Source organism: Candidatus Merdisoma sp. JLR.KK006 (assembly GCF_036941035.1).
Lineage (GTDB): Bacteria > Bacillota > Clostridia > Lachnospirales > Lachnospiraceae > Laedolimicola.
In genome coordinates this window covers 1-230,686 of the sequence record NZ_JAYMNS010000001.1, presented here as the reverse complement: position 1 = coordinate 230,686, position 230,686 = coordinate 1, and the positions used below count along the sequence as shown (strand labels likewise).

203 protein-coding genes, 3 pseudogenes, 1 riboswitch and 1 other annotated feature (1 of these 208 cut by a window edge) are annotated in these 230,686 nt (G+C 46.5%); of the genes and pseudogenes, 179 read left to right on the top strand and 27 right to left on the bottom strand.

Going from position 1 to position 230,686, the window contains the following annotated elements:
* The 7 genes from VSQ61_RS01030 to VSQ61_RS01000 all read left to right on the top strand — a co-directional run.
* Nucleotides 1–200, top strand: the 3' portion of a protein-coding gene (locus tag VSQ61_RS01030) for a flagellar hook-basal body protein (RefSeq protein ID WP_334342568.1). 562 nt of this gene lie to the left of the window's left edge; 200 of the gene's 762 nt are visible here — the last part of the coding sequence; the start codon falls outside the window, past its left edge; it ends in the stop codon at nucleotides 198–200.
* Nucleotides 201–252: 52 nt separating this feature from the next.
* On the top strand, nucleotides 253–975 hold the full coding sequence (locus VSQ61_RS01025) for a flagellar hook-basal body protein (RefSeq protein ID WP_334342567.1): 723 nt from the start codon (nucleotides 253–255) through the stop codon (nucleotides 973–975).
* A 46-nt stretch (nucleotides 976–1,021) separates the two neighbouring features.
* Entirely contained in the window at nucleotides 1,022–1,648 is a 627-nt protein-coding gene (locus VSQ61_RS01020) for a chemotaxis protein CheC (protein WP_334342566.1), read from the top strand.
* Nucleotides 1,648–2,130, top strand: a complete 483-nt coding sequence (locus tag VSQ61_RS01015) for a chemotaxis protein CheD (RefSeq protein ID WP_334342565.1) — start codon at nucleotides 1,648–1,650, stop codon at nucleotides 2,128–2,130. Before VSQ61_RS01020 ends, VSQ61_RS01015 begins: the two co-directional genes overlap by 1 nt.
* A gap of 78 nt (nucleotides 2,131–2,208) precedes the next feature.
* Nucleotides 2,209–3,129 carry a chemotaxis protein gene (locus VSQ61_RS01010; protein WP_334342564.1) on the top strand — a complete coding sequence of 307 codons (921 nt, stop codon included), beginning with the start codon at nucleotides 2,209–2,211 and terminating at the stop codon, nucleotides 3,127–3,129.
* Entirely contained in the window at nucleotides 3,122–4,396 is a 1,275-nt protein-coding gene (locus VSQ61_RS01005) for an EAL and HDOD domain-containing protein (protein WP_334342563.1), read from the top strand. Before VSQ61_RS01010 ends, VSQ61_RS01005 begins: the two co-directional genes overlap by 8 nt.
* A gap of 176 nt (nucleotides 4,397–4,572) precedes the next feature.
* On the top strand, nucleotides 4,573–6,645 hold the full coding sequence (locus VSQ61_RS01000; RefSeq protein ID WP_334342562.1) for a diguanylate cyclase: 2,073 nt from the start codon (nucleotides 4,573–4,575) through the stop codon (nucleotides 6,643–6,645).
* Between the two features lie 105 nt (nucleotides 6,646–6,750).
* Here VSQ61_RS01000 and VSQ61_RS00995 read toward each other — a convergent pair whose 3' ends face one another.
* A complete protein-coding gene (locus tag VSQ61_RS00995; protein ID WP_334342561.1) occupies nucleotides 6,751–7,383 on the bottom strand; it encodes a PilZ domain-containing protein in 633 nt (210 codons plus the stop codon).
* 101 nt (nucleotides 7,384–7,484) lie between these two features.
* Nucleotides 7,485–9,125, bottom strand: a complete 1,641-nt coding sequence (locus VSQ61_RS00990) for an ABC-F family ATP-binding cassette domain-containing protein (protein ID WP_334342560.1) — start codon at nucleotides 9,123–9,125, stop codon at nucleotides 7,485–7,487.
* Nucleotides 9,126–9,524: 399 nt separating this feature from the next.
* Between VSQ61_RS00990 and VSQ61_RS00985 the strand changes: the two genes are divergently transcribed.
* The 12 genes from VSQ61_RS00985 (at nucleotide 9,525) to VSQ61_RS00930 (ending at nucleotide 22,252) form a co-directional block, all read left to right on the top strand.
* On the top strand, nucleotides 9,525–11,288 hold the full coding sequence (locus VSQ61_RS00985) for a hypothetical protein (RefSeq protein ID WP_334342559.1): 1,764 nt from the start codon (nucleotides 9,525–9,527) through the stop codon (nucleotides 11,286–11,288).
* Nucleotides 11,285–11,818 carry a DUF4358 domain-containing protein gene (locus tag VSQ61_RS00980; protein WP_334342558.1) on the top strand — a complete coding sequence of 178 codons (534 nt, stop codon included), beginning with the start codon at nucleotides 11,285–11,287 and terminating at the stop codon, nucleotides 11,816–11,818. The genes VSQ61_RS00985 and VSQ61_RS00980 overlap by 4 nt, the downstream gene beginning before the upstream one ends.
* Nucleotides 11,819–12,053: 235 nt before the next feature.
* The gene (locus VSQ61_RS00975; protein ID WP_334342557.1) at nucleotides 12,054–13,421 is read left to right on the top strand and encodes an NCS2 family permease; all 1,368 of its coding nucleotides are present in this window, start codon (nucleotides 12,054–12,056) and stop codon (nucleotides 13,419–13,421) included.
* A gap of 65 nt (nucleotides 13,422–13,486) precedes the next feature.
* The gene (locus VSQ61_RS00970) at nucleotides 13,487–13,672 is read left to right on the top strand and encodes an MscL family protein (RefSeq protein WP_334342556.1); all 186 of its coding nucleotides are present in this window, start codon (nucleotides 13,487–13,489) and stop codon (nucleotides 13,670–13,672) included.
* A gap of 212 nt (nucleotides 13,673–13,884) precedes the next feature.
* Nucleotides 13,885–14,619 carry a hypothetical protein gene (locus VSQ61_RS00965; protein ID WP_334342555.1) on the top strand — a complete coding sequence of 245 codons (735 nt, stop codon included), beginning with the start codon at nucleotides 13,885–13,887 and terminating at the stop codon, nucleotides 14,617–14,619.
* Nucleotides 14,620–14,988: 369 nt separating this feature from the next.
* A complete protein-coding gene (locus tag VSQ61_RS00960) occupies nucleotides 14,989–15,171 on the top strand; it encodes a hypothetical protein (protein WP_334342554.1) in 183 nt (60 codons plus the stop codon).
* Nucleotides 15,172–15,329: 158 nt separating this feature from the next.
* Nucleotides 15,330–16,526, top strand: a complete 1,197-nt coding sequence (locus VSQ61_RS00955) for a CapA family protein (protein ID WP_334342553.1) — start codon at nucleotides 15,330–15,332, stop codon at nucleotides 16,524–16,526.
* Between the two features lie 129 nt (nucleotides 16,527–16,655).
* Entirely contained in the window at nucleotides 16,656–18,197 is a 1,542-nt protein-coding gene (gene rny, locus VSQ61_RS00950) for a ribonuclease Y (protein ID WP_334342552.1), read from the top strand.
* A gap of 107 nt (nucleotides 18,198–18,304) precedes the next feature.
* Complete coding sequence (gene proC / locus VSQ61_RS00945) at nucleotides 18,305–19,102, top strand: pyrroline-5-carboxylate reductase (RefSeq protein ID WP_334342551.1); 798 nt, start codon at nucleotides 18,305–18,307, stop codon at nucleotides 19,100–19,102.
* A gap of 68 nt (nucleotides 19,103–19,170) precedes the next feature.
* The gene (locus tag VSQ61_RS00940) at nucleotides 19,171–19,911 is read left to right on the top strand and encodes a stage II sporulation protein M (protein ID WP_334342550.1); all 741 of its coding nucleotides are present in this window, start codon (nucleotides 19,171–19,173) and stop codon (nucleotides 19,909–19,911) included.
* Between the two features lie 188 nt (nucleotides 19,912–20,099).
* Nucleotides 20,100–20,972, top strand: coding sequence for a site-specific tyrosine recombinase XerD (xerD, locus tag VSQ61_RS00935; protein WP_334342549.1), 873 nt, complete (start codon nucleotides 20,100–20,102; stop codon nucleotides 20,970–20,972).
* Between the two features lie 251 nt (nucleotides 20,973–21,223).
* A complete protein-coding gene (locus VSQ61_RS00930; RefSeq protein ID WP_334342548.1) occupies nucleotides 21,224–22,252 on the top strand; it encodes a 3-deoxy-7-phosphoheptulonate synthase in 1,029 nt (342 codons plus the stop codon).
* Between the two features lie 305 nt (nucleotides 22,253–22,557).
* On the opposite strand, the gene VSQ61_RS00925 is transcribed toward VSQ61_RS00930, so the two are convergent.
* On the bottom strand, nucleotides 22,558–23,883 hold the full coding sequence (locus VSQ61_RS00925; protein ID WP_334342547.1) for a putative polysaccharide biosynthesis protein: 1,326 nt from the start codon (nucleotides 23,881–23,883) through the stop codon (nucleotides 22,558–22,560).
* Between the two features lie 167 nt (nucleotides 23,884–24,050).
* On the opposite strand from VSQ61_RS00925, the gene VSQ61_RS00920 reads away from it, so the two are divergent.
* The 6 genes from VSQ61_RS00920 to VSQ61_RS00895 all read left to right on the top strand — a co-directional run bounded on the left by VSQ61_RS00920 (nucleotide 24,051) and on the right by VSQ61_RS00895 (nucleotide 30,416).
* Nucleotides 24,051–24,512 (top strand): RrF2 family transcriptional regulator, encoded by a 462-nt coding sequence (locus VSQ61_RS00920; RefSeq protein WP_334342546.1) that lies wholly within the window; start codon nucleotides 24,051–24,053, stop codon nucleotides 24,510–24,512.
* A 19-nt stretch (nucleotides 24,513–24,531) separates the two neighbouring features.
* On the top strand, nucleotides 24,532–25,710 hold the full coding sequence (nifS, locus tag VSQ61_RS00915; protein WP_334342545.1) for a cysteine desulfurase NifS: 1,179 nt from the start codon (nucleotides 24,532–24,534) through the stop codon (nucleotides 25,708–25,710).
* 140 nt (nucleotides 25,711–25,850) lie between these two features.
* Nucleotides 25,851–26,294: a Fe-S cluster assembly scaffold protein NifU gene (gene nifU / locus VSQ61_RS00910; protein ID WP_334342544.1), complete on the top strand. Its 444-nt coding sequence runs from the start codon at nucleotides 25,851–25,853 to the stop codon at nucleotides 26,292–26,294.
* 58 nt (nucleotides 26,295–26,352) lie between these two features.
* Complete coding sequence (locus VSQ61_RS00905; protein WP_334342543.1) at nucleotides 26,353–27,339, top strand: DUF1189 domain-containing protein; 987 nt, start codon at nucleotides 26,353–26,355, stop codon at nucleotides 27,337–27,339.
* An 83-nt stretch (nucleotides 27,340–27,422) separates the two neighbouring features.
* On the top strand, nucleotides 27,423–28,505 hold the full coding sequence (gene mnmA / locus VSQ61_RS00900) for a tRNA 2-thiouridine(34) synthase MnmA (protein WP_334342542.1): 1,083 nt from the start codon (nucleotides 27,423–27,425) through the stop codon (nucleotides 28,503–28,505).
* Nucleotides 28,506–28,721: 216 nt separating this feature from the next.
* Entirely contained in the window at nucleotides 28,722–30,416 is a 1,695-nt protein-coding gene (locus VSQ61_RS00895) for an AAA family ATPase (protein ID WP_334342541.1), read from the top strand.
* Nucleotides 30,417–30,566: 150 nt separating this feature from the next.
* Here VSQ61_RS00895 and VSQ61_RS00890 read toward each other — a convergent pair whose 3' ends face one another.
* Entirely contained in the window at nucleotides 30,567–31,373 is an 807-nt protein-coding gene (locus tag VSQ61_RS00890; protein ID WP_334342540.1) for a histidinol-phosphatase HisJ family protein, read from the bottom strand.
* A 179-nt stretch (nucleotides 31,374–31,552) separates the two neighbouring features.
* Between VSQ61_RS00890 and VSQ61_RS00885 the strand changes: the two genes are divergently transcribed.
* From VSQ61_RS00885 to VSQ61_RS00845, 9 genes are all read left to right on the top strand, one after another.
* A complete protein-coding gene (locus VSQ61_RS00885) occupies nucleotides 31,553–33,391 on the top strand; it encodes a GTPase domain-containing protein (protein ID WP_334342539.1) in 1,839 nt (612 codons plus the stop codon).
* Nucleotides 33,388–34,770, top strand: coding sequence for a hypothetical protein (locus VSQ61_RS00880; protein ID WP_334342538.1), 1,383 nt, complete (start codon nucleotides 33,388–33,390; stop codon nucleotides 34,768–34,770). The genes VSQ61_RS00885 and VSQ61_RS00880 overlap by 4 nt, the downstream gene beginning before the upstream one ends.
* A complete protein-coding gene (locus VSQ61_RS00875) occupies nucleotides 34,760–35,311 on the top strand; it encodes a double zinc ribbon domain-containing protein (RefSeq protein WP_334342537.1) in 552 nt (183 codons plus the stop codon). The genes VSQ61_RS00880 and VSQ61_RS00875 overlap by 11 nt, the downstream gene beginning before the upstream one ends.
* A gap of 82 nt (nucleotides 35,312–35,393) precedes the next feature.
* Nucleotides 35,394–36,050 carry a zinc-ribbon domain-containing protein gene (locus VSQ61_RS00870; protein WP_334342536.1) on the top strand — a complete coding sequence of 219 codons (657 nt, stop codon included), beginning with the start codon at nucleotides 35,394–35,396 and terminating at the stop codon, nucleotides 36,048–36,050.
* A 397-nt stretch (nucleotides 36,051–36,447) separates the two neighbouring features.
* On the top strand, nucleotides 36,448–37,461 hold the full coding sequence (gene gap, locus VSQ61_RS00865; protein ID WP_334342535.1) for a type I glyceraldehyde-3-phosphate dehydrogenase: 1,014 nt from the start codon (nucleotides 36,448–36,450) through the stop codon (nucleotides 37,459–37,461).
* 175 nt (nucleotides 37,462–37,636) lie between these two features.
* On the top strand, nucleotides 37,637–38,863 hold the full coding sequence (locus VSQ61_RS00860; RefSeq protein ID WP_334342534.1) for a phosphoglycerate kinase: 1,227 nt from the start codon (nucleotides 37,637–37,639) through the stop codon (nucleotides 38,861–38,863).
* A 208-nt stretch (nucleotides 38,864–39,071) separates the two neighbouring features.
* Nucleotides 39,072–39,821, top strand: coding sequence for a triose-phosphate isomerase (tpiA, locus tag VSQ61_RS00855; RefSeq protein WP_160567597.1), 750 nt, complete (start codon nucleotides 39,072–39,074; stop codon nucleotides 39,819–39,821).
* A 201-nt stretch (nucleotides 39,822–40,022) separates the two neighbouring features.
* Nucleotides 40,023–40,280: a type II toxin-antitoxin system prevent-host-death family antitoxin gene (locus VSQ61_RS00850; protein ID WP_334342533.1), complete on the top strand. Its 258-nt coding sequence runs from the start codon at nucleotides 40,023–40,025 to the stop codon at nucleotides 40,278–40,280.
* Nucleotides 40,270–40,602 carry a type II toxin-antitoxin system RelE/ParE family toxin gene (locus tag VSQ61_RS00845; protein WP_334342532.1) on the top strand — a complete coding sequence of 111 codons (333 nt, stop codon included), beginning with the start codon at nucleotides 40,270–40,272 and terminating at the stop codon, nucleotides 40,600–40,602. The genes VSQ61_RS00850 and VSQ61_RS00845 overlap by 11 nt, the downstream gene beginning before the upstream one ends.
* 119 nt (nucleotides 40,603–40,721) lie before the next feature.
* On the opposite strand, the gene VSQ61_RS00840 is transcribed toward VSQ61_RS00845, so the two are convergent.
* Nucleotides 40,722–41,537, bottom strand: a complete 816-nt coding sequence (locus VSQ61_RS00840) for a delta-lactam-biosynthetic de-N-acetylase (protein WP_350340114.1) — start codon at nucleotides 41,535–41,537, stop codon at nucleotides 40,722–40,724.
* Nucleotides 41,538–41,740: 203 nt separating this feature from the next.
* Here VSQ61_RS00840 and leuB point away from each other — a divergent pair, with 203 nt between their 5' ends.
* The 8 genes from leuB (at nucleotide 41,741) to VSQ61_RS00800 (ending at nucleotide 52,788) form a co-directional block, all read left to right on the top strand.
* Nucleotides 41,741–42,829, top strand: a complete 1,089-nt coding sequence (leuB, locus tag VSQ61_RS00835) for a 3-isopropylmalate dehydrogenase (RefSeq protein ID WP_334342531.1) — start codon at nucleotides 41,741–41,743, stop codon at nucleotides 42,827–42,829.
* A gap of 242 nt (nucleotides 42,830–43,071) precedes the next feature.
* A complete protein-coding gene (gene ilvD / locus VSQ61_RS00830; protein ID WP_334342530.1) occupies nucleotides 43,072–44,736 on the top strand; it encodes a dihydroxy-acid dehydratase in 1,665 nt (554 codons plus the stop codon).
* A gap of 125 nt (nucleotides 44,737–44,861) precedes the next feature.
* The gene (gene ilvB, locus VSQ61_RS00825; protein ID WP_334342529.1) at nucleotides 44,862–46,547 is read left to right on the top strand and encodes a biosynthetic-type acetolactate synthase large subunit; all 1,686 of its coding nucleotides are present in this window, start codon (nucleotides 44,862–44,864) and stop codon (nucleotides 46,545–46,547) included.
* A 323-nt stretch (nucleotides 46,548–46,870) separates the two neighbouring features.
* Entirely contained in the window at nucleotides 46,871–48,229 is a 1,359-nt protein-coding gene (locus VSQ61_RS00820) for a L,D-transpeptidase family protein (RefSeq protein ID WP_334342528.1), read from the top strand.
* A 254-nt stretch (nucleotides 48,230–48,483) separates the two neighbouring features.
* Nucleotides 48,484–49,569: a 3-phosphoserine/phosphohydroxythreonine transaminase gene (gene serC, locus VSQ61_RS00815; protein WP_334342527.1), complete on the top strand. Its 1,086-nt coding sequence runs from the start codon at nucleotides 48,484–48,486 to the stop codon at nucleotides 49,567–49,569.
* Nucleotides 49,562–50,725: a phosphoglycerate dehydrogenase gene (locus VSQ61_RS00810; RefSeq protein WP_334342526.1), complete on the top strand. Its 1,164-nt coding sequence runs from the start codon at nucleotides 49,562–49,564 to the stop codon at nucleotides 50,723–50,725. The genes serC and VSQ61_RS00810 overlap by 8 nt, the downstream gene beginning before the upstream one ends.
* The gene (locus tag VSQ61_RS00805) at nucleotides 50,725–51,960 is read left to right on the top strand and encodes a DUF1015 domain-containing protein (protein WP_334342525.1); all 1,236 of its coding nucleotides are present in this window, start codon (nucleotides 50,725–50,727) and stop codon (nucleotides 51,958–51,960) included. Before VSQ61_RS00810 ends, VSQ61_RS00805 begins: the two co-directional genes overlap by 1 nt.
* Nucleotides 51,961–52,338: 378 nt before the next feature.
* Nucleotides 52,339–52,788, top strand: coding sequence for a DUF6465 family protein (locus VSQ61_RS00800; RefSeq protein ID WP_334342524.1), 450 nt, complete (start codon nucleotides 52,339–52,341; stop codon nucleotides 52,786–52,788).
* A 178-nt stretch (nucleotides 52,789–52,966) separates the two neighbouring features.
* Here the strand turns inward: VSQ61_RS00800 and VSQ61_RS00795 are convergent, their stop codons facing one another.
* Nucleotides 52,967–53,899: a hypothetical protein gene (locus VSQ61_RS00795; protein ID WP_334342523.1), complete on the bottom strand. Its 933-nt coding sequence runs from the start codon at nucleotides 53,897–53,899 to the stop codon at nucleotides 52,967–52,969.
* Complete coding sequence (locus tag VSQ61_RS00790; RefSeq protein ID WP_334342522.1) at nucleotides 53,896–54,582, bottom strand: hypothetical protein; 687 nt, start codon at nucleotides 54,580–54,582, stop codon at nucleotides 53,896–53,898. Before VSQ61_RS00790 ends, VSQ61_RS00795 begins: the two co-directional genes overlap by 4 nt.
* Nucleotides 54,583–54,918: 336 nt before the next feature.
* On the opposite strand from VSQ61_RS00790, the gene VSQ61_RS00785 reads away from it, so the two are divergent.
* From VSQ61_RS00785 to VSQ61_RS00680, 22 genes and pseudogenes are all read left to right on the top strand, one after another.
* Nucleotides 54,919–56,604 carry an AAA family ATPase gene (locus VSQ61_RS00785; protein WP_334342521.1) on the top strand — a complete coding sequence of 562 codons (1,686 nt, stop codon included), beginning with the start codon at nucleotides 54,919–54,921 and terminating at the stop codon, nucleotides 56,602–56,604.
* Nucleotides 56,605–56,728: 124 nt separating this feature from the next.
* Nucleotides 56,729–56,929: riboswitch (cobalamin riboswitch) on the top strand.
* Between the two features lie 259 nt (nucleotides 56,930–57,188).
* A complete protein-coding gene (gene cobM, locus VSQ61_RS00780) occupies nucleotides 57,189–57,944 on the top strand; it encodes a precorrin-4 C(11)-methyltransferase (protein WP_334342520.1) in 756 nt (251 codons plus the stop codon).
* A complete protein-coding gene (gene hemA / locus VSQ61_RS00775) occupies nucleotides 57,945–59,132 on the top strand; it encodes a glutamyl-tRNA reductase (RefSeq protein WP_334342519.1) in 1,188 nt (395 codons plus the stop codon).
* A 147-nt stretch (nucleotides 59,133–59,279) separates the two neighbouring features.
* A complete protein-coding gene (gene cobJ / locus VSQ61_RS00770) occupies nucleotides 59,280–60,011 on the top strand; it encodes a precorrin-3B C(17)-methyltransferase (protein ID WP_334342518.1) in 732 nt (243 codons plus the stop codon).
* A complete protein-coding gene (gene hemC / locus VSQ61_RS00765; RefSeq protein WP_334342517.1) occupies nucleotides 60,008–62,404 on the top strand; it encodes a hydroxymethylbilane synthase in 2,397 nt (798 codons plus the stop codon). The genes cobJ and hemC overlap by 4 nt, the downstream gene beginning before the upstream one ends.
* 11 nt (nucleotides 62,405–62,415) lie before the next feature.
* On the top strand, nucleotides 62,416–63,513 hold the full coding sequence (gene cobD / locus VSQ61_RS00760) for a threonine-phosphate decarboxylase CobD (protein WP_334342516.1): 1,098 nt from the start codon (nucleotides 62,416–62,418) through the stop codon (nucleotides 63,511–63,513).
* 271 nt (nucleotides 63,514–63,784) lie between these two features.
* Nucleotides 63,785–65,296 carry a cobyric acid synthase gene (locus tag VSQ61_RS00755; protein ID WP_334342515.1) on the top strand — a complete coding sequence of 504 codons (1,512 nt, stop codon included), beginning with the start codon at nucleotides 63,785–63,787 and terminating at the stop codon, nucleotides 65,294–65,296.
* Nucleotides 65,290–65,916, top strand: a complete 627-nt coding sequence (locus tag VSQ61_RS00750) for a precorrin-8X methylmutase (RefSeq protein WP_334342514.1) — start codon at nucleotides 65,290–65,292, stop codon at nucleotides 65,914–65,916. Before VSQ61_RS00755 ends, VSQ61_RS00750 begins: the two co-directional genes overlap by 7 nt.
* 312 nt (nucleotides 65,917–66,228) lie before the next feature.
* Nucleotides 66,229–67,296, top strand: a complete 1,068-nt coding sequence (gene cobT / locus VSQ61_RS00745) for a nicotinate-nucleotide--dimethylbenzimidazole phosphoribosyltransferase (protein WP_334342513.1) — start codon at nucleotides 66,229–66,231, stop codon at nucleotides 67,294–67,296.
* 80 nt (nucleotides 67,297–67,376) lie between these two features.
* On the top strand, nucleotides 67,377–68,141 hold the full coding sequence (yaaA, locus tag VSQ61_RS00740) for a peroxide stress protein YaaA (protein ID WP_334342512.1): 765 nt from the start codon (nucleotides 67,377–67,379) through the stop codon (nucleotides 68,139–68,141).
* A 175-nt stretch (nucleotides 68,142–68,316) separates the two neighbouring features.
* Nucleotides 68,317–69,042, top strand: coding sequence for a hypothetical protein (locus VSQ61_RS00735; RefSeq protein ID WP_334342511.1), 726 nt, complete (start codon nucleotides 68,317–68,319; stop codon nucleotides 69,040–69,042).
* Between the two features lie 33 nt (nucleotides 69,043–69,075).
* Nucleotides 69,076–70,224 carry a cobalt-precorrin-5B (C(1))-methyltransferase CbiD gene (gene cbiD / locus VSQ61_RS00730; RefSeq protein WP_334342510.1) on the top strand — a complete coding sequence of 383 codons (1,149 nt, stop codon included), beginning with the start codon at nucleotides 69,076–69,078 and terminating at the stop codon, nucleotides 70,222–70,224.
* Nucleotides 70,225–70,342: 118 nt separating this feature from the next.
* Nucleotides 70,343–71,386, top strand: a complete 1,044-nt coding sequence (locus VSQ61_RS00725) for a cobalt-precorrin 5A hydrolase (protein WP_334342509.1) — start codon at nucleotides 70,343–70,345, stop codon at nucleotides 71,384–71,386.
* A 262-nt stretch (nucleotides 71,387–71,648) separates the two neighbouring features.
* Nucleotides 71,649–73,736: a precorrin-6Y C5,15-methyltransferase (decarboxylating) subunit CbiT gene (gene cbiT / locus VSQ61_RS00720; RefSeq protein WP_334342508.1), complete on the top strand. Its 2,088-nt coding sequence runs from the start codon at nucleotides 71,649–71,651 to the stop codon at nucleotides 73,734–73,736.
* Complete coding sequence (locus VSQ61_RS00715; RefSeq protein WP_334342507.1) at nucleotides 73,733–75,103, top strand: cobyrinic acid a,c-diamide synthase CobB; 1,371 nt, start codon at nucleotides 73,733–73,735, stop codon at nucleotides 75,101–75,103. The genes cbiT and VSQ61_RS00715 overlap by 4 nt, the downstream gene beginning before the upstream one ends.
* On the top strand, nucleotides 75,091–75,642 hold the full coding sequence (locus VSQ61_RS00710; protein WP_334342506.1) for a bifunctional adenosylcobinamide kinase/adenosylcobinamide-phosphate guanylyltransferase: 552 nt from the start codon (nucleotides 75,091–75,093) through the stop codon (nucleotides 75,640–75,642). Before VSQ61_RS00715 ends, VSQ61_RS00710 begins: the two co-directional genes overlap by 13 nt.
* A 191-nt stretch (nucleotides 75,643–75,833) precedes the next feature.
* Nucleotides 75,834–76,595, top strand: coding sequence for an adenosylcobinamide-GDP ribazoletransferase (gene cobS, locus VSQ61_RS00705; protein ID WP_334342505.1), 762 nt, complete (start codon nucleotides 75,834–75,836; stop codon nucleotides 76,593–76,595).
* Between the two features lie 225 nt (nucleotides 76,596–76,820).
* On the top strand, nucleotides 76,821–77,207 hold the full coding sequence (locus tag VSQ61_RS00700; protein ID WP_334342503.1) for a bifunctional adenosylcobinamide kinase/adenosylcobinamide-phosphate guanylyltransferase: 387 nt from the start codon (nucleotides 76,821–76,823) through the stop codon (nucleotides 77,205–77,207).
* Nucleotides 77,200–77,829 carry a histidine phosphatase family protein gene (locus VSQ61_RS00695; protein WP_334342502.1) on the top strand — a complete coding sequence of 210 codons (630 nt, stop codon included), beginning with the start codon at nucleotides 77,200–77,202 and terminating at the stop codon, nucleotides 77,827–77,829. Before VSQ61_RS00700 ends, VSQ61_RS00695 begins: the two co-directional genes overlap by 8 nt.
* Nucleotides 77,771–78,754 (top strand): adenosylcobinamide-phosphate synthase CbiB, encoded by a 984-nt coding sequence (gene cbiB / locus VSQ61_RS00690; RefSeq protein ID WP_334342501.1) that lies wholly within the window; start codon nucleotides 77,771–77,773, stop codon nucleotides 78,752–78,754. The genes VSQ61_RS00695 and cbiB overlap by 59 nt, the downstream gene beginning before the upstream one ends.
* Before the next feature lie 40 nt (nucleotides 78,755–78,794).
* A pseudogene (locus tag VSQ61_RS00685) lies at nucleotides 78,795–79,094 on the top strand (mannonate dehydratase); the annotation flags it as partial.
* Nucleotides 79,095–79,216: 122 nt separating this feature from the next.
* Complete coding sequence (locus VSQ61_RS00680; RefSeq protein ID WP_334342500.1) at nucleotides 79,217–79,744, top strand: cob(I)yrinic acid a,c-diamide adenosyltransferase; 528 nt, start codon at nucleotides 79,217–79,219, stop codon at nucleotides 79,742–79,744.
* A gap of 106 nt (nucleotides 79,745–79,850) precedes the next feature.
* On the opposite strand, the gene metA is transcribed toward VSQ61_RS00680, so the two are convergent.
* Nucleotides 79,851–80,768, bottom strand: a complete 918-nt coding sequence (metA, locus tag VSQ61_RS00675) for a homoserine O-acetyltransferase MetA (RefSeq protein WP_334342499.1) — start codon at nucleotides 80,766–80,768, stop codon at nucleotides 79,851–79,853.
* Between the two features lie 736 nt (nucleotides 80,769–81,504).
* Here metA and VSQ61_RS00670 point away from each other — a divergent pair.
* Nucleotides 81,505–83,592, top strand: a complete 2,088-nt coding sequence (locus tag VSQ61_RS00670; RefSeq protein WP_334342693.1) for a glycogen debranching protein — start codon at nucleotides 81,505–81,507, stop codon at nucleotides 83,590–83,592.
* 135 nt (nucleotides 83,593–83,727) lie between these two features.
* Here the strand turns inward: VSQ61_RS00670 and VSQ61_RS00665 are convergent, their stop codons facing one another.
* On the bottom strand, nucleotides 83,728–84,144 hold the full coding sequence (locus VSQ61_RS00665; RefSeq protein ID WP_334342498.1) for a hypothetical protein: 417 nt from the start codon (nucleotides 84,142–84,144) through the stop codon (nucleotides 83,728–83,730).
* Between the two features lie 308 nt (nucleotides 84,145–84,452).
* On the opposite strand from VSQ61_RS00665, the gene VSQ61_RS00660 reads away from it, so the two are divergent.
* The 6 genes from VSQ61_RS00660 (at nucleotide 84,453) to VSQ61_RS00635 (ending at nucleotide 93,083) form a co-directional block, all read left to right on the top strand.
* Nucleotides 84,453–85,151, top strand: a complete 699-nt coding sequence (locus tag VSQ61_RS00660) for a hypothetical protein (RefSeq protein ID WP_334342497.1) — start codon at nucleotides 84,453–84,455, stop codon at nucleotides 85,149–85,151.
* Between the two features lie 178 nt (nucleotides 85,152–85,329).
* Entirely contained in the window at nucleotides 85,330–87,078 is a 1,749-nt protein-coding gene (gene pyk / locus VSQ61_RS00655) for a pyruvate kinase (protein ID WP_334342496.1), read from the top strand.
* 141 nt (nucleotides 87,079–87,219) lie between these two features.
* Nucleotides 87,220–89,820, top strand: a complete 2,601-nt coding sequence (mutS, locus tag VSQ61_RS00650) for a DNA mismatch repair protein MutS (RefSeq protein WP_334342495.1) — start codon at nucleotides 87,220–87,222, stop codon at nucleotides 89,818–89,820.
* Between the two features lie 70 nt (nucleotides 89,821–89,890).
* Nucleotides 89,891–92,080, top strand: coding sequence for a DNA mismatch repair endonuclease MutL (mutL, locus tag VSQ61_RS00645; protein WP_334342494.1), 2,190 nt, complete (start codon nucleotides 89,891–89,893; stop codon nucleotides 92,078–92,080).
* Nucleotides 92,081–92,272: a DUF6472 family protein gene (locus tag VSQ61_RS00640; protein ID WP_334342493.1), complete on the top strand. Its 192-nt coding sequence runs from the start codon at nucleotides 92,081–92,083 to the stop codon at nucleotides 92,270–92,272.
* Nucleotides 92,273–92,330: 58 nt separating this feature from the next.
* Complete coding sequence (locus tag VSQ61_RS00635; protein ID WP_334342492.1) at nucleotides 92,331–93,083, top strand: metallophosphoesterase family protein; 753 nt, start codon at nucleotides 92,331–92,333, stop codon at nucleotides 93,081–93,083.
* Nucleotides 93,084–93,085: 2 nt separating this feature from the next.
* On the opposite strand, the gene VSQ61_RS00630 is transcribed toward VSQ61_RS00635, so the two are convergent.
* Both VSQ61_RS00630 and VSQ61_RS00625 read right to left on the bottom strand, forming a co-directional pair.
* On the bottom strand, nucleotides 93,086–93,508 hold the full coding sequence (locus VSQ61_RS00630) for a hypothetical protein (protein WP_334342491.1): 423 nt from the start codon (nucleotides 93,506–93,508) through the stop codon (nucleotides 93,086–93,088).
* The gene (locus VSQ61_RS00625) at nucleotides 93,505–93,711 is read right to left on the bottom strand and encodes a helix-turn-helix transcriptional regulator (RefSeq protein WP_334342490.1); all 207 of its coding nucleotides are present in this window, start codon (nucleotides 93,709–93,711) and stop codon (nucleotides 93,505–93,507) included. The genes VSQ61_RS00630 and VSQ61_RS00625 overlap by 4 nt, the downstream gene beginning before the upstream one ends.
* Nucleotides 93,712–94,314: 603 nt before the next feature.
* Here VSQ61_RS00625 and VSQ61_RS00620 point away from each other — a divergent pair.
* Nucleotides 94,315–94,998: an MATE family efflux transporter gene (locus VSQ61_RS00620; RefSeq protein ID WP_334342489.1), complete on the top strand. Its 684-nt coding sequence runs from the start codon at nucleotides 94,315–94,317 to the stop codon at nucleotides 94,996–94,998.
* A 161-nt stretch (nucleotides 94,999–95,159) separates the two neighbouring features.
* Here the strand turns inward: VSQ61_RS00620 and VSQ61_RS00615 are convergent, their stop codons facing one another.
* Both VSQ61_RS00615 and VSQ61_RS00610 read right to left on the bottom strand, forming a co-directional pair.
* On the bottom strand, nucleotides 95,160–95,531 hold the full coding sequence (locus tag VSQ61_RS00615; RefSeq protein ID WP_334342488.1) for a sporulation initiation factor Spo0A C-terminal domain-containing protein: 372 nt from the start codon (nucleotides 95,529–95,531) through the stop codon (nucleotides 95,160–95,162).
* A gap of 174 nt (nucleotides 95,532–95,705) precedes the next feature.
* Nucleotides 95,706–96,545, bottom strand: a complete 840-nt coding sequence (locus tag VSQ61_RS00610; RefSeq protein WP_334342487.1) for a LysR family transcriptional regulator — start codon at nucleotides 96,543–96,545, stop codon at nucleotides 95,706–95,708.
* A gap of 221 nt (nucleotides 96,546–96,766) precedes the next feature.
* On the opposite strand from VSQ61_RS00610, the gene VSQ61_RS00605 reads away from it, so the two are divergent.
* From VSQ61_RS00605 to VSQ61_RS00590, 4 genes are all read left to right on the top strand, one after another.
* On the top strand, nucleotides 96,767–98,035 hold the full coding sequence (locus VSQ61_RS00605; RefSeq protein ID WP_334342486.1) for a diaminopimelate decarboxylase: 1,269 nt from the start codon (nucleotides 96,767–96,769) through the stop codon (nucleotides 98,033–98,035).
* A gap of 10 nt (nucleotides 98,036–98,045) precedes the next feature.
* Nucleotides 98,046–99,194 carry an aldo/keto reductase gene (locus VSQ61_RS00600; protein WP_334342485.1) on the top strand — a complete coding sequence of 383 codons (1,149 nt, stop codon included), beginning with the start codon at nucleotides 98,046–98,048 and terminating at the stop codon, nucleotides 99,192–99,194.
* A 169-nt stretch (nucleotides 99,195–99,363) separates the two neighbouring features.
* The gene (locus VSQ61_RS00595; RefSeq protein ID WP_334342484.1) at nucleotides 99,364–100,458 is read left to right on the top strand and encodes a DUF2974 domain-containing protein; all 1,095 of its coding nucleotides are present in this window, start codon (nucleotides 99,364–99,366) and stop codon (nucleotides 100,456–100,458) included.
* 105 nt (nucleotides 100,459–100,563) lie between these two features.
* On the top strand, nucleotides 100,564–102,270 hold the full coding sequence (locus VSQ61_RS00590; protein WP_334342483.1) for a CotH kinase family protein: 1,707 nt from the start codon (nucleotides 100,564–100,566) through the stop codon (nucleotides 102,268–102,270).
* On the opposite strand, the gene VSQ61_RS00585 is transcribed toward VSQ61_RS00590, so the two are convergent.
* Complete coding sequence (locus tag VSQ61_RS00585; RefSeq protein ID WP_334342482.1) at nucleotides 102,239–102,823, bottom strand: TetR/AcrR family transcriptional regulator C-terminal domain-containing protein; 585 nt, start codon at nucleotides 102,821–102,823, stop codon at nucleotides 102,239–102,241. The genes VSQ61_RS00590 and VSQ61_RS00585 overlap by 32 nt on opposite strands.
* Before the next feature lie 170 nt (nucleotides 102,824–102,993).
* On the opposite strand from VSQ61_RS00585, the gene VSQ61_RS00580 reads away from it, so the two are divergent.
* Nucleotides 102,994–103,521, top strand: coding sequence for a shikimate kinase (locus tag VSQ61_RS00580; RefSeq protein ID WP_334342481.1), 528 nt, complete (start codon nucleotides 102,994–102,996; stop codon nucleotides 103,519–103,521).
* A 125-nt stretch (nucleotides 103,522–103,646) separates the two neighbouring features.
* Nucleotides 103,647–104,231 carry a zinc dependent phospholipase C family protein gene (locus VSQ61_RS00575; protein ID WP_334342480.1) on the top strand — a complete coding sequence of 195 codons (585 nt, stop codon included), beginning with the start codon at nucleotides 103,647–103,649 and terminating at the stop codon, nucleotides 104,229–104,231.
* A 73-nt stretch (nucleotides 104,232–104,304) separates the two neighbouring features.
* On the opposite strand, the gene VSQ61_RS00570 is transcribed toward VSQ61_RS00575, so the two are convergent.
* A complete protein-coding gene (locus VSQ61_RS00570) occupies nucleotides 104,305–105,654 on the bottom strand; it encodes an SH3 domain-containing protein (protein ID WP_334342479.1) in 1,350 nt (449 codons plus the stop codon).
* Between the two features lie 129 nt (nucleotides 105,655–105,783).
* Nucleotides 105,784–107,523, bottom strand: a complete 1,740-nt coding sequence (locus tag VSQ61_RS00565; protein WP_334342478.1) for an Rqc2 family fibronectin-binding protein — start codon at nucleotides 107,521–107,523, stop codon at nucleotides 105,784–105,786.
* Nucleotides 107,524–107,760: 237 nt separating this feature from the next.
* On the opposite strand from VSQ61_RS00565, the gene VSQ61_RS00560 reads away from it, so the two are divergent.
* The 6 genes from VSQ61_RS00560 (at nucleotide 107,761) to thiI (ending at nucleotide 113,664) form a co-directional block, all read left to right on the top strand.
* Entirely contained in the window at nucleotides 107,761–108,165 is a 405-nt protein-coding gene (locus VSQ61_RS00560; protein ID WP_334342477.1) for a hypothetical protein, read from the top strand.
* Nucleotides 108,166–108,436: 271 nt separating this feature from the next.
* Nucleotides 108,437–109,378 carry an NAD(P)H-hydrate dehydratase gene (locus VSQ61_RS00555; protein ID WP_334342476.1) on the top strand — a complete coding sequence of 314 codons (942 nt, stop codon included), beginning with the start codon at nucleotides 108,437–108,439 and terminating at the stop codon, nucleotides 109,376–109,378.
* Nucleotides 109,379–109,478: 100 nt separating this feature from the next.
* Nucleotides 109,479–110,453, top strand: coding sequence for a 50S ribosomal protein L11 methyltransferase (prmA, locus tag VSQ61_RS00550; RefSeq protein WP_334342475.1), 975 nt, complete (start codon nucleotides 109,479–109,481; stop codon nucleotides 110,451–110,453).
* Between the two features lies 1 nt (nucleotide 110,454).
* A complete protein-coding gene (locus VSQ61_RS00545) occupies nucleotides 110,455–111,192 on the top strand; it encodes a 16S rRNA (uracil(1498)-N(3))-methyltransferase (RefSeq protein ID WP_334342474.1) in 738 nt (245 codons plus the stop codon).
* Nucleotides 111,193–111,266: 74 nt separating this feature from the next.
* Entirely contained in the window at nucleotides 111,267–112,421 is a 1,155-nt protein-coding gene (locus VSQ61_RS00540) for a cysteine desulfurase family protein (protein ID WP_334342473.1), read from the top strand.
* Nucleotides 112,422–112,485: 64 nt separating this feature from the next.
* Entirely contained in the window at nucleotides 112,486–113,664 is a 1,179-nt protein-coding gene (thiI, locus tag VSQ61_RS00535) for a tRNA uracil 4-sulfurtransferase ThiI (protein WP_334342472.1), read from the top strand.
* A 121-nt stretch (nucleotides 113,665–113,785) separates the two neighbouring features.
* On the opposite strand, the gene VSQ61_RS00530 is transcribed toward thiI, so the two are convergent.
* The gene (locus VSQ61_RS00530) at nucleotides 113,786–114,019 is read right to left on the bottom strand and encodes an HPr family phosphocarrier protein (protein WP_334342471.1); all 234 of its coding nucleotides are present in this window, start codon (nucleotides 114,017–114,019) and stop codon (nucleotides 113,786–113,788) included.
* A 174-nt stretch (nucleotides 114,020–114,193) separates the two neighbouring features.
* Here VSQ61_RS00530 and mtaB point away from each other — a divergent pair, with 174 nt between their 5' ends.
* From mtaB to VSQ61_RS00420, 22 genes are all read left to right on the top strand, one after another.
* The gene (mtaB, locus tag VSQ61_RS00525; protein WP_334342470.1) at nucleotides 114,194–115,498 is read left to right on the top strand and encodes a tRNA (N(6)-L-threonylcarbamoyladenosine(37)-C(2))-methylthiotransferase MtaB; all 1,305 of its coding nucleotides are present in this window, start codon (nucleotides 114,194–114,196) and stop codon (nucleotides 115,496–115,498) included.
* Nucleotides 115,499–115,622: 124 nt separating this feature from the next.
* Nucleotides 115,623–115,886 (top strand): IreB family regulatory phosphoprotein, encoded by a 264-nt coding sequence (locus VSQ61_RS00520; protein ID WP_334342469.1) that lies wholly within the window; start codon nucleotides 115,623–115,625, stop codon nucleotides 115,884–115,886.
* Nucleotides 115,887–115,899: 13 nt separating this feature from the next.
* On the top strand, nucleotides 115,900–116,352 hold the full coding sequence (ruvX, locus tag VSQ61_RS00515) for a Holliday junction resolvase RuvX (protein WP_334342468.1): 453 nt from the start codon (nucleotides 115,900–115,902) through the stop codon (nucleotides 116,350–116,352).
* Nucleotides 116,353–116,355: 3 nt separating this feature from the next.
* Complete coding sequence (locus VSQ61_RS00510) at nucleotides 116,356–116,616, top strand: DUF1292 domain-containing protein (RefSeq protein WP_334342467.1); 261 nt, start codon at nucleotides 116,356–116,358, stop codon at nucleotides 116,614–116,616.
* Nucleotides 116,617–116,675: 59 nt separating this feature from the next.
* Complete coding sequence (locus tag VSQ61_RS00505) at nucleotides 116,676–117,131, top strand: Fur family transcriptional regulator (protein WP_334342466.1); 456 nt, start codon at nucleotides 116,676–116,678, stop codon at nucleotides 117,129–117,131.
* Between the two features lie 16 nt (nucleotides 117,132–117,147).
* A complete protein-coding gene (locus VSQ61_RS00500; RefSeq protein WP_334342465.1) occupies nucleotides 117,148–118,812 on the top strand; it encodes a ribonuclease J in 1,665 nt (554 codons plus the stop codon).
* A 71-nt stretch (nucleotides 118,813–118,883) separates the two neighbouring features.
* The gene (locus tag VSQ61_RS00495; RefSeq protein ID WP_334342464.1) at nucleotides 118,884–119,264 is read left to right on the top strand and encodes an endolytic transglycosylase MltG; all 381 of its coding nucleotides are present in this window, start codon (nucleotides 118,884–118,886) and stop codon (nucleotides 119,262–119,264) included.
* A complete protein-coding gene (locus tag VSQ61_RS00490) occupies nucleotides 119,265–119,906 on the top strand; it encodes an O-methyltransferase (RefSeq protein ID WP_334342463.1) in 642 nt (213 codons plus the stop codon).
* A gap of 92 nt (nucleotides 119,907–119,998) precedes the next feature.
* The gene (locus tag VSQ61_RS00485; RefSeq protein ID WP_334342462.1) at nucleotides 119,999–121,237 is read left to right on the top strand and encodes a peptidase U32 family protein; all 1,239 of its coding nucleotides are present in this window, start codon (nucleotides 119,999–120,001) and stop codon (nucleotides 121,235–121,237) included.
* Between the two features lie 171 nt (nucleotides 121,238–121,408).
* Complete coding sequence (gene sigK, locus VSQ61_RS00480) at nucleotides 121,409–122,026, top strand: RNA polymerase sporulation sigma factor SigK (RefSeq protein ID WP_334342461.1); 618 nt, start codon at nucleotides 121,409–121,411, stop codon at nucleotides 122,024–122,026.
* Nucleotides 122,027–122,744: 718 nt separating this feature from the next.
* On the top strand, nucleotides 122,745–124,286 hold the full coding sequence (locus tag VSQ61_RS00475; RefSeq protein WP_334342460.1) for a YifB family Mg chelatase-like AAA ATPase: 1,542 nt from the start codon (nucleotides 122,745–122,747) through the stop codon (nucleotides 124,284–124,286).
* On the top strand, nucleotides 124,283–125,377 hold the full coding sequence (gene dprA / locus VSQ61_RS00470; protein WP_334342459.1) for a DNA-processing protein DprA: 1,095 nt from the start codon (nucleotides 124,283–124,285) through the stop codon (nucleotides 125,375–125,377). The genes VSQ61_RS00475 and dprA overlap by 4 nt, the downstream gene beginning before the upstream one ends.
* A 36-nt stretch (nucleotides 125,378–125,413) precedes the next feature.
* Entirely contained in the window at nucleotides 125,414–127,492 is a 2,079-nt protein-coding gene (topA, locus tag VSQ61_RS00465; RefSeq protein ID WP_334342458.1) for a type I DNA topoisomerase, read from the top strand.
* 170 nt (nucleotides 127,493–127,662) lie between these two features.
* The gene (gene codY / locus VSQ61_RS00460; protein ID WP_334342457.1) at nucleotides 127,663–128,436 is read left to right on the top strand and encodes a GTP-sensing pleiotropic transcriptional regulator CodY; all 774 of its coding nucleotides are present in this window, start codon (nucleotides 127,663–127,665) and stop codon (nucleotides 128,434–128,436) included.
* A 575-nt stretch (nucleotides 128,437–129,011) separates the two neighbouring features.
* Entirely contained in the window at nucleotides 129,012–129,296 is a 285-nt protein-coding gene (locus VSQ61_RS00455) for a co-chaperone GroES (RefSeq protein ID WP_160565525.1), read from the top strand.
* A gap of 98 nt (nucleotides 129,297–129,394) precedes the next feature.
* Nucleotides 129,395–131,017 carry a chaperonin GroEL gene (groL, locus tag VSQ61_RS00450; RefSeq protein ID WP_334342455.1) on the top strand — a complete coding sequence of 541 codons (1,623 nt, stop codon included), beginning with the start codon at nucleotides 129,395–129,397 and terminating at the stop codon, nucleotides 131,015–131,017.
* A 450-nt stretch (nucleotides 131,018–131,467) separates the two neighbouring features.
* Nucleotides 131,468–132,925 (top strand): IMP dehydrogenase, encoded by a 1,458-nt coding sequence (gene guaB / locus VSQ61_RS00445; RefSeq protein ID WP_334342454.1) that lies wholly within the window; start codon nucleotides 131,468–131,470, stop codon nucleotides 132,923–132,925.
* Between the two features lie 598 nt (nucleotides 132,926–133,523).
* Complete coding sequence (locus VSQ61_RS00440) at nucleotides 133,524–134,573, top strand: DNA cytosine methyltransferase (RefSeq protein ID WP_334342453.1); 1,050 nt, start codon at nucleotides 133,524–133,526, stop codon at nucleotides 134,571–134,573.
* Nucleotides 134,574–134,577: 4 nt separating this feature from the next.
* Nucleotides 134,578–136,605: an McrB family protein gene (locus tag VSQ61_RS00435; RefSeq protein ID WP_334342452.1), complete on the top strand. Its 2,028-nt coding sequence runs from the start codon at nucleotides 134,578–134,580 to the stop codon at nucleotides 136,603–136,605.
* A complete protein-coding gene (locus VSQ61_RS00430; protein ID WP_334342451.1) occupies nucleotides 136,602–138,047 on the top strand; it encodes an LlaJI family restriction endonuclease in 1,446 nt (481 codons plus the stop codon). The genes VSQ61_RS00435 and VSQ61_RS00430 overlap by 4 nt, the downstream gene beginning before the upstream one ends.
* 24 nt (nucleotides 138,048–138,071) lie before the next feature.
* On the top strand, nucleotides 138,072–139,157 hold the full coding sequence (locus tag VSQ61_RS00425) for a restriction endonuclease PLD domain-containing protein (RefSeq protein WP_334342450.1): 1,086 nt from the start codon (nucleotides 138,072–138,074) through the stop codon (nucleotides 139,155–139,157).
* Nucleotides 139,158–139,168: 11 nt separating this feature from the next.
* Nucleotides 139,169–139,612: a very short patch repair endonuclease gene (locus VSQ61_RS00420; RefSeq protein WP_334342449.1), complete on the top strand. Its 444-nt coding sequence runs from the start codon at nucleotides 139,169–139,171 to the stop codon at nucleotides 139,610–139,612.
* 25 nt (nucleotides 139,613–139,637) lie between these two features.
* Here VSQ61_RS00420 and VSQ61_RS00415 read toward each other — a convergent pair whose 3' ends face one another.
* Entirely contained in the window at nucleotides 139,638–139,820 is a 183-nt protein-coding gene (locus VSQ61_RS00415; RefSeq protein ID WP_334342448.1) for a hypothetical protein, read from the bottom strand.
* Between the two features lie 136 nt (nucleotides 139,821–139,956).
* On the opposite strand from VSQ61_RS00415, the gene VSQ61_RS00410 reads away from it, so the two are divergent.
* The 24 genes from VSQ61_RS00410 to VSQ61_RS00295 all read left to right on the top strand — a co-directional run bounded on the left by VSQ61_RS00410 (nucleotide 139,957) and on the right by VSQ61_RS00295 (nucleotide 167,671).
* Nucleotides 139,957–140,517, top strand: a complete 561-nt coding sequence (locus tag VSQ61_RS00410) for an RNA polymerase sigma factor (protein WP_334342447.1) — start codon at nucleotides 139,957–139,959, stop codon at nucleotides 140,515–140,517.
* On the top strand, nucleotides 140,501–141,433 hold the full coding sequence (locus VSQ61_RS00405) for an immunoglobulin-like domain-containing protein (RefSeq protein WP_334342446.1): 933 nt from the start codon (nucleotides 140,501–140,503) through the stop codon (nucleotides 141,431–141,433). The genes VSQ61_RS00410 and VSQ61_RS00405 overlap by 17 nt, the downstream gene beginning before the upstream one ends.
* A 97-nt stretch (nucleotides 141,434–141,530) precedes the next feature.
* A complete protein-coding gene (locus VSQ61_RS00400; RefSeq protein ID WP_334342445.1) occupies nucleotides 141,531–142,547 on the top strand; it encodes a DUF4349 domain-containing protein in 1,017 nt (338 codons plus the stop codon).
* Between the two features lie 258 nt (nucleotides 142,548–142,805).
* A complete protein-coding gene (locus VSQ61_RS00395; protein ID WP_334342444.1) occupies nucleotides 142,806–143,831 on the top strand; it encodes a sugar ABC transporter substrate-binding protein in 1,026 nt (341 codons plus the stop codon).
* A 203-nt stretch (nucleotides 143,832–144,034) separates the two neighbouring features.
* On the top strand, nucleotides 144,035–145,519 hold the full coding sequence (locus tag VSQ61_RS00390) for a sugar ABC transporter ATP-binding protein (RefSeq protein ID WP_334342443.1): 1,485 nt from the start codon (nucleotides 144,035–144,037) through the stop codon (nucleotides 145,517–145,519).
* 168 nt (nucleotides 145,520–145,687) lie between these two features.
* Nucleotides 145,688–146,659: an ABC transporter permease gene (locus tag VSQ61_RS00385; RefSeq protein WP_334342442.1), complete on the top strand. Its 972-nt coding sequence runs from the start codon at nucleotides 145,688–145,690 to the stop codon at nucleotides 146,657–146,659.
* Nucleotides 146,660–146,716: 57 nt separating this feature from the next.
* On the top strand, nucleotides 146,717–147,715 hold the full coding sequence (locus tag VSQ61_RS00380; protein WP_334342441.1) for a sugar ABC transporter substrate-binding protein: 999 nt from the start codon (nucleotides 146,717–146,719) through the stop codon (nucleotides 147,713–147,715).
* A gap of 72 nt (nucleotides 147,716–147,787) precedes the next feature.
* Complete coding sequence (locus VSQ61_RS00375) at nucleotides 147,788–149,101, top strand: sensor histidine kinase (protein ID WP_334342440.1); 1,314 nt, start codon at nucleotides 147,788–147,790, stop codon at nucleotides 149,099–149,101.
* Nucleotides 149,094–149,765: a response regulator transcription factor gene (locus VSQ61_RS00370; RefSeq protein WP_334342439.1), complete on the top strand. Its 672-nt coding sequence runs from the start codon at nucleotides 149,094–149,096 to the stop codon at nucleotides 149,763–149,765. Before VSQ61_RS00375 ends, VSQ61_RS00370 begins: the two co-directional genes overlap by 8 nt.
* 7 nt (nucleotides 149,766–149,772) lie before the next feature.
* Entirely contained in the window at nucleotides 149,773–151,092 is a 1,320-nt protein-coding gene (locus tag VSQ61_RS00365) for an ABC transporter substrate-binding protein (RefSeq protein ID WP_334342438.1), read from the top strand.
* 263 nt (nucleotides 151,093–151,355) lie between these two features.
* Nucleotides 151,356–153,236: an alpha-amylase gene (locus VSQ61_RS00360; RefSeq protein WP_334342437.1), complete on the top strand. Its 1,881-nt coding sequence runs from the start codon at nucleotides 151,356–151,358 to the stop codon at nucleotides 153,234–153,236.
* Between the two features lie 3 nt (nucleotides 153,237–153,239).
* Nucleotides 153,240–153,824, top strand: a complete 585-nt coding sequence (locus VSQ61_RS00355) for a DUF5662 family protein (RefSeq protein ID WP_334342436.1) — start codon at nucleotides 153,240–153,242, stop codon at nucleotides 153,822–153,824.
* Between the two features lie 94 nt (nucleotides 153,825–153,918).
* The gene (locus VSQ61_RS00350; protein WP_334342435.1) at nucleotides 153,919–154,962 is read left to right on the top strand and encodes a deoxyguanosinetriphosphate triphosphohydrolase; all 1,044 of its coding nucleotides are present in this window, start codon (nucleotides 153,919–153,921) and stop codon (nucleotides 154,960–154,962) included.
* Nucleotides 154,963–155,009: 47 nt separating this feature from the next.
* Complete coding sequence (gene dnaG / locus VSQ61_RS00345; protein ID WP_334342434.1) at nucleotides 155,010–156,773, top strand: DNA primase; 1,764 nt, start codon at nucleotides 155,010–155,012, stop codon at nucleotides 156,771–156,773.
* A gap of 38 nt (nucleotides 156,774–156,811) precedes the next feature.
* On the top strand, nucleotides 156,812–157,915 hold the full coding sequence (gene rpoD, locus VSQ61_RS00340) for an RNA polymerase sigma factor RpoD (protein ID WP_334342433.1): 1,104 nt from the start codon (nucleotides 156,812–156,814) through the stop codon (nucleotides 157,913–157,915).
* A 3-nt stretch (nucleotides 157,916–157,918) separates the two neighbouring features.
* Nucleotides 157,919–158,632, top strand: coding sequence for a tRNA (adenine(22)-N(1))-methyltransferase (locus tag VSQ61_RS00335; RefSeq protein WP_334342432.1), 714 nt, complete (start codon nucleotides 157,919–157,921; stop codon nucleotides 158,630–158,632).
* A gap of 52 nt (nucleotides 158,633–158,684) precedes the next feature.
* Entirely contained in the window at nucleotides 158,685–159,455 is a 771-nt protein-coding gene (locus VSQ61_RS00330; protein WP_502877012.1) for a Nif3-like dinuclear metal center hexameric protein, read from the top strand.
* A 115-nt stretch (nucleotides 159,456–159,570) separates the two neighbouring features.
* The gene (locus VSQ61_RS00325; protein ID WP_334342430.1) at nucleotides 159,571–161,229 is read left to right on the top strand and encodes a nucleoside kinase; all 1,659 of its coding nucleotides are present in this window, start codon (nucleotides 159,571–159,573) and stop codon (nucleotides 161,227–161,229) included.
* Between the two features lie 161 nt (nucleotides 161,230–161,390).
* Nucleotides 161,391–161,975 (top strand): hydrolase, encoded by a 585-nt coding sequence (locus tag VSQ61_RS00320; RefSeq protein WP_334342429.1) that lies wholly within the window; start codon nucleotides 161,391–161,393, stop codon nucleotides 161,973–161,975.
* A gap of 131 nt (nucleotides 161,976–162,106) precedes the next feature.
* Complete coding sequence (locus tag VSQ61_RS00315; RefSeq protein ID WP_334342428.1) at nucleotides 162,107–162,739, top strand: GDSL-type esterase/lipase family protein; 633 nt, start codon at nucleotides 162,107–162,109, stop codon at nucleotides 162,737–162,739.
* 23 nt (nucleotides 162,740–162,762) lie between these two features.
* Nucleotides 162,763–162,900, top strand: a complete 138-nt coding sequence (locus VSQ61_RS00310) for a hypothetical protein (protein ID WP_334342427.1) — start codon at nucleotides 162,763–162,765, stop codon at nucleotides 162,898–162,900.
* A 134-nt stretch (nucleotides 162,901–163,034) separates the two neighbouring features.
* Nucleotides 163,035–164,024: a LacI family DNA-binding transcriptional regulator gene (locus tag VSQ61_RS00305; RefSeq protein WP_334342426.1), complete on the top strand. Its 990-nt coding sequence runs from the start codon at nucleotides 163,035–163,037 to the stop codon at nucleotides 164,022–164,024.
* A 225-nt stretch (nucleotides 164,025–164,249) separates the two neighbouring features.
* Nucleotides 164,250–165,677, top strand: a complete 1,428-nt coding sequence (locus VSQ61_RS00300) for a glycoside hydrolase family 32 protein (RefSeq protein WP_334342425.1) — start codon at nucleotides 164,250–164,252, stop codon at nucleotides 165,675–165,677.
* A 107-nt stretch (nucleotides 165,678–165,784) separates the two neighbouring features.
* Nucleotides 165,785–167,671, top strand: a complete 1,887-nt coding sequence (locus tag VSQ61_RS00295) for a PTS sucrose transporter subunit IIABC (RefSeq protein ID WP_334342424.1) — start codon at nucleotides 165,785–165,787, stop codon at nucleotides 167,669–167,671.
* 174 nt (nucleotides 167,672–167,845) lie between these two features.
* On the opposite strand, the gene VSQ61_RS00290 is transcribed toward VSQ61_RS00295, so the two are convergent.
* On the bottom strand, nucleotides 167,846–172,093 hold the full coding sequence (locus VSQ61_RS00290) for an acyl-CoA dehydratase activase-related protein (protein ID WP_334342423.1): 4,248 nt from the start codon (nucleotides 172,091–172,093) through the stop codon (nucleotides 167,846–167,848).
* 349 nt (nucleotides 172,094–172,442) lie between these two features.
* Here VSQ61_RS00290 and VSQ61_RS00285 point away from each other — a divergent pair, with 349 nt between their 5' ends.
* The 4 genes from VSQ61_RS00285 (at nucleotide 172,443) to VSQ61_RS00270 (ending at nucleotide 176,006) form a co-directional block, all read left to right on the top strand.
* Nucleotides 172,443–172,646 (top strand): LysM peptidoglycan-binding domain-containing protein, encoded by a 204-nt coding sequence (locus VSQ61_RS00285; protein ID WP_334342422.1) that lies wholly within the window; start codon nucleotides 172,443–172,445, stop codon nucleotides 172,644–172,646.
* Nucleotides 172,647–172,823: 177 nt separating this feature from the next.
* Nucleotides 172,824–173,705 carry a DUF1751 domain-containing protein gene (locus VSQ61_RS00280; protein ID WP_334342421.1) on the top strand — a complete coding sequence of 294 codons (882 nt, stop codon included), beginning with the start codon at nucleotides 172,824–172,826 and terminating at the stop codon, nucleotides 173,703–173,705.
* A gap of 229 nt (nucleotides 173,706–173,934) precedes the next feature.
* Nucleotides 173,935–174,726, top strand: a complete 792-nt coding sequence (locus VSQ61_RS00275) for a formate/nitrite transporter family protein (RefSeq protein ID WP_334342420.1) — start codon at nucleotides 173,935–173,937, stop codon at nucleotides 174,724–174,726.
* A 206-nt stretch (nucleotides 174,727–174,932) separates the two neighbouring features.
* Nucleotides 174,933–176,006, top strand: coding sequence for a M24 family metallopeptidase (locus tag VSQ61_RS00270; protein ID WP_334342419.1), 1,074 nt, complete (start codon nucleotides 174,933–174,935; stop codon nucleotides 176,004–176,006).
* Nucleotides 176,007–176,123: 117 nt separating this feature from the next.
* Here VSQ61_RS00270 and VSQ61_RS00265 read toward each other — a convergent pair whose 3' ends face one another.
* The 3 genes from VSQ61_RS00265 to VSQ61_RS00255 are packed head-to-tail and all read right to left on the bottom strand — an operon-like array spanning nucleotide 176,124 to nucleotide 178,518.
* The gene (locus VSQ61_RS00265; protein ID WP_334342418.1) at nucleotides 176,124–176,855 is read right to left on the bottom strand and encodes a GTP pyrophosphokinase; all 732 of its coding nucleotides are present in this window, start codon (nucleotides 176,853–176,855) and stop codon (nucleotides 176,124–176,126) included.
* Between the two features lie 33 nt (nucleotides 176,856–176,888).
* Nucleotides 176,889–177,743 carry a late competence development ComFB family protein gene (locus tag VSQ61_RS00260; protein WP_334342417.1) on the bottom strand — a complete coding sequence of 285 codons (855 nt, stop codon included), beginning with the start codon at nucleotides 177,741–177,743 and terminating at the stop codon, nucleotides 176,889–176,891.
* Nucleotides 177,727–178,518 carry a ParA family protein gene (locus tag VSQ61_RS00255; protein WP_334342416.1) on the bottom strand — a complete coding sequence of 264 codons (792 nt, stop codon included), beginning with the start codon at nucleotides 178,516–178,518 and terminating at the stop codon, nucleotides 177,727–177,729. The genes VSQ61_RS00260 and VSQ61_RS00255 overlap by 17 nt, the downstream gene beginning before the upstream one ends.
* A gap of 188 nt (nucleotides 178,519–178,706) precedes the next feature.
* Here VSQ61_RS00255 and fliD (VSQ61_RS00250) point away from each other — a divergent pair, with 188 nt between their 5' ends.
* The 10 genes from fliD (VSQ61_RS00250) (at nucleotide 178,707) to VSQ61_RS00205 (ending at nucleotide 192,230) form a co-directional block, all read left to right on the top strand.
* Nucleotides 178,707–181,388 carry a flagellar filament capping protein FliD gene (fliD, locus tag VSQ61_RS00250; RefSeq protein ID WP_334342415.1) on the top strand — a complete coding sequence of 894 codons (2,682 nt, stop codon included), beginning with the start codon at nucleotides 178,707–178,709 and terminating at the stop codon, nucleotides 181,386–181,388.
* A 66-nt stretch (nucleotides 181,389–181,454) separates the two neighbouring features.
* Complete coding sequence (gene fliS / locus VSQ61_RS00245; RefSeq protein WP_334342414.1) at nucleotides 181,455–181,826, top strand: flagellar export chaperone FliS; 372 nt, start codon at nucleotides 181,455–181,457, stop codon at nucleotides 181,824–181,826.
* A gap of 14 nt (nucleotides 181,827–181,840) precedes the next feature.
* On the top strand, nucleotides 181,841–182,248 hold the full coding sequence (locus VSQ61_RS00240; protein ID WP_334342413.1) for a hypothetical protein: 408 nt from the start codon (nucleotides 181,841–181,843) through the stop codon (nucleotides 182,246–182,248).
* A 106-nt stretch (nucleotides 182,249–182,354) separates the two neighbouring features.
* Nucleotides 182,355–183,119 (top strand): cell division ATP-binding protein FtsE, encoded by a 765-nt coding sequence (locus tag VSQ61_RS00235; protein WP_334342412.1) that lies wholly within the window; start codon nucleotides 182,355–182,357, stop codon nucleotides 183,117–183,119.
* Nucleotides 183,120–183,241: 122 nt separating this feature from the next.
* Nucleotides 183,242–184,546: a flagellar filament capping protein FliD gene (fliD, locus tag VSQ61_RS00230; RefSeq protein ID WP_334342411.1), complete on the top strand. Its 1,305-nt coding sequence runs from the start codon at nucleotides 183,242–183,244 to the stop codon at nucleotides 184,544–184,546.
* Between the two features lie 99 nt (nucleotides 184,547–184,645).
* Nucleotides 184,646–185,857: a nucleotidyltransferase family protein gene (locus VSQ61_RS00225; protein WP_334342410.1), complete on the top strand. Its 1,212-nt coding sequence runs from the start codon at nucleotides 184,646–184,648 to the stop codon at nucleotides 185,855–185,857.
* A gap of 15 nt (nucleotides 185,858–185,872) precedes the next feature.
* Complete coding sequence (locus tag VSQ61_RS00220) at nucleotides 185,873–187,543, top strand: methyl-accepting chemotaxis protein (RefSeq protein WP_334342409.1); 1,671 nt, start codon at nucleotides 185,873–185,875, stop codon at nucleotides 187,541–187,543.
* A gap of 108 nt (nucleotides 187,544–187,651) precedes the next feature.
* Complete coding sequence (locus VSQ61_RS00215) at nucleotides 187,652–189,505, top strand: methyl-accepting chemotaxis protein (protein WP_334342408.1); 1,854 nt, start codon at nucleotides 187,652–187,654, stop codon at nucleotides 189,503–189,505.
* Nucleotides 189,506–189,873: 368 nt separating this feature from the next.
* Nucleotides 189,874–191,430 (top strand): hypothetical protein, encoded by a 1,557-nt coding sequence (locus VSQ61_RS00210; RefSeq protein ID WP_334342407.1) that lies wholly within the window; start codon nucleotides 189,874–189,876, stop codon nucleotides 191,428–191,430.
* 164 nt (nucleotides 191,431–191,594) lie between these two features.
* Nucleotides 191,595–192,230 carry a hypothetical protein gene (locus VSQ61_RS00205; RefSeq protein WP_334342406.1) on the top strand — a complete coding sequence of 212 codons (636 nt, stop codon included), beginning with the start codon at nucleotides 191,595–191,597 and terminating at the stop codon, nucleotides 192,228–192,230.
* 164 nt (nucleotides 192,231–192,394) lie between these two features.
* On the opposite strand, the gene VSQ61_RS00200 is transcribed toward VSQ61_RS00205, so the two are convergent.
* Nucleotides 192,395–193,477, bottom strand: a complete 1,083-nt coding sequence (locus VSQ61_RS00200) for a hypothetical protein (RefSeq protein ID WP_334342405.1) — start codon at nucleotides 193,475–193,477, stop codon at nucleotides 192,395–192,397.
* A gap of 248 nt (nucleotides 193,478–193,725) precedes the next feature.
* On the opposite strand from VSQ61_RS00200, the gene VSQ61_RS00195 reads away from it, so the two are divergent.
* From VSQ61_RS00195 to VSQ61_RS00170, 6 genes are all read left to right on the top strand, one after another.
* Complete coding sequence (locus tag VSQ61_RS00195; protein ID WP_334342404.1) at nucleotides 193,726–195,336, top strand: peptide chain release factor 3; 1,611 nt, start codon at nucleotides 193,726–193,728, stop codon at nucleotides 195,334–195,336.
* Nucleotides 195,337–195,396: 60 nt separating this feature from the next.
* Nucleotides 195,397–195,573, top strand: coding sequence for a hypothetical protein (locus tag VSQ61_RS00190; protein WP_334342403.1), 177 nt, complete (start codon nucleotides 195,397–195,399; stop codon nucleotides 195,571–195,573).
* Entirely contained in the window at nucleotides 195,570–195,851 is a 282-nt protein-coding gene (locus VSQ61_RS00185; protein WP_334342402.1) for a hypothetical protein, read from the top strand. The genes VSQ61_RS00190 and VSQ61_RS00185 overlap by 4 nt, the downstream gene beginning before the upstream one ends.
* A gap of 72 nt (nucleotides 195,852–195,923) precedes the next feature.
* Nucleotides 195,924–196,201: a binding site (T-box leader), on the top strand.
* Between the two features lie 148 nt (nucleotides 196,202–196,349).
* On the top strand, nucleotides 196,350–198,008 hold the full coding sequence (locus VSQ61_RS00180; protein WP_334342401.1) for a 2-isopropylmalate synthase: 1,659 nt from the start codon (nucleotides 196,350–196,352) through the stop codon (nucleotides 198,006–198,008).
* Between the two features lie 246 nt (nucleotides 198,009–198,254).
* A complete protein-coding gene (thrC, locus tag VSQ61_RS00175; RefSeq protein WP_334342400.1) occupies nucleotides 198,255–199,742 on the top strand; it encodes a threonine synthase in 1,488 nt (495 codons plus the stop codon).
* A 174-nt stretch (nucleotides 199,743–199,916) separates the two neighbouring features.
* Nucleotides 199,917–200,264 carry a hypothetical protein gene (locus VSQ61_RS00170; protein WP_334342399.1) on the top strand — a complete coding sequence of 116 codons (348 nt, stop codon included), beginning with the start codon at nucleotides 199,917–199,919 and terminating at the stop codon, nucleotides 200,262–200,264.
* 90 nt (nucleotides 200,265–200,354) lie between these two features.
* Here the strand turns inward: VSQ61_RS00170 and VSQ61_RS00165 are convergent, their stop codons facing one another.
* Both VSQ61_RS00165 and VSQ61_RS00160 read right to left on the bottom strand, forming a co-directional pair.
* Nucleotides 200,355–201,719: a citrate/2-methylcitrate synthase gene (locus tag VSQ61_RS00165; RefSeq protein WP_334342398.1), complete on the bottom strand. Its 1,365-nt coding sequence runs from the start codon at nucleotides 201,717–201,719 to the stop codon at nucleotides 200,355–200,357.
* A gap of 202 nt (nucleotides 201,720–201,921) precedes the next feature.
* Nucleotides 201,922–202,746, bottom strand: coding sequence for an HAD family hydrolase (locus tag VSQ61_RS00160; protein WP_334342397.1), 825 nt, complete (start codon nucleotides 202,744–202,746; stop codon nucleotides 201,922–201,924).
* A gap of 339 nt (nucleotides 202,747–203,085) precedes the next feature.
* Here VSQ61_RS00160 and pckA point away from each other — a divergent pair, with 339 nt between their 5' ends.
* From pckA to VSQ61_RS00080, 16 genes are all read left to right on the top strand, one after another.
* A complete protein-coding gene (pckA, locus tag VSQ61_RS00155) occupies nucleotides 203,086–204,690 on the top strand; it encodes a phosphoenolpyruvate carboxykinase (ATP) (protein WP_334342396.1) in 1,605 nt (534 codons plus the stop codon).
* 256 nt (nucleotides 204,691–204,946) lie between these two features.
* Nucleotides 204,947–205,333: an Asp23/Gls24 family envelope stress response protein gene (locus VSQ61_RS00150; protein ID WP_334342395.1), complete on the top strand. Its 387-nt coding sequence runs from the start codon at nucleotides 204,947–204,949 to the stop codon at nucleotides 205,331–205,333.
* 163 nt (nucleotides 205,334–205,496) lie between these two features.
* The gene (gene nusB / locus VSQ61_RS00145; RefSeq protein ID WP_334342394.1) at nucleotides 205,497–205,901 is read left to right on the top strand and encodes a transcription antitermination factor NusB; all 405 of its coding nucleotides are present in this window, start codon (nucleotides 205,497–205,499) and stop codon (nucleotides 205,899–205,901) included.
* Nucleotides 205,898–207,148, top strand: coding sequence for an exodeoxyribonuclease VII large subunit (xseA, locus tag VSQ61_RS00140; RefSeq protein ID WP_334342393.1), 1,251 nt, complete (start codon nucleotides 205,898–205,900; stop codon nucleotides 207,146–207,148). The genes nusB and xseA overlap by 4 nt, the downstream gene beginning before the upstream one ends.
* A 56-nt stretch (nucleotides 207,149–207,204) precedes the next feature.
* Entirely contained in the window at nucleotides 207,205–207,456 is a 252-nt protein-coding gene (gene xseB / locus VSQ61_RS00135) for an exodeoxyribonuclease VII small subunit (protein ID WP_334342392.1), read from the top strand.
* Nucleotides 207,446–208,330 carry a polyprenyl synthetase family protein gene (locus VSQ61_RS00130; RefSeq protein WP_334342391.1) on the top strand — a complete coding sequence of 295 codons (885 nt, stop codon included), beginning with the start codon at nucleotides 207,446–207,448 and terminating at the stop codon, nucleotides 208,328–208,330. Before xseB ends, VSQ61_RS00130 begins: the two co-directional genes overlap by 11 nt.
* Nucleotides 208,331–208,362: 32 nt before the next feature.
* Nucleotides 208,363–210,231 carry a 1-deoxy-D-xylulose-5-phosphate synthase gene (dxs, locus tag VSQ61_RS00125; protein WP_334342390.1) on the top strand — a complete coding sequence of 623 codons (1,869 nt, stop codon included), beginning with the start codon at nucleotides 208,363–208,365 and terminating at the stop codon, nucleotides 210,229–210,231.
* 9 nt (nucleotides 210,232–210,240) lie between these two features.
* Nucleotides 210,241–211,053, top strand: coding sequence for a TlyA family RNA methyltransferase (locus tag VSQ61_RS00120; RefSeq protein WP_334342389.1), 813 nt, complete (start codon nucleotides 210,241–210,243; stop codon nucleotides 211,051–211,053).
* A gap of 41 nt (nucleotides 211,054–211,094) precedes the next feature.
* Complete coding sequence (locus VSQ61_RS00115) at nucleotides 211,095–211,988, top strand: NAD(+)/NADH kinase (RefSeq protein WP_334342388.1); 894 nt, start codon at nucleotides 211,095–211,097, stop codon at nucleotides 211,986–211,988.
* Nucleotides 211,989–212,084: 96 nt separating this feature from the next.
* Nucleotides 212,085–212,537 (top strand): arginine repressor, encoded by a 453-nt coding sequence (locus VSQ61_RS00110; RefSeq protein WP_334342387.1) that lies wholly within the window; start codon nucleotides 212,085–212,087, stop codon nucleotides 212,535–212,537.
* Nucleotides 212,538–212,567: 30 nt separating this feature from the next.
* Complete coding sequence (recN, locus tag VSQ61_RS00105; protein ID WP_334342386.1) at nucleotides 212,568–214,256, top strand: DNA repair protein RecN; 1,689 nt, start codon at nucleotides 212,568–212,570, stop codon at nucleotides 214,254–214,256.
* A 122-nt stretch (nucleotides 214,257–214,378) separates the two neighbouring features.
* Nucleotides 214,379–215,599: a SpoIVB peptidase gene (spoIVB, locus tag VSQ61_RS00100; protein ID WP_334342385.1), complete on the top strand. Its 1,221-nt coding sequence runs from the start codon at nucleotides 214,379–214,381 to the stop codon at nucleotides 215,597–215,599.
* Nucleotides 215,600–215,770: 171 nt separating this feature from the next.
* Entirely contained in the window at nucleotides 215,771–216,577 is an 807-nt protein-coding gene (gene spo0A, locus VSQ61_RS00095) for a sporulation transcription factor Spo0A (protein WP_334342384.1), read from the top strand.
* A gap of 205 nt (nucleotides 216,578–216,782) precedes the next feature.
* Entirely contained in the window at nucleotides 216,783–218,225 is a 1,443-nt protein-coding gene (gene glgA, locus VSQ61_RS00090; protein ID WP_334342383.1) for a glycogen synthase GlgA, read from the top strand.
* A gap of 141 nt (nucleotides 218,226–218,366) precedes the next feature.
* Nucleotides 218,367–218,555 (top strand): hypothetical protein, encoded by a 189-nt coding sequence (locus VSQ61_RS00085; RefSeq protein WP_160564576.1) that lies wholly within the window; start codon nucleotides 218,367–218,369, stop codon nucleotides 218,553–218,555.
* 12 nt (nucleotides 218,556–218,567) lie between these two features.
* The gene (locus tag VSQ61_RS00080; RefSeq protein ID WP_334342382.1) at nucleotides 218,568–218,822 is read left to right on the top strand and encodes a spore coat protein; all 255 of its coding nucleotides are present in this window, start codon (nucleotides 218,568–218,570) and stop codon (nucleotides 218,820–218,822) included.
* A gap of 82 nt (nucleotides 218,823–218,904) precedes the next feature.
* On the opposite strand, the gene VSQ61_RS00075 is transcribed toward VSQ61_RS00080, so the two are convergent.
* Nucleotides 218,905–220,887, bottom strand: a complete 1,983-nt coding sequence (locus tag VSQ61_RS00075; protein ID WP_334342381.1) for a glycosyltransferase family protein — start codon at nucleotides 220,885–220,887, stop codon at nucleotides 218,905–218,907.
* Between the two features lie 299 nt (nucleotides 220,888–221,186).
* Between VSQ61_RS00075 and rpsB the strand changes: the two genes are divergently transcribed.
* The 13 genes and pseudogenes from rpsB to VSQ61_RS00010 all read left to right on the top strand — a co-directional run.
* Complete coding sequence (gene rpsB / locus VSQ61_RS00070; RefSeq protein WP_334342380.1) at nucleotides 221,187–221,933, top strand: 30S ribosomal protein S2; 747 nt, start codon at nucleotides 221,187–221,189, stop codon at nucleotides 221,931–221,933.
* 107 nt (nucleotides 221,934–222,040) lie between these two features.
* Complete coding sequence (tsf, locus tag VSQ61_RS00065; RefSeq protein WP_334342379.1) at nucleotides 222,041–222,979, top strand: translation elongation factor Ts; 939 nt, start codon at nucleotides 222,041–222,043, stop codon at nucleotides 222,977–222,979.
* A 201-nt stretch (nucleotides 222,980–223,180) separates the two neighbouring features.
* On the top strand, nucleotides 223,181–223,576 hold the full coding sequence (locus tag VSQ61_RS00060; RefSeq protein ID WP_334342378.1) for an AlbA family DNA-binding domain-containing protein: 396 nt from the start codon (nucleotides 223,181–223,183) through the stop codon (nucleotides 223,574–223,576).
* Between the two features lie 26 nt (nucleotides 223,577–223,602).
* Nucleotides 223,603–223,995, top strand: coding sequence for a DUF8451 domain-containing protein (locus VSQ61_RS00055; protein WP_334342377.1), 393 nt, complete (start codon nucleotides 223,603–223,605; stop codon nucleotides 223,993–223,995).
* A gap of 56 nt (nucleotides 223,996–224,051) precedes the next feature.
* Nucleotides 224,052–224,462 (top strand): ATP-binding protein, encoded by a 411-nt coding sequence (locus VSQ61_RS00050; RefSeq protein ID WP_334342376.1) that lies wholly within the window; start codon nucleotides 224,052–224,054, stop codon nucleotides 224,460–224,462.
* Nucleotides 224,463–224,745: 283 nt separating this feature from the next.
* Nucleotides 224,746–225,024, top strand: a complete 279-nt coding sequence (locus tag VSQ61_RS00045) for a BrnT family toxin (protein WP_334342375.1) — start codon at nucleotides 224,746–224,748, stop codon at nucleotides 225,022–225,024.
* A complete protein-coding gene (locus VSQ61_RS00040; RefSeq protein ID WP_334342374.1) occupies nucleotides 225,002–225,181 on the top strand; it encodes a hypothetical protein in 180 nt (59 codons plus the stop codon). The genes VSQ61_RS00045 and VSQ61_RS00040 overlap by 23 nt, the downstream gene beginning before the upstream one ends.
* 522 nt (nucleotides 225,182–225,703) lie before the next feature.
* Nucleotides 225,704–226,402: a hypothetical protein gene (locus VSQ61_RS00035; protein ID WP_334342373.1), complete on the top strand. Its 699-nt coding sequence runs from the start codon at nucleotides 225,704–225,706 to the stop codon at nucleotides 226,400–226,402.
* An 87-nt stretch (nucleotides 226,403–226,489) separates the two neighbouring features.
* Nucleotides 226,490–226,732 (top strand): type II toxin-antitoxin system Phd/YefM family antitoxin, encoded by a 243-nt coding sequence (locus VSQ61_RS00030; RefSeq protein WP_334342372.1) that lies wholly within the window; start codon nucleotides 226,490–226,492, stop codon nucleotides 226,730–226,732.
* On the top strand, nucleotides 226,729–227,106 hold the full coding sequence (locus VSQ61_RS00025) for a type II toxin-antitoxin system death-on-curing family toxin (RefSeq protein ID WP_334342371.1): 378 nt from the start codon (nucleotides 226,729–226,731) through the stop codon (nucleotides 227,104–227,106). The genes VSQ61_RS00030 and VSQ61_RS00025 overlap by 4 nt, the downstream gene beginning before the upstream one ends.
* A gap of 70 nt (nucleotides 227,107–227,176) precedes the next feature.
* Nucleotides 227,177–227,662, top strand: coding sequence for a hypothetical protein (locus VSQ61_RS00020; protein ID WP_334342370.1), 486 nt, complete (start codon nucleotides 227,177–227,179; stop codon nucleotides 227,660–227,662).
* Nucleotides 227,643–228,062: a restriction endonuclease gene (locus VSQ61_RS00015; RefSeq protein WP_334342369.1), complete on the top strand. Its 420-nt coding sequence runs from the start codon at nucleotides 227,643–227,645 to the stop codon at nucleotides 228,060–228,062. The genes VSQ61_RS00020 and VSQ61_RS00015 overlap by 20 nt, the downstream gene beginning before the upstream one ends.
* Before the next feature lie 218 nt (nucleotides 228,063–228,280).
* A pseudogene (locus tag VSQ61_RS00010) lies at nucleotides 228,281–228,946 on the top strand (MinD/ParA family ATP-binding protein); the annotation flags it as partial.
* Between the two features lie 549 nt (nucleotides 228,947–229,495).
* Here VSQ61_RS00010 and VSQ61_RS00005 read toward each other — a convergent pair.
* Nucleotides 229,496–230,355: pseudogene (locus tag VSQ61_RS00005) on the bottom strand (IS4 family transposase).
* Nucleotides 230,356–230,686: the final 331 nt, after the last annotated feature.

The window sequence follows — 230,686 nt, the reverse complement described above, 5'->3', positions numbered from 1 at the left end:
TTACAGCCCAGGATGAGGCAGAGGAAAGAGAGCCGAACGCACAGCTTGTGCAGGGTATGCTGGAGCGTTCCAATACTTCCATGGTGGAGGAGATGACTGCTATGATGAGCGCCCAGAGATCCCTTCAGGCGGCAGCTCAGCTCCTTAAGATGTACGATCAGCTGGACGGCAGAACCGTGACTTTGGGAAGTGTGACCTAAGATTGATTTCATCATAAGATTTAAGCATAGAAGGATAAAAGGAGGCGGAAAAATGTATTCATCATTTTACGCAGCAGCCCAGGGGGCTATCGGCCAGCAGTCCAGAATGGATGTGATTTCCAATAACCTGGCCAACATTAACAACTATGGCTACAAGCCTAAGACAGGAGTCTTTCAGGATCTCATGTATTATAACCTGAACAACTGGGAGGGGGATGAGACAAGGATTCAGGCCGGAACGGGCATTGTTCTGGAAAAGGCGGATACCAATTTCGCTCCCTCGGGCTTTGATATGACTGAGCGGGATTATGATTTTGCCATTATCGACGACGGTTTCTTTATGATGCGCAATCCGGTAACTAATGAGATTACCTACACACGGAATGGCCGGTTCAGCCTTTCACAGAGAGGGGATGAGTTCTATCTTGTCAATGATGCGGAGAATCTGGTGCTGGATCGGAACCAGAATCCTATCCGGCTGGTAGGAGATTCCGCTACAGGCCGGGAGCTGGAGGCTCTTCCGGGAATCTATGATTTTGCAGTGAAGAATGGAATGCTGAATGTAGGTGACAATGAATATGTGCCTGTGGAGAAAAACGGGGATCCGATTCTTCAGAACGAGGATCCACTGCAGGGAGCCTTGGAATCCCCGGGTACTGATTTGGCTCTGGAGCTTGTGCGGATGATAGAGAGTCAGAGGGCGTACTCCTATGCACTTAAGATGGTGCAGACCTCTGATGAGGTAGTGCAGACGATAAATGGGCTTAGAGGATAGCGGGCGGTTTCTGATTGAATGAGAAGGAGAGAAAGGCAGGCGAGTTATGTCAATTAAACGATTTGAAGATATGAATGCTGTGGCGCTGGATGTATTTCGGGAGATCGGAAGTATCGGTGTGGGAAATGCAGCTACGGCACTTTCGGAGGTATTGGGTGTGAGAGTACGGATGAAGCTGCCGAAGGTTAGTATTGAAGGCTATGATGAAGCCATCAGCAGCATGGGACATCCGGAGGATATGGTAGCTGCCGTGTTGGTGGAGATGGGCGGCGACATTAAAGGAATTATGCTTTATATGCTGAAGCTGGATTTTATTAATGCCATTTTAGCCCGTTTGGTCGGAAAGTACATTGAGGACTTCAGCCAGATTGATGAGTTGTCGGCTTCTGCCCTGGAAGAGACAGGAAATATTATTATCTCATCTTATGTGAATGCGATTACGAAGCTGGCAGGGTTGGAGGTACCGTTGTCTGTACCCTCTGTGTCAGTTAATATGCTGGGCGGAATTTTAAGTGTGCCCATGGCCATGTTTGGTGAAGTCTCTGATAAGCTAATGATGATTCAAGGAGAGTTTTTGATTGGAGATACCCAGCTGGAAGGAGATCTGCTTTTGCTTCCGGATATTGAATCATTGAATTTTCTTTTGAAGAAGTTGGGAGTTGCGGATGTATAATGGGAAAGCAGTTAGTAGTAGGAATAGGTGACATGAAGCTTGGGCGCCAGGAGGGTACCATTATTACCTATGCTCTTGGCTCCTGTATCGGAATCGCTTTGTACGATCCGATGATTAAGTTGGGAGCGCTGGTCCACATTATGCTCCCGGAAAGAGTAAACTCGGACGCAAATATTTTTAAGTATGCAGATTCGGGGGTGAAGGAAACCCTGCGGAAGCTCTACGCATACGGGGCCACGAAGCAGCGGCTGACGGCCAAGATCGCAGGAGGCGCCAAGATGTTCGATATGAAGGGCAAGAGTACTGCCATGGGGAACATCGGCGAGCGGAACGCCCAGATGGTAAAGCGTGTGCTGATGCAGGAGGGAATCCGCATTGTGCGGGAGGACACCGGTGCAAACTATGCAAGAACCATGTCCATTGATCTTTCCAACGGCATGGTACTGGTGAAGACCTTCGGCAGACCGGAGCTGCGCATGTAGAAGGTGTTGAAGGAACAGCTTATAGGACACGGCAGTCCGGTAAGCGTGAATAAGAGGATATGAAGGAGGAACTGCGACATGGCAGAAACGGAAATTTTATTGGAATCGGGAACAAATGAGATTGAGGTTATGCAGTTTACCATCAATGATGAGCTGTACGGCATCAATGTGGCAAAGGTAAAGGAAATCATGATGTCGGATAAGGTAAAGCCCGTTCCCCACGCTCATGAGGCGGTGGAAGGAATCTTCAAGCCAAGGGAGATTCTGCTTACGGTGGTGGATCTTCCCAAGTATCTCATGGGGCATGAATGCGAAAAGCATCCGAAGGATCTGTTTATTATCACGAATTTTAATAAGCTGAATATTGCCTTCCGGGTACATACGGTGGTGGGCATCAGCCGTATTTCCTGGGAGGATATCCAGAAGCCCGATGATACCATCAGCAACGGCAAGGAGGGAGTTTCCACGGGAATCGCCCAGTGCGGCGGAGAGCTGGTAACAATTTTGGACTTTGAGAAGATTGTGACGGAGATTGCGCCGGAGACCGGCATTCAGATGTCTGATATTGATCTTCTGGGCACCCGGAACCGGTGTGATGTACCCATTATTCTGGCAGAGGATTCCGTACTTCTGGCAAGTATGATCTGCGAATCTTTAAAAAAGGCAGGCTTTACCAATGTAAAGCGCTTTAACAACGGCAAGGAGGCATGGGAATTCCTGCATGCCATTCGGGAGCAGGAGGATCTCTTCTCCGAGGCCAGTCTGATTATCACGGATATTGAGATGCCGGAGATGGACGGACACCGTCTGACCAAGCTGGTGAAATCCGACGAAAAGCTTAAGAAGATTCCTCTTATTATCTTCTCTTCCCTGATCAATGAGGAGATGCACTTAAAGGGAAAGCAGCTTGGAGCTGACGAGCAGTTATCTAAGCCGGAGATTAAGCATCTTGTGGAAGTGATTGACAGATTGCTGGAAAGGACACAGGCACATGGATAAGTGTGTGGTTAGAAAAGCCATCAAGAATGTAAAGGCTGATGAGATTGCGGGCTATGAGCTTTTGTTCCAGGAGGATGACGACAGTCTTTACAATAATTCCGAGGTGAATGCAGCCAATACGATTGCCACCTTTTTGATGGACAATACCGGGAAAATTTTTAAGGATAATCAGATTTTTATTACTTTTACGCCGTCGCTTTTGTTTCGAAATACGGCTAAGATGTTTGACAAGGATAAGATTGTGATTCAGATTGAGGAGAATCTTATTATTCATCCTCTGGCGGCGGTGATGATTGAGAAGCACCGGAAGGACGGTTACCGTTTCGCCATTAATAATTTCCAGTTTACGCCCAAGTATTTCAGTATGCTGGAGTATATGGACTTTATCCGATTGGACGTGACAGGCTATGAGGAGCGCAAAGTAAAGGATTCCATGGCGAATATGATTCAGATGGCTCATGGTTTTGGAAAGGCCTGCATCGCCTACAATGTGGATACCAAGGAAGACTATGAAATGGCCCTGTCCCTGGATGCCGATTATGTGGAAGGGCAGTATGTGGCTGAGGGCATGGTGACAAAGATGAATAAGGTAGAGTACCTGCAGGGGAATCTCTACCAGCTTATCATTGAGGTGACGAAGGAAGAGCCTAACCTGGATGAGCTGGAGAGCATTGTGAGCCGGGATGCGGCTCTGACTTATTCTCTTCTTAAGCTTGCCAATTCTGCTTATTTTGCTACCAGGCGCCGGACGGCTTCCATTCATCAGGCATTGGTAACAGTGGGCTTAAATCAGCTGAAGCAGTGGGTATACCTCCTAAGCTTTGAGAGCACCCAGGATATGACGCCGGGAGCAGAGGAGGTCCTGAAGCTTTCCTTCCTGCGTGCTAACTATGCGGCACGTCTGGTGAATTACCTGCGGCCGTTCCCAATCAACCGGTCAGAGGCATATATGATGGGCATGTTCTCTGCTTTAGAGTATATTGTGGACGCCACTTTAGAGGAGATCCTGCAGGAGATTCCCATTTCCGATGTGGTGAAGGACGGTATGATCAAGCATGAGGGCAAGGCCGGACAGCTCTTTGATCTGGTGCTTGCGTATGAGCGTGCGGACTGGAAGGTTACAAAGTCTCTGGCTGGGGAGCTGGAATTGGAGACGAATATTCTGGCGCAGGCGTATATTGATTGTGTAGAGGAGGTCAATAGTATCTGGGAGAGCCTGACGGATGAAGAGGACGGAGCAAAGGAAGAGGCTCCGGAGGAATCATAAGCTGAACCGGATGTTTTTCTTGTTATATAATAGAATGAAATTGTGTTCTGCGGTTTTAGTTATCGGAGAGTGCCGGTGATTCCACCGCAGAACTTTTTCGATCCCGATGAAGCGGTTTTTCGGGTTCGGATATGCTTTGAAGGGTTGTTTTTTATGAGTTTCAGAAAGGTAAGAGTATGATAGAGGCGAAACGGAAGCAAAAGATCTTAATAGCTGATGATTCGGAAATGAACCGATCAATTCTGGCGGATATGCTGGAGGATGAATACGAGATTATGGAGGTGGAGAATGGCGTCCAGGCGGTGGCAGCCATTGAGAAGTATGGTGTGGACATTTCTTTACTGCTCCTTGATATTGTGATGCCGGAGATAGATGGCTTCGGTGTGCTGATGGCGATGAATGAGCACAAGTGGATTGAGGATCTTCCTGTGATTATGATCTCCGCAGAGAATAGTCCTGCTTATATTGACAGGGCCTATGAGATGGGAGCCACGGATTTTATCGTTCGCCCCTTTAATGAGATAGTGGTCCGCCGCAGGGTGGTGAACACGATTCTTTTGTATGCAAAGCAGAAGAAGCTCATGGGCATGGTTGCGGATCAGCTCTATGAAAAAGAGAAGAGCAGCAATATGATGATTGATATTTTGAGTCATATTGTGGAATTCCGAAACGGGGAAAGCGGATGGCATGTGCGCCATGTGCATACGCTCACGGAGCTTTTGCTGGAGCATTTGGTCAGGAAGACAGATCAATATAACATTTCTCAGCAGGATATTTCCATTATCAGTATGGCTTCGGCCCTTCATGATATTGGAAAGATTGCCATAGACGAGAAGATTCTGAACAAGCCGGGAAGATTCACGGACGATGAATTTGAGATTATGAAGACCCATTCTGCCATTGGAGGGGATCTTCTTCGTGATTTGCCTCTTTACCAGGATGAGCCTCTGGTTAAGCGTGCCCGTGAGATCTGCCGCTGGCACCATGAGCGTTATGACGGACGGGGATATCCGGACGGCCTTAAGGGAGATGAGATCCCCATTTCCGCCCAAATTGTGGCCCTTGCGGATGTGTACGACGCTCTGACCAGTGAGCGGTGCTATAAGAAGGCGATTCCTCACGAAGAGGCGGTTCGGATGATTCTGGACGGCAAGTGCGGTACATTTAATCCGCTGCTTATGGAGTGTCTGACGGATATTGCAGATCAGCTTCCGGCAGAGCTTCAGCATGAGGAGACACCAGATGAGAGCAACAGAAGGAGCCTTCACAATGTGGCCCAGGAGATGCTGAACCATGCAGAGTTGACGGCCTCGGAGCGGACCTTGCAGCTTTTGGAGAAGGAGCGTGAAAAGTACAGCTTCTTTGCTGCCATGTCAAAGGAGATTCAGTTTGAATACAATGTGTCTCCCAGTATTCTGACTCTGACGCCCTGGAGTGCCAAGAAGCTTTCTACCAATGAGATTATTGCAGAACCGAGGAAGAGTGACAGTGTTAAGGATATCCTGGGACAGGAGAATTGGGACCTGCTCTCGAAGAAGCTTCGGAATACCAGCCGGGAGAATCCGGTGATTACCCATGACTGTAAGATTAATTTCCAGGGAGAGCAGCGCTGGTCCCGAATTGTTGCCCATGCCATGTGGACTTTGGAGGAGCCTCATATATACCAGGGTGCCATCGGAAAGGTTATTGATATCCATGATACCAGACTGAAGCTGGATGTTTTGGAGCAGCTTGCCACTCATGACCGAATGACAGGGCTTTTGAATCATGCAAGCGCTAAGGAGCAGATTGTGGGCCGGATGACACAGAAGCCGGAAGGTACTTATGCATTAGTGATTTTTGACTTAGATCATTTTAAATCGGCTAATGATACTTATGGACATATTTTTGGAGACCAAGTGCTGCAGCATACAGCAGAGAAGCTTCGGCAGAGCATCCGTGGTGTGGATATTGCGGCTCGTGTGGGAGGCGATGAGTTCCTTGTATTTTTGGAGTACACGGAGGATCTGGAACCAATTATTGAACGTATTTTCCATGCTCTGACAGGACGGTTTGAGGAATTTGATATCTCTGTGAGTATGGGCGTGGCCAGGGCAGATATGGTAGGAACTGACTATGAGACCCTATTCCATTGTGCGGATCGAGCCCTTTATACGGTGAAGCGTGCTGGACGGGGACATTATCGTTTTTATGATGATTCTATGGATAAGATGCTTTCTGTTATTTCTCCTATTGATGAGGGAGAATAGGAAGCAGTAAGAGACAAATAGGCAAGTGTAAGGATATAGAAAGGGACTGCGGAAAATGCAGTCCCCTTTTTTAAAGTTATACAATTATTATATTTGATATAATTGTTAAAATCGCTGCTGGCGCTCCTGACGGAATATGTAATTGCGAAGAACGGCTTCTGTCTGGGGCTTCATCTCTGTAAACTGACATCCGTGACCGTACTGGGGAGAACCTTTTTTGGGAGGCAGTTCCTCGGTACGAAGTACACGGGCGGACAATAACAATGGTTTCGTGGCTCCGTGGAGCTGAAACTGTACAACCGATTCTGGCGGCAATTGATATTCGCTTATAAAGTAGATACCGCCGGCACTGAGATCACGGCTCTCAGCCTGAATATGTGCAGGAATATTGGAAGGCTGGCCAGGTACATAGGTGCAGGACAGCTCCAAAGGAGTATTCAGCTGGATCTTCAGATCCATCCGGCGCTGTTCTGTCTTCAAAACATCCAGGATCTTGCAGGATACGGAATCCCGCTCGTCAGAGAGCTCCTGAGGTTCACTTAAGTCACAGTGACAGAGCAGGAGACCGGATATAGAGTCATAAAAAAGTACGGTATAGGTCTCAGGGGATTCCCAAGGAAGATCCTTTGGAATCGACAGCCAGACATCTGCGGTCAAATCACGGAATACCTCCGCCTCACATATGAGGGTATCTCCGGAATAAATCTCCGCTTTTCGACATTTTTTCAGTGCATCCATGGTGAACCGCCTCCCAGCTTATTATCGTAATGATATAATTTTTTTAATAATATATATTATAGCAAAAAAACAATTTACAGGCAATGGAAAAATCAGAAGAATTAATTATCTTCTTCAGCTCCGGCAGCCTTGCTGTAAACGGTACGCTTTCTGGCCATAGCATCACTTTCCAGATACTCGTCGTAGGTGGTGATCTTATCAATCATGGCGCCGTTGGGCAGAAGCTCAATGATTCGATTGGCTGTGGTCTGCACGATCTGGTGGTCACGAGATGAGAACAAAAGCACCCCTGGGAACTTGATAAGTCCATTGTTCAGAGCTGTAATGGACTCCATGTCCAGATGGTCTGTAGGCTCATCAAGAATCAGGATATTGGCTCCGGAGATCATCAGCTTGGAGAGCATACAGCGCACTTTTTCGCCTCCGGAGAGTACCCGTACTTTTTTAACGCCGTCCTCTCCGGCAAAGAGCATACGTCCCAAGAAGCCCCGGACATAGGTGACGTCTTTAATCTCGGAATACTGCGTCAGCCAATCTACGATAATATCGTCATTGTCAAATTCAGCGGAATTGTCCTTGGGAAAATAAGCCTGGCTGGTGGTAACACCCCATTTATAGGTACCCGCATCCGGCTCCATCTCGCCGGCTAAAATCTGGAAAAGGGTGGTCTTGGCAAACTCATTGCTTCCCACAAAGGCTACTTTGTCATCATGACCTAAGATAAAAGAAATATTGTCCAGAACCTTTACTCCGTCGATTGTCTTGGAGATTCCCTCCACAGTCAGGACCTCATTTCCAATCTCACGGTTGGGCCGGAAATCGATGTAGGGATACTTCCGGCTGGAAGGCTTGATCTCATCCAGTTCAATCTTCTCCAGAGCACGCTTTCTGGAGGTTGCCTGCTTGGACTTGGAAGCGTTGGCGCTGAACCGGGAGATAAATTCCTGCAGCTCCTTGATCTTTTCTTCCTTTTTCTTGTTGGCCTCTTTCATCTGACGGATAAGAAGCTGGCTTGACTCATACCAGAAGTCGTAATTGCCGGCATAGAGCTGAATCTTGCCGTAGTCAATGTCTGCAGTATGGGTGCAGACTTTGTTCAGGAAATAGCGGTCATGGGATACCACGATCACAGTATTGTTAAAATTGATAAGAAATTCCTCCAGCCATGCGATGGCATCCAGATCCAGATGGTTGGTGGGCTCGTCAAGGAGCAGAATATCGGGATTTCCGAAAAGGGCCTGTGCCAGAAGTACTTTTACCTTGTGAGAACCCGTCAGATCCTTCATGAGAGTAAAATGATGCTCGGGTTCGATTCCCAGACCGTTTAACAGGGAGGCTGCATCAGCTTCCGCCTCCCAGCCGTTCATATCAGCAAATTCCGCTTCCAGCTCGCTGGCACGGATCCCGTCCTCATCCGTAAAGTCTTCCTTGGCGTAGATGGCATCCTTTTCTTTTGCAATCTCATAGAGACGGGCATTGCCCATAATGACGGTATCCATAACGGGATAGTCGTCATACTGAAAATGATCCTGCTTTAAAAAGGAGAGTCGCTGGCCCGGGGTGATGGCGATCTCGCCGCTGGTAGATTCTAATTCTCCTGTAAGAATCTTTAAAAAAGTGGACTTTCCTGCTCCGTTGGCACCGATAAGGCCATAGCAGTTGCCTTCGGTGAATTTGATATTCACATCTTCAAATAAGGCTTTTTTCCCAATTCTCAGTGTTACATTTACTGCCTGTATCATGTTTTCCTCCTTTTTTAAGTTGCTACGCAACGGTACTAAAGAGTAAAGTCACTTCAGCACACGCCTAAGAGAGAAACTTTCATTCGAAAGTGCGCTCATGAAAGTTCCCCTCGTGCGCTTTCGCAACTTTACTGTCCAGCAGAAAATATTTCTGTTAAGCACCTGACATTTCTTAGCTGGACTTTTGATACATTTACTGCATCATACAGGTAGATTTGGAAGCCTGCTTCCAAACTTTATCCTTTTATTTTCTTTATTTTTGTTAGTTTTCGTCACGTTTATTATTATACATAAAAACGGGGAAATTTCAATGAAAATATGGTATATACAGGCAGATTGTGTTATGATTAAAAAAACAGCGCCTGAATATGAAAAGCAGATGAAAAATGAGGGATGAACATGAGCGAACAGAGACAGTATGGATTTTGTCCTAAATGCGGAGCAGTGATGTACGGTGATGTCTGTTCGGGCTGCGGATACAAAAAAAGAATAAAGAGCGGTGCGGAGCAAAATATGCTCCAAGCTGATCAGAGCTATCGTGAGAGAATAATGCGTCGAAACGGGCAAGTGGCTCGGATGGTCCTGCTTTTTATGGGGGCCGCCGGCATTTTACTGGCGGTCCTTCTGACTTATAATGTGGTGAGAGGGATTGTTTTCCGTAACCTGGAGCAGAGAGCCGGAACGGAGGAATGGGCGGAGGCCCCTGCCTTTGGGGAAGATACGGAGAGGGGAACGGACCACTTGTTTGACGGTTCCCTGGTGACGGAGGATGTCTATGTACAGGGAGAGCCTTTGCATGGAAAGGGCGGACTTTATGGGGGACGTCCGGCTCTTTTGGAAGCATATAGTGATTATAAGCCGGATCCGGGGGATGAGTTTTACCGATGGCTGGCAGATGCCCTTTCGTATGACCTCAGTTATCAGGTGAATTGGAGCTCCCTAGATGTGGCCTCTCATGCTTATACCTTTCCGCAGGTGGAGATGGAGGACGGAGAGCTTGCCGAGCGTATAAATTCCAGAATTCAGGAGATGCTTACTTCTGAGGATATGGTAGATTTGGGAGAGAATGGGGCGCCTGCAGGCACTTTCTATGTGACTTATATGAGTGAAGATATCCTGAGCATTGTGCTGGAGCTTGGAATTTACTATCCTCCGGTAGAGTCTGCCGGTGTTGAGTACGGTTTTCAGCATGATATTCTTCGGGCGGTGAATTTTGATATGCAGACAGGAGAAGAGATTCCTCCGGAGGAGATTATGCCTGTTTCCCTGGGGCTTTGTGCACGGTTCTGGGATCTTTGTGCTTATGAGCATCCCTATGCCGATGTGCTGGAAACTTTCGAGAGTGTGGAAAATCTTGCGGAGAGATTCATGGATGATGATCTTCGAATTGTGTTTTACACGCCAGTGGGAGTTGAAATGGGGCTTAATTATGAGAATGGCTGGATTACGGCCACATTGAACAGGGAGCATTCCAAGCCGTTTTACAGATATTTCCTGGGAGAACCGGATTATGAGCCGGAGCCGGACTATAAGCCAAATCCGAAGGATGACTTTTATAAACGGCTGGTAAATGCAATTCCGGCAGAGCTTCAGGAACAGGTGGAATTTACCTCCCGCTGCCACGAGGATGAGACGGGGCGCTATTACTACTATTATCCGTTGCTTACAGGAGAGAATATCCCAAATCTGGATAATGTAAATGAGCAGATTCGAAAGACTGCATGTCCGGTTCGGGATAAGGCTTATATTGGAGCATCGGATGGAGTGGAAACTGTTTCCTATGTAACCTATATGGATGAGCGGCTTATCAGTATCGTGGTCTGTGTATACACATATTATTTCAATGAGGAAGGTATCTGGGAAGATTTGGATCGGATGTCCTGCATAACGTTTGATCTGGCTTCGGGCAGGGAGATACCCAAGGACGAAATCATCCGCTTGGATCTGGATTTTGCCCAAAGCTTTCAGAAGCTGCTAGAAGAGCAGGAGATAAAGAATCCGGATAACTATTACTACACATCGGATATTTCTTCGGAAGAACTGCTTAAAACCTATTTGGTGAATAAAGAGCTTAATCTGGTCTTCTATACGCCGGTTGGAATTGAAGCAGGGTTCTGCAATATGGATTGTTATACTGTAACTATAAAGGAGAATGAGACATGAGAAAAGAAAAGAGTATTGGATTAGCTTTCGGCTTATTGATTTTGATTACGGGACTTTTTACGGGGTGCAAAGGAAGTCCGGCCCAGAAGGAGCCGCCGGTGGAGGATATATTGAAGGCGGTTCAGGAGGCTTACGGGGAAGATTACCTTCCGGATACGGATCTGGATGAGGAAATGCTGTCACAGATTATGGGCGTGAATACGGATCTGATTGATTCCTTTGCGGCACAGATGCCTATGATCAGCGTGCACCCGGATCGGGTGATTATTGCAAAAGCAGCGGAGGGCAAAGGAGATGAGCTGGAGGAGGAGCTCCTCAAGGTGCGGACGAGGCTTCAGGAGGATGAATTAATCTATCCCATTAATATTGCCAAGACCCAGGCATGCAAGGTGGTGCAAAAAGGGGATTATGCGGCGCTTTTCCTGGTGGGAGCCGTGGATGACAGGGAGGATGCCACAGAGGAAGAACAGCTTTCATTTGCAGAGGAAGAGGTTCAGAAGGCAGTGGATGCTTTTGAAGGGTGCTTCTAAGTACTTTCGCATACCCATCTATTTTCTGCTCCCCTTTTGAGCTTTTGATAAAAAAGACATTTACCTTTTTCTGTAAGTATGGTAAACTGTACATTGTATTTTTGTTTATTGCCATTCGTAGCTCTGCAGACGAGTCTGCGAATGGTATTTTACTTTTTGCTGCGGCGGGATTCCAATAGCTTCAGAAGGCTTTAAGGAGTGCTGCAGAACTTATATTAAGGAGGGAAGTATAGGTATGGTGGAAAAATTGTTTAAGCTGAAGGAAAACAACACGACAGTGAGGACAGAGATTCTGGCGGGGATCACGACCTTTATGACTATGGCGTACATTTTGGCGGTGAATCCCAGTATCTTAAGTGCTGCAGGTATGGATCAGGGTGCAGTATTCACGGCTACGGTTCTTGCGTCGTTTTTGGGTACGGTATGTATGGCGCTGTTTGCAAATTATCCATTTGCGCTGGCTCCCGGCATGGGACTGAATGCATACTTTGCTTACACGGTTGTCCTGGGGATGGGGTATCCCTGGCAGGCGGCTTTGGCAGCAGTATTTGTAGAAGGCGTGATTTTTATTCTGCTTTCTCTGTTTAATATCAGGGAAGCGATTTTTAATTCTATTCCTACGAATTTGAAGAAGGCGGTATCCGTCGGTATTGGGTTCTTTATTGCGTTTATCGGTCTGCAGAATGCCAAGATTGTAGTAGGCGGAGCAACTTTGGTGGAGCTGTTCTCTCTGAATGCAGTGGAGGGCGGAACGATGCAGGATGTAGGAATTACGGTGATTCTGGCAATTATCGGTGTTCTGATTACCGCTATTCTGGTGATTAAGCAGGTGAAGGGCAATATTCTCTGGGGGATATTGGTTACCTGGCTTCTTGGAATAATCTGTCAGTTTGCAGGGCTTTACGTTCCCAATCCGGAGCTGGGCTTCTATGGACTGCTTCCGGATTTTTCGGGCGGACTTTCGGTTCCCAGTGTTGCGCCGATCTTTGCAAAGCTTGATTTTTCTTCTATTCCGTTGGCGGAGTTTATCGTGATTATCTTTGCATTTCTGTTTGTGGACATGTTTGATACACTGGGAACTCTTATTGGTGTGGCATCCAAGGCGGATATGCTGGATAAGAATGGAAAACTGCCCCATATTAAAGGAGCCCTGATGGCGGATGCGGTTGCTACTACAGTCGGTGCGGTGCTTGGTACTTCTACAACGACGACTTTTGTTGAGAGCGCTTCCGGCGTATCTGAGGGCGGAAGAACCGGGCTTACGGCTATGACTACGGCGGTTCTCTTTGGACTATCTTTGCTGCTGTCACCTATTTTCCTTGCTATTCCGTCATTTGCTACGGCCCCTGCTTTGATTGTAGTAGGTTTCTATATGGTTAATCAGGTGGGCGCAATTGACTTTACAGACTTTGGAGAGGGAATTCCTGCTTTTATCTGCATGGCGGCTATGCCTTTCTTCTATAGCATTTCGGAAGGCATCTCCATGGGAGTCATTTCTTATGTGGTGCTGAATGTGGCTTCCGGGAAGGTGAAGGAGAAGAAGGTCAGTGTGGTAATGTATATTCTGGCGTTCTTGTTCCTGCTTAAGTATTTCTTTATTTAAGCGGCAGGAAAGGAGAAAAAGCATGATAAAAGAATTCAAGGAGTTTGCTCTTAAGGGCAATATGATTGATTAACTTTTTGCTGACGGCTTTCGTCGTGTTCATTGTGGTAAAGCAGATGAATAAGCTTCATCGGAAGAAGGATGAGCCGGCTGCACCTGCAGCGCCCACTACGAAGATTTGCCCTCACTGTATGTCCAAGATTCATATTCAGGCGGATAAGTGCCCGTACTGCACTTCGGATGTGGAATAGAATAGGTTTGCTGTGAATTTACAAAAAGCGGGATCTTGTGAGAGGTCCCGCTTTTGTGTACGTGTAATTAAGAAATCATTCTCCGGAACATCGATGGGGAATCAAAGGTCTGCATATATAGCGAAATTATTATTCAGAAAATCAAGGAGTTTTTTGAAGGATATTTAGAGGAAGAAACGGACAATACAAGGTCGGTCCAAATCAGGATGCGAGTGAAAGAACGGGCAGAGTATTTTATAGACAAAAACAAAAATAGAACGCCGGAGTATAAGCAGTATCAATATTATACAGATTTTTTGAAAAAGGTATCGGATGATATTCTTGATGAGTTGGTAAGGGAAGATTTGCCTTTGTTTTGTGAAGAAATTAGAAGGGGACATTTAAAAAAGAATTTATCGGTCAGCAAGAATAAAATAACGGCTTATGATGAGACATTTGTAGATAAGATGTTGGAGGAAAATGAAAAGGAAAAAGAAATTAAAGAAAAGGCAAAGGAATTGGTAGATTTTTTTGACCTTCATAAAAGGCTGATCATTGATAATATCAATAATCTGGCAAAAGAGATTTACGCAGATCTGATCTGCATTTTACTGCTTGAGGTCCCTGGGGAAGTATACCTGAAAAATGTGTTTAACAGTCTTGATGAGCTTGCGGAAGATAAAAGCAGGAAGATTTCATTAAAGGATACAATTATTAATATCAGAGCTGCTTTAATTATACAATGTATGCAGGTGGAACAGGCAGAAAAAGTAAGATTTCCGTATAAATGGGAAAAGAATCTTATGGAAAAAACTTTTAAAAATAATCAGAATGATTTACTATTTTGTGATTGGTTGAAAGACATTTACCGAAATATAAGTATTATAGAAAATCTGGAAAAAACTATCATAGAAATAAGAAATTTTGTAGAACAGCATAAGATTGAATTGAAAAACACCAAAGAGTAGTACTATCGGTAAACAGATATCATAGATAGAATACGATAAAATTTTAAACTTTATAAACTATATAAGTAATCTGATAACCAGATGTAAAATTTTTAGGCTCATCAAGGCTTTTGAGGGTTCATCAATAGCTGTTTTTGCAACTTCTACACCTGTTGGCACATTTTTACCACCTTTTCATTGTTTCGATACCATATATGGTTACTGATTTTATTATAATAGACAAGAGGGAAGGCGTAAAGATTTTATTCTGGCCTAATATGGAAGAAAGACTTTACACCTCAAAAACTTATTGATATAATAAATTTATCTGATAACTGCTTTATAAATAGTCTGGATAAAAGAGGTGATCTTATTAAAAGAGGTGATCTTATGACAGAAGGCGAGATGCTGAAATTATCAGTGGAAGAATTTTCAAGGATTCAACGCTATATGTTGTTAGCTGATAGGGATTCTGATGTATACAAAGCAATGAAGGAAAGGTATATTGATTTAAAGGTCATTCTTATGGCTTCAGGCTTGAATCTGACGGAGATTGACAGGATCAAAGAGTAACCATAGAAACAATCAGTAAGGTGATATAAGGAAAGGGCTGTTGCATTGATAGAGTGCGTCAGCCCTGTTTTCACAAAGATAAATTGTTTTTAGAGTTAAGTCAGTAGTGTCTTGGGAGCTTGTAAAATGGCGAGGTGTATAGGTATGGGAGAATCAGGATGAAAGCATTTTTAAGAGGTCTGTTAATGGGAACCATAGGCTCCGTTGCCGTGCTGGGACTGGCTGTAGGTGTCTGCTATTTCAGCGGACTGCTGGACTTTGCCGGTAGGGAAAAGGAAGTATTTTCTTCTTCCGTGCAGTCATCAGGTATTGCGGCAATAGCCGGACAGGTGGCGCAGGAGGATGTGCAAAGGTCTGAGGAAACGGAACCGCTGCCTCAGGAGACTACGGAAGCCGAAGAGTCTCTGGAATCGGAAAGAACGAAGGAAGAAGGAATCCGGCTCTTATTTGCAGGAGATCTTTATCTCACAGAGCTTTTGCAGGATAAGTATCGCCGGACGGGTATTCAGGCGGCGGTTACGGAGGAGCTTCTGGAATTTCTTAAAGAGGGGGACTTATTTATTTTGAATCAGGAATTTCCCTTCGGAACTACAGGGGAGGCCATGGAGGAGAAGGAATATACCTTTCGGGTGCCGCCGGATTTGGTCAGCTTTCCGGCGGAATTGGGGGTAGATCTGGTAACACTGGCAAATAATCATATGCTGGATTTTGGCCGCGGCCCTCTGACGGAGACTCTTGCAGCCCTTGACGGGGCAGGGATTGCCCATGTAGGAGCTGGGGAGGATCTGGAGGCGGCAAAGGCACTGAAAACCTTTGAAATACAGGGAAAGACCATAGGATTTTTAGGGGCCAGCCGTGTGATTCCGGAAGCCTCCTGGAATGCGTCAAAATACAATTCCGGTTTGTTTACTACCTATGATGCCACACAGCTTGTGACGGAGATTGGGAAGGCGAAGGAGAGCTGCGATTTTGTGGCGGTTTTGGTTCACTGGGGCATAGAGCGCAATACTTTTCCGGAAGATTATCAGAAGACCCTGGCCCGTCAGTATATTGACGCAGGAGCAGACGCTGTTATTGGAAGTCATCCCCATGTACTTCAGGGAATTGAGTATTATCAGGGAAAACCTATTTTCTACAGCTTGGGTAATTTTATTTTCAGCAATGGCCCTTATGAGAGTATCGTAGCGGAGATGGAGCTTGTGGGTGACGAAGTGAAGGTGCGTGTGATTCCCTGTGCGAGCGAGGGAAACCAGATGCGTCTGTTAAATGAAAAGCAGGATTATTACCGTCGGCTTCAGGAGCTGTCTTTTGGGGTGCGGATTGGGGAGGACGGCACGGTTCTGGAGAATGAATAACCAGTCTGTAATCAACGGTTGTAATGGAATTTTGGGAAAAAAAGCAAGTTTACTTGACACAATGCAAAAAAAAGTATAGAATTTAAATGTTGTATTTGTACAATGAAAACTAAATAAGGAGGTGCTCCTGTGCCGTTTTTTGTTTCGATATTACTTGCACTTGTGTGTTCTGTAGTTACGGCCTTTGTGACAGTGTATGTGCGTAAGACCACCATAGAGAAAAAAGTGGGCAACGCAGAGGAAAAAGCAAGGGAAATCATAGATGACGCACTAAAAGTGGCAGAACGATCCAAGCGGGAAGCTTTGCTGGAGGCGAAGGAAGAGTCGCTGAAGACAAAGAATGAGCTGGACAAGGAAACCAAGGAACGCAGGGCGGAGCTTCAGCGGTATGAACGCAGAGTTTTATCCAAGGAAGAAGCATTGGATAAGAAATCAGAGGCGTTGGAACGGCGAGAGGCAAGCTATGCGGCAAAAGAGGAGAAGCTGGCGAAGAAAGCAGCAGAAGTGGATCAGCTTCACTCAAAAAGAGTACAGGAACTGGAAAGAATCTCAGGTTTGACCTCCGAACAAGCAAAAGATTATTTGTTAAAGACTGTTGAAGACGAAGTAAAGCATGAAACCGCTGTGCTGGTCAAGGAACTTGAAAGCAGAGCAAAGGAAGAAGCCGATAAAAAGGCGAAGGAATATGTCGTAACGGCGATTCAGAAGTGTGCCGCAGATCATGTGGCAGAGACAACGATATCGGTTGTTCAGCTTCCGAATGATGAGATGAAGGGAAGAATCATTGGCCGAGAGGGCCGGAATATCCGGACTCTGGAGACTATGACCGGTATTGATCTGATTATTGATGATACACCGGAAGCAGTGATTCTGTCAGGCTTTGATCCGATTCGCCGTGAAGTGGCGAGGATTGCGCTGGAGAAGCTGATTGTTGATGGACGGATTCATCCGGCCCGTATCGAGGAGATGGTAGAAAAAGCGCAGAAAGAAGTAGAAGTAATGATTCGTGAGGAAGGTGAATCTGCAGCCCTTGAGGTGGGGGTTCACGGCATTCATCCGGAGCTCATCCGGCTCCTTGGAAGAATGAAATTCCGGACTAGCTATGGTCAGAATGCTCTGAAGCATTCTATTGAGGTAGCTCATCTGGCGGGCTTGCTGGCAGGCGAGATTGGCGTGGATGTGCGTATGGCCAAGAGAGCTGGACTTTTACATGACATCGGAAAATCTATCGACCACGAAGTAGAGGGTTCACATATTCAGATTGGCGCTGACCTGTGTAAGAAGTATAAGGAGTCAGCAATCGTCATCAACGCAGTAGAGTCACATCATGGGGATACGGAACCGACTTCTCTGATTTCCTGTCTGGTACAGGCAGCCGATACGATTTCGGCGGCAAGACCGGGAGCGAGAAGAGAGACATTAGAGACGTATACCAATCGATTAAAACAGTTAGAGAACATCGCCAATGGATTTAAGGGCGTAGACAAGTCTTTTGCGATTCAGGCAGGTAGAGAGATTCGTATTATGGTAGTTCCAGAGCAGGTAGATGATGCTGCTATGGTATTGCTGGCAAGAGATATATCCAAGCAGGTTGAGGCTGAGTTGGAGTATCCGGGCCAGATTAAGGTAAATGTCATCCGGGAGAGCAGGGTGACGGACTACGCGAAGTAGAGCAGTATGGGAGCTGCCGCAGAAAGTCAGAAGAATTGGACGACCTTTTGCGGCGGCTCCTTTTTTATATGAAAAAACGGAAGCGGAACTGGAATGGAGGACAGGTAATGGCTGAGATAGGATTTATTGGAATGGGAAATATGGGCTATGCGATTCTGAAAGGAGCCTTAAAGATATTTCCGGCGGAGACTTTTGTATTTACGGCAAAAACAGAAAAGACCATGAGAAGGGTGTACGCACAGACGCAGGTGGAATATGTGCCTTCTAATGCGGAATGTGCCAATTCCTGTAAATATCTGGTGCTGGCAGTGAAGCCCCAATATTATCCGGCTGTACTAAAGCAGATCCGCTATGCTGTGACCCCCGAGCATGTGGTGATTTCTTTGGCGCCGGGCATTACCGTCAATTCTTTAAAGGAAACCCTTGGATCGGACAGAAGAATTGTTCGGGCTATGCCCAATACCCCAATATTAATCGGGGAGGGAATGACAGGCTTGAGCTTCCGAGGGGAGGAATTTTCAGAGGAAGAACTGGAGGTTGTACATAAGCTTTTTGGGGCAGCAGGAATCTGTGAAGATGTAGAAGAGCGGCTGATGAGCGCTGTAGTCTGCACAAGCGGCAGTTCTCCTGCTTATGTGTATCAGTTTATTGAGGCGTTGGCGGACGGCGCCGTGAAGTATGGAATGCCGAGAGAGCAGGCATATCTTTTTGCAGCTCAGGCAGTGGCAGGGGCGGCAAAAATGGTCCTTGAGACGGAAGAACATCCGGCAGTGCTGAAGGATCGGGTGTGTTCCCCCGGCGGTACAACCATAGCAGGGGTGGCAGCCCTGGAAGAATATGGATTTCGAAATGCAGTGCTCAAGGCCTGTGATGCCTGCTATGAAAAGTCGGAAGCTATAAAGTAGGGACGATTACAATGGCATGGAATTGGATGACCTCTCATACATTAAATAATGTATGGGAGGTTTTTTGTATGAAGATTAAGGGTGTGGATCTAAAAGATATTACTATCCGGCCGCTGCCGTTAAAATTCTCTGGTGTGAAGTCTGTAGGGCCGATAAAATCCATAAGATCCGTAAGTCTGCGCAGCCAGAGAAGCTCAAGAACTGCGGGTGCAAAAAGCGTGAAAGGCATCCGGTTTAAGGAAAGAGATCTCTTTCTGACCTTGTTTTTGTCTGGTTTTGTTCTTGGAGTTTTGTATATTACAATGTTTGGAAAAGAAGTCGTACATAGCACGACCCTCATGAGTTCTTATTTTTTTTCCAAATATGAACGCCTGGAATTCGCTCCTGAGGAATTGTTTCTCTATATTTTGAAATCCCGGCTTTCCACTTTTTTTGTGCTTTGGCTGACGGGGCTGACGGTACTGGGAACCCTGGCGTCTTACGGATATTTATTTTGGATAGGCGCATCTCTTGGAATCACCATGACAACGGCAGCTATGAAAATGGGGCTTATGGGTATTGTGCTGTGTATTGCCTGCGGCCTTCCCCATTTTATCCTCTACGTTCCGGCAATATATTGGATGTTAAAAAAAATTTGTGAAATGTCAGGAAATCAGGACCGCAAATTTCGGCAGTGGGGCAATGGGAAAAAGCAGCTCTTTTCTTATTTTGCAGTAGGAATTTTCGGCCTTGTCCTTTTATTTGCAGGAGCATTTCTGGAAAGTTATGTTAATCCATTCTTCCTGAAGCCCTTTTTGAAAAAAATCTAAAAAAATTTTTTACAAGATTTGGTGGTCTTTTGAAAGGGCTGAAACCAGATATTGTAGAAATGCTGAAAAACCTTGATTTTACAGGGATTTTGGGCAAAAAAGACCATTGCTTTTCTGCTTTTTTATTACTATAATGGTAAATACGACGTATAATTTTGTACAAAGATAATGTAGTTTGAGGGCGGTTTATGGAACAAGAGATTAAAAGTTTTGTGTCTTACCTGCATGAGGTAAAGAAGACATCACAAAATACGGAGCTTTCTTATCAGAGAGACTTGATGAAAATGATGCGCTTTCTACAGTCCCAGAAGGTGGAAAAGCTGCAGGATGTGACAGAGACGAATTTGAATTCCTATATTTTGGATTTGGAGAAGAAGGGGATGGCGGCAGCTACGGTGTCGCGGAATATTGCTTCAATGAAAGCATTTTATCTTTATATGATGAGGAATGGGGAAGTGACTGCCGATCCGGCAGAGAACTTGAAGGCGCCGAAGGTGGAGAAGAAGGTGCCGGATGTGCTGTCTGTTGCTGAGGTGGAGAAGCTATTGGAGCAGCCGGGGGAGCGCACGGCTAAAGGACTTCGGGATCGGGCTATGCTTGAGCTTTTGTATGCTACAGGGATTCGTGTTACGGAGCTTATTTCCCTGCGTGTGAGTGATGTGAACTGGAAGCTGGATTATATTGTCTGCCAGGATCGAACCAGGGAGCGGATTATTCCTTTTGGAATGAAGGCCAGAAAAGCATTGGATCAGTATATGGAATCTGCCCGGGCGGACTTGATTGGCGATAAAGAGTGTGATATGCTCTTTCCCAACTGCTCTGGTGAAAGTATGAGCCGTCAGGGGTTCTGGAAGCTTTTGAAGCATTACGCAAAGCAGGCAGGGATAAAGATGGAGATTACGCCTCACACACTGCGTCATTCTTTTGCTGCGCATTTGGTGGATAATGGGGCGGATCTGAGAGTGGTACAGGAGATGCTGGGGCATTCGGATATTTCCACTACTATGATGTATGCAGTGCGTACCCGGGAGGTATATGCTAAGGCACATCCGAGAGGATAGTACATAGAGGGTAATACAGATATAATTGAGATTGAAAATGATTCTGTGCGGATGGTGAATGTTTCCGCACAGTTTTTTTGCAGATGTTTCCCTTTATTGATTAAAAATTTTTCGTGACTTTTTGACAGCCTTGTATTATGATAGGGAACGGAAGAATTTAGTATGCTTTTGCGGGCGGAAATTCTTCTTAGTGAAGTGAAGTAAAGGGTACTGTACGAGAAATTGCGGAACTGGAATAGGAGAATGAAAAAATGGGAATTGAGTTTGTGCAGAAATTGCCGAGTCCGGAAAAGACCAGGGAGATGCATCCGGTGCCTCCCCACGTGGCAAAGATAAAGAAGGAACGTGATGAACTGATTCGCAAGGTATTTACAGGGGAATCGGATAAGTTTCTCGTTATGATTGGACCCTGCTCTGCGGATAATGAAGAGGCGGTTTGTGATTATGTGCGGCGGCTGGTGCCTGTCCAGGAGAAGATAAAGGATAAAGTGATTATTATTCCCCGTATTTATACGAATAAGCCCAGGACTACCGGCGAGGGGTATAAGGGGATTATGACGCAGCCGGATCCAGAGAAGAAGCCGGATCCGATGGCTGGTATTATTGCTCTGCGGCGGATGCATATTCGAGCTATTGAAGAAACGGGACTGACGGCGGCAGATGAGATGCTTTATCCGGAGAATCTGCGCTATGTGACGGACTTTTTGTCTTATATTGCCATAGGGGCACGCTCGGTGGAGAATCAGCAGCATCGTCTGGTATCCAGCGGGATTGATGTGCCTGTGGGGATGAAGAATCCCACCAGCGGAGGTTTTAGTGTGATGCTGAATTCAGTGTATGCAGCACAGCAGGATCATACGTTTATTTATCGGGATTGGGAAGTGAAGACGGATGGAAATGAGCTGGCTCATGCGGTGCTGCGCGGGTCAGTGAATAAGCGGGGTGTATCTTTGCCGAATTATCATTATGAGGATCTGCAGCTGCTTTTGGAGCTTTATAATGAGAGAGAGCTTAAGAATCCGGCTTGTATTGTGGATGCCAATCATAGTAATTCCAATAAGCAGTTTAAGGAGCAGATTCGGATTGTGAAGGAGGTGCTTCACAGTCGGTCCTGTTCGGGGGATATACGGAAGCTGGTGAAGGGGGTTATGATTGAGAGTTATATTGAAGAGGGGTGTCAGGGGATTCATGATCATGTGTATGGGAAGTCTATTACGGATCCTTGTTTGGGGTGGGAGGATTCGGAGAGACTGCTTTATGAGATTGCGGAGAGGTGTTGAGGCGGCTTGAACGGCAGGTTGTGCTGAGAATGCCGCAAAATGGCCCGGGGACTTTTCCATATCCTGTGTTCGGACGTTTTCCGTACGTCTATCTGCCTCTGCTGTACATTGTCCTGCAAATATTTTTGATATTATATTAATGTTTTAAGACAATGTGCACCAGATTCAGACAGCCGTTCGGGAAAAGCCGGACACTGGATATTGGAAAAGCCCCCGGACCATTTTGCGGCATTCTCTATTTACGTTGTTGAAGAAACATTTTACGGGGTTTGGAAAGGTGCATTTTTCCGCTGCTTCTGCTTGAGTTAGGGGAGTTTTCTTTCTTCTTTTAGGGCGTTTAGGTTCAGGAGGGCTACGAAGAGTTGGTTGGCGAGGATGCCCCAGAGGTAGCCCTGGATTCCGAATCTGGGGACGCAGGAGAGGATGAAGAAGATTCGGATCATGATTCCGATTAGGTTGTTGATGAAGCCGGAGGCGGTTTTACCAAGGCCGTTCAGGATGCTGTGGAGGGTGCTGTTCAGGTATAGGAAGGGGCAGATCCATGCTAATGTTATGATAAAATCTCCTGCCATTTCGCTTTTGAAGAAGAAGAGGCCCAGATATTTGCCTGAAAATAGGAAGAAGACGGTGCAGGCGATTCCTAAGGGCAGGCAGAAGGAGATGGTTTTGCGGATGGTTCGGGCGATTTGATTTTGGTTTCCGGCAGCTTGGGATTCGGATACGGAAGAGAGGAGCATGACGGATACGGCGTTGGTGAGGACGCTTGGAAATTGAATAAAGGCCATGGCCATTCCGGTGAGGGTTCCGTAGACGCTTAGGGCTCGTTCGGTGTTCAGGCCGTACTGCTGAAGGGTGAGGGGAAGGAGGACAGCTTCGGCGCTGCCCAGAAGGTTCATACAGACCCGGTTGGCGGAGACGGGAGCGGCTTCTAAGAACATGCGGCGGGCAAAGCTGCGGACTGGGAAGTCTGGGGTTTTTTTGGCGTGTCCCCTAAGGCTTTCGGAGGAGACGGCAAAAAGGCCGAACAGCATGGAGGCGAATTCTCCCAGTACAAGGCCGATGACAGCCGCTACAGGGGTCAGGGTCCGGCCTTCTTCCAGGGAAACCTGGTATATGATGCAGACGGCTGCTACTCGTACCAGTTGTTCAAAGAGCTGGGCACAGGCTGGGACGGCTGTTTTTTGGAGACCGTAGTAATAGCCGCTGATACAGGAGTGACAGGCTCCGAAGGGGACTGTGATGGACATGATGCGCAGGAGGTTGGCACAGCGGGGTTCATGGAGTATATGTATGGCAAGGAGGTCTGCATTGGCGTAGACCAAAAATACGGTGAGAAAAGATAGGGACAGGGACATGGCGAGTCCGATCCACAGGATAGAACGGGCCCGCTCTTTTTTTCCCCGTGCCATTTCTCCGGAGACAAAACGGGAGATGGCAATCTCTACACCGGCGGTGGTAAATGCATAGCAGACACCGTAGATGGGAAAAATCATCTGGTAAATGCCGATTCCTTCGGCACCGATGGTACGGCTTAGGAATATCTTATAGAAGAAGCCGATAAAACGGCTGGCAAGGCCGGTGAGGGTGAGGATCAGTGTCCCGGCAATAAGGGGATGTTTTTGCTTTTTCATAGGGAATCCCTGTTTTTCAGGAGTTTTTATAATATATTCTAAGGTGGTTCTTGACAGAACTTTCGTCAGGTGGTATTATCTATTTGAAATCCGAGTAAAGTACTAGGAATTAAGAGATATAAGGCAAGCCTTATATGCTTTTACAGCTATGAATGTGAGGTGGTTCTATGAAGCTGTCAACAAAGGGCAGGTACGGTCTTCGGGCGCTGATTGATTTGGCTGTATATTGTGAAAATGAGACGGTTTCGATTGCCAGTATTGCCGCCAGACAGAATATTTCGGAGAGTTATCTGGAGCAGTTGATCGCAAAGCTTCGAAAGGCAGGGCTGGTTACCAGTGTCCGGGGAGCCGGCGGAGGTTACAAGCTGGCAAAACCGGCGGAAGAAATATCCGTAGGTGACATTTTGCGTGCGCTGGAGGGAAATCTTGATCCAGTGGAATGCCCGGGGCTTAAAGAGGAAAGTACTTGTGACGGCTCAGAATTCTGTGTGACGAAGTATGTGTGGCAGCGGATCAATGACAGCATCAATCAGACAGTGGACGAGATTTCTTTGAGCACACTGGTTGATGAGAGCAGAAGTGTAGGAAATAAGGCGGGAAGTGTTGTGAGCTCCTGCTGTACAAATTAATATCAAGAGGTGATACGTTATGAAAAAATTAATTTATCTGGACAATGCGGCTACAACAAAGACGGTGCCGGAGGTAGTTGAGGCTATGCTGCCGTATTTTTCGGATCATTTCGGCAATCCGTCCAGTGTGTATAGTCTGGCGGCGGAAAGCAAAAAGGCGGTGACTGAAGCCAGAGAGATAATTGCCGGGGCTTTGGGGGCTGAGGCTGAGGAGATTTATTTTACTGCCGGAGGAAGCGAGGCGGACAACTGGGCGCTGAAGGGTGCGGCAGAGTGCTATCAGAATAAGGGAAAGCATATTATTACGACTAAGATTGAACATCATGCCGTTCTTCACACCTGTGAGTGGCTGGAGAAGCAGGGATTTGAGGTGACTTACCTGAATGTGGATGAGAATGGAGTGGTAAAGCTGGAAGAGCTTAAGAAGGCCATTCGTCCGGATACTATTTTAATCTCTGTCATGTTTGCAAATAATGAGATTGGCACTTTGGAGCCTATTAAGGAAATTGGGGAAATAGCCCGTGAGAAGGGAATACTGTTCCACACGGATGCAGTACAGGCTTTTGGACAGCTGCCTATTAATGTGGATGAATACCATATTGATATGCTCAGTTCCAGCGGCCACAAGTTAAACGGTCCTAAAGGGATTGGCTTTCTCTATATTCGTAAAGGACTGAAGCTCCGCTCTTTTATCCATGGAGGTGCACAGGAACGTAAGCGCCGGGCAGGAACGGAAAATGTGCCGGGGATTGTTGGCTTTGGAAAGGCTGTGGAGCGTGCGGTGAGCACGATGGAGGAACGGACAAAAGAGGAAAGAAAGCTTCGGGACTACCTGATTGATCGGGTTCTGAAGGAGATTCCTTATACCAGGCTTAATGGCCACAGAACCAATCGTCTGCCCAACAATGCCAACTTCAGCTTTCAGTTTATAGAGGGAGAGTCCCTTTTGATTATGCTGGATATGGAGGGCATCTGCGGATCCTCCGGTTCTGCCTGCACATCAGGGTCACTGGATCCGTCTCATGTGCTTTTGGCTATCGGCCTGCCCCATGAGATTGCACATGGATCTCTGCGGCTGACCTTGAATGAGGAGATTACCAGAGAAGATCTGGACTTTGTAGTGGAGCAGTTAAAGAGGATTATTGAGCGGCTGCGCAGCATGTCGCCGCTTTATGAGGATTTTATGCGGAAGGCGTAAGCGGAATATTGCGGAACTAAAACAGCAAGATTCCGACAGAGCCAGAACGATTTACAGACACATGGACTTGTGGCTGGAAATTGTTCTAAAATAGGGCTCTGGAGAGAATATTGCGGAACTATTAATGGAGGAATACAAAAATGTACAGTGAAAAAGTAATGGACCATTTTCAGAATCCCCGAAATATGGGAGAGATTGAGAACGCAAGCGGCGTGGGGACCGTAGGCAATGCCAAATGCGGCGACATTATGAGGATCTATCTGGATATTGATGAAAACGGTATTATTCAAGATTGCAAGTTCAAGACCTTTGGCTGCGGTGCGGCCGTGGCCACCAGCAGTATGGCTACAGAGCTGGTAAAGGGGAAGTCCATCGAGGAAGCCCTTCAAGTGACGAACAAAGCTGTTATGGAGGCTCTGGACGGACTTCCGCCGGTAAAGGTTCACTGCTCTCTGCTGGCAGAGGAAGCCATTCATGCGGCTCTCTGGGATTATGCAGAAAAGAACGGGATCAAGATTGAAGGTCTTACGAAGCCTAAGTCTGACATCCATGAGGGTGAGGAAGAGGAAGACGAGGAATATTAGAAGCTGTTTGCTGAATAGCCGGATAATATAAATTTTAAGAGAGACAGGGGGATAAAAAATGAATGTATTTAAAGAAATGGTATGTTCTGTTGGAAAGCCGTCCGCTTATCCGAATTTTTTGAAGAATAATAAGGGAAAGATCTTTGGTTACGGAATGCTTCTGATGCTGTTCTATTTTTTGCTGAGCGCCGTATTTCCGCTGATTGTTTTCCAGATAAGGACTGGAGGATTCGGTACGATTGTCAGAGAAACCCTTCCGGATTTTGAGGTGACAGATTACGGCTTCTGGATCGAAGAACCATTTTATTATGAGGGCGGCGGTTACTATATTGAACTGGATTCGAATCAATATTTTGATGAAGAAGCAGCCTATCGGTTTTCCATGGGATATCAGGGCATGCTTCTGGTAGACAGCGAGAAAATGATCGTAAAAAGCAATGGGGAGATGCAGACGCTATACTTTTATATGCTGGAAAGCGGCACTTATTTCAGCAGGCAGAGTATTATGGCTGTGATTCCCATGATTTATCTGTTTATCATTCTGTTCCTTATTTTTTATTTTATCTGGATCAGTATCCTGTTCTTCTTTGGCGTGCTGATCGTAAGCCTGATAGGTTTGATTTTGAATATGATTTTGAAAACCGATTTGACCTTTGGACAGATTTTTATACTTGGCATTTACGGAAGGACGTTGCCGCTGTTTTTTAAAGGCTTTGTGCTCAGATTTTTGAGCTGGTCCGTATTCCCTATAAATATTCCTTATTTTTGGGTGATTAACTTTGGTGTTACCCTGGTGTATATGTTCCTGGCCATGAGACGGATTAGGGAGCAGAAGGCACAGAGCATTCCGTATGCATATCAGCAGCCCTATCAGCAGGGGATGTATCAGCAGGGCGGTTATGGGCAGGATCCATATCAGCAAAACCCATATCAGCAGAACCCGTATCAGCCGAATTCCTATAACCAGGACTACCAGGGACAGAACGGGTATTCCGGGCAGACGGGCGGCCGGGAAAATGGGCAGAATGACTTTGGTGAGCATTGACAGGCGTTTTCGGCAGAGAGATATGCAATGGAGATTTGCAATTATGAAGCCTGTTCAGGAAAAAGATAAAGGAATGTAAATAAGTGGGTAAAAAAGAAAAGGTAGTTGTGGGAATGTCCGGCGGTGTGGATTCCTCTGTGGCAGCCTGGCTTTTAAAGGAACAGGGCTATGAGGTCATCGGCGTCACCATGCAGATCTGGCAGGATGAGGAGGAAGAGATCCTGGAGGAAAATGGAGGATGCTGCGGCTTAAGCGCTGTGGAGGATGCAAGGCGAGTGGCACAGAAATTGGAGATTCCTCATTATGTAATGAATTTCAAGGCGGATTTCAAACGCACGGTTATGGACTATTTTGTGGCAGAGTATCTGGCGGGCCGCACTCCGAACCCCTGTATTGCCTGCAACCGCTATGTGAAATGGGAAGCTCTCTTAAAAAGGAGCCTGGAGATCGGGGCTGATTACATTGCCACCGGCCATTATGCCCGGATAAAGCAGCTGGAAAACGGGCGCTTTAGTTTGACCCGTTCCGTGACGGCGGCCAAGGATCAGACCTACGCCCTTTACAATCTCACTCAGGAACAGCTTTCCCATACCTTGATGCCGGTGGGAGCTTATTCTAAAGAAGAGATTCGGACTATTGCAGAGCAGATAGGCTTAAGCGTCGCAGATAAACCGGACAGCCAGGAGATCTGCTTTGTGCCGGATCAGGATTATGCAGGCTTTATCGAGCGAACTACAGGAGAGCCGTCCAGGGAAGGAAATTTTGTGCAGGCAGACGGAACCATACTGGGCCGGCACAAGGGGATCATCCACTACACCATCGGCCAGCGCCGGGGCCTGGGGCTTCCAATGGGGCGGCGTGTGGTAGTGACAGAGATACGCCCCGAGACCAATGAGGTGGTGATTGGAGAGCAGGAGGATGTATGGACAGACAGCCTTATTGCAGACCGTCTCAATTGGATGTCTATTCCCGAACTGGAAGGGGAACGAGAGGCAGCGGCAAAGATTCGCTATAATCACGCTGGAACTCCCTGCATGATTCAAAAAACAGGAGAAGACCAAGTTCAGGTACGGTTCAAGGAACCTGTACGGGCCGTAACCCCAGGACAGGCCGTGGTTTTTTATGATGGAGATTATGTGCTTGGAGGGGGAACCATTATAAAATAATAAACCGCTCAGAAGGCGGAAATGCTGCAGGCATCCAAAGATTAAAATCGTTTGACGATAGATCGGATGCCTGCATTAATTATATTTTTGCAACTGCTCAGTACCTTCAGAGTTACAATGTAAAAACCAATTAAAATCGACTGGAAATTTCTTTGTAAATTACAAGGGATGTGCTAAGATAATAGAAAATAGAAAGTAACGGGGAGGTGTGAAGCCGTGGCAAGAACCATAAGCATCGGATGCCAGGATTTTGAGACAATCCGGCGGGAAGGGTATTTTTATATTGATAAGACGCTGTTTATCAAGGAATGGTGGGAGGAAGGGGACAGTGTAACCCTTATAGCCCGCCCAAGGAGATTTGGGAAAACCTTAAATATGAGTATGACCGAACAGTTCTTTTCCTTAAAATATGCAGGAAGAGAAGATCTGTTTGAGAACCTTGCCGTCTGGAAAGAGGAAAAATACCGGAAGCTTCAAGGCACTTATCCGGTTATCAGTCTGTCTTTTGCCTGTATAAAAGATAATAATTACGAAACCACACGCAGGAAGATTTGCCAGATATTATCCAATCTGTATTCCCAGTACGATTTTCTTCTGGAGGGTGATCACCTGAATGAAAAAGAAAAGAAGTTTTTTGAATCCGTAACAGCAGACATGGGAGATGTGGAGGCGACCCTTGCCCTTCACCAGCTGTCTTTGTATCTTTCACGTTATTATGGAAAAAAAGTGCTTATTCTTCTGGACGAATATGATACCCCCATGCAGGAGGCTTATGTAAATGGATATTGGGAAGAGATAGTTTCTTTTACCAGAAGCTTGTTTAACTCAACTTTTAAAACAAATCCCTACTTGGAGCGAGCCATTATGACGGGTATTACACGGGTTAGCAGGGAGTCCATCTTTTCTGATTTGAATAATTTGGAGGTGGTGACGACGACTTCTGAAAAGTATGCGGATATTTTCGGCTTTACAGAGAAAGAAGTTTTTACAGCACTGGATGAATTTGAAATATCAGACAGAAAGCAGGAGGTAAAAAACTGGTACGATGGATTTACTTTTGGAAATAAGACAGATATCTATAATCCTTGGTCTATTTTGAACTATTTGGATAAAAAGAAAGCAGCGGCATATTGGGCTAACTCCAGTTCCAACAGTCTCGTAGGAAAGCTGATTCGTGAGGGAAGTGCAGACATTAAGCAGGAATTTGAGGAACTGATATCCGGCCAGTCCATTATAACACCTATCGATGAACAGATTGTATATGACGAGCTGGAAGAAAATGAGGAAGGAATCTGGAGCCTTCTTCTGGCCGGCGGATACTTAAAAGTGCTTCATTACGAAGAAGATTGGGAATCAATCGAGTCTCCGGATTATGAGCTGACCCTTACGAACCGTGAGGTAAGACAGATGTTCTGTACCATGGTAAGGGGATGGTTCCGAAAGAGCAGAAGAGAATACAACGGATTCATCAAAGCGCTTTTGGCAGATGATTTGAAGACCATGAACTATTACATGAATAAAGTAGCATTGGCCACATTCAGTACCTTTGACACCGGAAACAAGCCCTCCGAAGCCACGGAACCAGAGCGTTTCTATCACGGCTTCGTGCTGGGACTTCTGGTAGAACTGGCCGACCGCTATACCGTAACCTCCAACCGGGAGAGCGGCTTCGGCCGTTATGACGTAATGTTAGAGCCAAAGCAGGAGGATGACGGAATCATTCTGGAATTCAAGGTGCAGGACACAGAAGAAGAAAAAGAACTGGCCGACACTGTGAAAGCGGCATTACGGCAGATAGAAGAACGAAAATATGAAACAATCCTCCTGTCAAAAGGAATCCCAAAAGAAACAATCCGCAAATACGGCTTTGCTTTTTGCGGAAAAGAAGTTCTGATCGGAAAAGAAGCTTAATAAAAAACTTCTATGAATAAAGCTAACCATTACCACAACCAGCCCCAGGACAGAAAATATTCTTCCCTCCAAGCGTGTTAGCTCTCTGAGCGGAGCATGGAGAGAAGAATATTTTCTGTCCTGGGGCGTCCGTATAAAAACCCCACAAATTTAATCTAATCTTACAAACTCCGCTTTCCTCTCTTTAAACAAAGTAAAATACCGAAACCCGCAAGACCGCAGAACCTCCCGGGACTCATCCATAAAACTTCCCACATATTCCAACCTATGAGCATCCGACCCCATAGTCACAATCTCTCCGCCCAGCTCCCGATACCGCCGCAAAACCTCCGGACAGGGATTCGGACACCCAAGACCTGCCTTATATCCTCCGGTATTCACCTCAATCCCCTTCCCATGGGAAATCAAAAACCTCAAAATCTCATCCATCAAATCCCCGTAATCCCCATAACAAAACTGCCGGGGTTCCAAAGGCGCATACCGCACAATATAATCCAGATGCCCGTAAACATCAAAATCATCAAAAGCTTTCATATTCTCCAAAGTAATTTCCAAAAATCTAAGAATCCCGTTCCCGGGCGTACATCCTTCCCAGAAAGAAGCATAATAAGGATCCTTTCCATCCACCAGATGGGTAGAGCCAATCACAAAATCAAAAGGAAAACGTTCTGTATAAGAACGGTAAAGTTCCCCAAGCCGGGGCTGCAGTCCAAGCTCCACCCCGGCTCCGATTTCAATCCGCCCCTCATAAGCAGAACGAAGCTCCCCAATTTTTTTCAGATAAGCTACCGTATCCAACTCAAAGCACACATCATCATAGGGATAATCCGCATCGTAATGATCCGTAAAGCAAATGGCGGAAAGCCCTTTTCGAAGCCCGGATTCAACGATACGTTCCGGCACCGTATCACTGTCGCCGGAAAAAGAAGAATGTAAATGAAAATCTGCTTTCAACATATCTAAAGTCTCCTGAATTTAATTGAATATCTTTATTAATAGTAGTGGAATAAGGGGTAAATAGCAAGATAGAACTTGACATTTATTTACCGGGGGGGGGTATAATTTCCGTGAGCTTGAAATTTTAAAGAACACAGACAAAAACGCTTCTGAATTCGACGGGAGCAGGGGGAGAGATTATGGATGGAGCAGAACGGCGGCTTGCGTTTCATTACAAAGACAAGCAGCTTATGGAAAATCTTCTGAAAGATGTTAATATGGCAATCAAAGACAGCGATGCTTCGGAAGAAAAGGAGATTGTAAATAATTTTCTGCATAAGGTATCAGAAGCCTTTTTATTCGTCACAATCGGAAGCAGCGGTGTAGGAAAAAGCACATTTCTCAACAGCCTTTTTCAGTCCACATTGTCTGAAAAGGAAATTCCTGAAAGCACAAAGAGCATCCGGGAATACCGTTATGGTGTTTCCGAAGCCTCTATATGTGTAAATGAGTATATCACACGCATTTTCAAAAACAGCGAGAAACTGGAAGGCCTTCAGATTATCGACGCACAGGGCGTCGAACAGATGGGACAAGACGGCGAACAGGAATGTATCAAGGACTATCTTTATAAGAGCAGCGTTGTATTCGTCCTGTTTGACGTCCGCAGCGTAAATGATTATGCCGTGTGGGATCTGCTGGAAAATGTAGAAACCAGAAAAGTAGTGTTTGCACTTACGAAATGTGATCTGGAGGAACCGGATACATTGGAAAGGCAGGAAAGCAAGCTCCGGCAGTATATGGAGGAAGCAGGACTTCACGCCCCTGTTTTCCGGCTCTCCACTCAGTGGGAGGACAGCTTCAAGACAGTTCGGGAATACGCTTCAGGGGAAATCATAGGCAGCAGTCCCGTCCTTACAAGGCAGCAGGAAAATTTGAACGAATTAAAGAAAATGCTGAGCCAGTTGTCGGAATCCTTTGAGCGCCGCAGGCAGCAGTATGAATCCGACGCAGCTATTTTGCAGAATATAAATACCGCCATCGATAACTTTATTGTAAATAACCGCATCAAAATCGACGATTTGAAGATAGCTCTTAAAAGAGAGATCGAGAAGGAGATTGAAGCATATGAAAGAGAAGTTATAAGCAAACTGGAGCCTCAGAAAATAAAAGAGCGTTTTCCCAACGGCAGCAGGGATTTTGAAGACTATCTGAATCTGATCAACGAAGGATATCGAAAGCGGATGACCGATAACGTGAACCGGAAAACCCAGATGACCGTTCAGACATATCTGGCAGGACTGGAGAATGTATTTGAGGAAGCAACAGGTTATTTGAACAAGCGGGAAAATATTCTTGCATTGAAGGACAGGTTTTATGGAAGTATGGCAGATAGCAAGAAAAGCATGGTCTATAAAGCTGCAGCAGATATGGAAGTGACAAAAGATTATTACCACAGTCTTTATGATGTTTCCACGGAATTGTTTATGAAGCTGTGGAAAGCCAGGGCGGAACAGGAACAGGCCATAAGAAATGCAAAACTGACCGGAAGCCTTGCAGGAGCAGCCGGGGGAGCTGTGGCGGGAATGGCTGTGGCCCATGCTCTTGCCCCGGCAGTAGCAGCCATAGGAGCGAAAGCGGGCGCAGGGGCCCTTGCCACGGTATTTACCTCCGCAGGAGCAGTTCTCTGGCCGGTGGTGGGACTTGTCCTGGGTGCTCTGGTGATCCGGCATATTGCCAAAAAGCTTGCTTCGGCCAATACCCTGTTGGAATTAGAGAAAAAGACAGCAGAGGCTATAGCAGAATTTAAAAATGAGGTAGCAAAGGCAAAAGTATCCATGACTGAGCAGATATTGGAGACCATCGAGAATATGTTCCGCATGGAAATCGAGAATGCGGACAAGTCATTTTCGGAGTTTCGCATGTCCGTAAATATTGAAGGAAACAATATTGCCAAACTGGAGGATAAATTCAGTGCCATAAACGTCTGGCTGCAGCAGATAAAAGAACTGGAGAGGAGGCGTGAGCTAGCGTTATGAGTGAGGAAAGACAAAGGGAGCTTCTGAAGTGGCTGGAGCGCATGGAAGAATTTGCAGCTGAGGAGCGTGTAAAGACAAGGCTTCTGGATGCCATGGAAGATTGCAGAAAGGCTCTGGAAAGGGAATTGACAGAGCAGGAACGGCAGGAAATAATTCGGAAACTGGAAGAACTGTTCAGGCAGGTGAAAAGCCAGACGGACTTTGACGAGGAAACGGACAGCCTTGAGACGGAGGTCCGGCAGAAAGCGGCAGAGATGATGGAACGGTGCAGGCGTTCCAATGAGGCTCTTCAAAAGGATTATCTGAATGGAACGGCAGCCTATATCCAGGAAGCGGAGCGATCCATGAGGGAACTGTGCAATGGAACGGCGAATTATGAAGAGATAATGAACAAAGAACGGTTCCTCAATATTTTTATGGGGATTGGACAGAAGTTTAGGCGGCAGGCAGATGATATTCAGAGGGAGTACATAAATGCAGGCAGTCAGAATTATCAAAATGTCTTTGACCAGTTGAAAACACTCTTTTCCTCCACAGGTTATGACAGAGAAGCACAGCAGAAATTTTACAAAACCTATTATGAAAATCAGGATACTTTCATAAGGAATGTGCAGGGCTATGGAGATAGTCTGGAAAAAGGGGAAAGCAGTATTACCGAATATGCAAAGAGACTTCAGGAGAAAATCGAGCAGGCCGCAAAAGATGTAAAAGGAAAGGCGTCGCAGAAGAAATGGGCTCCGTTTCTGGTGATTTTGCTGATAGCGGTTCTTGGGGCAGCAGGCAAGACGGTAAGCGAACAGAAAAAAGCGGCCAGAGAACAGGCAGCCATAGAGCAGGAAATGAGAGAGGAAGCGGCCAAGGAACAGGAAGCAGCAGCCCGTGGGGAAGAATCCACAGACAAAGGCCTGGAAGAATATCTGATAGATACCATAAATCAGTCCGCAAAGACTGCGGAAGAAGCGGCAAAGGAGGCTACAGAAATAGCCGCAGAAGAAGCGGCGGAAGAGGGAAAGAAGCTTCTTATGGGAGCTGCAGGCATGGCGGTGCTGACGGTCGGGTTTCCCATTTTTATTTTACTGCTTGTGCTGTACTGGCTTTGGACAAGGAGAGCGGATAAACGTTGCCGGAATCAGCTCATTCGGGAAGCAGGGAGGCTTGCGGACGCATCCCTGGAGGAATGGCGGCAGAAGGGCACATTGGCGGCGGCTGTAGAGGAAAGCTTTCGGCTGACGGCGGTTTATATGGAAAAGCAGTATGGCGATCTGCTTTTTGGACTGTTGGGAGATGAAAAAGAAGCAGATCCACAAAAAGCGGCGTTTGCAAGGCTCTGCTCAGACTGGGAATGCATCAGAAAGGGGGAAAAGAATTATGGGGTTTGATATGTCAAAGCTTGCGAGTCCCTTTTCCGGCATATCGGGCGGCAATAATATAAAAAAGCTTTTGGAGGAAAAACAAAAGGAGCGTTCCAAGGTTTATGGATTTATCGGAATGGATGTTTATGATCTATATAAACAGGGGAAAGCGGAGTTTCCGGAGCTTCAGGTCCATTTTGAAAAAATGCAGGAACTGGAGCAGGAAATAGCGGAACTGGAGGCGGAAAAGCAGAGATGGGAGCTGCAGAGCAGGGGAGCCAGTACATGTTCCTGCGGGCAGCCTTTATCGGTAAAAGAGCGCTTCTGTCCCAACTGCGGGAAGCCGGTAGATAACGGAATGATTACCTGCGTCTGCGGGAATCAGATCAAAAAGGAGCTGAAATTTTGCCCTAATTGCGGGAAGAGCGTCAGCGGGCTTTTGGAGACCGGCGGACAGCAGCCGGAGAATGCAGGCATGCAGGCAAGGTACAAGGAATGTATTTGCGGCGCAAAAGTACCGGAAGGACAGTTTATGTGTATGGAATGCGGCAGGAAAGTGGAGGATTAAAAAGCCTTTTTAAAAGCGGCTCCATAGAGAAACTTATTATTATAAAATTTCACACAAAAAAATCACTTAGGAGGAAAAAAATATGTTTTGTGGTCAATGTGGAAAAGAAATACCCCATGATTCAAGGGTGTGCAGTTATTGCGGAGCGCCAGTAGAGGGTGCGGAGGGAAGCGGCTATACTCAGCCGGCGGCCTCGCAGCCTTATCAGGGCCAGCCAAATGTTCAGCCCTATCAGGGCCAGCCAAATGCTCAGCCTTACCAGGGCCAGCCAAATGCTCAGCCTTACCAGGGCCAGCCAAATGCTCAGCCTTACCAGGGCCAGCCAAATGCTCAGCCCTATCAGGGTCAGCCGAATGTTCAGCCTTATCAGGCGTCTCCAAATGGTCAGCCCTGCCAGATGCAGCCTTATAATCAGCCGTATTATAATGGACAGCAATATTACAATGGACAATCGGGCTCGGGATATAATCTGAAACCGGATAACAAATACAATCTCGTGGCGGCTCTTTTTACGTGGCTTTGGGCATTGTTTAAAGGAATGTGGGATTTGGCATTATTTGATTTTGCTGTTGGACTTGTATTTTTAATTCCTGTTGTTGGATGGGTAGTAAGCGTATTATATTTGATTTTCCGACTGGCAATCCTTGGACGGAATGCAAATTATTATTACCGTTTGAAAGTAACAATGGGGATACCAATGTATAAGGCTATTATGGACCCAAATTTACGCAGACTGTAAAATAGAGAAGTACATTTTGGAATACATGTGAAAAAGCCAAACTATTTTTTCTTTCATGGAGCAGGACGTAATAGTTACATAAAAAACAGGTGACATGCAAAGAGGAAGCTTTGCCTTGCATCAGGTGTGGCAGTTGGATAAACCAATATATTTAAAAAGTAAATGTTATAGTTGGAAAGCAGGAAAATAACTGAATTTTCAAATCATTTTCCTGCTTTTTCTGATATCCAAAGCATACCCTCCCAAATCCGTACAAAAAGAGAAATATAAAATTTTAATTAGGTCTTGAAATTTTTCCATGGATTCGGTACAATTAATACCAGATTGTGGGCTTTTCCCCAAAAGAGGGTCCGCAGGAAAAAAATAAATAAAATTTATTTTTAGGAGGAATTGAAAAATGGCAGTAAAAGTAGCAATCAATGGTTTCGGACGTATCGGAAGACTTGCATTCAGACAGATGTTTGGTGCAGAAGGCTACGAGGTAGTTGCGATTAACGATTTAACAAGCCCCAAGATGCTTGCACACTTATTAAAATATGATTCTTCTCAGGGTAAGTACGCTCTGGCAGATACCGTATCTGCAACAGAAGATTCTATCGTAGTTGACGGAAAAGAGATTAAGATCTACGCAAAGGCTAACGCAGCAGAGCTTCCCTGGGGAGATCTGGATGTTGATGTTGTTCTGGAGTGTACAGGCTTCTATACCTCCAAGGAGAAAGCTTCCGCACACATCACAGCAGGCGCTAAGAAGGTTGTTATCTCCGCTCCGGCCGGAAATGACCTGCCCACCATCGTTTACAATGTAAACCATGAGACATTGAAGAAAGAGGATACAGTAATTTCCGCAGCTTCCTGTACAACCAACTGCCTGGCTCCTATGGCAAAGGCACTTAATGACCTGGCTCCCATCGAGTCCGGAATTATGTGCACCATCCATGCTTACACAGGCGATCAGATGCCTCTGGACGGACCTCAGAGAAAGGGCGACCTGAGAAGAAGCCGTGCAGCAGCTATCAATATCGTTCCCAACAGCACAGGCGCTGCAAAGGCAATCGGCCTGGTTATTCCGGAGCTGAACGGCAAGCTTATCGGCGCTGCACAGCGTGTACCGACCCCCACAGGTTCCACTACTCTGTTATTTGCAGTTGTTAACAAGAGCGTAACCAAGGAAGAGATCAACGCAGCTATGAAGGCAGCAACCACAGAGTCCTACGGCTACACCGAGGATGAGATCGTATCCAGCGATATCGTTGGTATGAGATTCGGTTCTCTGTTCGATGCAACTCAGACCATGGTTTCTCCGCTTCCCGATGGAAAGACTCAGGTAGAGGTTGTTTCTTGGTATGACAATGAGAACTCCTACGTTTCTCAGATGGTTCGTACAATTAAGTACTTCGCAGAGTTAGCATAATCGGACCGCATAGCAGACAAAAGCGTACAATAATTAAGACCTTAAAGGGTCCGGTCTTTGGACCGGACCCTTTTTCCAAGTAAGTACAAGCGTTGCTGCAATACCGATGCTTGTACAAAATGAGTGGAGAAGCCGCTTCTCTGCTCAACTGAAAAGAAAAGAGGAGGCAGACAACATGGGATTAAATAAAAAATCAGTCAATGATATCAACGTAAAGGGAAAACGTGTACTGGTAAGATGTGACTTCAACGTACCGTTAAAGGATGGCAAGATCACAGATGAGACACGTATTAAAGCAGCTCTTCCCACCATCCAGAAGTTAATTGATGACGGCGGAAAGGTAATTCTTTGCTCTCACTTAGGAAAAGTAAAGAATGGCCCCAACGAGGGTGAGTCTCTGGCACCTGTTGCAGAGAGACTGTCTGAGAAGCTTGGCAAGCCGGTAAACTTCGTATCCGATTACAATGTAACAGGCGAAGCTGCAACTGCAGCCGTAGCAGCTATGAACGAGGGAGATGTAGTTCTTCTTCAGAATACCCGTTTCCGTGGCAAAGAGGAGACAAAGAACGGCGAGGATTTCTCCAAAGAGCTGGCTGATCTCTGTGATGTATATGTATGCGACGCATTCGGTTCCTCCCACAGGGCACACGCTTCCGTAGCAGGTGTGACAGATGTTGTTCGTGCAAAGGGCGGCGAGTGCGCCGTTGGCTATCTGATGCAGAAGGAGATTGATTTCCTTGGAAATGCAGTAGAGAACCCCGTAAGACCTTTCGTGGCCATCTTAGGCGGTGCAAAGGTAGCAGATAAGCTGAACGTAATCGCAAATCTTCTTGAGAAGTGCGACACCCTGATTATCGGCGGCGGAATGGCTTACACATTCTTAAAGGCACAGGGCTGCGAGATCGGAACCTCTCTTGTAGATGATGAGAAGCTTGACTACTGCAAGGAAATGATTGCAAAGGCTGAGAAGCTTGGCAAGAAGCTGCTTCTGCCTGTTGATACTACCATTGCCGCTGAGTTCCCCAATCCCATTGATGCAGAGATAGAGGTTTCCGTTGTAGATTCCAATGCAATTCCGGCTGACAAGATGGGCCTGGATATCGGAACCAAGACTGCAGAGCTGTACGCAGAGGCAGTGAAATCCGCTAAGACCGTTGTATGGAATGGTCCCATGGGCGTATTTGAGAACCCGATTCTGGCAAAGGGAACCATCGCAGTTGCCAAGTCCCTGGCTGAGACAGATGCAACCACCATCATTGGAGGCGGCGATTCCGCAGCAGCAGTAAATCAGTTAGGATTTGCTGACAAGATGAGCCACATTTCCACAGGAGGCGGTGCATCCTTGGAATTCCTGGAGGGCAAAGAGCTTCCGGGGGTAGCAGCAGCAGACGATGTGCGATAGCTATGAGCAGTGCCAGAATAGGAAATGACAGATGGGTTGCTGGCAGCCGAATCTGTCAGAGCCTATTCTGATAGGGCGACAGCCCGGCAATGAGGAAAATCTCTGATTTTCCGAATGGTGTACTGGGGAGAAACGGGGTGACAGCCCGAATGGTGCACTGGGGAGTGAATAATATAGAATAAGAACTGACAAAAAGGAGAATAGAACAATGGCAAGAAAGAAAATCATCGCCGGCAACTGGAAAATGAACATGACACCCAGCGAGGCAGTAGAGCTGGTAAATACCTTAAAGCCTCTGGTAGCAAATGACGAGGTAGACGTAGTATTCTGTGTACCGGCTATCGACATTATTCCCGTAATGGAAGCTGCAAAGGGTTCCAACATTCAGGTAGGCGCCGAGAACATGTACTTTGAGGAGAAGGGCGCTTACACAGGCGAGATTTCTCCGGCAATGCTCACGGATGTTGGCGTAAAGTATGTTATCCTTGGACATTCCGAGAGAAGAGAGTACTTTGGAGAGACCAACGAGGATATCAACAAGAAGATGCACAAGGCATTTGAGCACGGCATTACTCCTATTATGTGCTGCGGCGAGTCTCTGACCCAGAGAGAGCAGGGCGTAACCATGGATTTTATCCGTCAGCAGGTAAAGGTTGGCTTCCTTGGAATCACCGCAGAGCAGGCTAAGACAGCCGTGATCGCTTACGAGCCAATCTGGGCTATCGGAACCGGAAAGACTGCAACCACCGAGCAGGCTCAGGAGGTATGCGCTGACATCCGTAAGTGCATCGCTGAGATCTACGACGAGGCAACCGCAGAGGCCATCCGCATCCAGTATGGCGGCTCCGTAAATGCCAACACCGCAGCAGACCTGTTTGCACAGGCAGACATCGACGGCGGTCTGGTAGGCGGCGCAGCTCTCAAGCCGGACTTTGGAAAGATCGTCAACTACAAATAATATATAATTAAATGTGATAAGATGAAAGGCTATTCAATTTGGGTAAAAATTACCTGTTGAATAGCCTTTTGTGATTTTTTATTACTATAAGTCACCTTGAACTGTGGCTTAATTTAGGTTATAATATAGACACAAAGCATCTTATGATATATTGACATGCACAAATATTTAATGTGAAATAGTAGGAAAGGAGATAAGTTTATGCAGATTATTCCTATGAGAGAATTGAAGAATACAGTTGAGGTGGAACGCCGCTGCGCAGAAGAAAATGGTCCGGTCTATGTAACCAAGAATGGTTATGGCCGATTGGTTGTTATGGATATTGAGTATTATGAGAGAACCATGCAGAAAATGTATGAAGCTAAAACAATTATGGAGGGCCTTGAAGATGTAAAAGCGGGACGGACTATAGATGGAGATACAGCAATCAATGATATAAGGAGCAGATATGGAATCTAAGTTCAAGTATCAACTTACAGAGAAAGCAAATGATGACTTGGATGATATTGTTGGGTATATTGCTGTGGAGTTATCAAATTCAAAAGCAGCATCGGATTTTTTGGATGAATTGCAGAGGATTATCGAAGAAGCATGTTCATTTCCGGAGAGCGGAGCTCCTGTGAGCAATGAATTTTTGTCAAATACGAAAGTAAGAAAGAAGCTAATAGGCAATTATATCATGTATTATCAGCCGGATTTTGAAGAAAAAAATATTTTTATCCTTAGAATTGTTTATGGCAGGAGGAACATGGATGAGATTTTAAGAAAGCTGGATCTATAAATCAGCATCTTTACGGAACAAAAATATCAGCAGTAATCATCATACAGCCTTGAAACGAGCCGCCCTTCATTACGGACGGCTCATTTTTTGGCAATTGGGGAAATGGTATTTGATTTAATCTATTGAGCCAGTTCAGTTAAGGGATGGAAGCTGTACCCCAGTTCCTCCCATTTCGTCAGCAGTTCATCCAGAATTTCCCCGTTTGTCTTAGAGGTATTATGTAACAGCACTACCGCACCGGGATGAATCCGGGGAATCAGCTTGGCAAATGCTTCCTCATGAGTAGGCTGCTGATCCTGATACCAGTCTACATAGGCCAGGCTCCAGAAAAAGGTCTTATATCCAAGCTCCTGAGCCATTTTCAGATTGCTTTCGCTGTAAATGCCCTGCGGGGGACGGTAGTACTTTGTCATAGGCTGACCGATGGTCTCTTCGTAGAGGGCTTCCAGATCCGCCAGTTCCTTTCCGAAAGCTTCCTTATCTCCAATCTTAGACATATCGGGATGGTGGTAAGTGTGGTTTCCCACCGTATGCCCCTCATCTACCATGCGTTTTACCAGCTCCGGGCTGGTTTCCATATAATTTCCCACAATAAAGAAGGCGGCGGGAGCATTGTGCTTTTTCAAGGCATCCAAAATGGCGGGGGTATTCCCATTTTCAAAACCGCAGTCAAAGGTCAGATAAATCTTTTTCTCTTCCGTTTCTTCCACATAATAAGCGTCAAAATCTTTTAAATAAGAAGGAGTGGCGTTGCCTACAGGTGCCTTTCCATCCTCCTGAAAGCTTAAGCCCCAGTTGGCGGAGGCACTGCTGCCGGCAGGTAAAAGCGTGCCGGAATCAGGCAAGCCTTGAAGCCGGGCAATTCCCTGGCCGCCAAAGTAGGAGAGGGTAAGCAGCAGAACAGTGCCGATGATGTTTTTGAGATTTTTATTCAAGTTTATTCCTCAAAAAGATGTTTTTTTATATATATGAAGAAATTAGAAAAATCAGACGTGGTCCGGGTGTTTTTGAGACAAATCAGCTCTTTTTTGCTGTAAAGTAATAAAGAATTAAAGAAAAATAAGATCTTCCAGTTGAAAAAAATCTATTTTTGTTCTATATTATTAACAATAGGCGTTTTTAGAAGGGATGATGAAAAATGAGATTGGATATTGCAGTGATTCCGGGCGACGGAATCGGGCCGGAGATTGTGAGAGAAGCAAGAAAAGCATTGGATACCGTAGGAGAGCGTTTTGGACATGAACTGGTATATACGGATCTCTTGATGGGCGGAGCATCCATTGATGTTCATGGGGTTCCCCTGACAGATGAAACCATTGAGACGGCAAAGTCAAAGGATGCGGTTTTGATGGGCTCCATCGGCGGAGATGCGGCAACCTCCCCCTGGTATCAGCTTCCGCCGGATAAGAGACCGGAAGCAGGACTTTTGAAACTGCGTAAGTCCCTGGGATTGTTTGCGAATCTGAGACCGGCGGTATTGTATGGAGAATTAAAGAAAGCCTGCCCCTTAAGAGATGAGATTATCGGGGATGGTTTCGATATGATGATTATGCGTGAACTGACCGGCGGACTTTACTTTGGAGAGCGTAAGACAGAAGAGATTAACGGTGTTCTGACAGCCATTGATACACTTACATATAACGTGGAAGAAATTCGCCGGATTGCAAAGAGAGCCTTTGACATTGCAGGAAAGAGAAGAAAAAAGGTCTGCAGTGTAGACAAGGCAAACGTGCTGGATTCCTCCAGGCTTTGGAGAAAAGTTGTGGAGGAGGTTGCAAAGGATTATCCGAATATTGAACTTTCCCATATGCTGGTAGACAACTGTGCCATGCAGCTGGTGAAGAATCCGGGCCAGTTTGACGTGATTCTCACGGAGAATATGTTCGGCGATATTCTTTCCGATGAGGCAAGCATGGTAACAGGATCCATCGGAATGCTCTCAAGTGCAAGCCTCAATGATACCAAGTTTGGTTTATATGAGCCAAGTCATGGCTCTGCGCCGGATATTGCCGGGCAGGACTTGGCAAACCCCATTGCAACCATTCTTTCTGCAGCTATGATGCTTCGGTTTACCTTTGATCTGGACAAAGAAGCAGACGCTATAGAGGCAGCCGTTAAGCAGGTACTTCAAGAGGGCTATCGGACAGGAGATATCATGTCAGAGGGCTGTACAAAGGTAGGAACTGTGAAAATGGGCGATTTAATTGCAGAGCGTGCACGGAACTAATATTACGGAGCTTAAAACAGCAGCATTCTGAACAGTGCCAGAACAATTTACAGACACAGCTTTAAGTGGCTGGGAATTGTTCTAAATAAGAGGTACTGGAAGAATGCTGCGGAACTTAAAACAGCAGCATTCTGAACAGTGCCAGAACAATTTACAGGCACAGCTTTAAGTGGCTGGGAATTGTTCTAAATAAGAGGTGCTGGAAGAATGCTGCGGAACTTAAAATAGGAGGAGTGGAAAATATGAAAAGCGACGCAGTAACAAAGGGAATGCAGCAGGCACCCCACAGAAGTTTATTTAATGCACTGGGACTGACCCAGGAGGAGCTTGACAGGCCATTGGTAGGAATTGTCAGCTCTTATAATGAGATTGTACCGGGCCATATGAATCTGGACAAGATTGTAGAGGCCGTAAAGCTTGGCGTGGCCATGGGCGGAGGAACCCCAATCGTATTCCCGGCCATTGCTGTCTGTGACGGAATCGCCATGGGACATGTGGGAATGAAATATTCTCTGGTAACCAGAGATCTCATAGCCGATTCGACCGAGTGTATGGCGCTGGCGCACCAGTTTGACGCACTGGTCATGGTTCCCAACTGTGATAAGAACGTACCGGGGCTTTTGATGGCGGCAGCCAGAATCAACGTTCCTACCGTATTTGTCAGCGGCGGCCCTATGCTTGCCGGTCGTGTAAAGGGACAGAAACGCAGCCTTTCCAGCATGTTTGAGGCAGTAGGCGCTCATGCGGCAGGCAGTATGACGGCAGAGGAGGTACGGGAATTTGAGGAAAAGGTATGTCCTACCTGCGGCTCCTGCTCCGGTATGTACACGGCTAACAGCATGAACTGTCTCACGGAGGCACTTGGTATGGGCCTTAAGGGAAACGGAACTATTCCCGCCGTTTATTCCGAGCGCATTAAGCTGGCAAAGCATGCGGGAATGCAGGTTATGGAGATGCTTCGCCGGAATATCCGTCCCCGTGACATTATGACTGAGAAAGCATTCTTAAATGCCCTGACCGTAGATATGGCACTTGGCTGCTCCACCAACAGCATGCTTCATCTTCCTGCTATTGCTCACGAGGCAGGCGTGGATCTGAACATGGAGGCAGCCAATGAGATGAGCGCCAAGACACCAAATCTCTGCCATCTGGCTCCGGCAGGCCCCACTTATATGGAAGATCTGAATGAAGCGGGCGGCGTCTATGCCGTTATGAATGAATTGAATAAAAAGCAGTTATTGTATACAGACTTAATTACTGTAACAGGAAAGACAGTGGGAGAAAATATCGCAGGCTGTGAGAACCGGAATCCGGAGGTTATCCGGCCTATTGACAATCCTTACAGCGAAATTGGCGGAATCGCCGTATTAAAGGGCAATCTGGCTCCCGATACGGCCGTGGTAAAGCGTTCCGCCGTTGTGCCTGAGATGATGACCCATGAGGGCCCGGCAAGGGTATTTGACTGCGAAGAGGATGCTATTGACGCCATCAAGAGCGGAAAGATCGTAGCCGGTGATGTGGTTGTGATCCGGTATGAGGGACCCAAGGGCGGACCGGGTATGCGTGAGATGCTGAATCCTACCTCCGCCATTGCAGGCATGGGCCTGGGAGCTTCCGTAGCACTTATCACGGACGGACGTTTCAGCGGAGCCTCCAGAGGAGCTTCCATCGGACATGTATCTCCGGAAGCAGCCGTAGGCGGCCCCATTGCATTGGTGGAAGAAGGCGATAAAATTCGCATTGATATCCCCAATAACCGTCTGGAGGTTTTGGTATCTGACGAGGAGATGGCAGCAAGAAAAGCAAAGTGGCAGCCAAGAGAGCCCAGAGTAACTACCGGCTATTTGGCCCGCTATGCGAAAATGGTAACCTCCGGAAACCGGGGAGCGGTATTAGAGATCAAATAGGAAAATCAATTATAAATTCTATACCTTGACAGACGAAGTCTGCCTGCCCTTAACGGGCATGTATCAGGGGGGATCCGCAGGGTACGGATTTTGAAAATGATTATATATAAGAACGGAGAAAAAGCATGCAGTTGACAGGATCTGAGATTATCATCGAGTGTCTGAAGGAGCAGGGAGTTGATACGGTTTTCGGCTATCCGGGAGGCGCAATTTTAAATGTATATGATGAATTGTATAAACACAGCGACGAGATAACCCATATTTTGACCTCTCATGAGCAGGGTGCATCCCATGGGGCGGACGGTTATGCCCGGGCGACGGGAAAGGTGGGCGTATGTATGGCAACCTCCGGGCCGGGAGCTACCAATCTGGTTACGGGAATTGCAACGGCCTATATGGATTCTATTCCTTTGGTAGCAATTACGGCCAATGTAGGAAGGTCTCTGCTGGGAAGAGATTCCTTTCAGGAGGTAGATATTGCCGGAATCACCATGCCGGTTACAAAGCATAATTATATTATAAAGGATGTGGAAGAGCTTGCGCCGGCTATTCGGAAAGCTTTTCACATTGCAAGAAGCGGCCGGCCCGGCCCGGTGCTGATTGATGTAACCAAGGATGTAACAGCAAACAAGACGGAATATGAATATCAGAAGCCCATGGAAGTTGAGCGTAAGACAGATACCATCCGGGAAGAGGATATAGCTCAGGCAGCAGCTATGATTGCGAAGGCAAAGAGACCATTCATCTTTGTGGGCGGCGGAGCCGTGCTCTCAGGAGCATCTGCCGAGGTAGCAAAGCTTGCAAGAAAGCTTAATGCGCCTGTCTGTGATTCCCTTATGGGAAAAGGCGCATTTCCGGGAGAGGATCCCTTGTATACGGGAATGCTCGGCATGCATGGAACCAAGGCGTCCAATTATGGCGTGACCCAGTGTGACCTTTTGATTACCATTGGCGCCCGATTCAGTGATCGGGTAACGGGAGACGCAACCCGTTTTGCAAGAAAGGCCAGAATTCTTCAGATTGACATTGATCCGGCGGAAATCAATAAAAATGTGATTGTAGATGCAAGTATTATCGGGGATGTGAAGGAAGTTTTAACACGCTTGCTGCCTCAAATCCAGGAGAAGGAGCATTCCGAGTGGATCGAGCAGATTGAGGCACTGAAAGAAAAGCATCCATTAAAATATGAGGAAAACCGTCTGACAGGTCCTTACGTGGTGGAGGAGCTGTATCGAATCACAAAGGGAAATGCGATTATTACCACAGAGGTAGGCCAGAATCAGATGTGGGCGGCTCAGTTCTACAAGTACAAGGAACCCAGAACTTTCCTTACCTCAGGAGGACTTGGAACCATGGGATACGGCCTTGGGGCCTCCATCGGAGCTAAGCTTGGATGCCCGGATAAGATTGTGGTAAATGTGGCAGGAGACGGCTGCTTCCGCATGAATATGAATGAGATTGCTACGGCGGCCCGCTACAATGTGCCCATTGTACAGCTGGTACTGAACAATCATGTACTGGGAATGGTTCATCAGTGGCAGACTTTGTTCTATAATAAGCATTATTCCGCTACTATTTTGAATGATCAGGTGGATTTTGTGAAGCTGGCGGAGGCGCTTGGGGCCGTGGGAATGCGTGTAACCAAGAGAGAAGAGGTTGCGCCTGCTTTAGAGAAGGCTATGTCTCTGGGACGCCCCGTGGTGATTGACTGCATCATTGACTGCGAGGATAAGGTATTTCCTATGGTGGCAGCAGGAGCGCCCATTGAGGAAGCTTTTGATGCGGAGGATTTGGAAAAGTCCGTGAAATAACAAAAAGCACACAAGTATACATGAATAGGGTACTTGCAGGGGATAATTTTGTAAATACACGATCACAGTCCAATACAGTACTGGAGGCGGAATCCGACCTCTTGCCGTAAGGCAACTTTAAATAGGCCGGATTCGTTACTGTGAACATCATAGGTGTAAACCAATGTCATTAAGTTAAGCTTCAAAAAATGACCGGCATAGGGGAGGAGGGCCGCCCCGCTAAGGGGTGGCGGTTCTTGCCCGGAGCCTTCATATACTTTTCGAGCTTAATTTAATGACATTGAGGTGTAAACAGTAACAATGAATCAGGGAGTTTGATGATAATGCGGAAGCGGATCAGGTGGTTTGTTTGGAGCCTATTTGCGGTTCTGGTGATCTATACGGGAGTTTCCATATATTATATGGATCATTTTTTCCCCGGAACCTCCGTTAACAATATGAATGTGAATTATCTGACTACCGATCAGGTGAACCAGCTGATCTTACAGCAGGCGAAAGAATATAAGCTTGTACTTAAGGGGCGTCAGGCGCAGGTTGAGGAAGTGGAGCCGGAAAATTTGGGCGTAACTTATTATGAGACAGATGCGGTCTGGCAGGCAAAACGGGCTCAGAACGGTTTTTTGTGGCCAAGGATGTTCTGGCAGACGGATTCTTATCAGGTGACAGCAGGCGTTTCCTTTGACGAAGAACAGCTTCTGGCAGCAGTCCGGGAACTGAAAATGGTAAAAAGCGGTAATCCGCCCAGGAATGCCTGGGTGGAAATGACAGAAGATGGTTACGAGATTCATCCGGAGGAGCCGGGAAACAGAGTGGTTGTAAAGAACCTTGAGGAACAGATCAAAGGCGCCGTCTCCAATCTGCTGCCAGAGCTTGATCTGGATGAGACAGGTTGTTACCAGGCACCGGGGATTACTGCGGAATCTGAGAAAATCACAGCTCTCACTAAGCAGCTTGACAATTGGCTTGGAACAAAGGTTACTTATGAGTTTGGTCCGGAAACAGAAGTGGTGGATGAAAAGGCAGTCAGCAGTTTTATCCGTCTGGACGGATATACGGCATCCCTGGATTCGGAGGCAGTTGCAGAATGGGTTCAGGAGCTGGCGGAGGGCAGAGATACCTACAAAAAGCCCCGGAACTTTCGGAGTACCCTTCGGGGTATTATCACAGTGAAGGGCGGTAATTACGGCTGGCAGATTGATCAGGAGGCTGAGAGTGAGGCACTTTTTGCCCATATTGAACAGGGAGATACCATTACAAAGGAGCCGGCTTATTCACATCGGGGCAATGTGTGGAGCAGCAATTATGACATTGGAGATACCTATATTGAAGTGGATATGGGGGCCCAGCATATGTGGTTTTACAAAAATGGTCAGCTCCTGGTGGATACGGATGTAGTGACGGGAAATATCAGCCGGGGCTGCCGGACACCTGCTATTGTGGCATCCGTACAGTATAAAGCCCGTAATGCTGTGCTGCGTGGAGCCGATTATGCCACGCCTGTAAAGTACTGGATGCCTTTTTATGGAAATTACGGTATACATGATGCCAGCTGGAGAGCTAAATTCGGCGGAAATATCTATATGACAAACGGTTCCCATGGCTGTGTCAACACGCCGCCGGCTAATATGAAAATTATATTTGAGAATGCAGAGAAGGGGATGCCTGTTATTTTGTATTATTAAAAATAGTAGTCGAACTGGAAACAGCAGACCTTAATCAGTGCACAGAAGGATTTGCGGACACATCTTTATGTGGCCGGAAATTCTTCTATATGGGGTGTACGGATTAAGGTCTGCGGAACTGGAATTGGTTTTAACAGCAGACCTCAAACAGTATCCAGATGGATTTCCAGACGCAGGCTTTTTTGCGTCTGGAAATTCATCTAGGTAAGGGGTACGGATTAAGGTCTGCGGAACTGAAATGAGGAGGATGAAAGATGAAGCGTGTGTACAATTTTTCCGCAGGTCCGGCTGTACTGCCGGAGGAAGTGCTTAAAGAAGCAGCTTCCGAGATGATGGATTATCAGGGAACGGGAATGTCCGTAATGGAGATGTCCCATCGTTCCAAAGTGTTTGAAGGAATCTTAAATGAAGCAGAGCAGGATCTTCGAGAACTGATGGGGATTCCAAATAACTATAAGGTGCTGTTTCTCCAGGGCGGCGCCCATTTACAATTTGCCATGATTCCCATGAACCTTATGAAGAATCGTGTTGCAGATTACATTGTCACCGGTCAGTGGGCGAAGAAGGCTTTTAACGAAGCGGCTATTTACGGAAAGGTCAACAAGATTGCATCCTCAGAGGATGAAACCTTCTCCTACATTCCGGACTGCTCGGATCTTCCTATCAGCCCGGATGGGGACTATGTATACATTTGCGAGAACAATACCATTTACGGAACGAAATTTCATACTCTTCCCAATACCAAGGGAAAGATCCTGGTATCTGATGTATCCTCCTGCTTCCTTTCCGAGCCGGTGGATGTGACAAAGTACGGACTGCTTTACGGCGGCGTACAGAAGAATATTGGTCCTGCCGGTATGGTAATTGCCGTGATTCGGGAAGACCTGATTACCGAGGATACCCTGCCGGGAACGCCTACCTATATGAAGTATAAGATTCATGCGGATGCCAACTCCCTTTACAACACGCCCAATGCCTACTGCATCTACATGTGCGGCAAGGTATTTAAATGGCTGAAAAAGATGGGCGGCCTGGAGGTTATGAAAGCCCGCAATGAGGAAAAAGCGGCGATTCTTTATAATTTCCTGGATGAGAGCCGGCTGTTTAAGGGAACGGTCAGAAAAGCGGATCGGTCTCTTATGAACGTGCCTTTCGTAACAGGCAATGACGAACTGGACGGAGAATTTGTGAAGGCGGCTGAAAAAGCCGGCTTTGTGAATCTGAAAGGCCACCGGAGTGTAGGCGGCATGCGTGCCAGCATTTACAATGCCATGCCTATGGAAGGCGTCAGGGCTCTTGTGGAGTTTATGAAAAAATTTGAGGAGGAACACCATGTATAAATACAAATGTCTGAATCCCATTGCCAAGTTTGGCCTTAATCACTTTACCAGAGAATATAAGGAAGTAGAGGAACTGGATGAGGCAGACGCTATCCTGGTTCGAAGCGCTGCCATGCATGACATGGAGCTGCCGGAAAATATATGTGCCGTTGCCCGGGCGGGAGCAGGGGTTAACAACATTCCCCTGGGAAAATATGCGGAGCAGGGAGTTGTGGTATTTAACACGCCGGGAGCCAATGCCAATGGCGTAAAGGAGCTGGTGCTGGCCGGACTTCTTCTGGCATCCCGTGATATTATCGGAGGCGTGAACTGGGTGCAGTCGGAGCGCCAGAATGAGGAGATTGCCCAGCTTTCCGAGAAGCAGAAGAAGCAGTTCGCAGGCCGTGAGATTTTAGGGAAAAAGCTGGGAATCATTGGCCTTGGGGCTATCGGCGTCCAGGTGGCCAATGCTGCCATTCATCTTGGCATGGAGGTAATGGGGTATGATCCTTATATATCTGTGGAGGCGGCATGGAATCTGTCCAGAAATATCCGTCACATTACCAATGTAGATGATATTTACCGGGAATGTGATTACATAACCATCCATGTGCCCCTTATGGACAGCACAAAGAAGATGATCAATGAAGGGGCCATAAACAAAATGAAGGATGGGGTAGTAGTTCTCAATTTTGCCCGTGATTTGCTGGTGGACGAGGATGCCATGGTGCTGGCCTTAAAGCAGGGCAAGGTAAAACGCTATGTGACAGACTTCCCAAATACCAATACGGCAGGCGCCAAGGGAACCATAGTGATTCCCCACCTGGGAGCGTCTACGGAGGAAGCAGAGGAAAACTGCGCCCGCATGGCGGTAAAAGAGCTGCGCTGCTATCTGGAGCATGGAAATATCAGCAATTCGGTAAATTACCCCAACTGTGATATGGGAGTACCTGCTTATCCGGCCCGTGTAGCTATCTGCCATAAGAATATCAAGCATATGCTGAGCCAGTTTACCAACCTGATGGGCGAGGAAAACCATAACATTGCCAACATGACCAATAAGAGCCGCGGGGATTACGCTTATTCTATGTTTGACCTGGAGAGCCAGGCAAGCCCGGAGCTTATCCGCAAGCTGGAGGCCATAGACGGCGTATTGAAAGTGCGGGTGATCTGCTGATGGCGAAGATACGACCTTTTCAGGGAATCAGGCCGGCAGAGGGAAAAGAGTCTCTTGTTGCGGCCCTTCCCTATGATGTATACAGCCGCAGGGAAGCGAAGAAGGCTGTGGAAGGAAAGCCCTTGTCCTTTCTTCGGATTGACCGGGCCGAGACTCAGATGGCAGATGATGTGGACACTTGTGATCCGAAGGTTTATCAGAAAGCCAAGGAACTGCTGGAGGAAATGCAGGAACGAGGAGATTTTATTCAGGATGATGTTCCCTCCTTTTATCTGTATGAGCTGACTATGAATGGCCGAAGTCAGACGGGAATTGTGGCATGCGCTTCCATTGACGATTATCTGGAAGGCTGCATTAAGAAGCATGAGAATACCAGACGGGAAAAGGAAGAGGACAGATTTCGCCATGTGGATGTGTGCGATACTCAGACAGGCCCCATTTTTCTGGCATATCGGAATGAACCGGAGCTTAAGACGCTGGCTAAGGAGAGTAAGAAGGGTGAGCCTTTGTTTTCCTTTGTGTCAGAGGACGGCATTGGGCATAGAGGCTGGCAGATTCGGGAAGAAGCTGTCATTGGGCGTATTCAGGAAGCCTTTGGGAAAATGGAATCCGTCTATATAGCGGACGGCCATCACAGGGCGGCATCGGCTGTCCGCGTGGGCCTGAAGCGCCGGGATGAGCATCCGGATTATACAGGGGAAGAGGAATTCAATTATTTCCTTTGTGTGCTGTTTCCGGATGATGAATTGATGATTATGGATTATAACCGGGTGGTTCGGGATTTGAACGGACTTTCCCCTGAAGAATTTTTAAAAAAGGCGGAAGAGATCTTTACGGCAGAGCCATTGAAAGAGGCGGCTCATCCCCAAAAGAAGGGGGAGATAGCCATGTTCCTTTCCGAACAGTGGTATCTTCTGACCCTGCGGCCGGAGTACGAAAACGAGGATCCGGTGGAGGGTCTGGATGTGTCAATCCTTCAGCGGGAGCTGTTGGAGCCTGTCCTCGGAGTGGGAGATCCCAGAACAGATAAGCGCATTGATTTTGTGGGCGGCATTCGGGGGCTTGAAGAGCTGGAGCGCCGGGTGCATACGGATATGGAGGCTGCCTTTGCCATGTATCCTACTTCCATTGGAGAGCTGTTTGCCGTGGCGGATGCGGGTCTTTTGATGCCGCCGAAATCCACCTGGTTTGAGCCAAAGCTGCGGAGCGGATTGTTTTTACATAAGCTTTCCTGAGAGGCTGCATTAGATATTCTATCTTGACGGAGGAAATCTGCCTGCAGGATACACTTTTTCGGACAAAAAAGCGTTAAATAGTGCTGTTACGGCGGTTTTTCTTAGCTTTCCTTTTAATAAATATGTGTGTGCGCAGTGCATGAAATCTCCAGTTTTTCCGGGAAAATCCTTGTATTTTAGGCATAATATCTACCGCATAAAAGCATAAATCAGGATTTGCAAGAATTATACCCAAAAAGCAGAATCCAGTAAGGAGAAAACTAATAAAAACGGAGAATTTTACGTCTTTCGTTGAATTTAAAGGGAAAACAGGCTATAATAAATTCCGGTGAAATTAGGAATTTATTTAATATCCGGTTAGCATAAGGGAGGATTATCATGAGTGCTAAGAAAGTAACAGATACAGTGAAGAAAGCAGAGACTGTAAAGACAACTGAGCCGGCAAAAGCAGCAGAAGCTTCCAAGGAGACAGCTACAGCTCCGGTAAAAGATGAAGCAGTAAAGGCAGCACCGGCAAAGGAAGCAGTTAAGGAAGAAAAGGCTCCTGTAAAGAAGGAGGCAGCACCTAAGAAAGCTGCCGCAAAGACTACCGCCAAGACGACTAAGACAGTGAAGACAGCAAAAGAGGCAGTAAGCCAGAACGTATATATTCAGTTTGCAGGAAAGGAAGTTAAGACTGAGGAGCTGGTAGAGCAGGTAAAAGCTGCCTGGGCAGCCGAGGGTCACAGAGCATCTTCCATTAAGAGCCTGGAGCTTTACGTAAAGCCGGAGGATATGGCTGCTTATTACGTAATCAATGGCAAGGTGAATGGCAAGCTTGAACTGTAAGTAAAAGCAATAGGGAAGATAACAAAAACGTTCCGCACTATCTGGTGCGGGGCGTTTTTTCAATGTGTGGCGAGGGTGGCTCTAATCTTGCTGGTGAAAAACACTTTATCCAGGCATTGACTGAAAAAGAAATCGGTTCATGCGGTATTACCACGGCCTGGCTAAAAGGGTGTAACTATTACGAATAGGCATGATTGTTCCATTTGAATGCAAATTTATCCAAGTAGTCCAAAGCTTGAGCATTGCTGGAAAATCGCTCGGTTGAAGAAAAATAGCTCTCATAGGAAAAACACGTTATGTCGTTCGGTAAGTTTTTCATAGCCTGAGTGCTAAAAAAATTATCCGTGGGTTCAAAGAGCGTGTTTATCATTTGCACAATACCCTTTGGCAGACCTGCTGTTTCCAGGTAATCAAGATACAAGAAAGCATCATTATTTTGCAAATTCACAAACCACTGTCCGTTTTTCATCAAATAATTCATTACCATAATGTTTAGGCAATAGATGTCAGAATTGCGATCTGTGAGAAAATAGTTTCTATTCTGTTCCTGTTTATACTTTCGGGGGTGATTTTCATACAGGTCTTGTGACATACTTAGATAGCGAGAGCGTTTCCCGCATCCGGACTGAGAACGCCAACCATCAATATCACAATGAAAAAGCTCTCCTTTTGTGTTTATAAAAATATTTTCCTCATGCAAATCAGCAAAGGAGAAGGAGGGGTGTAAAGTGCTTAGCCACAGGATATCTTCATATATTTGAGAAAACCATCGTACTGCATCCGCAATACCAGCAAATTTTAATGCTTCAGACAGTACTTTACCTTCACAAAAGGGCATTTCGTATCCAACAATTTTTTTATCAAATGTATAAATACGCATTGGCATGATAAACTGTTTCGGAAAATGGCAGTTGCTTTGGACAAGGCTGTATAAGGTTTCCCGATCACGGGCTACTGCTTCGTGATCCGTAAGGCAGCCATGATAAAGCTTGATAACCGTGCCATGCGTTGTCTTAAATAATGAGGTATAGGCATTTTCTTCCCTTGATAACAACTCATATTTTTCCATCTCATGCAGTTTTTCAGAGCAGATTTCTTCTATTTGGATCATTGGAGTATCCACCAAATAGAAAGAATTAACATCAGAACCATAAGTATTTGGGTCAAACACCCACCGGTTTTTGCCTGAGAGTTTTTGTTGGCCAATGAGAAATTGGAATATTGGCCGATGCCACGTTCAAGGGCCTCAGACGCTAATATGTTTTCTTGCTCTTTTTTCAATTCCATCTGTCTGTGCTTTTCAGGCACTCTATCATAACTTCTGCTCCATGCAACGGCATCATTGCACAGTCGTAGGAACTGATTAGCCATATCTCTAATCTGCTCTTTAGAATATTTTGAAATTTCGTTTGCAAAGTTTTTTGGCTCTGTATAGGTAAGAGTACCGCCGCTGCTATTACCAAAAACCAGTTCTCTTATGATCCCATTATTTCCTTTCGAAGAAAAATCATAAAATTTTATTGTGGTTCCAGTAAAGTATTCCCGCCATATACCATCCTCTTCTACAAGATATAAAGGAACGTTAACCTTGTGCGAGTAATATCCGGAGGAATTATTTTGGGTAATTTGTATCTTTTGAAATGCTGGCTCAACTGGTATATAAGAATTCAGATCGTGGAAATAGATGGAGGAATTACAATCAAAAGAATAATATGGACTGCCATAACCGCCAGAATTATAGGCGTATTTTCCGTATCCGTAAAGATATGCGATAGCGTAATTTTTTTTCCCCATTATATGCTCCTCCTCAGTGAATAATGATTTTATGGCAGACAGTAATAACTTAACAATATGTTTAAAATTCCATGATTTGATACAAGCCTATTCATTGATAATAGTAGTTCTTTTGTGCTGATAATTATTATAGCTTTTGCAGGTCAGTTTGTCCATTGTCAAACTGTTTGACCAATAAATTTCGAAAAAATAAAACTTATTCTATGTCAAGGGTTCTTTCTCATACGATACTTTTTCCTTGTCTTGCATATTGTTTTAAAGTATAATTCAGGTTATAGCAGAGGCAACAAATAGGGGAAAGAAATAGCGATTTTTATATCAAGGGTGACGTAGAATATGGCAAGAACAGTAGGAATCGGACATCAGAATTTTGAACAATTGATTACTAATGATAATTTTTATGTGGATAAAACCATGTTTATCAAGGAATGGTGGGAAAATCAGGACGTGGTGACGTTGATTACCCGCCCCAGACGTTTTGGGAAGACCTTGATGATGAATACCGTAGAGCGATTTTTTTCCGTGGAATATGCAGAAAGAGGTGAGCTATTTGAGAAACTTGCCATCTGGGAGGATGAGAAGTATCGGAAGCTTCAGGGAACTTATCCGGTAATATTCTTAAGCTTTGCAGATATCAAGGAGAACTCTTTTGGGGAGGCAAGAAAAAAGATCTGCCAGAGCATCCGGCGCCTTTATGATAAATATGATTTTCTATTGGAGGGCAATTGCCTGCGGGAGGGAGAGAAGGAGCTTTATCGAATGGTTTCTGCCGAGATGGAGGATTACCTGGCGACGGATTCCCTGAAATACCTTTCCGATTATCTGTCCCGTTATTATGGAAGGAAAGTACTCTTTCTTTTGGATGAGTATGACACACCGATGCAGGAGGCTTATGTAAGCGGTTTTTGGAAGGAAATGACTATATTCACCCGGGGGCTGTTTAACTCTACTTTTAAGACGAACCCTTATTTGGAACGGGCCATTATGACAGGAATCACCAGAGTCAGCCGGGAATCCATCTTTTCGGATCTGAACAATCTGACCGTAGTGACAACCACTTCTGAAGCCTATGCGGACTGCTTCGGATTTACAGAGCAGGAAGTTTGGGATGCACTGAAGGAATTTGGCCTTTCTGAAGAAAAAGAGAAGGTAAAAAGCTGGTATGACGGCTTTACTTTCGGAAATAGGCGGGATATCTACAATCCATGGTCAATTTTGAATTACCTGAAAACAGGAAAGGTTTCTGCTTATTGGGCCAACACCAGCAGCAATAGCTTAGTGGGAAAACTGATTCGGGAAGGGAACAGAAGAACCAAGATAATTATGGAGGATCTTTTGGAAGGAAAATCTTTTCATACGGAGATAGATGAGCAGATCGTATTCAATCAATTGACTGACAATGAAAGTGCAATCTGGAGTCTGTTGCTTGCAAGCGGTTATCTGCGTGTAGAACGGTTTTTCTTTGATGAGGAATGGGGGCGTGATGAGTACGATTTGATGCTGACGAATAAAGAAGTACGCATCATGTTCCGGAGAATGATTCGGAATTGGTTTGGCAGGGATGATTCAGGATACAATGAATTTGTAGAGGCATTGCTGCGTGATGATAAGAAAGAGATGAATATATACATGAATAAGGTTGCACTGTCCACCTTCAGTTCTTTCGATACGGGGAAAAAGCCGTCTGAATGTACAGAGCCGGAGCGTTTTTATCATGGCTTTGTGCTTGGACTTCTGGTGGAACTCTGCGGGCGTTATATTTTGACATCCAACCGGGAAAGCGGATATGGCCGTTATGATGTAATGCTGGAGCCCTGCCGAAAGGAAGAGCCGGCCATGATACTGGAGTTTAAGGTGCACAACCCGGACGAAGAAAAGTCCCTGGAGGACACGGTGAAAGCCGCATTGCAGCAGATTGAAGAGAAGAGATATGCGGTATCCCTGACAGCGAGAGGAATAGCACCGGAGCGGATTCGGAAGTATGGGTTTGCTTTTGAGGGGAAGAAAGTTCTGATTGGGTGAAGATTTAAGCCCGTTTTGGGGCTGCCGGGCGGGGGAGCCGGTTGAGCCTATAAAACTTTCTTATTTGACGAACCTTACGTCATATGCTAAACTATACCATAGATTTTGCCGCAAAAGGCAAAGAAAATAAAATACGACAGAAAGTGTGCGTTTATAAAACGCAGAAAAGGGAATTGGGTGAGAGTCCCAAGCGATCCGGTCACTGTATTCAGGGAGTGAAGCCCGGGAGCGTGCAGCTCTAAAGATCCATTGCACTTGTGTGTGAGAAGGAGGGCCAAAGCGAGGAACTGTAAGTCAGGAAACCTGCTTTCTGTAGGTGGGTGCTTTTGGAGTTTGCTGCATTCTGTTTATAGCGGATTTTTCAAGGGTACTTCGAAGATTGGACGGGCTTCCGGTAAAAGCAGTTCCAGGAAAGAGAAGAGACAGGGCCCGTTTATGCTATGGGCTCTTTTTTTATCCTGTAGATACCCTGTAATGCATATTCTTCTTTGGAGGACGAACTTTGTGCGGTAAAGTATGGGAAAAGGACTGCTATCAATGAACGGATAAGGAAAATATATGAAGGAAAAGGGAGAGATAAAAGGATGGTATCATTCATAGGTGCAGGCCCCGGCGATCCGGAGCTTTTGACCATCAAAGGGAAACGACTGATAGACAATGCGGATGTTATTATTTATGCAGGTTCACTTGTGAATCCTGAAGTGTTAGCCGATGCAAAGAAGGATGCCCTTATTTACAACAGTGCAGGCATGACCCTGGAGGAAGTGCTCTCTGTGATGAAGGAGGGGGAGGAAGCAGGAAAAAAGGTGGTACGGGTACATACGGGAGATCCGGCCATTTACGGCGCCCACAGGGAGCAGATGGATGCCCTTGACAAAATGGGTATTTCCTACGAAGTGATTCCGGGTGTCAGCTCTTTTCTTGCGGCTGCGGCCGCTTTGAAGAAGGAGTATACCCTTCCGGGGGTCAGCCAGACCGTGATTCTCACCCGGATGGAGGGAAGGACACCCATGCCTGAGGGAGAGAAGCTCCTTGATCTGGCAAAGCATAGGGCTACCATGGTTATCTTTTTAAGTGTGGGAATGCTGGAAGAACTGTGCGCCACCCTGGGACAGGCGTATGGGCCGGATACTCCGGCGGCAGTCGTATATAAGGCCACCTGGGAGGATGAGAAGATTGTGCGGGGGACACTTTCGAATCTTGCGAAAAAAGTAGAGGAGGCAGGTATCCGTAAGACCGCCCTGACGGTTGTGGGCGATTTTCTGGGGGATGATTATGAGCTTTCCAAGCTGTATGATAAGACTTTTACACATGAATTTAGAAAAGGAGTGGAGTCATAGATGGGGATTTGGCTATTAAGCATCAGCCATAAGACGGCTCCCCTTGCCATACGTGAGTTATTTGCCTTTACTTCGGAGCAGCAGACAGAGCTTCTTAGAGCCCTGTGCTCGGATGCGGGTGCGGCAGAAAGCCTGGTGATCTCAACCTGCAACCGGACGGAGATCTATGCCTTCTATCCAAAAGAGGAACAGCAGCAGAAGCTATTTGCCCGGTTGCAGAAAGTGGTTCTAAAGAAGGCTGGGGCGTTACAGGTAGAGCACATTACGGATTATCTGCGGTTTTATCAGGGAGAAAAAGCAGTCCGCCATCTGTTCCTGGTAGCTGCCGGGCTGGATTCCATGGTGGTTGGTGAGGATCAGATTCTGGGCCAGGTGAAGAAGGCACATGAGCAGGCAAGAGCGGCAGGTACTACAGGCAAATATCTGAATACCCTGTTCCGTTATGCAGTAACCTGCGCCAAGCGTATTAAGACGGATACGGAGCTGTCCAAAACTGCCGTTTCCACAGCGACCCTTGCAGTCAAGGCTGCGGAGGAGGCGCTAGGAGGCCTTCAGGGAAAGAAGATAATGGTCATTGGGGGAACCGGGGAGATTGGCGGCATTGTTCTTAAGAATCTCTACAGTATGAAAGGACTGCATATTTACAGCACCATCAGAAATGTAACATTGACCCATGATGCCCATCTGAAAAGTGAGAGCAATCATATTATTGATTATAAGGAGCGGTATTCCTATGTTGATGAAATGGATGTGGTAATCAGTGCAACTTCAAGTCCTCACTATACTCTGACCTATTCCAAGCTGCGGGAGCAGATTCATACGGAGAAGCCCAGGGTATTTGTGGATCTGGCCGTGCCGGTGGACATTGAGGAAGCGGTAACGGAGATTCCACGGACCTTCCTTTACAATATGGATGACTTTGAAGCCCTGGCAAAAGCGAACAATCAGGCCAAAAAGCAGGCGGCAAAGGAAGCGGGAGAGATCTTAAAGGAGTACGAGGAAGAATTTATGTGCTGGATGATCTTTCAGTTTTCCATGCCTCAGATTGAGAGAACAAAGGAATGGATGCTTGAGGAAGCGGAGAAAAAAGGCTTTGCAAAGGCGGTGGACAAGCTGTTCTATCGTCTTAGGGAGCAGGCTTCCCCAAAGGAGCTGGAAGCGATTTTCCGCTGTCTTACGGATGAGTAAAATAGGAATAGAGTATTGGGGAACTGGAAACAGCAATAATCGGAAGATGCACAGAAGGATTTACGGACACGGTCATTTTGTGGCCGGAAATACTTCTATGTAGAAGTGTATCTTACGAGTATTGCGGAACTAAAATAGGAGAAAACAATGGGAAAATTGTATGTAGTAGGCTTTGGCCCAGGCGGCTATGAGCATATGACGGCCAAATGCATTCAGGTAATAGAAGAGGCGGATGTGGTGACGGGCTACACCACCTATGTAAATATATTGAAGGAATATTTTCCGGATAAGCAGTATCTGGCTACGCCCATGATGCAGGAAGTAAAGCGCTGCCGGATGGCGGTGGAGGAAGCGCAGAAGAACAAGGTAGCAGCCATGGTCAGCTCCGGTGACAGCGGAATCTACGGAATGGCAGGCATTATTTATCAGGTGGCGGAGGAAATGGGAGCGGACATTGAGATTGAAACGGTGCCTGGGGTGACAGCGGCAAGCGCCGCAGCTTCCGTGCTGGGAGCGCCCCTGATGCATGACTTTGCGGTTATCAGCTTAAGTGATCTTATGACCCCCATTGATCTCATCTGGAAACGTGTAGACTGTGCAGGCCAGGGGGATTTGATTGTATGCCTTTATAACCCCAAGAGTAAAAAGCGCACCACCTATGTGGAGCAGGCGGCAGAGCTTCTGTTGAAGTACCACAATCCACAGACACCGGTGGGAATTGTGCGCAATGCAGGGCGAAAAGACGAGAGCAGCCAGATTACCGATTTGGAGCATTTAAAAGATGCCGAGATTGATATGTTCAGTGTAGTGATTATTGGAAACTCTCAAACCTATGTAAGTAAAGGACGCATGATTACACCGAGAGGGTACGAAGTATGAAGATTCGCATAGGAACAAGAAAAAGCCGTCTGGCATTGGTCCAGACGGAGTTGGTAAAGGAGAAAATTGAGGCGGCGTTTCCGGAGGCAGAGGTGGAGATTGTTAAGCTGTCTACCAAGGGAGATGAGCTTTTAGATCGCTCTTTGACATCTTTTGGAGGGAAAGGTGTCTTTACCAAAGAACTGGAGGAAGCGTTGCTTTCCGAAGAAATCGATCTGGCGGTTCACAGCGCCAAGGACATGCCCATGGAATTCCCGGAGGGGCTTGGAATCGGCGCTGTGCTGGAGCGGGGCGATCCAAGAGATGTATTTGTAACCACAACAGGAGTGAAGGCGGCAGAGCTGCCGGCAGGCAGCGTGGTAGGCACCAGCTCCCTGCGCCGTGAGTTACAGTTCAAAACCATCAATCCGCTTGTGGGCATAAAGCTCCTTCGGGGAAATGTGCAAACTCGGCTGCAGAAGCTAAAAGACGGGCAGTATGATGGAATTTTGCTGGCAGCGGCAGGATTGGAGCGTCTTAAGCTTCTAAAGGAAGACGGCGTGTATTTGGAATATCTGGAGCCTGAGGATTTTCTGCCTGCGGCCGGACAGGGAATTTTGGCGGTAGAGGCAAAGAAGGGGCATATGTCAGAAGTCTTGGCAGCGATTCACTGTGAGGAGGCTGCCCTTGTTCTGGAAGCGGAGCGCAGCTTTTTGACACGGATCGGAGGAAGCTGCAATGCTCCCGCAGCCAGTCTGTGCCGATTGGAAGCAGGAGGGATGCAGATGCAGGTAATGTATGCCAAAGACGGGAAGCATCCCAAATACGTCTCCTGTCAGAAGCCTTTCAATAAAGAGCATTCAAAGCTTCCTGCCTTGGAGGAAATGAGAAGCTTCGGAGAGCAGATGGCCCGCCGGATAACGAGAGGAAAGGTCTATCTTCTCGGAGCAGGACCGGGAGATATGGGACTGCTAACCCAAAGATGCCTTGAGTGCCTTCGGACAGCAGATGTAATCGTCTATGACAGTCTGGTATCCGGTTCCCTTTTAAATGAAGCCAAAGAGGATGCGGAGCTTATCTATGCGGGAAAACGTGCGTCCAATCATCATTTAAAGCAGGATGAGACCAATGAACTGCTTGTAAAAAAGGCATTGGAGGGAAAGAACGCAGCCAGGTTAAAGGGCGGCGATCCCTTTATCTTTGGCCGGGGCGGTGAGGAGGCGGAGGAGCTTCAAAAGGCCGGAATCGAATTTGAGATTGTGCCAGGTATCTCGTCCTCCTATGCGGCCGCAGCCTATGCCGGCATTCCGGTGACCCATCGGGATTTTGCTTCCTCCTTTCATGTAATAACGGGACATGAGAGCAATACCAAGGAGGGACTGGTCCTGAATTATGAGCTTCTGGCCAGGGAAGAGGGAACCTTAGTCTTTCTGATGGGCCTTAACAACCTGCCCCATATTACAAAGGAACTGATCGCCAAAGGAAAAGATCCGGATACCCCTGCGGCCGTCATCCAGGAGGGAACTACAGCCCGGCAGATAATAGCAAAAGGAACCCTGAAGACAATCGAAGAAAAGGTAAAAGAGGCAGGGATTGTGACACCTGCCGTGATCTTGGTGGGAGAAGTCGTATCCCTTCAGGAGAAACTATGCTGGTTTGGAAGAGGGCCTCTTTTTGGTGTCCGGGTATTGCTCACCGGTACGGAAGCCATGTGCAGAAAGCAGCAGGAGATATTAAGGGAGGAAGGGGCGGAAGCCATTTCCTTTAGCTTGATCCGAACAAAAAGGCTTCGCTCTGAGAAGCTTAGTCAGGCAATAGAGAAGATTTCTTCTTATACTTGGCTGGTATTCACCAGCAGCAATGGCGTAGAACTGTTTTTTGATGAACTAAAAGAAAATCATAAAGATATACGCAGCCTGTCCAATATTCGCTTTGCTGTCATTGGAAGCGGTACAAAGGACGCATTAGAGGCAAAGGGAATCTATGCGGATTTTGTACCAACCAGATATTCCAGCAGGGACCTGGCAGCAGAATGGATTCCCGGGCTTGCCTCCAGTGATCGCATACTTTTATTAAGAGCAGATGAGGCATCCGCAGAGCTTACGAAAGCTTTGGAGACGGAAGGAATCACCTATGAAGCCATACCGCTCTACACCACGGAAGCAGACAGACGAAAAGAAGAGGAATTAAAGCGGATGCTTTCCAAGGTGGATTATATCACCTTTGCCAGCGCATCCGCAGTAAAAGCCTTCGTGGGTATGGCGGGGGATTTGGAGCAGCTGACGGCAAAAGTCATCTGCATTGGCCCGGTGACAGAACGAGCGGCAGCAGAGGCGGGCCTTAGGGTACATCAAAGCGCCGTTACTTATACGGCGGAAGGGATTCGGGATGTTCTTTTAAAGGAACATCGATAAAATGTGGAGAGATGGAAGCAGTGCAGGATTTACAGATACAACGGACAATACACGGAGGAGACCGATATGGAGCGGCATTACACAGCGCCTATACCCAGGAGGAGCTGTTGGATTTTTCCGCAAATATCAATCCCCTTGGGATGCCAGGGAGCGTCGGGAAGGCCGTGCTGAACAGCCTGTCCGCATCCTTGCACTATCCCGATCCCTTCTGCCGCCAGTTAAGATCCGCAATCGCAGAAAATGAAGGAGCAGCTCCCCAAGAGATCCTCTGCGGAAACGGAGGCGCAGATCTCATCTACCGCCTGGTGTATGCCCTAAGGCCAAAACAGGCATTGGTAACAGCCCCTGCCTTTGCGGAATATGAAGAAGCCCTGGGGCAGGTGGGAGCAGAGGTTCTTCATCATAACCTGCCGGAATCTATGGAGCTGGGAGAAGCTCTCTTAGAATCCGTTACAGAAGACCTGGATCTGATATTTATATGCAATCCCAACAACCCCACCGGACTTTTGGCAAAGAGGGACCTTTTGCTAAAGCTTTTAGAAAAGGCGGAGAATTTTAACATCTGGGTCTGCATTGACGAGTGCTTCCTGGACTTTGTAAGAGATAAAGAAGCCTATACCTTAACAGGCTTTCTTTCGGATTATCCTCATTTAGTAATACTCAAATCCTTTACGAAGCTCTACGCCATGCCGGGCCTTCGTCTTGGCTGCGTTCTATCCAAAAGTCAGGAACTGCTTGAAAAAATGCGGCAGGCCGGCCAGCCGTGGTCCGTATCGGAACCAGCCATGCAGGCCGGAATGGCAGCACTAAAAGAAACCGGCTATCGAGAGCAGACCATAACCCTTGTAGAGAAAGAACGACAATTCCTAATGACCGGCCTTACAAAGCTCGGATGTAAAGTATGGCCCGGAAAAGCCAACTATCTATGCTTCCGAAGAACAGGAGAATCACAGCTTTATGAAAAACTGCTGAATCACGGAATCCTAATCCGCCGCTGCGAAAATTATCACAATCTCACAGAAGAGGATTATCGAGTTGCCGTGCGAACCCACGAAGAAAACGAACGCCTGCTGCAAGCCATAAAAGAGGTTCTTGCCAAATCAGCATAGAAAGTTTTCTTCAAAAATGGTACAAACAAAATAAGCATTAAAATACATATCTCCAGAAAATCAGGACAGCCAAACAGCAGAAAACATACCCCTAAAAGGTCAATTGACAAAGAGACTGAAACATTATACGTCCACAAAGCCAGCCGCCAGGGAGGAAGCATGCTACCTTCCAGGCGTGTTAGCCCGAATGGGCGGAGCAGGGAAGGTAGCATGCTTCCTCCCTGACGGCGTCCCTTTTAAAGAGAAAAAACTTCAAGGAGCACCACCACCAATGACCCACAACGCAAAAGCAATCATGATACAAGGAACCGCCTCCAACGCAGGCAAAAGCTTCCTAACCGCAGGTCTGTGCCGCATCTTCAAGCAAGACGGCTACCGGACCGCCCCTTTCAAATCCCAAAACATGGCCCTGAACTCCTACATTACAAAGGACGGCCTGGAAATGGGCAGGGCCCAGGTTATGCAGGCCGAAGCAGCAGGAATCGATCCAAGAGTAGAGATGAACCCCATCCTCCTAAAGCCCACCAGTCAAGTAGGCAGCCAGGTGATCGTAAACGGCGAAGTCTTAGGCAACATGAGTGCAAGAGATTACTTCGCCTACAAAAAGCAGCTCATTCCTCAGGTAGAACAGGCATTTCGGAAGCTGTCTGAGGATTTTGACATCATAGTCATTGAAGGAGCAGGAAGCCCCGCAGAAATCAATCTGAAAGGCTGCGACATCGTAAATATGGGAATGGCCAAAATCGCAAAGGCTCCGGTACTTCTGGCCGGCGACATAGACCGGGGCGGGGTATTTGCCTCCCTCTATGGAACCGTTAAGCTTTTAGAGGAAGAAGAACAGCAGCGAATCAAAGGCTTCCTCATCAATAAGTTCCGGGGAGATGTAGAAATCCTCCGCCCAGGGCTTAAGATGATTGAAGAAAAAACCGGAATCCCGGTAGTCGGCGTAATTCCGATGACACCCTTAGATCTGGATGACGAGGACAGCCTTTCCGAGCGGCTGTCCCACAAGGATGCGCAGGGCATGATTGATATAGCGGTCATCCGCCTGCCCCATATTTCCAATTTTACGGATTTCAATGTATTTGAACGGATGGAAGGCGTTTCTCTGCGGTATGTAAGGCATGTAAAAGAGCTGGGAAAGCCGGATTTGATCTTCCTTCCAGGTACGAAAAATACCATGGTAGATCTGCGGTGGATGCGGGAATGCGGTCTGGAAACGGCAGTAGTGCGTCAGGCAGAGATGCGCACACCGGTTGTAGGAATCTGCGGCGGATATCAAATGCTGGGAGAACGGCTGGAGGACCCGGAAGATGTGGAACAGGGCGGTGCCATGCGTGGAATGGGGCTTTTAAATGCCATAACTGTCTTTGAGCCGGTAAAAACCAGGACACAGATAAATGGCTGTGTCATTCGTGAGGAGGATGTGCAGGGAAGCACCACAGGGAAGGATGTACGGGGCTATGAGATCCATATGGGAAGGACCAGCAATCTGGGGCGCTGTCAGGAAACCATTCGTCTGGAGGACGGGCGCCTTGACGGACTTTGCAACGAAGCGGGAACCGTATTTGGCACCTATCTTCATGGAATTTTCGATTTCGGTGATTTGGCGGCTCTTTTAGTGGGGCGGCTTATGCGGAAAAAAGGAATGGACCCAGGAAACTGGCATTTTGATCCGGAGGTACATAAGCAGCAGGAATATGATAAGCTGGCGGATTTGGTCCGCAGCTCTCTTGATATGGATAAAATCTATGAGATTTTGGAGGAGGGAATTACATGCTAGATAAAATAGAGATTGTAAAGCCTGAGGAAATTGAGGCCCGGAGTATGGAGATTATTACAAAGGAGCTGAATGGAAGAACCTGGCCGGAGCCGGAATTTTCCATAGTGAAGCGCTGTATTCATACCTCGGCGGATTTTGATTATGGGGATAATCTCTGCTTTTCCCAGGGGGCGGCGGCTTTGGGAGTTAAGGCACTGAAGGATGGCGTTTCCATAGTGACCGATACCAGGATGGCGGCTTCCGGGATTAATAAGAAACGTCTTGGGGAGTATGGGGGAGAGGTTCACTGCTTTATGGATGCACCGGATGTGGCGGAGGAAGCAAAGAAGCGTGGCTGTACACGGGCGGCGGTATGTATGGAACGGGCGGCGGCTCTCCATGAAAATCTGATCATTGCTGTGGGGAATGCGCCTACGGCTTTGATTCGGCTGTATGAATTGATTCAGGCAGGGGAGATACGGGCAGTGCTGATTATTGGGGCGCCGGTGGGATTTGTGAATGTGGTGGAAGCGAAAGAGTTGATTATGACGGCTGGGGTGCCGTATATTGTTCCTCGGGGGCGTAAGGGGGGGAGTAATATTGCGGCGACGATATGCAATGCGTTGTTGTATCAAAAATGATATTGTGGGGGAGCGGACGCCAAAGAAATATTTTTCACAAAGCCGCTTCGATTCGCATTCGCTCATAGGCGCTATTTTGTGAAAAATATTTCTTTGGCTGTGTGTTCTGGTCGGGAAGTTTATTTTATTTTTGATGTTGGGGGTAGGGTGTGTGTGGGTATACCTTTATGCACAGAAGACATGCGCAGATCAGGGAAGCACCCTATGGGAATACCTTTAAGCACAGAAAACGTGTGCAGATCGAGGAAACACCCTACGGGTATACCTTTATGCATAAAAAACATGTGCAAGTTAAGGAAAGGATTGTTGGATATGAGTGATTCACTTTTAATGGATTATATTGGCAGGATTCGGCCCTTGGATGAGGGGGCTGTGAAAGAAGCCTGGGAGTATTGGGATTCTTTATGTAAACCTCTTCGAGGGATGGGAAAGCTGGAGGAAATGGTGGTTCAGCTTGCCGGGATCTATGGGACGGCGCATCCGAAGGATTTGAAGCCTGTGGTTGTGATTATGGGGGCGGATAATGGTGTGGTAGCTGAGGGTGTCAGCCAGACGGGAAGTGAAGTGACGGCTCAGGTGCTGGAAAATATGGGAGAGCGGATTTCCTCTGTGTGTATTATGGCACGGACACAGGGGATTGAGGTGATTCCGGTTAATATCGGCATGCTGGTGGATGGAAAGCATCCCAGGATTTGGAACCGGGTGGTGCGCTATGGTACGGGCAATATTGCGAAAGGGCCGGCCATGACACGGGACGAGGCGGTTCGGGCTATCGTTACGGGGATTCAGGTTGTGGAGGAGCTCTACAGGGATGGCTTTCGCATGGTAATCACGGGAGAAATGGGAATTGGGAATACTACGCCCAGTTCGGCTATGGCTTCCGTGCTTCTCTCTAAGGAAGTGGAGCTGATGACTGGCCGGGGAGCCGGACTTTCCAGTGAGGGGCTTAATCGGAAGATTCAGGTAATTAAGAGGGCCATAGAGGTGAATCAGCCGGATAAGGAGGATATCTTAGATGTGCTCAGCAAGATAGGCAGTCTGGATATTGCGGGAATGATAGGCTGTTATATTGGAGCAGCCATTTGCAGGGTTCCGGCGCTGATTGACGGATTTATTTCCTCCGCAGCGGCCTATTGTGCGGCAGTTTTGGCGCCGGAATGTAAGGCGTATATGGTGCCTACCCATTGCTCAGCGGAGCCGGCCGGCCGGCTCATGCTGGAAGCTCTGGGAATGGAGGCGCCCATTCAGGCAGGCATGCATCTGGGAGAGGGAACCGGGGCGGTGACGGCCTATGGTCTTTATCAGTATGCGTTTGCCCTGTATGACGGACTTCCCGGCTGGAATGACGGGAAGGTGGAGGCTTATGAGCATTTGAAATAGAGTGCAGCCAGTGGGAAATTTTATAAATACTATTTTGGGCTTGCGGCCTTTGACGGCGAAAGCTTTTTTAGGAGAAAGATATGCAGATTATCATATCACCAGCCAAGCAGATGCGGGTGGATACGGATTCCATGGAGATGGGAGAAAGACCGATTTTTCCGGAGGAAACGAGGAAGCTGCTTGGGAAGCTTCAGACCTTTGACAGAAGCCAGCTGAAACGTTTATTTCGGGCTAATGACAAGATTACGGAAGAAAATTACCAGAGATATGTGTGTATGAATCCGGAAGAGGGGAGAACTCCGGCTGTGCTTTCCTACATAGGGCTCCAGTATCAATATATGGCACCCCAGGTGTTTACGGCAGAGCAGTGGGATTATGTGAGGAAGCATCTGTGGATCTTAAGCGGATTTTATGGAATGCTGAGGCCGGATCATGGGGTGACGCCCTATCGCCTGGAGATGCAGGCACGGCTTTCTGTGGGGAATGCAAAGGATCTGTATGGATTCTGGAGTGATAAGCTTTACAGGGAGCTGGTGAGAGAAGACAAGGTTATTCTGAATCTGGCATCAAAGGAGTATTCCAGGGCCATAGAACCCTATCTGGAGCCGGAGGTCCGGTATGTGACCTGCATTTTTGGGAGCTTACAGGATGGAAAGGTCAAGGTGAAAGGGACAGAGGCTAAGATGGCAAGGGGCGAGATGGTTCGGTGGCTTTCTAAGAGACAGATAGAAGAGCCGGAGAAGGTTCGTGAGTTTGAGGGGCTTGGGTTTTCCTACTGTCCGGCTTTTTCGACTGAGCGAGAGTATGTATTTTTGAAAAATGTTGAGAAAGAAAATCAGAAGTAAATCTTAAGTAAGAAGATAGAAAGATTAAAAGAATATTTTTGTAATATGAATGAAGTAAATTGTATTTACTTCATGTGAAGATTTGCTATGCTGTAAGCGGATGTATATTTGTTTGAAGAAAAAGATGCAGCGACCCTGCCTGCCGGGGCACATTATAGTTTGGCGTTAGAAGACAATGATATACGTATTGCGGGTGGCGGGCAAAGATTTTATAATCAAATACAAGTCAAATATAAAAGGTATTCATATGTGTATAATTTGTAATAAAATAGAAATCAATCCTCAAAAACTTTACAACGGTTGTATTTTTATGGCAGTGGCCCATGCTGTAACTGTAGGGGAATACCCAGAGTTAAATTATGAACACTCTTGGGATGGCATAAATTACTGCGTGAATAACAGTCAGGGATGCCGCGGCACGATTACCTTTGGCAAAAAGTATATCATTGCTGTATTTCAGGATATATCAGCAAAAACGCCATATCAGGATGCGATGAACTATTTTAAAGGTGCGCCCGAGGCTATTGTCGAGCTTGCGAAAACAGAAGCTTTCCAATATGTTTTGGAAAATATAGCTGGGGAAATAAAGCCCTGTATAACAGCGGCGTTTTGGGGAACTTGGGATGAACTGTACAGTACGTTTGAATATGGTGAGTTTATGAAAAACAGCGCTCACATACTTGATATACAGCTTATGGAAATCCATGAAGCGCTCAAAGCTTGTGACGAATATTATGGGCTTACTGACGAACAGATGGACTTAATTCTTTTTCTTTCAAAGCAGCGCACCCAGACGGACTTTTCCATGCCGATAATCTTAAAAAAGACCGATGCATTGTACGGTGACATGGATGAAATCAGAGTATCTATGGATGAACTAAACATCAAATTGGAAGAGTAATGCTGTAAGCATAAGAAAAGTGAATATAAAAATATGTTAGATGAATATATCTACAAAAACAATCAAAAAATGCGGTTAGGCTACACCACAGGCTCCTGCGCCGCAGCCGCAGCCAAAGCAGCCGCACAAATGTTACTGACCGGAAAGCAGGTATCTTATACGGAACTGATGACGCCAAAAGGTATCAAGCTTACACTGGAAGTTCTGGATGTACAAATTTCCAGGGAAGAAGTATCCTGCGCCATAGAGAAAGATGCAGGAGACGATCCGGATGTAACCAATGGCCTTAAAATCTATGCCACAGTTCACAAAAAGCAGGAGCCGGGTATCCACATTGACGGGGGAGAGGGTGTAGGCAGAGTTACCCGGGAAGGACTGGAGCAGCCGGTGGGAAGTGCCGCTATCAATTCCGTTCCCCGGGAAATGATTCAAAAAGGCGTGGAAGAAATCTGCCGCCGTTTTGATTATCAAGGAGGCATGTGGGTGGTAATTTCCATTCCGGGCGGAGATGAGATTGCCAGTAAAACCTTTAATCCCCGGCTGGGGATAGAGGGTGGAATATCTGTGCTTGGGACCAGCGGTATTGTGGAGCCTATGAGCGAATCGGCCTTAATTGAAACCATTCGTGTAGACATACGGATGCAGCACTCCAAGGGATATGGGTATCTGGTGCTTGCGCCGGGAAATTACGGCCTGGATTTTTTGAAAGAATATGATCCAAAGCTATTAGAGCGTTGCGTGAAATACAGCAACTTTCTGGGAGAAGCCATTGATGCAGTGGCAGAATACGGTTTTCAGGGAGTTCTGCTGGCAGGGCATATCGGCAAGCTGGTGAAGCTGGCAGGAGGAATCATGAATACCCACTCACGAAATGCGGATGCCAGAATGGAGATATTGGCAGCCCATGGAGCAGTTCTGGGGGCAGACCAGGATACGGCAAAGGCTTTGATGAATTGCATTACCACAGATGAGGCGTTGGATATCTTAAAGGCCACAGGGCTTTTAGAAGGAGTTATGAACCGCCTGATGGAACGAATGGAGTTTTATGTGAACCACAGAAGCGGCAGCGCATTTCCCTGTGGAGTGATTACCTTTTCTCAAAAGCACGGAATCCTGGGAAAATCAGCCCATGTGGAGGAAATACTTGATTGCATAAAAAAAGAAGCAGATTACGGAACTTAAATCAGTAACATCCTGTCAATACACAGATCGATTTACAGACACATGCATTTGTGGCTGGAAATGGATCTCAATAAAGGTGTATTGACAGGATGTTACGGAACTGAAATAGGAGAACGATATGAAGCTGGCAGTGATTGCTTTCACTCGATCCGGATGCAGGTTTGCGGAAAAAATCCGGGAGGCGGTTATAGCAAAGGAAAATGAGTGTGAGATCTGGGGCAAAGGAAAAGAGGCCTGCGCCTGGGGGATACCGGCTTTGGAGGAATCCTTAAGGGAATGGACAGGCCGGCAGTTTGCTGCCAAGGATGCCCTGCTTTTTATCGGAGCCACAGGAATTGCGGTCCGGGCCATAGCGCCCTTTGTGAAGAGCAAGGCATCGGACCCGGCGGTGCTGTGCATGGATGAACAGGGAAGATTTGTGATTTCTCTATTGTCCGGTCACTTAGGCGGAGCCAATGAGCTGACAAAGGGGATTGCGTCTATCTGCGGGGCAGTACCGGTGATTACTACGGCTACGGATATTGACGGCCGTTTTTCCGTGGACAGCTTTGCAAGAAGAGAGCATTTGTATCTGGATAATCTGAAGCTGGCAAAGGAGATTTCCGCAGAAGTGCTGGAAAATCGTACTGTTGGACTGTACAGTGATTTTGAGCTGTCCGGGCAGATACCTTTTGAACTGGCCCTTGGAAAACAAAAAGAGATTGGAATCAGTATTTCTCTGGATGACAGCTATGATCCGTTTCCGAAAACCCTGCATTTGGTGCCTGGTATCGTAGTTCTCGGCATTGGCTGCAAAAAAGGAACAACCAAAGAGCAGATAGAAGCTCTGGTAAAAAAGGTGATGGCCCAGAATCAATTTTCCATGCACAGCATCGGAAAGATAGCTTCCATTGACTTAAAGCAGGAGGAACAGGGACTTCTGGATTTTTGCGAGGCTTATCATGGGGAATTCCTTACTTATAGCAGGGAGGATCTGGAGAAGGTATCCTGTGAGGAGGGCTTTTCGGAATCTTCATTTGTAAAAGGAATTACCGGTGTGGGAAATGTGTGTGAGCGCAGCGCTTTAAAGGCATCCGGGCAAACAAGATTAATACAGAAAAAGGCGGCGGAGAATGGCGTGACCGTAGCCATAGCTCTGGAAAAATATATTGTGCGATTTTAAGTAGATTTTTCATTGCAGTTGTGAAGATATTGAACCAAACACCGATAATTTTACAAGGCTTAACTAAATGACATGATATTGGTCTTGAACAGTAATATCCTCTCAATGAACAAATCAATTTACCGGCACATACATTCGTGACTGGGAATTGATTTAGACGGGGTATACCGGAAAGATATTACGGAGCTTTAAATGGAGAGGAAGATTGAAAAAAGCTTTTTCATGGTGTTTTGTGCCTAGGCGAAAGGAATGAATATAAATTATGAAACAGATCATTGTATTTGCAGGAACAACAGAAGGTCGGCTGCTCAGTGAGTGGCTGTCGGGAGAGGGTCTTAAGGTGCTGGCCTGTGTTGCTACGGAATATGGAAGCCTGCTGATGAAGGATCAGGAACACCTGGAGGTACGTCAGGGACGTCTGACCAGGGATGAGATGAAGCTTCTTTTTCAGAGGGAAGAGCAGCCTTTGGTATTGGATGCCACACACCCTTATGCGGCAGAGGTATCCGAAAATATACGAACCGCCTGTGAAAGCGCCGGATGTGAATATCTTCGATTGATTCGTTCTGCAAATCATGCCCATGAGATACCCTTGAATACGGAAGCTCCCGGGATGGATATGCAAGGCGGGGAGCCGGCGGAACAGGAACAGACAGAAAACAATTGTGTGACAGTGGGCAGTGTGAAGGAGGCGGCTGACTGGCTGGCAGAAACCAAGGGAAGGATTCTCGTAACCACCGGAAGCAAGGAGCTTCATTATTTTACAGGGATTCCCAACTATCAGGAGCGGGTCTATGCCCGGGTTCTCGCAACGCCTGAGGTGGTAACTCACTGCAGAGAACTGGGCTTTACAGGAAAGCATTTGATCTGTATGCAGGGACCATTTTCCAAAGAAATGAACACAGCTATGCTGCGCCAGTTTGACGCCTCCTGGATGGTGACGAAGGAATCGGGAAAAGAGGGAGGCTTTGATGAGAAGCTTGAGGCCGCAAAGGAAGCCGGAGCCAAGGTTGTTCTGGTAAGACGCCCCCCGGAGCAAAAGGGCGTATCCGTGGAAGAGGGGATTGCTCTTTTAAGGGAGAGATTTTCTTTAGAAACATATCCAACACTGTCAGCAGGAAAACGGGAAGAGAACGCCGGGAATAAGGTAATCCTGGCAGGCATCGGCATGGGAACACCGGAGACTATGACAAAGGAAGTATGGGAGGCATTTCAGAAGGCAGACTGTATTCTCGGAGCAGGCCGGATGCTTGAGAGCTTTCAGGCCCTTGGCAAGCCCATGCTGAATGCCTACGATCCGGATAAAATGACTGCTTATGTTCGGGAGCATCCGGAATATAAAAGAATTGCGGTAGCTCTTTCCGGGGATGTGGGATTTTACAGCGGAGCAAAAAGGCTGATTGGAGCATTTGAGCAGGAGGGGCTTTCGGTGGAGCTTATGCCTGGCATTTCTTCTGTGGCTTATCTGTGCGGCAGACTTCGGATTGCCTGGGAGGATGTAAAGCTTATGAGCATTCATGGGCGAAAGGGCAATCTGATAGGGGCTGTTCGGGAAAATCTTCGCACCTTTACCCTTTTAGGGGGAAAGGATAATGCAGAAGCGCTGTGCAGGGAGCTGCTGTATTATGGCATGGATCAGGTGACTGTCTACATAGGAGAGCGGCTGCATTACCAGGAGGAACGGATCACAAAGGGGACACCGGGGGAGCTTCTGGGGCAGTCCTTTGACGGTCTCTGTGCGGCCTTGATTGAAAATCCGGATTACAAAGGGAGAACGCCTTCCTGCATTCCGGATGAGGAATTTGTCCGGGGGAAGGCTCCCATGACAAAGAGCGAGATTCGCTGTCTTTCCGTGGCAAAGCTAGAGCTGTGCCGGGATTCCTTAGTCTATGATATCGGTGCCGGAACAGGCTCCGTCAGTGTGGAAATGGCGTTCCAGGTGCCGGAGGGTACCGTATGGGCCATTGAAAAGGAGCGGGAGGCATGTAAGCTTATTGGGGAAAACTGCAAAAAATTTCAGGTATCCAATGTGGAGATCAGGGAGGGTACGGCGCCGGAGGCGTTAGCAGATCTGCCGGCGCCTACCCATGCATTTATAGGCGGTTCTTCCGGGAATCTCAAGGAGATTTTAGAGCTGCTTCTTGAGAAAAATCCCAAAATCCGGGTTGTGATAAATGCAGTAACCCTGGAAACGATTGGAGAGACAGCCCAATGCTTGAAGGAACTGCCCTTTGCAGGCATAGAGACGGTACAGGTGCAGATGGCGAAAGGGAAGACCCTCGGCCGCTATCAGCTAATGATGGGGCAGAATCCCGTATATATCTTTACAGCGGAAGGGAGAGGTCTATGAAACTGCCAAGAATTATGCTTGCTGCCCCAGCCAGCGGAAGCGGCAAGACGCTGATAACCTGCGGAATTTTGAAGGCCCTTGTAAACCGAGGCTACAGAACGGCATCCTTTAAATGCGGCCCGGACTATATTGATCCCATGTTTCACAGCAGGGTCATTGGAACACGTTCCGGCAATCTGGATACCTTTTTTACGGAACCGGAGATCACCCGGTATCTCTTTGGAAAAGCCGCCAGAGAGGCTGAGATTTCCGTGGTGGAGGGCGTGATGGGCTATTATGATGGTCTGGCAGGCATTTCCACAAAAGCAAGCTCATCGGATGTGGCAGGAACCCTTGGGATTCCGGTGGTTTTCATTGTGAACTGCCGGGGCTTAAGCATCTCTGTGCTTCCGCTGCTTAAGGGCTTTCTGGAGTTTGAAGAACCCCGGAACATACAGGGAGTTATTTTAAATCAAGTCTCAGAGGGCATGTACCCGGATATGAAGCGGCTGATAGAGGAGCATCTGCCCCTTAAAGTGCTGGGCTATGTGCCGAGAGTGCCGGAGCTTGTGTTGGAAAGCCGCCACTTAGGGCTGGTGCTGCCGGGCGAAATTGAAGAACTGCAAAAGAAGCTTAACGAACTGGCAAAACTTTTGGAAAAAACTCTGGATATAGATGCTTTCATGGCTATGGCAGCGGCAGCGCCGGAGCTTAAGTATGAAGCGCCCAATGTTCCCCTTTTGAAAGAGGCCGGGAAGGTGTCTGTGGCGGTGGCGGAGGATGAAGCCTTTTGTTTTACCTACCGGGACAATCTTGAACTTCTGGAAGAAATGGGAGCAAGGCTGGTATCCTTTTCGCCCCTTCATGATAAGGAGCTGCCGAAAGGAATTCAGGGCTTGATTTTAAGCGGGGGCTATCCCGAACTGCATGGGGAGGCTTTGAGCAAAAATACTTCCATGCTGACATCCGTTTACCAGGCAGTAGCCGGGGGTCTGCCCTGCATTGCGGAGTGCGGAGGATTTCTGTACCTCCATAAGACCCTGGAGGGTGCAGATGGTAAAGTCTATCCCATGGCAGGTGTTCTGGAGGCAAATGCTTACCGCAGAGACAAGCTGTCCCGATTCGGTTATGTAACCCTTAAGGCTCTTTCGGATCAGATGCTTCTTAAAAAGGGAAATGAGATCCGCGGCCATGAATTTCACTACTGGGAAAGTGAAAGCTGCGGCAGCAGTATGAGGGCCCAAAAGCCCCTGCGAAAGAGAAGCTGGGAATGTGTTCATGGCAGCGGGACCCTGTATGCAGGCTTTCCCCATTTGTTTTTTTACTCCAATCCGTCGGCAGCCTGGGATTTCCTGCAAAAATGTGAGGTGATGCCATGTTTGGGCTGATTACGGGAGGAAGCGGCAGCGGAAAATCGGAATATGCGGAAAATCTGGCGGCAGAGCTTTCGAAGGAAACGAAGCTTCCCCTCTATTATATTGCCACCATGCGGCCCTTTGGGGAGGAAGGAAGAAAACGGATAGAGCGGCACCGGAGCTTGCGAGCCGGAAAAGGGTTTGTTACTATAGAACGTTATGTAAATCTAAAGGGATTGTCTCTTCCCAAAGAAGGTGTTGTCCTTTTGGAGTGCCTTTCCAATCTGACTGCCAATGAAATGTTTGAAGACAGTGGGGCAGGGGACAGGACGCCGGAGGAAGTCCTTCTTGGGGTAAGGAAAATCCGGTCATGCTGCAGGCATTTGGTTGTGGTTACCAATGATATTTTTTCAGACGGTATAACATATGATGAAACGACAGAGCAATATCAGCGTTACTTGGGAGCCATTAATCAGGCATTGGCCAGGGAAGCGGATGAGGTCACGGAAGTAGTCTGCGGCATTCCGCTGATGGTAAAAGCCGCATCCGAAACGAATCGTCGATTACCATAATCATAGGCTGCCAGGTATGAGCAATGTTATTAAGTTAAGCTCCGGAAAATGACCGGCGTAGGGGAGGAGGGCCGCCCCGCTAAGGGGTGGCGGTTCTTGCCCGAAGTATTCACAAGCTTTTAGAGCTTGACTTAATAACATTGCAAGTATGAGCAGGATATTGCAGATAGGTTGAAAAAGAGGGAGAAACCATGGGAAGGCTGTGGAACAGTTTTAAAATTGCATTTGCCATGTATTCAAAAATTCCTATGCCAAGGGCAGATTGGGAAAAAGAAAACATGCGCTATATGATGTGCTTTTTTCCCTTGATTGGGATTGTCATTGGAGCCGTCACGGTACTTTGGAGCCTGGCGGCTGACTGGCTGGGGGCCGGGGGGCTTTTGCGGACAGTGGGATATGTATTGATACCGGTAATGGTGACCGGGGGAATCCATCTGGACGGACTTCTTGATACGGCGGATGCTTTAAGCTCCTATCAGACACGGGAACGAAAGCTGGAGATTCTGAAAGATTCCCATGCGGGGGCCTTTGCGGTTATTACGGCCTGCTGTTATTTTATGGCAGCTCTTGGAATCTGGAGCGAGTTTACCCTAGAGCAGGTACGGATCCTTGCAGGAGGCTTTGTGCTTTCCAGGTCTTTCAGCGGTCTTGCGGTGGCGGCATTTCCCGGCGCCAAGTCAAGCGGTACGGTAGCCATGTTCGCAGATGCCGCCCAAAAACGTATAGTAGAGGTTAGCATGTATTTTCTCATGGTCCTTTCCGCAGGATATATGTGCTTTATGAATGTAAAGCTTGGCTCGGCGGCTGTTTTGGGAGCATGGCTGACCTTTGTGTATTATCATTGGATGTCAAAGAAGCAGTTTGGGGGAATCACCGGAGACCTGGCCGGATTTTTCCTGCAGCTTTGTGAACTGGTTATGGCTGCGGCCGTGTATCTGGCAGGGAAGATTTGAACAGCAATAGCCCCACAGTGCACAAATCGATTTACGGGCGCATGCTTTTGCGACCGGAAATTGATTTAATAGGGGTGTAGTGAGGGGCTATTGCGGAACTTAAATAAAAAACAGTATCCCTTGGACAGTGCACAGATCCATTTACAGACGTTCTTTTTACGGCTGGAAATGGATCTATATATGGGTGTACTGTGCAAGGGATACGGAACTGGAATGGAGAAACAAATGATATTGATAACCGGAGGAGCCTTTCAGGGAAAAAAGGCGTATACCAAAGAGACATTTTCCTTAGAAGAAGATGATTTTGCAGACGGCGGAAGCTGCTCCTGGGATGCCGTTTATGAATCCAGGGGAATTTTCCATTTTCATGAATACATCCGGCGCTGTCTGGAGGCAGGAAGAGACATCGGCACTCTTACAGAAGAGATCCTTTTGCAAAATCCGGAGATCGTGATTGTAGTCAATGAGCTTGGCAGCGGTGTGGTTCCGGTGGATGCCTTTGACCGGGAATATCGGGAGACTACAGGGCGAATCTGCTGTGCATTGGCAAAAAAAGCCAGGGAAGTACACCGGGTAATTTGCGGGATTGGCACGGTGATTAAGCATGGTTGAGCTGTATCTGATCCGTCATGGAAAAACCTATGGAAACACATTGGGGCGGTATATTGGAATAACAGATGAAAGCTTGTGTGCGGAGGGACTGGAGGCTTTAAGGGCTGTCAGTCATAGGTATCCCAGTGTAGATGCGGTCTGTACAAGCCCCCTGAAACGCTGCATTGAGACAGCCGGGATTCTCTGGCCGGACATGGAGATACAGTGCTTTGATAAGCTTCGGGAATGTGATTTCGGCGATTTTGAAAACAAGAATTATCTGGAATTAAAGGACAATCCGGATTATCAGGCATGGGTGGACAGTCTGGGGACACGCCCGTTTCCGGGAGGAGAGAGCAGGGAAGCTTTTCAGAACAGATGCAGGCAGGGCTTTTTGGAGGTACTGGAGACGATACGGCAAAAGGGCTGTAAAAAGGCTGCGCTTGTGGTCCATGGGGGTACCATTATGAGCATTCTGGAGGCTTACGGGGAACCGAAAAAGGCATTTTATGACTGGCAGGTAAAAAACGGAATGGGATACCTTGTCCATTGGGACGAAAAGAGCAAAGGAGGCACTCGGCTTTATGAGGTGGAACCTATTGGCATTGACGGCAGGATTTGCACTGGATCTGATCTTCGGTGATCCCAGGTGGCTGTACCATCCGGTGCGAGCCATCGGTTTTTTGATTAGCCGTGGAGAAAGGGCATTTCGAAGAGTATTTCCAAAGACCGAAAAAGGAGAGCTGGCAGCCGGTGTCTTTTTGGCGGTCTTTGTAGTCTTTGTATCCTCTGTGATTCCCTTTTTGATACTGTTTCTTGTATGGAGAGTGAATACCTGTCTGGCCTTTGTGCTGTGTGTATTCTGGGATTATCAGCTTCTTGCGGCCCGCTCCTTAAAGGCGGAGAGTATGCGTGTCTATGAGGCCCTTAAGGAAAGGGATCTGCCAAAGGCCCGCCGGGCCGTTTCCATGATTGTAGGGAGAGATACGGAAAAGCTGGACGAAGAAGGAGTGGCAAAAGCAGCCGTAGAGACAGTGGCGGAGAATACCTCCGACGGGGTTATTGCGCCCATGCTGTTTCTGGCTCTTGGAGGACCGGTTCTGGGCTTTTTCTATAAGGCTGTGAATACCCTGGATTCTATGGTCGGCTATAAAAATGAAAAATATCTGTATTTCGGCCGTTTTTCCGCTAAGCTGGATGATGTGCTGAACTGGATTCCCGCCCGGGTGTCGGGTCTTCTTATGGTACTTGCAAGTCCCTTTGCGGGCATGTCCATGGGGCAGGCTCTTCGGATTTTTCTAAGAGACAGAAAAAATCACGCAAGTCCCAATTCCGCCCACACCGAGGCGGCTGCTGCGGGAGCCCTTGGCGTACGGCTTGCCGGAAATGCCTGGTACTTTGGGAAGCTTTATGAAAAGCCCTCCATCGGAGATCCGCTGCGTGCCGTGGAGCATGAGGATATCCGCAGGGTAAACAGGCTGATGTACGCCGTATCCTTATTGACTTTAATTGGGATTTGGGCCGTATGGTTTTTGTGTATTGGAGTGACGGTTTGGCTTTACAGGTAAAAGTGCATGCATGGATTGGATGAAAGAGAGGTAAGCTATTATGGAGATGACCCTTAGATGGCATGGATCAAAATTCGATACGGTTACACAAAAACAAATTCGGCAGATTCCAGGTGTGACAGGAGTTATTACCACATGGTATGATACACAGCCAGGGGAAGTGTGGAGCAGAAAGAGAATCCGTGCCATGAAGGATGAAGTGGAGGCGGCAGGGCTTCATATTGCAGGTATTGAAAGCGTGAATATCCATGACGATATCAAGACGGGACAGGGCAATAGAGAACAATATATTGAAAATTATATTGAGACACTAAAGAAGCTTGGTCAGGAAGATATTCATTATTTCAGACAACGCCGGAACAATTTATAATTTATGGATACATGCTTTTGGCGGCTGGAAATTGTTTTAAGCGGGGAGTAGGGTTTGAAGCATCATAGAACGAAAAGTAGGAGGAATCATCAATGAAGCAATCCTGTATTCATATTTACTGCGGAGACGGAAAAGGAAAATCTACGGCAGCCATGGGCCTGGCTTTGCGTGCGGCCGGAAGCGGCGAGAAGGTTTTGGTGACACAGTTTTTGAAGGACGGAACATCCTCAGAGCTTAAGATTTTAAGAGAGCTTCCCGGGGTACAGGTACGAACCTGTGAAAAAAAATTTGGATTTTTCTGGAATATGACAGAGGAGCAAAAAGTTCAGGCAAAGGAAGCCTATGAGGAGCTTTTTGAAAAAGCAGCACAGATAGCTGCAGAGGAAAACATATTCCTGCTGGTGATGGATGAATTTATGGCCGCTTATAATCATGGGATGATAGATCAGGAGAAAGCTCTTAAGTTTTTAAAGGAAAGGCCGGAAAAACTGGAGGTAGTGCTTACCGGACGGGATCCGGCGCCGGAGCTTGTAGAATTAGCGGATTATGTATCTGAAATCCAAAAGAAAAAGCATCCCTTTGACAAGGGCCTTCCGGCACGGAAGGGAATTGAGCTTTAGAAAAGCTTTACGCAGATAATAGGGGATGCGGGAGAGACAAAAGCTTACGGCAAGCGGCTCTCCCGCATCCCTTTGTTTGCCGGATGCGGCAATATACAGGCGGTTTTTACTCTTCATCCTCCCACTGATAGGGGGTGAGCTGGTATACGTAGTAATTAATCCAGTTGGTATACAGGGTATTGGCATGGGCTCTCCACATGAGGGGAGGCTTTTTGCTGCTGTCATCTTCTTCAAAATAGTCTTTGGGAGGCTGAATGGGGAGACCCTTTCCCTTGTCCCTCAGATACTCTTTTTCCAGGGTGCGGCGGTCATATTCCGGGTGGCCGAAGACGAAAATTTTCCGTCCTTCCTCAGCCATGGCGATGAAGACGCCGGCTTCCTCTGATTCCGCAAGAACGGTCAATGCTTCGCAGCTATGAATGGCTTTGGCATCCACCGTAGTATGGCGGGAGTGGGGGGCCAGAAAGATATCGTCAAAGCCCCGAATCAGAGGTTCTTTTCTGTTCTGAACCTGATGTCGGTACAGACCGAACAATTTCTGCGGCAGTAATTGCTTATTCAATCCATAGTAATGATAAAGTGCGGCCTGGGCACCCCAGCAGATAAAAAAGGTGGAGGTTACATGGGTCTTGGCCCAGTCCATGATTTCCACCAGCTCCGGCCAGTAATCCACTTCCTCGAATTCCATTTGCTCCACAGGGGCTCCGGTAATAATAAGGCCGTCAAACCGGCGCCTTTTCACCTGGCAGAAGGGCTCATAAAATTTATTAATGTGACTTTGAGCCGTATTCTTGGATTCGTGAGAGCTAACTGTTAAGAAGGTAATGTCAAGCTGCAGCGGCGTATTAGACAGGGAACGCAGAAGCTGAAGCTCCGTATCCTCCTTTAACGGCATCAGATTTAAAATTCCTATTTTCAAGGGCCGGATATCCTGGTTTAGGGCCCTTGTCTCGTCCATTACAAAGATATTTTCCTTTTCCAGGATTGCCCGGACCGGCAGGTCGCTTTGTACTTTGATTGGCATATGAATTCACACTCTTTTCTGCTTTTTTAATAGACTGTTTTTAGACATGCCCGGTAAACAGCTCATAGGATACGGCTCAGGGGCATTTCGTATTGCATACCCTTTCAGGGTGAGTGGACTTTGTCCGATAAGGTATACCCTACGGGGACCCAATGTCATTAAGTTAAGCACCAAAAAGCTTGTGAAGGCTTCGGGCAAGAACCGCCACCCCTGACCGGGGCGGCCCTCCTCCCCTACGCCGGTCATTTGTTGAAGCTTAACTTAATGACATTGTATGGGTACCTCATTAATTCATATCCCTGGGGGATAGGCAGACTTGGTCTATTAAGGTATAGTTTATCACAGATAAGAGAGATGGGAAAGGGATTTTCTTTGGATTATCGAATGCGAATTTCAGATGCTGTCGTTAATGTGCGGACAATGCAAACAATTTTTACAAAAAATATGGAGAATTTTTCTAAAAAATAGAATTTTTTGAAGATTTCCTTTGACGCAGAGGGGGAAAAGCAGTTATAATGTTGCCCATATAAACCTTGCGTGTAATTGTACGGGGGACATGTCTAGAGGACGGACGCTGAGAGTAGACGCCATACCGTTTTGCGGCGTATGAAAGCCTTAGAATCATATGGGGAATGAATGGGGCTTTTGGAAAGTCCGCCAGAAAATAAAATCAAAGGATGGGAGAGAGGCTTTGAAATATTACACACAGAAATTTGTTCCGGAATACACCATAACTATGACGCCTATGGGAAGGGTCGCAGGTTTTCCCGTAAGGCCGGGATTGTTTGATGTAAATGGGGCCATGGCCCTGCCGAATGGGGTGAGCTTTACGGTGCATACCCATTTTGGAACTTCCTGTGAGCTGTTGCTTTATCACGAAGGGGAAGAGGAGCCTTATGCGGTGCTCCCGTTTCCGGAGGAATATAAGATTGGCGACGTATATTCCATGATTGTGTTTGGCTTGGATATTGAGAAGTTTGAGTATGCCTACCGGGTGGGAGGCCCCTATGAACCGGATCGCGGCATGATCTTTAATAAGAAATCGGTGCTTTTAGACCCTTATGCCAGAGTAGTAACCCGGCAGGGCCGCTGGGGAGAGCGCCGGAGCCGGGGGTATCGGGCCAGGGTAGTGAAGGATATCTTTGACTGGGGGGACATGCCTCAGTCCGCCCGGGAGTTAAGTGATCTGATTATCTATGAGCTTCATGTGCGGGGCTATACCCAGCATCCTTCGTCGGGGGTGGAGCACAGGGGAACCTTTGCGGGGCTTAAGGAGAAGATTCCTTATCTAAAGGAGCTGGGAATCAATGCTGTGGAGCTGATGCCCATTTTTGCCTTTGATGAGACCATGAATTCCAGAGAAAAGGACGGTCAGAGGCTTCTTGACTACTGGGGGTACAATTCCATCGGATTTTTTGCTCCAAATACCAACTATATTTCCGCCCAGGAGTACAATCGGGAGGGGACGGAGCTTAAGGAGCTGATTCGTGAGCTTCACAATAATGGAATTGAAGTGATTTTGGATGTGGTATTTAATCATACGGCGGAGGGAAATGAGCACGGGCCGACCTTCTGCTTTAAGGGCTTTGACAACAAGGTTTACTATATGCTGACACCTGATGGGAATTATTACAATTTCAGCGGCTGCGGCAACACGCTTAACTGTAATCATCCCATTGTCCATCAGTTGATTCTGGAGTGCCTTCGGTACTGGACGGTGAGCTATCGGGTGGATGGATTCCGCTTTGATCTGGCAAGTATTTTGGGGAGAAATATGGATGGTTCTCCTATCAGCAATCCGCCGTTGCTTCGGAGCCTGGCTTATGATCCTATTTTAAGCAAGGTGAAGCTGATTGCGGAGGCCTGGGATGCAGGCGGCCTTTACCAGGTGGGGCGGTTCCCGGCCAGCAGGCGCTGGGCGGAGTGGAACGGAAGATACCGGGATGCCCTTCGAAGTTTCTTAAAAGGGGAAAATCATGCGGCTAAGGAGGCAGCCTGGAGCATCGGTGGCTCGGGAGATCTGTATGGTGAGCACCATAAGGGTTATAATGAGGAATATGCAGGCTATAATTCCAGTGTGAACTTTTTCACCTGTCATGATGGATTTTCCCTGTATGATTTGTATGCTTATAATCATAAGCATAATGAGAACAATGGCTGGAATAATACGGACGGATCAGACAATAATCGGAGCTGGAACTGCGGAGCGGAGGGGGAGACGGATGATCCGGAGGTACTAAAGCTTCGGTTCCGCATGATTCGCAATGCGTGTGCGGTGCTCATGTGCAGCAGAGGAACGCCGATGTTTTTGGCAGGAGATGAGTTTGGAAATACGCAGTATGGCAATAATAACAGCTATTGCCATGATAATGAGATCTCTTGGCTTAACTGGGAGCTGCTTACGAAGAACCGGGAGCTGTTTGAGTTTTTCAAGTTTATGATTGATTATCGTCATAAGCATCCGGTGATCCGCAAAGTTCTGCCAGGGGCGGTATGCGGAATGGACCCCATTCATGCCCATGATATTGATGCGGATAAGGTGGAGATTCCGGACGGGGCAAGGACCTTTGGCATGAGCTTTGCAGGCTATGACAGGGAACAGGGACAGGATGATATTGTGTATATTGCCATTAATACCTTTTGGGAGAATGTGGAGATTAGCCTTCCTAAGGTATATTGCTCCGGAGGCTGGTATTTGTCGGTGAATACCTTTGGAGACGGGGATGGACGTTACTTTTACCGGGAAGGGGAAGAGGTTCGGATAGACGGAGGGTTTGTGATGAGGCCCAGGTCGGTTGCAGTGTTTACGGTTCGGGAGTTTTAGAATATATCTTTTGTGTATATCATAAAGCATGCAATGTAAGCCGGGTGTATTTATAATAGAAGCGGATATTGGAAAATACGAATACAGGTCATCCGTAGTGTATGAAAATACGGTTGGCCTGTACTTATACTACTCTTATATATTTTCAATCACCTCAGCAGCTTTCAACGCCTGTTGGATAATATGACGCTGTTCCGGTTCCAAAAGAGCATTGTCAGGAAGAACAAAGGGCTTGCCGTCCAGAAAGGCATTGGAAAGCTGAAAAACATAATATTCCGCATCCGGCTGTGCCTCGGCCAATGTATCTCCTTGAAGCCGCATGTCATCTGTGTTGGTTTCACGTCCCAGACTCATAGAGGAGAGCGTTTCCAGCATAATAGCAAAATGTTCTTCATCCCAGGCGGACAAATACATACACTTACATAGCCCTTTTGTGAAAAACGGATATTCCCCATAACAGCCCAGCAATTCCCAGAACCGGGTTCTATGTCCTGAGTCTTCAAATAGCTTTTCATTATCCAGATAAAGAAAGCATCGATCCTTCCAATTCATACCAATTCCCCCTGTATTATAGATTTTACTCCGGATAAAAAGAGAACACAAGAAGAATTTATCTGGTTTTTAACGAAATTTTTGGTCTTTATGGAGAAACGGACTATTTGCTATTTCTCATAGATTGTGTTACATTATTTTAAAATAAATATGTAGCTAATGTATGAAAATGTCCTTTATTTATAGAAAGAGAATAACTATTCAGTATGGTCAAAGCATTTGTTGCCAAGATTGTAAGGATATGATTGAGGAGTGCAAAATTCATTGCTGTTTGTGCCTAAATAAAACGAAAGGAATGAGTGATTACAATGAGAATTGACAATACTTCAAATATAACAGGGACATATCTGTCACCGAATCTCCAAAAGCCTGCACCCGAAAAAAGCGGAAAGACGGCAGAAAAAGTTCAGGATAAGGTTTTCATTTCCACCGAATACCGGGCATCAAAGGAAGATCAGAATGCTGTGGATGGAACGAATACCGGTTCTGGCCTGACAATAGAATCGGCTATGAAGGCTCTTAATGCAGAAGACGCAAAAGAACTTCGAAGCTTTATGGAAGCGTGGAAAAGTGAGAATCAATTGGAGGTAAACTGGGATGCCGCAGTAGATCCTGACGGCAGTATCTATGCGGCGGCTTATGTAGAGTCTCTGGTATCTCAGTATGAGAAACAGCGTACCACCATAGAAGCCTATTACGCAGAGGCTCATAAGGAAAACAGTTCCAGCCCCTACGGAAGTGATTTAAGAGGAAGCCTTATGTATCTCTCGGCAAAATACCAGGTGGAGGGCTCCATTTATTTTCGAGCCGATATGTCCAGGGAAGAACGGGCCATGGCTTATTATCAGGAGCGTGCGCTGCTGATGGGAAGTAATGTCAGTCTTAACGATCCTTATGCGTTAGCCTCTGTGGGCGGCGTGCCAAGCAGAGAGGAGGCGGATAAAATTGCAGAGCAGGCGGCCAGAGAGAAGCTCGATGCGTTGATTCAGATTCGCAAGAATAGATGAGTAAAAGCCTTTGCTGGGCTAACCCAAGATAGAAACCGAGTCGGGAAATAAATTTTTTAAGAAGAATTTTCCAAAACCCAAGCTTGACGCTTTTTCCATTGGCGAAGTATAATAAGCAGGTGAAAAAATAAGTTATTATAAAAAAAGAAAGACGCAAAAATCTGCGTCAAGGAGGAGTATGAAAAGAAGAAAGACCAAAATTATCTGTACCCTGGGGCCTGCTTCCGAGTCGGAGCAGATGATTCGGGAACTGATGCTGGCCGGAATGAATGTGGCAAGACTGAACTTTTCCCACGGAACCCATGAGGAGCAAAAGGGAAAAATTGAACTGGTGAAAAAGGTACGGGAGGAATTAAAGCTTCCTGTTGCGCTGCTTTTGGACACGAAGGGTCCTGAGATTCGTACCCGGGATGTGGAGGGTGGCAGGATAGAACTGAAGAAAGGTCAGAGCTTTGTGCTGACTACGGAAGAGATTCTGGGAAATGAAGGCAGGGTATCTATTACCTATCCGGATCTGGTAAAGGACGTAAAGCCGGGGAACGCCATCCTCATTGATGACGGCCTGATTGAGCTTGAGGTAAATCAGGTAACGGAAAAGGATATCTATTGTACCGTGAAAAACGGCGGCTTTGTCTCCAACAAAAAGGGAATCAATGTGCCGGGAGTCAGCTTAAATATGCCCTTTATCAGCGAAAAGGACTATGATGATATTGTATTTGGAATTGAGGAGGGCTTTGATTTTATTGCGGCCTCCTTTACCAGAAGCGGGGATGATATTCTGAAGATCCGCAAGATTCTGGAGGAGCGGAGCTGTCATCATATTAAAATTATTGCCAAGATAGAAAATCTTCAGGGCGTGGAAAATATTGACGAGATTCTTCGGGTATCCGATGGCATTATGATTGCCAGAGGCGATATGGGTGTGGAGATTCCCTTAGAAGAGGTGCCGGTGATCCAGAAAAAGCTGATTTTAAAGAGCCTGGAGATTGGCAAGCCGGTAATTACGGCAACCCAGATGCTGGATTCTATGATGAAGAACCCCCGGCCCACCCGGGCGGAGACCAGCGATGTGTCCAATGCCATTTATCAGGGAACGGGAGCCATTATGCTTTCCGGTGAGACGGCTTCAGGCCAGTATCCGGTGGAGGCGGTAAAGACCATGGATCGGATTGCCGTCCGCACGGAGGAGGATATTGATTACGATTACCGCTTCAAACGGCGGAGTATTATGGATAAGCCGGATATTACCAATGCCGTATCCCATGCCACCTGCACCACGGCTGCGGATCTGAAAGCTTCGGCTATTATCACTGTGTCAAAATCAGGAAGAACCGTGGGAATGATTTCCCGTTACCGTCCAAGCTGCACCATTATCGGCTGTTGCATGGATGACTACGTGTGCCGTCAGTTGAATCTGTATTGGGGAGTGGAGCCTTTGCTTCTGGAACGGGAGGACAATGCGGAAACGCTGTTTAACCGTGCGGTGGAGGCTGCGGAGCATGCGGGCCTGGTTATGAGAGGGGACCTGACTGTGCTGACGGCAGGAGTGCCCCTTGGCATTACGGGAACCACCAATCTGATTAAGGTACAGGTGGCAGGCCGGATTCTCGTTACCGGACAGGGGATCACAAGGAAAAAGGTATGTGGTCCGCTCTGTGTGGCAAGAGATGCGGAGGAATTAAAGAAAAATTACCATGCCGGAGATATTATTGTGGTGTCGGAGACTACCAACGAGATGATGCCGGAGCTTAAGACCGCCCTTGCGCTGGTGACCGAACAGGAGGGCAGCAATTCCCATGGAGCCATTGTGGGGCTGACTTTGGATATTCCGGTGATCGCGGGTGCAAAGCAGGCAGTGGATATTTTGAAAAATGGAGCCGTAGTCACAGTGGATGCAGAGACCGGGGCTGTGTCTGGCAGCCATTAGAGCAAATAAAGATGTACAAGTGAATACAGCAATTTGTCAGTCAGATCGGAAACAAATGACAAATATATGTTTACCATTAAAAATTGTGCCAAAGAAGAGGGATGGCCGACAGATTGCGGAGTTTAGAATAGGAGAAAATTCATGGCGGAAATGACACCCATGATGCAGCAGTACCTAAAGACAAAGGAGCAGTACAAGGACTGTATCTTATTTTATCGCCTGGGCGATTTTTACGAAATGTTTTTTGACGATGCGCTCACCGTGTCGAAGGAGTTGGAACTGACCCTCACCGGAAAGAGCTGCGGCCTTGAGGAACGCGCACCTATGTGCGGCGTTCCTTATCATGCTGTGGAGGGATATCTGAACCGTCTGGTATCCAAGGGCTATAAGGTAGCCATCTGTGAGCAGGTGGAGGATCCAAAGACGGCCAAGGGCCTGGTAGCCCGGGATGTGGTGCGGATCGTAACCCCAGGCACCAACCTGAATACGGCGGACGAGACGAAAAACAATTACCTTATGTGCATCGTCTACCTTTCCGACCGCTATGGTATCTCCACAGCAGATATCACCACCGGGGACTATTTTGTCACTGAGGTGGATTCCGAGCGGAAGCTTTTAGACGAGATCAACAAATTTACCCCTTCGGAAATTGTGTGCAACGAGGCGTTTACCATGAGCGGTGCGGACTTGGACGACCTTAAGTTCCGCCTGAACATCGCTTTGTACCCATTGGAGGCTTGGTATTTTGACGATGAGCTGTGCAGGCGCACGCTTCTGGATCACTTTGGAGTGTCGGATCTTGCAGGGCTGGGCTTAAGGGACTTAAGCTGCGGCACCATTGCGGCTGGAACCCTTCTCAAATATCTCTACGAAACCCAGAAGAATTCCCTGTCCCACATGACGCGCCTGCAGCCCTACACCATCGGAAAATACATGATTATCGACAGCTCCAGCCGCAGAAACCTGGAGCTGGTGGAAACCTTAAGGGAAAAGCAGAAGAGGGGTTCCCTCCTGTGGGTTCTTGACAAAACCAAGACGGCCATGGGAGCCAGAACCCTGCGTACTATGGTGGAACAGCCTCTGATTGACCGGGGAGAGATTGAGAGCCGCCATGAGGCCATTGCGGAGCTGAATGCCCATGTGATTACCAGGGAGGAGCTTCGGGAGTATCTGAATCCCATCTACGATCTGGAGCGCCTCATCGGCCGCATCAGCTACCAGACGGCAAATCCCAGAGATTTGACGGCATTTTGCTCATCTCTGGAAATGCTGCCTCATATTAAAACACTGATGGAGGATTTTCAGTCTCCGCTTCTTCGGACTCTCTGGGAAGAGCTGGATGAGCTGTCGGATCTTCAGGCGCTGATAGCCCGGACGATCCGGGAGGATCCGCCTATTTCTGTCCGGGACGGCGATATTATTCGGGACGGCTGTAATGAGGATGTGGATCGCTATCGAAAGGCCAAGACCGAGGGAAAGAGCTGGCTTGCAAAGGTGGAGGCCGATGAGCGTGAGAAAACCGGCATCAAGAACCTGAAAATTAAGTTCAACAAGGTATTCGGTTATTATCTGGAGGTAACCAATTCCTACAAAAATATGGTGCCGGATTACTATATGCGCAAGCAGACCCTGACCAATGCGGAGCGTTACATTACGCCGGAGCTTAAGGAGCTGGAGGATACCATTCTGGGAGCAGAGGAAAAGCTCATGGCTCTGGAATACAACTTGTTTGTAGAGCTTCGGGAGACTATTGCCGCTGAGGTGCTGCGGATTCAGAAGGCGGCCAAAGCCGTAGCTCTTATTGATGTATTTGCTTCCCTGGCATTTGTGGCGGAGCGCAATGGTTTTGTGCGTCCCAAGATGAATGAGAAAGGAATTATCGATATTAAGGGCGGCCGCCATCCGGTGGTGGAAAAAATGATTGAAAATGATATGTTCATTCCCAATGATACATTCCTTGATAATGGCGGCAACAGGATTTCCATTATCACAGGCCCCAATATGGCCGGAAAGTCCACCTATATGCGTCAGACAGCTCTCATTGTGCTGATGGCCCAGGTGGGCAGCTTTGTGCCGGCGGACAGTGCGAAGATTGGGATTGTAGATCGGATCTTCACCCGGGTGGGGGCTTCGGATGATCTGGCTTCCGGGCAGAGTACCTTTATGGTGGAAATGACGGAGGTTGCCAATATTTTGCGGAATGCCACAGGAAGCAGCCTGTTGATTCTGGATGAAATCGGCCGGGGAACCAGTACCTTTGACGGACTGGCCATTGCCTGGGCGGTGATTGAATATATCAGCAATCCCCGTATTTTGGGGGCGAAGACCTTGTTCGCCACTCATTATCATGAGCTGACGGAGCTGGAGGGCTCCTTGGCCGGCGTGAATAATTACTGCATTGCCGTGAAGGAAAAGGGTGATGATATTGTATTTTTGCGGAAGATTATTAAGGGCGGGGCGGATAAGAGCTACGGGATACAGGTGGCTAAGCTGGCTGGAGTGCCCGATCCGGTGATTGCCCGGGCAAAGGAGCTGGTGGAGGATCTGGTTCAGGCGGACATTTCCCTAAAGCCCAAAGCGGCTCCTGTAGAAATGGAGATGGAGCAGATATCCCTTTTTGATACGGTGAAGGATGATGATATCATCACGGAGCTTCGGGAGATGGATTTGAGTAATATGACGCCTTTGGATGCGCTCAATACGATGTATCGGCTGCAGAATAAGATTAAGAATCGGTGGTAGGGCATTAATAAATTTAGTAAGCAGAAGCTTGAAAAGACAATGATATGGCAGGAAGCGAGAAAATACGTATATGGGAAAAATAGCAGTACTGGATCAGCAGACCATTGATAAAATTGCAGCAGGCGAGGTGATTGAGAGGCCATCCTCCGTGGTAAAGGAGCTTGTGGAAAATGCCATCGATGCAGGCGCTACTGCTGTGGCCGTGGAGATTCGGGACGGAGGGATCTCTTTTCTTAGGGTTACGGACAATGGCAGCGGCATTGAGAGGGAGCAGGTAGCAACCGCATTTCTGCGCCATGCCACCAGCAAAATAAAGAGGGTGGAGGATCTGTTTCAGGTATCCTCTCTGGGCTTTCGGGGGGAGGCTCTTTCAAGTATAGCTGCCATTGCCATGGTGGAGCTGATTACCAAGACACGGGAGGCGGACGCAGGCATCCGCTACTGTATAGAGGGCGGCGTGGAGAAGAAGCTTGAGGAAACGGCGGCACCGGAGGGGACCACCTTTCTTGTCCGCAGTCTTTTTTACAACACGCCGGCCCGGAGGAAATTTCTCAAAACACCTATGACTGAGGCAGGTTATATCAGCGATCTCATGGAGCGAATGGCCCTGTCTCATCCGGAGGTTTCCTTTCAGTTTATCAATAACGGTCAGACCAAGCTTCATACCTCCGGCAATCACAATCTAAAGGATGTGATTTATCATATCTACGGCAGAGATGTGGCGGCTAATCTGGCGGAGATAGATGAAGCTCAGGGAAAGGTGCGGATCACGGGCTATATTGGAAAACCGGTGATTTCCAGAGGAAACCGGGGGTATGAGACGTATTTTATCAATGGAAGATACATTAAAAGCTCCCTCATCGCCAAAGGAATCGAGGATGCGTACCGAACCTTTATGATGCAGCATAAATACCCCTTTACAGTGCTTCATATTGCCATGGATGGGGAAATGTTGGACGTAAATGTTCACCCGACTAAGATGGAGCTGCGCTTTTCCAATCAGGAGGAATTGTACCGCCTGATTCAAAAAACGGTCCGAGATGGGCTGAATCAGCATGAGCTGATTCCGGAGGTAAAGCTTTCACAAGATGAATCCAAAGAGAAGAACAATGCCTTAAAAGAAAAGGAAAATGCAGCATCAGGGCGAACGGAGGCGCCAAAGTGGCTGAAACAGCACAGTACAGCCGGGCAGACGGTAAACAGGCCGTCCGGAGGACAAATATCTGATAATAAAGAAGACATAGGAATTTCGGTACAAAACAGTAAGCAGCCCAAGGCACCCCAGGAACGGAATCTGGAATATTTTCTTACTCAGATGCGGCAGCGTGTAACAAAAGAATTTCAGGAGAAGGAAGAACAGAAGGCAGCAAAGGCAGAGGAAAATCAGAAAATTTATTCCAATGCAGAATTGGAGCAGCTAACGGGAGCCGGAGTGCTTCGGGAACGAGACAGCTATGGAGCGGCAGCTACAGCTACGCCTGCAGGAACCGAAGCTTCTTCCAAAATAGTTCCAGGGACAGTCAGGACGGAAGACAGAGTATCCCATGCAGAGCTTTCGCAGCAAAGTAACCCTCAGGCGGTTTTATCTGAGGAACGGAACGGCAAAAAGCGTAAAGAGCAGCAGAGGGAACCGGAACCGGAGCAGTTAGAGTTATTTGACCACAAGCTCTTAAATCCGGAAACCAAGTCTGAAATCAATATTATCGGCCAGCTCTTTGAGACCTACTGGCTGGTACAGTTTGAAGATAAATTTTATATGATTGATCAGCATGCGGCTCATGAAAAAGTTCTTTATGAGCGAACGGTAAAAAGCCTTGAAAACAAGGAAATAACCTCCCAGATGGTGAGCCCCCCGCTGATTCTGACCCTGACCATGCAGGAGGCGGGCAGATTAAACGAATATCTGCATTATTTTACGGAAATGGGCTTTGAGATTGAGCCATTCGGGGGAAAGGAGTTTGCACTCAGTGCAGTCCCGGGCAATCTCTTTGGAATTGCGGAAAGAGAACTCTTCTTAGAGCTTCTTGACAGCCTGGAGAGCGTAGGCGGCAAGGATTCCACACTTGTAATGGAAAAAATTGCATCTATGTCCTGCAAAGCAGCGGTAAAGGGCAGCCAGCGTCTAAGCACGGCGGAAGCAAAAGCCCTCATTGAAGAGCTGCTTCGTTTGGAAAATCCTTATAACTGCCCTCATGGACGGCCGACCATCATTTCCATGACAAAGCAGGAGATTGAGAAAAAGTTTAAGAGGATTGTGTAAATGAAAAAGAAAAAGACCAGTACCAACTGTGAATGCTGCGGAAATTACGTGTATGATGATGACTATGGTTATTACGTATGCGAAATGGATCTGGATGAGGATGAGATGCGGTTGTTTATTCAGGGTGAGTTTAAGAGCTGTCCCTATTTCCAGTATGGGGATGAATATCGGATTGTGCGGCATCAGATGTAAAAAGCTCGAATTTGATTCTTTTGGAAGAAATTATGAACAAGAAAGAGGGTATTAACCCATGATTTATATTACGGGTGACTGCCATGGAGATTTTCGGCGGTTTAATAGGGAATGTTTTCCGGAACAAAAAGAAATGAACCGGGAGGATACGGTTATTATTCTGGGTGATTTCGGAGGTGTCTGGGATTACAGAGGTGAGAGCAGCAACGAAAGGTACTGGCTGGATTGGTTGGAGAAAAAGCCTTATACCACTATTTTTGTAGACGGCAATCATGAGAACCATGTCCGGTTGGCGGAATATCCCGTAAGAGAGTGGAAAGGCGGTCTTGTCCATGAGATCCGCCCTCACGTGCTGCACCTTATGCGTGGGGAGGTTTTTCTTTTGGAGGGCTTAAAGATCTTTGCCTTTGGGGGCGCTTCTTCCCACGATATCCGGGATGGAATTCTAGATCCGGTGGGGGATGCCAGGCTTATTAAGAAATGGAGCCGTATGCCTTTTAAGATGTTTCGGGTGAATGGCGTTTCCTGGTGGAAGGAGGAGCTGCCCTCAGAGGAAGAGATGCGCCGGGGAAAAGAAAATCTTAAGAAGCACGACAATCAGGTGGATTATATCATCTCTCATTCCCCAAGCGCCAGCGTTGCAGCCATGATGGGCCTCGGAACACAGAAGCAGGATGTTTTGACCGAATATCTGGAGGAAATCCGGCAGAGTATTCAGTATAGGCGACATTTTTGCGGGCATCTGCACATGGATCGGCAGGTGAATGAAAAGGATATCCTGCTGTATGAGCAGATTGTGCGGATAGCCTGACGCTACATTTCCCTCTGATACTTATCCATATAGCACCAGTCCAACAGGTACACAAGGACAAAGACCCCAATGAGGGCGAGGGTGATCCATAAGGGGCCGCTTACAAGAAAGTTCAGCCAGCCGATCCCTATGATCACCCAGCGGGTGATGTCGCTGGTTCTGGCTTTGGCCCGGTTGCGGATCTGAACGTTGCGCTCATCCTGCTGCTCAATCTTTTCCAGGCGGACAACTTCGGGAAACTCTTTTTCATAGGAAAGGCGGTACAGCCCATTGATGCACAGGGCGAAGAGCGCAGAGCCGATTCCGATGCAGATGCCGCTTATCATTTTTAGGTGTTCTGCTCCTGCAAATATTCCAATAAAATCCAATATCAAAGCGGCTGTTATGCCAAGGATCAAAAATATTTTTTTCTTCTTTGGATTCATACTTTATCCTCCTCCTCATAAATAAAAATTTCTTCAATGGTCATGTGAAAGTAGCGGGCAATCTTAAAAGCAAGCAGAATAGACGGATTATAACGTCCATTTTCCAACGATCCGATGGTCTGTCTGGAGACTTCCAGCGAGCCAGCCAGTTCTTCTTGGGTAACGCCTCGCTCCTTTCGGATTTCTTCCAAGCGGTTTTTCAAAACAGTTCCTCCTTATGGAAAGTATACTTTACATTATCAGAATATAACATCTGCCATGAAATGTCAAGCAAACTTTCCATAAACATAAAAGTGGTGCTTACTGCAGCATTAAAGGAATGCACAGTAAAGCTGTACTTTACTGTGAACACTGTGGGGGTTCATAGTAAACCCACATGCACCCCATTGGCGCACCACCATAAATGAAAGTCGGTAGTGGTGCATGGTGCATCCCTGAATTTAGTTTTCTGCTACGCAGAAAAGGATCTTTCATAGTAACAGTTACACAGAAGTCTGCAATTTTTGTGCAAAATTGCCTTTGAAATTTTGGAAAATTAATTTTATAATAAATAAGAACGTGTTGCAGAACTGCGTAAATCCAGTTATTTTCAACACGTTTTTTGTTTTGGAAAAATGGTTTTATGCAGCAAAAGCATCCGCAAATATCATTGTGGCGGGAAGAACTGTCAGATTCAATAATTTTTATTCAGCGCATAGCCTATGGCGTAAATCCAGCAGCCGGGGTTATACGCTATTTTTTTAGGAAATACCCTACGGGTATCCCTTTATGCACAAAAAACATGTGCAAATTTAGGAGCAACGGATATGGAAACAGAAAATAATTCTTTTTTAATGGAGGAACCACTGGGAAAGCTGATGGGGAAATACGCCATTCCCTGCATTATTTCTCTTCTTGTAGGAGCGCTGTACAATATTGTTGACCAAATTTTCATTGCCAATGCCGTATACCTGGGCTCCTATGGAAATGCTGCCAATACGGTAGTATTTCCTCTGACGGTCATTGCGCTGGCCATAGCAGTAATGGCAGGTGACGGCTGCTGCGCCTTTGTAAGCCTGAGTCTTGGCAGAAATAAGCCTGAGGATGCAAGTAAAAGTATGGGAAATTCGATCCTGCTTACTATACTTTTCAGCCTGATTTTGTGTGTGATTTATCTTATGTTCAGCAGTCAGATTATTGCAATGTTCGGCGGTACGGTAAATGAGGAGACATTTTATCACTCAAAGGAATATTTCTTTTGGATCTCCCTGGGCATTCCCTTCTATATGTTTGGGCAGGCTATGAATCCGGTGATTCGTGCTGATGGAAGTCCCCAATTTGCAATGATGTCAACTCTTATGGGAGCTGGTCTAAATAAAAGAGTAAAAGACTTGTTTACAAAGCTTTTGACAGCAGAGGCTTGTGTGGGTGTCGTTGCCCTCATTATTGTTGAGCTTTTCCCAAGACAGCTTATCGGTATCTTTGGAGCGGCAAATGAAAGCGTTTTATAGACAGCTAAACGACAAAAGTGAAGAGAAATGGCTCAAAGCAAAAAGAGCTGTGTGACTGAGAAGGTAAAGGAACTGAAAATTTTTTATATATAAATTTGCCTATAAGAAAGGAAGGTGCGAAAGCATCAAGGACAGATGCCGCACCTTCCCTGATTGGAGGACTACAAATATTTGCAATCCGAATATAGAAAGTAAAACACAATGAGAGAAAGAAACTGGGAAACCGTGGGTTGTTTCTGGAGACTTTCAGAAGATAAATCAGACAGAACCTTTGAATGGCTGTCCCAGGAAATTCGGGCCACTGTGCGGATATTGCGTTCCACGCTTCCGGCTGATGTCTGAAAATATTTTGCCACATCCGGATAGATGGATTTGGTAACGGAGATCAGCCGTTCCGGTTCTTTCATGCAAAGGGCCACGGCATAAGCAGCCTGATAAAATCCAAGATAATTTGGAGTAATACCGAGAAGCAGAAAAAAACGGTAGATTTCAGAGAAGTTCTGTTCAGAACTAAGATTCATTTGTAGCGTCATGATACACCCTCCTTTCTTTATACTTTAATCCCAAAACCAGCAAAATGAAAGGAAAATGAAACGACTTTTCCGAATGAAAATAGATACTTTGCGCTATTCTAATACATTTAAAAGAATAAAAGGAGAGCTGACGACACAATCCGATAGGAAAGGACAAGCGGCACTAAGGGAAGCTTACAGATAAAAAGCCGGTTCCTTTCCCTCTGGCCAGCACTGGTAGCTATTGATGCGAGGTGCCTCAAAGTCCAAAAGAGGAATGGAAATCAGGGATTGATTTTCAAGATAGGGCTTTACGAGACTGGAGGGAAGAAAGCTGCAGCCGATCCCTTCACAAAGATAAGCAGCTAGTTTCGTACTGTTGTCAATTTCAAAAGGAAACTGATAAAAGGGCGGAAAAAGCTCCCGGATAAACTGACCTACTTCCTGAAGGGCAAAATTACAGAAAAGGTAATTGAGCTTGGGAAGGTCTGCTTTGGAGATCCCTTTTTGATAATGGTTATGGGCTTGTGATGTAACTAAAAGAAGTTCGTCTGTCCGGAATTTTTGACAGCAGAAGCCTGGTTTCTGAAGGGGCTGATAAGTAAAGGACAGATCCAAAAGGCCGTCCTGAAGCATCTGCAGAAGATTTACTGAGTGGCTGATGGTTACATTCATTGCATAACCTGCATCTTCCTTTAACATCTGAGTCAGCAGAGGGGCCAGGTGGCATTCATAGATGGTGTTGGTGGTTCCAAGGCGCAGGGAAGCACGGGAAAAAGCCTGGGAATTCATTTCCCGGATGGACATTTCCTCCAGATCAATAATACGTCTTGCATATTCCTGAAACAGAAGGCCTTCCCGAGTGAGGGAAAGCTTCTTTTTATTTCGAATAAAGAGCTTGCGTCCTACCTCTTTTTCCAGTTCCGCAATCCGGTTGGTGACAGTAGACTGGGCGATGTAGAGAAGGCCGGCGGTTTGGGTGAAATTTTTCACATCTGCAAGGGTGAGAAAAGTTCTTAGGTTTTGCGTATCCATAATGTATTCTGCTTTCATATTAGAAACGTCTGTCAATGGGATACAAAATAATTCGAAAAACAAATTATAATAATCAAAATTATTCGCTATACAAATGATAAACTTTGCGGTTATAATAGTCAAGAGAAATTGAGCATTCTTTTGCAATTGCCATATACATTGGGTTTGTTATGATGGCAGCAATGTTTTTATGAAAATTAAGATAGAAGGAGTTTATACAGATGAAGAAAGAACCATTTGTGACATTGGAACAATTAGACGAGATTATCAGGACCTATCCTACCCCCTTTTATCTCTATGATGAGAAGGGTATTCGGGAAAATGCCAGGGCTTTGAAGGAGGCATTTGCCTGGAATCCGGGATATAAGGAATATTTTGCAGTGAAGGCAACCCCCAATCCCTATCTGATTAATATTCTGCGTGATTACGGCTGCGGTTGCGACTGTTCTTCCATGACAGAGCTGATGCTGTCGGAATCCATCGGCGTGAGGGGTGAGGATATTATGTTTTCCTCCAACGACACCCCGGCAGAGGAATTTGCATATGCGGCTAAGCTGGGAGCGGTGATCAATCTGGATGACTATACCCACATTGATTTTTTGGAGAAAACCATCGGCTATATTCCGGAAACCATTAGCTGCCGTTACAATCCCGGCGGTGTATTCCAGATCAGCAATGACATTATGGACAACCCGGGAGATTCCAAATACGGCATGACAAAGGAGCAGCTTTTTGAAGCGTACAAGGTGCTTATGAAGAAAGGGGCCAGGCGGTTTGGCATTCATGCATTTTTGGCAAGCAACACGGTGACCAATGAGTATTATCCCATGCTGGCCAAGGTTCTCTTTGAACTGGCGGTGGAACTGAAAAAGGAGACGGGGGCGGATATCCGCTTTATCAACCTTTCCGGCGGCATCGGAATTCCGTACCGCCCGGATCAGGAGGCAAATGATATTCGTGTGATTGGCCAGGGTGTCCGCAAGGTCTATGAGGAGGTTCTGGTTCCTGCCGGCATGGGAAATGTAGCGCTCTACACAGAGCTTGGACGGTTTATGATGGGGCCTTATGGCTGCCTGGTGACAAAGGCCATTCACGAGAAGCATACTCATAAGGAGTATATTGGCTGTGATGCCTGTGCGGTGAATCTGATGCGTCCGGCCATGTATGGGGCGTATCATCATATTACGGTTATGGGAAAAGAAAATGAGCCATTGGATCATGTGTATGATGTGACAGGCTCCCTTTGCGAAAACAATGATAAATTTGCCATTGACAGGGAACTGCCAGGGATTGATAAGGGAGATCTGCTGGTGATTCATGACACAGGCGCACATGGATTTGCCATGGGCTATAATTACAATGGAAAGCTGAAATCCGCAGAGCTGCTCTTAAAGGAAGACGGCAGTGTGCAGCTTATTCGCAGGGCAGAAACGCCGAAGGATTATTTTGCAACCTTTGACTGCTTTGATATTTTGAAGGATTTAGTGTAAGGAGGTCCCTATGAAAGAAAGAATACTGGGAAGGACCGGATTAAAGGTAGGAGAGATCGGAATGGGCTGCGAGGGCTTTGTGGATCAGCCCTACGAGACTGTAAAGGCGTATATAGATCGCATGGAGGAAGCCGGCGTGAATTGTATAGACCTGTACACGCCCAACCCGGAATTTCGCTCCAATCTGGGAAAAGCTCTTAAAGGGCGCAGAGAGAAGTTTGTGCTTCAGGCGCATCTGTGTACCGTATGGAAGGATGGTCAGTACAAGCGCACCCGGAAGCTTTCGGAGGTAAAGGAAGGCTTTGCGGATCAGCTTCGCCGCCTTGAGACGGATCATGTGGAGATCGGTATGATCCACTATGTAGATTCCATGGAAGACTGGGAGACGGTAAAAAATGGCGATGTAATCAAATACGCTTTGGAATTGAAGGAAAAAGGAACCATCGGCTGCATCGGTATGTCCAGCCATAACCCGGAGGCGGCCCTTGCAGCAGTACACAGCGGTCTTGTAGATGTGCTTATGTTCAGCGTGAACCCCTGCTATGACCTGCTCCCGGCCAATGAGGATGTGGAGTCTCTGTGGGATGAGAAAAATTATGAGAAGCCTTTGGTAAATATGGATCCCAAGCGGCAGGAGCTCTATGAGGTCTGTCAGAGAGAAGGGGTAGGCATTACCGTTATGAAGGCATTTGGAGGCGGTGATCTCTTAAGCGCCGAGCTTTCCCCGGCAGGAAAGGCATTGACAGCTTTCCAGTGCATCCACTATGCCCTGACTCGTCCGGCAGTGGCCTGTGTTATGTCAGGAGCCAGATCCATGGAAGATCTGGAGACCAGTATTGCCTATGAGACAGCAGGAGCAGAGGAAAAGGACTATGCGGCAGCTTTTGCTTCCATGCCGAAGATAAGCTGGCAGGGCCATTGCATGTATTGCGGCCACTGCGCCCCCTGTTCCAAGGGAATTGATGTGGCTTCTGTAACAAAGTTCCTGAATCTTGCCAAGGCACAGGGCAGTGTGCCGGAAACGGTACGGGAGCATTATGGTATTCTTGAGCACAAGGCATCAGAGTGTATTGCCTGCAAAGCCTGCGAGAAACGGTGTCCCTTCGGTGTGCCGATTGTTGAGAATATGCGTCAGGCATCGGAGATATTTGGAGCTTAGTATCGAAATCTCAGCTTTTGCATCTGGAAGCTTGGCCGCAGAGAGAAAAATCTGTGGTCAGGCTTCTTTTTGTGAGAAAAATGCTTTTGACAGCCACATATAGGTGCAGAGAATTTTTTACTGCATAAAATAGAAAAAAGAATGTGCATTACACAGAACAGGAAGAGAGATGAGAGACATCATGGCAAATATGCTTGACTATATAGCATGGAGAGGTGATCTGCCTTTTTCCCAGTCCCCTGTTTCGCCCGTAGACGGTCTGATCTTAAGTACCCTCTCCTACATACAGTTTGACAATATGTTGTCAAATAATCCTCATGAGGCGATCACGCTTTCAGAGCTGTCCCAGATGTTCCTGGAGCTTTCGGAGGAAGCTGTGAAAAGCCGGCTGCGAACGCCCAAGGATGCAGAGCTTATACAGGCATTAGGAGAAAGCAGGCGCTTTGGCTCCCTGCGTTTGACAGCGGCTGAGGAGCTGCTGGATGAGGAAAAGGAGCTTCAGTTTGCGGCCATTACCCTTCTATTGGAGGATGGAAGCGCTTTTGTGGTCTTTCGAGGAACAGACGGAACCCTTACAGGTTGGAAAGAGGATCTGAACTTAAGCTTTTTGGATGAGATTCCCGGCCAGAGGGCAGCCAGAGATTATTTGGAAAAGATTGCCGGGATTTACCCGGGAAGGCTCTATGCGGCCGGCCATTCCAAGGGCGGCAATCTGGCAGTCTATGCCGCCATTCGATGCGAGGACCATATAAGAGACCGCATACAGGCCGTATATAATTATGATGGTCCCGGTTTTCTAAAGAAGGTACTGGCAGATCCGGGATACCGGGAGATCCTGAGCCGAGTACATACTTTTGTCCCCCAGTCTTCTGTGGTAGGGATGCTGCTGGAGCATGAGGAACCTTATACGGTTGTTCACAGCACAGAGGAAGGGCTTCTTCAGCATGAGCCTTACTCCTGGGAGGTACAGGGCAGTGGTTTTGCAGAGCTTCGCAAGGTAACGGCGGGCAGCCGAATGGTGGATGAAACCATCAAAGACTGGCTTGCAGGCTTATCGGCAGAAGAGCGGAAGACCTTCATAGATGCCCTGTATGAAGTGCTGAAGGACTCGGATGTGAAGCATATAGGGGAGCTTGCAGAACCAAAGAAGATCTATGCTGCTCTGCAAAAGCTTGGACAGGAGGATGTAAAGACAAAGGTGATGCTTGCAGGCGTTCTGATAAAGCTTATAAAATCTATAGGGGAGAATTTTTCCCAGATTTAAAGAAGTGTCCGGTTTTTATACACGAAAAGAAAATTGACGGTTTTATCCCGATATAAAATTTTTTACAATATGTCACAGATTTGGCTTAAAGGGATGGATGACGTCATGGCAAAACGAAAGATAACAGGGATTTGCCTGCTTTTAGGTTTACTGATGCTTGCTGGCTGGATTCAGATGGTGAAGGCGTGCGAACCCTATCAGGAACAGGAGATTGCATTTTCGTTAAAGGATAGTTTTTACAGCGAGGATCAGGAGCTTATCCTGTCCACTCTTTTGGATGCTGATATATATTATACTATGGATGGGAGCCTGCCCGCCGAGGGGGCCATGCGCTATGAAGAACCTATAAAACTTACGGCAGGAGAGGAGCTTAAGGCAGTTCCAATCCGGGCCGTAGCCTGTTATGAAGGCGGAGAGTCATCTCCGATCTATACGAAAACATATTTTCTGGGGAAGCAGGCAGAGGAGAGATTTTCTACAAAGATTGTATCCATTACAGGCGATCCGGAGGATTTCTATGATTATGACAGAGGGATTCTGGTACCGGGAAGAATCCGGGATGCGTATGCCATGGCCAATCCGGATGAAGATTTTACCGATACTGCCCCGGCCAATTATAACTTGAGGGGCATGGAGTCTGAGCGGCCTATATATGCGGAAATCTGGGACGCTGACGGAACATGTCTTGTCTCCCAGAACATGGGTATGCGTGTTCACGGGGGAACCTCAAGAGGAAATGACATGAAATCCCTCCGCCTGATTGCACGAAAAGACTATGGGGAAAAACGCATCTCTCAAGAATTATTTTTAAATAACAGCAGTGACTGGACAGGAAATCCAATCACAGAGTATAAGCAGGTGATTCTGCGCAATCATGGCAATGATCATGAGAAGGCTTATCTTCGCAACGAACTGGGTCAGCGGCTTGCCAGAGATGCAGGTTTTTTGGATACACAGGAGTTCTGTGCCGCATCGGTTTGGCTGAATGGACAGTACTATGGATTTGAGTGGATGGAAGAAAGCTATGATGATGTCTATTTCCAAACTCATTACGGAACGAAGAATGATGAGGGAAGCTGGCAGGTGCTTGCACCCCATCGGGGAAGCGCCAATATTTATACGGAGGACGAAGCAGAGGCCCAGGCTGCGTGGGATTTTAATATTGCTTATGGATATCTGCTCCGAGATCTGACAGATGACAGTATTTTTGCAGAATTGGAACAGCAGTTGGACATTGATAACTTTCTTCAATACTGTGCCATTGAAATCTACCTTTCCAACCCCGACTGGCCCAACAACAACTGCAAAGCTTACCGCTGGTATGCCAATGGAAGAAATTATAACGGACCGTACCTGGATGGCCGGTGGAGGTTTCTTTTATACGATCTGGACGTAGGAATGGCAAGGACTGGCTCATCTATGGCGGACAATCCAACCCTTGGAGAGGTCTTGAGGGAAGAAGAGAGCAATTGGGATCGGGAAGAGCCCCTTTTACGGGCGCTTCTTCAGCGGGAGGATATGCGGAAGCGCTTTACAGAGATTATGGAAAATATGATGGAGGGTGCCTTTTCCTATGAGCATGCCTGTCAGGTGATAGATGAGATACAGCAGGAAATGGAAGGTGAGCTGGAATATCAGATAAGCCTGATAGCAGAAAAAAAAGCACAGGAGTTTGCAGGTGCAGAAGAAGCCAGCCAGTATCAAAAGTCAGTGTATGAGGAAGAAATAGAGAAAATAAAAGAGTTTTTCCGCCTGCGGCCAGAAGTTATGCAAAAGGAGCTTATGAGACTTTCGTCCCCTTCGCCCGAATAAGGGATAAGAGGGAGGTCTCCAGGGTTTGGGAAATACGCTCCTGAATTTCCTCATGACTTTTGGGATGGAGCTCCGTAAGGAAATCCTTTAAAATGCCGGAAAGGGCGCCGGCGTAAAATTGGCAGAGAAACTGATGAAAGTCCGGTTCCAGATAATATCGTTCCTGCTTTTCCAACATGGAAATAATGGAAGAAAGCAGATAAATGAAATCTTCACGAAGAAACTCCCTCAGCCCGTCGTAGCCCAGAGAATCATAAATGGAATTTAAAAATTGCCTGTTGGCATCAATATAGTTGAGGATATATAAAATAATCTCCTTAAAATCTCCGTGCAAATCGCAATTTTCAAAAATGATTGAGGCTTCCTGGTCCAAAATCCATTTTAAAAGTGCATAGATGTCTTCAAAGTGATAATAAAAGGTTTTTCTGTTTACACCACAGTCCAGGCAGATTTCGCTTACAGTAATTTTGGAAAAACTTTTTTCTCTCATGAATTTTCTAAGAGATCCGGCAAGCAGGCGTTTCGTATTCAGGCTGGTCACTTCGTACTGCATAGTATCTCTCCTTTTTCATTTATTATACGGTTCTATTTTTAGATTTCAATGGTTAAATCAAAACATTTGACCATCAAGTTATCAAAAAAATATGGCAGTCAGGGAGCGTGTGTGATATACTTGGCTTGCTCGTAAAAGGAGCAGGGGCGCAGGGACAGGAGGAGAAAAGTATGAAGAACACGATTTATTTGATCGGTTTCATGGGAACAGGAAAATCAACCATTGCAGGATATTTGAAGCAGAACCATGGGCGTCAGATTATAGAGATGGATCAGGTTATTGAAGAGCGTGAGAAAATGACGATTTCCCGGATATTTGAGGAAAAGGGCGAGGAATATTTCCGCAGTCTGGAGACGGAGCTTTTAAAGGAGCTTCATGGAAGGACGGGGCTGGTGGTTTCCTGCGGAGGCGGAACCCCTCTTCGGGCCAGTAATGTGGACATTATGCATAAGGGAGGCTGGGTGGTTTTTCTGACAGCCACGCCGGAGACGGTGTATGAACGGGTAAAGAACAGCCATAACCGTCCATTGCTTGAGAAGGACAAGAATATTTCCTTTATTGCGTCCCTCATGGGTGAACGTCAGGAGCGCTATGAGGCTGCTGCGGATATTGTAATTACTACAGACGGACGGAGCGCTGAGGAAATCTGTCAGGAGATAATAAGGAAAATTGAAGAAAAAATGGCTCTAATTGATTAAAATATTGGCAGAATTAGGTATGGACAAATGACCGATAAAAAGAGTATCATAAAAAAGGCGGTGTAAATCCCAAAAGAACAGCCGGGGGATGGTAAGAGGGAATCCCCTGTGAGGAGGATATTAGTTTGAGAAAAAAATCACATATTTCTTTGGCAAAATATATTGTAGAAGATATGCATGTGCCGGAGCTGGAGGCACATCGAAATGCTTTTTATCTGGGAAGCATTCTTCCGGACTGCAAGCCTTCATTTATTACCAGACGGCATGAATTTGGAGAAACTTTTGACCTTGTAACGGAACAAATCCGCAGATTGTCAAACAAGGATGGACAGGAGCGGGCGAATCCCAGAGCTTTTATGCGGCATCTGGGGGAAGTGATTCATTATGTGGCGGATTATTTTACATTTCCTCACAACAGTACCTATGACGGGAACTTTAAAGATCATTGTTACTATGAGAAGGAGTTGAAGTTTCAGCTTCGGGAGTATGTGAAAAGCGGCGAGGCATTTCGGGAGCGAATTGAGGCATGGCGCTTTACGACAGCAGAGGCTGTGGTGAACTTCATCCGGAATGCTCATAAGGAGTATCTGAGCCGGAAGCGCAATGTGCAGGAGGACTGCCGTTACATTGTGCGGATCTGCCATCAGGTAGTGCAGGCGATATTAAGCCTGGCAGGCTGTAAGGCGGAAGTCAGACTGCATGCGGCATAAAATAGGGAAAAGAAAGACCGTTGGAAGGAGCACAGGGTTCCGTTTCAACGGTCTTTTTGTAAATAGGATTTTGCTATTTCAGCATAGAGGAAGGAACATATCCTTTCATCAGGGTTCCGTCCTGTGTGAAGGAAATCTTAGTCCATTTTTCTCCGTCTTCCCCAGTAACGGTCTTCAGGATTGTAACCTTTGTGCCATTCTGCAGGGTGGCACGGATATCGGCATAAGGGGAGGCGTAAGTGCGCACCTGAGCAACAGCCGGCGTGTTGGTGTTGGCGCTGCCTCCGCTGGAAGAACCGCTGCTATTGCTTCCTGTTGCGGCCCCGATAGTCACCAGATCACTTCGAATATAACCCTTAAGAGCGGTACCGTTATAGGTATAAGAGATCTCATACCATTTCCGTCCGTCATCCCCTGTGGTTTCCGAGAGGATCGTAACATTGGTTCCGCTGCTGAGCTTGGAACGAATGTCTCCGCGGGTGGAAGCATAAGTGCGGATATTTGCCACAGCCGGTTTTACCGCAGCGGACTGATTGGAGATTCCGGCTGAAGAATTGCCGGAACTGCCGGTTCCCGGGTTGTTCTGAGTGAGCAGGTCAGAGCGGACATAGCCTTTTAAAGAGCTGCCGTTCTCCTTGTAGGAGATTTTATACCAGAGGGCTTTGTCGGCTCCGGTTTCAGAGGAAACTAAAGTGACTTCAGTGCCCCTTGAAAGCCTTGAACGAATATCTCCGTTGGTGGAAGCATAGGTGCGGATCAGGGCAGTGTCCACATTGATATACCGAACGCCGGATACATCCGTGGTATTGGAGCTGCTGCCGCCGGGGTTGGTTTCAACCAGCAGATCTCCGCGCATAAAGCCTTTCATAGTAGTTCCGTTTTTGGTAAAGGAAACTTCGTACCAGGTCCTTTTGTCATCACTTCCGGTGGTAGATGAGAGAACAGTAACGGCTGTTCCCCGTTCCAGACGAGAGCGAATATCACCATTGGTAGAAGCGTAGGTACGGACAAGAGCCACAGCGGGCTTTACATAACGGGTAGAACCGGAACTGGCTGCTGCATTCGCAGAAGTACTGCCGGAGGAACTGCCGGGAACACTTCCGGATACCGTTACCAGATCGGCCCGCACATAACCCTCCTTTGCATCTCCGTTGTAGGCAAAGTATACATTGTACCATTTCAGTCCGTCATCTCCTGTGGTGTCGGAAATAATGGTTACTTTTGTGCCCTGGGTCAGCTTGCACACGATTGAGGAACTGGTGGAAGCGGAGGAACGGACATTTAAGATACGGTTTTTAACCGTTCCTGTAGCCCGGGCTGCCTGGGAATGAAGCTGCGGTCCTAACGGTGTTAAAAATAGTGAAAGCACCAGCAGTACGGAAAATAAGATGCTTGTCCGTCTGCGCATGGATTTGTTTGACATAAAATACCCCCCTGTTATACACATTAAAATAATAAAATATCATTGATATGCAAAGATATTATTTCCAGTATAATCAGCCTTGTTCCAAAAAGCAAGAAACAGAGGGCAGTATTAAGAAAATCTTCAGAATTATGTTAACAGAGTAAGGCCGGAAATGTCGGAATCTATTACCAGAGAATAGTTGGTATAGTAAACCACGAAGCCAGGCTTAGCGCTTCCCGGCTTTTTCACATGCTTTTTTTCCACATAATCAATCTCGACCTTTTCATTGCCGCGGCTTTTGGAATAGTAGGCAGCCAGACGGCCGGCTTCCTCAAAGGCCCGGTCAGGTACCTCTTTTCCTTCGCTCTTCAGGATTACATGAGAGCCTGCCGTGCCCTTGGCGTGAAACCACCAGTCATTGCCGGAGGCGAACTTGAAGGTCAGTTCATCATTCTGCAGGTTGTTTTTTCCCACATAAATGTGAAAGCCGTCGCTGGAGAGGTAGTGGAAGGGCCTGGAGGTGATCTTCGGCTTTTTATCCAGACTTCTCCTTTTGCGGATGTAGCCGGATTCCATCAGTTCTTCCCGGATCTGTACCAGATCTTCTTCTGAAAGGGCAATGTCCAACGCCTGACTGATGGATTCCAGATGCGCAACCTCTTTTCCCGTTTCTGCAAGGAGTTCTGTGACGGCCTCATAGGTTCGTTTCAGCTTTCCGTATTTATCAAAATATTTTTTTGCATTCTCCTGAGGGGTCAGTTGGGAATCCAGGGGAATGGTGACGGTTTCATTGGTATAGTAATTTAAGGCATCCAAAGACCGGGCGCCTTCCTCCAGATTATAGCCGTAGGCATGGAGCAGTTCTCCGTAGATCTTGTATTTCTCCCGTTTTTCTGTGTCTTTAAGCTGTCGTGCCTGAAGATCGTACTTTTTGCGGCTTCGCTCCAGAGCAGTCTGTACGATTCTGCGAAGATCCGAAGACTTCTGACGGATTCGGGTGATGGTATTTTTAGAGGCGTAGTAGGTTTCAAGAAGATTGGAAATACTGGAAAAGGACCGGGCTTCCAAATCATCATATATGGTAAGGGGCAGGGCAGAAAATTCTACGGGTTCCTTACCCTGGTAGAAGATCCTGGGTGCAAACAGTTCCCCTTTGATATCCGTAAGGAGCCGCAGGAGCTGGTGAAGCAGCATTTCCTGCTGGTTCTTTGTCAGTTCCGACGGGGGCCGATGGGAATCCAGAGAGGAGCGATGGCAGAGCTCTTCTGCCATAACCGGGGAAAATCCGGTCAGCGTGGTGTAGACAGCCTTCCCAAGAGGCAGGGGCTTCCTTAAGATTGCCTGAAGCATTGTGTTCCCGTCAAAAGTCATGGGATCTAGTTTTTCCTGAGTGACCGGGATAAAATAGGTTCTTCCCGGAAGCACTTCCCGAACAGAGCTGACCGCAGAGGATACATGCTTGATGCTGTCAAGGATCATACCGTCCTCCCGGCAGAAGATGAGATTGCTGTGTTTTCCCATCAGTTCCACAATGAGAAGCTTGCGGCAGAGATCTCCAAGCTCATTTAAGTGTTCGATTTCAAATTGCAAAATCCGCTCCAGAGAAGGCTGAGTGACGCTGATGATCCTTCCGCCCCCTAAGTGCTTGCGCAGAAGCATGCAGAAACCCGGCGCTGTCATGGGACCGGGCTTGTTGCTGTCAGTCAGATAAAGAAGCGGCAGGCTTGCAGAGGCTGAGATCAGCAGCCGATACTGGTTTTTATTATTTTTTATGGTAAGAAGCAGTTCGTCCGCTTCCGGCTGGGCGATCTTGGTGATCCGCCCTCCGGTGAGCGCCTTGGAGAGCTCGGTGCGAAGACTTGCAACTGTGATTCCGTCAAATGCCATGTGTTCCTCCTGATTCTGCCGCACTTATTCTGTGCGGCTGTTGCAATGAAAATTCCTACTATAAAACCATCCACAGTATAGCATGAAAGACGGCAGGTTGCTATAAATTCTTTCCTGATTTTCTTTTTATGTTGTATTCGGATGTGTCAGATGATATGATTATACCAGCAGTTTTGGCAAAGGCCAGAACATGAGTTTTGTATTTAGGTATAAAGATTTTAAAGGGGGAGAGGGCATATGCTGAAAGAAAAAATGGAACAGTCAGGAATCAGAAAGGCTCTGCAGGAACTGGGATATGACTATGAGGCGATTTTCGGAAATCTGACGCCGGAGCAGGAGCGAATCTACGCATCCTATTCCTGGCAGAAGGTTATCTGCATGAAGGATGGGATTCGTGCCCATTATGTAATTCATGGAGTTCCCTCAGAGGAACTTTTGGAAAGTTATCCATGGGAGGAGTGGTTTTTCCAGTTTAATGAGCCCCATCATCATGTACTCTTTACAAAAAAGCAGGATTGCTGCGATAAAGAAATTTTTATTTCCCAAGACGATCAGGAGCATCCGAAAGAAATATGCGGAAGAACCTGGTATTATTATGAGGACGGCAGCAGCGATCCATATTTGCACAGAAGTAAGAAGTGATGTAACTATTCACTACAGGTTGAAGCAGGGTCTGACCCAGCGAAGCGAGGTCATTTGCTGCTGAGACCGTAAGAATATGATTCAGGAGTGCAAAATCCTATCGCCACAGGCGATTTTAGATGGATTTTGCATCGTAACTGTGAAGGTACTGAACAGTTAGGAAGTAATTATAAATAAAACAGGATCAAGATCTTAGAGATAAGACCTTGGCCCTGTTTTGTATTGGAACCATAACAGAAGGTTTGAGAGCATTCGCTGGGAGGTGCGGCTTATGAAAGATGCGGCAGGACAGGTTTATTCTTTTACAGCAAAGGAAGCGGCAGATTTTCTTCCTAAGCGTCCATGGGACGGCCACAAGGGTACCTTTGGAAAGGTGTGTATTGTGGGCGGCAGTGTGGGACTTACGGGCGCTCCGGTTTTTGCAGCAGGGGCAGCAGCGCGGACGGGAAGCGGCCTGGTATTTGCGGGGGTGCCCGGTGAGATTTATCCGATTACGGCGGCTATGTGCTTAGAAGCAATGGTGTTTCCTATGCCGGATCGGGAAGGAAAGCTTTCGGCGGAGGCTTTTTTTCAGATCCTGGAGCGCATGAACGGCTGTGACGCAGGAGCAATTGGGCCGGGGCTGGGGCGCAGCCAGGAGCTTGTAATTCTGGTTCGGCGGCTTTTAGAGCAGGTGAAGGCGCCGCTTGTGTTAGATGCAGATGCCCTCTACGCCATTCGAAATCACAAGGAGGTTTTAAAAGCCCGGCATGAAAAGGGATGGGTAACGATTCTGATGCCCCATGAAGGAGAATTTGCCTATCTTGGCGGGAAATTATCCAGAGAAACAGATGAGGTCCCAAGAAAGAAGCTTAGGGAAATACGGATGCAGGAGAGAATACAGGCAGCAAAGGCATTTGCCGGTGAATATGGATGCACCCTGGTACTGAAAGGACCGGATACTGTGACAGCTGATCCTGATGGGAGCGTGTTTGTCAATACCACCGGGAACAACGGCATGGCCAAAGGGGGAAGCGGTGATGTTCTAAGCGGAATGGTACTTTCCCTGTTGGGACAGGGCTTGGAGCCGGTGAAGGCAGCGGCGCTGGCCGTGTGGCTTCATGGATATGCAGGGGATCTTTGCAGGAAAGAGCTTGGGGAGTTTGGGATGCTGCCAAGGGATATGGTAGAAAAGATTCCAAAGGCAATTCTTTTTTTGCAGAATATGACTTAGACGAATGCCTATACGAACAGCAAGAAAGTCTTGTTGATTTTGAAAATATATGATATGGTAAGAAATGTGTGAAAAGACGGGAATGATGAGGTGAGAAGCTTTGAAATGGAATAAATACACCTTGAAAACAACAACAGAAGCAGAGGATATCATCAGCAGCATGATGATGGAGGCTGGTATTGAAGGAATCGAGATTGAAGACAAGATTCCTCTTTCAGAGCGGGATAAGGAGCAGATGTTTGTGGATATTCTTCCGGATATGCCAAAGGATGACGGTGTGGCTTACATCAGCTTTTATCTGGAACCGGAGATGGATCAGGAGGCGGTGCTTTCCAAGGTGAGGGAAGGGCTTAAGGAGATACAGACCTGGGGCCTGTCCATTGGTGAGGGAACCGTCACGGCATCTGAGACAGAGGATAAGGATTGGATTAATAATTGGAAGGAATACTTTCACCAGTTTTATGTGGATGATATTCTGATTAAGCCTTCTTGGGAAGAGACGAAACCGGAGGATCAGGACAAGCTGCTGATCCAGATTGATCCGGGGACAGCCTTTGGTACCGGCATGCATGAGACTACTCAGCTGTGCATCCGTCAGATACGTAAATATTTGACTAAGGAAACGAAGCTTCTGGATGTAGGTACGGGAAGCGGTATTTTGTCTATTATCAGCTTGAAGCTGGGAGCAAAGCAGGCCAAAGGCACAGACCTGGATCCCTGCGCTGTAGATGCAGTAAAAGAGAACCTGGAAGTTAACAATATAGAACCAGGTTCCTTTGAGCTTCGAATAGGAAATATTATTGATGACAGGGATGTTGAGGACTGGGCCGGCTATGAGTGCTATGACATTGTAGTGGCAAATATTCTGGCAGAGGTTTTGGTTCCCCTGACGCCTGTAGTTTTGAAGCATCTAAAGCCAGGCGGCATTTATATCACATCAGGTATCATTGATGATAAGGAAGAGCTGGTAGTGAATACGGTAAAGAATTGCGGCTTTGAAGTACTGGAGGTTACTTATCAGGGCGAATGGGTTTCGGTTACAGCCAGGAGGCCTTTTAAGAACAGGAGAAATTGATATGCATCGCTTTTTTGCAGATCCCTCTCAAATCAGAGAAAAAGATATTATTTTAACAGGAACGGATGTGAATCATATCCGTAATGTACTTCGCATGCGCTCCGGCCAGGAGGTTCTTATCAGTGACGGACAGGGAGCAGATTATCGCTGTCAGCTTAATGAGATCGGTGAGGATGCGGTGACAGCTTCCATTATGTGGCGGCTGGATGGAAATGCGGAGCTTCCATCCCGAATCACTCTGTTTCAGGGGCTTCCAAAAGGGGATAAGATGGAATTTATTATCCAGAAATGTGTGGAGCTTGGAGCGGTGAAGATTGTACCCGTTCAAACCAGACGTACGGTTGTGAAGCTGGATGCCAGGAAGGAGCAGGCCAGACGAAAGCGCTGGATGGGGATTTCCGAGAGTGCGGCTAAGCAGTCCGGACGGGGAATTGTGCCGGAGATTGCCAGGGTGATGGATTTTTTCGAAGCATTGGAGGAGGCAAGACACCTGGATGTCTGTCTGATTCCCTATGAGCTGGCCAGAGGGATAGAGCACACACGGGAGGTATGTACAGCGATTAAGCCCGGCCAGTCGGTGGGAATCTTTATCGGTCCTGAGGGTGGATTTGAGGAGGATGAGGTTTCCAAAGCTATGAAAGCAGGGGCAGTACCTGTTACGTTGGGAAAGCGGATTCTGCGGACGGAGACGGCAGGGATGGCGCTGATCTCCGTATTGGCATATTTGTTGGAGTGTTAAGGAATATAATAAAAAGCATTTTTAAGAAATCAAAATGAAGGAAAAGCCCGGCAGGAAAGGAAAGTTTGGAAAGCATGGAAGCGTATTTGGACAATTCGGCCACCACTCGCTGTTATGAAAAAGCAGCCAAAAGGATGTACCAGGTCATGACAGAGGAATATGGAAATCCGTCCTCTCTTCATCACAAAGGCATAGAAGCAGAGCAGGTTTTGCGGGAGGCAAAAAAAATTCTGGCCCACAATTTGAAGGTTCAGGAAAAGGAGCTCTATTTCACCTCAGGAGGAACAGAGAGCGACAATCTGGCCCTGACGGGCTGTGCCTATGCCAACCAGAGAGCCGGAAAGCATCTGATTACCACTGCCATTGAGCATCCGGCCGTATTACAGGCTGTAAAGAACTTAGAGGGCCAGGGCTTTCGCGTTACCTATCTTCCGGTGGATTCTGACGGAATTGTCCGTCTGTCGGATCTGGAAGAAGCGATCTGTGAGGATACCGTTCTGGTTTCTGTCATGTATGTGAACAATGAGGTTGGAGCCGTGCAGCCTGTTGGGGAGATTGGAGAACTTTTGAAAAAAAGGAAAAAACCCATACTCTTTCATGTGGATGCTGTACAGGCATATGGAAAATATCAGATTCATCCCAAAAAGCTTCATGCAGATCTGCTGTCTGTCAGCAGTCATAAGATTCATGGCCCCAAGGGAATGGGGCTTCTGTATGCGGCAGAGGGCGTGAAAATACGTCCTTTGCTCTACGGAGGAGGACAGCAGAAGGATCTTCGCCCGGGGACGGAAAATGTACCGGGCATTGCAGGCTTTGGAGAGGCAGTTCGGGAGATTTATACAGATTTTGAGGAAAAGAGAGACCGGCTTTACCAGCTGAAGGAGCAGTTCGTAGAGGGAATTCAAAGGCTTACAGGAACCACAGTCAATGGAAGGACAGGAAGAGACAGCGCTCCCCATATTGTCAGCGTCAGCTTTGAGGGGGTGCGCAGCGAGGTTCTGCTGCATGCGCTGGAAGAGCGGGGGATCTATGTTTCCTCCGGATCGGCCTGTGCCTCCAACCATCCCGCAGTCAGCGGCACTTTGAAGGCTATGGGAATAAAACGGGAGCTTCTTGATTCCACTCTTCGCTTCAGTTTTAGCGAATTTACTACAGAGGAAGAGCTTTTGTATTGTCTGGAGACGTTAAGAGAGCTGCTTCCTGTGCTTCGCAGGTTCCAGAGGCATTAGCAAAGCTTGTTCGGGGAATGGTTACAGAAAAAGGTTATGTCTATGAAAGAAGAAGGAGCAGTGTATGTTCAAAGCATTTTTGATTAAATATGGAGAAATTGCTATTAAAGGAAAGAACCGATATCTTTTTGAGGATGCTCTGGTTGCCCAGATCCGCCATGCCCTAAAGGAGGTGGAAGGCTCCTTTCGCGTAACAAAGGAGCAGGGGCGGATTTATGTGGAGGCTCTGGATGAGTACGATTATGAGGAAGCAGTGGATGCCTTAAAAAGAGTATTCGGCATTGTGGGAATCTGCCCGGTGGTGATCTTGGAGGATGAGGGCTTTGAGCGGCTGGCGGAGGAGGTTGTAAAGTATCTCCATAATCGTTATGGCGACTGCCATAAGACCTTTAAAGTACATGCAAGAAGGGCCCGCAAGACGTATCCTTTACAGTCCATGGAGCTGAATGCACAGCTTGGAGGCCGGATCCTTGACAGCTTTCCGGGAATGCAGGTGGATGTCCATGAGCCGGAGCTGATGCTTCATGTAGAGATTCGGGAGCGGATTTATCTCTATTCCGATGTGATTCCGGGGCCGGGGGGAATGCCGGTAGGAACCAACGGCAAATCCATGCTGCTCCTTTCCGGAGGCATAGACAGTCCGGTGGCAGGCTATATGGTGGCCAAGCGGGGCGTAAAGATTGACGCCGTGTATTTCCATGCGCCTCCTTACACCAGTGAAAGGGCCAAACAGAAGGTGGTGGATCTGGCTGCCAAGGTAGCTCGGTATGCAGGCCCGATTTATCTGTATGTAGTGAATTTTACGGATATTCAGCTGTACATTTATGAAAAATGCCCCCACGAGGAGCTGACGATTATTATGCGCCGGTATATGATGCGGATAGGGGAGCAGATTGCCCGTAAGACGGGTTCTCTGGGCTTAATTACAGGTGAAAGCATCGGGCAGGTGGCAAGTCAGACTGTACAGAGCCTTGCGGCTACCAATGAGGTCTGTACCATGCCGGTATTCCGGCCTTTGATTGCATTTGACAAAGAAGATATTGTGACGATCTCCAAGCGGATTGATACTTTTGAAACCTCCATTCAGCCCTTTGAGGATTGCTGCACTATCTTTGTGGCAAAGCATCCGGTCACAAAGCCGAATGTTAAGGTGATTCAGCGTTCGGAGACGAAGCTTGCGGAAAAGATTGATGCCATGGTGGAGGAAGCTGTTGAGACGGCAGAACTGATTGTTGTGGGATAGTGGAGAACAGGATATGTACACCAGACATTTTTTAGAAGTAAAAATCTGCATGGGAACTTTGGGCTCTCATGCAGATTATGGTATACTGCGGTAGATGGTGAACTATATCTTTTGCTGAGGTTTATTCAACAATGTAAGGTTCCAGCGCTTTCAGTACAGTTTCCATCTCTTCCTGTGCATGAATATTCAAATCAATAGGCTTGGACAGATCCAGACTGAAGATTCCCATGATGGACTTGGCATCAATTACATAACGGCCGGAAACCAGATCAAAGTCTGCGTCGAACATGGTAATATCATTTACAAAGGATTTTACTTTTTCGATGGAATTCAAGCATATTTTTACGGTTTTCATTATAAATACCTCCTAATATTATAAGGTAATGCCTCCTTACCGGCCTGCGGCGGCAAGTTGCCGGAAGATATTTTCAGAAATGATTTGCATCTGTCTTCCTGCTATTACCAGCTTATCTTAATCTTAATACGGGGGGTAATAAAAGTCAATACAAAGTCGAAAGGAAAGTCAGATATGAAGAAGGTTGCACTGCATAATCTGGGCTGTAAAGTCAACGCTTATGAGACAGAGGCTATGGGACAGCTTCTTAGAGCAGCAGGCTATGAGCTTGTTCCCTTTGATACAGGAGCTGATATTTATATCATCAATACCTGTACAGTGACGAATATTGCGGATCGCAAGTCCAGACAGATGCTTCACCGGGCAAAGAAGCTGAATCCAAAGGCAATCGTGGTAGCTGTGGGGTGTTATGTCCAGACTGCCGGAGAGAAAATTCAAGAGGATGATTCCATTGACTTGATTATTGGCAATAATAAGAAAAAGGATCTGATTTCCATTCTTGAAGCCTATGAGGAAGGACATAAGGCAGAGGCGCTCATTGATATCAATCACACAAAGGAGTATGAGAGTCTTTCTGTGACGGAGCAGGCAGAGCATACAAGAGCTTATGTGAAGGTGCAGGATGGGTGCAACCAATTTTGCAGCTACTGTATTATTCCTTACGCCAGAGGCAGGGTGCGCAGCAGAGAAGCGGAAGATATCTGCAGTGAGGTGGAGAAGCTGGCGGCAGGCGGCTATCAGGAGGTGGTTCTCACAGGGATTCATTTAAGCTCTTACGGCGTGGACCTGGAAAGGGAAAATTTGCTCTCTCTGATACGGGCAGTCCATCAAGTTCCGGGGATTTGGCGGATTCGCCTGGGCTCTCTGGAGCCGAGGATTATTACAGAGGAATTTGCAAAGGCCATAGGAGAGCTTCCAAAGCTTTGTCCTCATTTTCATTTGTCTTTGCAAAGCGGCAGTGACGGGGTTCTGAAACGGATGAACCGTCATTATACAACAGCGGAATATGAAAAAGCCTGTCAGATACTTCGCTGTGTTTTTGAAGAGCCGGCATTGACTACGGATGTGATTGTAGGCTTTCCGGGGGAGACGGAAGAAGAATTTTTGGAGACGGAGGCTTTTTTACAGAAAATTGCCTTTTTTCAGACCCATATTTTCAAATATTCCAGAAGAGAGGGGACAAAAGCTGCCGCTATGGAGGGACAGATTCGTGAGGCAGTAAAGGGAGAACGAAGCAAAGCTTTGCTGAAACTGAATGAAGAACATGAGATACAGTATCTTAAAAAGCAGACGGGGCGGCAGGTGGAGATTCTGGTGGAGGAGTATCTGGAAATAAACGGGGTTTCTTATCAGACCGGACACACCAGAGAGTATTGCCGGGCGGTTTTTGTCTCGGACAGGGATTTGACTGGACAAATAGTTTCTGCTTTGGGCATAAAAGCTTTAGAAAATGAGTTTCTGTTATGTAAACTTCTCTGAAAAGGTATTGTATTTTTTGAAATTATAGAGTAGAATAATAGGCAGTGGGATCAGGAGCGTGAAATATTGAGGTTCAAAAAGATACCTGCAGATGGGATCTATCATTGAACCTATGGAGGCAGAAATGAGCAGATTGGATAGCACACAAAACTTCAAAGTGATGCCGGAGACAGAAACTCGGGTAGGAGATATTCTGCATCAGGTGTACCAGGCTATGACAGAGAAAGGCTATAACCCGGTAAATCAGATTGTAGGTTATATTATGTCCGGGGATCCAACGTACATCACAAGCCATAACAACGCCCGCAGCCTGATTATGAAGGTGGAGCGTGATGAGCTGGTGGAGGAGCTTTTGAAGGTTTATATCAAGACAACGGTATCCGAGTAGACGGGAGCAGCTTATGAGAATTATGGGGCTGGATTTTGGTTCCAAGACACTGGGGGTTGCAGTGAGCGATCCGTTAGGTCTCACGGCCCAGCCGGTGGAAATTATCAGAAGAAAATCGGAAAATAAGCTGAGACAGACCCTTGCACGGCTGGAAGAGTTGGTGCATGAGTATCAGGTGACCCAGTTTGTGCTTGGATTTCCTAAAAATATGAATAATACCCTGGGAGAGCGGGCAGAGAAATCTCTGGAATTTAAGGAAATGCTGGAGAGACGGATTGGTCTGCCTGTTGTGATGTGGGACGAGCGGCTGACTACGGCGGCCGCTAATCGTGCTATGATGGAGGGCGGGGTACGTAGAGAAGACAGAGGCAGGTATGTGGATGCCATTGCGGCTGTTTTGATACTTCAGGGCTATCTGGATTGTATTTACGCACCGGGAACTGCAAAACCGGGAGATGAGGAGTAAGGAATGGAAAAGATTACGTTTATCCAGGAGGAAACAGGAGAGGAGACAGAATTTTTTGTTCTGGAGGAAACGAGACTGAATGGGACAGACTATATTCTGGTGTCTGATTCTGAAAAAGAGGATGCAGAAGCTCTGATTTTGAAGGATTTGTCTTCAGATGGAGATCAGGAAGCAGTCTATGAGATTGTAGAGGATGATCAGGAGTTAGAAGGCGTCTTAGGAATTTTTGAACAGCTTTTGGAGGATGTGGACATCACCCGTTAGAAAGGGAAAAGCAGCAGCCAGTGACTAAAGCTGCAAGGAGAAAAGGGCAGGTGGCATCTGTGGCAATTGGGAGAGAGGATTTTAAGAAAATACTGAAAAAAAAGGGACTGAAGGTAACCAGGCAGCGTCTGGTAGTCCTTGAAGTACTGGCAGAGAACCCGGAAGAACACCTGACTGCAGAAGAGATATACGAGAGAGTAAAAGTAGAGAACCCGGATATCGGGTTAGCTACTGTTTATAGAACGGTTCAGCTTTTGCTGGAACTGGAACTGATTGACCGGATTAATCTGGATGACGGCTTTGTCCGCTATGAGATTGGAGATACACAGGACAGCGAACACCATCGGCATCATCATTTGATCTGCCTGCGGTGCGGCCGTGTGTCTGCATTTCAGAAGGATATGCTGGAAGCGCTGGAGACGGGGGTACAGGCAGCGCTGGGATTCCGGGTGACGGATCATGAGGTTAAGCTTTACGGCATTTGCAGGGATTGTTCGGAAAAGGAAGAAAATTGAAACAGGAGGTTGAAGATTGAGAAATATTAACAATTCAAAACTGCGTATCATTCCTCTGGGCGGACTGGAGCAGATCGGAATGAATATTACTGCCTTTGAATTTGAAGACAGTATTATTGTTGTGGACTGCGGCCTGTCCTTCCCGGAGGATGACATGCTGGGAATCGACTTGGTGATTCCCGATATTACGTATTTAAAAGATAATATACAGAAGGTAAAGGGATTTGTGATTACCCATGGGCATGAGGATCACATTGGAGCGCTGCCTTATGTTCTGAAAGAGATAAATGTTCCGGTGTATGCCACTAAGCTGACCATCGGACTGATTGAGAATAAGCTCCGGGAGCACAATCTGATTAATCATACCAAGCGGAAGGTTGTTCAGCATGGACAATCCATCAATCTGGGCTCCTTCCGGATTGAGTTTATTAAGACCAACCACAGTATTGTGGATGCTTCTGCTCTGGCAATCTATTCTCCGGCCGGCATTATTGTCCATACGGGAGACTTTAAGGTGGATTATACGCCAGTCTTTGGAGACGCCATTGATTTGCAGCGCTTTGGAGAGATTGGAAAGAAGGGCGTGTTGGCCCTTATGTGTGACAGCACCAATGCAGAACGCCCGGGCTTTACCATGTCAGAGCGGACAGTGGGGAAGGTGTTTGACAATATCATGTCGGATCACAGGAATTCCCGGATTATTATTGCTACCTTTGCTTCCAATGTGGATCGGGTGCAGCAGATCATCAATTCCGCTTACAAATATGGCAGGAAGGTAGTGGTGGAAGGCCGCAGCATGATCAATGTGATTAAGACGGCAGCAGAGCTGGGGTATCTGAATGTGCCGGATAAAACCCTGATCGACATTGAAATGATGAAGAACTATCCCGATGATCAGGTGGTATTGATTACCACAGGAAGTCAGGGAGAATCTATGGCTGCTCTGTCACGGATTGCTGCTAATATCCATAAAAAGGTGCAGATTAAGCCGGGCGATACGGTGATTTTCAGTTCCAAGGCCATTCCGGGAAATGAAAAGGCTGTGTCCAAGGTGATTAATGAGCTTTCTATGAAGGGCGCAGATGTAATCTTTCAGGATGCTCATGTATCCGGCCATGCATGTCAGGAGGAAATCAAGCTGATTTATTCACTGGTGCATCCTAAGTATGCTGTCCCTGTCCATGGGGAGTACCGCCATCTGAAAGCTCAGTCGGATTTGGCAAAGAATCTGGGCATTCCCAAGGAAAATATTTTCATCCTTTCCTCTGGTGACGTGCTGGAGCTGGGGGAAAACAGTGCACAGGTGGTGGATCACGTGCATACGGGAGCTATTTTGGTAGACGGCCTCGGAGTAGGAGATGTAGGAAATATTGTTTTAAGGGATAGACAGCATCTGGCCGAGGATGGTATTATGATTGTAGTAATGACCCTGGAAAAGTACAGCAATCAATTGCTGGCCGGCCCTGATATTGTATCCAGGGGCTTTGTCTATGTAAGAGAGTCTGAGGATCTGATGGAGGAAGCTAGAGCTGTGGTGAATGATGCAGTGAATGACTGTCTTGACAGGGGAATTTCTGACTGGGGAAAATTGAAGAATGTCATTAAGGATTCCTTAAGTGATTTCATCTGGAAAAGGACAAAACGAAATCCTATGATTCTTCCTATTATCATGGAAGTGTAAAGTTATGAGATGGATATGCCTCATAGAATATTTTGCTGAGAGCGGTATCAGATAGATGCAGGAGACGGAAGATGAACATTAAACGAGCAGCATTAACAGTCTTATCAATTGCTTTAAAAATTGTAGTCATAGCAGTGGTGATATTGGGAATTATCCGGCTGGGCGGCATGGCCTTTGACTATGGACATTCCGTATTCCAGGAGGAGGCAGTGGATGAAGAGCCGGGAAGAAGCATTACGATAACCATAGAGGATGGCTCTGCTATTTCTGATATTGCAAAGCTTATGGAAGATAAGGGTCTGGTAAATGACTGGAAGCTGTTTTATATTCAGGTAAAGGTGTCCAAGTATGCAAAGAAGCTGGAGGCTGGTACCTATACCCTTACTACTGCTATGAAGCCCAGGGAGATGATGGCAGTGATGGCCGGAGAGGATCCGGAAGAGGAAGAGTAAGTGATTGTTGATGAGAGAATGACTGCCTATATCAATTCACTGGATATGGGCAATACCAGGCTTTTGGATCAGATAGAGGAGGAAGCAAGAAGAGACTGTGTGCCGGTCATACGCCGGGAGATGCAGAGCTTTCTTAAGACTCTCCTGGCAGCAAAACAGCCCAGGGCTATTCTGGAGGTAGGAACAGCCGTAGGCTTTTCTGCTCTTTTACTGTGTGAATATGGACATCCAAAAGCACATATTACCACTATTGAAAAGTATGAAAAACGGATTCCTACAGCAAAGGAGAACTTTAAGAGGGCAGGAAGGGAAAAGCAGATTACTCTGTTGGAAGGTGATGCGGCAGAATATTTGCAGAAAATGACAGGGACCTTTGATTTCATCTTTATGGATGCGGCCAAAGGACAGTATATCCATTTCCTTCCGGACGTGTTGCGACTTTTGGCACCGGGAGGGCTTTTAGTGTCAGACAATGTGCTGCAGGATGGAGAACTGATTGAATCCCGGTTTGCTGTGGAGCGGCGGAACCGGACCATTCACAGCAGGATGCGGGAATATCTTTATGAATTGAAGCACAATCCGCAGCTAGTTACTTCCATTCTTCCTTTGGGGGACGGGGTGACCTTGAGTGTAAAACAATAATTTAAAACGGCAATATGCCCACAGTGCCATAGTGCTGGAAGTTCTTCCGGATAAGGGGTACGAAAGAGGATATTGCGGAACTGGAATAAAGTATGAAAAAACCGGAATTATTGATACCTGCCAGCAGTTTGGAGGTACTGAAAACGGCGGTGGTCTTTGGAGCGGATGCCGTATATATAGGCGGGGAAGCCTTTGGCCTTCGTGCGAAGGCTAAGAACTTTTCCCTGGAAGAGATGAAAGAGGGAATAGCTTTTGCCCATGAACGGGGAGCAAAGGTCTATGTGACAGCCAATATTTTGGCCCATAATCGGGATTTGGAAGGGATTCGGGCGTATTTTTCGGAGCTTCGGGAGGTGCATCCGGATGCTTTGATTATTGCGGATCCCGGTGTGTTTATGCTGGCTAAGGAGATTTGCCCGGAGATTGAGCGGCATATTAGTACGCAGGCTAATAATACGAATTATCTGACCTGCCGTTTCTGGAAGGAGCAGGGAGCAAAGCGTGTGGTATCGGCAAGGGAGCTTTCCATGGAGGAGCTTCGAGAGCTTCGGGCAAATATTCCGGAAGATCTGGAGATTGAGACCTTTATCCATGGGGCTATGTGTATTTCCTATTCAGGGCGGTGCCTTTTGAGCAATTATTTCACAGGAAGGGATGCCAATCAGGGAGCATGTACACACCCATGCCGCTGGAAATATGCGGTGGTGGAGGAGACAAGGCCGGGAGAATATTTTCCGGTATATGAAAATGAGCGGGGCTCTTACATTTTTAATTCAAAGGATCTCTGTATGATTGAGCATATTCCGGAGCTTTTGGAATCCGGGATTGACAGCTTTAAGATTGAAGGGCGGATGAAGACGGCCCTTTATGTGGCAACGGTGGCCAGAACCTACCGGAAGGCCATTGATGATTGTCTGGAATCCCAGGAGCTTTACCAAAGGAATATGAGCTGGTATCAGGAGCAGATTGCCGGCTGTACCTACCGGGAGTTTACCACGGGCTTCTTTTATGGGAAGCCGGATGAAAACAGCCAAATCTATGGAAGCAATACGTATGTGAAGGGATACACGTATCTGGGAATTGTGAATGGGCCGGATGAGCGGGGCTATTGTCAGATTGAACAGCGGAATAAGTTTTCTGTGGGAGACGAGATTGAGATTATGAAGCCGGACGGAAAAAATGTTCTTGTGAAGGTTGAGGCCCTTTTGGACGAGGAAGGGAATCCCATGGAAAGTGCGCCTCATCCGAAGCAGAAATTGTTTGTAAAGCTTAGCAAAGAAGCTGAAACTTACGATATTTTGCGTAAGAAGGAGGATGGGGTTACAGCGTAGTATGAGCAGGTGTCCGGGATAACAGAACATGCAGGATGTGGTGCAAAAGGGCTTGTCAGCTATGTACACATGCATTTTTAGCTTGGCTTATTATTTGCAGATAAAAGTGGAAAGGCACTTCTTTGGAGGAATTATCATAAGATAATATAAATCCGCCAAAGAGGTGCCTTTTTGAAGACTTTTCCCCAACCACTACCGGCCAAAGAGGAGCAATATTATCTGCAGAAGCTGAAGGAGGGAGACCTTGAGGCACGTAATATCCTGGTGGAGCACAACCTTCGTCTGGTAGCCCATATTGTAAAGAAATATCAGGGCTCGGAGGAAGATGTGGAGGATTTGATTTCCATTGGTACCATCGGCCTGATAAAGGCCGTTACCACATTTGACAGCGGAAAAGGGCCTCGTCTTGCTACTTATGCGGCCCGCTGTGTGGAGAATGAACTTTTGATGTTTTTCCGGGCCAGAAAAAAGACAGCCAGGGAAACTTCCTATTATGAACCAATTGGTACGGATAAAGAAGGAAATGAGATTCATCTGCTGGATATTATTGAGAGCAATGAGAGAGATGCGTTTGCGCAGATTAGTTTGAAGGCGGACAGTAAGAAGCTGTATGAGCTTCTTGATCAAGTGCTGACGCCGAGGGAGCAAAAGGTTTTGATTATGAGATACGGTCTTTATAACGGAAAGGAATACACCCAACGGGAGATTGCCGGTCAGCTTGGAATTTCCCGTTCTTATATTAGCAGGATTGAGAAGAATGCTTTGGGGAAGTTGAGGGAGTATTTTTAGTGAGGGACGGACGGGAGCGAGCCAAAACCAGGACCGGACTTTTCCATATCCGTGTTCGGACGGTTCACGCACACGCTGTTTGCTCTGCACGGACATTGCCTTTATAAAAAGTTGGGTGCGATATTTTTTGAGGCATTGTCCGTTCATATCAAACAGCGTGTGCGTGAACAGCCGGACACTGGGATATTGGAAAAGTCCGGTCCTGGTTTTGGCTCGCTCCCTGACTTTGGGATGGCGGAAGAGAACGGCGGAATGGGTTAAAAAGTACTTGTTTTATTTTACGGTATATGGTAATCTGTTTATGTCTTATTATGATCAATCTCAATTCGAGGTTTATTTCCCGACAGGTAATAATATATTTGAGAGCTGGCCTTTAGAAGGGCGCAGTAGCGGAAGGGTTTGATATTTGGCATTGTGTTTTTTGAAAGGTTGCTATAATAGGAAAGGAGAAATGATGGGAAATAATTAAAAGATAAAGCGGATGCTTGAATGTGCCGGACTGCCTTCTCGTCCGGAGCGGCTTTACTTTGTGCCGGCATATTCATTTGGCTTGACAGCCGCTAAAATACATAAGACAATCTTCAGCTTTGGCAGTCGCCAAAGTTATTTCCTTAAAAATATAAAAGAAAACAGTATCCCATGAAAAGTGCGTAGACGATCCGTGTCTTGGACACAGAACATGGGAAATTTTGCAGAAAAAGGAGTGATAGAGCTTTTTATGTTTAGTAAAGTACAGTCAGCAGCCTTAAACGGACTGGATGCCTATCTGGTCCGTGTGGAGGCTGATATTAGTGATGGAATGCCTCAGCTTTTGATGGTGGGATATCTGTCATCGGAGGTGAGGGAGGCCGGGGATCGGGTGCGGACAGCCCTGCGCAATACGGGAATTGCACTCCCTCCTAAGCGGATTACCGTGAACCTGGCTCCGGCAGGGATTCGAAAGGCAGGCTCCCGGTTTGACCTTCCTGTTGCGGCGGCGATTTTGGCTTCTTTGGAGAAGATACCGAAAGAAAGCTTAAAGGATGTGATGCTGACCGGGGAATTGAGCTTAAGCGGTCAGGTGCTTCCGGTTCCGGGAATTCTGGCTTTGGCGGAGGCAGCCAGAGACAGCGGAATCCGGCGCTGCATTGTGCCGGATAAAAATGCTGCGGAGGGAGCGGTTTTGGATAATATGGAGATTATCGGCGTCTCCAGCCTTAGTCAGTTAATTGAAATCCTGCGCCACCCGGAGCGGGTAGTTCCGGAACAGGTGGATACGGACAGGCTTTTGAGAGAACAGGCATGCACCTGCGATGCTGATTTTGCGCAGATAAACGGGCAGTCGGTGGCAAAGAGGGCTGCGGAGGTGGCGGCCGCAGGGATGCACAACTTGCTGCTGATTGGTCCGCCCGGCTCCGGAAAAACCATGATAGCAAAACGGATTCCGGGGATTTTGCCGCCTGTAAGCCTGGAGGAAGCTCTGGAGATGACCAAGATCTACAGCGTGGCCGGTCTCTTGCCGGAGCAGACCTCGCTGATGCTTGGAAGGCCATTTCGAGCGCCGCACCACACGGTTACGCCGGAAGCTCTGGCAGGAGGCGGCAGGATTCCTGCTCCCGGAGAGATCTCTTTAAGCTCCGGAGGCATTCTATTTTTAGACGAGTTTCCGGAATATAAAAGGAGTGCTTTGGAAATTCTAAGACAGCCTTTGGAGGAGCGCCGGATCTGTATCTCACGGACGGCTGGCACTTATGTTTTTCCGGCAAAATGTATGCTGGTGGCAGCTATGAATCCCTGTGCCTGCGGTTACTATCCGGATCGGAAGCGCTGTACCTGCACGGAGCAGGAGGTAAGCCATTATCTGGGAAAAATCAGCCGCCCTCTGCTGGATCGGATCGACATTTGCGCAGAGGTTCCGGCGATCTCCTATGAGGAACTCACCGAAAAGCAGCAGAATGAAAGCTCTCTTAAGATACGAAAACGGGTAGAGGCGGCTCATGGGATGCAGCAGGAACGCTACAGGGAGCTTTCCATCCATTTTAATGCGTATCTTAACGGAAATCAGGTGGAATATTACTGTCCTTTGGGTAAAAAAGAACAGAAGCTTTTAAAAAATGCATTTGGGAAACTAAACTTAAGCGCTCGGGCATATTATAAGATTATCAAGACAGCACGTACCATTGCCGATCTGGAGCAGGAAGAACGGATTCTGGAGCAGCATCTGCTGGAAGCCCTTCACTACCGCCTGCCGGATAAGAATTATTGGGGGAGGGAATTATGAGGATATCCATGGAGGCATACTGGCATTGGTTTACAAGCGGCCTTGTTGGGGAACCAGGGCTCTTTTGGCGGCTTGCGGAGCAATATAGGACGCCGGAGAGAATCTTTATGGCAAAGGAGGAGGAGCTTTTAATGAGATTTCCAAAAAATCAGAGGGCCATTGGAGGGTTATGCAGGAGAAGAAAGGAGTGGGACTTTGAAAAGGAAGGCGAGCTGCTTAAAAGGAAAGGAATCACTTTTATAAGCTGTGAAAACCCGTTATATCCTTGCCGTCTGAAAACAGTTGCCCACAAGCCCGGGGGCCTGTATGTGAGAGGGGAGCTGCCAAAGGATTCTGACCCTTCTGTGGCCATTGTGGGAGCAAGGGCCTGCAGCGCTTACGGGAGAAGTGCGGCTATGTGGTTCGGTCGGGAACTGGCAAAAGGAGGAGTGCAGGTGATCAGCGGAATGGCAGCGGGCATTGACGGCTGCAGCCATCAGGGGGCGCTGGAGGGAGGCGGGAAAACCTTTGGGATTCTGGGGGGAGGTGTGGATGTCTGTTATCCGGAATTTCACCGGGAATTGTATATGCGGCTGGAACAGCAGGGCGGCCTGTTATCAGAGAGTCCTCCGGGAATTCGGCCTATGCGTCATCTGTTTCCTCTGCGAAATCGAATTATCAGCGGTCTGGCGGATATGGTACTTATAATAGAAGCAAAAGCAAAAAGCGGCTCTTTGATTACCGCAGATCTGGCTTTGGAACAGGGCAGGGACGTATATGCGGTTCCGGGGCGCTTAGAGGACTCCTTAAGCACCGGCTGCAACAATCTGATTCATCAGGGGGCGGGAATTGCGCTTTCTCCCGAACAGATTTTGGAAGAATTAGGAATTAATGGAAAATTAAAAAAACAGATTAAAAAACATGAAAAAAATGATCTTGAAATGGCAGAAAATATAGTGTATAGTTGTTTAGGTTTACAAGCCCAGGGTCCGGAGGAACTGTGCATACGGACAAAGCTTCCCCTGATAGAAGTTCTTCGCATACTGACCAGTTTAGAACTGAAGGGATATGCAAAAGAGGTTTATAAAAATAATTTTATTCGGGTATTGTAAAGGTAGTAAATGTAATAGAAGGAAGAGGAAGTATACATGGCAAAGAATCTGGTTATTGTAGAGTCACCGGCCAAGGTAAAGACAATCAAAAAATTTTTGGGAAGTAATTATGAGGTACTGGCTTCCCAGGGACATGTGCGGGATCTGCCGAAAAGTCAGCTTGGAATTGATGTGGAGCATGACTATGAGCCCAAGTATATAACCATTCGTGGAAAAGGCGATATTCTGGCAAAGCTTCGCAAGGAAGCGAAAAAGGCGGATAAGGTTTATCTGGCAACGGACCCTGACCGGGAGGGCGAAGCGATCTCCTGGCATTTGTCTAAGGCATTAAATCTGGATGAAAAGAAAATGTACCGGATTACTTTTAACGAGATTACAAAGACGGCGGTAAAGGAATCCCTGAAAAACGCAAGGGAGATTGACATGGATCTGGTAGACGCCCAGCAGGCACGGCGCATGCTGGACCGGATGGTAGGCTACCGCATCAGCCCCATTCTCTGGGCAAAGGTGAAACGCGGCTTAAGCGCCGGCCGCGTACAGTCGGTGGCTTTGCGGCTGGTTGCGGACCGGGAGGAAGAGATCAATGCCTTTATTCCGGAGGAGTATTGGACTTTGGAGGCGGAGCTTTTGCCGGAAGGCGTCAAGAAGCCTCTTAAGGCAAAATTCTACGGAACCAAGTCTAAAAAAATGGCCATTGGGTCCAAGGAGGAAATGGACAAAGTCTTATCCGAGCTTAAAGGCGTATCCTTCCAGGTGGCGGAGGTAAAGACGGGTGAGCGCACGAAGAAGGCCCCCCTTCCTTTTACTACCAGTACTTTGCAGCAGGAGGCATCTAAGGCATTGAATTTTTCAACTCAGAAGACCATGAGTCTGGCCCAGCAGCTTTACGAGGGGGTTGACATTAAGGGAAACGGAACGGTGGGAGTTATTACCTATCTGCGTACGGATTCCACCCGAATCTCCGAGGAAGCTCAGAAAAATGCCAGGGCCTATATTACGGAGCAGTATGGAGAAAACTATACTTCTGCCGGCAATTTGGCAAAAAAGAGCGGCAAAAAGATTCAGGATGCCCATGAAGGCATACGGCCCACGGATATCTCCCGTACTCCGGCTGCCTTGAAGGAATCTCTTACCCGGGATCAGTTCCGGCTGTATCAGCTGATTTGGAAACGGTTTATGGCCAGCCAGATGGCGGACGCCGTCTATGAGACCTCATCTGCAAAGATTGACGGAGGAGATTATCGCTTTACACTGTCAGCTTCCCGCCTGTCTTTTGACGGATTTATGTCCGTATATGTTCAGGAAGATGAGAAGGAAGAAAGCGGGCAGCTTTTAAAGGGGCTTTCCAAGGATATGACGCTGGAGCTGAAAGCCCTGGACAGCCAGCAGCATTTTACACAGCCGCCGGCACACTATACGGAAGCAGCGCTGGTAAAGACCATGGAGGAATTGGGAATCGGGCGTCCCAGTACTTATGCGCCTACCATTACGACTATTATAGCACGGCGCTATGTTTCCAGAGAGAATCGGAATCTGTATCTCACCGAGCTTGGCGAGGTGGTAAATCATATGATGAAGACAGCCTTCCCGACGATTGTGGAATCGGATTTTACTGCCAATATGGAAGGACTTCTGGATTGTGTGGAGGAAGGAACCGTCAACTGGAAGACTGTAGTGGAGAACTTTTATCCGGATCTGGAGGAAGCGGTTAAGACGGCGGAGAAGGAGCTTGAGGAAGTCAAGATTGAGGATGAAGTAACGGATGTGGTCTGTGATCTCTGCGGCCGCAATATGGTAATTAAATACGGTCCTCACGGGCGGTTCCTAGCCTGTCCCGGATTTCCGGATTGCCGGAACACAAAGCCCTATTTGGAGAAAATCGGGGTTTCCTGTCCAAAATGCGGTGCGGAGGTAGTTCTGCGCAAGACCAAGAAGGGACGGAAGTATTTTGGCTGTGAAAACAATCCGGACTGTGATTTTATGTCCTGGCAGAAGCCCTCAAAGGAGAAATGCCCCAAGTGCGGCAGCTATATGGTAGAAAAAGGGCATAATCTGGTGTGTGCCGGCGAAGGCTGCGGATATCGGGAGACGAGGGAAAGAAATAATGGAGAATAAGGGATAAAAGTTGCTATAGCTACCGTACCTGTCTGTTTTAAATAAGTGATTAAGTAGAAACTGTAAAAAAAATTTCAAAATTTTGCAAAAAAATAATTGAAAAGTTTGACAACTTATGCTAGTATCACAGCATGATGTTCGGTTAGGCTTCTACAAAAGGAGGGGTGCGGGTGAGCGTACAATTATTAGATAAGACAAGAAAAATTAACAAATTACTTCACAATAACAATTCCAGTAAGGTTGTATTTAATGATATCTGCCAGGTTCTCACGGATATTTTGAAATCAAATATTCTGGTGCTCAGCAGAAAGGGAAAGGTTCTTGGAGTCAGTCGCTGTGAGGGTGTAGAGGAGATTCGGGAGTTGATTTCCGGAGAGGTGGGAGATCACATTGATGAGGCGCTGAATGAGCGGCTTCTGGGGATTCTCTCTACCAAGGAGAATGTGAATCTGCAGACGCTGGGCTTTGTGTCTGACAATGTACAGGATTATCAGGCGATCATCACACCCATTGATATTGCGGGAGAGCGGTTGGGAACACTTTTCTTATATAAGTACAGGGAACAGTATGATATTGATGATATTATCTTAAGTGAGTATGGCACTACGGTGGTTGGCCTGGAGATGATGCGTTCTGTGAATGAGGAGACGGAGGAAGAGAAGCGTAAGATTCAGATTGTGAAGTCTGCGATTGGTACGCTGTCTTTCTCGGAACTGGAGGCTATTACGCATATTTTTGCGGAGCTTAAGGGGAATGAAGGGATTCTGGTGGCCAGCAGGATTGCGGATAGCGTGGGGATTACACGGTCTGTGATTGTGAATGCGCTTCGGAAGTTTGAGAGTGCAGGGGTGATTGAGTCCCGGTCTTCGGGCATGAAGGGGACGTATATTAAAGTGGTGAATGATGTGGTGTTTGAGGAGTTGGAGAAGCTTAAAAAGGCTTGATGGAGGTACGAAGGCTGAATGGGAAGTGGGATTTCTGTTCAGCTTTTTTTGTGTGGGGATGGACGGGTGCGCCGTAAAACAGGTCCGCAGCCATTTTCATATCCTGTGTTCGGACGGTTTGCGTACATGCTGCATGCTCTGAGCGGACATTACTTTGGACGTTTTTGAGGGCTTTTGGGTATCTTGAGTAATGTTCGCCCAGATCATACAGCGTGTACGCAAACAGCCGGACACCTGATATCGAAAAAGTCTGCGGACCTGTTTTTCGGCACACCCTGTTTATGGGCGGAATGTGGAAGGTGAATAGTGAGGGTATTGATTTAAGTTGGAAAAGCTCATTTTTATGACGTTGAATTTAATCGTATTTTTTGTGTGTAAGGTGGTGGGGTTTGGGTGGTTTGGTTTGATTGGGGAGATGGTTGGGGTTTGATGAAAAAATAAAAAAAGAATAAATTTTTGAAAATGTGTTGACAAATAAAATTGAAAGCATTAATATAATATCCGTAAGTTAGCACTCGATGTTGGTGAGTGCTAATAATAAAAATGCATAGTATAAAGCTTAAGGAGGAATAGAAATGAAATTAGTACCATTGGGTGACAGAGTTGTACTGAAACAGTTTGAAGCGGAAGAGACTACGGCTTCCGGAATTATTTTGGCCAGCAAGTCTCAGGAGAAGCCACAGCAGGCGGAGGTTATCGCAGTAGGACCTGGCGGAATGGTTGACGGGAAAGAAGTGACCATGCATGTGAAAGAGGGCGATAAGGTTATCTATTCCAAGTATGCAGGCAATGAGGTTAAGCTTGGGGATGAAGAGTATATTATTGTAAAGCAGAATGATATTCTGGCAATTGTTGAATAGCAGCTTTATAGGGCAAAATGGCCTGCAGAGTTTATAGAGTAAAGGTTTTGACCTGACATTATAATATTTGAGTTTAAAAAGACTGGAGGAGTTTTAAAATGGCAAAGGAAATTAAGTACGGTGTGGAGGCTAGAACCGCACTGGAGGAAGGCGTTAATAAGCTGGCGAATACCGTAAGGGTGACTTTGGGACCTAAGGGAAGAAATGTAGTGCTTGACAAGCAGTACGGCGCTCCGCTGATTACCAATGACGGTGTTACCATTGCTAAGGAGATCGAGCTGGAGGATGCTTTTGAGAATATGGGCGCTCAGCTTGTAAAAGAGGTTGCTACTAAGACTAATGATGTGGCCGGTGACGGTACCACGACTGCAACGGTTCTGGCACAGGCTATGATTCATGAGGGCATGAAGAACCTGGCAGCAGGCGCTAATCCCATTGTTCTTAGAAAGGGTATGAAGAAAGCTACGGATGCGGCAGTAGAGGCTATTGCAGGCATGAGCAGCAAGGTAAACGGCAAGCATCAGATTGCAAGAGTAGCGGCTGTTTCTTCCGGAGACGATGAAGTGGGAAATATGGTAGCGGATGCTATGGAGAAGGTTTCCAAGGATGGCGTTATCACCATCGAGGAATCCAAGACCATGAAGACAGAGCTGGATCTGGTAGAAGGTATGCAGTTTGACCGTGGATATATTTCCGCATATATGGCAACGGATATGGAGAAGATGGAGGCAAATCTTGATGATCCCTACATTCTGATCACAGATAAGAAGATTGCCAATATTCAGGAGATTCTGCCTCTTCTGGAGCAGATTGTACAGACCGGCCGCAAGCTTCTGATTATTGCAGAGGATATTGAGGGTGAGGCCCTGACTACCCTGGTAATGAATAAGCTGCGTGGAACCTTTACGGTAGTAGGCGTTAAGGCTCCGGGATACGGCGACAGAAGAAAAGAGATGCTTCGTGACATCGCAATTCTGACCGGCGGACAGGTGATTTCCGAGGAGCTGGGCCTTGAGCTTAAAGAAGCTACTCTGGATATGCTGGGAACTGCTAAGTCTGTTAAGGTACAGAAAGAGAATACCATCATTGCGGACGGCGCCGGAGATAAGGCTGAGATTGACCAGAGAATCGGACAGATTCGTGCGCAGATTGAGGAGACTACCTCTGACTTTGACCGTGAGAAGCTGCAGGAGAGACTTGCTAAGCTGGCCGGCGGTGTGGCAGTTATCCGTGTAGGCGCTGCAACTGAGACTGAGATGAAGGAAGCTAAGCTTCGTATGGAGGATGCCCTGGCAGCTACAAGAGCAGCCGTAGAGGAAGGTATCATTGCAGGCGGCGGTTCCGCATATATCCATGCTACCAAAGAGGTTGCAAAGCTGCTTGATTCTACTGAGGGCGATGAGAAAACCGGTGTAAAGGTTATCCTGAAGGCTCTGGAGTCTCCGCTGTTCCACATTGCGGCAAATGCAGGACTGGAGGGCGCAGTTATCATCAACAAGGTGAAAGAGTGCGATCCGGGTGTAGGCTTTGATGTTCTCCGTGAGGATTATGTGGATATGGTAAAAGAAGGTATTCTGGATCCGGCCAAGGTTACAAGAAGTGCCCTGCAGAATGCTACCAGTGTAGCTTCTACTTTCCTGACCACAGAGAGCTGTGTGGCAAATATCAAGGAGGAAACTCCCGCAATGCCCGCAGGCGGCGGAATGGGCGGCATGATGTAAGTCAAGGTGCGATAAGATAAACTTAACTTTGTACCGTTGCTTGCAGGAATCCGATTGTTTAAACATGTAATTTTAAATATGGAAAGAGATGTTATCCTTAAAAAGGTAATGTCTCTTTCTTTTTTCAAATTTTATCCTCTGTGACGGGATTTTATAAATAGATGAGAAAATTTAGAAAATTATGATCCGTATTTTGTATGGAAGTGTAATGACAGACTATCAGAAGATGAAAGATGAAGTTGTTTTAGCAATTTAATCGAATAAAGCAGAAGTCCCCTGGAAAAAGACAAATGTACGCATAAAACATACATTTTCAAAAAGTATTTCCAGAGTTCTTTTTTTGCAGTTTTTTTGTCAGAAATTGTATTGACAACAAGTCCCCTTTTCGCTAAGATAGAAAATTAATAATAACTGATGTGTATCTTAATTAACGTGAGAGGAGAGAATGAAATGGGTAAAATTATTGGTGAGAGCATTACTTTTGACGATGTGCTGTTGGTGCCGTCCTACTCGGAAGTGATTCCCAATGAGGTTGATTTGTCAACTAATTTAACAAAGACCGTGCGGCTGAACATTCCGATGATGAGCGCCAGCATGGATACGGTTACGGAGCACCGCATGGCCATTGCCATGGCAAGACAGGGCGGTATTGGTATTATTCATAAAAACATGTCTATCGAGGCACAGGCCGAAGAGGTAGACAAAGTAAAGCGTTCTGAAAATGGCGTTATCACAGACCCATTCTATCTTTCTCCTGAACATACCTTAGCGGAAGCCAATGAGCTGATGGGAAAGTTCCGGATTTCCGGCGTTCCCATTACCGAGGGCAGAAAGCTGGTTGGTATCATTACAAATCGAGACTTGAAATTCGAAACAGACTTCACCAAGAAAATCAAGGAATCCATGACCTCCGAGAATCTGATTACGGCAAAAGAGGGCATTACTCTGGAGGAAGCCAAAAAGGTTCTGGCAAAGGCAAGAAAAGAAAAGCTGCCCATTGTAGATGATGAGGGGAACTTAAAAGGCCTGATTACCATAAAGGATATTGAGAAGCAGATCAAGTATCCCATGTCTGCCAAGGACGAGAAAGGCCGTCTGCTTTGCGGAGCCGGCGTAGGGATTACCAGCAATGTGCTGGAGCGTGTGGATGCTCTGGTGAAAGCCCAGGTGGACGTGATTGTGCTGGATTCCTCCCACGGTCATTCCGCAAATGTAATCCGCTGTCTGAAAATGATCAAGGCAGCATATCCGGATCTCCCGGTAATTGCAGGAAATATTGCTACAGGACAGGCTGCCAGAGATTTGATTGAGGCAGGCGCCGATGCGGTTAAGGTTGGTATCGGACCAGGTTCTATCTGTACGACCCGTGTGGTATCCGGAATCGGTGTTCCCCAGGTGTCTGCGATTATGGACTGCTATGAGGTGGCGAAGGAATACGGCATTCCGGTGATTGCCGACGGCGGCATCAAGTATTCCGGCGACATTACCAAGTCTATTGCGGCAGGCGCCAATGTCTGCATGATGGGAAGTATCTTTGCGGGCTGTGACGAGGCTCCCGGCGAGTTCGAACTGTTCCAGGGCAGAAAGTATAAGGTTTACCGGGGCATGGGCTCTATCTCCGCCATGGAGAACGGAAGCAGGGATCGTTACTTCCAGGAGGGAGCAAAGAAGCTGGTTCCCGAGGGCGTGGAGGGCCGTGTGGCTTACAAGGGCACGGTGGAGGATACCATCTTCCAGCTTCTTGGAGGCCTGCGCTCCGGTATGGGCTTATGCGGAACGCCGAATATTGAGGCGCTGAAAGAGAACGGAAAGTTTATCAAGATTTCCGCCGCTTCTCTGAAAGAAAGCCATCCCCATGATATTCATATTACAAAAGAGGCGCCTAATTACAGTACGGATGCTTTATAAAATTTGGTGAAACTGACTTGTAATTATACAGTTGCACTTAACATAAAAGCAGATAAACAAAGGCCGACAGTAAAGGAAAAATGCTGTCGGCCCTTTTGAATTTTAAAATAGCTATTTTGAGATTATGAGCTTATTAGAAATACAATTATAAATATAGTAATAGGAATATACCAGATCATCTAAATTTATATAAATTATATTAAATCACAGAACAAATGATAGCTTTTCAGAATGAAATAGGATACAATAAGGATCGTATTTTATTTTTGAAGGCAACAAGCATGTCCACCTGACATATGGAAACAAATATGGTTGATTTGGCAGAAAAATAGTACAGTTTGGAAGAAACAGCGGAGTATCAATTTGCAAGTCAGGGGATACTGATATAATCTTAAAAGCCGCTGAGGTGATTGCGTTCCGTGATGTGATGAACTTGGTGTTAGCGATCATATTAAAACTGGAACGATAACATAGAAATAAGCGAAGAGCGAAAGATGTATATTAGCAATGCTTAGACTTAATATGAACTTATTAGTTTTACGAACACGTGTAACAAATTTGTTGTATGTTATTATAACATTTGCAGGAGGAGATTAATATGAGCGATATTATATTTACTCTCGGGGAATTATTCTGCGGTCCAGGCGGGCTTGCCTGGGGTGCGATGAATGCGGATGTCCCCGGAATGAAAATTATCCATGCATGGGCAAATGATTATGATGAAAGCACATGCCAGACATACACGCATAATATCTGCCCGGATAATCCCAATAGTGTATACTGCGAAGACGTACATATACTGGATCTTGCGAAGCTGGGAGACATAGACGCATTGGCTTTTGGCTTTCCGTGCAATGATTTTTCAGTTGTTGGAGAACAATTGGGATTTAAAGGAAAATTTGGACCACTATATAGTTACGGGATCAATGCATTGAATATGTATCACCCGAAATGGTTTTTAGCAGAGAACGTAGGCGGCATCAAATCGGCGAACGAAGGAACGGCGTTCAAACGCATTCTTGCTGATATGACAAATGCCGGATATAGACTTGTTCCTAATCTTTATCGTTTTGAAGAATATGGTATTCCACAGGCCCGGCATAGAATGATTATTATTGGTATTCGAAACGACTTGCCATATGAGTTTAAGGTGCCATCCCCTAACGGTTACGAACCGATGACTTGCCGTAGTGCGATTGAAATTCCTCCGATACCCGCAGATGCTCCAAATAATGAGCACACTAGGCAATCTCCGCAAGTTGTGGAACGCTTAAAATACATTAAACCAGGTCAAAATGCGTTCACGGCGGATCTCCCTCCGGAACTGCGGCTGAATGTGAAAGGTGCAAAAATTAGTCAGATTTACAAACGGCTTGATCCGAATAAACCTTCATATACGATTACTGGTTCAGGCGGCGGCGGCACACATGTATATCACTGGTCAGAAAATAGAGCGCTTACAAATAGAGAGCGTGCACGCCTGCAGACTTTTCCGGATGACTTTGTGTTTGAAGGGAGTAAGGAGGAGGTTCGTAAACAGATAGGCATGGCAGTTCCCGCACGCGGGGCAAAAATTATTTTTGAAGCAGTGTTGAAGACGTTTGCCAGAATTCCCTACGACAGTGTCGATGCAAGTATAAAGGAGTAAAAAGATGGTTCAAGAGATAAATGTTAATGAACTCAGTGATTCGGAGAAGCAAGCTCTCGTTTGTATGTATTATGCAAGACTGCCAAAGACAGATGCCCGTTATAAAAACAGAATGGACGATTGGTCCGTACTCGAAAAAAGATTCGGAATCAAGAAAACAACATATAAATATGCCAAGGATTCGTTTGATTATTATTTCCCGGATAATGGACGGAGAGGATGGAGTGACGAGCGTCCCTTGAGCAGACGTGGTGAGTCTTTTCAGGAAGTATATGACTCATATAAGGACTATCCGGTGGATGTATTAGAAAAAGCGACAGTAGAAATCATTGCTGAATGTAAACAAGAAGAGAACAGCTTTGTATCAATGAAGTGTGGTTTCCCGCAAACAGTTCACAACATCTTAAACGGCGAAAAAAACATAACAGTGGATGGTGTTTATACTTTAAAAGAAGAACTGACTAATGGAAAAAAGGTATTTGTTACTTTGGGCGGTGATGTTGGAAAATCCGAAGTGGACTGGAAACCGGGATTTAAGGGTGTTGCTCATGTTACTAAAGAACCTTATGATTTTGGTTACAATGGTAAAGGAAAATATTTTAAGTTTGATATAGAAATAGATTGCGTATTTAAGAAAGCATTCAAACGAGAGGATTTTTTAAATTATATAGATGCCTATGATGCACCATATATAGGGCCGGAGCTTTCACGAGACCCGTCACAGGCTCTTAGTACTCTTGATATAGTTAAGGCAGTTGCGGTCATAAGAGCCGTCTTAGATGAGTATCCCTATCTGCTTGAAAATTTTAAAAGAATATTTCCGCAGGATTTTATGGATAGGGTTCTTGGTGCCGTAACTGTTATGATACCGGCTTCTGTAAAATTTGGAGAAAATAAATCTGATGCCGTAAATTCAATTTATGAAGATATGGAAATGGAGGAAGATGCGCCTGAGGAGGAAGACATGGATTATAAACCTTACATAGAACCTGAATATTATACTGGCTGCAGTTGCAAAAACAGGGATACCGGAGAAGAATATGCACATAATCGAATTGTCTTCGGTGCACCAGGAACAGGAAAAAGTTATAGATTGAATTGTGAACGGGCGGACCTAATAGAAAATGGCGGCGGATATGAAAGAGTAACATTTCATCCAGATTATTCCTATGCACATTTTGTGGGAACGTATAAGCCGGTTCCTTCAAAAGCTGGGATATCTTATGAATTTGTGCCGGGTCCTTTTATGAGAACGTATGTAAGAGCCATAGAAAATGGGCGTTCAGAGAATAAAGAAGATGTTAAACCATATTTACTTCTTATAGAAGAAATTAATCGTGCAAATGTAGCTGCAGTATTCGGGGAGGTTTTTCAGCTTTTAGATCGCGATGAAAGAAATGTAAGCCAATATCCGGTAAAGCCGTCCGAGGATATTAAAGCGTACTTGGCGAAAGAACTGGGCGGACAATCAAGCGATTATGAAGAGCTGCGACTACCAGACAACATGTACATCTGGGCAACGATGAATAGTGCTGATCAGGGAGTATTTCCTATGGATACCGCCTTTAAACGACGGTGGGATTTTGCGTATATTGGAATAGATGATAATGACGAAGGCATTAGGGGAAAGACAGTCATTCTTGGGAGGAAAGTTGTTCAGAAAGTTGAATGGAATAAGCTGAGAAAAGCGATTAACAAATTCTTAGCCAAACAGAAAATAAATGAGGACAAACAACTTGGTCCGTATTTTATCTCTAAGAACATTGTTATTCCGCAAAATGGAGACGAAATCGACCGTAACAAATTTATTGAGACTTTTAAGAATAAGGTGATTATGTATCTCTTTGAAGATGCGGCCAGACAAAAGAGAGCATCTTTATTTGAGGGTTGTTTCCAGAAGAGCAGTCGTTATTCCGAAATCTGCCATGAGTTTGATGAAAAAGGTTTGGGAATTTTTAATCGTGATATCCAAATCGATACTAAGCCTGAGGATCTCCCGGCCGCAGGCATTTTGGAGGAGACGATAGAATGATTTCCAAGTATGTCCGGGAGCAGAAGAGGTATACACAGGAAGAGCTCTTAAACATATTTGAATGTGCAGAAGCGGATGTAATACTTCTAATCCGAAAACTCAAAGAATATGGGGTTTTGAAAGCAGTTAAGGCATCCGACCGTCAATGCGAGATGTCAGATCTCGTAGATGTGGATATTGAAGTCGCAGACGTTGAAATTGGTGAAAATGAATTCCTTTATGTTTTTACCTTTGTTGGTGTGATTGTTATTGCGGGGTGTGTGCTGAAATGCTATCCCAAATATCTTTTCAGTGCAGATGAGCCCAAAAAAGAACTGCAGCAGATTTTGAAAGTGCTTGAAAAGTATAATTCTAAAGAGCAGATTATCCGGATGCTGAATGACAGTAGTGAAAGCCAGACATTTAACCTGCTTGCCGTTCTCCTTTTCCTGCTGCAGGATTATTATGAAAATGGCACATATAACAACACCGAAGAGATTATTGAGAGCAATGGTTCCGGCGAAATATTGTGGGACAAGACAATCAATGAGACCTTTACACTACTCTTTCATAACCGGCCCTACTACATTGACCTGCAGACAAGAAGACGCATAAATGACGACTATGATTACTTCAAACGGCTGCACGAATGTATATTAACAAAAGCCGCCAGGGAACTGCGGTCTGCCGATCTTCTTGACATGTTCGGAATTGCAGAAGTAAATTTGTCAGACGAGAATCTGGATGATTTTGGGGATGAGGAATATATATTGTACCAGTTGGAAAAAGAACTCAATTCGCAGTTCTACACCCGTAAACAACAGGTACTCAAAACAATGTATGCTTATATAGCCCATAGCAGCAGTTTATATGATATTGACTGTCTTTCCATATATGGCACAAACAATTTCAACCTTGTATGGGAAGCAGTTTGCGCCGACATCCTTGATAACAAACTTGATGCCTGTCTGGGAACGCTGAAGTTGCCTATAGCATTGCAGCCGCAGTATAACAGCAGGAAGAGACTAATTGATTTGATAGAAAAACCGCTGTGGACGGCTGCAGGCAAAACTGCAAATGATACGCTGACTCCTGATTTGATTACTATAGAAAAAGTCGGGCGGGATTACTGGTTTATCGTTTTTGATGCAAAATACTATAATGCTTGTTTAGAACCGGAGGCTGCACCTAAGGGGCAGCCCGGAATAGAATCCATCACGAAGCAGTATCTATATCAACTGGCTTACCAGCAATTCATTGCTGACCATGCATTCTCGGCAGTGAAAAATTGCTTCATTATGCCAACGGAAAGTGAAACGGTTATTGACAAGGGAGAGGTATCATTGCAGATGCTGTCTGTTCTTGGCCTGCAGAATATTAAGGTTCGTTTTCTTCCGGCAGCACTTGCGTATGATTATTATATAAGCGGAAGAAAAATCAATATAGATGTTCTCAAATTGTAATTGAGTTTGAATGAGATTAAATTAATGATTGATACTTTTGACATTATGGAGATAAATAAACGAGGTTTTTTGACGGAGGCGTTTGAGGAACCGGTATTATATGCGCCTGCCAGGACTGACTTGATAGCCGGACAATGTACCAAATTGGAAATCATTACTGCTTTCACAGACTGTGAACGCATATCAACGCATATGATAGGACTCTCCGAAGGAATGAGCAATAACCGTTTTGTGAAGCCGCTTTCAGTGGAAATTATTCTTGGTATGACAAAATCCAGTCTGTCAAAGAAAAAGCATGAAGATATATGCAGGCTGGTTCAACAAATCAATGAAAACAGTATGATGCCAAATCTGTCATGCAGATATATTTGTTCCGGACGCGAAGTTCATTCTAAAATATATTTATGGTCCAGACCGGATGAGCATATTGATTATGTTCCATCATTTGCTTATTGCGGTTCATTGAATTACACAATGAACGCTTTCTTTAAAAGGCGCGAATCGGTCTGCGTTTGTGATCCGGCAAATGCACTTTTTTATTATAGAGAATTATTAAAAGACACTATTGACTGTCTTTCTCCTGAGGTTCCCAATCAACTGAAAAATATTACAAATGGCATGAATGAAGATATTGAGGGACCAGATAATTCAGAACAAGAATATTTGAAATATGACGCCATGATGCCAACGGATAAACTAGAAGTTTCATTATTGAAATCGGATGGATCAGGTACAGGTTATGGGTCTGGCGTGAACTGGGGCATTCGTCCAAATGGAACTGCAAGAAATCTTAACCAGGCATATATACCATATAATAAGCTTGACAAAAAAGAAGGATTTTTTCCGGATAGAATTAATCCAGATGATGAGAACTGCCCAATGTTCAGGGTTATAACAAAAGATTATGGGGCGTTTCATATGAGGATGGCACAGGCCGGAAATAAAGGTTTGCATAGCGTTGAAAGTAATGCCATTATTGGTGAATGGATCCGGAAAAAAATCGGCGTTCCCTCTGGCGGATTTGTAACCAAACAAATGCTGGAACATTATGGAAAAACATATGTAACTTTTCGTAAATACCAAGATGGTGTTTATATCCTTGATTTTTGAGAGGACAGAAAATGGATGACTTAACCCCGGAACAACGCCGTAAAAATATGCAGCATATTCGTAGCAAGGATACAAAGATAGAGATTTCGCTTAGAAAGGCATTGTGGCACAAAGGTTACAGGTATCGCAAAAATTGTGACAAGCTTCCCGGTAAACCGGACATTGTGCTAACCAAGTATAAGATAGCCATCTTCTGTGATAGCGAGTTTTTTCATGGCAAAGATTGGGAAATATTAAAACCGCAGTTGGAACGAGGAAACAATCCTGAATATTGGGTAAAAAAAATTTCACGCAATATGGAAAGAGACAATGAGGTTAACAAAGCTCTTCTCTTTCGAGGCTGGACAGTTATACGTTTTTGGGGAAAGGATATTTTATCCAATTTGGATGAATGTGTTCGCGTAATCGAAGAGGTAATTTTTGATTTATCGATATCCGAATATAGTGACGATTGAGCCTTTTGATTTGGATTACCTCATGTCAGAAAAATATCATATACCATCCGGTGAGCCAGCGTCCCATCTGGTATATGGTATTTTTCTGACGCAGATATAGTCCGCCGTGCAAGCTCGACTGCAAAAGAAGCAGTCTCGCTTTGGGGCATTCGCCCCATGTCAGAAAAATATCAGATGCCATCCGGTGAGCCAGCTCCCCGTCTGGCATATGATATTTTTCTGACGCCCGGCTCATTTAAAAAAAAATTAATGATTTTTGTAGTAATTCCTAAGTCATATACGTTATTATATATGTAAAAGACAAGCAAAAGACGCGTATTTTGCAGGGGAGGGGGACCCTTAAGATGCTTTTATACTTATCCATGTTGGACACCCAGGAAGAAAAAGACAAGTTTACTTTAGTTTATGAGCAGTATCAGCAGTTCTGCTGGTATGTGGCATATCAGCTTCTTAGTGATGCCCATTTGGCAGAGGATGCGGTACAGGAGACTTTTCTTGCGCTGACCCGGCATCTTGATAAGATTGAGGACGTGGACAGTCCGAGGACGAAGAAGTTTTTGATGACTATCACAAAGAGCAAGGCCGTTGATATCTTAAGAAAGAACAAGGCTGAGACCTGTTCTTCGGAGGATTATGAGCCGGAGCTTGCGGATCCTTCTTCAGATCTTTTGGACCAGTATATTACAAAAGAAAATTATGATTACCTGATATCCTGTATCTTGGAGCTGGATGAAGCTTATCGAGTTGTGTTTGAGTATAAGTATCTTCATCAGATGTCGGACACGGAGATTGCCGGGCTTTTAGATATAACCCCCAAGCTGGCAAATGTGAGATTTTACCGGGCAAGAAAGAAGCTTCAGGAAATGCTGGAAAAGGAGGTGGCAGCCCGTGTCGGGAAACGATAAGAAAGAAAAAGCCCTGAATGAAAAGGAAGAGCTTTTAAAAGAGGCACTGGACGCCTGTATGGAGGAGCAGTTAAGCTTTATTCCCCCAGAGTGTGAGATTGTTCGTATGCATACTTTTTCCGAAGAATTTCAGGAATACATGGAGAAGCTTTTAAAGACCAAGGGCCGTTCCAAGCAACGGACAATGGCCAGTCATGAATTTATTTACAGCTTTAATAAAGTTGCGGCAAGCATCCTTGTTTTGCTGGTGATAGGAGGCCTTCTGGCAGGAGGAACCATGCTGCTGTCAAGAAGCTCCAAGAGCAGTACCACAGATATGGCGTCATCTTCAGAGATGAACGAGTCGGCATCAGAAGAAGCTGCAGCGGTGCCGGAAGAGGAATACGGAGAGTATGAGGAGGCCGCTTCAGGAGCGGGTGGATCCCAGGAGGCGCCGGCGGGAGATGCAGGAGAAACCGGAGGGACAAGTGCGCAAAGAAGTGTGGAATTTATGGGCGGACGGATTTTTCTGGCGGATAATCAGAGGCTGCGGGAAAAGACTGAGACAGTAAAAACCCTTGTCAACAGTCCGGTTATAGCAAGGGATGCGGAAAGCATAAAGGTAACAATAGGCAATATGGATGAGCGCCTCATTTATTATTACGGCGCTATGGATCTGGAGGTTTTGATTGACGGCGCATGGTATCTGGTGCCTCCTAAGGAGGAACTGACCGAGGAGGAAGACAACCGTATAGTTCGTCTGGAACCGGGAATGGCTCAGGATGAAGAAATTTTTCTGGAAAACTATGAATGGGATTATGATGCGGAACAGTATCGTGTAGTTACCTATCTGGACGGAATGATACTCTGCTCTAAGTTCCGATTCGAAAACCCGGAGGAAGATCTGGAAGAAGCCCTGGAGCAGACCTGGGAATAAGGAACAAATCAATTAACAGGCACATGCACTTGTGACTGGGAATTGATTTAGATGAGGTGTGCTGATAAGATATTACGGAACTTCAAATGGAGGAAATATGAAAAAGAAGATAAGAAAACTTGCCTTAATAACGGCAGGTATACTGATTTTAAGCGGCTGCGGAGCCAAGTCTATGTCTGCGGAAACGGCAGCAGAAGCTCCGGCGATGTCGCAGGAAAGCTATGATACGGGATATTATAATGACATGTATGCAGACGCAGAAGCTCCGGCGGGAGAGGAAGAGTATGAATTTTCCACGGAGCAGGGAATGGAGGTATCTTCCACCACGGGCTTGGACAGTGTTGCCGCCACTTCTCAGAAGCTTATCAAAACCGTATCTATGTCCATGGAAACGAAAGAATTTGATACTCTTTTGGAGAGCATTCGTGGAAAAGTGGAAGAACTGGGCGGATACATAGAAAGCTCCGAGATTTCCGGAAGCAGCTATTACAGTGTGCAGGGCAACCGTTATGCCTGGCTGACACTTCGGATTCCAGCAGAGAAGCTGGACGGCTTTGTGACCATTGTCAGTGAGCTTGGCAATGTAACCAGCAAAAACGAATCCGTTGAGGATATCACCCTTCAGTATGTGGATGTGGAGAGCCACAAGCAGGCTCTGGAGACAGAGCAGGCCCGGCTTTTGGAGCTTCTCGAGAAAGCGGAATCCATGGAGGATATTATTGCCATTGAGAGCCGGCTTTCCCAGGTGCGCTATGAGCTTCAATCTTATGGCTCCACCTTAAGAACTTATGACAATCGGGTAAATTACAGTACCGTGTCCATAGATATCAGCGAAGTTGAGCGGGTGACGCCGGTGATAGAGGAGAGGACCTTCTTTGAGGAAATTCAATATCGCCTGTCCGACAACCTTTATGATATCGGCCGGGGAATGCGTAATTTTGCCATATGGTTTATCAGTTCCCTGCCTTATCTGGTTATTTGGGCCCTGATTATCATTGTACTTGTGTGCTTGGTGAGAAAATTTATCAGGAAGAAGCCTTTCTTTGGAAGAAAGAAAAAAGAGCAGATAAAAGAAAGAGATGCAAATCAGGAGCAGAATAAGAACCGGGAGTAATATAAAATACAAAAAGCAGTTTCATGAACGAAATAACGTCAAAGACTCCATAGCAGCAATAGCTCTGGGGTCTTTGCGTTTTTACAGCAGGTGTCAAAGGGGGATGCCGGCATCATATCAGTCCGGTTCGCTGCCCTATAAATTAAAAAGTGACAAATGTCACGGAAAATTCATTACAAAATACAGGTGCGCAAAAAACGGAAATTATTTATGATTACTACTGTAACATATCAAAATAATTCAAGGGAGGATTTATAAATGAAGAAAAAAATTCTTAGTGCACTGTTATGTACCGCTATGCTTGCCGCAGTAGTAGCAGGATGCGGAAGCAAGTCTGAGCCGGCACCGGCAGAAGCGCCTGCAGAGGAAGCTCCGGCAGAAACTCCTGCGGAAGATGCAGGAAATGATGCAGAGGCACCGGCAGAAGGCGGCGGACGCGTGTTCGGCTACACCTGTATGGACGGAACTAACCCTTTCTTCGTAGCGCTTGAGGGAGCTATCCGTGAGGTAGTAGAGGCTCACGGTGATACACTGCTTTCCGTAGACCCGGGCAATGATTCCAATACCCAGATTGACCAGATTGAAGACCTGATTTCCAGAGGCGTTGAAATCATGTTCGTGAATCCGGTAGACGCAGACGGCATTATTCCGGCGCTGGATGCACTGAAGGAAGCAGACATTCCTATGTTCGGCTTTGATACCCAGGTTGGCGATATGAGCTATCTGGTATCCTATGCAGGCTCTGACAATTACAATGCAGGCTATGTATGCGGCGAGGACCTGGCAAAGAAGGTTCCCGAGGGCGGCGACATTCTGGTGCTTGATTCCCCGACCATGCAGTCTGTAACTGACAGAACTGACGGCTTTTTGAAGGCTATTGAGGATTCCGGTGTAACCTTTAATGTAGTAGGACAGCAGGATGCCCAGGGAAATCAGCAGGTGGCAAATGAGAAGGCTACTGACCTTCTGACTGCACATCCCGATGTGGTAGCTATCTTTGGCGGCAACGACCCCACAGCTCTTGGCGCATATGCAGCAGCAGACGCTGCCGGCGTAACTCCGCTCATTTACGGTGTGGATGGTTCTCCGGATGTTAAGAAGCTTCTGGAGGGTACGATACTGGAAGGTACCGGCGCTCAGTCTCCGATTACCATCGGCAAGACGATTGCTGAGACTGCTTACGAGTGGCTGGACGGCAAAGATGTAGAAGCCTTTATCCCCATTGAGACATTCCTGGTAACCGAAGATAATGTGGGAGATTACGGAACAGACGGATGGCAGTAAGCAAATGGCGGTAAGATGCACCTTATAGGCAGATGAGTTACTGATAGAACAGGAATAAGAGGGCTTTGGTCCATAGACGGAGCAAAGCCCTTTTGTCAGGCTGGTGCATCCTTGCATTTATTCTTGAGTAAATACAAGTGTTGTTTATTCCAAAATGAATGCAAGGATGTACCGGGATTTTTCAAGACAGGTGGTGGCGATGCGTGAGTGAACAGTATTTACTTGAAATGAAAGGGGTCCATAAATCCTTCCCCGGCGTCAAGGCCCTTAAGAATGTAGGTCTTCAGCTGAAGGCCGGAGAAGTACATGCGCTTTTGGGGGAGAACGGCGCCGGTAAATCCACTCTGATTAAGGTACTGGGTGGTATTTACCATGCAGAAGAGGGAGAGATCTATATAGACGGCCAGAAGGCAGCTATAGACGGTGTTGTGGCAGCTCGTGAGGCAGGTATTTCCATAGTACACCAGGAGCTTGTTCTGGTTCCGTATATGACCGTAGCCGAGAATATTTTCCTGGGCCGTGAGCCGGGAAACAAAATGAACATTAATCGTAAGCAGATGACACAGGATGCCCAGAAGCTGATGGATACCTATGAGATGAACATCAATGCAGATACACTGGTGGAGCATCTGACAATTGCCCAGCAGCAGATGGTAGAGATTGTAAAAGCAATCTCCTTTAACTCAAAGATTCTGGTTATGGATGAGCCGACTTCCTCCATTTCAGACAAAGAAGTGGGCTTCTTATTTGATACAATGCGTGCTCTTACGAAAAGAGGCGTAGGCATTATCTATATTTCCCATAAGATGAGTGAGCTGGAAGAGATTTGCGACCGGGTGACCGTTATGCGTGACGGGGAAACCGTCGGCACCAAGGTGGTGAAGGAGACCACAAAGGACGATCTGATAGCCCTGATGGTCGGCAGAGAGCTTACCAATTACTATACACGGGATTATCTGGAGCCAGGTGAGGTAGTGCTTCGGTGCGAGCATATCTCGGATAAAAAGATGGCAAAAGATGCAAGCTTTGAACTTCACAAGGGAGAAATAATCGGATTTGCGGGACTTGTGGGAGCGGGAAGAAGCGAGACCATGAAGGCTGTTTTCGGGCTTGCGCCGAATATGTCCGGAGAGGTCTACGTGGATGGCCAGAAGGTACAGATCAAGTCTCCCGTAGATGCATTAAAATATGGAATTGCGCTGGTTCCCGAGAGCCGCAAGGAGGAGGGATTGTATAAAATACAGAGTGTACGGTTCAATTCTACTATTGAAGTCCTTTCCCAGTTTATCAAGAATCTGCGTGTGAATGGGAAAAAGGAAGATGAGATCACCCAGAAGTACATAGATATGATGGGAACAAAGACACCCAGCCAGGAACAGGTTATCGGGAATCTGTCAGGAGGAAACCAGCAAAAGGTTATGATCGGGCGCTGGCTTGCCACGTCTCCTAAGATTCTGATTCTGGATGAGCCTACCCGCGGCGTGGACGTAGGCGCCAAAGCGGAGATTTATGCCATTATGAATGAACTGGTAAAGCAGGGAATGTCAATTATTATGATTTCTTCCGAGCTTCCGGAGATTATCAATATGAGCGATCGGATCTACGTTATGAACGAGGGACGGGTGACTGGATGCCTTAACCATGAGGATGTTACCCAGGAAAAGATCATGCAGCTTGCGGCAAAGTAAGTGCAACGGTGACAGTACCTTTTAGTACCGCTGCGCAGCAACTTAAAACAGTAATATCCCTTACAGTGCGCAAATCGATTTACAGACGCATGGATTTGCGGCTGGAAATTGATTTAGGTTAAAGTGTACTGGGAGGGATATTACGGAACTGGAATAGGAGGAGAAGCTATGGCAGCCAGATTTAAGAATGGAGTTGTCAGATATTTCAAAGATAATATTGGTATTATTATTGCACTGTTGGTAATGTGTGTGTTTTTGGTTATTTTTCCCACTACAAGGACAACGTTTCTGACTCCCAAGAATGTGTTTAATATTCTTCGTCAGAATGCGTCAAACCTGTTTCTGGCCACAGGTATGACAATGGTCATTATCTTAGGCGGCATTGAGCTTTCAGTTGGTTCCGTGATTGCTCTTTCCGGTGTCGTGGCGGCCGGCTGCGTGATAAATTTCGGTCTTCCCGAGATCGTCGGTTTCCTTGCGGCTATTGGAGTGGGAGCCCTTGTGGGTATGTTTAACGGCTTTGTAATCTGCAAGACAGATATTCCGCCATTTATTGTGACGCTGGCATCTATGAATATAACAAAAGGAATTGCCCTGGTTCTCACAGGAGGTTCCCCCATCCGATGCATGACGGATGCATTCAAATTCCCGGGGGCGGGTTATGTAGGGCCGGTTCCCACACCGGTAATTCTGATGATTATTGTGTTTATCATTGCGGCGCTTATGATTAACCGCACCCGGCTCGGACGCCATATCTATGCGGTGGGCGGCAATGCACAGGCGGCAAGGTTTTCCGGAATCAATGTACAGAAGGTAAAGTTTATCGTCTACACCTACACAGGCATTATGTCAGGTATCGCAGGCGTGGTGGTTGCTTCCCGTCTGTATTCCGGCCAGCCTACAGCAGGTGACGGCGCAGAGATGGATGCTATTGCGGCAGTAGTAGTAGGCGGTACTTCTATGAGCGGCGGTTCCGGGCGGCTTGGCGGCACATTGATCGGAGTTCTGATTATCGGAGTTCTGAACAACGGCCTGAATCTGCTGGGCGTGGATTCCAACTGGCAGTATATTGTTAAGGGCCTTGTAATTCTTCTTGCAGTGTATGTAGATTTCATCCGAAACAAAAAAGCAGGAAGGTAAAAAGTACCAATATACACAATAAGTCTCTGCGGTCTTCGGACCAAGGAGGCTTTTGTGGTGGAGAAGAAGATGAAAAAAAGCACCATAAAGATGTGGTTCCCGCACTGCTGCTTTTTGAAGGGTTTTTGCGTAATCGGGTTTATGATTTGTCTTAGCATCTTGACAGGCTGTGGGATGTTGCGGGACAATAAGGAAGAACATGTTCCCCGGGTTTTCGGAGCCACCTATATGACCAGGAACAATCCGTATTTTGACGTACTCCATGAGGCTATTGAGGAAGGCGTATCCGGAAACGGAGATATTCTCATTTCCAGAGATCCGAGCCAGGACCAGGACAAACAGAACGCTCAGATAATGGAAATGATAGAGGAAGGGATTGAGGTACTCTTTCTGAACCCGGTGGACTGGGAGAGGGTGAAGCCTGCACTGGAGGCATGCCGGGAAGCCGGCGTTCTGGTTATCAATATTGACACAGTTGTTAAGGACAGAGAGTATGTGATCTCCGTCATTGAGACGGACAATTACCAGGCCGGCGTTCTGTGTGCTCAGGAGATGATGAAGCAGGTGGACAGCGCACGGATTGTGATTATTGATAATCCAATTCAGACCTCCATTACAAATCGTGTACAGGGTTTTCTGGACACGATTGAAGGAAATGAAAATTATCAGGTGGTATATACCCAGGCAGGGGCGGGAGAGTTTGAGGTGTCAGCGGATATGATAGCAGAATTCCTCAAAAAGGACATAGAATTCAATGTGGTTCTGGGCGGAAATGATCCAAGCGCATTAGGAGCGCTGGCGGCGCTGCAGCAGTATCACAGGGAAGACGGCGTCCTGATCTACGGAATTGACGGCTCTCCGGATTTTAAGGCAATGCTGGAGCTTGGGGTTGTGTCCGGAACCAGTGCCCAGAGCCCTAAGACCATTGGCGAAGTGGCTGTAAAAAAAGCTTATGACTATCTAAGCGGGATAGAAATAGAGCCTTACATCAGTATAGAGCCTTATATGATTACAAGGGAAAATCTGAGCGACTATGAAGTTAACGGATGGCAATAGTTTAACAGCAGGGCCTGGACAGCACATAGAAGGATATACTGTCCAGGGCTTGCGGAACTGGAATGGATGGGTATGATTGACAGGAAAGAACGCTTTGTAACACTGCTCCAGGGGGCAATGCTGATTTTGAATGTTTTATGCGTTGCCTTGATTTGTGTGCTTATTTATGTAACAACAGGAAAAATTCTTGCCAATTATGATGCACGGGAATTTTTGAATTCTATCTCAGCCTTTCCGGAAGACCCCAAGGCAAATCTAATCATCTGCATGGGCTTCATGGGAATCTTTATTGTAACGTTTCTGATGCGTCATTTTTGGAAGGAAATACCGAATAAATGGAATGTCGCTACGCTGATTCTTGATCTGATTGCGTGCAGTATTGTGATTTACCGGCTGAACTTTAACTATAAGGGACTGCTGCTTTTGGTGTTTGCCGGTGTCATTGCCTATGTAAAGGACGGCAAGATGAAGCTGGTATTTGTAGCCGTGGCCATTGCAGGATATCTGGTGGCGGATTATGAGCTGCTTTCTATCTATATGCGGCTGTATAATGTGTCGGATTATATTCAGTACTACTCTTATAATACACAGCAGTACTTATTCAGCATCTACAATATTCTTTTATCTTTGAATATTATATTGTTTATTGTGTACTGTGTCTACGTTATCAATGTCCAGCGGGGAACCATAGAAGAGGTAAACCGTCTCTACCATGAATTACAGACAGCCAATGAGCAGCTCCAGGAGTATGCCGACGTGACGGAGCATATGGCTCAGACAAAGGAGAGAAACCGCCTGGCCAGAGAGATCCATGACACTCTGGGGCATACGCTTACGGGCATTGTCACCGGACTGGACGCATGTCTGGCTTTGGTTGACGTGTCGCCGGAACAGACAAGAAAACAGCTTGCTCTTTTGTCAAAGGTAGGAAGAGAGGGCATCCAGGATATCCGAAGATCAGTGAACGAGCTGAGGCCGGATTCCCTGGAGCGTTTAAGCCTTGAAGTGGCCATACGTAAGATGGTAACAGATATGAGTAAGGTGTCAGATGTCCGCATCCATTTTAAAACAGAGGAAAAGCATCTGAAATTCGATGAGGATGAGGAAAATGCCATCTATCGGGTCGTGCAGGAGAGCATCACCAATGCAGTCCGCCACGGGCAGGCAAAGGAGATCTGGATTACACTGGAGCGGATAGAGGGAGAGTTGCTTCTTAAGATCCACGATAACGGAATTGGCTGTAAAGAGATGAAAAGCGGCTTTGGAACGAAGCATATTAAAGAAAGAATCGAAATGCTGCGGGGTACGGTTACCTTTGACGGACAGCACCAGGGATTTACCGTAACTGCGCACATACCGATTCGCTGGGGGGAGACTTATGATTAAGGTTTTGATTGCAGATGACCAGGAGCTGATCCGGCAGAGCCTTCAGATTGTGCTTGACAGCAAGGAAGGGCTTGAGGTAACTGACGTGGCGGCAGACGGACTGGAGGTTATCCAGTGCGTCCGGAAGCAGAAGCCCGATGTGGTGCTTATGGACATTCGGATGCCCAAGATGGACGGCGTTCAGTGTACAAAGATTATCAAAGAGAATTATCCTCAGATAAAAATTATCATTCTGACAACCTTTGATGATGATGAATATGTATACAATGCATTGAAATTCGGCGCCAGCGGTTATCTCTTAAAAGGCGTTTCCATGGAAGAGCTTGAGAATGCCATCCGGACAGTATACGGCGGCAGGGCAATGATCAATCCGGATATTGCCACAAAGGTACTGCGCCTGTTTTCCCGGATGGCCCAGGCGGACTATACGATCCCGGTGGGAAATAAGGGCGTGGAGGAACTGACAAAGACAGAGTGGAAAATCATTGTTCAGGTAGGGACCGGTGCAGCCAATAAGGAGATTGCAGACACACTTAAACTGTCAGACGGAACCGTACGGAACTACTTAAGCACCATTTTGAATAAACTGGATCTCAGAGACCGGACCCAGCTGGCAATCTGGGCAGTACAGACCAATGCAGCAAAGCAAGTATTAGAGGATTGAGAAAAAGATGCAGAAAAGAAAGGTTTCCGGAAGGCTATGGGCGTCTATGGCAGCTGTTCTGTGTGTGATATTGCTGTTTTTTGCCCATTATGGGAAAAAGAAAGAGATTATTCTGGAATTCGGTATGTTTACAGGAAGCAACTGGGATGTGGCAACCGCAAACAGCTTTGTGATCATTGACAAAGCCATTGCCCGTTTTGAAAAGGAGCATCCAGGCGTCCGCATCCACTATTACAGCGGCGTTCTGAAAGAGGATTATTCAGAGTGGTTCTCACGTAAGCTTTTGGTGGACAAAGAGCCGGATGTATTTATGGTGCTGGGAACAGACTTCAATCAGTTTTCCTCCCTGGGCGTGATGAAAAATCTGGATGAACTGATAGAACAGGATGCATCCTTTGACCCGGACAGGTATTTTTCCAGTGCTTTCTGTACAGGGCAGTATGGAGGCGTTCAGTATGCGCTTCCCTATGAGACAGTACCTACACTTATGTTTGTCAATAAGACGCTTCTTACAAAGGAAGGCATCTCGATGCCGGACCAGGACTGGACCTGGGAGGATCTCTTTGAGATTTGTGAGAAGGTAACAAAGGATACCAACGGGGACGGTGTTCCGGACCAGTTTGGAATCTTCAATTATGACTGGATGGATGCCGTCTGCTCCAACGGGGGAGAAATCTTTGATTCGGACGGAACACAGGGATATTTTACCGATGAGCGTCTGGTGGAATCTGTGAAATACATCCGTCAGCTGAACGAGCTGAATGAGGGACAGAAGGTGGTACAGGAGGATTTCAACAACGGCAATGTGGCATTTATGCCTCTGACATTTGCGGAGTACCGGACTTACAAAACTTATCCTTACAAAATCAAGCGTTATGCCAACTTTCAGTGGGACTGCATCACTATGCCTGCAGGCACCCAGGGAGATAATCTTTCCCAGGTGGAGACGCTGCTTATGGGGATCAGCGCCAGTACAGAGGAAGAGGCGCTGGCCTGGGAATTTCTGAAGCTTCTGACCTATGACGAGGAGCTGCAGACAGAGATTTTCCGCTATTCCCAGGGAGCCTCTGTGTTGAAGGCCGTCACCCAGTCCAGTGAGATGGAAAGTATTGTGCAGGAGGATATGGAAGTGGGCGATACCGTAATCAGCGGGAAGCTTTTGGGACGGGTCATTGAAGAGGGACACATTGAGCCTCAGTTCAAAAGATATGAACAGGCCCTGGCTTTGGCTGACAGCGAGATCAGCAATATTTTGGAAAATGACAAAACGGTGGACAGCAGTCTGAAAATTCTGCAAAGAACGATCAATAATTATCTGAGACAGTGAGTGCTGTTTGAATCCGGCCTTTTAAGATATGAGTGAAGGCCGGATTTTTTTGAAAAGAGTTAAAATTTCTGCAAAAAGAGTATTTTTGTGCTATTTACAAAAAAAAGTTAAAGATTCTGAAAAATTTTCCGCAAATCAATGGAGAATTTCTTGTCAAATCCCAACAAAACCTGCTATAATGAAAAATACGATTTTATAATTTCATAATAGGGGGATAATCGATATTTTGCAAATCGGAAAATTGCGGAAAGGATGGGAACTGAATGAAGAAATGGGACAAAAATATTCAGCATGACATTAAAGAGGGAATTCTTCAAGGTCAGGGAGTCCGAAAACTGGGGGAGGATATCTGCTTTACAGTAGCAGTACCAGATAAAAAAGCATGCAGCTTATTGCTTTATAAAAAAGGAAGAAAAGAAGCGGAAGCCGCCATTCCCATGGAGGGTACCGGACAATATGGAGATTTGCGTTCTCTGCTGGTAAAGGGTCTGCCGGCAGACAGATACGAATATAATTATGAGATTGACGGACAGGTTGTAACTGACCCTTACGCCTGCCGGATAGCAGGAAGAGAGAGCTTTGGAAAGGCCGTAAAGGAGGAGGAACTGAGGGGAAGAATCTGCCCCGGAGCCTTTGACTGGGAGGGGGACAGGCCCCTCCGCCTTCCCTGCGAGGAAGTGGTGGCATATGCGGCTCATGTGCGCGGCTTTACGAAGCACAGCACCTCTAAGGTAAAGGCAAAAGGGACCTTTGCGGGACTTAAGGAGAAGATCCCCTATCTGAAAGAGCTTGGAATCAATCAGCTCGAGCTGATGCCCGTATATGAATTCTCAGAGCTTGCCTCCATGGACAATCCGGAGCTTAAGAAATATGCACCTTTAGACGGAGGAGAGCCCCGGATCAATTACTGGGGATATTCCCCGAAGGCGTATTATTTTGCACCCAAGGCATCCTATGCAGCCTCGGACAATCCGGTGCAGGAGTTAAAGGAGCTTATCAAAGAGCTTCATCGAAATGGGATAGAGCTTGTTCTGGAGTTCTACTTTCCAAAAGGGACGAAGGCTTCTCTGGTTCTGAACTGTATCCGGTACTGGGTGGTGGAATATCACATCGACGGCGTACATATTAATCGGGACGGTGCGCCTGTGGAGGCGCTGGCCCAGGACCCGCTTTTAAGCCATACGAAGATTTTCAGCGAAAGTTTTGCCTTAGATGAGATCTATGAGGAAAAGGCAGTGCCGGCCTTTCGGAATCTGGCAGAATACAATGACGGTTTTATGCTGGATGGCAGACGCTTCCTAAAGGGAGATGAGGGACGGCTTACGGCATTTACCTGGCGCGCACGGCGCAGTCCTGCACGGCATGGAGTCATCAATTACATGGCAAACCACAATGGATTTACGCTGATGGATCTGGTGTCCTATGACGAGAAGCACAATGAGGCCAACGGAGAAGCTAACCGGGACGGCTCCAATGTCAATTACAGCTGGAACTGCGGAGAAGAAGGGCCCAGCCGGAAGAAGCGGCTTTTAAAGCTTCGCATGCAGCAGCTCCGCAATGCATTTGCCATCCTTTTGTTAAGTCAGGGAACGCCCCTTATTTATGCCGGCGACGAGAGAGGCAACTCACAGTCAGGCAATAACAATGCATGGTGCCAAGACAACGAGATCTCCTGGATTCCCTGGAAAACGGGGAAGACGGAGACAGGTCTTCTTGCGTATGTGAAGGGGCTTATTGCATTTCGCAAGGCTCATCCTGTATTCCGCCAGAGTCGGGAGCTTCAGATGACGGATTACCTTTCCTGCGGCTATCCGGATGTGTCCTACCATGGAAAGCAGGCCTGGTTCGCAGATTTTGAAAACTACAGCAGAAGTGTGGGCATTCTGTACGCAGGCAGCTATGTGGAAGCAGGAACGGAGGAAAAAGGGAAGGATGATTTCTTCTATGTGGCATATAATATGCATTGGATGCCCCATGAGTATGCTCTGCCGGGACTTCCGGAGGAAGCATTATGGAGGGTTGCTGTAGATACGGGCATAGAGGGAGCAGACAGTATTTACCAGGAGGGACAGGAACCAGTTTTAGAGGATCAGCGGATGATCACGGTGCCGGAGCGCACCATAATGGTGCTGATAGGAAAATAGGAAATGAAAGCTTGGAAGCATTTTTGTACCATCACCCGTCACAGGCTGTTGGTTATGAGATATTGTTTTAAAATCGGCCTTTACTGGCAGGGATTAACTCATGACCTGTCGAAGTATTCTCCTGCGGAATTTCTGCCCGGATGCAGATATTACCAGGGCTACCGCAGCCCCAACAATGCGGAGCGGGAGAACAAAGGCTATTCTTCCGCCTGGCTTCATCATAAAGGAAGGAATAAGCATCACTATGAGTACTGGATTGATTACAGTTTAAAGACGGGGAGGGAGCTGGCAGGCATGAAGATGCCGCCGAAGTATGTGGCGGAGATGATGATGGATCGGATTGCGGCTTCCCGTATTTACAAGGGAAAGGACTATGACAGGCATCAGCCCCTGGTTTATTATGAGCAGGGAAAGGAAGCTTATGTGATTCATGAGGAGACGAGAGAGCTTTTGGAATATCTGCTGCATATGCTGTCAGAACAGGGGGAGAAAATAACCCTGGCCTATATCCGACGAAACTTAACAGGAAAAAAAGAATATCCAAATTTAATGAAAAAAAGAGGAAATCAGAGACGGACGCAGAATTAATATAATAGAACCAGTTTAGTCAGTGTGAAGAAGTGGTTTTGCAGACGACGCAGACGGAACATATGGAAAGGCTTTTGCCGGAAAGGAGAGGCTTATGACGATTCGGGAGAGTACAGAACAATGGGAAAGTGAGTATCTAAGCCCTTATGCAGCCTTAAGCAGAGCTTCCAGGGGAAGAGATGTGGAAGAACCGCCCTGTGATATTCGCCCCATATATCAGAGGGACAGGGATCGGATCCTTCACTGCAAGTCCTTCCGCCGTCTAAAGCACAAGACCCAGGTGTTTTTGACCCCCAGAGGGGATCACTATCGAACGAGACTGACTCACACACTGGAGGTTTCCCAGACAGCCAGAACCGTAGCAAAGGCTCTGCGGCTTAACGAGGATCTGACGGAGGCCATTGCCCTGGGGCATGATCTGGGGCACACTCCTTTTGGCCACGCAGGGGAGAGGGCCCTGAATAAGCTGTGTACCAGAGGCTTTGCCCACTATGAACAGAGCGTCCGGGTGGTGGAACGGCTGGAAAAGCAGGGAAAAGGGCTGAATCTTACCTGGGAGGTCCGGGACGGGATCCGCAATCACAGAACAAGCGGCAATCCTGCTACGCTGGAAGGGCAGATTGTGCGCTTTGCAGATAAGATTGCCTATATCAATCACGATATTGATGATGCCATTCGTGCCGGAATCTTAGAGGAGACGGATATTCCAAGGGAATACCGGGAGATTCTCGGAGGTTCTACCAGGGAGCGTCTGAATACCCTGATTCATGACATTGTGATACATAATATTGACCGTCTTAAGACTCCCCCCGGGGAGCTTTGCGAGGAACAGCCTATGATCCGCATGTCTTTGGAGGTAGGGCAGGCCATGCAGGATCTACGGACCTTTATGTTTAAGAATCTGTATACCAATCCCATAGCCAAGGGAGAAGAGACGAAGGCACAGGAGCTTTTGGAGGCTCTGTTTTCTCACTACATGGAGCATCCGGATACCATGTCTGAGGAATTTCTTGATATGCTTTACAAGGAGCAGGAGGAAAAGGAGATCGTTGTCTGCGATTATATCTCCGGTATGACAGATCAATATGCCATTTACAAGTTTAACGAGTATTTTATCCCTAAGGCATGGAGTCTTTAGTTTTGAAGGACTTGCCTTTGGACAAGCAGAACTAGAATAGGTGTTTTATGTATTATCCGGAAGACTTAATTGAGGAAATACGTTTAAAAAATGATATTGTGGATGTAATATCCGGCTATGTCCGCCTTAGGAAGCAGGGAGCCAGATATTTTGGGCTCTGTCCTTTCCACAGTGAAAAATCCCCTTCTTTTTCCGTGTCAGGAGACAGGCAGATGTATTATTGCTTTGGCTGCCATGCAGGGGGAACGGTATTTAACTTTTTGATGGAATATGAGAACTTTACATTTCCGGAGGCTGTGAAGCATCTGGCGGATCGCTGCGGCGTGGAACTGCCAGAGATGGAGTATTCTAAGGAGGCCAGGCAGCAGGCAGATTGGAAAAGCAGGCTTCTGGAGATACATAAGAAAGCAGCCAAGTTCTTTTACTACCAGTTAAAGCAGGAGGGCGGAAAGGATGCCTATGCCTATCTCAAGGGCCGGGCACTGTCCGATGATACCATCCGCCGCTTTGGACTTGGCTATTCCAGCAAGTATAACGGGCAGCTTTACAAATATCTTAAGCAAGAGGGGTATTCGGACGAGCTGCTTAGGGATTCAGGGCTTATCACCATGGATGAGAGACGGGGTGCCTATGATAAGTTCTGGAACCGGGTGATGTTTCCCATTATGGATAGCAACAACCGTGTCATTGGCTTTGGAGGCCGGGTTATGGGCGATGGCAAGCCCAAGTATCTAAACTCTCCGGAGACGAAGATTTTTGACAAGAGCCGGAACCTCTACGGGCTTAATTTTGCCAGAAGCTCCCGAAAGCCGAATATGATAATCTGTGAGGGCTATATGGATGTGATTGCCCTTCATCAGTCAGGCTTCAATCAGGCGGTGGCTTCTCTGGGAACTGCTTTTACTGCTCAGCAGTCTCTTCTTTTAAAGAGATATACGCAAGAGGTTCTTCTAACTTATGACAGTGATGATGCAGGAACCAAGGCGGCCCTCAGAGCCATTCCCATTTTGAAGGAGGCAGGGCTTTTGGTTCGGGTTATCAATATGAAGCCCTATAAGGATCCGGATGAGTTTATCAAGGCTCTTGGGACGGAGGCTTTTCAGGAGCGGATCGACCAGGCAAAGAGCAGCTTCCTTTTTGAGATTGAGGTTCTGGAGCGGAACTACAATCTGAAGGATCCGGCAGGAAAGACGGCGTTTTTCGATCAGATGTCAAGGAAGCTGTTGGGCTTTTCGGATGAACTGGAGCGAAATAATTACATAGAGACTCTTTCGGAGCAGTATCATATCGGTTATGAGACTCTTCGGAAAAAAGTAAACCAGATGGGAATCACATTAGGCGGTGTGCAGCCGATAGAGCGGCCAAGAGATGTGTCTGTCCATAAAAAGGAAAAAGAGGATGGAAGCGATACCTCCCAGAAGCTTCTGCTTACCTGGATGATTTCCGATCCTGCTTATTTTCGGGAGATTCGCCGTTATGTGGAGCCGGAGGACTTTACGATTCCCCTTTACAGTCAGATAGCAAGTATGCTTTATGAACAGCAGGAAAAGGGAGAACTGAATCCGGCCCGGATTGTGGGAACCTTTGTGGACTCCCAGGAACAGCGGAAGGCGGCGGCTGTTTTTAACGCAGTGCTTAAGGTGGAGACAAAGGAGGAAATGGAGAAAGCTCTTCAGGAGACTGTTTACAAGGTATGCAAAAATGCTTTGGAAAAAAAGGCAAAAGAATTGGATCCTACAGATATGACAGGCCTGCAGCATTTGGTACAGCGCAGGCGTCAATTGGAGAAACTGCATATTTCTTTGGATTAAGGATAAAATACTAACAAGTTATGGAAGGATGGAACAACATGGAAGAAAACATGGTAAAGTTTGAGGACAAGCTAAAAGAGCTTCTGGCTATGGCGAAGAAAAAAAAGAATATTCTGGAATATCAGGAGATCAGTGACTTCTTCGGGGACATGGAACTGGATGCAGAACACTTTGAAAAGATTCTGGAATACCTGGAAGCCCATAATATTGACGTGCTTCGGATTACCAGTGATGATGACGATGATGCGATCATCCTTTCGGAAGAAGATGACGTAGACGTTGAACAAATCGATCTTTCCGTACCGGACGGCGTAAGTATTGAGGATCCTGTCCGCATGTATTTAAAGGAGATAGGTAAGGTGCCTCTTTTAAGCGCAGAAGAAGAGATTGAGCTGGCAAAGCGGATGGAGCTGGGAGATGAGGAGTCCAAGAAACGCCTGGCAGAGGCGAATCTGCGTCTGGTAGTCAGCATTGCAAAGCGTTATGTGGGCCGCGGCATGCTTTTCCTGGATCTGATTCAGGAGGGAAATTTAGGGTTAATTAAAGCCGTAGAGAAGTTTGACTATCGTAAGGGCTATAAGTTCAGCACCTATGCTACCTGGTGGATTCGTCAGGCTATCACAAGAGCCATTGCGGATCAGGCCAGAACCATTCGGATTCCTGTGCACATGGTAGAGACCATCAATAAGCTGATCCGTGTATCCCGTCAGCTTTTGCAGGAACTGGGAAGAGAGCCTACCCCGGAGGAGATTGCGGAAGAGATGAAGCTTCCCGTGGAGCGGGTTCGGGAGATTCTGAAGATTTCTCAGGAGCCTGTGTCTTTGGAGACGCCTATCGGTGAGGAAGAGGACAGCCATCTGGGTGATTTTATTCAGGATGACAATGTTCCGGTTCCCTCTGACGCTGCGGCATTTACCTTGCTGAAGGAGCAGCTGGTGGAGGTTTTGAGTACTTTGACGGATCGGGAGCAGAAGGTGCTGCGCCTGCGCTTTGGCTTGGATGACGGACGGGCACGCACCCTGGAAGAAGTAGGAAAAGAGTTCAATGTAACAAGGGAGCGCATCCGGCAGATTGAGGCCAAGGCGCTTCGGAAGCTTCGTCATCCCAGCCGCAGCAGAAAATTGAAGGATTACCTGGATTAAGCTATGAATTTGTCAAAACGACTGGAACGATTGGCAGGAATGGTATCCACGGGAAACCGTCTTGTGGACGTGGGAACAGATCATGGATATGTTCCCATTTGTCTTTGTGAGAGAAAGCAGATTCCCTCTGCCATTGCCATGGATATTAATAAGGGCCCCCTTGAGAGAGCGAAAAGCCATATTGAGGAAGCAGGGCTTTTGCCATACATAGAAACAAGGCTTTCGGATGGCCTGACAGCGCTTCGAAAAGGGGAGGGAGATACCGTTCTCATTGCCGGAATGGGCGGCATCCTGATGGAGAAGATTCTCTGTGAGGGAAAGGAAGCTCTTTTGGCTGTTCGGGAACTGATATTGCAGCCTCAGTCTGATATTGCAGGTGTCCGCCGGTGGCTTGTGAGAAATGACTGGCTGATTACTTGTGAGGATATTGTATATGAGGATGGGAAGTATTATCCTATGATGAAAGCGGTGCAGGGGAAAGGGCAGTTCTACACAGTATCTGAGTACCGTTACGGGCGGGCGGATTTGCAGCAGTCACTTTCGGTTCTTGAGGAATTCTTAACAAGGCAGATCCAGGTGAATGAGAAGATTCTTACAGGGCTTCCCAAGGAGGGGAAAGAGCGAATTCTTGCCCGAGAGTATTCCATTCAGAGGGATATCCGAATCTTAAATGAAGCTTTGGCGGCTTGTATTCTGGAAAGGCAGGGAAGAAATTGATTTTCGGCTGAGGGTTATGAGAAGATGATGGGGAGAAGGAGGGGATTCTATGATAAAATGTCAGGATCTGATTGAGAAAATAGAAGAGCGGTATCCGAGAATCTATGCCTGCGATTGGGACAATGTGGGGCTGCTGGCCGGGGATCGGGAACAAAAGGTAGAAACAGTCTATATTGCTTTGGATGCTACGGATGCTGTGGTAGAGAAAGCTCTCAGCGCAGGAGCAGATCTTCTGCTGACTCATCATCCCATGATTTTCGGCAGCATCAAATCTGTGACTATGGATGATTATGTGGGAGAGCGGCTGATACGTCTGATTCGGGGAAATGTTTCTTACTATGCCATGCACACGAATTATGATGTGATGGGGATGGCAGAGCTTTCGGCGTCCTGTCTGGGTCTTTTGGATACCTTTGTTCTGGAAGAAGTTTTTGACGGGGAGGGGATTGGCCGGGTTGGGCGGCTGTCTGTCTCTATGACTCTAAAGGAGTGTGCCGAGCTTGTGAAGAAGCGTTTTCATCTGCCGAATGTAAAGGTTTTCGGGGATTTGAATAAGATAGTAAGGATAGCCGCCCTGTCTCCGGGGGCCGGAAAGAGTATGGCCAAGCCGGCGCTTATGTCGGGAGCGGATGTGCTGATTACAGGAGATATTGATCACCATACAGGAATTGACATGGAGGACTGCGGCATGGCGGTGATTGATGCGGGCCACTATGGGATTGAGCATATTTTTATTGAGGATATGAAGGTATTTCTGGAAAATCATTTTCCGGAGCTTGTTATTCATACAGCGGCGATTAGCCAGCCTTTTACCGTGCTTTGAGAGGGATAAGGCTTTGGTATTGTTATTGTAAAAGTGCCTAAGTTTGTACTTTTGCAGGTATGTAATCATGCTTGTTGAAAGTGTTAGGATAAAAACCGGAATAGGAGGATGCGGAATGGATTACAAGGTAACGATTGACGGGAAGGTATATGAGTATCCGGAAGGAACCTCTTATCAGACCATTGCGAAGGAATGTCAGAAGGATTATTCCCATGATATTGTACTGGCCTCCGTGAATTATAAACTTCAGGAGCTGGGGAAAAAGCTTTCTTCTGATTGTGAGCTGAGCTTTCTGACTACGGGCAGCTTTATCGGCCAGCAGACTTATCGCAGAAGTATGACTCTGCTTTTGATGAAGGCAGTATACAAGGTGGTGGGCCATGATAAGATACACCGGGCGCAGGTTCAATACTCTCTTAGTAACGGCTATTATTGTACGCTGGAGGGGGATCTCCTTTTAAACGAGGAGCTTCTTGGACGGATTAAGGCAAAGATGCTGGAGTATGTGGATCGCAAGATGCCCATTGAGAAGCGGAATGTGAATACGGATGAGGCGCTTAACATTTTCCATGAGCACAAAATGTACGATAAGGAAAAGCTGTTCCGTTATCGCCGTGCCTCTCGTGTGAATATCTATTCTCTGGGAGACTTTGAGGATTATTACTATGGATATATGGTGCCGGATACCAGTTATCTGAAGTATTTTGAGCTGTACCCCTATGATGTGGGATTTGTGATTCAATTCCCCCTTCAGGCAGAGCCAAAGACTGTGCCTCCATTTAAACCGCAGCATAAGATTTTCCAGGTTATGAAGGAGTCCGTTTCCTGGGGAGATATGTTGGAGGTATCTACAGTGGGCGAGCTGAATGACTGTATTTCCAAGGGAGGAATGCAGGATTTGGTTATGGCCCAGGAGGCTTTGCAGGAACGCAAGATTGCGGAGATTGCAAGGAGGATTGCAGAGGATAAGAGCCGGAAGTTTATTATGATTGCAGGTCCCTCTTCCTCCGGAAAAACTACTTTTTCCCACCGGCTTTCCATACAGCTGAAGGCTGCTGGCTTACGTCCCCATCCCATTGCCGTGGACAATTACTTTATGGAGCGGGAGCTGACGCCGAAGGATGAGGACGGCAGCTATAACTTTGAGTGTCTGGGCGCCGTAGATGTGGAGCTTTTGAACAAGCAGATGAGTGAGCTTCTTTCCGGCAAGACTGTGGAGATTCCTCATTTTAATTTTAAGGTGGGAAAGAAGGAATACAATGGGGATTATATGACCCTGGGGGATGAGGACATTTTGGTGCTGGAAGGAATTCACTGTCTCAATGATAAGCTTTCCTACAGCTTGCCCAGAGAGAGTAAGTTTAAGATCTATATCAGTGCTTTGACGCAGCTGAATGTAGACGAACATAACCGAATTCCCACCACGGATGGCCGCCTTATCCGCCGTATGGTACGGGATGCCCGGACACGTGGAGCGGGAGCGGCCCGGACGATTGGCATGTGGCCCTCGGTACGCCGGGGAGAGAATGAAAATATCTTCCCTTATCAGGAAGAAGCGGATGCCATGTTTAATTCCGCTCTTATCTATGAGCTGGCGGTGCTGAAGCAGTATGCGGAGCCTCTGTTATTCGGAATCGGACGGGATGAGCCGGAGTATCAGGAGGCTAAGCGGCTTTTGAAGTTCCTGGATTACTTTTTGGGCGTAGACAGCTCCTTTATTCCGGATAATTCACTGGTAAGGGAATTTATCGGAGGCGGATGCTTCCGGGTATAGGAGCTGCCGTCACGCAGTGATTAAAATAGGTAAAGTCGCAAAGGCACACAAGAGGAACTTTCATGAGTGTCCTTTGGAGTGAAAGTTTCTCTTATTACAGGTGTGCCGAAGCGGCTTTACCCTTTAGTGCCATCACATAGTGATTAAAATTAGGAGATAAAATGAGAACAGAATTGACAAGAGAGCAGGCTTTGGCTCTGCTCAGAAAATACAACAAGGAGCCCTTTCATATTCTTCATGGTTTGACTGTGGAGGGCGTGATGCGCTGGTATGCTAAGGAGCTGGGGTTTGGAGAGGAAGCGGATTTTTGGGGAATTGCCGGTCTTCTTCATGATATTGATTTTGAGCAGTATCCAGAGGAACACTGTAAGAAAGCGCCTGAACTATTGAAAGACGGTGGTGCAGAGGAGGAGATGATTCATGCGGTGTGCAGCCATGGCTATGGCCTTGTGACAGACGTAAAGCCGGAGCATGAGATGGAAAAGGTTCTCTTTGCTACAGATGAGCTGACGGGCCTTATTGGCGCGGCGGCAAGGATGCGCCCGTCTAAGAGTGTGATGGATATGGAGGTTTCCAGTCTTAAGAAGAAGTTCAAGGACAAACGTTTTGCGGCAGGCTGTTCCCGGGATGTGATACGTAATGGGGCTGAGGCCCTTGGCTGGGAGCTGGATAAGCTGTTTTCCATGACCATAGATGCCATGCGTTCCTGTGAGGAGCGTGTGGCGAAGGAGATGGGGACTGCTTAAGAGTAGAGAAATCATATTTAGAGGGCTGCCGTATCATTGGGCAGCCCTTTGCGGGTAATAGCTTTTCCTTACCTGCGAAAATTGCAAAAAATTTTTGGAATTAGTGTGAGATAAGCAGGGAGGTAACTAAGATGCGTATTTTATGTATCGGAGACAGCAATACTTGGGGATATAACCCAGAGAACGGACAGCGTCTGGAGAAAAGGTGGACAAGGCTTCTTAGGGAAATGCTGCCGGAGGATGAGATTATTGAGGAGGGACTATGCGGCCGCACTTTGATTTCCATGGATCGTGAAAAGCGGGAGCGGTGCGGGATAGACAGCCTGAATGTACTTCTCATGTCCCATATGCCGGTGGATCTTGTTCTTGTGATGCTGGGAACCAACGAATTAAAAACCGTATTCCATACAAATGCACGTTTTATTGCCCGAGGGGTGAGAGAATTTATTCGTACTATAAAGAATCCGTTTCTGTGGGAGAAAGCCTATATTCCCCGTGTACTTGTTATCTCTCCGATTCTGCTTCGGGATGATATTCGGGAGAGGGAAGAATTTTACGCCGGCTTTGATGAAAACAGCATCGAGCAATCCCGGCACATGGCAAAAGAGATAGAGAAGGTGTGCGGGACCTATGAAGTGGATTTTATGAATGCGGCGGATTATGCAAAGGCTTCCGGGATAGATGGAATCCATATGGATGAGGAAAATCACCGGGAGCTGGCAAAGGCTGTCTGTGAGAAGATAAACGAGCTGTACAAGGCATAAGGAGAAAAGACTTATGGAGCGATATGGCTGGAACTCTGCTGAACAGTGAAAAGCATGTTTCGGAGAATACAAGGGCAGCTAAGGAGCTGAGTGATGTTGTTGTGGCAGACAATGACCATGATGGCTGTGCGCAGGTAATTGAGGAATATCTTTTGAAATAAAAAAACATATGCTTTCGGCAATCTGCACAAGAATTCCCTGTCAAATTTGTTAGTATCGCATAATTGACAGGGGACTTTCTATTGTGTATTATAATATTAACATTTGTGAATGCGCATTCACAAGGAGAAAAGCCATGATTACAATGACAGAGATTGCCCGGCTGACAGGTGTTTCCCAACCGACAGTTTCACGGGTATTAAATGGAAACCAGGCAGTGAATCCGGAGGTACGGGAACGGGTGATGGCCTGTGCAAAGGCCCACGGATATCAGCCAAATGTAATGGCTCAAAGCCTGGCAGGAAGCAGGACCCATCTGATTGGAGTGATATTAACAGATATATCCAATGCATTTTTTGCAGACCTGGTAAAATATCTGGAGCAAGAGGCCAGAAAGAGCGGGTTCAGTCTGATACTTTTTAACACCAATTATGAGTTGCTTCATGAACAGGAATATTTAGAGGTGGTTCAGCGCTACCGTGTAGATGGGCTGATTGTAGTTCCGGTTCAGGAGAATGCCTCCAAGTGGAAGACGCATATTCATCATCTGAATATTCCCACTGTAGTGATTACAAGACGGGCGGAGGGATTGGATTCCGTTTATGTGGATCATCAGGAGGCCGGAGCGCAGGTAGGGCGCCACTTACATGAGGAAGGCTGTGAGAGCTACGTCTTTTTCGGAAATACGGTTGATCAGAAGTATCAGGGATTCGTGGAGATATTGGAGGAACAGGATTCCGCTTTTCGAGAGAAGCTTACGATAATTGCTATAAGGGATTCCAATGCCGTTGAAAGGGAGCTTCAAAAGCATTTTGAGCAGCATCCGGGCCGGACCGGAATTTTTGCTTATAACGACAGAAGGGCTTTGCAGATATTGGGTATTCTTAACAAGATGGGGATTGAGGTTCCGGGACGGGCAGGATTGGTAGGTTTTGACAATACGTATATGTGTGAATATCTTTACCCTCCCCTTTCCAGTGTGTCACAGCCTAACGAGGCTATGGCAGTGAAGGCAATGGAGCTGCTTCTGCACAAGATTCAGCAGCCGGAGGACATCCATGTGGAGAATTGGCCCATGCGGGCGGAATTGATTCCAAGGGAAAGCTCCCTTTTTCGGAAGAAATAGGGCTTGGGGAATCGAATTCAAAGAATAAGTGAAAGACAGATTGAGATAATACGAAGAGATATCTTCGGGAAAAAGGGCATTGTTTCAGAGACAGCCCTTTTCATATCATTATCATGAATGCGCATTCACGATAATGATATGAAACTTAAGGCAGGAACATAGCTATAGAGATTTTGGAATCATTTATCAGTTTCAGATAATTTTCAGGAGGATATGGAAAGTTTTATGAACGCACTACATCACTTATGGGAACAACTGCTTCAGGATGAGCTGGAGCGCTGTCAGACAACAAAGAAAAATGACCGTTGGCGGCCAAAGCTTCATATAGCGCCGCCCTTTGGGTGGCTTAACGATCCAAACGGTCTTTGTCAGCATCAGGGAACTTACCATGCGTTTTATCAGTTTTCCCCTTTCCAGGCAAAGGGAGGTCTGAAGTTCTGGGGGCATTGTACCAGTCAGGATCTGCTTCATTGGAAGTTTGAGGGAGCGCCCTTGACAGCGGATCAGCCGGAGGACTGCCATGGGGTTTACTCCGGATCGGCTCTCATAGAAGACGGGGAAATGTATCTGTATTATACGGGAAATGTAAAGGAAATGGGCGACCATGATTTTGTCAATACAGGCAGAAGATCCTATACCATGCTTGCGGTAAGCAGGGACGGAAGAACGATAGAATCCAAAGAAGCATTGATGGATCACAAGGATTATCCTTCCGACTTAACCCGTCATGTGCGGGATCCCAAGGTGTGGAAGCGGGAGGATACCTACTATATGGTTCAGGGTGCCAGAACAAAGGAGGATAAAGGCATTGTATTGCTTTTTTCTTCCGGGGATAAAAGACATTGGGAGTATCGAAAGCGTTTTGAAACAAAAGAAGCGTTCGGATATATGTGGGAATGTCCGGATATCTATGAACTGGATGGCCGGACCGTATTGAGCATTTCCCCCCAGGGTGTGGAGACGGAGGGGCTTAAATATGCCAATCTGTACCAGAGCGTGACATGCTTCCTTGATGGAGATTTTCGGGCGGAAGCGGCCATGGGAGAGTTTCGGGAGCTGGACGGAGGTTTTGATTTTTATGCACCCCAGACCTTTCTTGGGGATGATGGGCGGAGAATTCAGATTGCATGGATGGGCCTGCCGGATGTAGAGGAGTTCTATACCAATCGGACAGTGGAGGATGGCTGGCAGCATATGATGACTATTCCCAGAGAGCTGTCTGTGAAAAACGGCGTACTCTGCCAAAATCCGGTAAAAGAGTTGGCAGAATGGTGGAATTGCTCCAAGCCCTTACAGGGAAGCTTTGATGAAAATGTGGAATCCTGCTGTGAGCTTGAACTTCATACGGAGGGCGGAAATCTGGAAGTAGTTTTGGCGGATGGATTAAGACTTCGCTATAATAAGGAAGAAAAAATCTTCTGGATGGAATTTACCGATTCTCTGCTGGGGTCAGGCCGGAGGGTTCGGGGCCGGGAGATTGAGGAGCTTAAGGAGATGCGGATACTGATAGATGTGTCTAGTGTGGAAGTATTCATTAATGAAGGAACGGATGTATTTACTACCCGGTTTTATCCTAAGACGGCTCTTTGCAGGGTGCGGATAAATGGAGAGGGCTGTCATGGGACTTACTATTTCCATTCTAATGAGCAGTAAGACGGCATAGGAAATTGGCTGCAGAACGGATGCAGAGTCACAATTGACACTCCATGCAGTTAATATAAAAAATGGCCCACAGGGTCTAAAAAGGAGAGGAGAACGTTATGGACTACAGAAAAGCAGCGGAAGAGATTTACGAGAAAGTCGGAAAAAAGGAAAACTTGATCTCTGCAGCTCACTGTGCTACCCGGCTTCGTCTGGTGCTTGCGGACAATGCCAAATGTGACGCCAAGGCAGTGGAGGAGATTGACGGCGTGAAAGGAGTATTCAGCGCTTCCGGCCAGCTTCAAATTATTCTTGGAACGGGAACTGTTAACAAGGTATACGATGAATTTCTGGCCGTATCCGGTCTGACCGCAGCCAGCAAGGAGGATGCCAAGGCTGCGGCGGCAGCCAAGCAGCCGTTTTACAAGCAGGCCATTAAGACCTTGGGAGATATTTTTGTTCCCATTATACCGGCTATTGTGGCAAGCGGTTTCCTGATGGGAATCATGGAAGCCCTGAATTTTATGGTAAATAATGGATTCCTGAATATTAATACCTCTGGTTCCATCTTTGTATTTGCCAATCTTTTTGCAAATACGGCCTATGTGTTCCTGCCGATTTTGATTGCCTACAGTGCGGCGAAGGTATTCGGGGGAAATCCCTATCTGGGCGCGGTTATCGGTATGCTGATGATTCATCCGGATCTGCAGAATGCCTGGACCGTGGCAACGGAGGGAGTTTTAAAGACACAGAAAGTGTGGTTTGGCCTGTATGAAGTGGATCTGGTAGGGTATCAGGGCCACGTGATTCCGGTTATCATTGCAGTTTTTGTCATGTGCATGGTTGAAAAGAAGCTGCATAAGATTGTTCCGGCCATGTTTGACCTTTTTGTAACACCGTTGGTGAGCGTATTTGTAACAGGGTATTTGACATATTCTATCATCGGACCGGTGTTTGTAACCATTGAAAACGGAATCATCGGCGGCGTACAGCAGTTGATTTCCCTGCCTATGGGAATCGGAAGCTTTTTGATGGGCGGTCTTTACTCCACAACCGTTGTTGCCGGTGTTCATCATATGTATACGGTTATTGATGTGGGGCAGCTGGGACTTTATGGAGTAACCTACTGGCTTCCGTTGGCATCTGCTGCCAATATTGCTCAGGGTGCAGCTACACTGGCAGTTGCTTTGAAGACAAAAAATCAGAGAACCAAATCTATGGCAGTTCCCTCTGCAATGTCCTGTTTCATGGGAATTACGGAGCCTGCAATCTTTGGTGTGAATCTGCGGTTTTTTAAGCCTTTTATCTGCGGCGCTGTGGGCGGTGCCTGCGGAGCTTTGTATGCATCTATCGTAGGGCTTGGAGCAACGGGTACAGGAGTAACGGGCATCTTCGGACTGCTGCTGTGTCTGCATGATCCCATCAACTATATTATTATGTTCCTGATTTCCGCAGGTGCGGCATTTGCGCTTACCTGGATGTTTGGATATAAGGATGCGGAAGAATCGCCTAAGGCAGAGGCAAAAAAGGAAGAGACAGTACCGGTCGTACAGATTGAGACAGAAGCCAATGGAGTTTATGCGCCGGTAGAGGGTCGGGTGATTCCTCATACGGAGATTGCTGACGCAACCTTTGCTTCCGGCGCTTTGGGGTCAGGTGTTGGAATTGTTCCTGCAAAGGGCGAAGTGGTAGCGCCTTTTGACGGAGAGATCGCAATGTTTTTTGATACCCGGCATGCCATTGGTCTTGTGAGCGAGAGCGGAACGGAGATTTTGATCCATGTGGGGATCAATACGGTAGAGCTTAACGGAAAGCATTTCCGTGCATTGAAAGAATCCGGCGAAAAGGTAAAGGCCGGGGAGCGCCTTTTGGAGTTTGATATGGATGCGATTAAGGCGGCCGGTTACGACATTACCACAGCAGTTTTGGTATCTGCGCCTGAACAGGTTGAGGTTGTAAAGACCGGGGATGTGAAAGAGCTGGAGAAGATTTTGGTGGTTGGGTAAAAGAAAGCATGTGCAAATAAAAGGAAATTTTCAAATGTCTGGGGATAGGCTGGGATATTTGATAAATTAAGTTAAGGTTAATAGTCTATAGCTAAATAAAGAGTTCACTCAAGCATAAAAAAGACAAAACTGGCAGTACGGAACTTCCGGTTTTGTCTTTTTTAATATTCTCTGTCAAGTACTTGCCAGATTCTTATTGGCCGTAGCCAGCATCAGCTTCAGCCTGTTCAGCTGATTCACTTCGCTGGCGCCGGGGTCATAATCAATAGCCACCACATTCGACTGGGGATACTTCCTTCGCAGCTCCTTAATAACCCCCTTGCCCACCACATGGTTCGGCAGGCATCCAAAGGGCTGGGTGCAGACGATATTCTGTACGCCGCTGTGGATCAGCTCCAGCATCTCTCCGGTCAGGAACCATCCCTCTCCGGTCTGATTTCCCAGAGACACAAACTTCGAGGCCATTTCCCCCATCTTATCAATATTGCCGGGAGGCACAAAATGAACACTCTTTTCAAATGCCTTTACCGCAGGCTTCCGAAGCCATTCCATAGCCTTAATTCCCAAGCGGCCCTTCCGGGCGGAGGAACGCTTCTTCCCAAGATATCTGGCTTTAAACTCCGTGTTTTTAAAACAGTAAAGCAGAAAATCCATCAGATCCGGCACCACGGCCTCTGCGCCCTCAGCTTCCAGAAGCTCCACAATATGATTGTTGGCGGAGGGTGAAAACTTCACAAGGATCTCCCCAACCACTCCCACACGGGGCTTTTTCAGATTCTCATAAATAGGAAGCTGGTCAAATTCCTTAATAATCCCCCGGCAGATCTTTACAAAGCGATGATGGGGGGTATGGCCGCCGGAAAGGAAGTCCTGACAGATCTTTTTCCATTTCTCGTGAAGCCGGTCTGCGGCGCCGGGAACTTTCTCATAGGGCCGCATCCGGTAGAGCACACGCAGGAAAATATCACCGAATACCAGTCCGTATAAGCCTTTCACAGCCAGACCGGGGGTAATCCGGAATCCGGGATTCTTCTCTAGCCCGCTTAAATTAATGGAAATCACAGGAATATCAGGATATCCGGCTTTCTCAAGAGCCCGGCGGATAAAACCGATATAATTCGTAGCCCGACAGCCACCGCCTGTCTGGGAGATAATGACAGCCAGCTTATCCGTATCGTATTTGCCTGAGAGAATGGCAGTCATAATCTGCCCCACAACCACCAGAGAGGGATAGCAGGCATCGTTATTTACATATTTAAGCCCCATATCAATGGCAGCCTTATCCGAATCCGGCAGAACCTCAAGCTTAAAGCCCGAAGCCCGGAAAGCGGGCTCAATGATGTCAAAATGAATGGGCGACATCTGAGGGCAGAGAATGGTATGGGTTTTCCGCATTTCCTCCGTAAATACAGCCCTGTCATAAGCAGAGGATACGATGGAACGGCAGACAGCTTTCTGTTCCCGCACCCGAAGAGCGGAGATAAGGGAACGGACACGGATTCTGGCAGCCCCCAGATTGTTAACCTCGTCAATCTTAAGACAGGTGTAGATCTTTCCGGAATTGCTTAAAATGTCATTTACCTGATCTGTAGTTACAGCATCCAGACCGCAGCCAAAGGAATTGAGCTGAATGAGATCCAGATCCTCCCTGGTCTTTACAAAGTTGGCTGCCGCATACAGGCGGGAATGGTACATCCACTGATCCGTAACCATCAGGGGACGCTCCACCCCGTAAAGGTGGCTGACGGAATCCTCCGTAAACACGGCAATGCCGTAGGAATTAATAAGCTCCGGAATGCCGTGGTTAATCTCCGGGTCAATGTGATAGGGCCGTCCGGCCAAAACAATGCCCCGCCTGCCTGTCTCTTTTAGATAGGAGAGAGTTTCCTCGCCCTTTCGCATCATATCCTCTCTGGCATTCTCAAGCTCCTTCCATGCCTTTCGGACGGCGGAAGAGATCTCCCCAGCAGGAATATGGTATTTTCCCTCAAATTCCTCAATGAGCCGTTTTTCCAGAACGCCCGGATTTTCAAAGGAGAGGAAAGGATTGAAAAAGTCAATGGAACCGTCAAGGAGTTCGTCAATATTGTTCTTAATATTCTCCGCATAGGAGGTGACAATGGGGCAGTTATAATGATTGCCCGCATCGGGAAATTCATTACGTTCAAAAGGAATGCAGGGATAGAAAATAAACTTCACGCCCTTGCGGATCAGCCAGGTCACGTGACCGTGGGCAAGCTTGGCCGGATAGCACTCCGATTCGCTGGGAATGGATTCGATGCCCAGCTCATAAATCTTCCGGTTGGAAGCCGGAGAAAGCACCACCTGATACTTAAGCTCCGTAAAAAAGGTAAACCAGAAAGGATAATTCTCATAAAAATTCAGAACCCGGGGAATTCCCACATGTCCCCTTTTAGCCTCATCCGGAGTAAGGGGCGTATAGCCGAAGAGCCGCTGATTCTTGTACTCATAGAGATTGGGAATCTGCTCCTGGTTCCGGGTCTTCCCGATGCCCCGTTCGCAGCGGTTGCCGGAAATAAACTGGCGTCCCCCCGTAAAACGGTTGATGGTCAGGCGGCAGTTGTTGGTGCAGCCCCTGCACTTGGACATGGTGGTAGTAAATTCCAGTTGGTTGATCTGCTCGATAGAGAGCATGGTAGTATCCATGCCCTTTTCATAACGCTCTCTTGCAATCAGGGCAGCACCAAAGGCACCCATAATACCGGCAATATCAGGCCGAATCACTTCACAGCCGGCGATTTTTTCAAAGCTTCTAAGGACGGCGTCATTGTAGAACGTACCACCCTGAACCACAATATGCTTTCCCAGAGAGGAAGCGTCCGAAACCTTGATCACCTTAAATAAGGCATTTTTGATAACGGAATAAGCAAGGCCGGCGGAAATATCCGAAACCTGGGCGCCCTCCTTTTGGGCCTGCTTTACCTTGGAGTTCATAAATACGGTACACCGGGTTCCCAGATCAATGGGATGCTCCGCAAAAAGGGCTGCCTTTGCAAAATCCTCCACACTGTAATTGAGAGAATTGGCAAAGGTCTCAATAAAGGAGCCGCAGCCGGAGGAACAGGCTTCATTGAGCTGAACGCTGTCCACGGTGTGGTTCCGGATGCGGATGCATTTCATATCCTGACCGCCGATATCCAGAATACAGTCTACCTCCGGATCAAAAAATTCGGCAGCGTAGTAGTGGGCCACCGTCTCCACCTCTCCCTCATCCAGCATCAGGGCAGCCTTAATGAGAGCTTCCCCGTAGCCGGTAGAGCAGGAACGGGCAATCCGGGCATTCTTCGGAAGAAAGCGGTAAATATCACGAATGGCCCGGAGGGTAGTCTTAAGGGGACTGCCGTTATTATTACTGTAGAAAGAGTAAAGGAGGGAACCGTCCGCCGCCACCAGAGCAGCTTTGGTGGTAGTGCTTCCGGCATCAATGCCCAGGAAGCAGTCTCCTTCATAAGCCTGAAAATCACTCCGCATTACCTCATGGCGGCTGTGGCGCTCCTGAAACTTGCCGTATTCATAGGAGGATGTAAAGAGGGGCTCCATGCGCTCCACTTCAAAATCAATCTGAATATGAGCCTCCAGACGCTCTTTCAGCTCACTTAAGCGGACGGTCACGTCCGGCCTGCTGTTCCTTGCGGCTCCTATGGCGGCAAAGAGGTGGGAGTGCTTTGGCGCAATGGTGTGCTCCTCGTCCAATTTCAGCGTACGGATAAAGGCATTTTTAAGCTCGGACAGAAAGTGGAGAGGACCGCCCAGAAAAGCCACATGTCCCCGGATGGGCTTGCCGCAGGCCAGACCGCTGATGGTTTGGTTTACTACGGCCTGAAAAATAGAAGCTGACAAATCTTCCTTTGTAGCTCCCTCATTGATCAATGGCTGAATATCCGATTTTGCAAATACGCCGCAGCGGGCGGCGATGGTATACAGTGAATGGTAATTTTTGGCGTATTCGTTGAGACCCGAAGCGTCCGTCTGTAAGAGGGAAGCCATCTGGTCGATAAAGGAGCCTGTGCCGCCGGCACAGATGCCGTTCATACGCTGCTCAATATTTCCTCCCTGGAAATAAATGATCTTGGCGTCCTCTCCGCCCAGCTCAATGGCAACGTCCGTTTTTGGGGCCTCGGCCTCCAAAGCCTGAGCCACCGCAACCACTTCCTGAACAAAGGGAACATTGAGATGTCCTGCCAGGGTCAGTCCGCCGGAGCCGGTAATGGCAGGAGAGAGTGTCTGCTCTCCAAGCTGTGCTTCCGCCCGTCCAAGAAGCAGGGCCAGCGTCTCCTGAATATTGGCAAAATGCCGTTCATAGTCGGAAAACAGCAGATTGTGGTTGCTGTCTAAAATTGCGATTTTAACAGTCGTGGAACCAATGTCGATTCCCAGCATAGATGCAGTCAGATTGTTCATAAACCAATTTTTCTGCAGGATATGTACTGCAGCCTCCTTTTCTAAAAAGAGCGCTCCTGAAAACCTTCTTAATTTCGCCGGATATGTATTTGCAGAGATTCAAGAGAACTCAATCCCCGGTCAGAAGATTGCCTTTTAAGAAGCGCTTCTGCCCGGCGGACATATAATAAGAAAAACTACATGATGTTACATTATACGACAATTGAAAAATTAAGGCAAATAAAAAAATTATAAAATATTTTCTTAATTTTCGCCAGAAATGCCTATTTATTAGTTTTTATAAACAGAAATTGGAAAAGATGCATATAGTATCTTATAAAATAAGGAAAGATTTGAGGTAAACTTTTCTATGCGTGACTGCCATGGTTTTCTTCATGTTGTACAAAAAGGGGACACCCTTTATCTTTTAAGCCGCAGGTACCAGGTGCCTCTGTGGGCTGTCCTGAATGCCAATCCCTATGTGAATATCTACAATCTCCAGGTGGGAGATGAGATCTGCATTCCCCGCAGGGTGAGGCCGAAGGATGCGTGCTGTTCCGTCTGGGAACAGTGACATGCTTCACGAAATACGGATTCAAGGACGTCTTTCATGTCCGCAGCGAATATGCCGGACCTGGAGGACGTTTTTGCATAGAAGTGAAAAGTGCCGGATATGCTATTGTAATTGACAAATAATATCTGCTCACCTATAATAGACCAAAAGGATTGTGTGAAAGGAAGATGCAGTTTCATGAACTGGATTGATAAGCTGGAGAAGAAATTTGGACGGTATGCCATTCAGAATCTCATGTATTATATTATTATTCTGTATGCGGCAGGGTATGTGGTTCAGTTATTTGCGCCGGAGTTTTATGCTTCGTATCTGTCGCTGGATGTGACAGCGATTCTGCGGGGACAGATTTGGCGTTTGTTTACTTTTATGATTTATCCGCCCAGTTCCGGACTGTTTTGGTTTTTGATCAGTCTGTACCTTTATTATTCCATTGGAAAGACACTGGAATATCAGTGGGGAACCTTTCGGTTCAACCTGTACTTTGTTACGGGCGTGTTACTGCATATTGTAGGAGCTTTTGTTTCACAGTTCCTTTTCGGGGTAAATCTGGGACAGTATTTCGGAACTTATTGGCTGAACAATTCCCTGTTCCTTGCCTTTGCCGCCACCTATCCGAATATGCAGTTTATGCTGTTCTTTATTCTTCCTATTAAGGCCAAGACCCTGGGAATTATCTACGGCATTTATTTCGGTGTGGAGATTCTCGCAGGTTTTCTTGCGCAATATTTAACAATTAATATGATAGTTGGGCTTATGCAGATTGGAATTGTTGTACATCCTGCTTATAGTCTCATGGCTCTTCTGTCTTTGGGAAATTTTATTTTGTTCTTTTTGGGAATGCGGGATATGCACCGATATTCTCCCAAGGAGATTCGCCGCAGACAGACCTATGTAAGAAGTGTAAAAAAAGGAGAAAAGAGTGTCGGAACCCATAAATGCGCTATTTGCGGCCGGACAGAGAAGGACGGAGATCATCTGGAGTTCCGGTTCTGCTCCAAGTGCAATGGGAATTATGAATATTGTCAGGAGCATTTGTTCACTCATACCCATGTGAAATAGTCTTGAAAGAAGCCTGCCTGCAGGCTTCTTTTTTTGAAAATCTTCCTACACAACGTATGATGGTACTTGCGGGGAAAGAGTGTTATAGTTTTAACAAGTTAGAACTGGATGATCCGTGTGTGATTATGAGGATGCCTGACTGAGCACTGATTGAGAAGATGCGGAATGTAAAGCAGCAGTGTTTGGGAGTACTGTCCAAAGATTGCGGAATTTAAACAGGAGGTTAGAGATGAATACACCAGCGGAAATTGCACAAAATTATGTGGGAATCGGAAAGAAGAAGACGGAGCTGCCAATTGCAAAGATGTTTGTCCTTGGAATTCTGGCAGGCATGTTCATTGGATTTGGAGCCATTGGTTTTCAGATTGCAACGGCGACTATCGGCGGAAATCTTGGAAAGTTTGTAGGAGCATTTTTGTTCCCCACGGGATTGGCGCTTGTTCTGCTTGCAGGAAGTGAGCTGTTTACAGGGAACTGCCTTCTGGTGATTCCTTTATTGCAGAAAGAGGCTGCTGTCACAGGCGTGCTGAAGAATTGGCTTTTCGTATATCTCGGAAACTTTGTGGGAAGCACGATTCTGGCGTTTCTTTTGGTATATGGGCATACACCTTCAGCTATAGACGGTGCTTTTATGAATACCATTATGTCCGTAGCTGCGGCAAAGGTAGGAATCAGCGTGGGAGACGCCATATTCCGTGGAATTCTCTGCAATATTATGGTGTGTCTGGCTGTGTGGATGTCCTTTGCGGCAAAGACAGCAGGAGGCAAGATTGCGGCGCTGTATCTTCCTATTGTAGTGTTTGTCCTTGCGGGCTTTGAGCATAGTGTGGCAAATATGTATTATATTATGGCCGGTATTTTCTGCAATGGTGTTTATGGCGTGGGAGAAGCCAGTGTGAATGTGGGAAGCATGCTTGTGAATAATCTGCTTCCGGTTACCATCGGCAATATCATCGGCGGCGGCTTGGTGGGACTTACATATTGGTTCCTTTACCTGAAAGGGGCTAAGAAGCAGGCATAGGTTAAAAGGCAGTATGCAGGCTTTAGAGAACAATATAATCAAGGGGCTGTCATAGGTGTACTGGCAGTCCCTTGCATTCGTATTTTGAAAAACAAATCCAACTATTCCTGATTCGGCAGCAGTCAAAGCCTGCCTCAAAGGGGTTGCTTTATCAAGAGGAAAAGTGATAGAGTTTTTAGTAGAATAGAAAGAAGGTTAACAGAAAAATGAGAATTCAGGAAGCAAGAAAATTATTAAAAGAGAAGGGACTGGATGCGGTATTTATTGCATCTTCAGCCAACATTTGTTATCTAAGCGGATTTGTGGGCAGAGACAGCTATTTTTACCTGTCCGCCGGGAAACAGGTAATCCTTACAGACAGCCGCTACACTCTGCAGGCTCAGGAAGAGGGAAAAGGATGTCAGGTTCAAACCATCAGCAATGATCGGGGGTATGGAGTTTTGCTAAAGGAGCTTCTGGAGGAAGATAAAGTAAAGCAATTAGGCTTCGAAGACGGAGCCATGACCTGGCAGATGGTGAAAAAGCTTCAGGATGAAACAGAAACAGAAAAGATCTCCTGGATACCCATTGAGGAAGGATTTTCTCTTCTGCGTGCCGTAAAGGATGAAGGAGAGCTTAAAAAAATGGCCAGGGCAGAGCAAATAGGTGACGAAGCTTTTTCCTATATCCTGACACAGATAAAACCAGGGGTTACAGAGCTTGAAATAGCGGCAAAACTGGAATACTATATGAAAAGCCACGGCGCCGGGGAAAAAAGCTTTGATACCATTGTGGCATCCGGTTATCATTCTGCTATGCCGCATGCGGTTCCTTCAGAAAAAGTTCTGGAAAAGGGAGATTTTATTACTCTGGATTTTGGATGCAAATATCAAGGTTACTGCTCCGATATGACAAGAACCGTTGTTTTGGGAAAAGCCAGTGAGAAACAGAGAGAGGTATACCAAATTGTGCTGGAAGCTCAGAAAACAGCTCTTGGGTCTTTAAAAGCCGGAATGACAGGTGCAGAAGGGGATAAACTGGCAAGAGAAGTTATTGAAAAAGCTGGTTATGGTCAATATTTCGGCCATGGCTTAGGCCACAGTGTGGGTTTGGAGATACATGAAAAGCCGGCTCTGTCCCAAAAGGATAAAAGTGTACTGAAGCCCGGCATGATAGAAACTGTAGAGCCGGGAATCTACATTCCCGATTTTGGCGGTGTGCGTATTGAAGATATGGTAGTAATTACAGAGAATGGAGTTAAGAATTTAACCAGTTCACCAAAAGAATTGATTGAATTGTAGATACTTATGTAAATAGATGTTGGGAGGAGTCAGCTGCATTTAAATCCGAAAAAGAATATCCCCATAGAAAGTTTCAGGAGGCAATGGCTCATGAATTTCTATGGGGATGTTTTACTTCTACAAATTCAAAGGCAGTTCCAATTTCTCCAGCTTGTCCTGCAAAGAGCGGTGAAAGGAATCATTGGAATAGATCTGATTCTTAATCGCAAGCATCCGGGCATCCGTCTGGGCAATAATGTCCGCACACTCTTTTAATTCGGCGGAAACCATTTCCGGATTCTCCACATCTTGTTTGTACTTAAGCTGATGATCCACACTGGCCCAGAAGTCCATGGCGATGGTACGGATCTGTACCTCCACACGCATATTCTTTTTCTGCTCAGAGAAAAAGACCGGAATCTCTAAGATCAGATGCAGGCTGCGATAACCATTGGGCTTTGGACTTTGAATATAATCCTTTTTGCGGATAAGCCGTATGTCATCTTGCTGGAGAAGCATGTCCGCAATAGCATAAATATCGTCAATAAAAGAACAGATCACCCGGATTCCGGCCACATCATTCAGATTTTCTTCCACGGCCTCCACCGTAAATGGAGCCTCATATCGCTTCAGCTTCTGAATGATGCTCAGAGGGCGCTTAATACGGGAGGTAATATGCTTGATGGGATTGCGCTTATGGCGGATGCTCAGCTCATCATTCAAGACCTCCAGCTTGGTTCTGACTTCACGGATGGCACAATTGTACATCATCATCAGTTCCTGAAATTGGAAAGCCTGACTGGCAAAGTGCTGCGGTATCTCCGGAAGGCTTTCCTGTTCCGTAAAAGAAGTATGTGTTTCCCGTTCCATATCAATACTCCGACTTTTGTTTGTAATTGCTGCTTAATGGCGTGGATTGTCTTTTACCTGTGTGCAGGCCTTGAGGGCTTCCACTGTAACCTGACTGATAAGCCTGCCGGTGTAGTAGCTGACCAGAGGATCTACTGCATGCTTATCTACAATCCTGTATTTGGACGGAAGACCGCTTAGGGTCAAAGCGATGGTATCTGCTCTGCACCGGTCACAGGTGCATACCTCAAACTGCTTCATAAAATAGATGATCTTATCCTCAACCACTCGCTGCATAACATTCAGCATGACATAATCCGGTTCCGGCTCTGCAGGTGGTTCCGGTTCCGGTGTGAGCTCCAGAATCTCTTCTGCAGGTTTTTCCGGTGCCGATTGGGATGCGGCAGCTTCTGTGTCAGAGGCCGGAGTATCTGCCGGCTTCGGCGGTGCGGCAGCCGGAGTAACAGAAGGCGCTGCTTTTGACGCATCAGAAACCGGCGTATCCGTTGCTTCTGGAGCTGCAACAGCTGAAGCAATGGCAGATGCCGGTTCCGGCTCAGCAGCAGTAGCAGCAGCAGATGCTGCCGGCTCTGGCTCCGTGACGGGTGCCGAAGCGGAAGGGCTTGGTTCTTCTCCCAGCTCCTTTAGTAACTCATCCCGAATCTGTTCGGCAATCGGATCATCCTCTTTGGAACCGTTATCAATGATCGATATATTAGAAGGAACCTCGTGGACGGGAGCAGACTGAACTTCTGCAGGAGCAGGCTCCGCTTTTTTCGGCTCTGTTTCGGCCGATTCTGTTTTTCCCGGCTCCTTAGCAGATTCCGGTTCCTTTTCTGCTTCGTCTCCGGTATCCTGTCCTGAAAGCAGATTTAATACATGTGCGGTCTTATTACTTTTGCGTGCCATGGAGAACCTCCTGTTGACTTATCTTGTATAGTACTTCCCGGACAAAGGCTTTATAATCAACAGCCGGATTGGAACGGGGAGCGTAGTCATAGATACTTTCCCCATGGGCCGGCGCCTCAGCCACCGTTACGCTTGGACGGATGGGAGTTTCAAATACAGTGCTGTTGATTTGCTGAGCAATGTTCTCTGCCATCTCCTTTACCTCTCTGGCAAGGATGGTGCGGCGGTTAAACTTTGTCAGCACAATCCCCAGAACATGAAGATGGGGATTTACAGAGTGCTGGACAGAATTGATGGTTTCCTTAATCTGAGCAACACCCACAATGCTCAGGATCTCTGCCACCATAGGAATGATTAAGTAGTCGGCGGCGGCGTAAGCGTTCACAGTCAGAATGTTCAGAGCCGGCGGCGTGTCAATAATAATGTAATCGTATCGATCCTCCACAGGCATCAGAAGGCGCTTTAACATCAGCTCCCGTCCGGGTTCATTAAATTCCAGTTCCGCACCGCTTAAGAGAATATTGGATGTAATAAGGTCACAGTAATCCGTATTCTGAATGGCGGCTTCGATGGGAACCTGATATTTGAAAACCTCATAAATGGTTTTTGAATCCTCGATATCCAGGCCAAGACTGAATCCGAAGTTGCCCTGGGGATCCAGATCAATGCCAAGTACTTTTTTGCCCTCGCTGGTAAGTCCGGCTGCCAAAGCACTTGAAGTAGTGGTCTTTCCCACACCACCCTTCTGGTTGGTAAGTGCAATGATTGTAGCCAAAATGAATTCCTCCGTTTCTAAAAATTTCAATTAAGTATTAACTAAAGTATACTATATGCCGATAAATAAGTACAGAGTAATTTCGAAATTGTGTCAAAATCAGCTTCTGGCTTTAGCATAGAAGTATAGGTTCGGAGCAATTTTGTGACGTGATTAGAGAGAAAAAAGAGATAAAAGGAGTGGTTAATATGGCTAGTATCGGTGGTCTTAGTACATCTACAAGCAGTTCTCTTTCAAGCTTAAGAGGTTATGGAGGACTTGCCAGCGGCTTGGATAGAGATGAATTGATTTCGGGAATGACTTCGGGAACACAGTCGAAGATCGACAAGCAGCAGCAGGCGAAGACAAAGCTGGAATGGCAGCAGGAGGCTTATCGGCAGATTAGTGACAAGATGATTGGCTTTGCTGAGAAGTATACTTCAAGTATGTCCTCCAGCACCAATCTGTTCAGCGATTCCCTGTGGAGTGCGGCCAGTACCAGTGTAATAGGAGCGAACAGTAAGTATATTGGCGTGAGCGGATCTTCAAAAGCCGCAGCGGGTCTTAGTATTCTGGGTGTAATGCAGATGGCAAAGAATACAACTATGACCATGAAGTCAACAGTATCCGATCGGAATGTGTCTACAGGCGCTATCAGTACCGGTTGGGAGAATGTAAGTCAGATAGGAGGCAAAAGTCTTTCATTTAAGGTGGGAGATACAACTTATAGTATAACGCTTCCCTATGGAGACGGAAACCAGTATAACAATGCGCAAGATGTTGCGGATGCAATCAATGCGGCTTTAAAGAAGCAGGATGTAACCTTTTCCACTAGCTCTACAAAGGAAAGAAAGCTTTCGGATTTTGTAAAAGCAGGTGTTGACGAGAACGGAAATCTTACTTTACAGCAGGGTGACAAGACAGAAGGCAATACTGTGCAGCTGATTGGCGGCACTGCTTTGGAAAACCTCGGCTTTAAAGCAGCATTGGATGATGCAAAGAAAGATAAAAAATCCGGGGTTACTCTTGGCACTGAGGCATTGGAGAGTAAAGGACTTAAACTTTATGAACAGCAGTCCTTTGCACAGCGCATGGGCGGGAAGAGCCTGACCTTCAACTACAACGGAACTTCCAAGACGATTGATCTTCCGTCGGCAGGCGAGTTTTATCAGTATGCATCCGGAAAAGCAATTGTAGATAAAGAGGGATACCTGATTGACGAGGATGGCTATCGTTTTGATAAGGATGGTCAGCGGGTTAATAAGAATGGTAATCTGATAGATGAAAACGGCAAAGAGATCAAGGATGAAAACGGCAATTCCATCAAAGGCGGCGAAGCAATAAAATTCGGCAAAGTTGATCAAGACGGCAATGTCCTTGATGAGAAGGGGAAGGTTGTAAATGGAAAGGATGGCCAGCCTTTAGAGGTCCAGGAGCGTGGGGACCAGCTGGCGTATCTGGAAGAGGCGCTGCAGAAGAGCCTGGACGCAGCCTTCGGAAAAGGCAGAGTAAAGGCCGAGATTTCCACAGATGGCGTGACAAACGAAAAGAGCCTTACTTTCAAGACCACCACACCTGATGGTGAGCCGGATAATACCTCCATTCTATCCATTACCGGCGGAAGCACTTCCCTGATGGCAAGTCAGGGTGGTATGGGTATTGTGTCCGGGGAATCCAACCGGTTAAACTTGAATGCAAGTCTTAAGAACTCGGGCCTGGCAATTACTCCCACAGACAATGATAAGGTTCCGGCAGACGGCAAATATTCCTTGAATATTAATGGAAAGGAAATTAGCTTTACGGAAAATGATTCGATTTCCTCCATTATGGATAAGATCAACAACGCCAATGCAGGAGTGAAAATCTCTTATATGTCAATGGCGGACAAATTCGTGGTAGAGTCCACAGAGGATGGCGCAGGAGGGGAAATAAAGCTTTCCGGAAGCGGAGCATTTGTTCTTTTTGGTGAAGAGATTGATTCTGGGGATCCATCTAAAGCGGTAAACAGTGATATTACGCAAGGTCAGGATGCCATTGTAGCAGTAAAATATGCCGGCTCAGATGAAGTTGTAGAGATTCATAGAGGAAGCAACAGCTTCTCCATCGAAGGTCTGAATGTAACCGTAAAGGGAGAATTTGGTTATACAAAAGATGAAAGCGGCGATAAGAAGCTGACAAATGATATAAATGACGCCGTGACCTTCGATACCAACGTGAATGCAGACAAGATGGCAGCTGCTATTTCCGACATGGTCAAGGAGTATAATGAGATTATAGAACTTGTGAACTCTCAGGTAAGTACTCGTCCGGACAGCGACTATTTCCCGCTGACAGATGCTCAGAAGCAGGAGATGTCGGAGAGTGAGATTAAACTTTGGGAAGAAAAGGCAAAGGCCGGAATGCTGTTTGGTTCCAGTGAGCTTCGGGGCTTGTCTGATGATTTATGGTGGGTAATTTCTCCCAAGGATCAGCAGGCTATGGAGGCAATGGGAATTTCCGTATCCAGCAGCTGGCAGGATAACGGCAAGCTTACCTTTGATGAGAGCAAGTTCCGTGCGGCTGTAGAACAGGATCCGGATGCGGTAAGAGAAATGTTTACCAAATCAGACGGAATTGCCACAAATATGAAGAGTGTTATGAACAAGTATGTGAATACTTTAGGAGCAACAAAGGGTATTCTCATTGAGAAGGCGGGTTCCACGAAAGCGCCGACCAGCATACTAAACAATTCCCTGAAATCTGAGATTGATGATATTGACAAGATTCTGGAGAACCTAAAGACACGTCTGAAATCCGAGCAGGACCGATACATCAGCCAGTTTACACAGTTAGAGACGCTGATTTCCCAGATGAATTCTCAGAGCAGCTATTTAAGCGGACTGGGATTCTAATGGGGCGATCCATAGAAGAGCTGCCTTTGGGAAAGAAGGAAAGAAAGGATAAGAAGTGAAGCAGTGATGAATGCAAACGGTTATCAGCAGTATAAGACCCAGTCTGTGAATACCATGACAGCCAGTGAGATGTTGCTTTTGCTTTTTGACGAGCTGGTAAAAAGACTTACCAGAGCAGAGCTGGCATTGGAGGTAGAGGATGCGGAACTGTTTGAACAGTCCGTAAACCGTTCCAGAGAGATTGTACAGTATTTAAAGACGACTTTAGACAGACAATATCCTATTAGCAGAGAATTGAGCATCATGTATGATTTCTTTATCTATGAGCTGTCACGGATTAGTGCAGGCAGGAATCCCAAGGTGATTCAGGAGCTGAAGGAATTGGTAGAGGAGCTGAGGGAAGCTTTCCGGGAAGCAAGCAGAATGCTTAACAATTGAGGGGACAGAGCAAAATGGCAGATCAGGAATTGTGGACAGAACTTTTAAAACAGATGCACAGGCGGTATCAGGCAGTAGACGAAGTGTTTCGCCAGACAAAAGAGATTGCGGATGCCTTATCAAGGGACGACAGAATGGCAGCCCAGATGCTTTTGGGAATGCGTCAGGAGGAATTGGATCGTCTTACCGAGAGTAAGGAGAAGATATATCTGCTTCTGGAATGTGCCGACCAGCAGGAACGGACAGAGATTCTTAATCTGCTAGAAGGAAAGTGCAAGGCTTCTCTGGAAGCATCCTTTGAGGAAAAGAAGATAGGGGAGATAGGAGAAAATATCAGAAGAAACCTGGAAAAGATTGTGGCGCTGGATCGTATGATAAGCGTGAAGCTGGCGGGAAAGGATTCTTTTTACAAACAGCCGTGATAATTATTTTCGGGGAAAGAAAGGGCGATTCGGAAATTCGCCCTTTCTTTTTTTGCAGAAGTGTTGTAAAATTTTATAGGAAAGCAGGAAAGAGTGAGGAGATTCTATGGCCCAGATTGTGTTTGACCATGTAACCAAGATATTTGAGCCGGATGAACTGGTATTAGATGAGATATCCTTTCAGATTGAAAAGGGTGAATTTGTATTTTTAATCGGGAAAAGCGGCGTGGGAAAGTCAAGCATACTGAAGCTTTTGAGCAGGCAGGAGGAAGCAAGCGGCGGAAGGATCTTCGTGGAACAGAAGGATATCAGCCTTTTAAAAAGGAAGGAACTGCCTTATTTTCGGAGAAAGTTTGGAATTGTGCAGGCAGATATGCGTTGTCTTCGTGACAGGAATGTGTATGATAATCTCCTTCTTGTTATGCGATCCTGCGGAGTTTCACATAGGGGAAGCAAAAGGCGGATTATGGAAGCATTGGGCAGAGTGGGTATGATCCACATGGCGGAGCGCTATCCACAGGAATTGTCCGTGGGGGAGGAAGCCCGGGTGCTTTTGGCCAGAGCCTTGCTGACAGAGCCGGAGATTCTTCTGGCAGATGAGCCCACAGCCAATCTGGATCCGGATTCAGCCTGGGATATGATGAATCTTATCAATGATGTGAACCATCAGGGAATTACTGTGATTGCCAGCAGCCATTCGGTAGAACTGGTGAATATTATGCATAAGCGTGTACTGACATTGGTGGAGGGCATGCTGGTTTCGGATGAAAAGAATGCAGGTTACAGTTCAAAGGCACTGGATATTTTCGAGGAACGCAGGGTACAGCAGCTCCGTGAGAAAAAAAACAGAGAAAAAAAATATGATTTTTGATTATTTTAGTTATTTATATTACTTTAGAACCGATATATAATATAGGAGTATCTAGTGATATGGATATTTTTCAAATATAGCTTCCATATTTTGGAGATAGATTTAGGAAGGGGGCAAAGGATATGTCAGTTGGAAGAATCAGTTCTTCAATGGTTAGCTACATGAACTATACATCTTCCATCAATCAGCTGCGGTTGCAGCAGGCACTGCAGAATTATCATTCGAATCGGCAGGCTGTTTCTCCGGTGCAGCGTGTTAACAGCTCCTACAAGGATTCCAGTTTGGATTTTTTGAAGAGTTACAATACGACTATGTCGGATCTGATGCAGTCAGCCAATACACTGAGGGAGTCGAATTCCTCCGGTGCGGCGAATGCTTTGAAGCTTGGGAGCTCCGACGAGACAGTTGCAATAGCGGAGGAGCGGTTTGGCGGTGTTCGTTCAGGACAGGAACTGACGCTTGATATAACTCAGGTGGCGAAGGCTCAGATGAATGAAAGCAAGGGTGTCAATGCTTTGGAGAAAGCATCCTCCGGCATGGATTTCAGCATTCGCTCTGAGAGTGCATCGGGGGGCGTGTCATATGCGTCGGTTAAGGTTGATGCCCGTAAGAGTAATGGGAGCCTGCGAACCAATCAGGAGATGCTGGAGGAAGCGGCCAGCCAGATTAATCGGGCAAAAAGCGGTGTCGAAGCCAGCGTTGAGGTGAAGGACGGCAAAGCATCACTTCGAATAACAGGAAAAAATACAGGCGAGGGCAATACGTTTCAGGTTAATGGGAATACAGGAATTGCCGAAGGCTTGAGTGATACGGTGCAGGCGGCTCAGAATGCCAATTATTCCGTGACACAGAATGGCGTAAGCCGGAATTATGTATCTTCTGCCAATGAGGTTTCCTTAGATATGGGAAGGGTGAAAGCGTCCCTTATGAGTGAGGGTAAGGCAGTCATTTCGGCCCAGCAGGACAATGAAAAGATTGCATCTGCTGTCAGTGATTTGGTAAAGAGTTATAATAAAGCAGTGGAATTTCTTGGAAGCAACACGGGCAAGGGTTCTGCAGTCAATATGCAACTCCGGAATATGGTGAGAAGCCTTGGCTCGGAACAGTCTTTGGAAAAGGCCGGAATTACAATGAATAAGGACGGCACTCTTTCCTTTGACAAGGAGACTCTGGCAGCTAACATGAAGAAGGAACCAAATCTGGTAAGGGATGTCATTTCCGGAAGGAACGGCATTGCGCAGGCAGCTTTTGACAGAGGTTCGGCGGCTATGCGGACCAATTCCGCCCAGCTTGTGCAGAACATGCGGCAGACAGAGGAGAGCTGGGCTGCGGACAGCTATCAGTTTATGAATACATTTTCGAAATCAGGCGCTTATAATCTGAGTAATTATATGGCCCTTGGGCTGATGATGGATTATTTCGTATAAAAGAAGAGGGCCGGGAAAGCGGCCTTTCTTCTTGTGCCATAGGGATGCCTGGGGCACAGGAATTATGGATTCTTTATTAGGAAGAAAGAGGTTCCTTTGATGAATGTATTGCAGCAAGAGCGCCGATATCTGCTTTTGCTGGTATCGGCAGTCCTAAATCAAAAGAAGGTTCCTATTATGTCTAACAGTCTGATGCCTTGGAGGACGATCTATCGTCTGGCGGATACCAATCAGGTGGCGAACCTGTGCTGGCTGGGTGTGCTGGGACTGGGTGTGGAGACAGAGAAAGAAACCAAGGCTCTTTTTTATGAAAGCTATCAGAGGGAACTTAAGAATGTATCCGGTTATCAGAGCGCAGAGAAAGTGCTGATTTGGCAGCTGGAGCATAAAAAGATTCATTTTCTGATTCTGGAGGGAACAAACTTAAGAGAATTATATCCTCAAAAAGAAATGCGGAGGATGGATTATATCCGTATCCTTGTTTCTCAGGGAGATCTGCTTCGTATTGATACACTTATGCGGAGCATGGATTATGAGTCTCAGGAAAACAGAGAAGACGACGGAATTCTGTATTATAAGATTCCGGGTGTCTATGTTATGTTTTATGAGAAAATAAAGTTTGTCAACAAAAAGCTGGAGCGTTTTTTTGACTCACCTGTACGTATGTATTCTAAAATAAAGGGATATCGTTACTTTAGGTCCTTTGATAAGGAAGAAGCCTATATTTATATGGCAGGCAGGGCCGCTAATCTATACGGTCTGGGCAGGGCGACTATTCGGACGGTGCTGGATTTTTGGCTGTATGAGAAGCAGCATAAGGAAGAATTAAACTGGCCTTATGTGGACAAAATATTGAAACGGTATAAGATACTGGAATTTTCAGAGTATATGTTGAAGCTGGGAGATATCTGGTTTCAAAATGAGATCAGTGACGAGATGGAGATTTACAATGCTATGGAGGCTTATATCCTGTCAAGAGGAGAGCAGGGCAGGCAGCTAAGCGGGAAGATTCTCCCACTGCTTCAGGATGTGGCAGATTTTTATAAAAGAGACAGAAAAAAGGAATGGATGAACAGGGAAAGGGAGGCTTTGTTTCCTCCAAAGGAATATATGGAAGGCTTGTTTCCTGTTCTAAAAAAGCATTCATGGCTGTATATGGTCTGCTGCCTGATTCGGTTGTGGAGAATCTGGTCGTCCAAAGCAAAGCAGTTTTTTGCCGGAAAGCGTGACTGGCTCAAAGAGAAGTTTGTGCCGAAGAAAAGCCAGGAAAAAGAAATGCTGGATTTACAAAAAGAAAATGAAAAAATATAAGGATGGAGTAAAAAAATGAAAAACTTAAAGATTTCACAAAAGCTGATCGTTTCTTTCGGCACGATTCTGCTGATCAGCATCATTCTGGTGATACTCTCTATATCAGCCCTGCGCTCAATCGGAGATAAATCACATGAGGTGTACGAAGGACCCTTTGTGGCAGCTGCGGAAGGCATGAACATTGCCGAGAAGATGTACAATGTATGGGGAAGCTTAAATGCGGCTCTGGTAGAAGAGGATCTGGCGAAATATGAGGCTCGGATCAATGCAAGCGCTGCGGAGGTAGTTGCGGGCTTAAATAAGCTCCAGGAGATGTCCGGTTTCTCCAGCAGTTCCATACAGAAGCTGCTGAATGACAGCGGCGAAGCACAGGCGCTTATCGGGCAGATTATTGAACTGATGGGACAGGGAAACTGGGAGGAAGCCAGGGCTGTGCTCACAGGAGATTTCTCCCAGGTTTTTGATGAGAGTTCTGCGGCAGCAGAGGCCATTTATAAGGAGGCTAATCAAGCAGCCGAAGATATGAACGGATCTGTCAATAGAACCACCAACAACGCATCGTTATTTATTTTGGGCCTGCTAGTTTTGGCTGTGCTCATTGCAGTTGGAATTATAATGATTCTGATTAAGGGATTGACCCAGCCTATTTATGAGCTGGAGGAGACGGCAAAGGCTATTTCCACCGGTAATATTGAAAATCATATTACTTATGAATCCAGGGATGAGTTGGGCGTTTTAGCGGACAGCTTCCGCAAGACCAGTGAGGTGCTTTCTGCGGTTATCCAGGATATTTCCTATCTGATGAACGAGATGGCAAGGGGCAACTTTGATATCCGTACCAAAGCGGAGAATTTCTATGTGGGTGATTTTCATCCTATTTTGTCGGCTATTCGTGAGATGAACCGGAATGTGAGTACAACCCTGTATCGGATCAATGAGGCAAGTGATCAGGTGGCAAGCGGTTCGGATCAGGTATCCAGCGGCGCCCAGGGACTTTCCCAGGGCGCAACAGAGCAGGCAAGCGCCGTGGAGCAGCTTGCGGCATCCATCAATGATATTTCCGATCAGGTTAAGCAGACCTCCGAAAATGCAAAGATGGCAAGCCAGCAGGTAGAGAATGCAGGATCGGATCTTCAGATTTCCAACCAGAAGATGGAGGAAATGATTGGGGCCATGTCCGAGATCAGTGATAGGTCCGGCGAGATCGGCAAGATCATCAAGACCATCGAGGACATTGCATTCCAGACCAATATTCTGGCTCTGAATGCTGCAGTAGAGGCAGCAAGAGCAGGAAGCGCCGGCAAGGGCTTTGCTGTTGTGGCTGATGAGGTGCGTAATTTGGCATCCAAGAGTGCGGAGGCGGCGCGGAATACAACTCATCTCATTGAGGGATCCATGCAGGCCGTGGACAACGGCACAAAGATTGCAGGCAGTACGGCGGAAGCGCTTCTGTCCACGGTGGAGAGCACCAAGAATGCGGTGGAGCTGGTAGAGAAGATTACCCGGGCGGCGGAGCAGCAGGCTACATCCATTCAGGAGATTACTCAGGGCATGGATCAGATCTCCAGTGTGGTTCAGACTAACTCTGCAACAGCTCAAGAGAGTGCGGCGGCAAGCGAGGAGTTGTCCAGCCAGTCTCAGATGCTCAAAGAGCTTACAGGCCGGTTTACCTTAAGGAGAGATTAGTTATAAAAAATTTTTGTTTTCTGTGGACAACAGAGCAAATTAGCAGTATGATAAAGAAAGTGAGAATTACTAATACTGCACAATAAAGAGGAAAAGAAGGGGAAAGACATGTTAAAGAACTTGAAAATCAGAAGCAGATTATTGGTAAGTTATGCGATTGTTCTGGTATTGACGGTTATCATTTCAGTGACCGCTATTTCAAAACTGAATGCGGCCAACCAGAATCTCCATGACTTTTCGAACGGTGCCATGACAGCCAGAAGTCTGGTACGCAACAGCCGTATGAGCACCAACACGGCGGCCCGGTATCTGCGTGATATGGCGATTTCAAAGGACAGCGCAACCTTGGAGAGCAATGCAAAGCGTGTAGATGAGCTTATTGTATCCATCCGTTCCGATATTGAGGAATTGAAAGCGATGAATATTCTGGACGCAGGTGAGGTCAATACATATTCCACGCTGATGGAGCAGTGGATTGCTATCGGCGGAAGAGTAGAGGAGAGTCTAAGATCCGAGGCGGCAGCAGGCAATTCCAATACCACGGGTATGACAGAGTCCGAGCGGATTCTGGTAGAGGAATGCACACCAACTTTGGATGCACTGGTTGCACAGGCTATGGTTCTTGATGATGCCACGGCAGTTCTTCAGGACGAGACACTGGATGAGAGTGTGAAGTCCACCAATCAGGATATGATTATCGTTGTCGTCCTGCTGGTGGTGGCAGTGATTCTTGCATTTGTTATCTGCATTCAGGTAACGGCTTCCATTGTAAGACCTATTGCAGAGGTGGAAGAGGCAGCTCAGAATCTCGCCAAGGGTCTGGTTAAGAATGATCTGACCTATACAGGTAAGGATGAGATCGGCGTTTTGGTGGACAGCTTCAGGGTAACTTTTAAGGCATTGGATGCCATGATTACGGATTTGAACCGTCTCATGGCAGAGATGGCGAAAGGTAATTTCAATATCCGCACAGCAGCAGAGGAATACTATGTTGGTGATTTTGCACCACTTTTAGTTTCTATCCGGAAGATGACTTCCAATTTGAGTACAACCTTGAGTCGCATCAATGAGGCTTCCGACCAGGTGGCAAGCGGCTCCGATCAGGTATCCAGCGGTGCACAGGCACTTTCCCAAGGCGCTACGGAGCAGGCAAGTTCTATTCAGCAGCTGGCAGCATCTATCAACGAGATTTCTCAGAAGGTGGTACAGACAGCACAGAACTCTCAGATTGCCAGTGAGCAGGTTGGCAAGGCAGGCGAGGAGTTGACCATTTCCAACCAGAGAATGCAGGATATGATTGCAGCTATGTCTGAGATTAGCCAGAGTTCCAACGAGATTGGCAAGATTATTAAGACCATTGAGGATATTGCATTCCAGACCAATATTCTGGCTCTTAATGCGGCTGTAGAGGCTGCACGCGCAGGAAGCGCTGGTAAGGGCTTTGCGGTTGTGGCAGATGAAGTACGAAACCTGGCTTCTAAGAGTGCGGAAGCTGCTAAGAATACCACAGCTCTCATTGAGGAATCTATCCATGCAGTGGAGAATGGTACGAAGATTGCCGACAGTACAGCCAATGCCCTTGTGATGACAGTAGAGAGTACCAAGGTTGCGGTAGATGTTGTGGATAAGATTACACAGGCTACTACGGAGCAGTCCAATGCGATCCAAGAAGTAACTCAGGGAATCGATCAGATCTCCAGCGTAGTACAGACTAACTCTGCTACAGCAGAGCAGAGCGCTGCAGCCAGCGAGGAGCTGTCCAGCCAGGCAGAGATGCTGAAGAGCCAGGTAAGACGCTTTAAGCTTCGTTCCGATGTTTCTACTGCATCTGCATCCTATGAGGAAGAGCCTGTAGTGGCTATGGATTTGGACTATGATTCCGAGCCTGCTGCGCCCGCATCTTCTTCCGGTCATGAGAGTTACAGCTCCTATTACACAGGAGATAACAACAGCAAGTATTAAGATGAAGCCAGTAATATCCGGTAATTAATGGCAGTACAATAAAAGTCTCAGGAGTTTATGAACTCCTGGGACTTTTTTGCACTCCTGAATCTTGTTTTTACGCTCTTGGCAGCAAGTGACCTCGCTTCGCTGGGTCAGACCCTGCTTCAATTTGTACTGAATGGTTGCGAACGGTTTCAAATGGACAATATTAACATACTACAGGCGGCTTATACTGCAGGCAGTTGAGCCGATATTATATAAAAGGAGCAATACACATGGCACGAATCATAAGCATGATTTACTTCAGAAGTTAAATTTTTCATAAAGAATATTTGTCTGGTAAGCAAATGATATTTGGGGCTTATGGAAAATATGGGGCGGGAAATATGGAGAAAGTAAGCGTAATAAATGCAAACAACGGTACAGCGGCGGGTGCAGGAAGTAATGTTCTTCCTATGCCCACAGGGGCGGAGGGACGTGCCGCCAGGAAGATGATGGAGTTGGAGGCCGGCCGTGTTCTGGTGGCTCAGGCGGCAAAGCAGGCGGAAGAGGCCAGGGAAAAGCTGGAAGAGGAACGTCAGGAAACCAAAGAGAAAGAGACGGAGAGAGAGTCTCGTGATACACCGGAGCTTTCCCCTCAGAGCAAATGGTTTGGCCTGGAGGGGAAGCTTCTTCAGGAGGCAAATCTTAAGTGGATTCTTGAAATGGAGCAGGAGCTTTGGGAGGAGCTCTTGAACTGGTATCCGAAACCCTCGGGAAATCTCTCAAAAGAGTTGGAAGAATTGTCAAAGCTGTACCTTGCCTTGCTGGAAGCAATCCTGACCCATACTACAGGTCAGGATCAGATAGTCCAGAGAGAGCGGCTGGATGCAGTGCTTTCTGAGAAGCTGAATCTTGTTTTGGAGGTCAGGCTTAAGAATCTGATTGCACTTTTAGAACGAGTGGGATCAAGAGAAACCATAGGACAGATTCGCTATAGCCTGTATAAACGGGTTACAGGAGAAAATATTTCCCCAAAGGCGGCAGAACGATTTTTTTTGGCAGGGCAGTCCGGAGCGAAAGCCGGAATCTCGACGGCCGCCGGATCTGCTTTCGGTGCAGTTGGAAGGACCTTTGCAGAAGAGGGAAGTGTGTATCAGTCCTGCGGGGGAAAGAGTGTCCGAATCAGCCAGGAGTTTGCAGCCCAGAAAAAGTCAGGAGAGTTGGAGATAAGCCGGCGGAGTCAGGCTTTAAGTGAGGATAAGAGCAGAAGCGGAGCAGTCAGAATCTTCAGCGGCGGGGATCTTGTGCGGGCGGACGCCTTTGCCAGACACTTGAATGAGAGTATCCGCCTTTTGGACGGCATGGGGAGTGTAAGAGGGAATCAGGAGGCGGCCGGATATCTGGCGGCCCTTACAGCCATAAAAGGAGAAGTATACCTCTCGGATACAGGCCGCTCAGGGACAATGGATGTGCCTATGAAAAGCCTGATCAATCAGATGGTAGACTATTACCTGAATCAAAGGGGCGCTTATGAGGCTTACTACTATACCACCGGTATCTATGAAAAGACAAAGGATCCGCAGAAAGCGGCGGAGGAAGGGCTGGCCTATGCTTACCGTCTCTTTTTAGAGAAGAGAGGAAACGCCGCATACAGGGAGCAGCCTGCTTATTCGGATAATGCCGGCTTTTTTCAGATGCTGTCCGGCCGGACATTGGAAGAAGACTTTCGAAAGGGCGCACGGCTTCTGGAGGAAAATTGGAGGGACTTTCTGTCTGCTCTGGACCGGGAGGGAAGGAGCATTACCCTGCGAGTGCAGCGCTACAGTCCATGGGGAGCTATGATGGAGGCCGAGGAACGCCGAAAGGCACGGGACCAGAAAGCGGAACAGTTACTTTTGAAACAGGCTCTTGTTGTGGCGGCGGTTTTGATTCTTTACTTTATAGGAAGGCGCTTTTTTTAATGGAGATGTTCATCCAGGAGTTTCCGAAAATTTTTTGGAAAAAATTCTTAAGATAGGCGCAGATTTTGGAAGAAGCCTTAATTTTTCCATATTTGCGTCGATATATTTAACATAGAAGATCGTGAGAGATTTTTCTAATTACAAAAAGAAAGGGGGAAAGAGATTTGAGAATTGATGATAATTACTATCAGAGCGTCCAGACAAATTCCAGTTATGCAACTGTAAATGTAAATAATGCTGTGAAAGCAGCGGAGGTTGCCCAGAAGCAGGATAACGCAGTGGATGCTGCAAAGGCTACAACTGCTAAGACCAATACAGACAGGGCAGAGTTCAGCAAGGATTCTCAGGTTACAAAGAAGATGAGTGATTCTGAGCGTGCATCACTGGTGCAGAGCCTGAAAGCAGATTTGGAGAATCAGACTACACGTTTCACCAACATGATGATGCAGGTGTTCAACAAGCAGGGAATCACAGGTCTGCAGGCGGGCAGTGATGACTTCTGGAGGACAATTGCAAGCGGCAATTTTACTGTAGATGCTCAGACAAAGGCAGAGGCACAGCAGGCGATTTCAGAGGATGGATACTGGGGTGTAAAGCAGACCTCCCAGAGACTCTTTGACTTTGCACAGGCTTTGGCAGGAGACAATCCGGAGCAGATGAAGAAGATGCAGGATGCCATTGAGAAAGGCTTTAAGCAAGCTGAGGATGCATGGGGCGGTTCCTTGCCGTCTATCTCCGGCGAGACTTATAAGGCAGTGAACGATCTGTTCAGTGAGTATTATGAGAAGAGCGGGAAGTAAGAACATGCAGTAAAACAATAATTTAATGATTTTGGCCGGGAAGCCGGCAGTTTTAAGAGAGAGGAAACTGTGACACAAGTCATAGCTTTCTCTCTTTTTTACAGAAATCAAAAGAGCTGTCACAAGGGGACAGCCTTTTTGATATCATGTATGTTTAGTGAAAATTAAAATGATACTGGCTCTGACAGCTCAATCTGCTCAGCACTGACAGCAGCAGCGCCCCCTTCAAATGAGGTTCCCAGAGCTTCAGCGCCGGCTTGGGAAGGCAAGGTCTGCTGGGCGTTGGAAGCCTGTGCAAGATAGGTTTTGAGCCTGCGGATTTCCCGATCTGCGGCCTCTCCTTCTTCGACGATTTTCTTATCCAGGCGCACTCTCTTTGCCAGTTTTTTCTTCAGCTCATTTTGAATCTCCCGTACCTTTGCTTCCTCCTGACGCTTGATAGCCCGCTGCCGTTTCAGCTTCAGAAGTGTTTCCTGATCCAGCTGGCGGAGCTTCTGCCGGCTTCGCAGAGACAACTTTTGGAGGGAGCGGATGGCCTTCTGTGCCTTTGCCCGCTCCTTGTCATCCCCCATACAGGCCACCAGACGAAGGGATGCCATATGCCGGTAGGTTTCGCTCATAACGGACTGTACCAGAGCTTTGTCGCCGGCCCGGGCAAGCTTTCGGTGGAGCTCCCCTGTAGCATAGGAGACATCGGAGGAAACCTTGAACTTCTGAGAGCTGTTGGCCTTGGCGGCCTTTAAGCTCTCCAGCATCTTAGCCAATGTTTCCTTCTCTGTATTCGGAAGAACTTCCTTGTCCCTGATATTCCAGGAAACAGATTGCTTTTCCCCTAAGAATACACCGGCTGCATGATTTTCAGACAGCAGGAGGACAGAAGATAGGAGCATGGTCTTGCAGGTCTCAAATTCCTTGTGGCTGCTACCCATGCGCGTCAGAAAGGATTCAGAAATGAGAAGATGCTTCCCCTGGCCTAAAGATGCTGCTTTTTCCTTCAGATTTGAGAATTCATTGTCCGGAACCACTTCAAAGTGAATGCCCGGGAAATTCTTGGCCAGCTGATCGAGAAGCTTCTGGGTTCGTGCATCCGGACTGACGGACGGCGGATCTGCAAGATCAGCCTGATCCTTTAGGGCAGTCGTTTGTTTGGTGCCGCTTTTGGAGACCGGATCTGACAGGGAACGCAGTGTGGTGCGGTTTTGCTGCCAGAGTCTGGAATCCTGGTAGTGGTTGGTAACAGGCTTCATAGAAATCCCCCCTTTTTTGTTCTACTTGCCTGATTAACAGTTCTTATTATTCTTTCGGCAATTTGGAATGAGAACATAAGGCGGGGCGTGATAATTAAATTTCTTTACTCTTTTTTCGTCTTGAAAATATATGGAAAATGTGTATACTAGTAATTGTTGCTCAATTAGAAATAAATCATAAATCAGGGCTGGCAAGAAAAAGCAGGATATGGGCAGTTCTGAGGATAAGAGATAAGGAATGAAATAAAATGGCTGACTATGTAAAAGAGATTGCGAGAAGAAGAACCTTTGCCATCATCTCCCACCCGGATGCAGGTAAGACGACGCTGACGGAGAAGTTTCTTCTGTACGGGGGAGCAATCAATCTGGCCGGATCTGTAAAGGGAAAGGCTACGGCCCGTCATGCAGTGTCGGACTGGATGGAGATTGAGAAGGAGAGAGGTATTTCCGTAACCTCATCTGTTCTTCAGTTTGAGTATGATAATTACTGTATTAATATTCTGGATACGCCGGGACACCAGGACTTTTCCGAGGATACTTACCGGACGCTGATGGCAGCGGATTCTGCGGTGATGGTGATCGACGGGTCCAAGGGTGTGGAGGCTCAGACCAGAAAGCTTTTTAAGGTATGTGCCATGCGGCATATTCCTATTTTTACCTTTATTAATAAGATGGACCGGGATGCTATGGATATCTTTGAGCTCCTGGATGACATTGAAAATGAGCTGGGTATTGCCACCTGTCCGGTGAACTGGCCTATTGGTTCCGGTAAAGCTTTTAAGGGGGTATATGATCGGAATACGGAAAAGGTTCTGCTGTTTTCGGATACGGAAAAGGGAACAAAGGAAGGGCAGGAGCTGGAACTTGCCATGGGAGATCCGGAGCTGGAAAATATTCTGGACCCGGGGCAGAAGGAAAAGCTTCTGGAGGATATTGAGCTTCTGGACGGGGCAAGCGCAGAGTTTGATCAGGAGCAGGTAAGCCATGGGGAGCTGTCTCCGGTATTTTTTGGATCGGCTTTGACCAATTTTGGCGTTGAGACGTTTTTGAAGCATTTTCTTCAGATGACGACTTCCCCTCTGCCCCGCAGAACAGATACAGGGATTGTGGATCCCATGAAGGAGGAATTTTCTGCCTTTGTGTTTAAGATCCAGGCCAATATGAACAAGGCTCACCGGGATCGGATTGCATTTATGCGTATCTGTTCCGGTAAGTTTACGGCAGGCATGGAGGTAAACCATGTCCAGGGTGGAAAGAAGCTTCGCCTGTCACAGCCCCAGCAGATCATGGCCCAGGACCGGAAGATTGTGGAGGAAGCCTATGCCGGGGATATTATCGGTGTGTTTGATCCGGGGATCTTTTCCATTGGGGATACCATCTGTATGCCGGGAAAAAAGATTCGGTATGAGGGGATACCCACCTTTGCGCCGGAGCATTTTGCCAGGGTGCGGCAGATGGATACCATGAAGCGGAAGCAGTTTGTGAAGGGAATTGAGCAGATTGCCCAGGAGGGAGCGATCCAGATTTTTCAGGAGTACAATACAGGTATGGAGGAGATTATCGTGGGCGTGGTAGGCGTCCTCCAGTTTGATGTGCTCAAGTACCGCCTGGAAAATGAATACAATGTGGAGATTAAGCTGGAGCCCCTGCCCTATGAGCATATCCGGTGGATTGAGAATGAGGAGATTGATATGAGCAGGCTGGTAGGGACCTCGGATATGAAGAAGATCAAGGACATGAAGGGCCGTCCGTTGCTTATCTGGGCCAATGCCTGGAGTGTGGGCATGACTCTGGACCGGAATCCTGGGCTGGTGCTCTCGGAGTTTGGCAGATCTTCCGTACCTGGTGAACCGGTATAAATACGGAATGTGTGAAGCGTCTGCTTATGCTGCCAGGAATGGAAGAGGATAGCTTGTGGAGTGCTCAAAGGAAGAAAAACTTATCAGAAAACTGACAGAATTTCATTTCGTGCCGGGCACTCTCTCTTAGAAGAATGTGAAGCGCTGGAGAAGCTGGGGATTGAGAGGGTGGATGGTAATGCAAAGGCTCTTTTTTCATTTTATAATGCCGGTGCACAGCCTATAGATGCTGGATGATTGCAGAAGATAAGGACAGTGTTCCTGACTGGAGGATGAAAACAGACCGGGAAGAGGCAAGAAGGCTTTGGACCGGAAAGAGAAAGGATGCCGGGGATATCTATGGAGATTGGTGGCTGTGCGGCTCCGTCAGACAGGTAAACCGGCAGAAAACACTTGCCGAGGATCTCAGGACAGAGTATGTAGATGCTTTTGGAGGTATCAATCTTTCCAGAGTAAATGAAAAGAAGGGAGTGCGCCCTGCTGTCTGGCTGCAGCTGAAAGCGGATGAGATATAAGAGAGTAAAGTATTCTAAATTTGCACTTGACACGTTTGTTGTTTTTTGATATTCTTGACTACAATGATATAGAGAAATGCAAGGATGAGGAGTAGTACAGTCCCCTCGGCGTTCAGAGAGCTGCTGGCTGGTGTGAAGCAGTGGAAGAGGGCATTGGAACTGACCTCTGAGCGGCTGCCCCAAATCTCCGTTTTGGGAGAGAGTAGATGCAGACGGAGCCCGACCGTTACAACGGGGAGGATATAAGGTTCAGGGAGATTCCCATAAAACCCGTATCTGATGAGCGTGTGAGCATTCACAAATCGGAGTGGTACCGCGTAAGGCAGAACTGACCGCCTTTCGTCTCTGAATACAGCATAAAAGCTGTGGAAGAGACGGAAGGCTTTTTTGTTACATGAAAAAGCGTTTTATGTGACAAAGGCTTCTGCAGCCCGGAAAAATTTTTTTATATCAAATAGCCATGCCCGCAGGGTATCAGGAAAAAGGAGAGAGAAAAAGATGATGAATCACAACAAGTATCAAAGACAGTATTTCTTACCCCCTTACAAATGCATGAAATGGGCAGAAAAGGATTATGTAGACAAAGCCCCCATATGGTGCAGCGTGGACTTAAGAGACGGCAACCAGGCTTTGGTGGTGCCAATGACACTGGAACAGAAGGTCGGTTTCTTTAAGCTTCTGTGCAAGGTTGGCTTTAAGGAGATTGAGGTTGGCTTTCCGGCGGCTTCTGAGACAGAATATACCTTCCTGCGGACACTGATTGAGCAGGATTTGATTCCCGATGATGTGACGATTCAGGTTCTGACCCAGGCCAGGGAACATATTATCCGCAAGACCTTTGAAGCGCTTGAGGGAGCAAAGAAGGCTGTGGTTCATGTATACAATTCTACCTCTGTAGCACAGCGGGAGCAGGTGTTCCACAAGTCCAAGGAGGAGATTCTTAAGATTGCCGTGGAAGGAGCAGAGCTTCTTAAAAAGCTGACGGATGAGACGGGAGGCAATTATCTTTTTGAGTACAGTCCCGAGAGCTTCACGGGAACGGAGCCGGAGTACGCACTGGAGGTCTGCAATGCAGTTCTGGATGTGTGGAAGCCCACGCCGGATAAGAAGGCGATTATTAATCTTCCGGTTACGGTGCAGCATTCCATGCCCCACGTATATGCAAGCCAGATTGAATATATGAGCGAAAATATGAAATACCGGGACAGCGTAGTTCTTTCCCTTCATCCCCACAATGACCGAGGCTGCGGCGTGGCGGATACGGAGATGGGACTTTTGGCGGGAGCCGACCGTGTGGAGGGCACTCTTTTTGGAAACGGAGAGCGCACAGGCAATGTGGATATTGTAACTCTGGCTATGAATATGTATTCCCAGGGTGTGGATCCGGAGCTTGATTTCGGTAATATGCCAGAGGTCTGCGAGGCTTATGAGAAGTTTACGGGGATGAAGATCAATGAGAGGAGCCCCTACTCCGGAGCACTGGTATTTGCGGCATTTTCCGGGTCGCATCAGGATGCCATTGCCAAGGGCATGCATTACCGGGAGGACAACAATTGTGAGCAGTGGACGGTGCCTTATCTGCCGATTGATCCCAGAGATATTACACGGAATTACGATGCGGATGTGATACGTATTAACAGTCAGTCCGGCAAGGGCGGCGTAGGATATATTCTGGAGCAGAATTTCGGACTTAATCTGCCGCCGAAGATGCGTGAAGCTATGGGCTATGCGGCTAAGGAGGAATCGGATCACAAGAATAAGGAGCTGCTGCCAGAGGAGATCTTCGAACTGTTCAAGAGGAAGTTCGAGAGCCTTACCCATCCTTACAATATTACAGAGGTGCATTTTAAGCAGATAAATGGAATTACGGCTGAGGTGCATACAGAGTATGAGGGGAAGCAGGAAGTGACCTATGCAGAGGGAAACGGGCGTCTTAATGCAGTCAGCAATGCACTTAAGAAGTGCTTTGGCTTAGAGTACAATCTGGTAACTTATCAGGAGCATGCTTTGGAGCAGAGTTCCAGCTCCCGGGCTATTGCCTATGTGGGGATTCAAAAGCCTGACGGAAAGCTTTACTGGGGAGCGGCAGTAGACCCCGACATTATCCGGGCATCCATTGATGCACTGCTGACAGCGATTAATAACTCGGCGTTATAAGAGGAAGGAGAGCCAGGGCCTGGCATAAGCGGGGCATCTGGTTCTTTCTCTATTATAGAAGCATAGTGATTGTGAGAATACAAAAGAAATGATAGACGGAAGAAGTTCTTTATGTTACACTACAGGATAGATAAAAGAGCTCCCCATACTTTCCTATGACTGCTTAGACTTACAGTCTGCCAGGGATTAAGCAGGTTGTAAGTTAAAAAAGATTTTGGGGAGCAAATGAGGAAAGAGGAAAGAAATATGGATTTGTTCTATAATAGTACAAGAGATTCCAAGGTGCGTGTGACGGCTTCCCAGGCGATTCTTCAGGGCCTTTCAGAGGATGGAGGATTATTTGTGCCGGAGGCAGTTCCTTCTTTGGATGTAAGCCTTAAGGAGCTGGCAGGAATGACCTACCAGGAGACGGCTTACGCAGTGATGCGTCGTTTTTTAACGGATTTTACGGATGAGGAATTGAAGGATTGCATTGCAAAGGCTTATGACAGTAAGTTTGATCTGCCTCAGATTGCGCCTTTGGTGAAGGCGGAGGGAGCTTATTATCTGGAGCTGTTTCATGGGGCAACCATTGCCTTTAAGGATATGGCACTTTCTATTCTGCCTCATTTGATGACGGTTTCCGCCAGGAAGAATCAGGTGAAGCAGGAGATTGTGATTCTCACGGCTACTTCCGGCGATACAGGAAAAGCAGCTCTGGCAGGCTTTGCAGATGTGCCGGGAACACGGATCATCGTATTTTACCCCAAGGACGGTGTCAGCCCCATTCAGGAAAAGCAGATGGTGACCCAGAAGGGGGACAATACCTTTGTAGTGGGAATCCGGGGTAATTTTGATGATGCCCAGAGCGGCGTGAAGGCTATTTTCGGCGATATGTCCCTGAAGGAAGAACTGGCGGCAGCGGGATTTCAGTTTTCTTCAGCTAATTCCATCAATATCGGAAGGCTGGTTCCGCAGATTGTGTATTATGTGTATGCTTATGCAAGGCTCTTTGCAGACGGGGAGATTTCGGAGAATGAGCCCGTCAATGTTGTAGTGCCCACAGGCAATTTTGGAAATATTTTAGCGGCTTATTATGCAAAGCAGATGGGGCTTCCTATTAAAAAGCTAATCTGTGCATCCAACGACAATAAAGTGCTGTATGATTTCTTTCAGACAGGCTGTTATGATAAGAACAGGGAATTTATGCTGACCAGCTCTCCCTCCATGGATATTTTGATTTCCAGCAATCTGGAGCGGCTGATTTATCAGATTGCCGATCAGGATGATGAGACGAACCGCAGTCTTATGAGGGCGCTTACAGAGCAGGGGCGTTATGAGATTACGCCTGCTATGGAAGAGAAGCTTAGTGATTTCTATGGAGGTTATGGAGATGAGAAGGAGACAGCGGCCGCTATCCGCAGCCTTTATGAGTCCGTAGGCTATGTGATTGATACTCATACGGCAGTGGCTTCCTGCGTCTATGGAAAGTATCAGAAAGCCACAGGGGATGAAACAAAGACTGTGATTGCTTCTACAGCCAGCCCCTTTAAGTTTACCAGAAGCGTGATGGAGGCAATCGGGGAACCGGTGGATGGAACAGATGATTTTGAATTGGCAGATCGTCTGTCCAAGTTGTCCGGCGTGCAGGTCCCGAAGGCTGTGGAAGAGATCCGCACAGCAGAGGTTCTTCACAATACAGTTGTAAATGTAGATGAAATGAAGCAGGCAGTAAAAGGATTTCTTGTAAAATAGCAATTTATGGGATGATACAGAGCTTAAAACAGCAGCATTCGGACGGTAAAGTCGCAAAGGCACACGAGAGGAACTTTCATGAGTGCCCTTTCGAATGAAAGTTTCTCTCATTACAGGTGTGCCGAAGTGACTTTACCCTTTCGTACCGTTGCGTAGCAACTTAAGGAGGAAGCTATGGATAGTATTTGGAGTATTATGGATCTTTTGTTTGCAGGAGCAGGTCTCTATGCCATTTATGCATTTGTTTTGCTTAAAACCAAGGGAGAGTTTACAACTTCGATTCTCATGAACAAGGAAGTGGATATCCGCAAGTGTAAGGATATTGAGGGATATAAGCGCTTTGTACTGCCTAAAATTCTGATTTTTGGAATCTCTGCTTTGATTTATGGCTGTATAGGGCTGATCAACACTTACGTAATGGCCTTGCCGCAGACTTTTTATCTGATCTGCATGGGCGTATTTTTTGTAATCCTTATCTGGTATGCCTTTCAGACAAGAAAGGGTGTACAGCTTTTCTGGTAATTTTGTCATAAGATAAAAAGCACGGGCTCTTAGAGAGAGCAGCCGTGCTTTTTATATCTGTAAGACATTACCTCCATTCAGGTATTCGAACTATCGATTATCCAGCTTTACATATTTCTTCTTCTTTGCCACACTCTTATAAGCCGGACGGATAATCTTTCCGTTATTGGCCAGCTCCTCGATCCGGTGGGCGCTCCAGCCCACAATACGGGCCATGGCAAACAGCGGTGTATAAAGCTCTAAGGGCAGATCCAGCATACTGTACACAAAGCCGCTGTAGAAGTCCACGTTGGCGCTTACACCCTTATAGATCTGGCGTTCTTCGGCAATGACCTGGGGAGCCAGACGCTCTACCATGGAGTAGAGATGAAACTCATCCATCCGTCCTTTTTCTCTTGACAGGCTTTCCACAAAGGATTTAAAAATATTGGCACGAGGGTCGGAGAGGGAATATACCGCATGTCCCATACCATAGATAAGGCCTGCATGGTCAAAAGCATCCCGGCTTAAGAGAGCCTTTAAGTAAGTACGCACCTCTTCCTCGCTGCTCCAGTCCTTAATCACCTGTTTCATATCCTCAAACATGCGAACTACCTTAATGTTAGCGCCGCCATGCTTGGGTCCCTTTAAGGAGCCTAAGGAGGCTGCTACAGAAGAATACGTATCTGTGCCTGAGGAGGAAACCACATGAGTAGTAAAGGTAGAGTTGTTGCCGCCGCCATGCTCCATGTGAAGCACCAGAGCAATATCCAGAATGGTCGCTTCAAGCTCCGAATAAGAGCTGTCCGGCCGGAGAATATGGAGAATATTTTCCGCCGTGGAAAGCTCCGGCTGCGGGGAATGAATAAAAAGACTCTTTCCGTCATGATAGTGGCTGTAGGCCTGGTAAGCATAGACAGCCATGATGGGCATCAATGCAATAAGCTGCAGGGACTGACGCAGCACATTTGGGATGGAGGTGTCGTCGGCCCGGTCATCGTAGGAGTAGAGAGTCAGAACGCTTCGGGCAAGGGTATTCATCATATCCTTACTGGGAGCTTTCATTATGATATCTCTTACAAAGTGGGTCGGCAGGGAGCGGTAGGAGCTTAAAAGCTCGGAGAAAGAAGAAAGGTCTTTCCGGCCTGGCAGTTCGCCAAAGAGCAGAAGATAAGAAATTTCCTCAAAACCAAAACGCTTTTCTGACACAAAACCGTGAACCAGGTCTTCAATGTCCACTCCCCGGTAGAAAAGCTTTCCCTCACAGGGGACCATCTCGTCGTCCACAATGGTATAGGAACGAATCTCGCCAATCTCGGTTAGTCCGGCCAGAACGCCCTTGCCGCTGATATCACGAAGTCCGCGTTTTACCTCGTATTTCTTATATAGTTCAGTGCTGATCTGACTGATTTCCTCACTCATTTTTGCAAGGCTTAGAATTTCGGGAGTAATTTCCGAATATGTGTTATTTTGCATAAGCATGGTCTCCTTTCCTAAATTCGTACATGTTTTTTGTATTATAGAGGTATACCTGAAAGGTGTCTCCTTGATTTGTACATGTTTTTTGTACATAGAGGTATGATTTTCCCCGATAAAAAATGAAATTTGAACTAGCATAACATAAAATTACAGGAAAAGGGAAGAAAAAATGAAAAATTCATAGTTATTTAATATTTTTTTAAATCAATCCCATCCGTTCCAGGGTACAGGCAATGCCGTCCTCCTGACAGCTTTCGCAAACTTGATCCGCCAGCTCCTTTACCCGTTCCTCTGCGTCTCCCATAGCCACACCGATTCCGGCAGCCAGAAGCATCTCTGCATCATTCATGCTGTCCCCAAAGGCTATACTCTGTGCAGGAGACTTTCCATAGTAAGCACAAAGCTCCTTAAGAGCCAGCCCTTTATGTACCAGCCTGTCGGACACCTCCCCGGCGATCCAGGCAGAGCTTTGCATGAGATTGCTGAAGTGGACTACCTTGAAACGCTCATCCAGACTGTTGGCGAGCGTTTCAATCTGCTCTATGGACCGGGCAAGGAAAGTAACCTTGTAGACCGGCTCCCCCTGGTAATCTTTCAGTGTGTTTCGATCCATAGATGCCAGGATACGCTGAAGCTCCGTACTGCCTCCGGACATATCCGAAAGAGCAGCGGCGGACAGTTCAGGGCTTCGCCTGTAATTTTTAGAAGCGCATTCCAGTGAGAATTCCATATTCACTGTCTCCATTGCTGTACATATGGTCCGAACCATTTCCGCTGTCATGGATCGGTCAGAAAGAACAGAGCTTCCGGCCTCCACATGCCCGCCGGCACTGTAGATGCCTCCGTCAAAACCGATCTCCCAGACGGCTTCCGGGACGGATGCTTTTGACCGTCCGGTGCCGAGAAATACCTTGTGCCCCTTGGCACGGGCTCTGCGGATGGCGCTTACGGTTCTTTCACTGGGGTTTTGCCCGGGGCAGGCAAGGGTTCCGTCAATATCAAAAAAGAGAAGATTTTTTTCCATAGTTTTCCTTTCGCTGCATAATTATAAAGCTTGTCTGCGGCATCTGCCGGCAAGCATGCAGAAATAATTAGTTTTTAATAGCATATTTTTAAGTATATCAGAAGCGGCGAAAAGAAGCAACCTGGCAGAACCGGTTACGATTGATACTTAGAATAACGGCAAATCATAGTTTCACTATGAATCAAAAATATTTTTGATAAAATTTGTGAAGAATTTTTATTGATTTTATTATTTTATTATGTATAATATGATAGTAAACGTAACAATGCCTTTTTACAGGAAAGGTTTGTGAGGTTTTTGCATACACAGGTAAATATTGAAGAAGAGAGGTAAAGTAAGATGGCAGAAATCAATTTGAGCAAGTACGGTATCAGCGGAACAACAGAGATTGTTTACAATCCTTCTTATGAATTGTTATTTGAAGAAGAGACAAAGCCGGAGCTGGAGGGCTTTGAAAAGGGACAGGTTAGTGAGCTGGGCGCAGTGAATGTTATGACAGGTATCTATACGGGCCGTTCACCTAAAGATAAGTTCATTGTAATGGATGAGAATTCCAAGGATACCGTATGGTGGACCTCTGAGGAGTATAAGAATGACAACCATCCGGCTTCTGAGGAAGCATGGGCTGAGGTAAAGAAGATTGCATTAGAGGAGCTTTCTAACAAGAGACTCTTCGTAGTAGACGCATTCTGCGGTACCAACAAGGATACCCGTATGGCAATTCGTTTTATCGTAGAGGTTGCTTGGCAGGCTCATTTCGTAAAGAATATGTTTATCGCACCTACGGAAGAAGAGTTGGCTAACTTTGAGCCGGATTTCGTTGTTTACAACGCTTCCAAGGCAAAGGCTGAGAATTATAAGGAGCTGGGTCTGAATTCCGAGACCGTTGCTATGTTCAATATTACAAGCCGTGAGCAGGTTATTCTGAACACATGGTACGGCGGAGAGATGAAGAAAGGTATGTTCTCCATGATGAACTACTATCTGCCGCTTAAGGGCATCGCTTCCATGCACTGCTCCGCAAATACAGATATGAACGGCGAGAATACCGCTATCTTCTTCGGACTTTCCGGAACAGGAAAGACCACTCTTTCCACAGACCCGAAGCGTCTTCTGATTGGTGATGACGAGCATGGCTGGGATGACAACGGCGTATTCAACTTCGAAGGCGGCTGCTATGCAAAGGTTATCAATCTGGACAAAGAGTCTGAGCCGGATATCTACAATGCAATCAAGCGCAACGCTCTTCTTGAGAACGTAACTCTGGATGCGGAAGGCAAGATTGATTTCAATGATAAGAGCGTAACTGAGAATACACGTGTATCTTATCCGATTGATCACATTAAGAATATTGTACGTCCCGTATCCGCAGCTCCGGCAGCTAAGGAAGTAATCTTCCTGTCCGCAGATGCATTCGGTGTACTTCCTCCGGTATCCATTCTGACTCCGGAGCAGACACAGTACTACTTCCTTTCCGGCTTTACTGCAAAGCTTGCCGGAACAGAGCGCGGCATCACAGAGCCTACACCGACCTTCTCCGCATGCTTTGGCCAGGCATTCCTGGAGCTGCATCCCACCAAGTACGGCGAGGAGCTGGTTAAGAGAATGGAAGCAAACGGCGCTAAGGCATATCTGGTAAATACCGGATGGAACGGAACAGGCAAGCGTATCACCATCAAGGATACCCGCGGAATTATTGATGCAATCCTGAATGGCGACATTCGGAAAGCTCCTACAAAGAAGATTCCGTACTTTAACCTTGAGGTTCCCACAGAGCTTCCCGGTGTAGACACCAACATTCTGGATCCTCGGGACACTTATGCAGATGCATCTGAGTGGGAGACCAAGGCAAAGGATCTGGCAGGCAGATTCATCAAGAACTTTGCTAAATACGAGGGTAACGAAGTAGGTAAGGCTTTAGTTTCCGCTGGTCCTCAGTTATAAATCTTAAATACAAATACAGGCTTCAATGGGGCTGTCGGAGGATTTTCCGGCAGCCCTTGCTTGTGTGTGAAGAATTAAAAGGAAATTTGTGTGTATATAATTTATTTGAAGAAACAGATAATAACCTTGTTATGATTTGCCGGAAAGAATTGCAGTAAAAAACAGTTTCCATTTTTCCTAAAGTATGCTAGAATCAAAAGAAGCAGAAACTACAGAGCAGTTAGTAGTGACAGAGATTATGATGGAGGTTGCAGCTATGGCAAGAGAAGATAATAGAAGTGTTCATATGATACATGCAGATGGAAAGCTTGGGGAGGTGCAGATTGCGGATGAGGTAGTGGCCATTATCGCAGGTCTGGCTGCCACAGAGGTCGAAGGCGTTGCATCTATGGCGGGCAACATTACCAACGAGCTTATCAGCAGGCTTGGCATGAAGAATCTGTCCAAGGGTGTAAAGGTTCTGGTGACAGACCGGAACGTAGATGTTGATCTGGCTCTGAATATTGAGTATGGCTACAGCATTATGAAGGTGTCGGAGAAGGTGCAGGATAAGGTAAAGGCTGCCATTGAGAACATGACTGGTCTTGAGGTATCCATGGTCAATATCCGCATTGCAAGCGTGAACATGGAGAAGGTAAGATAATAGGTTCAGCCGCATCAGGGCGGATGCAGGCAGTATAATTGAAATGCTGCAATACAGGAGATAAAGCAAGAGGGAATAAGGGGATGTTTATGACATCCCCTTCCTTTTAAAGTACCATAATATTGAAAGCCCTTTCATCGGAGCAGGAGGAAAGAACAGGATTATGAAACGGAGAGAATTGAGAGAACACATTTTTGAACTGCTGTTCCGGATTGAATTTAACAGTCCGGAGGAGATGCCGGAGCAGATCCGGTTGTTTTTTGCGGATATGGAAGAATTGGGAGAGGAAGATCAGGCTTATATAGAAAAAAAATATCTCTGCATTGTGCAAAAGCTTCCCAAGCTTGATGAGCAGATTGAAGAGACGGCTAAGGGCTGGAAGATCTCACGCATGGGCAAGGTGGATCTGACTATTCTGCGCCTGGCGGTCTATGAGGTGGAATTTGACAAGGATGTCCCAGTAGGCGTGGCCATCAATGAGGCGGTGGAACTGGCCAAAAAGTTCGGGGGAGATGATTCACCTGCTTTTATCAATGGGATTCTTGGGAAAATAGGGAAAAAGGAATGAAGCATGCCTACACCGTTGCCCAGGTAAACAGTTATATTAAAAATATGTTTTCTCAGGATTTTCTGCTCAGCCGCATTTATGTTAAGGGCGAGGTATCCAACTGCAAATATCATACCTCCGGTCATATTTATTTTTCTCTGAAGGATGAAAGCGGCACTCTGTCCTGTGTGATGTTTGCAGGGCAGCGCAAGGGGCTGGCCTTTTCCATGAAAGAAGGGCAGCATGTGACTGTCTTAGGCAGCATCAATGTGTATGAGCGGACAGGAAGCTACCAGCTTTACGCAAAGGAGATTCTTCTGGAGGGGACTGGACGTCTCTACGAGGAGTTTGAAAAGCTGAAGCGGGAGCTTGAAGAGATGGGGATGTTTGCAAAGGAGTATAAGCAGCCGATTCCTGCTTATGTCCGCCGCCTTGGAATTGTGACTGCTCCTACGGGGGCGGCCGTTCAGGATATCCGCAACATTGCATCCCGGAGGAATCCCTATGTGCAGTTGATTCTTTATCCTTCCCTGGTACAGGGGGAGGGTGCGGCGGACAGCATTGTCAGGGGAATCGAGGCGCTGGATCGTCTGGGCGTGGATGTAATGATTGTAGGCCGGGGCGGAGGTTCTATAGAGGATCTCTGGGCCTTTAATGAGGAAAAAGTGGCCAGGGCTATTTTTGAATGCCAGACCCCGGTAATCTCTGCAGTGGGTCATGAGACGGATACAACCATTGCGGATTTTGTGGCAGATTTGCGGGCTCCTACTCCTTCTGCGGCGGCAGAGCTGGCGGTAGCGGATGTAAGGGAACTGATGGAACGGATGAAGGCGTATCGTCAGCGCTTTGCTCAGACATTGAATTATCGCCTGGAGCAGTATCGGGGCCGTCTTATAGAATTGCGGAGCCGATTGCTGCAGGCAGGTCCAAGACAGCAGCTTTACGAAAAGCGAATGCAGGCATTGGAGCTGCAGAATCAGTTGGACCAGGCCATGGGGGAGAAGCTGAATGAGCGGAAGAATCAGCTTGCCCTGTATATTGAACGGTTTCATGGACTTTCCCCGCTGTTAAAGCTTCAGCAGGGGTATTCCTATACAGAAGGCCCAGATGGACGGGCAGTTACCAGTATCCGGCAGGCCGGACCAGGTGATATGCTGCGGATCCATGTAACGGACGGTATTTACACTGCCAGGGTGAAGGAGTGCCGGAGGGTGCAGAGGCAGGGATTACCCTGCAAGGAGAAGCCTGTTCAGCCTGAAGGCGAATGAATCAGGGAAAGCTATAAGTATAAGCAAGTGATAAAGGTGCACCTGCGGACGAAGAAATGCTGCAGAGCAGAGACGAGAGGTTTATGGATATGGATCAGATGGAAAATCAGGAAAAGACATTGGAGGAAGCATTTGCGGAGCTGGATCAGATGCTGGAGAAGCTTTCGGATCGGGACACAGCTTTGGAGGAATCCTTTCAGGTATATGCAGAAGGAGCAAAGCTTTTGAAATACTGCAACGAAAAGCTGGACAAGGTAGAAAAAAAGATGCTGGTGCTGAGCGAGGAGGGAACGCTGGATGAGTTTTAAAGAGGAATTGGGGAAGAAAGCCGCCGAGATTGATGAGCTTTTAAAAACATATCTTCCGGAAGAAACTGGCTTTCAGAAAACCGTTCTGGAAGCTATGAATTACAGTGTGACGGCGGGGGGCAAGCGCCTGCGCCCCATGCTGATGCTGGAGACCTACCGGATGTTCGGAGGGGAGGGAAAGGTGATATTCCCCTTTATGGCAGCTATTGAGATGATTCATACCTATTCTCTTGTTCATGATGATCTGCCGGCTATGGACAACGACGAATACCGCAGGGGCCAGAAGACGACCCATGCTGTTTACGGAGAGGCTATGGGGATTCTGGCAGGAGATGCCCTTTTGAATTATGCATTTGAGACGGCGGCAGGGGCTCTTTCTCTGGAATTGAGTGAGAGAACGGCAAAGGCTATACAGATTTTGGGGGCAAAGGCAGGCATCTATGGCATGATTGGCGGCCAGGTGGTGGATGTGGAGTCTGAGGGACAGGATATTTCCAGGGACAAGCTTGATTTTATCTACCGCCTGAAAACAAGTGCGCTTATTGAATGCTCCATGATGATAGGGGCAGTTCTGGCAGGAGCTTCAAAGGAAGAGACAGAGAAGATTCAGAAGACAGCAGAGGATGTGGGACTGGCCTTTCAGATACAGGATGACATTCTGGATGTGACCAGCACCCTGGAGATGTTGGGAAAGCCCATCCACAGCGATGAGAAGAATCAAAAGACCACTTATGTAACACTGGAAGGCCTGGATAAGGCAAAGCGGGATGTAGAGGCGATCTCTCAGCGTGCCCTTGCCACACTGCGTTCGCTGGAACATAAGAATCCATTTTTGGAAGAGCTCATAACCATGCTGATTACCAGGGAAAAATAAAAACACAAATAATTTAGATAAGAAGAAAGATTATGGCACTGGAGAAGATTAATCAGGTAAATGATATCAAAAAGCTGGAAAAGTACGAATGGAATCTTCTGGCGGAGGAGATTCGGGAATTTCTGATTGAGAAAATCAGCGTAAGCGGCGGTCATCTGGCCTCCAATCTGGGGGTGGTTGAGCTGACCATAGCCATGCATCTGGCTTTTGATTTTCCAAAAGATAAGGTGGTGTGGGATGTAGGTCATCAGGCTTACACACACAAGCTGCTCACCGGGCGGAAGGCCGGCTTTGACGAGTTGCGCAAATACGGCGGCATGAGCGGTTTTCCTAAGCGGAAGGAGAGCGAATGTGACTGTTTTGATACTGGACACAGCTCTACTTCCATCTCGGCAGGAATTGGTCTGGTAAAGGCCAGGGACCTGCAGGGGGGCGTAGAGTCGGTGCTCTCTGTCATTGGGGACGGAGCCCTCACAGGAGGAATGGCCTATGAAGCCCTTAACAATGCCTCCCAGTTAAAAAGTAATTTTATTATTGTATTGAATGATAATCAGATGTCCATTGCAGAGAATGTGGGGGGTATGTCCCAATATCTCAATGGGCTGCGTACAGCGGAGGCGTACACCGGATTTAAGGAAGGGCTGCAGAATAGGCTGGAACGAATTCCCGTTTACGGAGAAAGTCTGGTCCGGCAGCTGAAGAAGACGAAGAATGGTTTAAAGCAGCTGGTGATTCCGGGCATGCTCTTTGAAAATATGGGAATCACTTACTTAGGCCCGGTGGACGGTCATAACATCGAGCAGATAATCCGCACCTTCAATGATGCCAGACGAATGCGCCATGCGGTGCTGATTCATGTGAAGACCCAGAAGGGCAGGGGCTATGCTCCGGCAGAGCGCCATCCTGCCCGGTTCCACGGAGCGGAGCCCTTTGAGATTGCCACAGGGCTTCCAAGCCATAAGCGCACAAAGGCAAACTATACGGATATCTTTTCTACGGTTATGCGGAAAATGGGAGATCGGGATGAGAAGGTGGTGGCAATCACGGCAGCCATGCCTGACGGAACGGGACTTAAGCGGTTTAAAAATATGTTTCCGGATCGCTTCTTTGACGTGGGAATTGCGGAGCAGCATGCAGTGACCTTTGCGGCCGGACTGGCAGCAGGAGGCTTGAAGCCTATTGTGGCAGTGTATTCCTCCTTCTTGCAGAGAGCCTATGATCAGATTCTCCATGATGTATGTATTCAGAATCTTCATGTGGTATTTGCCGTTGATCGGGCAGGGCTGGTAGGCAGCGACGGAGAGACCCACCAGGGAATCTTCGATCTGTCCTATCTTTCCAGTATTCCCAATATGACAATTATGGCTCCAAAGAATAAATGGGAGCTTTCCGATATGCTGAAATATGCCGTCAATTTTGAGGGCCCCATAGCTCTGCGCTATCCCAGAGGGGAGGCTTATGACGGACTTAAGGATTTCCGTCCGCCTGTGGTCTTTGGGAAAAGTGAGGTCCTCTATGAGGAGGCAGATATTGCTCTTCTGGCTGTTGGCAGCATGGTAAAGGCGGCAGAGCAGGTAAGGGGAATTCTAAAGGATGCAGGCTATAACTGTACGTTGGTGAATGGCCGTTTTGTAAAGCCTATTGATACAGAATGCCTGTGCATGCTGGCAAAAACACACAGCCTGTTTGTGACCATGGAAGAGAATGTAAGAAGCGGCGGTTACGGGGAAAAGGTGCTGGACTATGTAACAGACAGGGGCTTTTCGGTTCATGTATTGAATATATCCATTCCCGATGAATATGTGGAGCATGGAAATGTATCTTTGCTTTATAAAGAAGTGGGGCTGGATACTGAAACCATTGCAAAGCAGGTGATTACTGCCTATGTGGGACAGATGTAAGGAGAGGCTATGAAAACGAGACTAGATGTACTGCTTGTTTCCCAGGGCCTGTCGGAATCCAGGGAGAAGGCAAAGGCAGTGATTATGGCAGGAAATGTCTTTGTGAATGGGCAGAGAGAGGATAAAGCCGGCTCCATGTTTGATGAGAAGGCCAAGATCGAGGTTCGGGGCCAGAAGCTGCCTTATGTGAGCAGGGGCGGCTTAAAGCTTGAAAAGGCCATGAAAATCTTTGAACTGTCTTTGGAGGGGAAGATCTGCATGGATGTGGGGTCTTCCACAGGCGGTTTTACAGACTGCATGCTGCAAAATGGAGCGGCGAAGGTTTATGCTGTAGATGTGGGAACGAATCAGCTTGCCTGGAAGCTGCGGACGGATGAGCGTGTAGTTTGCATGGAAAAAACCAATATCCGCTATCTGCTGCCGGAGCATATGGGGGAGCCGCCGGCCTTTGCGTCCATTGATGTGGCCTTTATTTCTCTTACCAAGGTATTGCTGCCAGTCAGGGAGCTTCTTACAGAGGAGGGACAGGTGGCGGCTCTTATTAAGCCTCAGTTTGAGGCTGGCAGAGAAAAGGTAGGGAAAAAGGGTGTTGTCAGGGAGAAGGAGACACACCTGGAGGTCATCGAGCATGTGATTTCCTATGCCTGCTCCATTGGCTATGAAGTGTTGAATCTGGATTTTTCTCCGGTTCGGGGGCCGGAAGGAAATATTGAATATCTGCTCCATTTGAAAAAGACAGGGAGAGAGGAGAACCCTTGGGGCTGTCCGGAGCATATCCGGCCGGAGGATGTGGTCAATGGGGCGCATATGGCCCTCACATAGATATAACTTCTCGGTTTGACGGGCTTTAAAGGATAAGACTTATGAATCAATTTTATATTATTACCAATAGTGAAAAAGACAGAAATCTTGAGACAACCAAGAGAATATATGACTATTTGACTGCCCATGGGCGGCTTTGTACAGTTCGGGAATATCAGAAGCAGGATAAGTCCGGTTTGCCGAAAGGGGATACGGATTGCAGTGTGCTTCCGGGGTATACGGATGCAGATTGGATTCCGGAGGGGACGGAGTGCATTCTGGTTCTTGGCGGAGACGGAACTCTTATTCGGGCAGCTAGGGATACTGTAAAGAGGAATATTCCCCTTCTCGGCATCAATCTGGGGAATCTGGGCTATCTGGCAGAAATTGAGAAGTCCGGAGTGGTAGATGCTATGGACAGCCTTATGGCAGACATTTACACAGTGGAGCCCCGGATGATGCTGGAGGGTACTGTTTTCCGAAAAAAGGAAGAGACGACCCATAATCTGGCATTGAATGATATTGTGGTAAACAGGGCCGGAGCCCTTCGAGTAATTGATTACGAGATTTATGTAAATGGGGAATTTTTGAACCGGTACTCTGCGGACGGTATAATAGTGTCAACGCCTACAGGCTCCACAGGCTACAGTCTATCGGCAGGCGGCCCCATTGTATCTCCCATGGCCTCCATGATTGTGGTGACACCCGTCTGTCCCCACACGCTGACGGCAAGGAGTATTGTACTGTCCGGAGAGGATCGTGTGACCATCCGTCTGGGATCCGGGCGGAGGGCAGAACGGGAAGAAGCCTTTGTCACCTTTGACGGGGAAGTGCTGGTGCCTGTAGCTACAGGAGACTATGTGGAAATTCAGAAGTCAGAAAAGACAGCAGACATATTAAAAATCAGCAAAATCAGTTTTTTAGAGGTTCTGCGCAACAAAATGCGTGGGAATTAGAAGAACGATTTACGGGCGCAGTTTTTTGCGGCAGGGAATTGTTCTGTATAGATGGTGCTGGAAGGGTATTGCGGAACTAAAATAGGAGAGATTATTATGAAACGGGAACGGCATGCAAAAATTATTGAACTGATTGGCCAGTATGCCATAGAGACCCAGGAGGATCTGGCAGAAAAATTAAACGAGGCCGGATTTCAGGTAACTCAGGCTACTGTATCCAGAGACATCCGGGAGCTGAAGCTTACAAAAATGACACTGAGCGGCCGGCAGCGCTATGTGGTGGTACAGGAGCACAGTCAGCAGATGGGAGAAAAATACATAGGAATACTGCGGGAGGGCTTTATATCTGCGGATATGGCTCAGAATATTTTAGTTATCAAGACGGTGGCCGGAATGGCTATGGCTGTAGGCGCCGCACTGGATGCGCTGCACTGGCCGGAGATAGTCGGATGCATTGCCGGAGATGACACTGTATTCTGTGCAGTCCGTACGGTGGAGGATACAGTACTTCTGATGGACAAGCTGCGGAAAATGGCACGGGAGCCGTAGAGATATTGGGGAATTGGAATAGGAGAATTTATGTTAACGCATTTACATGTAAAGAATCTGGCTCTTATTGATGAGGCGGAGATTGATTTTTCGGAGGGACTGAACATCCTCACCGGAGAGACAGGAGCAGGAAAGTCTATTGTCATAGGTTCTGTGGGGCTGGCCTTGGGCGATAAGGTATCCCGGGAGCTGTTGCGCGAGGGGGCTGACTATGGATTGGTGGAGCTGGTTTTTCAAGTGTCTCGGGACAGTCAGCAAAAGCGTCTTCTGGAGCTTGGTGTTGTTCCGGAAGATGATCAGGTAATTATTTCCAGAAAAATTTTGGATAAACGGAGCATGAATAAGATAAACGGAGAAACTGTTCCTTTGAGCCAGTTAAAGGAAACAGCATCTGTTCTAATTGATATTCATGGTCAGCATGAGCACCAGTCTTTGCTCCGGAAAAAGAAGCATCTGGAAATTCTGGATGAGTTTGCCAAGGATAAATTGGGAAACAAGAAGGAAGAACTGGCTGCACTGTATGGGCATTGGCGAGAACTGACAGAAAAGCAGAAGGAGGCGAAGCTTGACGAAGAAAGCCGCCTTCGTGAGATTTCCCTTCTGGAATTTCAGTTGGATGAGATTGAAAAGGCAGGAATTGTTCTCGGTGAGGATGAGGAGCTTGAGCAGCAGTACAGACGTATGACCCATGGAAGGAAGATTATGGAAGCGGTCGGGGCGGCCTACGGCATTACCGGCTATGAGGATCCGCAGGCAGCAGGAAGTGCCATTGGCCGAGCTTTAAGAGAGCTGCAAAGTGTTGCTTCCTATGATGAAGATATGGCACCCCTTTTGGAGCAGTTATCGGATATTGACGGACTTTTAAATGACTTTAACCGAGATATGGCCGAGTACCTGACCTCTCTGGAATTTTCTGAGGAAACCTTTTACGAGACAGAGGAGAGGCTGAACCTTCTGAATCAGCTAAAAGCAAAATATGGGAAAACTTTGGAGCAGGTGCTTGCATGGCAGAAGGATGCCCAAGAGCAGTTAGAGAAGCTGTTGGATTATGATGCTTATCTTCTGAAGCTTGAGCAGGAAATAGAAGATACACAAGAGCATTTGTCGGCACTTTGCAGGCAGGTGTCAAAAATCCGTAAATCTTGTGCAGAAAGGCTCTGTCAGGAGATTCGAGAGCATCTGGTGGATCTGAATTTTCTGGATGTGCGTTTTGAGATGCAGTTTGAAATTTTGCCGGGCTACACGGCCCTTGGAACAGATGATGCGGAGTTTCTGATCTCGGTGAATCCCGGAGAACCTTTACGTCCTCTGATGAAGATAGCTTCCGGAGGTGAACTGTCCCGGATAATGCTGGCCATTAAGACTGTGCTGGCGGACAAAGATGATATTGACGCAGTGATTTTTGATGAGATTGACGTGGGAATCAGCGGCAGGACCGCCCAGAAGGTTTCGGAAAAAATGATGCTGATAGGGAAGACAAGACAGGTCATCTGCATTACCCATCTGGCCCAGATAGCTGCAATGGCGGACAGCCATTACCGCATTGAAAAAATGGTTGAAAAGGGAGAGACTAAAACCCGGATTCGAAAGCTGGCTGACGCAGAAGCCATTGAAGAGCTGGCACGGATTCTGGGCGGGGCTGAAATTACCGATACAGTAATGAAAAATGCAGAGGAAATGAAAAAATTGGCCAAAGACAAAAAAGAAAAAATAAGATAAATATTTGGAAACATTATACTAGTCTAGCTGAATTCATATTTCACATACTAAAAGAGGATGTACGTGTTACGACAGTAAAACACGGCATCCTTTTTATGAGTTTTGGCAGAGGATGTGGAGCTATGAATTATAAACAGTACCGGCGCTGCCTGATTGGTCTTTTGCTGATCAGTCTGGCAGGTTTAGGAGTTTTAGGATATGAGGAAATTCGGGACAGGATACCGGATTCCTATACACAGACAGAGGGAGAGCCAAGTCCTGTCCATTCCGATTTTTTTATTACAGAGGAAATCATACCAGGACTTACAGAGGCTTCCGTGAATGCATATGCATCAGAAGGCTACACGATTGCGTATAAACTGCTGGGGATTATTCCTTTAAAAGAAGCCAGGGTGGAGGTAATAAAACCTACCTACGTGATTCCCGGCGGCGTTCCCATTGGGATCTATATGGAGACTGAAGGTGTTCTGATCATTGGAACCGGAGAAGTGACAGGGATGGATGGCTTGAATTATGAGCCTGCATATCGGATTGTTCAGAGAGGCGATTATATTCAGGCAGTCAACGGGCAGGCAATATCCGATAAGGAGGAGCTCATAGAGGCAGTCAATGCAGGCGGAAATGAGGACGTGGTTCTGGATCTTGATCGGGGCGGTGAACAAATTCAGGTGAAGGTGGAGGCAGTCCAGACAGCCAGGGAGGAATACAAGCTGGGCATCTGGGTACGTGATAATACGCAGGGAATCGGAACACTTACATTCCTTACCGAGGACGGCAAATTCGGTGCTCTGGGCCATGGTGTCAATGATGTGGATACGGGAACTCTTTTAGAGATTTCTGAAGGCGCCCTCTATGATACGAATATTATTGATATTAAAAAGGGGGAAAAGGGAACACCAGGAGAGCTTTCCGGACTGATTCGCTACCGGCAGGAGCTGATATGCGGGCAGCTTACTGAAAACACGCCCGTTGGAATTTTCGGAACGGGAGAGGGCAGGATCTATGAAAAAGTTGAAGCTCAGCGGCTGCAGGTGGGTTACAAGCAGGAGATTGAGCTGGGAGAAGCATTTGTCCGCAGCGCTGTCAGCGGTGAAGTAAAGGATTATCAGGTAGAAATTCTGGAGGTCCATCGAAAGGATGAGGATATGAATAAGGGCATTATTTTGAAAGTGACAGATCCGGAGCTTCTTAATCTGACGGGAGGGATTGTACAGGGAATGAGCGGAAGTCCGATTATTCAAAACGGAAAGCTGGTAGGAGCTGTAACCCACGTATTTGTACAGGATTCCACAAAAGGTTTTGGAGTTTTTATTGAGAATATGCTGGAACATGTAAGTCTTTAGTGGATTCCGTCGAAAGCTGTTCTGTGATGTCTTAAAATGGGGAGAGAAAGAAATTGAAACCTGTCTGTGTGCTGTCTATAATGTAACCATCAAAGGAAACATATGGAAAATGAAGCTGCTGTGGCAGAAAAGCAGCATCAATCAAAGACAGAGACACATGGGAGGGCAGAAATGGAAAAGTTACAGGTTGCAATTGCAGATGACAATGAAAGAATCGTGGAGCTGTTAAATACGATGATACGCTCTGAGAGCGGCATGGAGATTGTAGGCACGGCAGGAAACGGAGAGGATGCGGTGGAAATGATCCGCAAAAATCAGCCGGATGTGGTGCTCCTGGACCTGATTATGCCGAAAATGGATGGGCTGGGAGTTTTGGAAAAGCTTAAGGAAGACAAAACCATGAAGAAACAGCCTGCCTTTATTGTGCTTTCGGCTATTGGTCAGGAAGATGTGACAGAAGATGCATTTGCTCTGGGAGCTAATTATTATATGATGAAGCCCTTTAACAATGAGCTTCTTCTCGGAAGGCTGCGCAGTATTCAGAATCGGGGAGAAAAGATCCTGAATCCCATAAGGACGGCAGGTATGGCAGAACGGAGGCGTCAATCTTACGAGGCTCGGGATCTGGAGACGGATGTGACCAACATGATTCATGAGATAGGCGTTCCGGCTCATATTAAGGGGTATCAGTACTTAAGGGATGCCATTATGATGTCTGTGGAGGATATGGATATGTTAAGCTCCATTACCAAGGTACTGTATCCTACCATTGCCAAGAACCATCAGACAACTCCAAGCCGGGTGGAACGGGCTATCCGCCATGCTATTGAGGTTGCCTGGAGTCGAGGGAAGATGGATACCATTGATGAGCTGTTCGGCTATACGGTCAGCACGGGAAAAGGAAAGCCTACAAATTCGGAGTTTATTGCGCTGATTTCAGATCGGATCCGCCTGGACTATAAAGCGAAGGTATCTTAAGGGTGATGAATTCAAAGCCAATCTATTGACGATGTAAGAGTATTCTTTTTGACAGAATGGGATTTTGGAAATGAAAATTTAGAAATATAACAGAAAAATCAGCACATTTGCGAAATTTTCCCTTTCAAATATGATGTTTATGGGTTATAATAGATATAAAATATCACAAATACCCATGGGATGTATGGGATAGGGAGGAAATGCGGTGAAAAAGATATTATTTATTGCTTCCGAAGCAGTACCCTTTATTAAGACCGGAGGTTTGGCAGACGTAGTTGGATCTCTGCCGAAGTATTTTGACAAGGAATATTTTGATATTCGGGTAATGATTCCCAAGTATCTGTGTATCAAGCAGGAATGGCGTGACAAGATGCAGTATGTGACCCATTTTTATATGAATCTTGCATGGCGAAGCCAGTATGTGGGAATTCTGGAGATGGAATATGAGGGAATCAAGTTCTATTTCGTAGACAATGAGTATTATTTTGCAGGTGCAAAGCCTTATGGGAATATTTATGAGGATATTGAGAAGTTTGCCTTTTTCTCCAAGGCAGCTATTTCTGCCCTGCCTTCACTGGATTTCAGGCCGGATATCATTCACTGTCACGACTGGCAGACAGGACTTGTGCCTGTGTTCCTTAATGATTCCTTCCAGAACAATCCGTTCTTCCAGGGCATCAAGACCATTATGACCATCCATAACCTGAAGTTCCAGGGTGTGTGGGATATGAAGACAGTACGGGATATTACGGGTCTTTCTGTGTCCTACTTTGCGCCGGATAAGCTGGAGGCTTACGGAGATGCCAATTACTTAAAGGGAGGCATTGTATATTCTGATGCAGTTACGACTGTAAGCGAGACTTATGCAGAGGAGATCAAGATGCCATACTACGGCGAACATCTGGACGGTCTCATGTGTGCAAGGGCCAATTCCCTTCGGGGTATCGTAAATGGCATCGACTATGAGGAGTACAATCCGGAGACAGACAAGTTCCTGACTAAGAATTACAATGCAGTGACTTTCCGGAAGGAAAAGGTAAAAAATAAGACAGCTCTTCAGGCAGAGTTGGGACTGGAAGTGGATCCCAAGAAGATGATGCTTGGCGTGGTTTCCCGGCTGACAGATCAGAAGGGCTTTGATCTGATTGCTTATGTTATGGATGAACTGTGTCAGGATGAGATTCAGCTGGTTGTTCTTGGAACAGGCGAGGAGCGTTATGAGAATATGTTCCGTCATTTTGCATGGAAGTATCAGGGTAAGGTGTCGGCTAATATCTTTTATTCTGAGGCTATGTCTCACAAGATTTATGGCTCCTGTGATGCATTCCTGATGCCTTCACAGTTTGAGCCCTGCGGCCTGAGCCAGCTTATGAGCCTGCGGTACGGCACCGTGCCTATTGTTCGGGAGACTGGCGGACTGAAGGATACAGTAGAGCCCTACAACGAATATGAGAGTACCGGAACAGGCTTCAGCTTCCTTAATTACAATGCTCATGAGATGCTTCATACCATCCGTTATGCGGAGAGCGTATACTATGATAAGAAGCGTGAGTGGAACAAGATTGTGGATCGGGCTATGGCTGTTGACTTCTCCTGGGGAACTTCTGCAAAGAAATATGAAGAATTATATAACTGGCTGGCCGGTTAAGTCTGTAAGTTTACTTATATATTTGTTTATAATTTTCATACACTGAGATGAATAAGAATACCTCCTATTCGAGATAATATCAGTAACTGCCTGGAACGTTTTCAGAGCAGGGAACTGGAATCAGAATAGGAGGTATTCTTTATGAAATCAGAATTGTCTGAATTGGATGTACAGAACCTTCGTCATCTCATCGGAGGCTATGACACCACCCACTGCAAGATGAACGACTATGCAAACAATGCCACGGATCAGCAGGTAAAGCAGTTTTTCCAGAAGGCAGCTCAGTCTGCCAAGGAGAATAAGCAGCAGCTGATGCAGTTTTTAGGTTAGGAGGGTGCCAAAATGAATGAGAAGACGATGGTAGCAGATACCCTGGTTGGTATCAACGGAGAGTTGAAGATGTTCAGCGAAATGATTCCTCAGACTGAGGAACCGCGTCTTAAGCAGACTTTAAAGGATCTGCGGAACAAGTGCGAGATGTCTCAGGAGGAGCTGTACCAGATTGCAAGAGCAAAACAGTATTATGTACCGGCTTCCAAGGCGACTGAGGAAGAAGTTCAGCATGTGAAATCTCTCTTTACGCAGAGCGTCATGTAAAAGCAACAGGTAGAAAAAATGAGGGGCTGCTGCAAAATAAGTCTGCTGTCTTATTTTGCGGCGGCCCCAGTATCTTTCAAATCTATACTTCACGCAATTGCGGTACTCCGATTGCAAAGGAATATAGGGACAGGAGTGCAGTAACCACCAGTAGCAGATTGAACCATTTGCTTTTTACGGTATGTTCATCCAGGGAAACGGCATGGGCGGCCATCACAAATATAGGCAGGATGTATCGGCCCTGGGGCTGATAATCCACAAAAAATCCATTGTACACAACAAGAAGGTAAGAGACAAAGACCGGTATATGAAGCAGTCCCCAGGAAATACGCTTTTGCCCCAGAGCCTTATCCTCAGTTTTCCAATGGCTTCCCTTTCTTTTTCCGGTGGGTTTCCACCACAGAGGTACGCTGATTCCCATATACAGCAGGAAATACAAAAGAGCCATAGCCTTGTAATACCAGTCCTGAGCATAGACATCCATGCCGCCGTATACGCCCACTGTGGACTGAAAGAGCTGCTTGTGAAAGCCATATTTGGTCATAAAATCAAGGAAGGAAACGCCCTTGTTGTACATGGCAAATTCCGGCGCCTGTTCCTGAGGCGGTGTAGAGGGACGCAGTTCGTAAGCACCCAAAGCATTCTGCACTTCCAGAATAACATCATTTCTCTGAAGCCCGTAGTGGGCGAATTCAAATCCAAGTCGTATCCCAAAGATAAAAAGTGAAGCCAGCAGAATCCACAGGCAGGCAAGAAAGCGCTGCTTTCTCTCTGGTCCTTTGGCTTGTAAGAGGGGCACCAGGAGCATCAGGAAAGCATAGATCAGGATTACATAAAAATTGGCTTTTGCCATCATGACATGTGCAAACATGGTTCCCAGAAGCAGGATTCGAAGAATATCTTCTTTTTTTACCTGACGGGCAGTCAGGCGGTTCAGCATACTTTCGGGATTGGCTAACTGGTACAGTACAATAACGGACACCAGATAGTCGAGGGCATCTGAGGTAGTATATGCATACAGATACCAGAGCTGGGGCGTCAGGAAACAGGCCGCCAGCAGATAACGGTTTTTCCGTGCATGTAAGAGACAGAACAGGAAAAGGCCGATTCCAAGGCACAGGCCGAACAGTCTTTCGTTATGAACACAGGAAATAAGGGCAGCAAGTTTTCCGGCATAAAAATAGTAAGGATTAAACTCGGAGAGCCGGGTGGTCCCATAGGTTCCCACAGTGGGAAGGGCTTCCGGATCCCGAATATCCGGCGGAAAATTGTGGTCCATATAATACCGGATGGCATCACGGCTTTCCCATTCGTCAGGATTGTCTCTATGATTGCCGGTAAATACAGCTATGATCAGGATACACACAACGCCTATGGCTGTCAGCCATAAAAGAACATCGGTTACATCCAGATAACGTTCCGCCCTCCGGCTTTTTCTCAGCTTTCCGTAGATACGACTGAGTCCAAAGACGGCAGCTGCGAACAGGAGCAGATAAAAAACCCCGAATCGGGCATAACGGGAAGCAGTATCCGAATACAGCTGACGAAAAACTTCCGTGGGAAACAGCTGGGAGTCGTTTCCGTTTATCAGAAGTTCCAGGCATCCCTCTTCATTCAGGAACTTTTCCACCTGTTCGTTGGGGATAAAGGCGTCATAGAGAGCCTGTCCCTCCAGAATTCCGCCCAGAAATCCACTGCACCAGAGTTCGATGGAACGAATCTGCATCATGGGGATCCTGTCTGTGTCAGCGGGATCCAGTCGACGCACATAATTCCCCTTTCTATATGAGAAGTCCAGAAAATAGATACGGCTTTCTCCTGTTCGGGCATAGGTATTCTGCAGGCCGCTGAAAGGAATAGTATCATCTCGATAAGATGTTAAAACTTTGAAGGTTTCGCCGTCGCTGTAATCCGTATCTGCATAGTTTATCCGCAGGTGCATAGAAGCGGCAGGGGGAAACAGCAGAAGAAGCAGGCATACAAGACCCAGGACCAGAGCCAAAGGGTGTTTTTTGAGCTGTACCCAAAGGCTGTTTTTATTTAAATAATGTGGTTGAGTTATCATTATAAAATACTCCTTATGGTCGGATGAATTTGATCTAAGGATAAAAGATTTTTCCTGTTTGGTTATTGATTTATTCTGCCATAAATATACAAGGTTGTCAATGAAAGGCAGGGAGGGCAAGAGACAAATTTTTGTTGAGTTTTGCGGAAAAAAGCTTGCAAAGCCCCATTTCTCATGGTATACTTTCTAAGTTAGTGAAAAATCACGCCGACTCTTGCCAAGAACGGTGCCGGAGCAGAAGCTTTGGTCTTTGCGGCAGACAGAGTCTGCGGAAGAACAACCAAATGGAGGAAAGAAACATGAGCGTTATTTCAATGAAGCAGTTACTGGAGGCAGGTGTTCATTTCGGACATCAGACAAGAAGATGGAACCCCAAGATGGCTCCCTACATTTACACAGAGCGTAACGGCATCTACATCATTGACCTGCAAAAATCCGTAGGAATGGTAGATGAAGCTTACAAGGCCGTATTTGACATTGTAGCAAACGGCGGTACCATTCTGTTTGTAGGAACCAAGAAGCAGGCTCAGGATGCTATCAAGGCAGAGGCAGAGCGCTGCGGCATGTTCTATGTGAACGAGAGATGGCTTGGCGGTATGATGACGAATTTCAAGACCATCCAGAGCAGAGTTAACCGCTTAAAAGAGATCGAGAGAATGTCTGAGGACGGAACCTTTGATGTATTGCCCAAGAAGGAAGTAATCGCACTGAGAAAAGAGTGGGAGAAGCTTGAGAGAAACTTAGGCGGAATCAAGGACATGAAGAGAATTCCGGACGCAATCTTCGTAGTAGACCCGAAGAAGGAGAGAATCTGCGTTCAGGAAGCACATACATTGGGAATCCCCCTGATCGGTATTGCAGATACCAACTGCGATCCGGAAGAGCTGGATTATGTAATTCCGGGCAACGATGATGCAATCAGAGCCGTAAAGCTGATCGTGTCCAAGATGGCAGACGCTGTTGTTGAGGCAAATCAGGGACAGGCAGAGGATGTAGAAGAAGCTTATGATTATGCAGACGAGGCAGAGGCACCCGTAGAAGAGTAATTCCGAAGCTTTTGGAGAGTTAGCAGATCCGCAGTATTTACAGAATAACGGAGATATCCGTACCGGTTTGTGTGAGCTGCGGGAATTGATAGATGGAGGAGAAAACAATGGCAGTAACAGCAGGAATGGTAAAAGAGTTAAGAGAGACTACCGGCGCCGGCATTATGGACTGTAAGAAAGCCCTTGCCGCTACGGACGGAGATATGAATGCAGCAATTGATTGGCTGAGAGAAAAAGGACTTGCAAGTGCCCAGAAGAAAGCCGGACGTATTGCGGCAGAGGGTATCGTGGCAACCTGTCTTATTAATGATGACAAGAAAGCTGTAGTGGTTGAGGTAAATGCAGAGACTGATTTTGTGGCAAAGAACGCCAAGTTCCAGTCCTTTGTAGCAGATGTTGCGGCACAGGCAGTAAACACCGGCGCAGCAGATATTGATGCGTTTATGGCAGAGACCTGGGAGAAGGACAGCACCATGACCGTGAAGGAAGCTCTGGCTGCTCAGATTGCGGTTATCGGCGAGAATATGAACATCCGTCGTTTCCGTCAGATGGAGGAGGAGAACGGATTCATCGCTTCTTATATTCATGCAGGCGGAAAGATTGGCGTTCTGGTGGATGTTGAGACAGATGTGATCAATGACGATGTAAAAGAGATGGCAAAGAACATCGCTATGCAGGCAGCAGCTTTGAAGCCCCTTTATACCAGCGATAAGGAAGTGGATGCGGAGTATATTGAGAAAGAGAAAGCTATCCTTCTGGCACAGATTCAGAACGATCCCAAGGAGTCCCAGAAGCCGGAGAAGGTTATTGAGGGCATGATTAAGGGACGTATTAATAAGGAGTTGAAGGAGATCTGTCTGTTGGATCAGGTTTATGTCAAGGCTGAGGATGGAAAGCAGTCTGTGGCAGCTTATGTGGCACAAGTGGCTAAGGCGAATAGTGCTAACATTACTATTAAAGGATTCGTTCGCTTTGAGACCGGGGAAGGTATGGAGAAGAAGAACGAGGACTTTGCGGCTGAGGTGGCGAAGCAGATGGGAATGTAATTCCAATTTCATAAGATGAAGCAAAACGCTGGAAACCCGCATGGTTCCAGCGTTTTTTGCGTTTTTGGGGTGTCGTTTTGGGATGGAGGAAATCAGGAGGATTTGCGGAAAAGTTGGTAAAAATCTGGTACGGGAATTGGTAAAATCTTTTACCAACTTTTAAGGGGCGAAGTTTGCAGGTTTTTTATAGAGAAGGAACGAGTGGGATTTTTTACGAAGGAAGTATATGAAAGTGTTTGTTCTTTTTTAAATCGTTTTGGATGGGACATTTTTATGGGGGTACTGGATGACGGAACAGTACTTGGTGTTCAGGAAAATGTTGCTCCGGATATGATTAGAAATTTTATTAGTGTGATAAGCAATCCAGCTATATTTTCTCCAACTATTTGTTTGTCACCGGAAATTATAAAGGATGAAGAGGGGAATTCCATCATCCATGTTCATGTACCACCCAGTGCTGAAGTCCATAGTTACAAAAAAATAATATATGACAGAATAGATGACGCAGATGTGAAAGTGACAGCAACCAGTCAGATTGCGGCTATGTATATCAGAAAGCAGAATATATTTACTGAGAAAAAATATATCTTTATGTGAAGTTAGAAGATCTTAGAGTAGATTTAATGCCAAAGATTAGAACAATGGCGGCAAATAATGTAGTAGGAAGTCATCCATGGAAAAATATGAGTGATGAAGAATTGCTAAAAAGTGCAGGGTTATTTGGCATTGATCGGATTACAGGGCAACAAGGCTATAATCTTGCAGCGGTAATGTTGCTTGGAAAAGATGATGTGATTTTAGATATTGTTCCGGCCTATGTTACAGATGCTTTGCTTCGGAAAGTTAATGTAGACCGTTATGATGACAGGGAGATTATAAAAACAAATTTGGTAGAGAGCTATGAACAACTCATGGAGTTTGCTCGAAAACATTTGCCAGATAAATTCTTTTTGGAAGATGACCAGCGAAAAAGCCTTAGAAGTATTATAGCTCGTGAAATGTTGGTTATACGTTGATCCATCGGGAATTTACCAGTCCTTATATTGCTAAGTTTGTGATTGAAAAAGAGCGGATGTATGTAGAAAATGCGAACAGAGCAATGGGAGAGGGAATGATAACTCCGGAAAATCTAGAGCCAAATCCTAAGAATCCAATTATCGCATCATTTTTTAGAAATATTGGCTATTCTGATCAGCTTGGTTCTGGTGTACGGAACTTATTTAAATATGTAAAACTTTATTCCGGGAAAGAGCCAGAGTTTAAAGAGGGTGATGTTTTTCGGATTATGGTACCTCTGGATGAGGCATATTCCTATGATGCTGGAAACATTGTTCAGAAAAATGCCGATAAAGTGCCGATAAACTCTGATGGACTGCCGATAGTTTACAAGGAAGAAGAATTAACAAAGCAACAGTTGCTGATAGTAAAGTATTTACAGAAGTATGAAAATATTACATCTGGCAAAGCGCAATCTATCAGATGAAGAATTGGAGGTATTGGAAAATATTGTAGAAAGAAGAAAGGATAATCTATCTGTAATGTTGGGAGCGTACATATTGTTAGAGAACAAAAGGAAGGCAAAGAAGATTTTTGAGAATATGGTTCAGGAAGAACAGAGAAATTTTATGGAATTTCCCATATATTATATTTGGGCATACAAAGACAATGAGGACACTGTGTAGAAATGATGAGAAAATGTAATTGATGGACTTGTTATTTGGTGATATACTGTTAGCATAGAATAATCTAAGAGAGAATAGTCAAAAATGAAATTTGAGTGGGATGAAAATAAAAATATTATAAACAAAGAAAAACATAAGATTTCTTTTGAAACAGCAGCATATGTGTTTGATGATCCTTATTATATTGAAATGTTTGATTTTGAGCATAGTGTTGATGAGGATAGATATATTGCGATAGGGAAGGTTGGAGATGTATTGTTTGTAGTATTCACGGAAAGAAAAGAAACGATTAGATTAATTTCAGCTAGACTTGCAACAAATGCAGAAAGGGAGCTTTATTATGACCAGAACATTAGTTATTGAAAGTGGACAAAAGCCTACGGAAGAACAGCTTAAAGAAGTTGAAGAGGCAAAAAAAAGTCCTATAAATTTTGATGAGGATTGTCAAGAATTGTCACCAGCCATGATGAAAGCATTTAAAAGTGCAGTTGTGCAGCGAAATCGTAAGAAAAAGGCTTAAAAGGTGTTGGATATCTTAAATTATACAGAAAATATGTGATATGGTTAGTCGTTTGGGGGGAAGGATTAAATCCCCCAATATCCCCCAAATGTAAAATGGCTATCCCTCAAATTTGAAAAATCAGAAATCGCAAATTTTAAAAAGCAAAATGAATTTTCCCCCAAAATAAAATTTGGGGGATACAGTTGAAAAGATATTGATTCAGAGCAGTCAAAAATCACTGCAAAGCCAGTAAAATACATAGTTCCGGGGATATGCAACCGGGACATGGAAAGAGAAAAGTTCGCAAAACAGATGAATGCGTAAGGCGAAGTTTGCCTGGTTATTTTGAATGAAGAAACCCTTGTGAATGGTGTGAGAATGCTGTCCGCAGGGGTTTTTGAATTTAGATAAGCTTATTTAACACAAAAATGCTGATTGGAATCTATCTTATAGTTTTTGAATATTAGTCTGAATTTAGTAATATAATTGTATTAACTTATGAAATGTATAATTCAAGAAATGGAAAGGAATGATTGTTTAATGGGTCCAACGATTGATCAGTATTTAGTGGCTAATTGCTTATACATGATTGATGAATTCAATATGTTGTATAAGGGGTGGGATAAGCCGGAATTGAAAATTGAGGCAGATGAAAAGTTTAATGAAATGGATATAATAGTAAGATTGGGATATCCGTTTAAACAGAATGCTCATTATACAGCAGGAGAAAGTGGTAGAATAAAGAAAGCGCAGAAAATAAATCATGATTTATATATAGGACAAAGAGATTTTAAAATTGAGGTGAAATATTTAAAAAATTGGGTTAGTTCAGCTAATACAAGAGCAGCAAGTAAGAGCTGGTCAGTGTTTCAGCAAGATTTTGACTGGTTGATGGATGAAATAGATAATGGAAAAAATGGAAAGGTTGCGTTTGTGATTGGATGGTTTAATTGTGTAGATTCATTTTCACAATTAATTCAGTTGGGCACAGGCAATGGTGCTTATCCATTAGCAGATGAAAGAAAACTGGCTTATTTTCCCTTTTTAATAAAAAAGGATGAGAATGCTCCTAAACAAACAAAAAATTTAGCCTATGATTATGTGAATGCATATATAGAAAGTCCAGTAAGAATTTCGTCTAAACGAAAAGGAAAATATAGATGTATGTTTATTGGAGAGAAAGATGATAAATTTCATTTTGCCTTGTATTATGGAGAATGTAAAATGATTACAAATTAGACTCTGGTTTATACTTGTAGGATTATAAAAATAGGTTGAATTTATCCTATAAATTAAGTATAATAAAATTATCGGGAGGTAAGAACAATGACAATAAATACAAATACAATGGTTTCTATTACAGAGGCAAATCAGAATTTTTCAAAAGTAGCAAGATTGGTGGATGAACATGGAACAGCTGTTATATTAAAAAACAATGTACCAAGATATCTTGTCATAGATTTTAGCAAAGCTGAAAATGATGCTGTTGCGTCAAATGAAGATGTGTTGAGTATATCGAAACGATTGATTGAGAAGAATAAGGAAGCATATGAGGTTCTTGCAAAATGATAAAGCTGACAAAAGAACAAATTCTGTTACTTCACACTCAGTTAATAGAGATTACCGGAGGAAGTGATGGAATTAGAGACGTTGGTCTTCTTGAATCTGCGTTAGAAAGTCCATTTCAATCTTATGGCGGTGTAGAATTATATCCAAGCATACAGGCAAAGACAGCTAGACTTTGTTATGGCTTGGTTAAAAATCATGCAATGCTCGATGGCAATAAAAGAATTGGGTGTCATGCCATGTTAGTCTTTTTGGCATTAAACGGTTATGAGATTGAATATAAGCAGAAAGAGTTATCAGACATAATATTAGATGTAGCGGCGGACAGAAAACAATATGAAGATATTTTACAATGGTTACTGGTACATCAGATGTAAGTTAAACGATTTATAACTTCTCCAGATAAAAGCTGCAAAATGAAAGCAATGGATAAAGTATGCTTATAGAATGTTGATGGAGCTAGATTATTCAGATATATCAGAACGATATCCATCAAAATTTGGTAATATAGATAATGTGTTTGTAGATCGGCAGGGGGCTTTCATTGCAGGTTATGGCGATGACTCTTTTAAAAAGATTAAGGATTCGATGAAGTTCCGGACTTGTATGGCTGATAAAATTTATTCCGGTGAAAAATACTGTTTGGCGCAATCTGGAGAATTAAAAGTCTCTATAAAAAGCGAGTATCTTAAACGTATCAATGCATTTTTAGATATCATGGAGGTAGAGGATAAAGATTGTCAGGAGTATGAAATAAGTCAGAATATATTGGTAGTTAAAACTTTGCACAGTGGTTTCTGGGCAATAATAATGGCTTTGAATGGTGAGCAGGATATATTTGCCGCTAAGGAGTATAAGGGCATTCAGGAAATGTATAATAAGTTGCTTCCATTTATATCTCCGGAGTTATTACATGAAGAGTATGATTACTAAATTAGATGATAGAGCGTTTGAAAAAATGTGTAGAGACTTATTTGTGGATATGGGATTTCAAAATGTTACTCAAAGGGGGAATACAAGAGCTTCTGATGGGGGTGTAGATTTAGAAGCGGATATGAAAGTGGAAACAATTTTAGGGGAACAGAAACAACATTGGATTTTTCAATGTAAACATACGAAGGCTCAAATAGATAGAAAAGATATTTCTGAAATACCAGACTTACTTGAAGATTTTAAAGCCAGTGGTTACGGATTGTTTTATAGTGGTATGCTAAGCCCACAAACGCTAGATAGAATAAAGAAAAAGGAATCTATAATATATTGGGCAAAGGACGAACTGGAAATTTTGCTAAGAAAATACAAAAATACGGCAATTAGATATTTTGGAATATAATTTTTGTGGTTTTCGTTTAGAATAGAAGTTGTCTGGTGTATAGAAAATGAGAAGCAATGTCCCACGGCATCCAGAAGAGGGAGGCTGTGGGACATTGTGTGTCTGTGGGTTATTCGAGTGTGAGGCTGAAGTTTTTCAAGATGCGGTAGCTGTCCAGGAGGCCGGCTATGTATGCGTTGGTGCGGTGTAAACAGGCACGGCCCGGAGATTTTCTGCTTCTGGCAGGAAAGAAGAAAAACGTCATCCTGCTGTTGTGCGACATGACGGCGCCCATGCTTCCCTGCATCTGCCCACCTGGAGAGCTGAAGTGCGAGCATTCCCTGGGCAGCGTTTTGGCGGCAGCACATGTGTCGGAGTCACTTATTAAGCATAACCTGATCACCCATAAGAAGTATGGCTGTCTCACCTTCCTTGGGATGTTAAAGGGAGAGAATGAATATACCTATCCGCCCTATACGGCAAGCCAGGCGTCCGAACTCCTTACCTGTTTAAAATGGATTGCCCCTTATATCATCATTGACTGCGGCAGTTATATCGCTAATGACATTCTTTCCGCAGTTGCCTTGATGGAAGCGGATGTGGTTCTTCGTCTGGTGAACTGTGATTTAAAAAGCATCAACTATCTCTCCAGCCAGCTTCCCCTTCTTCGGGATAACAAATGGGACGCAGACAAGCAGTACAAGGCAGCCAGCAACGTAAGAACGGACGAGGCCAGCGACCATGCGGAGCAGATGCTTGGAAACGTTACCTTCAAACTGCCCCATTCTCCGGAACTTGCAAGGCAGACCCTGGCAGGAAAACTTCTTGTGGACTTATCCCTCTGGGACAGCTGGGGATTCCGTAAGGAATTGGAAGCCATCACCAGGGAGGTGTTTGGATGTTAGGAGAGAAGCGATCACGGGAAGTGTTTGGCTTTTGAATCGAATGAAGGAAACTGTATGCTAAGGTCCAGAATGAATGGTTAGAAAGTTACCTATTTCAATAAAAAAGTATAAGAAAATCCATAAAAACCAATATGCTTATTAAAGTACACCTAAAATAGGGACAGAGTCCACAAGACAAAGATTTTGCCCCTGATGTTATTCACAGAAAAAAGGAGTATCGCGCCATAACTGAGTTTCTGTTATTTTGCGACCAATGTCAATAAGTTAAAGATATTGAAACAGTTACCAATATGAAATTTTAAATGACTGGAAGCAATCGTACCTGCTTTCAGTCATTTTTTTACATAATAAATAAAGCAGTTTCATTTAACTGCATGATCGGATACTTTCCAGATATTTTTTAGACTATCCTATATAGAAAACTTACCGCTGAATTGGGCCGGACCTTTTGCGGAGCTTTTCGTCCTTCTCTGACAGGAAGAACATCCCTTTGAATGAGTGTCTCCAGATTTTGTGGGGGAATCCTTCCACTAAAAAATTCCCGGCAGATTAAAACGGCTGCTGTGAAGTTGATCTGGTAACATATTTTCGGTTTTTTTGTTTGATTTCAGTTCCGGTGATTATCCGTTCACAGAAGTTGTAAATGATCAGTCTCGCAAAAATTTCCTGCTGGATGTACTCTACCTTTTTAGAATGAAAGTTTGTCAGTCCGATTGTATATTTCAGTTCTCGGAAAGAACGTTCAATTCCCCATCTCCATCCATACAGTTTTTGATTTTCTCCATAGGAAACGCTTCTTCTTCTAAATTTGTGATAATACATTCCATCGTATCTTCCGTGATTGGAAACCGCAGGACACAAAAATGTAGTGTATAGAAAGGGGCATTCACCGGATCGAGAAAGTCACAAGAAGTCTTATTGGTAAGACAACGGTATATGTGCGGCTGGCTTTTTATCTCTTTTGTCTGTTTCTTTGTAAGGAGCAAAGATAAGGTACAGTCGAAAGTTCCATGGTCTGGTATGGGCAGATGGGTGAGAATCCCGCGACTGCCAAGATCTTTGGCCCGAATCAAAAATTTCCATCCCTTCTCTTGTGCATGGGCAAGGATGTTATAACTCTCATATCCACGGTCTGCAATCAAAAGTACCTGTTCCTGGATCTGGGAACGTCTCATCATGTCTATAAGGGCTCCGGTTTCATTAGGACATCGTCCCGGCTGAATGATCACATCTGTATAAATGCGATTTTTCAGATCATACATGGCATTTAAATGAAGCTGGTTATAACCTTTTTCATTACGTTCCAAAGAGTTGTGGCGTCTATGGGTATCTTTGTCCTTCGGATTATGGGCAATGGCTAAATCTGAGCCATCACAGGCAAGCAGACGATATCCGCGATATGTCTCCATCAATGAGAAAGTATCATTGAAAGAGCGGAATAAAGAGTTCATAGAATCAGGCAGTATTTTTTTCCGCTGCTGGAAGAATGCAGAGACAGATGCCATATCAGGTCGAAAATTCCAGAAATTCATCCATTCTCGCCGAACCGTATTTCCATTCATGGAAAGAAGGAAACGGATGATATCTGAGAAAGAAACCTTACGGTTTCTGGAAAAATTTTTCCCCGGCTGTTTCACAAACAAATAGGATATGGACTGCATATCCGAGATAAGGGAAAGCAGATTTTTCTTTAAAGCTTTTGGTGATTCATATGTCATAGGGAAACCTCCTTAAATAAAA

What these genes read in the sequence shown, in the direction of transcription:
- VSQ61_RS01025 (WP_334342567.1), top strand. Translation starts at nt 253, where the DNA reads ATGTATTCATCATTTTACGCAGCAGCCCAGGGGGCTATCGGCCAGCAG.
- VSQ61_RS01020 (WP_334342566.1), top strand. Translation starts at nt 1,022, where the DNA reads ATGTCAATTAAACGATTTGAAGATATGAATGCTGTGGCGCTGGATGTA.
- VSQ61_RS01015 (WP_334342565.1), top strand. Translation starts at nt 1,648, where the DNA reads ATGGGAAAGCAGTTAGTAGTAGGAATAGGTGACATGAAGCTTGGGCGC.
- VSQ61_RS01010 (WP_334342564.1), top strand. Translation starts at nt 2,209, where the DNA reads ATGGCAGAAACGGAAATTTTATTGGAATCGGGAACAAATGAGATTGAG.
- VSQ61_RS01005 (WP_334342563.1), top strand. Translation starts at nt 3,122, where the DNA reads ATGGATAAGTGTGTGGTTAGAAAAGCCATCAAGAATGTAAAGGCTGAT.
- VSQ61_RS01000 (WP_334342562.1), top strand. Translation starts at nt 4,573, where the DNA reads ATGATAGAGGCGAAACGGAAGCAAAAGATCTTAATAGCTGATGATTCG.
- VSQ61_RS00995 (WP_334342561.1), bottom strand. Translation starts at nt 7,383, where the DNA reads ATGGATGCACTGAAAAAATGTCGAAAAGCGGAGATTTATTCCGGAGAT.
- VSQ61_RS00990 (WP_334342560.1), bottom strand. Translation starts at nt 9,125, where the DNA reads ATGATACAGGCAGTAAATGTAACACTGAGAATTGGGAAAAAAGCCTTA.
- VSQ61_RS00985 (WP_334342559.1), top strand. Translation starts at nt 9,525, where the DNA reads ATGAGCGAACAGAGACAGTATGGATTTTGTCCTAAATGCGGAGCAGTG.
- VSQ61_RS00980 (WP_334342558.1), top strand. Translation starts at nt 11,285, where the DNA reads ATGAGAAAAGAAAAGAGTATTGGATTAGCTTTCGGCTTATTGATTTTG.
- VSQ61_RS00975 (WP_334342557.1), top strand. Translation starts at nt 12,054, where the DNA reads ATGGTGGAAAAATTGTTTAAGCTGAAGGAAAACAACACGACAGTGAGG.
- VSQ61_RS00960 (WP_334342554.1), top strand. Translation starts at nt 14,989, where the DNA reads ATGACAGAAGGCGAGATGCTGAAATTATCAGTGGAAGAATTTTCAAGG.
- VSQ61_RS00955 (WP_334342553.1), top strand. Translation starts at nt 15,330, where the DNA reads ATGAAAGCATTTTTAAGAGGTCTGTTAATGGGAACCATAGGCTCCGTT.
- proC (WP_334342551.1), top strand. Translation starts at nt 18,305, where the DNA reads ATGGCTGAGATAGGATTTATTGGAATGGGAAATATGGGCTATGCGATT.
- VSQ61_RS00940 (WP_334342550.1), top strand. Translation starts at nt 19,171, where the DNA reads ATGAAGATTAAGGGTGTGGATCTAAAAGATATTACTATCCGGCCGCTG.
- xerD (WP_334342549.1), top strand. Translation starts at nt 20,100, where the DNA reads ATGGAACAAGAGATTAAAAGTTTTGTGTCTTACCTGCATGAGGTAAAG.
- VSQ61_RS00930 (WP_334342548.1), top strand. Translation starts at nt 21,224, where the DNA reads ATGGGAATTGAGTTTGTGCAGAAATTGCCGAGTCCGGAAAAGACCAGG.
- VSQ61_RS00925 (WP_334342547.1), bottom strand. Translation starts at nt 23,883, where the DNA reads ATGAAAAAGCAAAAACATCCCCTTATTGCCGGGACACTGATCCTCACC.
- VSQ61_RS00920 (WP_334342546.1), top strand. Translation starts at nt 24,051, where the DNA reads ATGAAGCTGTCAACAAAGGGCAGGTACGGTCTTCGGGCGCTGATTGAT.
- nifS (WP_334342545.1), top strand. Translation starts at nt 24,532, where the DNA reads ATGAAAAAATTAATTTATCTGGACAATGCGGCTACAACAAAGACGGTG.
- nifU (WP_334342544.1), top strand. Translation starts at nt 25,851, where the DNA reads ATGTACAGTGAAAAAGTAATGGACCATTTTCAGAATCCCCGAAATATG.
- VSQ61_RS00905 (WP_334342543.1), top strand. Translation starts at nt 26,353, where the DNA reads ATGAATGTATTTAAAGAAATGGTATGTTCTGTTGGAAAGCCGTCCGCT.
- VSQ61_RS00890 (WP_334342540.1), bottom strand. Translation starts at nt 31,373, where the DNA reads ATGTTGAAAGCAGATTTTCATTTACATTCTTCTTTTTCCGGCGACAGT.
- VSQ61_RS00885 (WP_334342539.1), top strand. Translation starts at nt 31,553, where the DNA reads ATGGATGGAGCAGAACGGCGGCTTGCGTTTCATTACAAAGACAAGCAG.
- VSQ61_RS00880 (WP_334342538.1), top strand. Translation starts at nt 33,388, where the DNA reads ATGAGTGAGGAAAGACAAAGGGAGCTTCTGAAGTGGCTGGAGCGCATG.
- VSQ61_RS00875 (WP_334342537.1), top strand. Translation starts at nt 34,760, where the DNA reads ATGGGGTTTGATATGTCAAAGCTTGCGAGTCCCTTTTCCGGCATATCG.
- VSQ61_RS00870 (WP_334342536.1), top strand. Translation starts at nt 35,394, where the DNA reads ATGTTTTGTGGTCAATGTGGAAAAGAAATACCCCATGATTCAAGGGTG.
- gap (WP_334342535.1), top strand. Translation starts at nt 36,448, where the DNA reads ATGGCAGTAAAAGTAGCAATCAATGGTTTCGGACGTATCGGAAGACTT.
- VSQ61_RS00860 (WP_334342534.1), top strand. Translation starts at nt 37,637, where the DNA reads ATGGGATTAAATAAAAAATCAGTCAATGATATCAACGTAAAGGGAAAA.
- tpiA (WP_160567597.1), top strand. Translation starts at nt 39,072, where the DNA reads ATGGCAAGAAAGAAAATCATCGCCGGCAACTGGAAAATGAACATGACA.
- VSQ61_RS00850 (WP_334342533.1), top strand. Translation starts at nt 40,023, where the DNA reads ATGCAGATTATTCCTATGAGAGAATTGAAGAATACAGTTGAGGTGGAA.
- VSQ61_RS00845 (WP_334342532.1), top strand. Translation starts at nt 40,270, where the DNA reads ATGGAATCTAAGTTCAAGTATCAACTTACAGAGAAAGCAAATGATGAC.
- leuB (WP_334342531.1), top strand. Translation starts at nt 41,741, where the DNA reads ATGAGATTGGATATTGCAGTGATTCCGGGCGACGGAATCGGGCCGGAG.
- ilvD (WP_334342530.1), top strand. Translation starts at nt 43,072, where the DNA reads ATGAAAAGCGACGCAGTAACAAAGGGAATGCAGCAGGCACCCCACAGA.
- ilvB (WP_334342529.1), top strand. Translation starts at nt 44,862, where the DNA reads ATGCAGTTGACAGGATCTGAGATTATCATCGAGTGTCTGAAGGAGCAG.
- VSQ61_RS00820 (WP_334342528.1), top strand. Translation starts at nt 46,871, where the DNA reads ATGCGGAAGCGGATCAGGTGGTTTGTTTGGAGCCTATTTGCGGTTCTG.
- serC (WP_334342527.1), top strand. Translation starts at nt 48,484, where the DNA reads ATGAAGCGTGTGTACAATTTTTCCGCAGGTCCGGCTGTACTGCCGGAG.
- VSQ61_RS00810 (WP_334342526.1), top strand. Translation starts at nt 49,562, where the DNA reads ATGTATAAATACAAATGTCTGAATCCCATTGCCAAGTTTGGCCTTAAT.
- VSQ61_RS00805 (WP_334342525.1), top strand. Translation starts at nt 50,725, where the DNA reads ATGGCGAAGATACGACCTTTTCAGGGAATCAGGCCGGCAGAGGGAAAA.
- VSQ61_RS00800 (WP_334342524.1), top strand. Translation starts at nt 52,339, where the DNA reads ATGAGTGCTAAGAAAGTAACAGATACAGTGAAGAAAGCAGAGACTGTA.
- VSQ61_RS00795 (WP_334342523.1), bottom strand. Translation starts at nt 53,899, where the DNA reads ATGATCCAAATAGAAGAAATCTGCTCTGAAAAACTGCATGAGATGGAA.
- VSQ61_RS00790 (WP_334342522.1), bottom strand. Translation starts at nt 54,582, where the DNA reads ATGGGGAAAAAAAATTACGCTATCGCATATCTTTACGGATACGGAAAA.
- VSQ61_RS00785 (WP_334342521.1), top strand. Translation starts at nt 54,919, where the DNA reads ATGGCAAGAACAGTAGGAATCGGACATCAGAATTTTGAACAATTGATT.
- cobM (WP_334342520.1), top strand. Translation starts at nt 57,189, where the DNA reads ATGGTATCATTCATAGGTGCAGGCCCCGGCGATCCGGAGCTTTTGACC.
- hemA (WP_334342519.1), top strand. Translation starts at nt 57,945, where the DNA reads ATGGGGATTTGGCTATTAAGCATCAGCCATAAGACGGCTCCCCTTGCC.
- cobJ (WP_334342518.1), top strand. Translation starts at nt 59,280, where the DNA reads ATGGGAAAATTGTATGTAGTAGGCTTTGGCCCAGGCGGCTATGAGCAT.
- hemC (WP_334342517.1), top strand. Translation starts at nt 60,008, where the DNA reads ATGAAGATTCGCATAGGAACAAGAAAAAGCCGTCTGGCATTGGTCCAG.
- cobD (WP_334342516.1), top strand. Translation starts at nt 62,416, where the DNA reads ATGGAAGCAGTGCAGGATTTACAGATACAACGGACAATACACGGAGGA.
- VSQ61_RS00755 (WP_334342515.1), top strand. Translation starts at nt 63,785, where the DNA reads ATGACCCACAACGCAAAAGCAATCATGATACAAGGAACCGCCTCCAAC.
- VSQ61_RS00750 (WP_334342514.1), top strand. Translation starts at nt 65,290, where the DNA reads ATGCTAGATAAAATAGAGATTGTAAAGCCTGAGGAAATTGAGGCCCGG.
- cobT (WP_334342513.1), top strand. Translation starts at nt 66,229, where the DNA reads ATGAGTGATTCACTTTTAATGGATTATATTGGCAGGATTCGGCCCTTG.
- yaaA (WP_334342512.1), top strand. Translation starts at nt 67,377, where the DNA reads ATGCAGATTATCATATCACCAGCCAAGCAGATGCGGGTGGATACGGAT.
- VSQ61_RS00735 (WP_334342511.1), top strand. Translation starts at nt 68,317, where the DNA reads ATGATATACGTATTGCGGGTGGCGGGCAAAGATTTTATAATCAAATAC.
- cbiD (WP_334342510.1), top strand. Translation starts at nt 69,076, where the DNA reads ATGTTAGATGAATATATCTACAAAAACAATCAAAAAATGCGGTTAGGC.
- VSQ61_RS00725 (WP_334342509.1), top strand. Translation starts at nt 70,343, where the DNA reads ATGAAGCTGGCAGTGATTGCTTTCACTCGATCCGGATGCAGGTTTGCG.
- cbiT (WP_334342508.1), top strand. Translation starts at nt 71,649, where the DNA reads ATGAAACAGATCATTGTATTTGCAGGAACAACAGAAGGTCGGCTGCTC.
- VSQ61_RS00715 (WP_334342507.1), top strand. Translation starts at nt 73,733, where the DNA reads ATGAAACTGCCAAGAATTATGCTTGCTGCCCCAGCCAGCGGAAGCGGC.
- VSQ61_RS00710 (WP_334342506.1), top strand. Translation starts at nt 75,091, where the DNA reads ATGTTTGGGCTGATTACGGGAGGAAGCGGCAGCGGAAAATCGGAATAT.
- cobS (WP_334342505.1), top strand. Translation starts at nt 75,834, where the DNA reads ATGGGAAGGCTGTGGAACAGTTTTAAAATTGCATTTGCCATGTATTCA.
- VSQ61_RS00700 (WP_334342503.1), top strand. Translation starts at nt 76,821, where the DNA reads ATGATATTGATAACCGGAGGAGCCTTTCAGGGAAAAAAGGCGTATACC.
- VSQ61_RS00695 (WP_334342502.1), top strand. Translation starts at nt 77,200, where the DNA reads ATGGTTGAGCTGTATCTGATCCGTCATGGAAAAACCTATGGAAACACA.
- cbiB (WP_334342501.1), top strand. Translation starts at nt 77,771, where the DNA reads ATGAGGTGGAACCTATTGGCATTGACGGCAGGATTTGCACTGGATCTG.
- VSQ61_RS00680 (WP_334342500.1), top strand. Translation starts at nt 79,217, where the DNA reads ATGAAGCAATCCTGTATTCATATTTACTGCGGAGACGGAAAAGGAAAA.
- metA (WP_334342499.1), bottom strand. Translation starts at nt 80,768, where the DNA reads ATGCCAATCAAAGTACAAAGCGACCTGCCGGTCCGGGCAATCCTGGAA.
- VSQ61_RS00670 (WP_334342693.1), top strand. Translation starts at nt 81,505, where the DNA reads ATGACGCCTATGGGAAGGGTCGCAGGTTTTCCCGTAAGGCCGGGATTG.
- VSQ61_RS00665 (WP_334342498.1), bottom strand. Translation starts at nt 84,144, where the DNA reads ATGAATTGGAAGGATCGATGCTTTCTTTATCTGGATAATGAAAAGCTA.
- VSQ61_RS00660 (WP_334342497.1), top strand. Translation starts at nt 84,453, where the DNA reads ATGAGAATTGACAATACTTCAAATATAACAGGGACATATCTGTCACCG.
- pyk (WP_334342496.1), top strand. Translation starts at nt 85,330, where the DNA reads ATGAAAAGAAGAAAGACCAAAATTATCTGTACCCTGGGGCCTGCTTCC.
- mutS (WP_334342495.1), top strand. Translation starts at nt 87,220, where the DNA reads ATGGCGGAAATGACACCCATGATGCAGCAGTACCTAAAGACAAAGGAG.
- mutL (WP_334342494.1), top strand. Translation starts at nt 89,891, where the DNA reads ATGGGAAAAATAGCAGTACTGGATCAGCAGACCATTGATAAAATTGCA.
- VSQ61_RS00640 (WP_334342493.1), top strand. Translation starts at nt 92,081, where the DNA reads ATGAAAAAGAAAAAGACCAGTACCAACTGTGAATGCTGCGGAAATTAC.
- VSQ61_RS00635 (WP_334342492.1), top strand. Translation starts at nt 92,331, where the DNA reads ATGATTTATATTACGGGTGACTGCCATGGAGATTTTCGGCGGTTTAAT.
- VSQ61_RS00630 (WP_334342491.1), bottom strand. Translation starts at nt 93,508, where the DNA reads ATGAATCCAAAGAAGAAAAAAATATTTTTGATCCTTGGCATAACAGCC.
- VSQ61_RS00620 (WP_334342489.1), top strand. Translation starts at nt 94,315, where the DNA reads ATGGAAACAGAAAATAATTCTTTTTTAATGGAGGAACCACTGGGAAAG.
- VSQ61_RS00615 (WP_334342488.1), bottom strand. Translation starts at nt 95,531, where the DNA reads ATGACGCTACAAATGAATCTTAGTTCTGAACAGAACTTCTCTGAAATC.
- VSQ61_RS00610 (WP_334342487.1), bottom strand. Translation starts at nt 96,545, where the DNA reads ATGGATACGCAAAACCTAAGAACTTTTCTCACCCTTGCAGATGTGAAA.
- VSQ61_RS00605 (WP_334342486.1), top strand. Translation starts at nt 96,767, where the DNA reads ATGAAGAAAGAACCATTTGTGACATTGGAACAATTAGACGAGATTATC.
- VSQ61_RS00600 (WP_334342485.1), top strand. Translation starts at nt 98,046, where the DNA reads ATGAAAGAAAGAATACTGGGAAGGACCGGATTAAAGGTAGGAGAGATC.
- VSQ61_RS00595 (WP_334342484.1), top strand. Translation starts at nt 99,364, where the DNA reads ATGAGAGACATCATGGCAAATATGCTTGACTATATAGCATGGAGAGGT.
- VSQ61_RS00590 (WP_334342483.1), top strand. Translation starts at nt 100,564, where the DNA reads ATGGCAAAACGAAAGATAACAGGGATTTGCCTGCTTTTAGGTTTACTG.
- VSQ61_RS00585 (WP_334342482.1), bottom strand. Translation starts at nt 102,823, where the DNA reads ATGCAGTACGAAGTGACCAGCCTGAATACGAAACGCCTGCTTGCCGGA.
- VSQ61_RS00580 (WP_334342481.1), top strand. Translation starts at nt 102,994, where the DNA reads ATGAAGAACACGATTTATTTGATCGGTTTCATGGGAACAGGAAAATCA.
- VSQ61_RS00570 (WP_334342479.1), bottom strand. Translation starts at nt 105,654, where the DNA reads ATGTCAAACAAATCCATGCGCAGACGGACAAGCATCTTATTTTCCGTA.
- VSQ61_RS00565 (WP_334342478.1), bottom strand. Translation starts at nt 107,523, where the DNA reads ATGGCATTTGACGGAATCACAGTTGCAAGTCTTCGCACCGAGCTCTCC.
- VSQ61_RS00560 (WP_334342477.1), top strand. Translation starts at nt 107,761, where the DNA reads ATGCTGAAAGAAAAAATGGAACAGTCAGGAATCAGAAAGGCTCTGCAG.
- VSQ61_RS00555 (WP_334342476.1), top strand. Translation starts at nt 108,437, where the DNA reads ATGAAAGATGCGGCAGGACAGGTTTATTCTTTTACAGCAAAGGAAGCG.
- VSQ61_RS00545 (WP_334342474.1), top strand. Translation starts at nt 110,455, where the DNA reads ATGCATCGCTTTTTTGCAGATCCCTCTCAAATCAGAGAAAAAGATATT.
- VSQ61_RS00540 (WP_334342473.1), top strand. Translation starts at nt 111,267, where the DNA reads ATGGAAGCGTATTTGGACAATTCGGCCACCACTCGCTGTTATGAAAAA.
- thiI (WP_334342472.1), top strand. Translation starts at nt 112,486, where the DNA reads ATGTTCAAAGCATTTTTGATTAAATATGGAGAAATTGCTATTAAAGGA.
- VSQ61_RS00530 (WP_334342471.1), bottom strand. Translation starts at nt 114,019, where the DNA reads ATGAAAACCGTAAAAATATGCTTGAATTCCATCGAAAAAGTAAAATCC.
- mtaB (WP_334342470.1), top strand. Translation starts at nt 114,194, where the DNA reads ATGAAGAAGGTTGCACTGCATAATCTGGGCTGTAAAGTCAACGCTTAT.
- VSQ61_RS00520 (WP_334342469.1), top strand. Translation starts at nt 115,623, where the DNA reads ATGAGCAGATTGGATAGCACACAAAACTTCAAAGTGATGCCGGAGACA.
- ruvX (WP_334342468.1), top strand. Translation starts at nt 115,900, where the DNA reads ATGAGAATTATGGGGCTGGATTTTGGTTCCAAGACACTGGGGGTTGCA.
- VSQ61_RS00510 (WP_334342467.1), top strand. Translation starts at nt 116,356, where the DNA reads ATGGAAAAGATTACGTTTATCCAGGAGGAAACAGGAGAGGAGACAGAA.
- VSQ61_RS00495 (WP_334342464.1), top strand. Translation starts at nt 118,884, where the DNA reads ATGAACATTAAACGAGCAGCATTAACAGTCTTATCAATTGCTTTAAAA.
- VSQ61_RS00485 (WP_334342462.1), top strand. Translation starts at nt 119,999, where the DNA reads ATGAAAAAACCGGAATTATTGATACCTGCCAGCAGTTTGGAGGTACTG.
- VSQ61_RS00475 (WP_334342460.1), top strand. Translation starts at nt 122,745, where the DNA reads ATGTTTAGTAAAGTACAGTCAGCAGCCTTAAACGGACTGGATGCCTAT.
- dprA (WP_334342459.1), top strand. Translation starts at nt 124,283, where the DNA reads ATGAGGATATCCATGGAGGCATACTGGCATTGGTTTACAAGCGGCCTT.
- topA (WP_334342458.1), top strand. Translation starts at nt 125,414, where the DNA reads ATGGCAAAGAATCTGGTTATTGTAGAGTCACCGGCCAAGGTAAAGACA.
- VSQ61_RS00455 (WP_160565525.1), top strand. Translation starts at nt 129,012, where the DNA reads ATGAAATTAGTACCATTGGGTGACAGAGTTGTACTGAAACAGTTTGAA.
- groL (WP_334342455.1), top strand. Translation starts at nt 129,395, where the DNA reads ATGGCAAAGGAAATTAAGTACGGTGTGGAGGCTAGAACCGCACTGGAG.
- guaB (WP_334342454.1), top strand. Translation starts at nt 131,468, where the DNA reads ATGGGTAAAATTATTGGTGAGAGCATTACTTTTGACGATGTGCTGTTG.
- VSQ61_RS00440 (WP_334342453.1), top strand. Translation starts at nt 133,524, where the DNA reads ATGAGCGATATTATATTTACTCTCGGGGAATTATTCTGCGGTCCAGGC.
- VSQ61_RS00435 (WP_334342452.1), top strand. Translation starts at nt 134,578, where the DNA reads ATGGTTCAAGAGATAAATGTTAATGAACTCAGTGATTCGGAGAAGCAA.
- VSQ61_RS00430 (WP_334342451.1), top strand. Translation starts at nt 136,602, where the DNA reads ATGATTTCCAAGTATGTCCGGGAGCAGAAGAGGTATACACAGGAAGAG.
- VSQ61_RS00425 (WP_334342450.1), top strand. Translation starts at nt 138,072, where the DNA reads ATGATTGATACTTTTGACATTATGGAGATAAATAAACGAGGTTTTTTG.
- VSQ61_RS00420 (WP_334342449.1), top strand. Translation starts at nt 139,169, where the DNA reads ATGGATGACTTAACCCCGGAACAACGCCGTAAAAATATGCAGCATATT.
- VSQ61_RS00415 (WP_334342448.1), bottom strand. Translation starts at nt 139,820, where the DNA reads ATGCCAGACGGGGAGCTGGCTCACCGGATGGCATCTGATATTTTTCTG.
- VSQ61_RS00410 (WP_334342447.1), top strand. Translation starts at nt 139,957, where the DNA reads ATGCTTTTATACTTATCCATGTTGGACACCCAGGAAGAAAAAGACAAG.
- VSQ61_RS00400 (WP_334342445.1), top strand. Translation starts at nt 141,531, where the DNA reads ATGAAAAAGAAGATAAGAAAACTTGCCTTAATAACGGCAGGTATACTG.
- VSQ61_RS00395 (WP_334342444.1), top strand. Translation starts at nt 142,806, where the DNA reads ATGAAGAAAAAAATTCTTAGTGCACTGTTATGTACCGCTATGCTTGCC.
- VSQ61_RS00385 (WP_334342442.1), top strand. Translation starts at nt 145,688, where the DNA reads ATGGCAGCCAGATTTAAGAATGGAGTTGTCAGATATTTCAAAGATAAT.
- VSQ61_RS00375 (WP_334342440.1), top strand. Translation starts at nt 147,788, where the DNA reads ATGATTGACAGGAAAGAACGCTTTGTAACACTGCTCCAGGGGGCAATG.
- VSQ61_RS00370 (WP_334342439.1), top strand. Translation starts at nt 149,094, where the DNA reads ATGATTAAGGTTTTGATTGCAGATGACCAGGAGCTGATCCGGCAGAGC.
- VSQ61_RS00365 (WP_334342438.1), top strand. Translation starts at nt 149,773, where the DNA reads ATGCAGAAAAGAAAGGTTTCCGGAAGGCTATGGGCGTCTATGGCAGCT.
- VSQ61_RS00360 (WP_334342437.1), top strand. Translation starts at nt 151,356, where the DNA reads ATGAAGAAATGGGACAAAAATATTCAGCATGACATTAAAGAGGGAATT.
- VSQ61_RS00355 (WP_334342436.1), top strand. Translation starts at nt 153,240, where the DNA reads ATGAAAGCTTGGAAGCATTTTTGTACCATCACCCGTCACAGGCTGTTG.
- VSQ61_RS00350 (WP_334342435.1), top strand. Translation starts at nt 153,919, where the DNA reads ATGACGATTCGGGAGAGTACAGAACAATGGGAAAGTGAGTATCTAAGC.
- dnaG (WP_334342434.1), top strand. Translation starts at nt 155,010, where the DNA reads ATGTATTATCCGGAAGACTTAATTGAGGAAATACGTTTAAAAAATGAT.
- rpoD (WP_334342433.1), top strand. Translation starts at nt 156,812, where the DNA reads ATGGAAGAAAACATGGTAAAGTTTGAGGACAAGCTAAAAGAGCTTCTG.
- VSQ61_RS00335 (WP_334342432.1), top strand. Translation starts at nt 157,919, where the DNA reads ATGAATTTGTCAAAACGACTGGAACGATTGGCAGGAATGGTATCCACG.
- VSQ61_RS00325 (WP_334342430.1), top strand. Translation starts at nt 159,571, where the DNA reads ATGGATTACAAGGTAACGATTGACGGGAAGGTATATGAGTATCCGGAA.
- VSQ61_RS00320 (WP_334342429.1), top strand. Translation starts at nt 161,391, where the DNA reads ATGAGAACAGAATTGACAAGAGAGCAGGCTTTGGCTCTGCTCAGAAAA.
- VSQ61_RS00315 (WP_334342428.1), top strand. Translation starts at nt 162,107, where the DNA reads ATGCGTATTTTATGTATCGGAGACAGCAATACTTGGGGATATAACCCA.
- VSQ61_RS00310 (WP_334342427.1), top strand. Translation starts at nt 162,763, where the DNA reads ATGGCTGGAACTCTGCTGAACAGTGAAAAGCATGTTTCGGAGAATACA.
- VSQ61_RS00305 (WP_334342426.1), top strand. Translation starts at nt 163,035, where the DNA reads ATGATTACAATGACAGAGATTGCCCGGCTGACAGGTGTTTCCCAACCG.
- VSQ61_RS00300 (WP_334342425.1), top strand. Translation starts at nt 164,250, where the DNA reads ATGAACGCACTACATCACTTATGGGAACAACTGCTTCAGGATGAGCTG.
- VSQ61_RS00295 (WP_334342424.1), top strand. Translation starts at nt 165,785, where the DNA reads ATGGACTACAGAAAAGCAGCGGAAGAGATTTACGAGAAAGTCGGAAAA.
- VSQ61_RS00290 (WP_334342423.1), bottom strand. Translation starts at nt 172,093, where the DNA reads ATGAACAATCTGACTGCATCTATGCTGGGAATCGACATTGGTTCCACG.
- VSQ61_RS00285 (WP_334342422.1), top strand. Translation starts at nt 172,443, where the DNA reads ATGCGTGACTGCCATGGTTTTCTTCATGTTGTACAAAAAGGGGACACC.
- VSQ61_RS00280 (WP_334342421.1), top strand. Translation starts at nt 172,824, where the DNA reads ATGAACTGGATTGATAAGCTGGAGAAGAAATTTGGACGGTATGCCATT.
- VSQ61_RS00275 (WP_334342420.1), top strand. Translation starts at nt 173,935, where the DNA reads ATGAATACACCAGCGGAAATTGCACAAAATTATGTGGGAATCGGAAAG.
- VSQ61_RS00270 (WP_334342419.1), top strand. Translation starts at nt 174,933, where the DNA reads ATGAGAATTCAGGAAGCAAGAAAATTATTAAAAGAGAAGGGACTGGAT.
- VSQ61_RS00265 (WP_334342418.1), bottom strand. Translation starts at nt 176,855, where the DNA reads ATGGAACGGGAAACACATACTTCTTTTACGGAACAGGAAAGCCTTCCG.
- VSQ61_RS00260 (WP_334342417.1), bottom strand. Translation starts at nt 177,743, where the DNA reads ATGGCACGCAAAAGTAATAAGACCGCACATGTATTAAATCTGCTTTCA.
- fliD (WP_334342415.1), top strand. Translation starts at nt 178,707, where the DNA reads ATGGCTAGTATCGGTGGTCTTAGTACATCTACAAGCAGTTCTCTTTCA.
- fliS (WP_334342414.1), top strand. Translation starts at nt 181,455, where the DNA reads ATGAATGCAAACGGTTATCAGCAGTATAAGACCCAGTCTGTGAATACC.
- VSQ61_RS00240 (WP_334342413.1), top strand. Translation starts at nt 181,841, where the DNA reads ATGGCAGATCAGGAATTGTGGACAGAACTTTTAAAACAGATGCACAGG.
- VSQ61_RS00235 (WP_334342412.1), top strand. Translation starts at nt 182,355, where the DNA reads ATGGCCCAGATTGTGTTTGACCATGTAACCAAGATATTTGAGCCGGAT.
- fliD (WP_334342411.1), top strand. Translation starts at nt 183,242, where the DNA reads ATGTCAGTTGGAAGAATCAGTTCTTCAATGGTTAGCTACATGAACTAT.
- VSQ61_RS00225 (WP_334342410.1), top strand. Translation starts at nt 184,646, where the DNA reads ATGAATGTATTGCAGCAAGAGCGCCGATATCTGCTTTTGCTGGTATCG.
- VSQ61_RS00220 (WP_334342409.1), top strand. Translation starts at nt 185,873, where the DNA reads ATGAAAAACTTAAAGATTTCACAAAAGCTGATCGTTTCTTTCGGCACG.
- VSQ61_RS00215 (WP_334342408.1), top strand. Translation starts at nt 187,652, where the DNA reads ATGTTAAAGAACTTGAAAATCAGAAGCAGATTATTGGTAAGTTATGCG.
- VSQ61_RS00210 (WP_334342407.1), top strand. Translation starts at nt 189,874, where the DNA reads ATGGAGAAAGTAAGCGTAATAAATGCAAACAACGGTACAGCGGCGGGT.
- VSQ61_RS00200 (WP_334342405.1), bottom strand. Translation starts at nt 193,477, where the DNA reads ATGAAGCCTGTTACCAACCACTACCAGGATTCCAGACTCTGGCAGCAA.
- VSQ61_RS00195 (WP_334342404.1), top strand. Translation starts at nt 193,726, where the DNA reads ATGGCTGACTATGTAAAAGAGATTGCGAGAAGAAGAACCTTTGCCATC.
- VSQ61_RS00185 (WP_334342402.1), top strand. Translation starts at nt 195,570, where the DNA reads ATGATTGCAGAAGATAAGGACAGTGTTCCTGACTGGAGGATGAAAACA.
- VSQ61_RS00180 (WP_334342401.1), top strand. Translation starts at nt 196,350, where the DNA reads ATGATGAATCACAACAAGTATCAAAGACAGTATTTCTTACCCCCTTAC.
- thrC (WP_334342400.1), top strand. Translation starts at nt 198,255, where the DNA reads ATGGATTTGTTCTATAATAGTACAAGAGATTCCAAGGTGCGTGTGACG.
- VSQ61_RS00170 (WP_334342399.1), top strand. Translation starts at nt 199,917, where the DNA reads ATGGATAGTATTTGGAGTATTATGGATCTTTTGTTTGCAGGAGCAGGT.
- VSQ61_RS00165 (WP_334342398.1), bottom strand. Translation starts at nt 201,719, where the DNA reads ATGCAAAATAACACATATTCGGAAATTACTCCCGAAATTCTAAGCCTT.
- VSQ61_RS00160 (WP_334342397.1), bottom strand. Translation starts at nt 202,746, where the DNA reads ATGGAAAAAAATCTTCTCTTTTTTGATATTGACGGAACCCTTGCCTGC.
- pckA (WP_334342396.1), top strand. Translation starts at nt 203,086, where the DNA reads ATGGCAGAAATCAATTTGAGCAAGTACGGTATCAGCGGAACAACAGAG.
- VSQ61_RS00150 (WP_334342395.1), top strand. Translation starts at nt 204,947, where the DNA reads ATGGCAAGAGAAGATAATAGAAGTGTTCATATGATACATGCAGATGGA.
- nusB (WP_334342394.1), top strand. Translation starts at nt 205,497, where the DNA reads ATGAAACGGAGAGAATTGAGAGAACACATTTTTGAACTGCTGTTCCGG.
- xseA (WP_334342393.1), top strand. Translation starts at nt 205,898, where the DNA reads ATGAAGCATGCCTACACCGTTGCCCAGGTAAACAGTTATATTAAAAAT.
- xseB (WP_334342392.1), top strand. Translation starts at nt 207,205, where the DNA reads ATGCTGCAGAGCAGAGACGAGAGGTTTATGGATATGGATCAGATGGAA.
- VSQ61_RS00130 (WP_334342391.1), top strand. Translation starts at nt 207,446, where the DNA reads ATGAGTTTTAAAGAGGAATTGGGGAAGAAAGCCGCCGAGATTGATGAG.
- dxs (WP_334342390.1), top strand. Translation starts at nt 208,363, where the DNA reads ATGGCACTGGAGAAGATTAATCAGGTAAATGATATCAAAAAGCTGGAA.
- VSQ61_RS00120 (WP_334342389.1), top strand. Translation starts at nt 210,241, where the DNA reads ATGAAAACGAGACTAGATGTACTGCTTGTTTCCCAGGGCCTGTCGGAA.
- VSQ61_RS00115 (WP_334342388.1), top strand. Translation starts at nt 211,095, where the DNA reads ATGAATCAATTTTATATTATTACCAATAGTGAAAAAGACAGAAATCTT.
- VSQ61_RS00110 (WP_334342387.1), top strand. Translation starts at nt 212,085, where the DNA reads ATGAAACGGGAACGGCATGCAAAAATTATTGAACTGATTGGCCAGTAT.
- recN (WP_334342386.1), top strand. Translation starts at nt 212,568, where the DNA reads ATGTTAACGCATTTACATGTAAAGAATCTGGCTCTTATTGATGAGGCG.
- spoIVB (WP_334342385.1), top strand. Translation starts at nt 214,379, where the DNA reads ATGAATTATAAACAGTACCGGCGCTGCCTGATTGGTCTTTTGCTGATC.
- spo0A (WP_334342384.1), top strand. Translation starts at nt 215,771, where the DNA reads ATGGAAAAGTTACAGGTTGCAATTGCAGATGACAATGAAAGAATCGTG.
- VSQ61_RS00085 (WP_160564576.1), top strand. Translation starts at nt 218,367, where the DNA reads ATGAAATCAGAATTGTCTGAATTGGATGTACAGAACCTTCGTCATCTC.
- VSQ61_RS00080 (WP_334342382.1), top strand. Translation starts at nt 218,568, where the DNA reads ATGAATGAGAAGACGATGGTAGCAGATACCCTGGTTGGTATCAACGGA.
- VSQ61_RS00075 (WP_334342381.1), bottom strand. Translation starts at nt 220,887, where the DNA reads ATGATAACTCAACCACATTATTTAAATAAAAACAGCCTTTGGGTACAG.
- rpsB (WP_334342380.1), top strand. Translation starts at nt 221,187, where the DNA reads ATGAGCGTTATTTCAATGAAGCAGTTACTGGAGGCAGGTGTTCATTTC.
- tsf (WP_334342379.1), top strand. Translation starts at nt 222,041, where the DNA reads ATGGCAGTAACAGCAGGAATGGTAAAAGAGTTAAGAGAGACTACCGGC.
- VSQ61_RS00055 (WP_334342377.1), top strand. Translation starts at nt 223,603, where the DNA reads ATGCCAAAGATTAGAACAATGGCGGCAAATAATGTAGTAGGAAGTCAT.
- VSQ61_RS00050 (WP_334342376.1), top strand. Translation starts at nt 224,052, where the DNA reads ATGTATGTAGAAAATGCGAACAGAGCAATGGGAGAGGGAATGATAACT.
- VSQ61_RS00045 (WP_334342375.1), top strand. Translation starts at nt 224,746, where the DNA reads ATGAAATTTGAGTGGGATGAAAATAAAAATATTATAAACAAAGAAAAA.
- VSQ61_RS00040 (WP_334342374.1), top strand. Translation starts at nt 225,002, where the DNA reads ATGACCAGAACATTAGTTATTGAAAGTGGACAAAAGCCTACGGAAGAA.
- VSQ61_RS00035 (WP_334342373.1), top strand. Translation starts at nt 225,704, where the DNA reads ATGGGTCCAACGATTGATCAGTATTTAGTGGCTAATTGCTTATACATG.
- VSQ61_RS00030 (WP_334342372.1), top strand. Translation starts at nt 226,490, where the DNA reads ATGACAATAAATACAAATACAATGGTTTCTATTACAGAGGCAAATCAG.
- VSQ61_RS00025 (WP_334342371.1), top strand. Translation starts at nt 226,729, where the DNA reads ATGATAAAGCTGACAAAAGAACAAATTCTGTTACTTCACACTCAGTTA.
- VSQ61_RS00020 (WP_334342370.1), top strand. Translation starts at nt 227,177, where the DNA reads ATGTTGATGGAGCTAGATTATTCAGATATATCAGAACGATATCCATCA.
- VSQ61_RS00015 (WP_334342369.1), top strand. Translation starts at nt 227,643, where the DNA reads ATGAAGAGTATGATTACTAAATTAGATGATAGAGCGTTTGAAAAAATG.